At 33.6% G+C, this 187,149-nt stretch carries 182 protein-coding genes, 5 tRNA genes and 1 pseudogene; 81 read left to right on the top strand and 107 right to left on the bottom strand.

Annotation, left to right across the window (positions count from 1 at the left end):
* Window positions 1-184: 184 nt before the first annotated feature.
* From mnmA to ABZC13_RS04260, 11 genes are all read right to left on the bottom strand, one after another.
* Window positions 185-1,216, bottom strand: coding sequence for a tRNA 2-thiouridine(34) synthase MnmA (mnmA, locus tag ABZC13_RS04310; protein WP_373000599.1), 1,032 nt, complete (start codon window positions 1,214-1,216; stop codon window positions 185-187).
* A gap of 2 nt (window positions 1,217-1,218) precedes the next feature.
* Window positions 1,219-1,989: a TIGR00730 family Rossman fold protein gene (locus ABZC13_RS04305; RefSeq protein ID WP_373000596.1), complete on the bottom strand. Its 771-nt coding sequence runs from the start codon at window positions 1,987-1,989 to the stop codon at window positions 1,219-1,221.
* Between the two features lies 1 nt (window position 1,990).
* Window positions 1,991-2,857, bottom strand: a complete 867-nt coding sequence (gene fliY / locus ABZC13_RS04300) for a flagellar motor switch protein FliY (RefSeq protein ID WP_373000592.1) — start codon at window positions 2,855-2,857, stop codon at window positions 1,991-1,993.
* A gap of 11 nt (window positions 2,858-2,868) precedes the next feature.
* Window positions 2,869-3,942: a flagellar motor switch protein FliM gene (gene fliM, locus ABZC13_RS04295; RefSeq protein WP_373000590.1), complete on the bottom strand. Its 1,074-nt coding sequence runs from the start codon at window positions 3,940-3,942 to the stop codon at window positions 2,869-2,871.
* A gap of 1 nt (window position 3,943) precedes the next feature.
* Window positions 3,944-4,627, bottom strand: coding sequence for an RNA polymerase sigma factor FliA (locus tag ABZC13_RS04290; protein WP_373000586.1), 684 nt, complete (start codon window positions 4,625-4,627; stop codon window positions 3,944-3,946).
* Window positions 4,624-4,959 (bottom strand): hypothetical protein, encoded by a 336-nt coding sequence (locus ABZC13_RS04285; RefSeq protein WP_373000583.1) that lies wholly within the window; start codon window positions 4,957-4,959, stop codon window positions 4,624-4,626. Before ABZC13_RS04285 ends, ABZC13_RS04290 begins: the two co-directional genes overlap by 4 nt.
* 21 nt (window positions 4,960-4,980) lie before the next feature.
* Window positions 4,981-5,856 carry a P-loop NTPase gene (locus ABZC13_RS04280; RefSeq protein ID WP_373000580.1) on the bottom strand — a complete coding sequence of 292 codons (876 nt, stop codon included), beginning with the start codon at window positions 5,854-5,856 and terminating at the stop codon, window positions 4,981-4,983.
* A complete protein-coding gene (gene flhF, locus ABZC13_RS04275) occupies window positions 5,853-7,124 on the bottom strand; it encodes a flagellar biosynthesis protein FlhF (RefSeq protein WP_373000577.1) in 1,272 nt (423 codons plus the stop codon). The genes ABZC13_RS04280 and flhF overlap by 4 nt, the downstream gene beginning before the upstream one ends.
* Window positions 7,121-7,546, bottom strand: coding sequence for a 2-amino-4-hydroxy-6-hydroxymethyldihydropteridine diphosphokinase (folK, locus tag ABZC13_RS04270; RefSeq protein WP_373000574.1), 426 nt, complete (start codon window positions 7,544-7,546; stop codon window positions 7,121-7,123). The genes flhF and folK overlap by 4 nt, the downstream gene beginning before the upstream one ends.
* Window positions 7,547-7,611: 65 nt before the next feature.
* Window positions 7,612-8,097 carry a type II 3-dehydroquinate dehydratase gene (gene aroQ, locus ABZC13_RS04265; RefSeq protein WP_373000571.1) on the bottom strand — a complete coding sequence of 162 codons (486 nt, stop codon included), beginning with the start codon at window positions 8,095-8,097 and terminating at the stop codon, window positions 7,612-7,614.
* Window positions 8,098-8,175: 78 nt separating this feature from the next.
* Window positions 8,176-8,511, bottom strand: coding sequence for a hypothetical protein (locus tag ABZC13_RS04260; protein ID WP_373000569.1), 336 nt, complete (start codon window positions 8,509-8,511; stop codon window positions 8,176-8,178).
* A gap of 143 nt (window positions 8,512-8,654) precedes the next feature.
* Between ABZC13_RS04260 and ABZC13_RS04255 the strand changes: the two genes are divergently transcribed.
* The 4 genes from ABZC13_RS04255 (at window position 8,655) to sppA (ending at window position 13,305) form a co-directional block, all read left to right on the top strand.
* The gene (locus tag ABZC13_RS04255; protein ID WP_373000566.1) at window positions 8,655-10,019 is read left to right on the top strand and encodes an FAD-dependent oxidoreductase; all 1,365 of its coding nucleotides are present in this window, start codon (window positions 8,655-8,657) and stop codon (window positions 10,017-10,019) included.
* The gene (locus ABZC13_RS04250) at window positions 10,016-11,146 is read left to right on the top strand and encodes a glycosyltransferase (RefSeq protein WP_373000563.1); all 1,131 of its coding nucleotides are present in this window, start codon (window positions 10,016-10,018) and stop codon (window positions 11,144-11,146) included. Before ABZC13_RS04255 ends, ABZC13_RS04250 begins: the two co-directional genes overlap by 4 nt.
* 69 nt (window positions 11,147-11,215) lie before the next feature.
* Window positions 11,216-12,436 carry a metal-dependent hydrolase gene (locus ABZC13_RS04245; RefSeq protein WP_373000560.1) on the top strand — a complete coding sequence of 407 codons (1,221 nt, stop codon included), beginning with the start codon at window positions 11,216-11,218 and terminating at the stop codon, window positions 12,434-12,436.
* Window positions 12,436-13,305: a signal peptide peptidase SppA gene (gene sppA / locus ABZC13_RS04240; RefSeq protein ID WP_373000558.1), complete on the top strand. Its 870-nt coding sequence runs from the start codon at window positions 12,436-12,438 to the stop codon at window positions 13,303-13,305. The genes ABZC13_RS04245 and sppA overlap by 1 nt, the downstream gene beginning before the upstream one ends.
* A 58-nt stretch (window positions 13,306-13,363) precedes the next feature.
* Here the strand turns inward: sppA and ABZC13_RS04235 are convergent, their stop codons facing one another.
* The 16 genes from ABZC13_RS04235 to nadA are packed head-to-tail and all read right to left on the bottom strand — an operon-like array spanning window position 13,364 to window position 27,815.
* The gene (locus tag ABZC13_RS04235) at window positions 13,364-13,966 is read right to left on the bottom strand and encodes a hypothetical protein (RefSeq protein ID WP_373000555.1); all 603 of its coding nucleotides are present in this window, start codon (window positions 13,964-13,966) and stop codon (window positions 13,364-13,366) included.
* Window positions 13,963-15,150 (bottom strand): exodeoxyribonuclease VII large subunit, encoded by a 1,188-nt coding sequence (xseA, locus tag ABZC13_RS04230; protein ID WP_373000552.1) that lies wholly within the window; start codon window positions 15,148-15,150, stop codon window positions 13,963-13,965. Before xseA ends, ABZC13_RS04235 begins: the two co-directional genes overlap by 4 nt.
* 20 nt (window positions 15,151-15,170) lie before the next feature.
* A complete protein-coding gene (ubiE, locus tag ABZC13_RS04225; RefSeq protein ID WP_373000549.1) occupies window positions 15,171-15,896 on the bottom strand; it encodes a bifunctional demethylmenaquinone methyltransferase/2-methoxy-6-polyprenyl-1,4-benzoquinol methylase UbiE in 726 nt (241 codons plus the stop codon).
* Between the two features lies 1 nt (window position 15,897).
* Window positions 15,898-16,908, bottom strand: a complete 1,011-nt coding sequence (gene ribD, locus ABZC13_RS04220) for a bifunctional diaminohydroxyphosphoribosylaminopyrimidine deaminase/5-amino-6-(5-phosphoribosylamino)uracil reductase RibD (protein ID WP_373000546.1) — start codon at window positions 16,906-16,908, stop codon at window positions 15,898-15,900.
* Window positions 16,902-17,351: a ribosome maturation factor gene (locus tag ABZC13_RS04215; RefSeq protein ID WP_373000543.1), complete on the bottom strand. Its 450-nt coding sequence runs from the start codon at window positions 17,349-17,351 to the stop codon at window positions 16,902-16,904. The genes ribD and ABZC13_RS04215 overlap by 7 nt, the downstream gene beginning before the upstream one ends.
* Window positions 17,348-17,704 carry a 30S ribosome-binding factor RbfA gene (gene rbfA, locus ABZC13_RS04210; protein ID WP_373000541.1) on the bottom strand — a complete coding sequence of 119 codons (357 nt, stop codon included), beginning with the start codon at window positions 17,702-17,704 and terminating at the stop codon, window positions 17,348-17,350. The genes ABZC13_RS04215 and rbfA overlap by 4 nt, the downstream gene beginning before the upstream one ends.
* On the bottom strand, window positions 17,701-20,349 hold the full coding sequence (gene infB / locus ABZC13_RS04205) for a translation initiation factor IF-2 (protein ID WP_373000538.1): 2,649 nt from the start codon (window positions 20,347-20,349) through the stop codon (window positions 17,701-17,703). Before infB ends, rbfA begins: the two co-directional genes overlap by 4 nt.
* On the bottom strand, window positions 20,333-20,596 hold the full coding sequence (locus ABZC13_RS04200) for a hypothetical protein (protein ID WP_373000535.1): 264 nt from the start codon (window positions 20,594-20,596) through the stop codon (window positions 20,333-20,335). The genes infB and ABZC13_RS04200 overlap by 17 nt, the downstream gene beginning before the upstream one ends.
* Window positions 20,597-20,627: 31 nt before the next feature.
* Window positions 20,628-21,509 carry a homoserine kinase gene (gene thrB / locus ABZC13_RS04195; protein WP_373000532.1) on the bottom strand — a complete coding sequence of 294 codons (882 nt, stop codon included), beginning with the start codon at window positions 21,507-21,509 and terminating at the stop codon, window positions 20,628-20,630.
* Between the two features lie 8 nt (window positions 21,510-21,517).
* The gene (locus ABZC13_RS04190; protein ID WP_373000529.1) at window positions 21,518-21,979 is read right to left on the bottom strand and encodes a hypothetical protein; all 462 of its coding nucleotides are present in this window, start codon (window positions 21,977-21,979) and stop codon (window positions 21,518-21,520) included.
* Window positions 21,972-22,856, bottom strand: a complete 885-nt coding sequence (gene lpxC / locus ABZC13_RS04185) for a UDP-3-O-acyl-N-acetylglucosamine deacetylase (protein ID WP_373000526.1) — start codon at window positions 22,854-22,856, stop codon at window positions 21,972-21,974. The genes ABZC13_RS04190 and lpxC overlap by 8 nt, the downstream gene beginning before the upstream one ends.
* A gap of 12 nt (window positions 22,857-22,868) precedes the next feature.
* Window positions 22,869-24,236, bottom strand: coding sequence for a M23 family metallopeptidase (locus tag ABZC13_RS04180; protein ID WP_373000523.1), 1,368 nt, complete (start codon window positions 24,234-24,236; stop codon window positions 22,869-22,871).
* A 1-nt stretch (window position 24,237) separates the two neighbouring features.
* Window positions 24,238-24,915, bottom strand: a complete 678-nt coding sequence (locus ABZC13_RS04175) for a bifunctional oligoribonuclease/PAP phosphatase NrnA (RefSeq protein WP_373000520.1) — start codon at window positions 24,913-24,915, stop codon at window positions 24,238-24,240.
* Between the two features lie 28 nt (window positions 24,916-24,943).
* Complete coding sequence (gene flhB / locus ABZC13_RS04170) at window positions 24,944-25,993, bottom strand: flagellar biosynthesis protein FlhB (RefSeq protein WP_373000516.1); 1,050 nt, start codon at window positions 25,991-25,993, stop codon at window positions 24,944-24,946.
* 11 nt (window positions 25,994-26,004) lie between these two features.
* The gene (gene nadC / locus ABZC13_RS04165; RefSeq protein WP_373000611.1) at window positions 26,005-26,820 is read right to left on the bottom strand and encodes a carboxylating nicotinate-nucleotide diphosphorylase; all 816 of its coding nucleotides are present in this window, start codon (window positions 26,818-26,820) and stop codon (window positions 26,005-26,007) included.
* Complete coding sequence (nadA, locus tag ABZC13_RS04160; RefSeq protein WP_373000513.1) at window positions 26,817-27,815, bottom strand: quinolinate synthase NadA; 999 nt, start codon at window positions 27,813-27,815, stop codon at window positions 26,817-26,819. Before nadA ends, nadC begins: the two co-directional genes overlap by 4 nt.
* A 99-nt stretch (window positions 27,816-27,914) precedes the next feature.
* Between nadA and plsY the strand changes: the two genes are divergently transcribed.
* From plsY to ABZC13_RS04130, 6 genes are all read left to right on the top strand, one after another.
* Window positions 27,915-28,529 (top strand): glycerol-3-phosphate 1-O-acyltransferase PlsY, encoded by a 615-nt coding sequence (gene plsY / locus ABZC13_RS04155; RefSeq protein ID WP_373000510.1) that lies wholly within the window; start codon window positions 27,915-27,917, stop codon window positions 28,527-28,529.
* A complete protein-coding gene (locus tag ABZC13_RS04150) occupies window positions 28,529-28,858 on the top strand; it encodes a dihydroneopterin aldolase (RefSeq protein ID WP_373000507.1) in 330 nt (109 codons plus the stop codon). The genes plsY and ABZC13_RS04150 overlap by 1 nt, the downstream gene beginning before the upstream one ends.
* Before the next feature lie 101 nt (window positions 28,859-28,959).
* Window positions 28,960-29,634, top strand: coding sequence for a homeostatic response regulator transcription factor HsrA (hsrA, locus tag ABZC13_RS04145; protein ID WP_373000504.1), 675 nt, complete (start codon window positions 28,960-28,962; stop codon window positions 29,632-29,634).
* A gap of 149 nt (window positions 29,635-29,783) precedes the next feature.
* Window positions 29,784-31,082 (top strand): sensor histidine kinase, encoded by a 1,299-nt coding sequence (locus tag ABZC13_RS04140; RefSeq protein WP_373000501.1) that lies wholly within the window; start codon window positions 29,784-29,786, stop codon window positions 31,080-31,082.
* Between the two features lie 102 nt (window positions 31,083-31,184).
* Complete coding sequence (locus ABZC13_RS04135; protein ID WP_373000498.1) at window positions 31,185-31,436, top strand: YfhL family 4Fe-4S dicluster ferredoxin; 252 nt, start codon at window positions 31,185-31,187, stop codon at window positions 31,434-31,436.
* Window positions 31,437-31,448: 12 nt separating this feature from the next.
* Window positions 31,449-32,909: a Ppx/GppA phosphatase family protein gene (locus ABZC13_RS04130; RefSeq protein WP_373000494.1), complete on the top strand. Its 1,461-nt coding sequence runs from the start codon at window positions 31,449-31,451 to the stop codon at window positions 32,907-32,909.
* On the opposite strand, the gene bamA is transcribed toward ABZC13_RS04130, so the two are convergent.
* On the bottom strand, window positions 32,906-35,137 hold the full coding sequence (gene bamA, locus ABZC13_RS04125; protein ID WP_373000492.1) for an outer membrane protein assembly factor BamA: 2,232 nt from the start codon (window positions 35,135-35,137) through the stop codon (window positions 32,906-32,908). The genes ABZC13_RS04130 and bamA overlap by 4 nt on opposite strands.
* A 102-nt stretch (window positions 35,138-35,239) precedes the next feature.
* On the opposite strand from bamA, the gene ABZC13_RS04120 reads away from it, so the two are divergent.
* A complete protein-coding gene (locus ABZC13_RS04120) occupies window positions 35,240-36,070 on the top strand; it encodes a prephenate dehydrogenase (RefSeq protein ID WP_373000490.1) in 831 nt (276 codons plus the stop codon).
* On the opposite strand, the gene ABZC13_RS04115 is transcribed toward ABZC13_RS04120, so the two are convergent.
* The 5 genes from ABZC13_RS04115 to ABZC13_RS04095 are packed head-to-tail and all read right to left on the bottom strand — an operon-like array spanning window position 36,062 to window position 41,465.
* The gene (locus tag ABZC13_RS04115; protein WP_373000487.1) at window positions 36,062-37,477 is read right to left on the bottom strand and encodes a BatD family protein; all 1,416 of its coding nucleotides are present in this window, start codon (window positions 37,475-37,477) and stop codon (window positions 36,062-36,064) included. The two genes, ABZC13_RS04120 and ABZC13_RS04115, sit on opposite strands and share 9 nt — an antisense overlap.
* Window positions 37,461-39,305, bottom strand: coding sequence for a VWA domain-containing protein (locus ABZC13_RS04110; RefSeq protein WP_373000484.1), 1,845 nt, complete (start codon window positions 39,303-39,305; stop codon window positions 37,461-37,463). The genes ABZC13_RS04115 and ABZC13_RS04110 overlap by 17 nt, the downstream gene beginning before the upstream one ends.
* Window positions 39,302-40,231, bottom strand: a complete 930-nt coding sequence (locus tag ABZC13_RS04105; RefSeq protein WP_373000481.1) for a VWA domain-containing protein — start codon at window positions 40,229-40,231, stop codon at window positions 39,302-39,304. The genes ABZC13_RS04110 and ABZC13_RS04105 overlap by 4 nt, the downstream gene beginning before the upstream one ends.
* Complete coding sequence (locus ABZC13_RS04100) at window positions 40,224-40,634, bottom strand: hypothetical protein (protein ID WP_373000478.1); 411 nt, start codon at window positions 40,632-40,634, stop codon at window positions 40,224-40,226. Before ABZC13_RS04100 ends, ABZC13_RS04105 begins: the two co-directional genes overlap by 8 nt.
* A complete protein-coding gene (locus tag ABZC13_RS04095; protein WP_373000475.1) occupies window positions 40,635-41,465 on the bottom strand; it encodes a DUF58 domain-containing protein in 831 nt (276 codons plus the stop codon).
* Between the two features lie 179 nt (window positions 41,466-41,644).
* Here ABZC13_RS04095 and ABZC13_RS04090 point away from each other — a divergent pair, with 179 nt between their 5' ends.
* Both ABZC13_RS04090 and ABZC13_RS04085 read left to right on the top strand, forming a co-directional pair.
* On the top strand, window positions 41,645-43,432 hold the full coding sequence (locus ABZC13_RS04090) for an ATP-binding protein (protein WP_373000472.1): 1,788 nt from the start codon (window positions 41,645-41,647) through the stop codon (window positions 43,430-43,432).
* A complete protein-coding gene (locus tag ABZC13_RS04085) occupies window positions 43,425-44,699 on the top strand; it encodes a diguanylate cyclase (RefSeq protein WP_373000469.1) in 1,275 nt (424 codons plus the stop codon). The genes ABZC13_RS04090 and ABZC13_RS04085 overlap by 8 nt, the downstream gene beginning before the upstream one ends.
* Window positions 44,700-44,719: 20 nt before the next feature.
* Here the strand turns inward: ABZC13_RS04085 and ABZC13_RS04080 are convergent, their stop codons facing one another.
* The 7 genes from ABZC13_RS04080 to ABZC13_RS04050 all read right to left on the bottom strand — a co-directional run bounded on the left by ABZC13_RS04080 (window position 44,720) and on the right by ABZC13_RS04050 (window position 52,000).
* Window positions 44,720-45,667: an AAA family ATPase gene (locus ABZC13_RS04080; protein ID WP_373000466.1), complete on the bottom strand. Its 948-nt coding sequence runs from the start codon at window positions 45,665-45,667 to the stop codon at window positions 44,720-44,722.
* Between the two features lie 38 nt (window positions 45,668-45,705).
* Entirely contained in the window at window positions 45,706-46,440 is a 735-nt protein-coding gene (locus ABZC13_RS04075; protein WP_373000463.1) for a hypothetical protein, read from the bottom strand.
* Between the two features lie 18 nt (window positions 46,441-46,458).
* Window positions 46,459-47,475, bottom strand: a complete 1,017-nt coding sequence (locus ABZC13_RS04070) for a hypothetical protein (RefSeq protein ID WP_373000460.1) — start codon at window positions 47,473-47,475, stop codon at window positions 46,459-46,461.
* A complete protein-coding gene (locus tag ABZC13_RS04065) occupies window positions 47,465-48,478 on the bottom strand; it encodes a CsgG/HfaB family protein (protein WP_373000457.1) in 1,014 nt (337 codons plus the stop codon). Before ABZC13_RS04065 ends, ABZC13_RS04070 begins: the two co-directional genes overlap by 11 nt.
* Before the next feature lie 138 nt (window positions 48,479-48,616).
* The gene (locus tag ABZC13_RS04060; protein WP_373000453.1) at window positions 48,617-49,738 is read right to left on the bottom strand and encodes a hypothetical protein; all 1,122 of its coding nucleotides are present in this window, start codon (window positions 49,736-49,738) and stop codon (window positions 48,617-48,619) included.
* Entirely contained in the window at window positions 49,719-51,164 is a 1,446-nt protein-coding gene (locus tag ABZC13_RS04055; RefSeq protein WP_373000450.1) for a VWA domain-containing protein, read from the bottom strand. The genes ABZC13_RS04060 and ABZC13_RS04055 overlap by 20 nt, the downstream gene beginning before the upstream one ends.
* The gene (locus tag ABZC13_RS04050; RefSeq protein ID WP_373000447.1) at window positions 51,161-52,000 is read right to left on the bottom strand and encodes a VWA domain-containing protein; all 840 of its coding nucleotides are present in this window, start codon (window positions 51,998-52,000) and stop codon (window positions 51,161-51,163) included. Before ABZC13_RS04050 ends, ABZC13_RS04055 begins: the two co-directional genes overlap by 4 nt.
* Window positions 52,001-52,223: 223 nt before the next feature.
* Between ABZC13_RS04050 and ABZC13_RS04045 the strand changes: the two genes are divergently transcribed.
* Together ABZC13_RS04045 and ABZC13_RS04040 are read left to right on the top strand one after the other, a co-directional pair.
* A tRNA-Lys gene (locus ABZC13_RS04045) sits at window positions 52,224-52,299 on the top strand.
* A 17-nt stretch (window positions 52,300-52,316) separates the two neighbouring features.
* A tRNA-Glu gene (locus ABZC13_RS04040) sits at window positions 52,317-52,391 on the top strand.
* A gap of 30 nt (window positions 52,392-52,421) precedes the next feature.
* Here the strand turns inward: ABZC13_RS04040 and ABZC13_RS04035 are convergent.
* A complete protein-coding gene (locus ABZC13_RS04035) occupies window positions 52,422-55,172 on the bottom strand; it encodes an EAL domain-containing protein (protein WP_373000444.1) in 2,751 nt (916 codons plus the stop codon).
* Between the two features lie 163 nt (window positions 55,173-55,335).
* Between ABZC13_RS04035 and ABZC13_RS04030 the strand changes: the two genes are divergently transcribed.
* Window positions 55,336-56,436 (top strand): response regulator, encoded by a 1,101-nt coding sequence (locus ABZC13_RS04030; RefSeq protein ID WP_373000441.1) that lies wholly within the window; start codon window positions 55,336-55,338, stop codon window positions 56,434-56,436.
* Between the two features lie 20 nt (window positions 56,437-56,456).
* The gene (gene rd, locus ABZC13_RS04025) at window positions 56,457-56,618 is read left to right on the top strand and encodes a rubredoxin (protein WP_373000438.1); all 162 of its coding nucleotides are present in this window, start codon (window positions 56,457-56,459) and stop codon (window positions 56,616-56,618) included.
* Window positions 56,619-56,621: 3 nt separating this feature from the next.
* On the opposite strand, the gene ABZC13_RS04020 is transcribed toward rd, so the two are convergent.
* From ABZC13_RS04020 to ABZC13_RS03995, 6 genes are all read right to left on the bottom strand, one after another.
* Window positions 56,622-57,347, bottom strand: coding sequence for a TonB family protein (locus tag ABZC13_RS04020; RefSeq protein WP_373000435.1), 726 nt, complete (start codon window positions 57,345-57,347; stop codon window positions 56,622-56,624).
* Window positions 57,348-57,462: 115 nt separating this feature from the next.
* Window positions 57,463-58,638, bottom strand: coding sequence for an ammonium transporter (locus tag ABZC13_RS04015; protein ID WP_373000432.1), 1,176 nt, complete (start codon window positions 58,636-58,638; stop codon window positions 57,463-57,465).
* Between the two features lie 183 nt (window positions 58,639-58,821).
* A complete protein-coding gene (locus tag ABZC13_RS04010) occupies window positions 58,822-59,160 on the bottom strand; it encodes a P-II family nitrogen regulator (RefSeq protein ID WP_373000429.1) in 339 nt (112 codons plus the stop codon).
* Between the two features lie 90 nt (window positions 59,161-59,250).
* Complete coding sequence (locus ABZC13_RS04005; protein WP_373000426.1) at window positions 59,251-60,504, bottom strand: ammonium transporter; 1,254 nt, start codon at window positions 60,502-60,504, stop codon at window positions 59,251-59,253.
* Window positions 60,505-60,624: 120 nt separating this feature from the next.
* Window positions 60,625-61,074, bottom strand: coding sequence for a phosphoribosyltransferase (locus ABZC13_RS04000; protein WP_373000423.1), 450 nt, complete (start codon window positions 61,072-61,074; stop codon window positions 60,625-60,627).
* 7 nt (window positions 61,075-61,081) lie between these two features.
* Entirely contained in the window at window positions 61,082-62,383 is a 1,302-nt protein-coding gene (locus ABZC13_RS03995; protein WP_373000420.1) for an NCS2 family permease, read from the bottom strand.
* 148 nt (window positions 62,384-62,531) lie between these two features.
* Here ABZC13_RS03995 and gyrA point away from each other — a divergent pair, with 148 nt between their 5' ends.
* The 10 genes from gyrA to ABZC13_RS03945 all read left to right on the top strand — a co-directional run bounded on the left by gyrA (window position 62,532) and on the right by ABZC13_RS03945 (window position 71,116).
* Window positions 62,532-65,018 (top strand): DNA gyrase subunit A, encoded by a 2,487-nt coding sequence (gene gyrA, locus ABZC13_RS03990; RefSeq protein WP_373000418.1) that lies wholly within the window; start codon window positions 62,532-62,534, stop codon window positions 65,016-65,018.
* A gap of 67 nt (window positions 65,019-65,085) precedes the next feature.
* Window positions 65,086-65,700 carry an LPP20 family lipoprotein gene (locus ABZC13_RS03985; protein WP_373000415.1) on the top strand — a complete coding sequence of 205 codons (615 nt, stop codon included), beginning with the start codon at window positions 65,086-65,088 and terminating at the stop codon, window positions 65,698-65,700.
* On the top strand, window positions 65,649-66,062 hold the full coding sequence (locus tag ABZC13_RS03980; protein ID WP_373000413.1) for a hypothetical protein: 414 nt from the start codon (window positions 65,649-65,651) through the stop codon (window positions 66,060-66,062). Before ABZC13_RS03985 ends, ABZC13_RS03980 begins: the two co-directional genes overlap by 52 nt.
* 19 nt (window positions 66,063-66,081) lie before the next feature.
* Complete coding sequence (locus tag ABZC13_RS03975) at window positions 66,082-67,230, top strand: sigma-54-dependent transcriptional regulator (RefSeq protein ID WP_373000410.1); 1,149 nt, start codon at window positions 66,082-66,084, stop codon at window positions 67,228-67,230.
* 12 nt (window positions 67,231-67,242) lie between these two features.
* On the top strand, window positions 67,243-68,277 hold the full coding sequence (locus ABZC13_RS03970; protein WP_373000407.1) for an aspartate-semialdehyde dehydrogenase: 1,035 nt from the start codon (window positions 67,243-67,245) through the stop codon (window positions 68,275-68,277).
* A gap of 2 nt (window positions 68,278-68,279) precedes the next feature.
* The gene (locus tag ABZC13_RS03965; protein WP_373000404.1) at window positions 68,280-68,795 is read left to right on the top strand and encodes a YqhA family protein; all 516 of its coding nucleotides are present in this window, start codon (window positions 68,280-68,282) and stop codon (window positions 68,793-68,795) included.
* Between the two features lie 117 nt (window positions 68,796-68,912).
* Window positions 68,913-69,953: a uroporphyrinogen decarboxylase gene (hemE, locus tag ABZC13_RS03960; protein WP_373000401.1), complete on the top strand. Its 1,041-nt coding sequence runs from the start codon at window positions 68,913-68,915 to the stop codon at window positions 69,951-69,953.
* Window positions 69,954-70,886, top strand: coding sequence for a radical SAM protein (locus tag ABZC13_RS03955; protein ID WP_373000398.1), 933 nt, complete (start codon window positions 69,954-69,956; stop codon window positions 70,884-70,886).
* A gap of 56 nt (window positions 70,887-70,942) precedes the next feature.
* Window positions 70,943-71,017, top strand: a tRNA-Asn gene (locus ABZC13_RS03950).
* A 24-nt stretch (window positions 71,018-71,041) separates the two neighbouring features.
* Window positions 71,042-71,116: transfer RNA gene (locus ABZC13_RS03945), tRNA-Asn, on the top strand.
* Between the two features lie 239 nt (window positions 71,117-71,355).
* On the opposite strand, the gene nhaA is transcribed toward ABZC13_RS03945, so the two are convergent.
* Genes nhaA through purE form a run of 3 tightly spaced genes read right to left on the bottom strand, consistent with a single transcriptional unit; the run spans window position 71,356 to window position 73,800 of the window.
* Window positions 71,356-72,651, bottom strand: coding sequence for a Na+/H+ antiporter NhaA (gene nhaA / locus ABZC13_RS03940; RefSeq protein WP_373000395.1), 1,296 nt, complete (start codon window positions 72,649-72,651; stop codon window positions 71,356-71,358).
* A gap of 1 nt (window position 72,652) precedes the next feature.
* Entirely contained in the window at window positions 72,653-73,294 is a 642-nt protein-coding gene (locus ABZC13_RS03935; RefSeq protein WP_373000392.1) for a hypothetical protein, read from the bottom strand.
* 5 nt (window positions 73,295-73,299) lie between these two features.
* Window positions 73,300-73,800: a 5-(carboxyamino)imidazole ribonucleotide mutase gene (purE, locus tag ABZC13_RS03930; protein WP_008335802.1), complete on the bottom strand. Its 501-nt coding sequence runs from the start codon at window positions 73,798-73,800 to the stop codon at window positions 73,300-73,302.
* A 510-nt stretch (window positions 73,801-74,310) separates the two neighbouring features.
* Here purE and ABZC13_RS03925 point away from each other — a divergent pair.
* A complete protein-coding gene (locus ABZC13_RS03925) occupies window positions 74,311-75,732 on the top strand; it encodes an SDR family oxidoreductase (RefSeq protein ID WP_373000389.1) in 1,422 nt (473 codons plus the stop codon).
* Between the two features lie 158 nt (window positions 75,733-75,890).
* Here ABZC13_RS03925 and ABZC13_RS03920 read toward each other — a convergent pair whose 3' ends face one another.
* Window positions 75,891-76,151, bottom strand: coding sequence for a hypothetical protein (locus ABZC13_RS03920; protein ID WP_373000386.1), 261 nt, complete (start codon window positions 76,149-76,151; stop codon window positions 75,891-75,893).
* A 56-nt stretch (window positions 76,152-76,207) separates the two neighbouring features.
* Complete coding sequence (locus ABZC13_RS03915; RefSeq protein WP_373000383.1) at window positions 76,208-76,426, bottom strand: hypothetical protein; 219 nt, start codon at window positions 76,424-76,426, stop codon at window positions 76,208-76,210.
* Window positions 76,427-76,871: 445 nt separating this feature from the next.
* Between ABZC13_RS03915 and ABZC13_RS03910 the strand changes: the two genes are divergently transcribed.
* The 4 genes from ABZC13_RS03910 to ABZC13_RS03895 all read left to right on the top strand — a co-directional run bounded on the left by ABZC13_RS03910 (window position 76,872) and on the right by ABZC13_RS03895 (window position 78,697).
* Window positions 76,872-77,111 (top strand): hypothetical protein, encoded by a 240-nt coding sequence (locus ABZC13_RS03910; RefSeq protein WP_373000380.1) that lies wholly within the window; start codon window positions 76,872-76,874, stop codon window positions 77,109-77,111.
* 13 nt (window positions 77,112-77,124) lie between these two features.
* Window positions 77,125-77,520: an ester cyclase gene (locus ABZC13_RS03905; protein ID WP_373000377.1), complete on the top strand. Its 396-nt coding sequence runs from the start codon at window positions 77,125-77,127 to the stop codon at window positions 77,518-77,520.
* Between the two features lie 12 nt (window positions 77,521-77,532).
* Window positions 77,533-78,456 (top strand): glutaminase, encoded by a 924-nt coding sequence (locus ABZC13_RS03900; protein ID WP_373000374.1) that lies wholly within the window; start codon window positions 77,533-77,535, stop codon window positions 78,454-78,456.
* A gap of 88 nt (window positions 78,457-78,544) precedes the next feature.
* Window positions 78,545-78,697 carry a hypothetical protein gene (locus ABZC13_RS03895; RefSeq protein WP_373000371.1) on the top strand — a complete coding sequence of 51 codons (153 nt, stop codon included), beginning with the start codon at window positions 78,545-78,547 and terminating at the stop codon, window positions 78,695-78,697.
* Here the strand turns inward: ABZC13_RS03895 and ABZC13_RS03890 are convergent.
* The gene (locus ABZC13_RS03890; RefSeq protein ID WP_373000368.1) at window positions 78,690-80,093 is read right to left on the bottom strand and encodes a diguanylate cyclase; all 1,404 of its coding nucleotides are present in this window, start codon (window positions 80,091-80,093) and stop codon (window positions 78,690-78,692) included. The two genes, ABZC13_RS03895 and ABZC13_RS03890, sit on opposite strands and share 8 nt — an antisense overlap.
* Window positions 80,094-80,157: 64 nt before the next feature.
* Window positions 80,158-80,760, bottom strand: coding sequence for a pentapeptide repeat-containing protein (locus tag ABZC13_RS03885; protein ID WP_373000365.1), 603 nt, complete (start codon window positions 80,758-80,760; stop codon window positions 80,158-80,160).
* A 98-nt stretch (window positions 80,761-80,858) separates the two neighbouring features.
* Between ABZC13_RS03885 and ABZC13_RS03880 the strand changes: the two genes are divergently transcribed.
* The 3 genes from ABZC13_RS03880 (at window position 80,859) to ABZC13_RS03870 (ending at window position 82,881) form a co-directional block, all read left to right on the top strand.
* A complete protein-coding gene (locus ABZC13_RS03880) occupies window positions 80,859-81,212 on the top strand; it encodes a hypothetical protein (protein ID WP_373000362.1) in 354 nt (117 codons plus the stop codon).
* A gap of 115 nt (window positions 81,213-81,327) precedes the next feature.
* Entirely contained in the window at window positions 81,328-81,471 is a 144-nt protein-coding gene (locus ABZC13_RS03875) for a hypothetical protein (RefSeq protein ID WP_373000359.1), read from the top strand.
* 102 nt (window positions 81,472-81,573) lie between these two features.
* A complete protein-coding gene (locus ABZC13_RS03870) occupies window positions 81,574-82,881 on the top strand; it encodes a hypothetical protein (protein WP_373000357.1) in 1,308 nt (435 codons plus the stop codon).
* A 98-nt stretch (window positions 82,882-82,979) separates the two neighbouring features.
* On the opposite strand, the gene ABZC13_RS03865 is transcribed toward ABZC13_RS03870, so the two are convergent.
* Complete coding sequence (locus ABZC13_RS03865; protein ID WP_373000354.1) at window positions 82,980-83,153, bottom strand: helix-turn-helix domain-containing protein; 174 nt, start codon at window positions 83,151-83,153, stop codon at window positions 82,980-82,982.
* 318 nt (window positions 83,154-83,471) lie between these two features.
* On the opposite strand from ABZC13_RS03865, the pseudogene ABZC13_RS03860 reads away from it, so the two are divergent.
* Window positions 83,472-84,442, top strand: a pseudogene (locus tag ABZC13_RS03860) (diguanylate cyclase).
* 17 nt (window positions 84,443-84,459) lie between these two features.
* On the opposite strand, the gene ABZC13_RS03855 reads toward ABZC13_RS03860, so the two are convergent.
* The 4 genes from ABZC13_RS03855 to ABZC13_RS03840 all read right to left on the bottom strand — a co-directional run bounded on the left by ABZC13_RS03855 (window position 84,460) and on the right by ABZC13_RS03840 (window position 88,992).
* On the bottom strand, window positions 84,460-85,893 hold the full coding sequence (locus ABZC13_RS03855) for a HipA domain-containing protein (RefSeq protein ID WP_373000351.1): 1,434 nt from the start codon (window positions 85,891-85,893) through the stop codon (window positions 84,460-84,462).
* Between the two features lie 3 nt (window positions 85,894-85,896).
* Window positions 85,897-86,229 carry a helix-turn-helix domain-containing protein gene (locus ABZC13_RS03850; RefSeq protein WP_373000348.1) on the bottom strand — a complete coding sequence of 111 codons (333 nt, stop codon included), beginning with the start codon at window positions 86,227-86,229 and terminating at the stop codon, window positions 85,897-85,899.
* Between the two features lie 153 nt (window positions 86,230-86,382).
* The gene (locus tag ABZC13_RS03845; RefSeq protein WP_373000344.1) at window positions 86,383-86,739 is read right to left on the bottom strand and encodes a DUF1971 domain-containing protein; all 357 of its coding nucleotides are present in this window, start codon (window positions 86,737-86,739) and stop codon (window positions 86,383-86,385) included.
* A 30-nt stretch (window positions 86,740-86,769) separates the two neighbouring features.
* Window positions 86,770-88,992 carry a TIGR03545 family protein gene (locus ABZC13_RS03840; RefSeq protein ID WP_373000341.1) on the bottom strand — a complete coding sequence of 741 codons (2,223 nt, stop codon included), beginning with the start codon at window positions 88,990-88,992 and terminating at the stop codon, window positions 86,770-86,772.
* A gap of 126 nt (window positions 88,993-89,118) precedes the next feature.
* Here ABZC13_RS03840 and ABZC13_RS03835 point away from each other — a divergent pair, with 126 nt between their 5' ends.
* Both ABZC13_RS03835 and ABZC13_RS03830 read left to right on the top strand, forming a co-directional pair.
* Window positions 89,119-89,397: a FecR domain-containing protein gene (locus ABZC13_RS03835; protein WP_373000608.1), complete on the top strand. Its 279-nt coding sequence runs from the start codon at window positions 89,119-89,121 to the stop codon at window positions 89,395-89,397.
* Between the two features lie 110 nt (window positions 89,398-89,507).
* The gene (locus ABZC13_RS03830; protein ID WP_373000338.1) at window positions 89,508-90,566 is read left to right on the top strand and encodes an ankyrin repeat domain-containing protein; all 1,059 of its coding nucleotides are present in this window, start codon (window positions 89,508-89,510) and stop codon (window positions 90,564-90,566) included.
* Here ABZC13_RS03830 and ABZC13_RS03825 read toward each other — a convergent pair.
* A complete protein-coding gene (locus ABZC13_RS03825) occupies window positions 90,553-90,978 on the bottom strand; it encodes a methyl-accepting chemotaxis protein (RefSeq protein ID WP_373000604.1) in 426 nt (141 codons plus the stop codon). The two genes, ABZC13_RS03830 and ABZC13_RS03825, sit on opposite strands and share 14 nt — an antisense overlap.
* Before the next feature lie 701 nt (window positions 90,979-91,679).
* Complete coding sequence (locus tag ABZC13_RS03820; RefSeq protein WP_373000335.1) at window positions 91,680-92,063, bottom strand: PAS domain-containing protein; 384 nt, start codon at window positions 92,061-92,063, stop codon at window positions 91,680-91,682.
* 235 nt (window positions 92,064-92,298) lie between these two features.
* Here ABZC13_RS03820 and ABZC13_RS03815 point away from each other — a divergent pair, with 235 nt between their 5' ends.
* From ABZC13_RS03815 to ABZC13_RS03800, 4 genes are all read left to right on the top strand, one after another.
* Window positions 92,299-92,607: a hypothetical protein gene (locus ABZC13_RS03815; protein ID WP_373000332.1), complete on the top strand. Its 309-nt coding sequence runs from the start codon at window positions 92,299-92,301 to the stop codon at window positions 92,605-92,607.
* 86 nt (window positions 92,608-92,693) lie between these two features.
* Window positions 92,694-93,461, top strand: coding sequence for an OmpA family protein (locus ABZC13_RS03810; RefSeq protein ID WP_373000329.1), 768 nt, complete (start codon window positions 92,694-92,696; stop codon window positions 93,459-93,461).
* On the top strand, window positions 93,449-95,386 hold the full coding sequence (locus ABZC13_RS03805; protein WP_373000602.1) for a CHASE2 domain-containing protein: 1,938 nt from the start codon (window positions 93,449-93,451) through the stop codon (window positions 95,384-95,386). Before ABZC13_RS03810 ends, ABZC13_RS03805 begins: the two co-directional genes overlap by 13 nt.
* Window positions 95,387-95,410: 24 nt before the next feature.
* Entirely contained in the window at window positions 95,411-95,830 is a 420-nt protein-coding gene (locus ABZC13_RS03800; protein ID WP_373000326.1) for a FecR domain-containing protein, read from the top strand.
* Window positions 95,831-95,839: 9 nt separating this feature from the next.
* On the opposite strand, the gene ABZC13_RS03795 is transcribed toward ABZC13_RS03800, so the two are convergent.
* The 11 genes from ABZC13_RS03795 to ABZC13_RS03745 are packed head-to-tail and all read right to left on the bottom strand — an operon-like array spanning window position 95,840 to window position 107,021.
* Window positions 95,840-96,466 (bottom strand): GDSL-type esterase/lipase family protein, encoded by a 627-nt coding sequence (locus tag ABZC13_RS03795; protein ID WP_373000323.1) that lies wholly within the window; start codon window positions 96,464-96,466, stop codon window positions 95,840-95,842.
* Window positions 96,467-96,509: 43 nt separating this feature from the next.
* Complete coding sequence (locus tag ABZC13_RS03790) at window positions 96,510-98,573, bottom strand: diguanylate cyclase (RefSeq protein ID WP_373000320.1); 2,064 nt, start codon at window positions 98,571-98,573, stop codon at window positions 96,510-96,512.
* A 4-nt stretch (window positions 98,574-98,577) separates the two neighbouring features.
* Window positions 98,578-99,615: a chemotaxis response regulator protein-glutamate methylesterase gene (locus ABZC13_RS03785; RefSeq protein ID WP_373000317.1), complete on the bottom strand. Its 1,038-nt coding sequence runs from the start codon at window positions 99,613-99,615 to the stop codon at window positions 98,578-98,580.
* A gap of 3 nt (window positions 99,616-99,618) precedes the next feature.
* Window positions 99,619-100,083 (bottom strand): chemotaxis protein CheD, encoded by a 465-nt coding sequence (locus tag ABZC13_RS03780; protein ID WP_373000314.1) that lies wholly within the window; start codon window positions 100,081-100,083, stop codon window positions 99,619-99,621.
* A gap of 3 nt (window positions 100,084-100,086) precedes the next feature.
* Complete coding sequence (locus tag ABZC13_RS03775; RefSeq protein WP_373000312.1) at window positions 100,087-100,977, bottom strand: sensor histidine kinase; 891 nt, start codon at window positions 100,975-100,977, stop codon at window positions 100,087-100,089.
* A gap of 10 nt (window positions 100,978-100,987) precedes the next feature.
* The gene (locus ABZC13_RS03770; RefSeq protein WP_373000309.1) at window positions 100,988-101,818 is read right to left on the bottom strand and encodes a protein-glutamate O-methyltransferase CheR; all 831 of its coding nucleotides are present in this window, start codon (window positions 101,816-101,818) and stop codon (window positions 100,988-100,990) included.
* Window positions 101,818-103,893 (bottom strand): chemotaxis protein CheA, encoded by a 2,076-nt coding sequence (locus ABZC13_RS03765; protein ID WP_373000306.1) that lies wholly within the window; start codon window positions 103,891-103,893, stop codon window positions 101,818-101,820. Before ABZC13_RS03765 ends, ABZC13_RS03770 begins: the two co-directional genes overlap by 1 nt.
* A complete protein-coding gene (locus ABZC13_RS03760; protein ID WP_373000303.1) occupies window positions 103,880-104,149 on the bottom strand; it encodes a hypothetical protein in 270 nt (89 codons plus the stop codon). Before ABZC13_RS03760 ends, ABZC13_RS03765 begins: the two co-directional genes overlap by 14 nt.
* The gene (locus ABZC13_RS03755; RefSeq protein ID WP_373000299.1) at window positions 104,150-106,129 is read right to left on the bottom strand and encodes a methyl-accepting chemotaxis protein; all 1,980 of its coding nucleotides are present in this window, start codon (window positions 106,127-106,129) and stop codon (window positions 104,150-104,152) included. It lies immediately after the preceding gene.
* The gene (locus tag ABZC13_RS03750; protein WP_373000296.1) at window positions 106,129-106,632 is read right to left on the bottom strand and encodes a chemotaxis protein CheW; all 504 of its coding nucleotides are present in this window, start codon (window positions 106,630-106,632) and stop codon (window positions 106,129-106,131) included. The genes ABZC13_RS03755 and ABZC13_RS03750 overlap by 1 nt, the downstream gene beginning before the upstream one ends.
* 2 nt (window positions 106,633-106,634) lie before the next feature.
* On the bottom strand, window positions 106,635-107,021 hold the full coding sequence (locus tag ABZC13_RS03745) for a response regulator (protein ID WP_373000292.1): 387 nt from the start codon (window positions 107,019-107,021) through the stop codon (window positions 106,635-106,637).
* Between the two features lie 225 nt (window positions 107,022-107,246).
* On the opposite strand from ABZC13_RS03745, the gene ABZC13_RS03740 reads away from it, so the two are divergent.
* Window positions 107,247-107,582: a hypothetical protein gene (locus tag ABZC13_RS03740; RefSeq protein WP_373000289.1), complete on the top strand. Its 336-nt coding sequence runs from the start codon at window positions 107,247-107,249 to the stop codon at window positions 107,580-107,582.
* Here ABZC13_RS03740 and ABZC13_RS03735 read toward each other — a convergent pair.
* Window positions 107,579-107,923: a hypothetical protein gene (locus ABZC13_RS03735; protein WP_373000286.1), complete on the bottom strand. Its 345-nt coding sequence runs from the start codon at window positions 107,921-107,923 to the stop codon at window positions 107,579-107,581. The genes ABZC13_RS03740 and ABZC13_RS03735 overlap by 4 nt on opposite strands.
* A gap of 55 nt (window positions 107,924-107,978) precedes the next feature.
* On the bottom strand, window positions 107,979-108,290 hold the full coding sequence (locus tag ABZC13_RS03730; RefSeq protein ID WP_373000283.1) for a gamma-glutamylcyclotransferase family protein: 312 nt from the start codon (window positions 108,288-108,290) through the stop codon (window positions 107,979-107,981).
* A gap of 105 nt (window positions 108,291-108,395) precedes the next feature.
* On the opposite strand from ABZC13_RS03730, the gene ABZC13_RS03725 reads away from it, so the two are divergent.
* A complete protein-coding gene (locus ABZC13_RS03725) occupies window positions 108,396-109,343 on the top strand; it encodes a WD40 repeat domain-containing protein (protein WP_373000280.1) in 948 nt (315 codons plus the stop codon).
* Here ABZC13_RS03725 and ABZC13_RS03720 read toward each other — a convergent pair.
* The 3 genes from ABZC13_RS03720 to ABZC13_RS03710 are packed head-to-tail and all read right to left on the bottom strand — an operon-like array spanning window position 109,340 to window position 112,554.
* The gene (locus ABZC13_RS03720) at window positions 109,340-109,795 is read right to left on the bottom strand and encodes a YaiI/YqxD family protein (protein WP_373000277.1); all 456 of its coding nucleotides are present in this window, start codon (window positions 109,793-109,795) and stop codon (window positions 109,340-109,342) included. The two genes, ABZC13_RS03725 and ABZC13_RS03720, sit on opposite strands and share 4 nt — an antisense overlap.
* Before the next feature lie 47 nt (window positions 109,796-109,842).
* Window positions 109,843-111,102, bottom strand: coding sequence for a response regulator (locus tag ABZC13_RS03715; RefSeq protein ID WP_373000274.1), 1,260 nt, complete (start codon window positions 111,100-111,102; stop codon window positions 109,843-109,845).
* A complete protein-coding gene (locus ABZC13_RS03710; RefSeq protein ID WP_373000271.1) occupies window positions 111,103-112,554 on the bottom strand; it encodes a DUF3365 domain-containing protein in 1,452 nt (483 codons plus the stop codon).
* A 98-nt stretch (window positions 112,555-112,652) separates the two neighbouring features.
* On the opposite strand from ABZC13_RS03710, the gene ABZC13_RS03705 reads away from it, so the two are divergent.
* A complete protein-coding gene (locus ABZC13_RS03705) occupies window positions 112,653-113,612 on the top strand; it encodes a 5'-nucleotidase (RefSeq protein WP_373000268.1) in 960 nt (319 codons plus the stop codon).
* Between the two features lie 124 nt (window positions 113,613-113,736).
* Window positions 113,737-114,486 (top strand): response regulator, encoded by a 750-nt coding sequence (locus ABZC13_RS03700; RefSeq protein ID WP_008336783.1) that lies wholly within the window; start codon window positions 113,737-113,739, stop codon window positions 114,484-114,486.
* 15 nt (window positions 114,487-114,501) lie between these two features.
* Here the strand turns inward: ABZC13_RS03700 and ABZC13_RS03695 are convergent, their stop codons facing one another.
* The 5 genes from ABZC13_RS03695 to pepN form a co-directional block, all read right to left on the bottom strand.
* The gene (locus ABZC13_RS03695; protein ID WP_373000265.1) at window positions 114,502-116,787 is read right to left on the bottom strand and encodes an ATP-binding protein; all 2,286 of its coding nucleotides are present in this window, start codon (window positions 116,785-116,787) and stop codon (window positions 114,502-114,504) included.
* 20 nt (window positions 116,788-116,807) lie between these two features.
* Complete coding sequence (locus ABZC13_RS03690) at window positions 116,808-117,644, bottom strand: peptide deformylase (RefSeq protein ID WP_373000262.1); 837 nt, start codon at window positions 117,642-117,644, stop codon at window positions 116,808-116,810.
* A 91-nt stretch (window positions 117,645-117,735) separates the two neighbouring features.
* Window positions 117,736-117,900: a hypothetical protein gene (locus tag ABZC13_RS03685; RefSeq protein ID WP_373000259.1), complete on the bottom strand. Its 165-nt coding sequence runs from the start codon at window positions 117,898-117,900 to the stop codon at window positions 117,736-117,738.
* A 113-nt stretch (window positions 117,901-118,013) separates the two neighbouring features.
* Window positions 118,014-119,483: an NAD(P)/FAD-dependent oxidoreductase gene (locus ABZC13_RS03680; RefSeq protein WP_373000256.1), complete on the bottom strand. Its 1,470-nt coding sequence runs from the start codon at window positions 119,481-119,483 to the stop codon at window positions 118,014-118,016.
* Between the two features lie 263 nt (window positions 119,484-119,746).
* Window positions 119,747-122,317: an aminopeptidase N gene (pepN, locus tag ABZC13_RS03675; protein WP_373000253.1), complete on the bottom strand. Its 2,571-nt coding sequence runs from the start codon at window positions 122,315-122,317 to the stop codon at window positions 119,747-119,749.
* A gap of 83 nt (window positions 122,318-122,400) precedes the next feature.
* On the opposite strand from pepN, the gene ABZC13_RS03670 reads away from it, so the two are divergent.
* The gene (locus ABZC13_RS03670; RefSeq protein ID WP_373000251.1) at window positions 122,401-123,759 is read left to right on the top strand and encodes a phosphomannomutase/phosphoglucomutase; all 1,359 of its coding nucleotides are present in this window, start codon (window positions 122,401-122,403) and stop codon (window positions 123,757-123,759) included.
* A 35-nt stretch (window positions 123,760-123,794) separates the two neighbouring features.
* Entirely contained in the window at window positions 123,795-126,251 is a 2,457-nt protein-coding gene (locus tag ABZC13_RS03665; RefSeq protein WP_373000248.1) for an ATP-binding protein, read from the top strand.
* Here ABZC13_RS03665 and mltF read toward each other — a convergent pair.
* Window positions 126,248-127,645 (bottom strand): membrane-bound lytic murein transglycosylase MltF, encoded by a 1,398-nt coding sequence (gene mltF / locus ABZC13_RS03660; RefSeq protein WP_373000245.1) that lies wholly within the window; start codon window positions 127,643-127,645, stop codon window positions 126,248-126,250. The genes ABZC13_RS03665 and mltF overlap by 4 nt on opposite strands.
* Before the next feature lie 160 nt (window positions 127,646-127,805).
* Here mltF and pyrC point away from each other — a divergent pair, with 160 nt between their 5' ends.
* The 5 genes from pyrC to exbD are packed head-to-tail and all read left to right on the top strand — an operon-like array spanning window position 127,806 to window position 131,123.
* On the top strand, window positions 127,806-128,813 hold the full coding sequence (gene pyrC / locus ABZC13_RS03655; protein WP_373000243.1) for a dihydroorotase: 1,008 nt from the start codon (window positions 127,806-127,808) through the stop codon (window positions 128,811-128,813).
* Window positions 128,806-129,459, top strand: a complete 654-nt coding sequence (locus tag ABZC13_RS03650) for a response regulator transcription factor (RefSeq protein ID WP_373000240.1) — start codon at window positions 128,806-128,808, stop codon at window positions 129,457-129,459. Before pyrC ends, ABZC13_RS03650 begins: the two co-directional genes overlap by 8 nt.
* Window positions 129,449-130,279, top strand: a complete 831-nt coding sequence (locus ABZC13_RS03645; protein ID WP_373000237.1) for a sensor histidine kinase — start codon at window positions 129,449-129,451, stop codon at window positions 130,277-130,279. The genes ABZC13_RS03650 and ABZC13_RS03645 overlap by 11 nt, the downstream gene beginning before the upstream one ends.
* On the top strand, window positions 130,279-130,728 hold the full coding sequence (gene exbB, locus ABZC13_RS03640) for a TonB-system energizer ExbB (RefSeq protein WP_373000233.1): 450 nt from the start codon (window positions 130,279-130,281) through the stop codon (window positions 130,726-130,728). Before ABZC13_RS03645 ends, exbB begins: the two co-directional genes overlap by 1 nt.
* Window positions 130,729-130,730: 2 nt before the next feature.
* Complete coding sequence (exbD, locus tag ABZC13_RS03635; protein ID WP_373000230.1) at window positions 130,731-131,123, top strand: TonB system transport protein ExbD; 393 nt, start codon at window positions 130,731-130,733, stop codon at window positions 131,121-131,123.
* Window positions 131,124-131,127: 4 nt separating this feature from the next.
* On the opposite strand, the gene ABZC13_RS03630 is transcribed toward exbD, so the two are convergent.
* Window positions 131,128-131,367 (bottom strand): hypothetical protein, encoded by a 240-nt coding sequence (locus ABZC13_RS03630; protein WP_373000227.1) that lies wholly within the window; start codon window positions 131,365-131,367, stop codon window positions 131,128-131,130.
* A 101-nt stretch (window positions 131,368-131,468) separates the two neighbouring features.
* Between ABZC13_RS03630 and tpx the strand changes: the two genes are divergently transcribed.
* The gene (gene tpx, locus ABZC13_RS03625) at window positions 131,469-131,978 is read left to right on the top strand and encodes a thiol peroxidase (protein WP_373000225.1); all 510 of its coding nucleotides are present in this window, start codon (window positions 131,469-131,471) and stop codon (window positions 131,976-131,978) included.
* Window positions 131,979-132,118: 140 nt separating this feature from the next.
* Here the strand turns inward: tpx and ABZC13_RS03620 are convergent, their stop codons facing one another.
* On the bottom strand, window positions 132,119-133,714 hold the full coding sequence (locus tag ABZC13_RS03620; RefSeq protein WP_373000222.1) for an EAL domain-containing protein: 1,596 nt from the start codon (window positions 133,712-133,714) through the stop codon (window positions 132,119-132,121).
* Between the two features lie 340 nt (window positions 133,715-134,054).
* Here ABZC13_RS03620 and ABZC13_RS03615 point away from each other — a divergent pair, with 340 nt between their 5' ends.
* Entirely contained in the window at window positions 134,055-135,548 is a 1,494-nt protein-coding gene (locus tag ABZC13_RS03615; RefSeq protein WP_373000219.1) for a diguanylate cyclase, read from the top strand.
* Window positions 135,549-135,560: 12 nt separating this feature from the next.
* On the opposite strand, the gene ABZC13_RS03610 is transcribed toward ABZC13_RS03615, so the two are convergent.
* From ABZC13_RS03610 to groES, 5 genes are all read right to left on the bottom strand, one after another.
* A complete protein-coding gene (locus tag ABZC13_RS03610) occupies window positions 135,561-135,977 on the bottom strand; it encodes a hypothetical protein (RefSeq protein ID WP_373000216.1) in 417 nt (138 codons plus the stop codon).
* Between the two features lie 9 nt (window positions 135,978-135,986).
* Window positions 135,987-136,712: a Rieske 2Fe-2S domain-containing protein gene (locus ABZC13_RS03605; protein ID WP_373000213.1), complete on the bottom strand. Its 726-nt coding sequence runs from the start codon at window positions 136,710-136,712 to the stop codon at window positions 135,987-135,989.
* Window positions 136,713-136,804: 92 nt separating this feature from the next.
* Window positions 136,805-138,193: an FAD-dependent oxidoreductase gene (locus ABZC13_RS03600; protein ID WP_373000210.1), complete on the bottom strand. Its 1,389-nt coding sequence runs from the start codon at window positions 138,191-138,193 to the stop codon at window positions 136,805-136,807.
* Window positions 138,194-138,689: 496 nt separating this feature from the next.
* Window positions 138,690-140,324, bottom strand: coding sequence for a chaperonin GroEL (groL, locus tag ABZC13_RS03595; protein ID WP_373000206.1), 1,635 nt, complete (start codon window positions 140,322-140,324; stop codon window positions 138,690-138,692).
* A 4-nt stretch (window positions 140,325-140,328) separates the two neighbouring features.
* Window positions 140,329-140,589, bottom strand: coding sequence for a co-chaperone GroES (groES, locus tag ABZC13_RS03590; RefSeq protein ID WP_373000203.1), 261 nt, complete (start codon window positions 140,587-140,589; stop codon window positions 140,329-140,331).
* Window positions 140,590-140,760: 171 nt separating this feature from the next.
* On the opposite strand from groES, the gene ABZC13_RS03585 reads away from it, so the two are divergent.
* Both ABZC13_RS03585 and ABZC13_RS03580 read left to right on the top strand, forming a co-directional pair.
* On the top strand, window positions 140,761-142,599 hold the full coding sequence (locus tag ABZC13_RS03585; protein WP_373000200.1) for a diguanylate cyclase: 1,839 nt from the start codon (window positions 140,761-140,763) through the stop codon (window positions 142,597-142,599).
* A 95-nt stretch (window positions 142,600-142,694) separates the two neighbouring features.
* Window positions 142,695-142,771: transfer RNA gene (locus ABZC13_RS03580), tRNA-Met, on the top strand.
* A gap of 72 nt (window positions 142,772-142,843) precedes the next feature.
* Here ABZC13_RS03580 and ABZC13_RS03575 read toward each other — a convergent pair.
* The 3 genes from ABZC13_RS03575 to ABZC13_RS03565 all read right to left on the bottom strand — a co-directional run bounded on the left by ABZC13_RS03575 (window position 142,844) and on the right by ABZC13_RS03565 (window position 145,128).
* Window positions 142,844-143,632, bottom strand: coding sequence for a hypothetical protein (locus ABZC13_RS03575; RefSeq protein WP_373000197.1), 789 nt, complete (start codon window positions 143,630-143,632; stop codon window positions 142,844-142,846).
* Between the two features lie 165 nt (window positions 143,633-143,797).
* Window positions 143,798-144,676: a radical SAM protein gene (locus ABZC13_RS03570; RefSeq protein ID WP_373000194.1), complete on the bottom strand. Its 879-nt coding sequence runs from the start codon at window positions 144,674-144,676 to the stop codon at window positions 143,798-143,800.
* Window positions 144,677-144,684: 8 nt separating this feature from the next.
* A complete protein-coding gene (locus ABZC13_RS03565) occupies window positions 144,685-145,128 on the bottom strand; it encodes a hypothetical protein (RefSeq protein ID WP_373000191.1) in 444 nt (147 codons plus the stop codon).
* Window positions 145,129-145,231: 103 nt separating this feature from the next.
* Between ABZC13_RS03565 and ABZC13_RS03560 the strand changes: the two genes are divergently transcribed.
* Both ABZC13_RS03560 and ABZC13_RS03555 read left to right on the top strand, forming a co-directional pair.
* A complete protein-coding gene (locus ABZC13_RS03560; RefSeq protein WP_373000188.1) occupies window positions 145,232-148,108 on the top strand; it encodes a hypothetical protein in 2,877 nt (958 codons plus the stop codon).
* Window positions 148,105-148,389 (top strand): heavy-metal-associated domain-containing protein, encoded by a 285-nt coding sequence (locus tag ABZC13_RS03555; protein ID WP_373000185.1) that lies wholly within the window; start codon window positions 148,105-148,107, stop codon window positions 148,387-148,389. Before ABZC13_RS03560 ends, ABZC13_RS03555 begins: the two co-directional genes overlap by 4 nt.
* On the opposite strand, the gene truC is transcribed toward ABZC13_RS03555, so the two are convergent.
* Window positions 148,337-149,089 carry a tRNA pseudouridine(65) synthase TruC gene (truC, locus tag ABZC13_RS03550; protein WP_373000182.1) on the bottom strand — a complete coding sequence of 251 codons (753 nt, stop codon included), beginning with the start codon at window positions 149,087-149,089 and terminating at the stop codon, window positions 148,337-148,339. The genes ABZC13_RS03555 and truC overlap by 53 nt on opposite strands.
* 29 nt (window positions 149,090-149,118) lie before the next feature.
* On the opposite strand from truC, the gene ABZC13_RS03545 reads away from it, so the two are divergent.
* The gene (locus ABZC13_RS03545) at window positions 149,119-149,742 is read left to right on the top strand and encodes a hypothetical protein (RefSeq protein WP_373000179.1); all 624 of its coding nucleotides are present in this window, start codon (window positions 149,119-149,121) and stop codon (window positions 149,740-149,742) included.
* Window positions 149,743-149,831: 89 nt separating this feature from the next.
* Window positions 149,832-150,767: a GGDEF domain-containing protein gene (locus ABZC13_RS03540; RefSeq protein ID WP_373000176.1), complete on the top strand. Its 936-nt coding sequence runs from the start codon at window positions 149,832-149,834 to the stop codon at window positions 150,765-150,767.
* Window positions 150,768-150,777: 10 nt separating this feature from the next.
* On the opposite strand, the gene ABZC13_RS03535 is transcribed toward ABZC13_RS03540, so the two are convergent.
* Complete coding sequence (locus ABZC13_RS03535; protein WP_373000173.1) at window positions 150,778-152,049, bottom strand: DEAD/DEAH box helicase; 1,272 nt, start codon at window positions 152,047-152,049, stop codon at window positions 150,778-150,780.
* A gap of 235 nt (window positions 152,050-152,284) precedes the next feature.
* Here ABZC13_RS03535 and ABZC13_RS03530 point away from each other — a divergent pair, with 235 nt between their 5' ends.
* Both ABZC13_RS03530 and ABZC13_RS03525 read left to right on the top strand, forming a co-directional pair.
* Window positions 152,285-154,249 carry an EAL domain-containing protein gene (locus ABZC13_RS03530; protein WP_373000170.1) on the top strand — a complete coding sequence of 655 codons (1,965 nt, stop codon included), beginning with the start codon at window positions 152,285-152,287 and terminating at the stop codon, window positions 154,247-154,249.
* Window positions 154,250-154,321: 72 nt separating this feature from the next.
* Window positions 154,322-154,816, top strand: coding sequence for a DUF2062 domain-containing protein (locus tag ABZC13_RS03525; RefSeq protein ID WP_373000167.1), 495 nt, complete (start codon window positions 154,322-154,324; stop codon window positions 154,814-154,816).
* On the opposite strand, the gene lgt is transcribed toward ABZC13_RS03525, so the two are convergent.
* From lgt to ABZC13_RS03505, 4 genes are all read right to left on the bottom strand, one after another.
* A complete protein-coding gene (gene lgt, locus ABZC13_RS03520) occupies window positions 154,813-155,649 on the bottom strand; it encodes a prolipoprotein diacylglyceryl transferase (protein ID WP_373000165.1) in 837 nt (278 codons plus the stop codon). The genes ABZC13_RS03525 and lgt overlap by 4 nt on opposite strands.
* A gap of 6 nt (window positions 155,650-155,655) precedes the next feature.
* Window positions 155,656-156,939: a (Fe-S)-binding protein gene (locus ABZC13_RS03515; protein WP_373000161.1), complete on the bottom strand. Its 1,284-nt coding sequence runs from the start codon at window positions 156,937-156,939 to the stop codon at window positions 155,656-155,658.
* A 2-nt stretch (window positions 156,940-156,941) separates the two neighbouring features.
* Entirely contained in the window at window positions 156,942-158,309 is a 1,368-nt protein-coding gene (hemN, locus tag ABZC13_RS03510; protein WP_373000158.1) for an oxygen-independent coproporphyrinogen III oxidase, read from the bottom strand.
* 64 nt (window positions 158,310-158,373) lie between these two features.
* Window positions 158,374-160,095 (bottom strand): ABC transporter ATP-binding protein, encoded by a 1,722-nt coding sequence (locus tag ABZC13_RS03505; protein ID WP_373000155.1) that lies wholly within the window; start codon window positions 160,093-160,095, stop codon window positions 158,374-158,376.
* Between the two features lie 87 nt (window positions 160,096-160,182).
* Here ABZC13_RS03505 and ABZC13_RS03500 point away from each other — a divergent pair, with 87 nt between their 5' ends.
* The 11 genes from ABZC13_RS03500 to ABZC13_RS03450 all read left to right on the top strand — a co-directional run bounded on the left by ABZC13_RS03500 (window position 160,183) and on the right by ABZC13_RS03450 (window position 169,900).
* Entirely contained in the window at window positions 160,183-161,193 is a 1,011-nt protein-coding gene (locus ABZC13_RS03500; RefSeq protein WP_373000152.1) for a glycosyltransferase family 9 protein, read from the top strand.
* Between the two features lie 38 nt (window positions 161,194-161,231).
* Window positions 161,232-162,098 carry an NAD-dependent epimerase/dehydratase family protein gene (locus tag ABZC13_RS03495; protein WP_373000149.1) on the top strand — a complete coding sequence of 289 codons (867 nt, stop codon included), beginning with the start codon at window positions 161,232-161,234 and terminating at the stop codon, window positions 162,096-162,098.
* A gap of 5 nt (window positions 162,099-162,103) precedes the next feature.
* The gene (locus ABZC13_RS03490) at window positions 162,104-162,919 is read left to right on the top strand and encodes a glycosyltransferase (RefSeq protein ID WP_373000146.1); all 816 of its coding nucleotides are present in this window, start codon (window positions 162,104-162,106) and stop codon (window positions 162,917-162,919) included.
* Window positions 162,916-163,806, top strand: coding sequence for a glucose-1-phosphate thymidylyltransferase RfbA (gene rfbA, locus ABZC13_RS03485; protein WP_373000143.1), 891 nt, complete (start codon window positions 162,916-162,918; stop codon window positions 163,804-163,806). Before ABZC13_RS03490 ends, rfbA begins: the two co-directional genes overlap by 4 nt.
* Window positions 163,803-164,378 (top strand): dTDP-4-dehydrorhamnose 3,5-epimerase, encoded by a 576-nt coding sequence (gene rfbC, locus ABZC13_RS03480; RefSeq protein WP_373000140.1) that lies wholly within the window; start codon window positions 163,803-163,805, stop codon window positions 164,376-164,378. Before rfbA ends, rfbC begins: the two co-directional genes overlap by 4 nt.
* The gene (gene rfbD / locus ABZC13_RS03475; protein WP_373000137.1) at window positions 164,371-165,237 is read left to right on the top strand and encodes a dTDP-4-dehydrorhamnose reductase; all 867 of its coding nucleotides are present in this window, start codon (window positions 164,371-164,373) and stop codon (window positions 165,235-165,237) included. The genes rfbC and rfbD overlap by 8 nt, the downstream gene beginning before the upstream one ends.
* Window positions 165,237-166,256, top strand: a complete 1,020-nt coding sequence (gene rfbB / locus ABZC13_RS03470) for a dTDP-glucose 4,6-dehydratase (protein WP_373000134.1) — start codon at window positions 165,237-165,239, stop codon at window positions 166,254-166,256. The genes rfbD and rfbB overlap by 1 nt, the downstream gene beginning before the upstream one ends.
* Entirely contained in the window at window positions 166,249-166,932 is a 684-nt protein-coding gene (locus ABZC13_RS03465; RefSeq protein ID WP_373000131.1) for a class I SAM-dependent methyltransferase, read from the top strand. The genes rfbB and ABZC13_RS03465 overlap by 8 nt, the downstream gene beginning before the upstream one ends.
* Before the next feature lie 2 nt (window positions 166,933-166,934).
* Entirely contained in the window at window positions 166,935-167,816 is an 882-nt protein-coding gene (locus tag ABZC13_RS03460) for a glycosyltransferase family 2 protein (RefSeq protein ID WP_373000128.1), read from the top strand.
* 62 nt (window positions 167,817-167,878) lie between these two features.
* Complete coding sequence (locus ABZC13_RS03455; RefSeq protein WP_373000125.1) at window positions 167,879-168,646, top strand: hypothetical protein; 768 nt, start codon at window positions 167,879-167,881, stop codon at window positions 168,644-168,646.
* A 3-nt stretch (window positions 168,647-168,649) separates the two neighbouring features.
* A complete protein-coding gene (locus ABZC13_RS03450; protein WP_373000122.1) occupies window positions 168,650-169,900 on the top strand; it encodes an O-antigen ligase family protein in 1,251 nt (416 codons plus the stop codon).
* Here ABZC13_RS03450 and ABZC13_RS03445 read toward each other — a convergent pair.
* From ABZC13_RS03445 to ABZC13_RS03435, 3 genes are read right to left on the bottom strand one after another with little or no spacing between them, the layout of a single operon-like run.
* Entirely contained in the window at window positions 169,887-171,050 is a 1,164-nt protein-coding gene (locus tag ABZC13_RS03445; RefSeq protein WP_373000119.1) for a glycosyltransferase family 4 protein, read from the bottom strand. The genes ABZC13_RS03450 and ABZC13_RS03445 overlap by 14 nt on opposite strands.
* Window positions 171,047-172,156, bottom strand: coding sequence for a glycosyltransferase family 4 protein (locus ABZC13_RS03440; RefSeq protein ID WP_373000116.1), 1,110 nt, complete (start codon window positions 172,154-172,156; stop codon window positions 171,047-171,049). Before ABZC13_RS03440 ends, ABZC13_RS03445 begins: the two co-directional genes overlap by 4 nt.
* Complete coding sequence (locus tag ABZC13_RS03435) at window positions 172,146-172,895, bottom strand: glycosyltransferase family 2 protein (RefSeq protein WP_373000113.1); 750 nt, start codon at window positions 172,893-172,895, stop codon at window positions 172,146-172,148. Before ABZC13_RS03435 ends, ABZC13_RS03440 begins: the two co-directional genes overlap by 11 nt.
* 50 nt (window positions 172,896-172,945) lie before the next feature.
* On the opposite strand from ABZC13_RS03435, the gene ABZC13_RS03430 reads away from it, so the two are divergent.
* A complete protein-coding gene (locus tag ABZC13_RS03430; protein WP_373000110.1) occupies window positions 172,946-173,686 on the top strand; it encodes a lipopolysaccharide kinase InaA family protein in 741 nt (246 codons plus the stop codon).
* A gap of 1 nt (window position 173,687) precedes the next feature.
* Here the strand turns inward: ABZC13_RS03430 and ABZC13_RS03425 are convergent, their stop codons facing one another.
* Together ABZC13_RS03425 and ABZC13_RS03420 are read right to left on the bottom strand one after the other, a co-directional pair.
* Window positions 173,688-174,650, bottom strand: coding sequence for a glycosyltransferase family 9 protein (locus ABZC13_RS03425; protein ID WP_373000107.1), 963 nt, complete (start codon window positions 174,648-174,650; stop codon window positions 173,688-173,690).
* Between the two features lie 3 nt (window positions 174,651-174,653).
* Window positions 174,654-175,979 (bottom strand): UDP-glucose/GDP-mannose dehydrogenase family protein, encoded by a 1,326-nt coding sequence (locus ABZC13_RS03420; RefSeq protein WP_373000104.1) that lies wholly within the window; start codon window positions 175,977-175,979, stop codon window positions 174,654-174,656.
* Window positions 175,980-176,058: 79 nt separating this feature from the next.
* On the opposite strand from ABZC13_RS03420, the gene ABZC13_RS03415 reads away from it, so the two are divergent.
* The 6 genes from ABZC13_RS03415 to ABZC13_RS03390 are packed head-to-tail and all read left to right on the top strand — an operon-like array spanning window position 176,059 to window position 183,930.
* The gene (locus ABZC13_RS03415) at window positions 176,059-177,969 is read left to right on the top strand and encodes an LTA synthase family protein (RefSeq protein ID WP_373000101.1); all 1,911 of its coding nucleotides are present in this window, start codon (window positions 176,059-176,061) and stop codon (window positions 177,967-177,969) included.
* The gene (locus ABZC13_RS03410; protein WP_373000098.1) at window positions 177,951-179,225 is read left to right on the top strand and encodes a glycosyl hydrolase; all 1,275 of its coding nucleotides are present in this window, start codon (window positions 177,951-177,953) and stop codon (window positions 179,223-179,225) included. Before ABZC13_RS03415 ends, ABZC13_RS03410 begins: the two co-directional genes overlap by 19 nt.
* An 8-nt stretch (window positions 179,226-179,233) precedes the next feature.
* Entirely contained in the window at window positions 179,234-179,896 is a 663-nt protein-coding gene (locus tag ABZC13_RS03405; protein ID WP_373000095.1) for a phosphatase PAP2 family protein, read from the top strand.
* Window positions 179,896-181,809, top strand: coding sequence for an LTA synthase family protein (locus tag ABZC13_RS03400; RefSeq protein WP_373000092.1), 1,914 nt, complete (start codon window positions 179,896-179,898; stop codon window positions 181,807-181,809). The genes ABZC13_RS03405 and ABZC13_RS03400 overlap by 1 nt, the downstream gene beginning before the upstream one ends.
* Entirely contained in the window at window positions 181,806-182,780 is a 975-nt protein-coding gene (waaF, locus tag ABZC13_RS03395; protein ID WP_373000089.1) for a lipopolysaccharide heptosyltransferase II, read from the top strand. Before ABZC13_RS03400 ends, waaF begins: the two co-directional genes overlap by 4 nt.
* The gene (locus ABZC13_RS03390) at window positions 182,770-183,930 is read left to right on the top strand and encodes an NAD(P)/FAD-dependent oxidoreductase (protein ID WP_373000086.1); all 1,161 of its coding nucleotides are present in this window, start codon (window positions 182,770-182,772) and stop codon (window positions 183,928-183,930) included. The genes waaF and ABZC13_RS03390 overlap by 11 nt, the downstream gene beginning before the upstream one ends.
* Window positions 183,931-183,949: 19 nt before the next feature.
* Here ABZC13_RS03390 and ABZC13_RS03385 read toward each other — a convergent pair whose 3' ends face one another.
* From ABZC13_RS03385 to rfaD, 3 genes are read right to left on the bottom strand one after another with little or no spacing between them, the layout of a single operon-like run.
* Window positions 183,950-184,543, bottom strand: coding sequence for a YfaZ family outer membrane protein (locus tag ABZC13_RS03385; protein WP_373000083.1), 594 nt, complete (start codon window positions 184,541-184,543; stop codon window positions 183,950-183,952).
* Window positions 184,543-185,967, bottom strand: coding sequence for a D-glycero-beta-D-manno-heptose-7-phosphate kinase (gene rfaE1, locus ABZC13_RS03380; RefSeq protein WP_373000080.1), 1,425 nt, complete (start codon window positions 185,965-185,967; stop codon window positions 184,543-184,545). The genes ABZC13_RS03385 and rfaE1 overlap by 1 nt, the downstream gene beginning before the upstream one ends.
* Complete coding sequence (gene rfaD, locus ABZC13_RS03375) at window positions 185,967-186,974, bottom strand: ADP-glyceromanno-heptose 6-epimerase (protein WP_373000077.1); 1,008 nt, start codon at window positions 186,972-186,974, stop codon at window positions 185,967-185,969. The genes rfaE1 and rfaD overlap by 1 nt, the downstream gene beginning before the upstream one ends.
* Window positions 186,975-187,149 lie beyond the last annotated feature (175 nt).

Raw genomic sequence — 187,149 nt, 5'->3', positions numbered from 1 at the left:
CTTAGTTTTCAATGATCTCAAACAATCTCAAAAGCTTCAACTCGAAGTCTCTCCAGGCCTTTTAAACAAGGTCTCTTTGTTTGTGGATGGGAATTATAGGGGGTTGTTGCTTAGAAGTTTCTTAATCGGTTGGGAAGTTTTGGAGAAGTTTTGTAATTGTTTTTAGTTGTAATTGGTTTGTGCATTAAACAGCACAAATCCAACCGCCACCAATTAGCCTATTATCGTCATAAAAGACAGCTGCCTGACCAGTTGCTACACCATATACACTCTCTTTTAATGTAACTGTTGCTTTGTTTTTTTCAATCTTAACATGACAAGGTACAGCTATTGTTCTATATCTTAACTTAACAGTAGTATCAAACTCATCTAATTCATTAAACATATTAAGATGTTCTATAGTTACACTATTACATGCAAGCTCTTCTTTTTTACCTACAGTTATTTGATTATTTTTAGCATCTATGTTCAGTACATAGTGAGGTTCGTGTGCGCCTTTTACTGTAAAACCTTTACGTTTTCCAATTGTATAATGCATATAACCTTTATGTTGACCTACTACATTTCCTTCTTTATCAAGCACATCACCACTATTATCAACATTTACATAATCTTTTAATAAGTCTGTATATGTTGTTTCAACAAAACATATCTCACTTGATTCACCTTGAGATGCGAAAGACTCTAAGCCTTTTATAGATGCAGCAAACTCTTTTATATCACTTTTATGTCTGCTTCCAAGTGGAAAAATAAGTTTTGACAAAATATCTTTTTGAACGTAAAATAGAAAGTAACTCTGATCTTTAGTATCGTCTTCTGCTTGATAGAAGTATTCTCCATCTGTTTTTATATAGTGTCCAGTTGCTACATAATCTGCTTCAATGGAGTCAGCAAATTTAACCATCTCACCAAACTTTAGATTTCTATTACATAAAGCACATGGATTTGGCGTTTTACCCTCTGCATATGTATCTATAAATGGTTGAAATACTTTTTCATTAAATATATCTTGCAAATCTAATACATGAAGTTTCATTCCAACAAAGTCTGCAGCTTTTTGCGCTCTTGCCAAATGTATTTCATGGTAACCTGGTTTTGAGTGAAGTTTCATATATAAGCCTTCTACATCATAACCATCTTTCTTTAGTAATAGAGCTGATACGGTTGAATCAATTCCACCACTCATACCTACTAATACTTTTTTAGTTTTATTCATATCTATATATCTTTGTATTTTATATTTTTGTTTGTAGAAAACTCTGATAGTGACCTGCAGTATTGAGAATCTCCAAGGCCAACATCCTTAAGCATCTCAATCTGTTCTAACAATGATTGCTCAATTTCCTCAACTACTACTTTCAAATCATCAGTCAATCTGATCATTTCAAAGTCTACCTCATCTATCATGCCACTCTTTAGCATCTTATTCTCTATAAACTCCATAAGTGGTTTATAAAAATCTACACCAACTACAAAAACTTTAACACCTGTAACTTTTCTTGTTTGAATAAGAGTTAAAGCTTCAAATAGTTCATCTAGAGTTCCATATCCACCTGGGAATATAACATATGCGATCGAATATTTGACCAACATTACTTTTCTTGAGAAAAAATAATCAAAGCTTAACTCTTTTGTTGTGTATGGGTTTGCTGTTTGTTCAAAAGGGAGATCGATGTTTAGACCTATAGAATCAACATCTGTATGTTTATGAGCACCTCTGTTTGCACCTTCCATAATTCCAGGTCCACCACCTGTCATTATATTAAAGCCACGAGAACCTAACATAGAAGCTAATTTTTGAGCTTTTCTATAGTAAGGATCATTTTTTTTTGTTCTTGCGCTACCAAATATAGTAACCGTTGGTCCTAACTCACCAAGTTCATCAAAACCTTTTACAAAATCAGCAATAATTTTAAAAACACTCCAAACATCAGCTGACTTTATATCTTTTATGTATTTTTTTGCTAATTCATCTTTATTAGCTTTCATTTTACGCCTTAAGTTGAGTTAATCTCTCTCTTTTTGTTCCGATAGATGTAATTTGAACACCAAAGTTACCGTCTACAATTACAACTTCACCTTGTGCTATCACATGATTATCTACTAAAATATCCAAAGGATCGTTTGCTAGCTGATTTAACTCAATAACAGAACCTATATCCATATTTAAAACATCTTTAAGAAGCATCTTTTTCTTACCTATTCTTACTCTAACCGGCAGTTTAACATCCATGATAAGAGAGATGTTATTCATCTCTTCGCCACTTAACTTAATATTAGAACTATAATCATCACCCATTGATGACATAGCTGATGACACACTATCGCTACTTTCTTCTGAAGTATTACCTTCTAACCCATTATTAAGCTTTTCATCCAAAATAAACATAAACAGAGAACTCAGTTCACCTATAATAAATTTATACACGTACATTTTGGCGTATTCTTCTAGACTTACTTCTGCATCATCTCCGATAAATTCTATACTGTCTATTTTAAATGATAAAACAGGTATCTCTTTTTGTGCAGAAAGAGAATTACCGATAGCACCAAAGATATTTGATATTATCTCCTTTGAAGCATCTAGATCATCATCGCTTACATCATCTCTATCACTTGCATCTTCACCCATCATCATATCTGATAGAGACGCAGCAAGATTTGGGGTAAGAGCAACCATGGCTGTAGCATCAATATCACCGCTAACACTTAGTTTAGCAAGTACAATAGGAGGAATAATATTTGATATGATACTTAAACTTTGTTCCTCTTTCATCTCCAGTGTTGGGGCTTGTCCAACCAAGGCTTCTACTGTACCAATTGTTTCATCTTCAAATAGTTTCATAAAATCATTCATCTATTTATTCCTTAATTAATATCATTAACTATATCTTGAACTCCAGAGATTTTTTCATGTCTCATATTTTCAAAATTTTCTAATGCACGTTTAACGGCATCTTTTTCTGTATCTATTACTTCTGAAACTTGTATAGATTTTCTAAATCTTCGTAGTCCTATTTCACCGCGAAATCTTTCTTTCCCGTCTATACTAACCGTTACAATATCATCAGCTGCACTGGAAAGTCTTACAACATCACCGATTTGAAGGTCTAAAACATCTCTCATTGTAAGTTCAGCATTGCCTAGGTTCGCTTCTACGTTTACCTTTGCACCACCAAGTAAAACTTGTAGTTCGGTATTTCTACTTTTTTTAGAACTTGTTTCATTTAGCATCAGATCTCTACTTGCCAACTTTGGAAGTATAGGTTCTAGAGATATAACCGGATAACAAATATTCATCATACCAGAGCTATGACCAATAATAATCTCCATTACAACCATAACAACAATCTCATTTTGTGCAACAATTTGAACAACGTTAGGACTTGATTCTTTAGACTCAACAGTAGGATAAATCTCCATAACAGGACCCCAAGCCTCTTTTAGTGTACTCATCATTACACGTAAAATAGTCTCAAAAAGACTTAATTCTATGTCTGAGAATTCTCTACTGGCATCAAAAGGTTCACCTTTACCACCTAAAAGACGATCTAACATAGGAAAAGCAATAGATGGATTTATCTCTATTACACCACTTCCCTCTAAAGGTTTTACTGAGAAAACATTAAAACTCGTCGGATTCGGAAGTGACATAAGAAACTCACCGTAAGTCATCTGATCAACTGAATGTAGTTGAATTTCAACAATTGAACGCATAATAGAAGATATCTGAGATGCAAGCGAACGAGCCATCTTGTCATGAACACCGCGAAATGCACGTAGTTGCTCTTTTGAAACCCTATTTGGTCTCTTAAAGTCGTACAGCGTTACTTGTCTTTGTGGAAGCAGATTGTCATCTGAACTCTCTAAGACATCATCACCTTCATCTTCAACAACATCAAGTAGTGCATCAATCTCTTCTTGTGAAAGTATATCTGCCATATTATGCCCCTACACTTTCTTTAATTTTATGAATCACTGATTTATGAATCTGTGAAATTCTAGACTCAGTGATATCTAAAATCTCACTTATCTCTCTAAGTGTCAACTCTTCAAAGTAGTAAAACTGAATAATCAACTGTTCCCTTTCATTATATCCTGATAGAACTTTTTTAATTACAGCCACAAGCTCTTCTTTTTCAATCAAAGCTAATGCTGCCCCTTCGTCACCAACTTGAAGTTGATCATGTAGAGGCATAACTGTGTAAATAGTAGAAGCTATTCTGGCATCGTGAATCTTTTCTTCAGTCTCATCAAGCATCTCTGCCAGTTGCGCATCCGTTGGTTCTTCTTCATTAGTCAGTCTATGCTCTTCAACTGCATAGTCTATAGCTTTTACAAGTTTTCTACTCGCACGAGACAAGATATCTAAACTTCTTAAATAATCTAGCATTGCCCCGTAAACTCTTTTTTTGGCATATCCCCAAAAAGAGTCGTTTAACTTCTCATCATATCTTCTAGCTAGTTTAATTAATTCTTCTGTACCTATAGCTGAGAGGTCCATATAGTCAATTGAACTTGGGAGCCTCTCTTTTAGTCTAAATGCCATAGCTTTAACAGCAGGTAAATACTGAATAGCTAGTTCATCTTCTTTGTGTTTGATATCTTGCGTATATGCAGAAATCATGATTTTTGTCCTGGCATCTCTTGAGAATTCATCTTTATTGCAGCGTCTGTGATTTTATATACAGAGTCAATAAGCTTTTCTCTTTTGTTTATCTCTTTTACAAAAAGATCTAGTTCTCTTTCATGTGCATCTTTAGGGAACGAATATGATTTTGCAGTGATAGTTCTAAAGTACAATGCAATTATGACATGAGAAAAAAGGTAAAAGAATGCAGTAATAAAAAAGGTATACGTGAGTAAGCCTTCAGCATCAAAAGATTTTAATACACCGAAAATAATTCCGACAAAAAAGCCTTGAACTGTAAAAAAATATACAAAGTTTTCACCTAACATCCATGTACCCCAAAAATAGACTTAAAAATGTCCCATTAAGCGTTTAAATAGCCCCGTTAATCCACTCTCATTTGGACTAACGAGCATATTTCGTTCCAATCTACTTGCAATTTTACTTGCTATAGCCGTTATATCAACATGAGGTTGAGAATTTGGATAAGAAACACTAAAAAGAGCTCTCCGCTTAATTGAAGAGCTTACTTTTACATCACTATTGATTTTACCAATTAGTTGTAAATCTAATTTATCTCCAATATTTGCTAAAGCAACTTTACGAATCTTATCAAAGACTGCTTCAGCCTCTTTCTCATTTTTTACTTGATTCATAATCAGACCGATATCATTTCTCAAAATTGCAACAGTTTTTATGGTTGCATATGCATCTGTTATAGCCGCTGGATCTGGCACAGTCACAACTATAACATCATCAGCTGCATTTAAAAACATCTGAATATGTTCACCTATTCCAGCACCGGTATCTATAATCATAACATCAAGCTTATCAAGCACTTGGGCTTCTTCCATAAACCTTTTAAAAAGTGCTGCATCTGCATATTTTAGTATTTCATCACCACTCTCACCAGGAATCAAGATCAAATTTCTAGTAATAGGGATAAGGATATCACTAACACTAGCTTCACCCTTTAACACATGAAGGATATTCTTTTTAATCTTTACATTAAACATAACATCTAAATTAGCTAATCCAATATCCGCATCAAAGATACCTACATTTAGACCACTCTGAGATAAAACGTAAGCAAGGTTAGAACTTATGGTGCTCTTACCTACTCCACCTTTTCCACTCGTAATAGCAACAAATCTAGTTTTCTTAGATTTTTTTTGTGAGTTTGAAGCCACAAGTTCTTCTAGTTTCTCAGCCTGATGTCCCATCATGCTTTGCTCCTATTGAAGCCGTTAAGTAGGCAATCTACTAAAAAATCACTACTTGCACATACAAGATCTTCCGGGACTTCTTGTCCTACGGAAAAATAACTTATAGGACTTTTTGTCTCATAAGCAAGTGAGAAAATATTTCCAAAGCCCATAGTCTCGTCAAGTTTTGTAAACATAACTGTATCTACGTTGAGTGTTGAAAAGTTTTCATAAGTAAGTTTTAAATCTTCATACTTAATAGAACTCGGCATTACTAAGACAACATCAATATTGTACTCTGTGTCATTAGCATCTAAACACTCGTAAATTTTTTCTATCTTATTTTTGTCATATGGACTTGAGCCCATAGTATCTATAAGAATGTAGTCACAGTATCTAAGCGAATTTAAAGCAGTTGAAAATTCTGGAGGATCTACTACAGTCTCTATGCCAAGTTTCATCATTCTTGCATATTGCATTAACTGTTCAACTGCACCAATTCGGTAAGTATCTAAAACAACTAGTCCGACTTTATATTTTTTTTGCATTAGGTATGAGTATCTTGCAGCAAGTTTAGCTATAGAAGTTGTTTTACCAACTCCTGTAGGGCCGACAAGCATAATGACTTTTTTGGTTCCTGGTGTAGGTACACTCTCTCTTCTGATAGGAATCATTTTTCTAAGAAGAGTTTGAAAATACCTCTTAACAGTTGATGAGTTTTCTCTCATCTTTAGTGGCATATGCTCTAAAGTCATTCGCATAATTCCATCAAGATGGTCTCTATCCATACCACTTTGAGATGCCAGCCTATATATCTCAGCAAACTCTGATGGTATTTGATGCTCTAAATCTGGTGCTTTTTCATCCCAAAACATATTTTGAATTAGTTTTACTTTATCACCAAGTTTATTTATCTCTGATTTTATCTCTTTTAACTCTTTTGGCTCATAAGAACTAGCAGTTTTTCTAGGAACACCATATTCGTAAAGGGGATCTGTTACATTTGCTATTTCTGATATTTGTGCGGCTGCACTAGAGATATCATAAAGAACATCTTCACTCTCTTGTCTTAATGGCTTTTGTTTATCCAATGGTTTTGGTTTATTCGGATAACTGGCATGAATATCATTACCGTCAATACCAATAACGATCTCATATAGAGGCTCTCTACCAAGTGCTTTTTTCTGAATCTCTCGAGTCTCAATAAGCATACCATCATCACCTACCTCTAGCTTAGCTTTTTTTAGAGCTTCGGAAGGTGTACGACCTGTAAATGTAAGTATTTTCATCTATCTATATCCATCAATGGAATCATTACACTCTCTCTCTCAAACCAACTTGCATGTGGTATTGTAAGTCTATCTGTTTTAATAAATCTATTATCAAAGAAGATGATATCCAAATCTAAAGTCCTTGGAGCATTTGCAAAACTTCGTTTGCGTGCAAATTTTTTCTCAACTCTGTGTAAATACTCCAAAAAAGCTAACGGTTGCATGCTTACTTGGAGTACAATGATTGAATTTAAAAAATCATCCTGATCCATAAAACCAAATGGAGGATTTTTCAAAATCAACGATGTTTGTAAAAGCTCAACTCTTTTATCTCTTTTAAAAAATGCATAAAGACGCTCAAACCTTCGTTTAACATCTCCAACATTTCCACCTATTCCCACTGTAACTCTGTAGCGATGAGAACTTTTGGATCTAAGCATAGACCCAAAATGTAAGCCTTTAAAGGTCGTTAAACTCTCATTAAGCCTACGCTTTATATACATGATTACTGAGCTGCTGTCGCTTGTTGTTGCTTTTGCATCTCTTGAGCTGCTTGCATTTCACCCATAATCTGTAACATACCAACCATTGCAAGGTGGTAACCAAAAGGACCAAAACCAACAACAGATGATGTACAGACAGGTGCAATCATATTTTCTTTTCTGAATTCTTCACGACGATGGATATTACTAATATGAACTTCTATTGCAGGAAGACTAACTGCTGAAATAGCGTCTCTGATAGCTATTGAAGTGTGAGTATATGCTGCAGCATTGATAATAATACCATCAGCATCTCCATAACATTCTTGAACTTTATCTACGATCTCGCCCTCTAGATTACTTTGAAAAAATTCAATTTCTATATTATTTTGAGTTGCAAATTCTTTCATTTGAGCGTGAATCTGCTCCAATTTCATTGGACCATATATATTTTGTTCACGAACACCAAGCATGTTTAAGTTTGGACCCTGGATAACTACTACTTTCATTTCTTACCTTTTTTGTAAATATTAAAACTTTTAAGGAGATATTCTATCTAAAGTAATATTAAAAAGAGTTACGCAAAATCAATACTGTTCTTTTTTCTCTACTAGATTTTCACAATCCATAATCATGTCATATAAGTCGATATCTCTACCAGACAGACTGCATACATTTTTACCAGTAGCATCTACAAATATAAAGGCTTCTGATTCATGAAATTTCTTACTCATATATTTTGAAAAAATTACATACTCAGCACTCTCTAAATCACACAAAGTTTTGGATATATGTTTAAACTTATCACAGCTTTTTACAAGCTTTTTTATTGACAAAACCTCACTCTGCAGACTATTTTTAAGAACATCTGTTAAATCAACCAGTTCTTCTTCCAAATTTTCAAATTTTATAAACTGACTCATCATAATCTCCTTTATTAATCTCTTTAATTTGATTATATCATACTTATATTTTTCTATCTATAAACTTTAAGAATGTTTGAACTTATTTTATCGTAACATCTTATAATAACAACTAATAAATCAACCTGAAGAAAGAGAAAATTATGACTCAAAATCATTATAATGTAATTGTAATTGGCGGGGGTGTCTCCGGTGCTGCCCTATTTTATGAACTCGGCCGCTATACTGACATAAAAAACATATGTTTACTGGAGAAATACGGCTCCCTAGCGTCATTAAACTCGAATGGATCTGCTAACTCACAAACAATTCATTGTGGAGATATTGAAACAAATTACACATTAGAAAAAGCTGCAAAAGTTAAAAGAACAGCCAAAATGGTAGAAAAATATTGTCTTCAATACGGCTACGAGAATAAAGTCATTTTTTCCCACCAAAAAATGGCTTTAGGAGTCGGTTACGAGGAAGTAGACTATATAAAAAACCGTTACAAAGAGTTTAAATCTCTTTACCCATATTTAGAATTTTACACAAAAGAACAGTTGGCTGAAATAGAACCTGCCGTTATTTTTGACAAAGATGGAAAAGAGCGCCCTGAAGATATAGTGGGCATGGGTGCAAAAGGTGAATATACTACTGTTGATTTTAAAGCACTTAGTGATACGTTCATAGATAACACTCTTAAGATAAAAGACAAAGTAACTGATATTTTTTTCAACAATGAAGTAAAAAATATTCAAAAGATTGGAAGTACCTATCATATTGAGACAACAATGAGTCAGTTTACTGCAGATTTTGTTGTTGTAGATGCAGGGGCGCACTCTCTATATCTTGCGCATCAGATGGGTCATGGACTAGATTATGGTTGTCTTCCGATGGCTGGTAGTTTTTACATGGGAAATCGTAAGATTTTAAACGGTAAAGTTTATATGGTTCAAAACCCTAAACTCCCTTTTGCCGCACTTCATGGCGATCCGGATATTTTGGTAAGCGGCTTCACAAGATTTGGTCCTACTGCACTTATGCTGCCTAAACTTGAACGTTTTAAACCTGGTACTTACATAGACTTTTTCAAAACATTAAGACTTGATTTTACCGTTATTAAAATATTTTATGACTTATTTAAAGATTCTGATATCCGAAACTATGTACTTAAAAACTTTATGTTTGAAGTTCCATTTATTAACAAAAAACTATTTCTTCAAGATGCAAGAAAGATTGTCCCATCTCTTAGTGACGAAGATATATCTTATGCTAAAGGTTTTGGAGGTGTCAGACCTCAAATACTTGACAAGAAAAACCAAAAACTTATGCTTGGCGAAGCTTCAATAAATACTGGTGAAGGAATAATTTTCAACATGACACCATCACCGGGAGCTACATCTTGTCTTGGTAATGCTGTTCGTGATGTAGAAGCGATATGTGAGTATCTTGGATTCAGTTTTGATAAAGAACGTTTTGATGACGAGTTAGTAGAAGAACAAACTATACAAGGGGATGAAATATGACAAATGAGAATAAAACAAGAAAAAAACTTTTATATATAACTGATCAGCAAGAGTATACAGACCATGGAACTATCGGTCCATTATTTAATGGATATCTCAAAGAGTATTATGATGTAAATATTGTTTATTTTACAAAGTTTAAGAATAGTTTTCAGTCAAAAGGCACAGACTATGTAATTCCACAACAGTATAAAAAAGAGATATCATGTTATATGGATTCCAAAGGCGTTGATCTTTCTTCATATGACTATGTATTTGTTCGTAACAAGCCTGATATTTTAAAAAATATTCTTGAGAGTCGTGAAAAGTATGGATATAAGGTGGGGTATAGACTCTCTTTTCCAAAAAAAGAAGAGATATATGAGGCGCATAAAGCAAAGAATAGTAACTCAATTATGGCTACTGTGAAAAATTACTTTACAAAACAAAGCAAAAAAAATCTTCTATCAAAATGTGATATTTTCATGCCAACATCTAAAGATATGGAAGATACTTTTTATGCTGATACTGGTGTCAGAAGTTTTCCTCTACCGGCAGGACTAGATCCAGCAAGAATCACACCTCACCGCAAGTCAGATGGAGAGAAACGCCACTTTATCTATGTTGGAACACTAGACGCACTTAGAGAGTTTGAAAAAGTATTAGTTGCTTTTACAAAAGTTCACTCAGATAACTGGCATCTAAACATCTCAACGTTAGATTCTGAATTTGCGAGAAATGTAATGCAAAAATATCCTACGATCAGTGATAAAGTAAGTATTTTAAAAGCGGACAGTTTCAATGAACTTATAGGTCAAATAGATGATTGTGATGTTGGTATTGCTCTTCTTCCTGATATTCCGATCTATTCTACGGCAATACCTGCAAAGACCATGGACTATTACACCTGCGCTATTCCAACACTACTGACTGATAATGCAAAAAATCGTACATTGTTTACTGATGATGATGCTCTGTTTTGTAACTTTGAAAGTGATGAGATCGTTGAAAAACTCGAAATGATTATAAATATGTCAGAAGAAGAAATTGCAAAAATGGGACATGCCGGACAAGAAAAATTGCTCGCGCATAAAAGAAACTATGAAATTATGGCAAAAGAGCTTTATGAAGAGCTAGAATCACTTTAGAGTGATTCTTAATAAGCTTTTCATGGCTTATTTAATATAATTTGCAACTTTCATATATAAAGATTAAACATGCAAATAATATCACCGAACTATATACTAACACCAGACACTCTACTAACAGACTTAGCAGTTGCTTTTAATACAACAATACAAAAAATAGCTCCCCTAGAAGAACTAAAAAAAGAGTATCCAGATGCAGAAATAACTGTTTTAGAAAAAAACTCACTTCTTATGCCGGGACTTGTTAATGCTCACGTTCACATAGAATTTAGTGCAAATAAGACTAGCCTTAGTTATGGCGACTTTATGAACTGGCTATACAGTGTAATTGAAAACCGTGATGAGCTTATAGGTGGATGTGATGTGAACTGTATGAGTAAAGCAATAGATGCTATGCTTGATTCTGGTATTACAACATTCGGAGCAGTAAGTTCTCATGGAATGGATCTTGAAGCTTGTGTAAATGCTGCGCAAAATGTAGTTTTTTTTAATGAGCTTATCGGTTCTCAAGCAACTATGGCAGATGCTCTTTTTGATGATTTTCTCTCCCGTCTAGATGCTTCAAAGAGTGTAAAAAGAGAAGGTTTTCATCCAGCTGTTGCCATTCACTCACCATATTCCGTTCACCCTATCCTGATTAAAAAAGCTCTCGAAATAGTAAAGAATGAAGGGCTTAAACTAACAGCCCACTTTATGGAGAGTGAAGCAGAGAGAGACTGGCTAGACAAAAATGACGGCGATTTTAAAGACTTTTTTGAAAAGTTGTTAAAACAGAACTATGCAGTAAGTGACTCCAAAGAATTTTTAGAACATTTCAATGCTCAACAAACTCTTCTTACGCATGTTGTAAAAGCAAATGAAGATGAGTTAAGGACAATAGCTTCAAATAAACATACGGTCATACACTGCCCTATCTCGAACAGACTTTTAGGAAATGGTGCTATTGATTTGAATGCTCTTGACAAACAAAAAATTAACTGGGTATGTGCAACCGACGGTCTTAGTTCAAACTATGCACTTGACCTTTTTGAAGAGATGAAATGTGCTCTATTCATGCACTCCGAGATGCCGCTTCTTGAACTTGCTAAAAAACTAATAAATAGTGTAACTGTCAATGCTGCATCTGCACTAAACATAAACACAGGTGAGATAGCAGAGGGTAAAAATGCGGATATGCTTGTCTTGGACTTAGACAAAGAACCAAATGATGAGTTAGCAATCCATTTAATATTACACAGATATAATATCTCTAAAGTTTATATAAACGGAAAAAAAGAAAAAGGTAATTAATGCAATTTTTAAAAAAACTATTTTCACCAATTACAGCAACACTTGGTTTCATCCAAAATAATTTCAAAGCGATGATATTTGTACTAATTGTTGTTTTTATATTCGCTCCTGCTAGTGAGCAAGACCTTACTCCAAATAATCTTCAGCAGATTAACTTAGTTGGCCCGATTATTGAGGTCTCAGAAGTATTAGACCAAATTGAAGAAGCCGGATCTAACAATAATGTAAAAGGTGTTTTACTCGTTGTTGATTCTCCTGGTGGTGCTGTCGCTCCATCTATAGAGATAGCTTACGCAATTAAAAGATTAAAAGCCAGAAAGCCAGTTGTTGTTTATGCACAGGGAACAATAGCAAGTGGTAGCTACTATGCAAGTATATGGGCGAATGAAATCGTAGCAAATCCAGGTTCAATGGTCGGTAGTATCGGTGTTATCATGCAAGGTGCAGATATGAGTGAGTTAATGGATAAAATCGGAATCTCTACTCAATCTGTTAAAGCAGGTAAATACAAACAAGTTGGAACTCCTGACAGAAAATGGGAGCCTTTTGAAATAAATGAGTTAAACAAAGTCATACAGGGGACTTACGACATGTTTACTAAAAATGTTGCAGATGCAAGAGGTCTTGACATCAAAAAAAGAGACCAATTTGCAAATGCTCATATATTTACTGCACAGCAAGCTAAAGATGTTGGTTTAGTAGATTCACTAGGAGTAAGTCACAATGCAAAGATGAAACTTATTTTACTAAGTGGAGTTGATCATCCTGTGTGGAATAAAGAAGATAAATTCGATAAGATTATGAAGAAATTATCAGCATCTGCTGCTGTAACTCTTCACACTTATTTTCCTGCTTTAGTACTGAAGTAGTACCATTAACTCTACTCTAAGCTTCCGTGAACATTCTCTATGAGGATGTTTCATACGCTTAGGTTAATGGCACAACTCTTACAACACTTTGAGTGTTTTCAAAAATTCTTTTTACTCTGTCTTGCCAAAGTTCGCCAAACTCTTTTATCTCAATAGGTTGTGCTAAACCACCCATCATTTTTTGCATCAATGGCTGCATATTTGGACTAGGCATAATAGATGATGGATCATACATAACATCTACGCTCTTACCTGTATCAACTCTAGTAAATCTAGCAGAAGAGTCTATATATGCGTCAAAATCCATAAGAGAGTGTCTTGCAAATTTTCCTGCAAGTCCCTTAAAACCACTCTTATCTGTCGCACCTGTGATTTGAGATACAACATTACTGATTACTCCAGCAACACCCTCTTCAAGTGACTCTTTAAACTCGACTTTGATGTTTCCACGAACAGCTACTTCATCAGGGTAGAGAGCTTTTAAAGCTTCTGCTGTTATCAGGTAAGCGCCTGCTACAGTTGGACAACTATGTCCTGCTGATTTAACTACGTCTAAATAGTTAAACTCGTACTCACCCTTTACGAATGCACCTAAAACTGCTGAAAGTGGATCTTGTACTTTTATAACTTCTACTTCGTTAAAAAAATCTGGATAATTCATGTAATATTTTCCTTTTTAATTACCTTTGCAGTTATACTAACTTCATCACTCTGTGCCATAAATTCATCTCCAACATTCAAGCTGGATATGTCTATAACTTTTGAGTTTTGTGATATTTGTGCAAAGCCTTTTTTACTTTTTAATTTTGGATGATTTGATTCTATCATCTTTTGTAGATTTAAAACTTGATTTTGGGCAACATTAAGTCTTGTAGTCATTGCATGAGAAAAGGAGTCTTTTAAAACTTTCACTTCTTGCATCTTCTGTTCTAGTTTTCGTTCTATAGAATGGCTTGAATATAAGTTATACAAATGAGTAAGTTCTTGTTTTGAACTCTGTATTCTTTGAGACATCAGTTGTGTGTATTGAGATGATATAGAGTCTAATGTCTGATAGAGTTCATTAGAATCCGGTAAAGTCATCTCTATTGCAGCACTTGGAGTCGGCGCTCTCAGGTCTGAAACAAAATCACTGATCACCCAGTCTATCTCATGACCTACAGCGGAAACAATAGGTGTTTTTGCTCTAAAGATAGCATCTGCCACTATCTCTTCATTAAAAGCCCATAGGTCTTCTATACTACCACCGCCACGACCGACAACTATAAAGTCATAGTCTCTTGTGTCACTTACAATAATAGCATTCGCTATTGAAGACGCTGCACTATCACCCTGAACTAAAACATCATACACATCTATCTCTAATGCTCTATATCTAGAGTTAGCAACTCTTAACATATCTTGCAAAGCCGCTCCAGATGCTGATGTGATGAGTGCGATTTTAGAAGGAAACTTCGGAAGTTGCTTTTTTCTACTTGGTTCAAAATAGCCTTGAGATGTAAGCTTTTGCTTTAATTGCTCATAAGCTAATGCTAAAGCTCCATGACCGGCAGGTTCAATTGAGAAACAGTTAATCTGATACTCACCTCTAGGTTTATATAGAGTTATAGCACCATCTAAAATGACTTTAAGACCCTCTTTTAACTGAAACTTTAGTTTAGAGGCATTGCCTCTAAACATTACAGCTTTTAGGGTTGATGTTGAATCTTTTAGCGTGAAGTATATATGCCCGCTGTTATGGAAAGTTATTCGAGAGAGTTCTCCCTCGACAAGAACACGAGAAAAACTACTCTCTAGAAGAGTTTTAATCTGCTCATTTAGTGATGAAACATTTAAAACATTCAAAGCTTCACCTTATGTAAAAATTATTTTTTTCTAGCTATTAATAGTGTTGAGATATCCATAGAGAAGCTTTTTGTATATAGCATCTCGAAACCGGCTGCTTCAAGTTCATGTTGCATATTTTCTACTGTTGAGAAGTCTTCAATTGAGTTTGGTAAGTACTCATATGCTTCTAAGTTTTTAGAGATAAATCCACCAACTTTTGGAAGAATTCTGTTCATATAAAAATCTCTGATCTTACCAAGTAGAGATGGATTTTCATTTTTCATAAATTCAAGTATAACAACTAGTCCATCTTTTTTAAGGACTCTATTAAACTCATCTAAAGCCTTTTGTCTCTCTACAACATTTCTGATGCCATATGTAATGCTTAAAAAATCTGCACTCTCGGCTTCAAGTGGAATCTCTGTCGCTTTAGAGATATGGTAGTTGAACTTAGGGTATTTCTCTTTTGCCACATCAACCATACCAACAGATGGATCAACACCAACAATTTCGCCAATAGCTATGCCGGACATTTCAGCGCGAGAACGCCAAAAGTCCATCATATCACCGGTGCCACAAGCTACATCTACAATTTTATCAAGAGAATCTTTACCATAAAATTTATAAGCTAAATCACAAGCTTTACGTCTCCAACTCTTATCTACACCCATACTCATAACACGGTTTGCTGTGTCATAAGTTGGTGCGATGTCATCAAACATTGAGACGATTTTTTCTTGTTTTTGTGTTTCTTGTTTTTTCATATTATTTTTCCCTTTTCATCCACATGATTATATCTTGGTCTGCTTGGTCTATATTTAAAATTTCAAATTTTTCTTCTACTTTTTCAAATCCACTACTTCCATTCATCGTAGGAGCCAAGTAACATAAGTAGTAATCAACAATTTCCTTAGTAAGTTCGAACATTTTTGAACTTCCTTCTATCATAATATTTTTATAATTATTAAGTTGTGTGAAATTATCTTCTATAAATACTTCTCTATCCTCAACTGCGAACAGTGGTATTGATTTATCAAATATTTTTTCTCTTGATATAATTAATATATCTGGGGCTTTACCATTTACTAGTCTGGCATCTAGAGTCGGTCTGTCTTCTCTTACTGTGTTTCCACCGATTACAAGCAGATCACACACATCTCTCATAGCATGAACATTTGTTCTTGAATGAGCTGAACTTACAGTACCCGCATCTGTAGTACCGTTTAATCTTTGTGCCCATTTAAAAAATACGAATCTATCTTGATTCCATATGTTAAACGGTGCTATTAAATCTTGTGCCTTTCTCTCTAAGATAGATGTTTGAACGTTGGCTCCACTTTTTTTAATTATATAATTTCCACCTGACGCTTCATTATTGATATCGTTAAAACCAACAAATATTTTTTTTATACCAAGCTCAGAAATTAGAGATGCACAAGATGGAGTTTTACCTATATGTGAGCATGGTTCCAGTGTAGTATAAAGAGAAATATTATTGAAGCAATTATTATGATTTTGCAAGAGAAATGTATGGATATCATTTGAAGATGTAAGTTCAAGTATTTTAGAATCTTTTGTAAGCTTGAAGTATGCACTTTGAAGTGCTAAAACTTCCGCATGAGGAAATCCAGCTCTTTTGTGTGCTTCTACAGATAGTAGTTCTCTGTTTGAACCGACAATAACACAACCAACTGCCGGATTTGGATAAGTTAGACCTTGATACTTCCAAGCTTCTTTCAAAGCAAGGTTCATATAAAAGTTAGAATCGATTACCATTCAAAGTAAGTTTTAGCTTTTGTTATATCGTTGAACTCGATTTCTACTGTCTCATTTTCAGTTTGAACAAATATCTTAGAGCCTTCTACTTTAGCTAAAACACCTTTTATCTTCTCTTTTGAAACTGAATTAAGAGCTACTTTATCACCAACAGATTTTTTAAAATGATTAATAGTTGTCAACTTTCTCTCAATACCAGGACTACCAACTTCAAGTCTATAATCACCAGATACAGGAGGAGTAACATCAAGCAGTGGAGATATCAAATGCGTAAGTGCAACACAATTGTCAAGTGATACACCACTTCTCTTGCCATCTATAACTTCTTTTGAAATTACACTTACACGGTAAATTGTCTCATCATTTTCACTAACAATTAAAGTGTCGTAAAGTTCCAAATCAACTGATGAAACTAATGAATTTATATCACTCTCTAAGCTCACTGTGAATCCTTTGCAATCTTTTTAAATAGTTCTTCAATATCTTGTGATTTTTTAATCTGTGCATCAAACTCAAATGTTAGTTTCGGACAACGATACCAACCTTGATCTTTAAGACAGAAATTTTCAATAATAGGAGAAGCTTTTCTAAGCTGTCTAAGATAAGTATTTTTATCTTTTTCAGAGTAATTGTGTGGGTTTATATAAACCTTAGCATCACTTCTACCGCGAGAACATTTAACTTCAATAATATCTAACTCATGAAGTCTATTGTCATTTAACTGACCCAGTGCTTCTGGGATCAATTCCAAGAGAAGTGACTCTGTTCTCTTGATTTTTATTTCTGCTTCATTCACAGAGAAACTTTTTGCTCAACTTTTTTGAATGTTTCAAGGATATCACCAGGTACAACATCGTCATAACCACTAATAACAACCCCACACTCATAACCGTTACCAATTTCTTCTACATCATCTTTGAAGCGTTTAAGAGAAGTAAGTTCACCTTCATAATGAACAACACCATCACGGATAACACGAACCATTCCACCACGAATCAGTCTACCATCAACAACAACAGAACCAGCAACAACACCTTTAGGTATTTTAAATACTTCTCTAACTTCAGCTTGACCAGTATTTTCTTCAGTAAATTTCGGTGCCATCATACCAGTTAACATACCAGTAATATCATCAAGTAGTTGATAAATAATAGAGTAAGTTCTAATATCAACATTTCTTTGTTTAGCAAGTGCTTTTACACTACCAGTAGGACGAACATTGAAACCAAGAAGTACACAATTTTCACTGTTAGAGACCAGTTCAACATCATTTTCTGTAATCCCACCAACACCTGAAGAGATAACGTTAATCTTAACTTCATCATTTCTAAGCTCATTAAGTGAAGTTTTAAGTGCTTCAAGAGAACCGTGAACATCAGTTTTAAGTACAACTTTAAGAGATTTCAATTTGCCTTCTGCAATCATAGAAGTCATATCTTCTAACGTTGACTTAGTAGAGTGAGAAAGCTCTTTATGTCTATCATATTCATGACGTTTAAGAGCATACTCTTTAGCTTCTTTGTCGTTACTCATTGCCATCATAACTTCACCAGAGGCAGGTACTTCATTAAGTCCGACTACAACAGCTGTGTGACTTGGAAGGAGAGATTTAATCTGTTTTCCGTGCTCGTCTATTAAAGCTTTAACACGTCCGTAAGCACTACCACAAACAACATAATCACCAACTTTTAGAGTACCGTTTTGAACGATTACCGTAGCAACAGGACCACGACCTTTTTCCAAAGAAGATTCAACAACAGCAGCTTTAGCCATTGCATTCTCATTTGCACGTAATTCAAGAACTTCTGCAGTTACTAGAATGTTTTCAAGTAAATCATCAATTCCTAGTCCACTTTTTGCAGAAACAGGGATAAATTCTACATCCCCACCCCAATCAACTGGATTGATACCTTGCTCAGCCATTTGACCTTTAACCATATCTGGTTGAGCAGTTTCTTTATCCATTTTATTAAGTGCTACAATAACAGGAGCACCTGATTCTTTTGCAAGTTTGATAACTTCAAGAGTTTGAGGTTTTACACCATCATCAGCTGCAACAACGATAACAATAATATCTGTTACATCTGTACCACGCTGACGCATATGAGAGAATGCAGCGTGACCAGGAGTATCTAAGAAAGTAATTGCTTTACCATGTTGATGAACTGTGTAAGCACCAATATGTTGAGTAATTCCACCAGCTTCACCTTCAGTAACTTTTGCTTCACGAATAGCATCTAGCAATGATGTCTTACCATGATCTACGTGACCCATTATTGTAATAACAGGAGGTCTCTCCGTAGCATCTTTATCTTCTTCTAAATCATGAGCCAAGTCATCTTCATAGTTAAACGCATCTTTAGGATCGATAATTGTAACTTCTACATTGAACTCTTCTGAAAGAATCTCAATCTCATCATTTCCTAAGAAATCATTCTTAGTCATCATCATACCAAGATCAAAAAGAACTTTAATTACATCAGACATTGGACGTTTTAGTGCTTCTGCAAATTCATAAACACGAATATCTTCAGGAATCTCAACATGAGTTACTATTTCTTCTTCTTGTGCCGTTTTTGCATATTTTTTTCTTTTATCACGGGAAACTTTTCTACCACGAGGTGCTTGCTTCTTATTAGCATTTCTACCTGCTGGCTTTGGTGCACGAGGTTTTCTAGGCTCTTCAACAGGAAGAGGAGCTCTCTCTGTTGAATTTAAATCAAGTAAAGTAACTTGATCATCCATATCCATAGAGACTTCACTCATTGCTCCACCAAATATGTCTATCTTTTTACCAGATTCTTTTTTTCTTGTAGGTGCTGCACTACCTTGTTTAGATTTTTTCTTTTGAGCTAATTCTTCTAAAACTTCTGCACTTACTTTACCATAAGAAGATACTGTCGGTGCTTGTTTTTCAGGAGCAGAATAAGTCTCTTCTACTTTTGGCTTTTTCTTTTTAACAATTTTAAGGCCTGTTTTTTTAATCTGGCGAGTAACAACAGGTATAACAACTTTTAAAGGGCTTTTCTTATCCTCTTTTACTTCTGCGCTAGGTTCTTCCTTAGTCTCAACTATAGTTACTTCTTCTTTCGGAGTTTCTTCTTGCTTAGAAACTTCTTCTTTAACTGTCTCTGTCTTAGGAGCTTCTTCAACCTCTTTAGTAGCTTTTTTCTCTACAGGCTTTTCTTCTACTTCAGGAGTTTCTTCTTGTTTTGGAGTATCACTTTTTGCTTTAGTAGGTGTTTTTTCTGCAGGTTTTGCTGGCTCAGCGGCAACCTCACCATTCATAATGAAGTTTGCTAATCCCTCAGCTTGCTCCATTGTCACTACGCTTTGTGCCGATTTCACTTCAAGACCCATTTTTTTTGCTTTTTCTAAAACATCTTTAGAAGCTATTCCTAGTTCTTTTGCAATTTCGTGTACTCTAACTTTTTCTATCATCAGCGATGATCTCCTTTAGTTTGTTCGTAAATTTATCTTTGTCTCCACTTTTGCATTGACGCATAAGTGCTTTTAAAACTTTTTTTTCTTCAAAGATACAATTTTCGCATAAATAAAAACTTCTTCCAATCCCTTTGAATACTTCTATTGAACCATCAATACATTGAAGTCTCAGCAGATTACTTTGAGCTTCTCTATTTCTACAAGAGATGCACATTCGAAAAGGTTGATTAAATTTTTTCGCCATTATATCTAAATCTTACTTGATTTAATAGAGATTATCTCTCTATTACCAACCCATTGTTATCAAAATCCAAAGTTTTCACAATAAAATCAGGAAATTTTTGCTTTAATTTGTTCGCAATCATAGCTGAATCTTCATCATATGCCATTGAAAAAAATGTAGATCCACTCCCTGAAAGCGTGCTCATCAGGGCACCACTTTCATATGCAGTCTTTTGTACAGAAAATAGTTCAGGTAGCACTTTCATTCTAGCTTTTTGATGAAATCTATCTTGTGCAGAAAGTTTTAACATTTCCCAATCTTCATTAAAAAATGCTCCGACTGTTAAAGCTGTGTGTGATAAATTATATATTGCATTCTCTTTAGAATAAGATTTTGGTAAAAGCGTTCTGGCTTTCGATGTATTAATTGGCTTGTTTGGTATCGTAACTATAGCTTTTAAATATGTAGGAAGATGTTTTCTCTGTGAAAAAACCTTATTTTTCTCAACTGTTGCAGCATTAAAACCACCCATAACTGCTGGTGTAATATTGTCTGGATGAGACTCATAAAAAAGTGCATGATTTAAAATTCTTCTTTTTGAAACTCTGATACCGGCTGCTTCATGTGCACTTGCAATTGCACTAACAATTACGGCAGATGAACTTCCAAGACCTCGTGACATCGGAATTTGATTAAAAAAAGTAAACTTAAAGTTTTGTTTTTTCTGAGTTAGTCTATTATAATGATCATTAAATATACTTACAAAAAGGTTATTACCTTTTAATCTTGGGTTATTTTCACCTTCACCCTTAATGCTGACACTGAAAAATTTTGATGGATGAAATTCTACTGTATTTCGTAGATCTACAGCTAAGCCTAAAGAGTCAAATCCTGGTCCTAGGTTAGCACTTGTTGCTGGTACACTTATTGTCAATTATTTTCCTATCCAACAGCCCCAATACCGTAAAGAGGCGTTGCTATTGTGCTAAACTCACTATAATCAAGCACATCCCGGAGTTTAAATTCCATATTTGGTGCTGTTTCTAGTTTTTGAGTTTTTATTTCTGATGAAATTTTAACAAAATATAGCTTTCCAATCGCTTTTATAGGTTGATTTTTATTAAAATAAAATGCATCTGTTGCAAAAAGTGGTATATTTTTCAAAACACTAAGAGATTTCAGAAAAATATATGCAACTTTTATCGCCATAAAGCTTCCAGGTCCATTTGCATAAAAAAGATTTTTTACTTCATATTTTTTTAAAATGTCATCATATATCTTTGGTAAAACATCTGAACTTTTCTCTTGACTCTCAATAGTATCTATAAGCTTTTTATCTTCATATATTCCTACCTGTATTGGTGAAGACAAAGCGACTAGAACAACATCTATAATCTTAGGCATATGCTTTTTCTAACTCCGCAGTTTTTTCACCTACAAGTTCTATGACTTCATAGTTTTCAGGATTTTTTAGTAACTCAACAGTTAGTTTATGATTTAAATCATGACTTCCTGCCATTGCTTCATAGTTCCCTATAAAGTTCATACCAATAAGAGACATGTCCCCTATCGCATCTAAGATTTTATGTCTTACAAACTCATCCGGAAATCTCAAACCTTCAGGATTTAAGATCTTTTTATCATCTAATACAATTGCATTTTCTAAAGTACCGCCAAGGGCTAAGCCTTTTGAACGAAGGTATTGAACCTCATGTAAAAAGCCAAATGTTCTAGCTCTTGCTATCTCATTCTTGTAACTCTCTTTTGTAAATTCTAGTACATACTCTTGTTTGTTGATCACAGGATGAGGAAACTTAATAGTAAAATCATATTTAAGATCAGGCGATGGAGAGAGTTTTACATACTTCTCCCCCTCTTGAACTATGATTTCTTTTTTAATACGCATAATTTTTTTAGGCTTATCCAATTCTTGAATGCCTGCTTCATCTAAAAGCATACAAAAACTTGCACTACTTCCATCCATAACCGGAACTTCATCAGCGTCCACTATTACTTTTAAATTGTCAAGTCCGTATGCATAAACAGCAGATAGCATATGCTCTATAGTAGAGATCACAACTCCATCTTTACCTATAACTGTTGCCATTTTAGTATCTACTACATTTTCTGGTGTCAGGGCGATTGCAACATCTACATCACTTCTATAAAAAACTATCCCACTGTTTGACTCTAATGGTTCTAGTCTTAAGCGAACAGGAGTTCCCTTATGTAACCCTATTCCAACTAACTCAACAGCTTTTTTTATAGTAGTTTGATACATAATTATATTTCCTTAGCTTCTATCTATAATTTGTTTAGCATTTTTAATAACATCACTGATATTTAATTGCATCCATTCTTTATCCATCCACTCTGCAGGACGGACTTCAACTCCTTGGATTAAAACACCAAAATGTAAGTGATCCCCCATAGCATAGCCACTTTTGCCTGTATTTGCCACATTATCTTTAGCATTAGCAAAGTCACCGCTATTAACGTTAACGCTTGAACAGTGACCATACAGAGTATATAGACCAAGTCCATGATGAATAATAGGCATGTTTCCATATATTCCATTATAATCTGAATATACTACATTACCGCTGTTTTGAGGTTTTATCTGAGCCTGAGCATTACTTGCCATGTCTAAACCTAGATGGTATGATTCACTTACTGGGTTACCTTCATAAGAGTACTTTCTATGATCTCCAAATGTAGCAACAACTTGTGCATTTTTTAGTGGATACATTTTATTAATTTTAAAATCACTTATCATATCATCTGGAACTTTAGAAGTGATCTCGTGAATCAGCTTTTCATTTTTAGCTCTTACATCTTCATTTATAATTTTAAATTGCTCTATTGCGTCTTCAACACCTTGCGTTTCAACAAACTCTTCTGCAAGTTGAGCAATTTTTCCTTTTAGAAATTTGTCACTTAACTTTATATTAGAGACTCTATACTTCTTTTGTTTTATATATAACGGGATATAAGTTTTTGAACTATTTTCAGCATAGTCTTTAGCGATGATTGTTGCTTTAAAACTGTCATTTACTACTGGCCATGCTAGTAAAGAAATATAGTAGCCCTCTTTATAAAAAGGTTGTGCTTTGAACTTTTTGTCATAATTTGTTTGAATGTAAAACTCTTTTAAGTTTTCATCGTTCACTTTAAAGATAACAAGAGCTGCCCCACCCTTTTTAATTTTATATGAATTACTGATGATTGATAGTTCTGGTCTTTTTTTATCAATTTTTAGTTCAAACTCTTTAACAGATGTATTACCATTTAAAAAGTTCCACTTGCTTGCATCTGTAGCTTGAACTATGATTTTAATACTTTTATCTTTCATAGCATAAGCACTTCTTGGTGGTTCTACTTCTACACTTAGTGAACCTTTTGGTGTTATAAACTGCTCATAATGTAGAGTATTCTCATCATCTTTACTTTTTAAAATTACACTATATGATTTAACACCACTAACATCATCTATATCGATTTTTAGTGGTTTTTTTAAATTCCAATAGCCATTTGAATGTAGACTGATATTTGGAACTTCTCTCTCAAACATTGCAGAACTATATACATATACAGCTCCCGCTATTACTAAAGCGAATATTAACTTAACACCTAACGAAGACTTACCGTTTCTTCTTCTCAAACTATATTTCCTTATTTATTATTTTTAAAACTTCATACTCATTATTTAAGTTTAGCAAAACTGATAATTCTACCTGAGGCAGCTTCAATGCCTCTATTAAAGCTTCATCACAATCTTCAATAGTTGCCCCTGTTGAGTTAAGATCATCATCACAGATGTAAAACACAGCAGCTTTTGCAGAATTTTGAAGAATCATACCTTCTAGCATTATTGCTTTTAACCTTAAAGCGCATAAAGTGGTTCTTTTCATTATAAATTTATTGCAAGTTTTATAATCTGCACCACACTTTATTAGTTCTTCAGCCATAGCAAAAAATGTACCATTGACACTAGAATTTAAAAAGCCGTTACTCTCTTGCAAAAGCCCTCCGTAAAGTGCAGTTGCCATCTTATTATTTATCTTAATATTGTTATTTTTAAACAGATTAAAAAGCTCAACACTGCCACTCTCAAGCTCTATTATAAAATCAGCTGATGATACTTTTGCAGATTTTATTTTTTCAAACCATGGTAAAAACGACAGCTTATTATCTATATTTTTAGTTTCGCAAACCAAAGAGACTTTTTTATGTAACCTAAGTACATATGTATACAAAGCACTGGCACTTGACAGATTTTTGGCATCTGCAACTATCATAACATATTTTGCGTTATTAATTCCATCTAAAATATTATTCATATCTCTCTCACACTTTTGTGATTATACACTATTTTTTATTCATTTTATAAACGTAGGCAAGTACTTCAGCAACCGCTGCGAAGAGCTCTTCAGGTATCGGCTTATCAACTTCCACATCAGCATATAGACTTCTTGCTAATGGAGGATTTTGAACAATATGTACATTATTTTCTCTTGCTATCTTTTTAATCTGCTGAGCAATATTATCCATACCTTTTGCTACTACTATTGGTGCACGCTTTGTTTCTTCATATTTCAGCGCAACTGCATAGTGTGTTGGATTGGTAATAACCACATCAGCATTTGGTACTTCTGCCATCATTCTTTTTCTAGAAGCTTCCATCTGAATTTGGCGAATTTTACCTTTTATTAAAGGATCCCCTTCCATATTTTTCATCTCATCTTTGACCTCTTGTTTACTCATCTTTAGACCATCAAAGTACTGTTTTCTAACTATTACGACATCAATTATTGCATATATAAAAATTATTACAAGCATAACAAAGGCTAAAATAATTGCTTTATCTTTTAACCAGGAAAGCTGTTCTCCTAAACTAAAAAGCGCGACTGTTGGTAGTTCAGTTATATATAAAAAGAAAAAAACGAAACCTATGCCTAGCGTTGTAAAAGATTTAAATGTCACCTTTACAGACTCTATTGCTTTTTTCATAGAAAACAAGTTTTTCGTTCCCTTTATTGGATCAATCTTTTTAAAATCAGGAACAATGGCCTTTGTCGTAAAAAGAAATCCAAACTGCGCTAGTGCCGCTATAATACCTGATATAGCAACCGCTATCGCTAAAGGCATAATAATAAGAAGAAACTCTCTTACCGTCACGATTGCTATGTCAATCATGAATAACTTGTCTAATGGTGTCCCAATCAAAGAGAAATAATATTTAAAAAGCTGTAAGACATGAGAACTCATATAAGGAAAGAGCATCAGCGTAGCTAATATTGCAACAAAGAGAGTAATAACTCCGGAAGCATCTTGTGACTTCGGAACATTACCCTCTTTTCTGGCATCTTCTATCTTTTTGGGGGTGGGTTCTTCTGTCTTTTCAGCATCATCAGCCATGGATTATAACTTTAGTCCATTTTCATAGATAGGTCTATCCAATTTGCTTGGTGTATTAATGAGCCACTACTTATAGCGTCTACACCACTCGCAGCGTAAGATTCGATTGTGTCCAGTGAAATATTTCCACTTGCTTCTAAAAGAATATGCGAAAAATTTTCGTCTCTGTAAGCTACAATCTCAGAAATTTGCTCTGGTGTCATATTATCACACATAACAATATCAGCACCGCTAGCCATCGCTTCTTTTGCTATTTCAAAGCTCTCAGCTTCTACTTCTATCTTGGCAGTAAAAGGAATATTCTTTCTGGCTTTGTCTATATAGCTTTTTAGATCTTTAATAGTTTTAAGATGTGTATCTTTAATCATCAAAGAGTCATCAAGTCCCATACGATGGTTTACTGCACCACCTGTTCTTGTTGCATACTTTTCAAAAACTCTAAGCTGTGGCCTAGTTTTTCTAGTATCTAAAAGCTTTACACCATATGGCTCGATGATGTTTACATATTTTCTAGTAAGTGTTGCAATAGAACTCGCATGTAAAAGCATATTTAAAAGTGTTCTCTCAATACGAAGAAGAGTATGCGAATCTCCACTAATCGTAGCTATCACATCACCTTTTACAAATACTTCAGAGTCACATTTAAACCAAGTGATTTCAAATTTCTCTAGTTTGGCTAATACATCTATATACTTTAATCCGGCTACTACACCTTCACTTTTTGCAATAATCTTAGCACTAGCATCTACGCTTGGCTCAACTAGAGCATACAGATCTCCACGACCAACATCTTCTGCAAGTGTATCTACTACAAATTTTTCTATCATAATGCCAACATTCTCTCTAAAGCAATTTTTGCCCATTTTTGAGTCTTTTCATCTACAAGTATCTCATTTAAAGGCTCACCATCATCGATTGACTTCAAAGTAAGGTAAACATCTTCAAGAGTAGTCTCATTCATTGTCGGACACTCAGGTTTTGTAGATGATAGGACATATGTATTCTTATCTCTTAGACGATTAACCATGTTAAACTCTGTTCCAACTGCAACTTTTTGATCTTCTGGAAGCTCTGTTATATACTTGATCAGTTGAGAAGTAGATCCAACAAAATCAGCAGCGTCACAAATAGCCGGATCACATTCAGGATGCACTGCTATTAAAATACCTGGATATTTTTTACGGTAAAAAGTAATATCTTCAACTGTAAAAAGTTGGTGAACTGAACAAAAACCGTTATAACAAATAATATCTGCATCGTTAGGATCTTTTCCGTCTCCGATTACACAAGAGTTTAGTCCCATTTGGTTTGCTATATTTTGACCTAGACATCTATCTGGGACAAAAAGAATCTTTTTACCCTCACCCAAAGCTGTTGTAATAATTTTTTTAGCGTTTGAGCTTGTACAGACCATACCGCCCATTTCACCAACTTTTGCTTTTACATCAGCATTAGAGTTAATATATGTAATAGGTAAGATATTGTCTTTTGATATTCCATTATCTTCTAAGAACTTAACAGATTCATCATAATACATCGAGTCAATCATTCTCGCCATTGCACAACAAGCTGCTTTTGGCATAACCACTCTCTTATGTGGAGAGAGTACTTTTACACTCTGTCCCATAAACCCAACACCACTAAAAACTACGAATTCAGCATCATCATCTCTTGTTCTAATAGCAAGTTCTAGAGAGTCACCAGTAATATCAGCCATTTCAAAAACTTCATCTCTTTGGTAAAAATGTGCCACAAGAGTTACACTTAACTTCTTTTTTAGTTCAATAATTTTTTGTTTTAATTCTTCATTTGTAAACTTCAACAAATAACCCTTAATTTATAATTTTGTAATTATATCGAATTTTATATAGTTATAACTATATGTAAAGTAAAATGTCGCAATTAATATATAAGGTATTTGATGGAATTTTTATTTAACACGAATGTACAATTTTTTATAGCGGCTTATCTTGTTGGTGGTATTCCATTTGGTCTGCTTCTTGCAAAGAAGTTTGCAGGGGTAGATGTTAAAGCAAGTGGAAGCGGTAGTATTGGTGCTACAAATGTACTCAGAGTTGTAAAAGAAACAAACCCTGATCTGGCAAAAAAACTTGGAGCTGCCACTCTAGCTCTAGATGCACTAAAAGGTATTTTAGTTTTAGCTGTTGCTTATTTTGCCGGTATGAGTGAATCTACACTTTGGGGAATTGCTGTTCTTGCTGTAATAGGTCACTGTTTTAGTCCGTACTTAGGTCTAGAAGGTGGTAAAGGTATAGCAACAGGTATGGGAGTTATGATGTTTATGCTTCCTATAGAGACAATTATTGCTCTTGTAGTTTGGGCTATTGGCGCAAAAACAATTCGTATTTCTTCTGTTTCATCACTTACAGGTGTAGCAGCACTTTTAATCTCTAGTTTTTTTATCCATCCTCAAATGGCTCACGCCCCTGTAGTTTTCATAGTATTTATTCTTTATTATAAGCATATTCCCAATATCATTCGTCTTCTAAAAGGTGAAGAAAAAAGAGTAGTTTAGTGACTATCCATATTGAAGACCTAAAATTGCAATGTATTATTGGAATTTTAGATTTTGAAAGAGTAACTCCTCAAGATGTAACTATCAATATTACAATAGATTACAACTATGAAAATAACTTCCTAAATTATGCCGAAATTGTTCAATTAGTTAAAGAAATTATGATAAAAAGTGAGTTTTTTCTTATTGAAGAGGCTTTAGATAAGTTGAATTTAAAGTTAATTAAAGAATATTCTTCGATAAAAAGCATGTTTATAAAGATAACAAAACCATCGATTTTACCCGATTGCAAGGTAAGTGTGAGCAATAATTACAAATCCCAATCTTAATTATAAGTTAAAGAATTATTAAAAAAAGTTGAAAAAAACTTTAAAGTTAGCTAAAATTATGATATCATTCCGCCAAAATATTCACTTATAGGACAAAATTAATGCGCATTCTTATTATAGAAGATGAAGTAACATTAAACAAAATGCTTGCTGAGGGACTAAAAGAATTTGGTTACCAAAGTGACGTAGTAGAAACTCTTAAAGATGGAGAATACTACCTAGACATTCGTAATTATGATTTAGTTTTAATGGACTGGATGCTTCCAGATGGAAATTCAGTAGATATCATTGGTGATATTAAAACTAACACTCCAAAAACAGTTGTAGTTGTTTTATCTGCAAGAGATGACAACGAAAGTGAAATCGAAGCTCTAAGAAGTGGTGCTGATGACTATATCAGAAAACCATTTGACTTTGATGTTCTAATTGCTCGTATTGAGGCTCGTCTTCGTTTTGGTGGAAGTAATATAATTGAGATTGAAGATTTAGTTATCAATCCTGAAGAAGAAAAAATTACTTACAAAGATCAAGAGATTGAGCTTAAAGGTAAACCTTTTGAAGTTCTTACTCACCTTGCTCGTCACCGTGATCAAATTGTTTCTAAAGAACAACTTCTTGACGCAATCTGGGAAGAGCCTGAACTAGTTACTCCAAATGTAATTGAAGTTGCTATTAATCAGATTAGACAAAAAATGGATAAACCGTTAAATATTACAACTATCGAGACTGTTCGTCGTCGTGGTTACCGTTTTTGTTTCCCTAAAGAAATAAACTAGATATTATTTAAAACGCGAAAAGGAACCCGCTTCCTTTTCACTGCGCTTACAACTATAGCTTTACCTTTGGGCAATAATTTCATCAAACACTCTCTTTTTATTTTAATATACTAGGATATAATTACATATAATTTATATCAAGGTAATAAATGTTTTCAAAAAAAAGTATTAGAAGAAACTTTCTGATTCAACTGATCTTTGCATCAGCTTCCCTAATTTTTATATTTTCATCATTTTTATATTTTTATATTGAAAATTCAATATATGATGAAAAACATCAAGAACTGATTCAGTATGCAAAGAATATAGCAACTAATCAATCGCTTGTTCAAATAGATCCTGATACTCCTGATACTGTTCTCGGAATAGATGTTGAGATAATTCATATCAAAAAACTAAACCAAGATATAGACCTGTATGAAAGTACAAAAAAAAGGCACACATATCTAACCTTAGTATATCCATTTAATTTTGACGAACTAAGCTATCTTAAAATCACAAAAGAGATAACTCCTACAAAAAAATTATTAGCTAAAATTCTCCGTTATATATTTATAATCAATATCCTCGGTTTTATACTTGTAATAGTATATGCAATCGCTCTATCAAAAATGTTGATCACACCAATTCAAACGATTAGTTCGAGACTCTCAAACATGAACGAGCATCTTATGAGACCTATAAAAGTAAAAGAACTACCTGAAGAGTTTGAACCACTTGGAAGTACAATCAACCACCTTATAGCCAGAATACAAAACTTTGTGAAATATCAAAAAGAACTATTCATTGGAACAGCACATGAGCTTAAAACTCCACTTGCAGTAATAAAACTAAAAAATCAGGTAACTCTCATTAAAAGAAGAAGTCCTGAAGAGTACATAGATGCCCTTAAGACAACGAATAAGACTATTGATGAAATGAACGTTATCGTATCTAATATTCTCAACATTGGTCGCCAAGAAGGTGCTCAACTTGAAAAACCTACAGAAGTTGATGTAATCGCTGTACTACGTGAAAAAGCAAATGATTTCAAGCTGTTAGCTGAGAATGAAGGCAAAGAGTTACATATGAACTTTGAACCAAATGGTTTTATGGCAACATTACAGATATCCCTATTGAATCAAATTGTTCAAAACTTTTTACAAAATGCTCTAAAATTTACAGAACAAGAGAAGTCAGTAACACTAAGAAGTTCTCAGAGTGAGTTTGGACTACTTATTGAAGTCATTGATGAAGGATGTGGTATAGATGAAAGTATAGATCTCTTTGCACCGTTTAAAAGACAAGGGAACAGGTCTGGTGTTGGTCTAGGATTATTCTTAGCAAAAAGTGCAGCTGATGCGCTAGGAGCAAAGATAAATATTAGAAATAGGACTGATGGAATTGACGGTACAATATCTTCATTAGAAATAAACTCTAAATTATCTTGTATACTGCCAAAAAGATAATCATTTAAAAAATTCTGAAGCTATAATTTGATATAAATCGGACATGTAAAACATAGAAAATTATTTCTATAAAAAAACAACTATAAAACATAAGGTTTACTAATGGCTCTATTAATTAATGATGAGTGTATTGCGTGTGATGCATGTCGTGAAGAGTGTCCGACTACTGCTATCGAAGAGGGTGATCCTATTTACTATATAGATCCGGATAGATGTACTGAATGTGTTGGTGTTTATGATGAACCTGCATGTATTTCTGTATGTCCAGTTGATTGTATTGTTTTAGATAAAGATAATGTGGAATCTATAGCAGAACTTCAATTTAAATCAAAACATTTACAAGATGAAGAGTAGAAGTCTCTTTTAATGGCCAAGCGAGTAGCAGTTATAGATATAGGCTCTAACTCAGTTAGATTAGTAGTTTATGAAAAAACCTCTCGTTTTGCATTTCATCTGCTTAATGAATCAAAAAGTAAAGTAAGACTCTCAGAAAATGCTTATCAGAATGATGGCAATCTTCAAGAGATTCCAATGCAAAGAACAATAGATGCACTAAAAGACTTCCTAAGTATCATTTCCTCATATAATGCAAGAAAAACTCTATGTGTCGCAACTTCAGCCCTTAGAGACGCACCAAATAAAAAAAAGTTCCTTCAACGAGTAAAAAAAGAGTTAAAACTAAACATTAAGATCATTAATGGTGAAAGAGAAGCATACCTAGGTGCAATAGCATGTGCAAACCTTCTACCTTCCCAAAAAGATGCCTTAAGTATAGATATTGGTGGTGGATCAACTGAGATGGCACTAATAAATGATAAAAATGTTTCAAATACTCTATCTATTAATCTTGGAACAGTAAGAATGAAAGAGCTGTTTTGTGACGAGAAAAAGAAAAATGAAGCAATAGAGTATATAGACAAAAAGCTAGAGGCTCTAGATGGTTTAAAAGCTAGTACACTAGTTGGTATCGGTGGAACATTTAGAGCTATCTCAAATGCTATTATGAAAAATAAAAATCATCCACTGAACAAACTTCATGCATTTTCGTACAGTAGTACAGAGCTAGATGAGTTAATCTCATCAATTATGAAAGCTGATGAGACAGAACTAAAAGATCTTGGCATAAAGAGTGATAGATTTGACATTATAAAACCTGGGGCACTTATACTTCAACGAGTTTTAAAAAAGCTATCAATTACCAATGTTATAACAAGTGGTGTAGGGGTAAGAGAAGGAGCTTTTCTAGCAGATCTTCTTAGAGGTTCTAAGGATAAGTTTCCTGAGCACTACAATAGCTCAGCCAGATATATCTTAGATTCTCATATTAGCGAGAAGGGCATATCTAACCAGTTAAACTCATTAGTTAAAAAACTTTTTGATATTACACATGAGCATCTGGGAATAGATGCTTCTTATCGTAAAGATCTAAGTATTGCAGCTAAGCTTTATCCTTGTGGAAATGATATACACTTCTTCTCCAAGAACAAGCACAGCTATTATATACTTCAAAGTGCTTTAGAGTACGGTTTTACGCACAATCAAATCACACTGATATCTACGCTATGCAAATATGCAAAAAAGAAACTGCCATCTTCTGCACATATACAAAAATACAGTAAGCTACTACCCGAGCAAAAGACTCTCAATGCTCTTAGTTATCTACTCTCTCTAAGCGTATCCCTCGTAGCGCATAGACCAAGAAATATTGATTTTAAACTAGTTTTTAATGATGGAGTGTTGAAAATAGACTCAACAGAGTCTCTTCGCTTATGCAGAGAGTCTGTAAATAAGTTAGATACAATAGAAGATTTTAAAGTTATATTTTAAAATCTTTGTCCCATTGTAAATTCGAAAGAAGTTGTTTTATCTCCGTCTTGCACATTAAGTGGTTTTGAGAACATTAACTGAATTGGACCAACCGGCGAGAACCATTCTAATCCAGCTCCATAACCACCACGCGAAAACTCATCTAAAGAATCATCACCGATAAATCCCCAGTCCAAGTATGTAACAAGTCTCATTTTAGCCTTTGGCACAAGTGGAAAACTAAGTTCTACGTTATTAGAAAATGTCTGTCTACCACCAACTCTTCTTATAGTTCCATCAGTGTCCGTTACAACAGGAGAGATAGAGTATGACTCATAACCTCTAACACTTCCAAGTCCACCCATATAGAACTTGTCAGCAATTGGTAAGTATCCAGTATCTGCAGCAAAGTAAAATCTAGCTTTATATCTAAATATAGCATCAAAACCTATATAGTCTTCTAGACCAGTATATTTAGCAAAGTTAGTTCTACTTTTAAAGAAATCTGCATCTCCGCCAAGTCCTGACCTCTCAAAGCCTTGACTAACTGTATAACCCTCTCTTGGAAGATAGTAATCATCTGTATTATCAAATTTTGTGTTTATAAGTATCGAGCTCTTAGAATAGCTTTCAAAAAATCTTGAGTTTGCCACTGTAGAGTTAGCGTCTACATCACTGTAAGCATTATCTGAAAAGCTGTAACCTAAATAACCGCTAACATGTCTGGAAAACCTATGCCCGGCTCCAATACTTACACCTTGAGAATCTACACTATAGTCATTATATTCATAGAATGATTTAAAAATAGAGAAGTTACCGCTAAAGTCACTATCGTTTAGTCTTGGATTTGAGATATTAAATGAGTAGTTTTGAGTCTTTTCTGACTTCTCAGCTTTAACACCCATGTTGATACCTGAACCCCAGATATTTCTATCATTTACAGCAACTGTTACTAGTAGACCACCGTAACTACCATATCCACCACCAAGTTGAACATTACCGGTTGGCGCTTCTTTTACTTTTACTACAAGGTCCATGTTAGAGTTATCGATTCTCTTTTCTTCGATTGTATTACCATCAAAGAAACCCAGTCTACCTAAAGAGTTACGTGAATCTTTAAGGTCTGTTAGAGAGTACATATCTCCAGGACCTAGATAAAGCTCTCTACGTATAATTCTGTCTAGAGTTCTATTATTTCCTGAGATTACAACATTTCTAATCTTAACTTTATCACCTGGAGTGATTTTGAAAACAACTTCAACCGTATGATCTTTTTTATTTTTTCTAAGATCAGGAACTACCTGAACAAATGCATAACTAAGATCCGCTATTATTGTTTTTATTTTTTGTGCGTCATCACGAAAAGTCTTAATATTAAAAGCTTCACCTTTTTCTAAGCTAATTACTTCTCGTATCTTCGCATCATCTATTACATTTGTAACTTGATGGATAGAGATACCACTGATATGATAAACTTCACCCTCTTCTATCTGGTAACTCATATCAGCAGTATAGTGATCAAAATTTACTCTTACAAAAGGCTCATCAACTTTAGCATCCAGGTATCCGTACTGCATATACATGTCACGAATTCTAAGTGGATCGTAAGCAAGATCAGATAGCTTCATCTCTCCATTATTTCGTCCCCAGAACCAACCCATAAACTGATGTTCTTTGTTTGCAATCACATCATTGAAAAGATCAGTCTCTAAACCGACTACACCACTATAGTCTAGTTTTGTTATAACGATCTCTTCACCTTCATTTGCGATAAATGTAACTTTAATACTGCCATTATCAAGAGTCTCTTCTTCAATCTCAACAACGCTGTCTATCTTACCGTCTTGTGCTATTGCTTCTTGGATCCTTTTTTTGGCGGCAAGTAATTTTTTCTTATCGTATAATGAACCTTTTTTGATCTGAACAACACTGTCTAAGATATCTTTATCGTTTTCTTTCCAGCCCTTTAACTCAATCTTAGAGATAATTGCTTTTTCTTTAAAGTGATAAGTTAGATTACCATCATCAAACTCAGCCCAAACATCATCAAAATAACCTTGTTTAAAGTATTTTTTGATCGATTCATCAAGAGTTTTTTCATCAATGGTGTCACCAACGTCAAAATCAAGCATTCTTAAAGCAACCGGCTTTGAAATGTGTACCATTCCATCATAATTAATAGACTTTACAGTCATGGCAAACAGGTTCATTGTTATTAGGGTTAGCACGATTGCTAAAAATATTCTCATTAAGATTCCATACGTTATAAAATAAGAAGAGATTTTACCCGTTGTGAGGTTAATGTTAAGTAAATTGTGACATAATTTGATAACTAAATAAAAAAGAATAATATGAATGTAGCAATAGTAGGACTTGGACTTATGGGTGGCTCACTTGCACTGAGTCTAAAAAAGTTAGATTTTATCGATAAAATAGTTGGAAGTGATCACAACAAAGAGCACCAAAAGCAGGCATTAGAGCTTGGTTTGGTTAGTGAAATAGTAAATTTTGAAGAAGTAAAAAACTATGATGTAATCTTTTTAGCTATCCCTGTTGATGGTGTAATTTCTGCACTTAGCAGTTTAACAGACATTGATGAGAGTACGACTATTATTGACCTTGGAAGTACAAAGTCTAAAATAGTATCTTCTGTTCCTCCATCTATAAGAAAAAACTTCATTGCGGCACATCCAATGACCGGAACAGAAAACTTTGGTCCACATGCAGCTGTAGAAGGTCTCTATCATGATCAGGTAGTAGTTTTATGTGATTTAGAAGATAGTGGAAAAGTTCAACAACAAGTTAGCAGAAAAATATTTAAAGCTCTTGGTATGAGAAAGTACTTTATGGGCTCAAACGAACATGATCGTCATGCAGCTTTTATATCTCATATGCCTCATGCTATCTCGTACTCAATAGCCAATACTGTTATGAAGCAAGAGAACAAACATACAATTTTAGCTCTAGCTGCAGGTGGTTTTCGTTCTATGAGTAGACTTGCAAAAAGTTCACCAAATATGTGGGAAGATATCTTTAGACAAAACAAATCAAATCTACTTGAAGCTATAGACCTTTTTGAGGGTGAACTTAAGACTCTAAAAAAGAGCATTGAAAATGATGAATGGAGTGAAGTAAATAAGACCATGAATGATGGTTATAAACTTCACGATATTTTAGACTAGGTTATACTTTTCAACTATCTCTTTTAATTGTTTTTTATCTACATCTATCTTAGCATCCGAATAAATATTTCTCTCTAAAATATCTATGATGCTTTGAACTTGCACATCATCTCTATATGGAAATAATTTTACTAACAACGTTTTAGGATCTTTTATAGAGACACTTCTTTCTTTCTTTAAATACTTCCACGGTTCAAGCAACATTAATAATATACCTGAGAATATTCCAAGTATAAAAATCACAACAATCCAAGAATTTGCAAAAGGGCTGGCTTCTTCAACAACGGTAGGTATAACTTTCTCTTCTCTTTTTATAGTAAGTTCTTCTTTTGGTTTTGCATTTTTTACTTTTATGCTGATCTCATTCGTTGAGATAGTTTTAATCTCTTTTGTGACTGGATCAAAGTACTTTAAAACAAATGGTGCAATCACAAAATCATGCTCTGCTACAAAAGCTATTTTTTGAGTTAGTTTATTACCATTTACAACTATTTTTTCATCAAAAACATTTACACCTTCTATGTAAGGTTTAAAACTTTTAATATCTTCTAAGTTACCGTTTCCTAAAACCTCTATAGTAAGATTAAGCGCTTCACTTGGGTTTATCTCAGGCTTATCTGCAGTAGCAATTATGCTAAAATCACCTACGAGATCAACACCTCCAGGCAGTGGCTTTACGTCCACACTCAACTCATTTGAATAGTAAGTTCTCCACTTTATCTTTGGTATCCATGCACCCCAGCTGTCACGAACATGTGCTCTAGATGCTATACGCATCTGAGCCTTAGTAATATTTAGTTTTCCTACTCTTTGAGCCGCCATAGTGTAAATTACTTTTGAAACTGAATATATTCCATCTTGGCTTCTTTGCGGTTTGGATTCATCTTTAATCCAAAAGCCTTTTAACTCAGGTGCTACGAACTTACTGTCCACCGCTTCAGCATCTCTTTTTTGTTTAAAAAGAAGGGTTACTTCAAATGGTTCACCGACAAAAACTTCTTTTGTAGGAGTCTCAAGTAATAAAATAAAATCAGCATCCTTATTTGCAACAACTTTACCTACTTCTATCTTTACTGAGTTACTCTTTTGAATTTTTCCATCTATCTCAACTTCTATGGGTTCTATCACACAACTCTTTTGAGGCATAAACTTGTAGCTAAGTATGTTACTTCTAGATACATCTCCATTTTTCATCTCAATAGATGTTTGTGAACTGGTAGAGATAACATCAGTCCCACAAAGACTTTGGATATTTGGCCTCTGGATATCTACCCCGGAGATATGTAAAGAGTATGTAACCATCTCACCATCTTCTATGCTAGTAGCATCTACAGTTGCTTTTACACTTGCTTCTACTGAGTATTGTAGTAATAGTAAATATAAAAGTATTTTACCAAGGTTTTTCATCGCTAGTTTCCTTCATAGGTTTTTGCTCACCCAATTTATATAAATAACTGTTTTTTTGTAAATTCAACTGATCTAACCATTTAGCTTCTTCAGCATCACTCATTTTCTCTTTAGATAAATTTTGAGCTTTACTTTTTGAATCAGAGCTTTTCTTCTCATCATCTTTATCAAGTTTTTCTAACTGCTCTTTTTCATTTTTTTCATTCTTTTTGTCTTCTGTATCTGAGTCTTTTTCTTCTTTAGACTTCATGTCATCAGATTTCTGCTCTTTATCTTTAGACTTTTTACTTTTTGAGCTATCTTCATCTTCTTTAGATTTGTCTTTTTTATCTGAATCTTTTTCCCCGTCTTTAGAATCTTGGGATTCACTTTTGTCGTCTTTCTTTTTATCTTTTTTGTCATTTTGTTTATCACTTTTTTTAGAATCCTGTTTTTGCTTTTGTTTTTTAAGAAGTTTTTTTACTTCTTCTAAGTTTTCTCTTGTATTTTTGTCTTCTTCTATCTCCAAAGACTTCTCATACGACTCTACAGCTCTTTGAAGATTTTGTCCCTTTGCATGAGCATTACCCATATTAGAGAAGTTTTTTGCTCTTAAGCTATTATCATTAAAAGTTGCCCTCTCGTACAAGTTCACAGCTTCTTCATATTTTTTTTGTTTATAAAGAGAATTCCCAGCATTAAAGTAACTCTCGCCTTTTTTAGACTCCTCAGCATACTTCTCATATAGTTTGCCGGACTTTTCATAATCCTCAGACTTATAAGCTTCTTTCGCCTCATTTAGATCCATAAAGTCTAAGATTCCGCCTCTAAGATCCATAGATGCTGACATAAATAAAGAAAGGAGTAGGAGTGAAGGAAGTTCAACTCGAACTCTCTTACTCATAGAGCTAGTTGCAATCAGTAAAAGAAAAAGAGACATTGCTACAGGATAGTAAAAAAGAGGAATATACTTATGTATCTCTTCACTCTTTAAATCTTTTTCTTTTGATATATTTTTTATCTCTCCTAGCATCGCTTCTATGTCAGAAGTAGAAGTTGTATTTTGAATATATACCCCGCCACTGGAAGTTGCCAACTCTGATATATTTTCATTTAGTTTTGAGACAAGTATCTCTCCATGTTGCTTGATAAAACTTCCGTTTTTTAGCTTTATTGGGGCACCTTTTGTAGTACCTATGCCCAAGATAAAAACAACTATATTACTTTTTTTTGCAAGTTCTATCTCTGCTGAAAAGTCTTTAGAGTCTCCGCCGTCACTAAGTATGAGAAGATATTTTTCACCTTCACTGTTTTGTGATTTTGAAAAGACATCCAAGATAGACAGGAAATCCGTTCCCTTTTGAGTTATGGAAGTAGTATCTAGTTGAGTCAGTAAAAAGCTTACGGCACTTGTATCAAAACTAAGTGGTGAAACAAGGTATGAGTTTTTTGCAAAAGCCATAATACCGATACGCTCATCAGGAGCTTCTGATAGTAGAGTAAGAGCTTTTTGCTTTGCTAACTCTAAACGATTTGGATAGACATCCTCGGCTAACATTGAGTCTGATATATCAAGTGCTATCATGATATCAGCACTCTTGGCTTTTACTGTAACTACTCCGTCATCTATAATAGGTTGAGCAAGTGCAATGATTATAAAGAGTCCAATCATAAAGAACAGTGCGTTTCTTGCACGAAGAGTCAGAGTATTTGCACCAACTCTAAGCTTGTCCATAACCTCTTTAGAGAAAAAATGTGCTTGAGTCTCTTTTTGAGTAAGAAGAAGTCCAAATAGTATGATAAGAGGCGGTAACATGTAGTATAAAAATTCAGGATGTAAAAAACTCATGCATGCCCTCTTTTATTTCTCAAATATACATAAAGCATCAGAGAAAGCAAAGCTATAAAAAGAGGATAAATATAGTAGTACTTAAGATAGGAAAATGTTTCAGCTTTTATCTCTGACTTTTCCAGTGCATCTATCTCTTTGTAAACTTCTTGTAGCTCAGTCGCACTGGCTGCCCCAAAAGCTTTACCTCCGGTTTTCTCAGCTATCTTTCTTAAAACTTGAATATTGTATTCATGAGGCATTCCAATACCAATAGGATAAACTTTTATCTTCTCTTTAGCTGCCAGATCAAGGGCAACATCAAATGGTATTCTATCTATTTCGGGAGTACTAAAACCGTCTGTGAGTAAAATAGCTACCTTGGACTTTGACTCACTCATCTTTAAAAGATTTACACCTTGTGCCAAAGATGTATATAGTGCTGTGTATTGTCCAGCCATTCCTATGTAGAGTTGTGAGACAATTTTATTCAAAATATTTTCATCATAAGTCAGAGGGGATGCAATAAATGAGTATGCTCCAAACACGACTAATCCTATATTGTCGTTTTGTCTCTCTTTTATAAAGTTACTAACTATCTCTTTGACTACATCAAATCTTGTAAGCTGAGGGTTTTTAACATCAAAACCCTGTGCTTTCATGGACTGAGATGCGTCTAGTATAAGTGCTATTTCATAACCATCTTTTGGTTCAAGTTCATAAGGTTCATCTTTGACAGGTGACATCAAGCTCAAGATAAGCATTATGATTCCCAACCATTTAAGGAAAAACAGCAACTTAGATGCAGATACAGAGCTTTTCATAAACTGACCGGTATGTGGAAAGTACAGAGATGGTAGTTTCATCTTACATAGCGAAGCGCAGGCTACGAAAAAAAAGATTACAAAAACAAGTCTAGGGAACTCAAAATAAAGTCCGTCAAACATCAATCATACCCTTATAAACTTCTATATAACCTATTACCTCAGCGTCAAACAGATCAACTTCTTTTCTATATTTGTAAGATTCCAACCTTTGGACAATATTATCATACATATCAGAATGTCTTTGAGAGTCATCTTTAAAAGTAAGCCCAAGTACGGTAATAGCATATGCAGCGTGTTTTGTATTACTTAGGTCTAGTGAAGTTATAAGTTTATAGTGTTCTTTACGTATGTTATAAGCATTTTTTGCTTTAATATATTTGTATGTTAAGTAAATAATCCCCAAGACAATTAAAAGTGATATAAAGCTAATTCCTAAAAGATAATACAAAGAGTACTCTTGTATATCAACTATAGGTTTAATGTCATGGAGTGGAATGTCAAAGTTTTGTTTTGTTTCTTGCATCTACCTTCCCTCAAACAATCTACGAAGTTCTACACTAGCTACACTGTGAGTATATATTTTAGTAAATCTAATTTGATGTTTTCTAAGTGTGTCATATAGTTTATGGTCATGCACTGCAACTTTTTTAGCATAAGCTTCTACGCTTGAAGAGTTAAAATCACCTTCTAACACTGCCCCGCTCTCCGGATCAACAAGAGATGCAAAGCCCATTTCAGGAGGTTTTTCTTCAAGTAAATCGCGAACAATCACAGCTACAACTTCATGTTTTTTTGCCAGTAGTTTAAAGTCTGGAATCTCAAAAAAATCTCCAATAACCAAGATAAGTGATTTTCTTCTTAATCGTTTATATAGAGTGTCTGATATGACTTTAAAGTCGACTTTTTGATTTAACGCATTAAAGTCTAAGATATTTGAAACATTTTTTTGAATTTGGTGAAGTTTTTTGCTTGGTTTTGAAGTTGAAACCATTTTGTCTGTAAATATATATGAACTTAGCAAATCGCCATTTTTAAGAGTTGAAAAACCAAGAAGTGCCGATATCTCAGCTATTGTGTCTTGTTTAAATTTTTTAGAGCCAAAGTGAACACTTCCATTTAAAACTGCAGCTAGAACGACATTTAGTTCCCTCTCTTCACGGAAGATCTTAATAAACGGTTTTTGCATCTTAGCTGTAATGTTCCAGTCAATATGGCGGATATCATCACCGGCCATATATTCACGAAGTTCAATAAAATCGTATCCTTCACCTTGAAAGATAGAAGGGTTGTTACCGACCATTTCACTGAAGACTTGTCGTCTTGCCCGAACTAGAATTTTTTGAAGTTTACTCATATTTTGCTATCTCAGTTTTAAAAATTATTAATAATTATTCATAGGAGTATAGCTAAACGTGGTTAATGATTAGTGAAAAACATAGTGGTTAAAGTATGTGCTTAATAAGATATAACATAAATGATGCTAGAATAGGAACAGCACTATAGATAGTGTAATACTTATAATATGGCTTAAACATGTTTAATTTATCAATTACTCAAAGATATATACCTGCCGTTTTACTGGTGGCATTTTTTATAATTATTGCTAATTTACTCACTAAAAACGTGATTAGCTCAAATGAAGAGTATGGAAAAATAATTAATGTTAGTGGTAAACAGAGGATGCTTTCTCAAAGGCTTGTTATACTTGGAACAAACTATATAGCAAACCAAAATAAGTCTACAAAAAGTGAACTTCAAGATGCGATAAATGAGATAAGTTCAAGTCATCAATATCTACTAACCAAAGTTTTCACTCAAGAACTACACTCCATTTACTATGATAAAGGTCTCAATAAAGAGCTAGAAAACTACATCCTAAATTTTCAAAAACTACTTTCAACTAACGATCAGTCCTATCTAACTGAATCTAGAAACTCATCAAAATCTGTACTTATAAAACTTGATAAAGCTGTAAAAGAGTATGAAAGGTATGCCAACTCTCAATTGGATACTTTAGCTAATTATGAGTTTTACTTAATGCTAATAACTCTGTTTGTCCTAATACTTGAAGTATTTTTTATCTTTAGACCTGCAGCTAGAAAAATTGAAGAAGATACAAAAGAAATAACTAATAAAGAAGAGTATGAAAAAGCGGTAATCGAGTCAAATAATAACGCTATTATAGCAATTGACTGGACAGGTAAAATCACTACCTACAATAAAAAAGCAGAGCAGATGTTTGGCTGGACTAAAGATGAGATGCTCAACACAAGAAATCTTACAAACATAATTCCTCCAAGATACAGAGAAAAACATAATATTTCTTCACTTAAATTCCTTACAACAGGAGAGTCATGCGGTATCCTGGGTAAAGAACATGAGCTAGAAGCTATAAAAAAAGATGGTTCTATTTTTCCTATTATTATATCTTTTGGCTCAAAATACAAACCAGATGGCGCACTCGTAGTAGCAAATATATCTGATATCACTGTTCACAAAGAGAATGAGAGCAAACTAAAAGCTTTAAATGAAAACCTAGAAGCTATCATCGATGAAAAAACAAAAAAACTTCAAGAGATCAACGAAAATCTATCATATCTTGTTGAGAGTAAGACTAATGAAAACATCAAACAGTTAGAGATCATTCAAGAGCAATCAAAACTCGCTTCTATGGGTGAGATGATAGGAGCTATTGCTCATCAATGGAGACAGCCTCTTAATGAGATAAATATGAGTATTCAGAACCTTGATGATGATTATAGTGACGGTCTGATAAATGAAGAGTTTATAGATAATTTTATAGATAAAAATAAAAAGACTGTCAAGTTTATGAGTAACACTATAGATGACTTTAGAAACTTTTTTAGAATTGACAAGGTAAAAGAAAAGTTTAGTTTAACAGAAGCTATAAGCTCAACTATTTCAATACAGTCAACACAGTTGAGTAGTCATAATATTGAAATATCATTAAGTGGCAATGACTTTGAAATAAGCGGCTTTAGAAGTGAGTTTCAACAAGTTATCTTGAACCTTATTAATAACGCAAAAGATGCAATACTAAGTAAGAATATACAAAATGGAAAAATAGATATTAAACTCAAAGATAGAAATGTAAAGATTCAAGACAATGGTGGTGGTATACCGCAAGATATAATCAACAGAATATTTGAACCGTACTTTACGACTAAAGATCAAGGTAAAGGCACAGGAATAGGTCTATATATGTCCAAGATGATCATTGAAGATAATATTGGAGGAACTATAAAGGTCCAAAACTATGATAATGGTGCAAAATTCACTCTAGGATTTAGCGATGAATGAATACTTTAACTTAGCCACAATCCTTTATGTAGAAGATGAAGAAGGTATTAGACTTGAAACGTCTAAAGCTTTAAGAAGATATGCCAAAGAACTTTTCATAGCAAAGGATGGTCAGGAGGGATTGGATCTATATAAAAAGCACAATCCTGATATTGTCATTACAGATATCAAGATGCCAAAAATGAACGGCATAGAAATGTCAAAAGCAATCAAAGAAATAAACAATGAACAATCGATAATAATCACTACAGCACACAGTGAAAGTATATATTTCATGGAAGCGATTGAACTGCAACTTAGTGGGTACATTTTAAAGCCCGTTGACAAAAAATTGTTAAGAAATAAGATAATTGAAATAGTAAAAACTATGATAAAAGACAGAGAGTTTAAAAAGAACAAGACTTTAATGGAAGAGATAGCAAACCTACAGAACAACATTATTATAGTATATGATGAACTATACAATATGATTTTCGTGAATCAAATGTTTTTAGACTTTTTTAAGATCGACAATATAGAAGAGTTTGTAAAAAGGTATGAGTGTATAGAAAGTACATTTATTCAACATAAAGATTTTTATTCTCGTAGAAACCATGGCATAAAGCATTGGATAAAAGATATTAATGATTTTGATGATAAAAGGCAAATTGTATCAATATTAGATTATAGAGGCATGTCACCAAAATCATTTTTAGTAGAGATTAAAACAGTAAAATCAACCAAACACAATATATGTACTTTTACTGAAGTAACAACAATGATAATCGAGAAAGAAGAGCTAGAGAAAAAAGCATTTATTGACGAGTTAACAGGCATTGCAAATCGCGCGAAGTTCAACCAAGTGCTTGAAAGTGAAACCAAAAAATTTAAAAGATATAAAGAAGATCTCTCTCTTGTCATGTTTGATATAGATTATTTCAAAAATATAAATGATACATTTGGACATCAAGTAGGAGATGTTATTCTCTCTAGTCTATCAAAGTTAGTTGGTTCAAATATTAGAGTTGTTGACTTTTTTGCAAGATGGGGTGGAGAAGAGTTTGTTATTTTATTACCAAATACAGAAATAACATCTGCCGTCTCTTTTGCAGAACATATAAGAGTATATATAGAAGACTTTGTTTTTACAGAAGAGTTGAAAGTGACATGTAGCTTTGGAGTAGCTCAAATAGGTGAGGATGACACAGAAGAGAGTTTGTTAAAAAGAGCAGATGAAGCTTTATACAAAGCAAAAAACAGAGGAAGAAACAGAGTTGAAAGCCTTTAGAGATAAAGGCTTATCTCTAACTATGGAATAGCTACAGTCTCTAAAACTTTTTGAATTATCTCATCAGTTGTAATACCTTCAGCTTCAGCTTCATATGTTAAAACAATGCGGTGACGCATGATCTCTTTCGCTATGTAAGCCACATCAACCGGTGTTACGAAATCTTTACCTCTTAGGTATGCCATAGCCTTTACAGCCTTAAACATATCAATACTTACACGAGGAGATGCACCAAATTGGATAAAGTCTTTTAACTCTTCTAAACCATAATCAGAAGGATTTCTAGTTGCATTAACCAACTCAATAATATACTCTTCAACCTCTGCGTCTACATGAATCTCTTTAATAGCTTTTTTCAACTCTTCCAAATCATCATGAGTTACTACAGGTTCTATAGTCTCAAACTTTCCACTCGATATTCGTCTTGCAATCTCAAGCTCTTCATCTTTTGTATTATAATCAACAACGATCTTTAGCATGAATCTATCTAGTTGAGCTTCAGGAAGCTGGTAAACACCCTCTTGTTCAACAGGATTTTGAGTAGCCATAACAAAGAAAGGAGGGTCTAGCTTAAATGTAGCATCTCCTAAAGTAACCTGCTGCTCTTGCATAACTTCAAGTAGAGCTGATTGTACTTTTGCAGGAGCACGGTTAATCTCATCTGCTAAAAGAAGATTTGTAAAAATAGGACCTTTTTTGATTTTAAAACTGTTGTTTTGCGGATCATAAATCTCTGCACCAAGTATATCTGAAGGCAGTAAGTCAGGAGTAAATTGAGCTCTCTTAAAGTCTAAGCCTAGTGATTTTGCAAGTGCATTAACTGTTGTAGTCTTTGCAAGTCCTGGAACACCCTCAATAAGAATATGTCCTTCACATAAAAGAGCGATGAGAAGTCCATCAATCATTCTTTCTTGTCCAACAACTACTTTAGAAACTTCTTGTTTTATCATTTGTATCTTAGAAACCATACGTAATTGACCTTATGTTTAATCTGATGTAAGTATATCTAAGAGGGGTTAATGATTGCTGAATTGCTATCTTCTTTCCATCTTTTTAAAAACTCTCTTCTCTCATAAGTCTCACAACCTAGCTTTTGTTTATATTCCATATGAGAATGTCCTAAGTTCCAAAAAGAAAAACCCTCTTTTTCCAGAAATTGGGCAAGCAATACTAACTGTAAGTTACCATAATTGTTATATTTTTTTTCTTTTAAACTAAAACCGCTAAGACTTGTATATGTAGTTCCAATAATGTAACCTATTTCTCCGGCAATAACTTCATCTGTATCTTTTGAAATCACTTCAGCAGAAATTATCTTGAAATTTTTTATCTCATTGTTTCTTGCATATAATTTTTTTAAAATTTCCAGATACTCTTCTTTTAACCAGTTATATTTATGTTGCTTACAAATATTTTCAAGGACTTCATAAAATCTTTTGTTTATAGAGAAGCTATAACTCTCATTGCTCAGTAATTTTTTTACTTTTTTTGAAATATGAAGGTCTTTAAAATCTAAAACTGCATAATCAAACTGAAGCTCTGGAAGAAGTACCAATCCACCTTTTGTATCATATGTAGTACTTATAAATCCAGCACGGGCTAGTTCTACATAAAATTCAACAGACCAATCGTCACTCCAGTAATAGCTATTTTCCATATCTATAGATATTGCTTCTTGAAAATATCTCTTATCTTTTAATTTTTCATGAGTTATATAGTATATTTGAGGTTGTTTATACATAGTGTGAGTATAGGGAAATTAATCTAGTTTAAGATTAATGCCTATAACTTCATTGATGCCTTGAGATTTGATATCTTGTTCTAAATGGATTGAAGCATTTTTATATGCGCTTGCCATTGAACCATTAAATCTCTCTTTTACTATAACTGATTTACCACCAATACGCTGAGCTTTGTCAAAAACACTCACATTCAGAGTTAAAACGGCTATCTTTCCACTGACTCTATCAGTAGTATTTACTTTTACATGTACAGCTTTTTTCTTAGAGTTTGTAACATTAAAACCACTTTGTGCCAAGTAGTTTTTTATGCTATCAGCAAACTTAGCTGATTTTTCATTACCGCTAACAAAAAACTTCAAACTTTTAGACTCTGCTAAAAACTCTTTTTGTTTTTTAGTTATAAAGTCTAAATTTTCTTTTTTGTTGAAAGTCTTATCAAGTTCTGCAATGATTAAAATTTCAGAGAGTAGTTTAGTTGCACTCCCAGACAACTCTTTTTTAGTGTTGTATCTAGTTAGAGCATCTCTGCCTTTAAGATCAGCATATTTTTGAGATATAATTTTTTTCTGAGCTTCAAGATTTTCTTTCATACCCTTTACAAGCTTTTGCTTATCTGTCTCAATCATAACAGCAAACTCTCTGTAACTGACTTTATGTGATTTAATAACCCTATAGTTATTTATCTTTACTTTAGATACACCAGACTTGATTTGATTTTTAATATTTGAGTTTACAAATACGCCACGAACTTCTTCATTACTTTCGTATGTAGATTCTATGGTAGTGCCAAGCTTAGCAATCATATCACTTAGAGCAGCTTTGATTGCAGACTCTCTATCAGACTCAACACTCATGCCATACATAAATTGATCATTGTCACTTGGAAGTGGAGCACTTATCCATGCAGGTAGTACTTTTGGAGTGGGTTTTGCAGCAGGAGCGGCAGCAGAAGAGCTACCACCACAACCTGTAAAGATTAGAGCTGTAAATATTAATAGTAATGAACTTTTAATTACTCTATTTTTACTTAGCATTCATTTGTCGCTTTGCTTCTTCTCTCTTTTGAATTGATCTATCAATTCTAGAAAGTGCCAAGTTGATTTCTTCAACAGGTTCAACTGTTAATGAATCAGCCATAGCATATATTTTTTTAGCTTCATCTAAATTACCTCTAGCCTCTTTTACAACACCATATACAAATGCAACTACATAAGATTTACCATCTAACTCGTCAAGTAAACCCTGTAGTATTTGCTCAGCTTTATCCATACGACCAGCTTTAATATACGCTAATGATGTCTCAAAAGTTTTCTCTTGTTTGCTAGTCACATTTTTTAGTTCTATCTTATCAAGTAATGCAACACTGAAGTAGATATAGTGCGGAGTTAGTTTATATACAAACTCATTAGCTATAGCACTTGTTAATCTATTTAAAGCTTGACCTTCTGAAAGAATAGCTTTTCTACAAGAATCTCCACTATACTCTTTATTGATAGTATCACCATAGATGATAGAACCTGTCTCAACATTTACAATATTAAGGTTTGCAGATACTTCAGCCTGAATAGTCTTACATGTAACCTTATAGTGCTTATATCTAACACATCCATCTTTAGTCCATTTAAGACATTTTTCTCTATCTTCTACATATTTATCAGTAGTTGCAGTAGCAGAAGCTATTTCCCCATTAATAACAGCCTGAGCACCTATCAACTTACCAACCTTAGTTGCAGTAGCTTCATCCATTAGCTCTGAAGATTGAAGTTTTTGCTCAGCCATGATCTTATTTAAATCTTTACGACTAACTACAGTAAAGTATCTCTTTTGATCAAGCTTATGCTTAGCTATTTCAGACTCAATTTTACCAGATAAACCATGTCTATCATTTTTAAAACCGCTAATCGCAACTTTCTTCTTTGTAGCCATTTCTCCCACTTCTGCTGGATCCAGTGCTTTGATTCTAACCTTTTGAGCACAACCACTCATCAGTAATGCAACAGCAGATGCCGTTAGTAACAGTTTTAGTGATAATTTCATTTATCTTCCCTTAAATAATTTAGAAAAATTCTAGTTAAAAATTATTTAACTCTACATTAATTCTATTACTTTTTTACATTCACTGTTACAACTGACTCATTTTGACCAAAAGTTTGAGTATTAAAGGCCACAAGGCTGTTAAATAACATTATTAAATTGCTTATTGATTAGTATTTTTTTTGCATCTTTTAGAGATTTTATCTCTTTTGTTTCCACTTTCCTTATAAAATCTTCATATTTCTTTGCATCTTTTAAAGCCAAAATAACCATAAGTTCATCCAGAGATTTTGCAGCTTCTATCTTTGCTTCAAATATAGCATCTGCTGAGTTTATTTTTCTTACTCTTTTAAAGTTTATCTTTGCAAAAAGAAAACCAGCTATAAAAGTAAATACGTAATATACAAAGTCATAACTAAACTCAAAGGCTTTTTCCTCAGCATCCAATAGCTCTTCTTTTTTATAAGCTTTTGTTACTTCAACATTTATTGCGTCTATGAACATCTCTTTGATTATTTGCTCTTTTAAATCAAAATACTCTATTTTTACTTCTGGGATTATAAAATCTTTCTCACCGACAAAGGCAAATTTTTGACTCCAAGAGCCTTTATAACCATCTTTTGTAAGTGTCACATTTTCTATGACTTTTTGAGAAAATATCTTCACTCCATCTATCTTAAATTCAACAGGTTTTAAAGCCTTAAAGTTTCCGATTCCTTCTATATCTATCTCAAGATGATAAGGCTCATACGCTTTTAACTTCTCTTTGTCTTTTTTTACATTTGAAACAAACTCACCTACTAAATCTGTACTGCTTTGTTTAACATTGACAACCACTGCTTCTTGTTTTATAAAACGTACGCTAAATTCTTCATAATCAGCGTTGTCACGACCAAGTACAGTATTTTGGATAGAGTCTTTGTTTGTCTTTTTCATTGTTGTGTTAAAAACAAATTTATGAACACCGGAGTGTTTTACAAAAGCAACAAATTCAAAAATATTTATTTTTTTACCATCTTCTATTCTTTCAGTTTCACTAAGAATTTCAACTCTGTACTGATCGTTATCTACAACTGGATTAAATTCAATGACATAAATACCTGCAGCGTCACTGTACTCACAAATATACTTGAGATATATAGCCTCATTTGTCATTGCCTCTGTTTTATCTGCTTGTACACTCCATTGATACGTAGATGCGAAGAGATTCAGATTTAAAAAGATTAAAATTATTAAACCAGCTCTACCAAGGTTGTTTCTCATTCACTCCCCTTTTATTTATTAGTTCATATTGCTTTGAACTTAGTTTTGCTTTGCCGGAATTCAGATCTATTTTCGATTCGGTCTTTGTTTTCTTACCACCGTCCTCAGCTCCACTGCTTGCACTGGCACTAACTTTCATATTTGAACTGCCACCCTCTTTTTTCTTTTTGTTAGAGTTCTCTTTTTTTGCGATTGATGATTTTTTACTGCTTTTTTGCTGACCTGTGCTCATCTGCATCTGCTCACCAACATCTTTTATGTAATGCATGTTTTCATCTGCTTCTTTAGAATAACTGAGAGTAAGTGATTTCAAGTAGGCTTCTCTTGCTTTTTTAAACTCTTTTAATCTTACTAATGAATTACCCATATTATAAAAAACGACAGATTTAAACTCTGCATCTGCAGATTTTACTCTCTCATAGGAGTGAAGTGCCTTTTCATATTCTCCACTTTTATAGTAAGAACTGGCTTTTTTAAATTCTATTCTATTTTTATCTTCAAAGTAGTCTAAAATATTTGCGTCTAAACTCACTCCAAAAAGAAGTAAAAAAGCCAAAACATACCGCTTTAGTGTTGTAACACTTACTAAAAACGAAATAATAGCTAAGACTATAAAAAAGTAAAATAGTTCAAGATTTCTGATTATAGTCGTTTTAGATTTTTTATCATCTGTTTTTTGATCTTGTAGTGCATCTGCTAAATCATCAAAACTTTTTGTATAGATTCCGCCTGTAGCATCTGAGACAGCCTCTATAGCTTGGTTTTCCCTACTCACGACTATATCGTTCGTCTCATCTTTTAAAAGCTCTCCATTTTCCAGCATTAGAGTTCCGCCACTCTTAGTAGCGAGCATCAATACATTTACAATAAGTGAATTATCTTTGGCATATTTTGCTTCATCTTCATAAGAGATCTCATCTCCACCGTCACTCAGTATTACTACACTAAGCTCCTTTGATTTTGACATCTTTCGTGCTAACTTCAACGCAGGCATTATAGAACTGCCCTTTGTAATAATAAGCTTATCATCAAGTGAGCCAAATAGATGCTCTAAAAGTTCACTATCTTCTGTCATTGGTGAGAGTACTATTGCATTTGTAGTAAACCCAAGTATTCCAAACCTGCTTTTTTTTTCACTCTTTACAAGAGCGTTTAAAACCTCTTTTGCCTTTTTTAGCCTTGAAGGTGATACATCATTTGCCTGCATGGAGTATGATAAGTCAACGGCTATCACAACATCACTTAGTACCTGTTCACTTTTTATAGGCTCTTGTTCTATAACTGGACGGGTAAGGGCTAAAACTATAAGTACAAAGGTAACTATATAGCCAAGAGAAACTATGCTTAAATCTCTGAAGTCTTTTTTAATAAAGCCAGCAACTAAAAACAGAAACAACCAAAAGTACTCAGGAAATAAAAAACTCATTTTCTTATCTCCTTGTATAATAAAAACAGAAGCAGCCCAGATGCTAAAAGTAAAAATATCTGATAAAAGTACTCTTTTAAAATATACTCCCTACTTTTAATATTTGATGATTCAAGTTTGTCAATCTCGCTGTAAACTTTTTTCAACTCTTTTGCAGAAGTAGCACTAAAAAACTCTCCGCCTCCATCTTTGGCTATAGTCTCCAGGAGCGCTTCATCTGCTTCACCTTTGTTACCCATAGCGATGGTATATATTTTTATACCCTTCTCATTTGCCAATTTTGTGGCTTCTTTAGGTGAGACACTTCCGCTGTTATGTTCACCATCACTAAGAAGAACAATAACTTTATTCTTTGCCTTAGAATGTTTAAATGAGCGCACACCTATAGCTATAGCTTCACCTATAGCTGTGTTTTGTCCAGCCATACCTTGGGTCAGATATTCTAGCATCTGAGTAACTATCTCTTTTTCATAAGTTATTGGAGATGCTATAAAAGCAAAATCTCCATAAAGAACTACTCCGACATTATCACTGATTCTTTTTTTTATAAACTCTGATGCTATGATTTTAGTTATCTCAAATCGGCTGAGTCTCTCACCTTCACTAACCTCATCTTCAAAATCAAAGCCTGATGAGTTCATAGATCCACTGGCATCTATGGCAAGTACTATATCTTTACCGTGTCTATTATTTGGACTTAGCTTATCCACCACTATCGGAGATGCAAGTGCAATACAAAGAAAGATAAATATCAAAACTTTTATAATCCACTCTATCTTCAAAAAGTTCTTTTTAGCAGATAAAAACTGAAGATGCACAAAATAAACCGGTTTCATATATTCTTTACATTTATATAAACAATAAATTATAGGTATAAGTAAAAAAATTAAAAAAGGATATTCAAAACTATAATAATTCATTGTTATATTCTACCAAAAATAATATTTTATATGCGTAATTACTACAAATTTAAAAAGATTTTGAAATTCCTTGTGAAATATCTTGACATCTAAAATCTATTTGTCTATAATTTCGACCTCTTAAGAATAAGAGACATAAGTCTTGTTAGCTCAGCTGGTAGAGCACGTCACTTTTAATGATGTGGCCGATGGTTCGAATCCATCACAGGACACCATTTTTATACACATAGTTGGCCCCGTCGTCTAGCGGTTAGGATCCATGGTTTTCATCCATGTTACAGGAGTTCAATTCTCCTCGGGGTCACCAACTTTCACTTAAAAACAATCAATAAAATTATTACAATTCAGGATTTGGTTTTCCTAAAAAGTACCCTTGCCCATAATCGATATCTAGCTCTTTAATCTTTTTATATATTGATTCAGTTGCAACAAACTCACCTATAGTTTTTATGTCATTTTTCCTTGCAAACCCTACAATAGTCTCAACAACGCCATAAATCTTTTCATCGTTGTCTATCTCTTTAATTAGACTACCGTCTATTTTTAAGAAATCAGTATTTAGCTTTATTAAGTACTCAAAATTACTGTAACCAGTTCCAAAGTCATCTATTGCGATTTTCATTCCGCATGTTTTTGCATCTCTAATAAATGAATCCATCATATCAAACGATTCGATACCTTCAGATTCTACTATTTCTATAACAACCTGGTTATTGACTCCATGCTCAATTGCAAGATCAAATAACCAGTCACTCACATTATGTAGCATTACATCTTCAGCACTTAGATTTATAGAAAATTCATATTTTGTTCCGTTGAATTTTTCAAAAGCCTGAGTTACAACTATTTTAGTAAGATCCTTATAAAGTCTAGTCTTTTTTGCTATATCTAAAAAGAAAAATGGAGATATCTCTTCACCGTCTCTTTTAATCAAGCGCATTAGTGTCTCATACTTTTCTATCTTGTTGTTTGATGTATTAACAATTGGTTGATAATATGCTTTTATACGATTTTCTTCTATTGCACTTTTTATCTCATTTGTCCACTCTATATTTTTCTTGTACTCTTCATCTATGTTAATCTCATCAACATATCCTACTATGTCTTTATTACTCTTTTTAGCGTATTTATGAGCTATATCTGCTTCATTTATCAGGTTATCACTGTTGCATGATACTCCTATAGTAAGTTGTATTGTGATTTCATTGTTATCTATCTTAAATGTTCTCTGTTTTATCTCTTCTTTAAAACTATTTAATTTTTCAAAAAACTTATCTTTTGTTATTCGATCGCTATCAACTAACACGGCAAACTCATCTCCATTTAAACGATATAGATCAAACTTATCATCATTAAAGTAGTGAAACATTTTATCTGCTAAATCAATGATAACAGAATCACCGGCTTTATATCCATAAAAATCATTCACCTCTTTAAAGAAGTGGATATCTATAATCGCCAAATATGACTCACCATTTAACTTAACGTCTTCTAGTAACTTAAATCTATTTCCAAGACTAGTCAATATATCTGTCAAAAAGTTCTTCTTTAACTCTTTTTTAGAATTAACAAGCTCTGTAACATCATCTCTAAGTGCAATATATTCGATAATTATGTTGTTCTCATCCTTGATAGGAACTATTGTTATATTGGCATAAAAAGTACTTCCATCTTTTTTAGAGTTTTTAAGAAGCCCATGGTAAATCTCACCAGATTGGATAGTATCCCACATATTTCTAAATATTTTCTTTGGAGTATTTGGATGTCTAAAGATATTATGAGGTTTTCCAATTAGCTCTTTCTTTGTATATCCTGTCTTTTTACATAAGGTATCGTTTACATAAGTTATTATTCCATCAGGACTACTTTTACTAACTATACTCCCCGCATTAACAGCCTTTATATATTCAGAAGAGTATTTATTGATTCTTCTTATTTTTGTAAAAGCTCTTGTCATGTTTTTTAATAGAGCATTTATTGTTTTTGACACTATCCCTATCTCATCATTATTTTTTATCTCCAGTTTATTTTCTGAATAGAGATCTTTTAAGTCACCATTTTTCAGACTATTTTCTATATCGTGGATAGCATATATAAGATTAGTGATAGGTTTTTTAACTAATATGTATAAAATTAAAAGCAAAGATAGAAGTATAATAATATCAATGAGTATCATCGTATATATTTGATTTAAAAGTGTTGCTTTTGTAGCATTTACAAAACTATTCACATTCTCAATATCAGCGGCTATTAATCCATATCCTATTAGCACGTTATTGTGATTTAGCATTTCAATTGATGTTATAAAATAGCCGTCTTTTATTGTGAAAAGTTTTGTTGTCAAATTATTTATATCTACTTTTTGCAGTGTATTTAATAGTTTTCTACTGGTAATATTTTTTCTTTGAGACAAAAACATATTTCCTACTTTGTATATGTTTGAATCAAATCTTTTTATTCCTTTTTCATTATCGAGTGCTAAAAAAACAAGGTCATACTTTTTTTGCTCTTTTGCTTTTTTGACAATTGAATTAAACCCTTGTATAAATTCAACACTTCCAATATACTTATCATTATCCATAACAGGGGAAAGACCTCTTAAAAGCATACCGGCTCTACCACTCTCAATAGTAATAAAAGGTTTTCTACTCTCTTTAACATCTATAATAGAATCTCTGAACCCCTTTAGATCATCACCATATTTATTTAGGTTCCAATGACGTAAAAAACTATTGATATTTGCATCATGAATATGAACCTTTACATTTTTATAATCACTGTTATTTTTAAATGACTTACTTATATTGTCCAAGTTTTTTATAGCTATGTTTCTATCATTTTGTTTAAGAGCATCATATATATTATTATTGTTGGCAATATTGATTACATTTGTAAGTCCAACCTGCTCTTTTTCGTTCAAACCTTGATCTACATATGCTTGCATATTTTGTGCAAATGTAGAATATGCGTCATCAGAAATATTCTTCAGAGATTGCATACCGTTATAAGTAATGAGTAGAATTCCTAAAAGCATCACAAAGATTATTGGTATATACACTTTTACTGTTATTGAAAGATTCTTTAACATAGTTTCCCCTCTTACATCACCAGACTATTATAATAAATTATAACTTATTATACACTCAAAACTTTTTAAAAAACTTTTCATTTTTTACATATATTTTTATTTAGTATGAAATAACATTTTTTTATGTATAATGAGTTCAGAAAACTCTTAATAGGTGACTGTTATGCAAGTGGATTTTTACACCAAAAAGATATTAATAGTAGATGACAATAGAGTAAATATCTTGGTTCTTGAGAACTTACTTGAAGATGAAGGCTACACTTCTATAATCAGTGCAATGTCAGCACTAGAAGCATATGATATACTGAAAAATAATAGTATTGATATGATTTTATTAGATGTTATGATGCCACAAATAGACGGACTTGAAGCATGTAAAACTATTCGCCAAAATCCAAATTACAATCATATCCCCATCATCATGATAACAGCAGATATAACGGATGAAACTCTTAAAAAAAGTTTTGAAGCCGGAGCAAATGACTACCTTAACAAACCAGTTAATATCACCAACTTAAAAGTAAGAATTGAGAGTCAATTTATGAATGCTCATAAAGATGCTTTGATATTAAATCAAAACAGATTACTTGCAGTTAATGAGACTGTTCAGATGCTTGCACATCAATGGAGACAACCGCTTTCAATTATTAGTACCATTACAATGGATATAGCTGTCGCTTATGAGTTTGATGAACTAACATCAGAGCACCTAGATAAATCATTAGAAAACATTAATCATGCAGTACAAGAACTCTCAAAAACACTAGATGAATTTCGTCAAATCTCCAATATAGAAAAGACCGCTTCACTTAACAATATAAATGACACAATTAATAAGAGCATCCTTCTGATTCAAGATAGACTTGAATCAAACCACATTAACATAGAAATAGATCTGCAACACCAAGAGGATGTATTATACTTTCCTAACGAAATAATTAAGATTTTAATTAGCATCTACACTAATTCTATTGAAGCTTTTAAAAGAATACCCACTGATACCAAGAAGTTTATTAAAATATCTACAAAGCAAAATGATGATTTTACTTATATAGAGATCATAGATAATGCAGGTGGTATCGAAGAGGTTCTAATAAATAGAATATTTGATCCTTATGTTAGTACAAAAGAGGAAAAAAATGCTGTAGGGCTAGGTCTGTACAATGCATTTAACATACTAAAAGAGTCTATGCGTGCCAGCATAAAAGTTACATCAGAAAACTCTCAGACAACAGTTACTATAAAACTGCCAAACTCTAAATAAAACTATCTAAAGGATAAGCTATGCAAAAGTATAAATGTGTGTTTTGCGGGTGGATCTATGATCCAGCAGTTGGTGACGAAAAAGCTGGTATTCCTCCAGGAACTTCATTTGAAGATCTACCTGAGAACTGGGTCTGTCCTGGGTGTGGATCTGGTAAAGAGTATTTTAACCCTATAGACTAATAACTACATCTTTAAACTGTAGTTTATAGGTACATGAAGTATTAATTCTTCATTTGGTTTTGGAAATTCTCCGGACAAGTCTTCTATAGTTTTTACTGCAGCACGACTCAGTATTTCACTCTTTGACGAAAGTACTTCTATGGAGTGAGCAACAGCATTTGTAGAGAGTTTGAACCTTACGGTAACTTCACCTATAGTACCCATTTTTCTTGCTCTTCTTGGATAGTATAAGTTATCTTGCAAAAGTTGAATTATCTTAGCAATATGCTCTTGCATATACTCTTGTTCAAGACGTGCCTGTTTAGCATCTGTATCTTCAACTATCACATCTTCTTTACTAATCTCTTCTTGTACTACCTCAGTCACTTCAACAGGTTTTTCTTCGACAATCTCTTCTTCTTTTACTTCTTCGATAACTTCTTCTATTTCTTCAGGTACAACTTCAGGTATTTCTTTTACTATCTCTATTCTTTTTACAATTGGCTTTGGTTCTACTTTTGGCTTTTCAATCTTTTTTGGAATAGGTTTTAGTTGTGGTTTAGACTTTGGCTTAGGGGCGGGTTTATCAAGCGGTTTTTTAGCGATTACGTCACATAGTTGGATGCAAACCTTTTCTTCACAATCCACTTTATTCAGAGATGGAATGTTTTTCCATGTAAAGAATAGTGCTATTAGTAAAGTTCCGTGAAATAATAGTGAGAAAAAAAATGAACTGCCGTGTCTAATCATAAGTAAAATAATAGCTAATTATGTGTTACATAAGTATTAATTTCTCAAGGAATTCTTTGGTCACCTTAGCAGCGTAAGCACAGCCAAAAGAACTAGTTCCTTTGGCGCTCAATAATTAAATAGCTCTTTTGAATTCAGGATAAGCTTCAACACCACATTCATTAACGTCCATACCTTCAACCTGCGCATCATCTTCAGCTCTAAATCTAGATACTTTGTTGATAAGATAAAGAACTACAAAAGAGACACTAAATGCGAAAACGGCTACAACCAGAACACCTTTAAGTTGAGCCATAAATGAAACACTATCTACAAAAATTCCAACCGCAAGTGTTCCCCAGATGCCATTTACCAGGTGAACAGAAAGTGCACCAACAGGATCATCAAGTTTTAGTTTATCAAAAATAGGAACAGCAAACACAACTAAAGCACCACCGATAAGACCAATTAAAATAGGAGTATACATATCATATAGATCTGGTCCCGCAGTTACAGCAACAAGCCCGCCTAAGGCACCATTTAAAATCATAGTGATATCAAAGAGTTTATATCTTACATACATCAGTATTCCGGCAATTAGTGCACCAGCAAGTCCAGCTGTATTGGTATTCATTATTGTCTTAGCAACCAAATTTGCATTCTCGACACTAGAAATTGATCCGACTGAACCACCATTAAACCCAAACCAGCCTATCCATAATAAGAATGCACCAAGCACAACTAAAGGGATGTTAGATGCAGGGATAACTCTTATCTTACCGTTTACATAACGACCCTTACGAGAACCCATAATTAGTATTGCTGCCAGAAGAGCCCATCCGCCGGTTGAGTGAATAACAGTAGAACCTGCAAGATCATACATATCAAGGTCTAAAAATGTACCTGATATCATATCTGCACCCCAACTAACGTTTACTACTGTTGGATAGATAAAAGCACCCATAATAACAGCAAATATTGCTAAAGGAAATATACGTACACGCTCACTTACACCACCACTCATGATGTTTATAGTTTTACCTACAAATGCCATTTGAAACATAAATGCAGCCCAGATACTCATAGAGTCATTTTCCCAAGAACCAAAGGCAAGAGAGTAACCAATAAGCAAAAATGCTAAAGAAGCAACTGCATAAATCATAACGTTGATAGTTAAAACGGAAGTAACATTTTTGGTACGGACAAGTCCTGCTTCAAGCATAGCAAAACCAGGAACCATAAAGATTATGAGCACCATTGCAAACAGTGCGAAGAAAGTGTCGATGATGTATTTAAAATCAGCTTCTAACATATAATATACCCCTTTGAAATATTAAAGGGGCAATTATAGCTTAAAAAAAGTGCAGATATTTTCTCAACTGATTAATTTTTAATCAGTTGTAGGATAATAAGATCATCACGCCAAAAGGAGTAATCTTTAGTTGCCTCAGCGACGCCAGCGTAGTCAAAAGGATTAGTTCTTTTGACCTGCTAACTAAACCGCCTCGTTGTCAGTTTCACCTGTACGTATACGAATAATTTGTTCTATTTCACTAACAAAAATCTTACCATCACCGATTTTTCCAGTTCTAGCAGCTTCAACAATAGTACTAGTTACTTGCTCAACCATCTCATCATTGACTACCATTTCCATTTTTATCTTTGGTAAAAAGTCTACAACGTACTCAGCACCACGGTAAAGTTCACTGTGACCTTTTTGACGACCGTAACCTTTAACTTCACTAACAGTCATACCAGTAATCCCGATTTCTGCCAGTGCGTCTTTAACATCTTCTAATTTGAATGGTTTAATAACCGCTTCTACTCTTTTCATAATATCTCTCCAATTTAATTTTAACATTCTAGCTATTTTTATATTTTTAAGCAACTTTGTAATTGCAAAAGGACTTGTTCCTTTATCGTTCTAAAGGTTTATAGCCTTTTCACCATGAACAGTCTCATCAAGACCACGACGTTCAGTCTCTTCATCAACTCTACCACCACCAGTGATTGCAGAAGCTATAAAGAATACAATCGCAGTAACAACACCACTGTATACAATTGTTAAACCTATAGCACTAAACTGAGATACTAACTGTGAACCCATGTTATAGTTTTCAGGCATTGCATAATCAGCTATAAAGATTGCTGTTGCAACTGAACCCCAGATACCAACTAGACCATGAATCCAAAATGCGTCTAAAGAGTCATCAACTTTGAACATACCTTTAAGTTTAGCAACACCATAGAAACCTAGAGCACCACCAATAAGACCGATAATAATAGCACCTTCAACACCAGCAGAACCAGATGCAGGAGTAATTGCAACCAGACCGGCAACAGCACCAGAAGCACCACCAACTAAAGTGGCTTTTTTGTATACTAACCACTCTAGCAGAATCCAACCGATAACACCAAGAGATGCAGCAACATTCGTTACTAAGAACGCAGATGCAGCAGTACCATCAGCAGCAACTTCAGAACCTGCATTGAAACCGAACCAACCGAACCATAATAAAGCAGCACCAAGCACAACTAGTACAGGAGAAAAAGGCTTGATAGCAGCTTTACCGTAATCTTTTCTACGTCCGAGAATCATTGCAACAACAAAACCGGCGACACCAGCATTTAAGTGAACAACAGTACCACCAGCAAAGTCCATCTCACCAAAGTTAAGTGTCGTACCACCACCCCATGCCCAGTGTGTTACAGGTGCATAAACAGCAACTATCCATAATGCTGCGAATATCATAAATGTAGAGAATTTAACTCTTTCAATCATAGAACCACTAGCGATTGCAACAGCGATTGCAGCGAATGTTCCTTGAAATGCTACAAAAAGAAGCTCAGGAATAGTACCACTTAATGTATCAGAAGTGATTCCAGATAACATAACCTTACCAGTACCTATTAAGTCACCATCGCCAAATGCGATTGAGTACCCAACGATAACCCATACTAAAGTACCAACTGCATAAGCACCTAAACTCATACCTATAGTATTAAGCACATTCTTAGAACGAGTAAGACCACCGTAAAAAAGTGCTAACCCCGCAGGTGTCATTAACATTACAAAAGCCGTAGCAACTAACATCCAAGCAGTATCACCACTGCTTAATGTATCTTCTGCGAATACCAAAGTCGGTAACGCTAATAGAGCAAGAAATAATTTCTTCATCATTTATCCTTATAGTTTATCTGCTCAAAGTATACAAGTTAACTAAAAGGTATTAATCAAATTATTGATTAATTTTTAATCAGTTTTAGAATCAATAATTGCTCTTATGTTTTATATCACCTAAGCCTTTACATCTTCTTCCCAGAAGAACTCTATCCACTGAGTAGCTTCTTTGACCGAATAATCTGGTTGTATAAGTGCTGTTTTTTTGTAAAAAAGAGTTGCAAGTTTAAATTCAGCATGTGGGTATTGTTCTTTTAATAGTTTTAATATTTCAACCATTGTTTCGCCACTGTCTACTATATCATCTAAGATTAAGACCTTTGAAGCTTTTGAAAGATCTGGAATATTAAAGATATCAAACGTATCTAGTTTAGTAGTTCCTTCATAATGAATAGAATTAAGACTATACACATTTCTTGTGTTTAATGCTTCTCCCATAAAGTGACTCAGAGTCAAACCACCTCTAGCTGCACCTAACAATACATCTGCATTAAATTCTCTACTTAATTTTATTAACTGTGTAGTATCTTGAACAAACTCTTTGTAAGAGTAATAATATTTTTCCATTCTCTTGCTATCCTTGTAAAATAAATACCAATAAACTAATACCGGTAATTGAAATAATTCCAATATTTAAATCAGAAAACTCTTTTTTTGCTAACTTGATTAAAGTGTATATGATGAAACCTGATGCGATTCCGGTTGTAATTGAATATGTTAATGGCATAACTAAAACTATAAAAAACGTACCTGCACTGGTTGCAAAATCCATCTCTTTAAAATTAATCTTTCCAAGTTCTGTAAACATCAATACACCGACAACGACAAGTACCGGATAGATTGCATTTGAAGGGATTGACTTAAACAGTGGCAGCATAAAAAGTGTAGTAACAAAAAACATGGCAGTAAATACCGCAGTCAATCCTGTTCTTCCACCTGCTTCTACCCCACTGGCACTCTCTATAAAACTTGTAGTAGTTGAAACTCCGAGTAAGCTTCCACCTACTGTTGCGATTGCATCTGCTTCTAGTGTTTTTTGTAAACTCTTATCATCTTTATTTTTATCATCTTGAAATAGATTTGCGCGAGCACCTACTCCTGTTAGAGTACCTAAAGTATCAAACATATCTGTAACTAAAAAAGTTATCACTACAGGAAACAGACTTAAAGAAATTGCACTTACAATATCAAGTTTCATTAGAATTGGTTCAATAGATGCAGGAAAGCTTATTAGAGCTGTTGGGAATATACCTATGCCAAACATCCAGCCTATTACAGAAGTTATTCCTATAGAGAAAATAAATGCACCTTTTATCTTATATGCATAAAACATAAATGATAATATCAGCCCTGTTACTCCCAACAAAACATTTGCATCTGAGAAATCTCCAAGTTTAACCAAGGTGGCTTCACTTCCTACAATCATTCCCATTTGCTTTAAACCGATAAATGCTATAAAAGTTCCTATACCAGCACTAATTGCTCTTCTTAAATTTAAAGGAATAGAAGTCATTATCCATATTCTAAAATTTGTAAAAGACAAAAAAACAAAAATAATACCTGATAAAAATACGATTCCAAGTGCAGTTTCCCAAGGAATTTTCATACCTAAAACAAGTCCGTACGAGAAATAAGCATTAAGTCCCATACCAACACTCATGGCAATTGGAGTATTTGACCAAATACCGCTAAACAGAGTTGCGAGTATAGTTATAATAGCCGTAGCAGTTATAACAGCATCCATCGGCAAACCTGCGTCCGCAAGTATAAAACCGTTTACCGGGATAATATACATCATTGTTAAAAAAGTTGTGAAACCTGCTGTGAATTCTGTCTTAAAATTCGTATTATATTTTTTCAATTTAAAGTAATCCAAACATTTTCCTTTGATAATTGTCTTTTAAATGTGATATATTATCCTACTTAATAAAATCACAACTTAAAAAAAACAATTGTTAGAGCAAAGCTTAAGGGTTAATAAGATAAACTAAGCCGAATTTATTTTTAAAGACTAGGTGTTTTATATGAGCGATTTGCTAAACAACGACGACATACAAACTATTAACATAGAAGAGACTCTTCAAAACAGTTACCTAGATTACTCAATGAGCGTAATCGTAGGTCGTGCCTTACCAGACGTGCGTGACGGTCTAAAACCGGTTCACAGAAGAATTTTATACGCTATGGACAAACTAAACCTTTCTCATGGAGCAAAGTTTAAAAAGTCTGCTCGTATAGTTGGTGATGTAATTGGTCAGTACCACCCACATGGTGACAACTCTGTTTATGATGCGCTAGTTCGTATGGCTCAAGACTTCTCTATGAGAATGCAGCTTGTAGACGGTCAAGGAAACTTCGGTTCTGTAGATGGTGACTCTGCGGCAGCGATGAGATATACAGAAGCGCGTATGACTAAATATGCAGGAGAACTTCTAAAAGATTTAGAAAAAAACACAGTAAACATGACAGATAACTACGATGGTACTACTAAAGAACCAGAAGTTATGCCAACACGTGTTCCAAACTTACTTATCAATGGTTCTTCTGGTATTGCTGTCGGTATGGCTACAAATATTCCTCCGCACAACCCTAGAGAGGTCTTAACTGGACTTAAAGCACTTCTAGCAAACCCAGATATCTCTTTAATTGAGCTAATGGAGCATATCAAAGCACCTGACTTTCCAACTGGTGGTATTATCTTTGGTAAAAAAGGAATAACAGACGCTTATGAGACTGGTCGTGGTCGTATTAAGGTTCGTGCTAAAACTCATATTGAGCAAAAAGCTAAAAAAGAAGTTATTGTAATCGATGAACTTCCTTACCAAGTAAACAAAGCCCGTCTTATTGAAAACATTGCAAATCTTGTTAAAGACAAGATGATTGATGGTGTTTCAGAGATCCGTGATGAATCTGACCGTGACGGTATGAGAGTTGTAATCGAGCTTAAAAGAGATGCAATGAGCGAAATCGTTCTTAACAATCTTTTCAAGCAAACAAGCATGCAGACTACATTCGGTATCATCATGCTTTCTATATTAAACCAAGAACCTAGAATCTTTGGTATCATAACTATATTAAAGCACTTTATAAATCACCGTAAAACTATTATTATTCGCCGTACTATTTTTGATCTTGAAAAAGCAAAAGCTAGAGCGCACATCTTAGAAGGTCTTAAAAAAGCTCTTGATATTATTGATCAGATCATCAAAGTAATCAAAGCAAGTAAAAATATAGAAGAGGCTCGCGACAACTTAGTTTCAGAGTTTGATTTCTCTCCAATTCAAGCACAAAGCATCGTTGATATGCGTCTTGGTAAACTTACTGGTCTTGAGCGTGAGAAAATCGAGAATGAATTACGTGAGCTAATGGAACTTATCGAGTACTTAGAATCAATCCTAAGAAGTGAAGAAGTTCTACATTCAATTATTGATGAAGAATTTGATGAAGCTTTAGAGACTTATGGTTCAAACGAAAGAAGAACAGAGATCGAAGATGATTATGATGACATTGATATCGAAGATCTAATCCCGAACGAGCCGATGGTTGTTACTATCACTCATAGAGGTTACATCAAGCGTGTACCTCTTGCATCTTATGAAAAACAAAAACGTGGCGGTAAAGGTAAAACTGCAGTTACAACTTATGAGGATGACTTTATAGAAAGATTCTTTACTTGTAATACTCACGATACACTTCTGTTTGTAACAGACCGTGGTCAACTTCACTGGCTAAAAGTTTACAAAATTCCTGAAGGAAGCAGAATTGCTAAAGGTAAGGCAGTAGTTAATCTTCTTAACCTTATGGCAGATGAAAGAATCCGTTCAATCATCCCAACAACAGATTTCAGTGAAGAGAAAGGTTTAGTATTCTTTACACAAAAAGGTGTTGTTAAGCGTACTAACCTAAGTGAATTTTCTAACATTAGAAGTAATGGTGTAAGAGCTATCGTTCTTGATGATGATGATGCACTGATTACCGCAAAAATAGCAGATCAGTCTATAAAATATCTATTTATTGTTACTAAGTTAGCTCAATGTATTAAATTTGACATTGAAAAAACTCGTGAGCAGGGTCGTAGTACTCGTGGTGTAAGAGGTATCAAGTTCAAACATGAAGATGATGAAGTAATCGATGCTAACATAATCGCAGATGATGAACAAGAGATTTTAATCATAGCTGAAAAAGGTATCGGTAAACGTACAGATGCCGGTGAATATCGCTTAACTAATCGTGGTGGCTCTGGTGTTATAGCTATGAAAATGAGTACTAAAACTGGTAAATATGTTGTAGGTTGTCTGATGGTAGATGAGACTATGGATATGATGGCTCTTACTAAAGCCGGTAAAATGATTAGAGTAGATATGCAAACTATCTCTAAATCAAGCAGAAATACATCTGGTGTTTATATTGTTAAAGGTGATGATGTTGCAAGTGTTTCTCGTTGTCCAAAACAACCGATAGAAGATGAAGAAGATGAAGCAACTCCACCTACAACGCTAGATGTGGAATAGTATTTGCTTTTTAACTCACATTAAATCAAAGGCACATTTTTTTAGTGCCTAAATAAAGGGATACACCATGAAATATTCTCTACTTTTAGCAGCACTATTGGGTGCTTCTTCATTAGTAGCTGGGGCACCTGCAGCACCTCAAACAATAGGAAACTTCGAAAAGATAGATTCTCTTGAAACACAGGTATCAGGTATTGACAACAAAGTTTCAGGTATTGACACTAAAGTATCTACAGTAGAGACTCAAGTATCTGGAATTGACACTAAAGTATCTACTGTTGAAGAAAAGCTAGCTTCTATTGAGTCAGATATGGCTGAAATGAAAGCACCGAAAAAGCCAGTTAGAGAAGGTGAACAGACTCTAAGTGAAGGTGCTGATGTACTGATTAGTGTTACTGGTCAAGGTGTAGCACCAATGAACACTTCTTCTCCAGCGCAAGCATATGCACTTGCTAAAAGAGCTGCAACTGCGGATGCATACAGACTGATTGCTGAGAAAGTTAAGGGTGTTCGTATTGATGGTCAAGACCTAATCAAAAATATGATGGTTAAAAGATCAACTGTTCGTACTTCAGTTAAAGCAATGGTTAGAAATGCAAATGTTGTTGAAACAACTTTTAAAGAGGGTCTATGCGAAGTAGAGATGGAAATCGTTCTATCACACGCGCAATTTGCTCACTAATCCTTCTTAGCTCTTTCGCATCTCTGAATGCGAAAGAATTTCTTATCTCTTATCGTTATGTGGTAAAAGACGCCACACTATACAATGAAACACTCCACATCTCGGACTCTATGAAAAAATGCACCGGAAAACCTCAAGTTGCACTAATTCTTACAAATTATGGCAACGAGAATCTAAAACAAACTATCAGGAATAATGAACAAGAATTTATAGAATATATGCACAAACTTGGGCTTAATGTTGAGCATAAAGAGAGTACTAAAAATTTTCAAAACAAATCTACTACTATCCTAACACTTAAGACTACATGTTTCAAAGTCGATTTTAATGAAAATTTCGCTAGAATCTCACCTTTAAAATAGGGCTCAAATAGGACATTTATTGAAAATTGCAATAGTTGAAGACGATATCAATATGAGAAAATCTCTTGAAATCGCTATGAGCGATTATGAAGAGTTTGAAATCATTACATTCAAAAATGCGGTAGACGCTCTTAAAAAACTTGACAGCACTTTTGACCTTATTATTACAGATATTAACATGCCAAAAATGGATGGGATAGAGTTTGTAAAAGAGTTAAACGGTAAATATGAAGTTATTATTATGACAGGTAATGCAACACTTACTCGTGCGATAGAATCTATTCAACTTGGTGTGAAAGACTTTTTACTAAAGCCTTTTGATGTAGACACTCTAGTTGCTGCTATAAAAAGAGAAGACCAGATACAAAAAGTACAAAAGTCAGTTCCTAAGACTAAAACAAGTACTAATACAAGTGGATTTTTAGGAACTTCTAAAGCACTAGAGAGCATTATAAACATAGCAGACAAAGCATGTAAAACAGATGCAAGCATCCTTTTGCTTGGAGATAGTGGTGTTGGTAAAGAAGTTTTTGCTTCTTACATACACAAGAATTCGCCAAGAGCTAAAAAGCCATTTGTAGCTATTAATATGGCAGCTATCCCGGAGAACCTAATAGAGAGTGAGCTCTTTGGTTTTGAAAAAGGTGCTTTTACAGATGCTGGGGAAGCTAAGGCAGGTCAGTTTGAACTCGCTAACGGCGGAACACTATTTCTAGATGAGATAGGTGAGATGCCTTATGGTGTTCAGGCAAAACTCCTTCGCGCCTTGCAAGAGAAAGAAGTAAGACGTCTTGGTTCAGCAAAAAGTATAAAGATAGACATACGTGTAGTATCAGCAACAAATGCAAACTTAACAGACAAGATAAAAGACGGAGAATTTAGAGAAGATTTATACTATCGTTTAAATACTATACCTCTAAGCATCCCACCTTTGAAAGATAGAAAAGATGAGATTTTACAAATAGCAGATGCAATGATCGAGATAAACTGTAAAAAGTACGATTTTGATCTTAAAACTTTTAGTGAAGATGCACAAGAACAACTTTTAGCATATAACTGGCCTGGAAATATAAGAGAACTTATATCAGTTGTTGAGAGAGCAGTTATCCTTAGTGAAGGCCAAGAAATAACAGCAGATGAACTTTTTTTACAAAATAAAATACAATAAATAGGAGAAAAGATGTCTAGAAAATATAATGTAGCAGTAGTTGGAGCAAACGGAGCAGTTGGTGAAGAGATAATAACAATTTTACAAGAAATAGATTTTCCACTTAACAAACTAGTTCCACTAGCAAGTGAAAGAAGTGCCGGTTCAAAAATAGAGTTTAACGGTAAAGAAATAGTTATCAAAGAATTAACTAATGATATTTTCAGAGAAGAAGAGATTGAAATAGCACTTTTCTCAGCTGGCGGAAGCGTTAGTGCAGAATTTGCTCCAGATGCTGTAAAGGCAGGAGCTGTTGTTATCGACAATACTTCTCACTTTAGAATGGACGCAAATGTTCCTCTAGTTGTGCCTGAAGTTAACCCTGAAGATATTGCTAAGTGGCAAGACACTGGTATCATTGCTAACCCTAACTGTTCTACTATTCAAATGGTTCAAGTACTCAAACCACTTGATGAGGCTTATGATCTTCTAAGAGTAGATGCAAGTACATACCAGGCAACTTCGGGTGGTGGAAAAACTGCTATGGAAGAGTTAGTATCTCAGATGCAAGACTTCTTCGCATTTAAACTAAGTGACGCGGAGCATAAAGCTTTCCCTCACCAGATAGCTCTAAATGTTATTCCCCAGATTGATGTTTTTATGGAAAACGGTTATACAAAAGAAGAGATGAAAATGGTTAACGAAACTACTAAAATCATGCACAAAGAGATTCCTCTAAGTGCGACTTGTGTTCGTGTTCCTACTCTTCGTGGTCATGCAGAAGCTTTAACACTTACTTTTGCTTGTGATGTAGATGCTTCCGAAGCTAGAAAAGTTCTAGAAAATGCTCCAAATATTGTTGTAGTTGATGATCCATCAGATAGTCTTTATCCTATGCCTGCAACTTGTGTAGATATGAACGAGACTTTCGTTGGTCGTATCAGAAATGACAACTACGCTAAAAATATGATTCATATGTTTATCGTGGCCGATAACCTAAGAGTCGGCGCTGCTACAAATGCTGTACGTATCGCTCAAAAATGGGTAGAAATGGAAGGAGAGAAGTAAGAATGGAAAGAATGTTTGAAGGCTCTTTATGGGCTTCTAGATTTATGGTTATCCTTGCTGTAGTATTTGGTCTTATTGGTGCTATAGTACTTTTTATTGTAGCTTCATTTGATATATATGAAACTGCTAAATTTGTTTTAAATACTTATATAACTCATGCTCATCCTGAAAACTTTCATGAAGATGTAGTTGGTGGTATTATCGGTGCAGTTGACTTGTACCTGATCGGTGTTGTTATGCTTCTTTTCTCATTTGGTCTTTATGAGCTATTTATCTCAGATATAGATGCTGCAAAAGATGAGAGTGGTGAAGAGAACAAGATTTTAGCCATTCATTCACTTGATCAACTTAAAGATAAGATATCAAAAGTAATCGTTATGGTACTTGTTGTTGGATTTTTTCAAAAAGTTGGTCATACGCAATACGATGGCGCGCTAGATATGCTATACTTCGCGCTATCTATAACTGCTGTAGCAGTTGGACTTTTCTTTTTGGGGAAAGTCGGAAAAAAGAATTAATTAATCCGTAAAAGGAGCAAAAGCCCCTTTTACTTCGCTTGGACCGCTGTGGTCACTAAAGCTTGACTTTGATAAAAGTCAGAATAAAAATAAAATAAAACGTATAGAAGGTATTAGATGAGTAAAATATTTGTAGATGCATGTTTTGGTAAGCAGACACCGTACACTCCAGTTTGGATGATGAGACAAGCGGGTCGTTACTTACCTGAGTACATGGCTGTTCGTGCTGAGGCTGGAAACTTTTTAAACCTATGTCATGATCCTAAAAAAGCTTGTGAAGTAACACTTCAACCAATCGACATCGTAGGTGTAGATGCTGCTATACTATTTAGTGACATCCTAGTTATACCGGACGAAATGGGTATGGACTTAGAATTTATCAAAGGTTTTGGACCAAAGTTCAACGATCCTATCAAAACAGAAGCTGACATTGATAGACTTATCGGTGGCGACGAAGCTGCATCTAAACTTACTTATGTTTTTGACACTATTAAACTCATCAAAGAAGACTTAGATAAGAGAGGTGGTGAAATTGCACTTATCGGTTTTACTGGTGCTCCATGGACACTTGCTACATACATGATAGAAGGTGAAGGTACAAAAACTTACAACTTATGTAAAAAAATGATGTACTCAAGCCCTGCACTTCTTCACAAGATACTTGCAAAAGTAACAGAAGTTGTAAAACTATATATGGAAAAACAGATCGAAGCCGGTATCGATGTTGTTCAGATTTTTGATTCATGGGCTGCTGCTATAGAGCCGTCAAAATATGACGAGTTCTCATGGAAATATATGGTAGAGATTGCTGACTATTTAAAAGGCAAATATCCTCATATTCCAATCATCATGTTCCCTAAAGGTATTCCGGCATTTTTAGACAATGTTTATGGAAACTTTGACGTATTTGGTGTAGATTGGTCAACTCCTATGGCGCTTGCAAAAGAGAAACTTGGTGACAAGTACGTTCTTCAAGGAAATATGGAGCCATGTCGTCTTTACTCTAAAGAAGAGACAACTGCATGTGTTGAGTCTATCCAAAAAACTATGGGTACTAAACGTCACATCTTCAACCTTGGTCACGGAATCCTTCCTGATGTACCTGTAGAAAATGCTATACACTTCGTAAAAGAGTGTCAAAGAGTTAGTAAAATATAAATGACTACTATTTTCGGTCCTATAAACTCAAGAAGATTTGGTTCTTCTCTGGGTATAGACCTCTCCCCTGCCCTTAAACAATGTAACTTCGACTGTCTTTACTGCGAGCTTGCTCCTACTCCGACTGTAGATGCACAGACAAGTACCGTGACAGTAGAGCGTATTATAAACGACTTGAAAGAACACTTGAGTGATAAAATAGACGTTATAACGCTAACTGCAAACGGAGAGCCTACTCTATATCCGCATCTAAAAGAGCTAATAGATGAAATAGATAAGATAAAAAACAAGACTGAGACTCTCATACTTACAAATAGTGCCACTCTTGTTGATGAAAAAGTTTTCAACACACTTCTAAAACTAGACCAAGTTAAACTATCTCTAGATGCTATAAGTGATGATGTCTTTAAAAAGATAGACAGACCTCATGCAAACATAAAAGTAGATGAAGTCGTAAAAAAAGTTCAAGAGTTTAGCAAAGTCTATAAAGGCAAGCTCTTTATGGAAGTACTATTTGTACATGGTCTTAACGACACAAAAGAAGAGATAGCAAAACTAAATGAGGCTCTTTTAGACATAGATGCATCTCGTGTAGATTTAGGGACCATAGACAGACCTCCAGCATACCCTGTGATGGGAATAAGCTATAAAGAGTTACATGAGGCTTCACTAATGTTTGACAGCTCTATACCTATTCATATAGCTTCTAGAGTTCATGCGGAACCAAACAACTCTCTTTACAGCGAAGAAGATATTCTAAACACTCTGGATAAAAGACCACTTACACAAGAGGACATAAATCTGCTTTTCGATGAAGTAAGCAAAGAGAGACTTGAAAAACTCTTAAAAGAGCAAAAAGTAGTAAAAAAGGCAGTTGGAAATCTAGAGTTTTTGCTACCAGACGCCAATGTTAAAAGAAAACGCAAAAAGTAGCCCAAATAGCTTGACTTTTACGCATCTGTTAAGTATAATTTCGGCTCAATAAATAATCCGGATTAGCTCAGCGGTAGAGTAGGTGACTGTTAATCACTTGGTCACTGGTTCGAATCCAGTATCCGGAGCCATTTATTTGAATCTTACTAACATATTCCGGATTAGCTCAGCGGTAGAGTAGGTGACTGTTAATCACTTGGTCACTGGTTCGAATCCAGTATCCGGAGCCATTACTTATTAAACAATCAAAAACTTATTCTAAACTAATCAACTTTTACTAAATCGCTATTATTGATATTATTGTCAATATAACTTAATACTTCTATCACGAGGATGTCTATAGTCATTGGGGTTGTTTGCTTTATTTAATAAAGCAAAAACAAAGCTAGCTAATAATATTAATACTAATACTTTCACAACTTTGTAACCCATATTAGGATTCTCCTTGCATTTAGTTAAGTTATAACAATCAAATTAATTTATTTCTTTTTGAGTATGCCTTTAAAATCAATATAACACCTATAACACCAGCTATGAATGAGGCAAAGAAAATACCTAGCTTAACTGCGTCTATCACACTTTGGTCTAAGAATGCGAGTTGAGTTATGAAGATAGACATTGTAAACCCTATACCGCCTAAGAAACCGACTGCTATTACTTCATCCCAACCTAAATCATCAGGTTTTTTTACAATGTTCAGTTTTTGAGCCAAATATGTAAAGCCGACAATACCTATAGGTTTACCAACAATAAGTCCAAGAACTACACCTATCACAATAAAGAAGTTTTGAGACACTGCTGAGAAGTCAAGTATAACACCTGCGTTTGAGAATGCAAACAATGGCATAATAAAAAATGCAGAAAACCCATGAAGCTGATGCTCTAGTTTTACCAGTGGATTTTGCACTTTATCGTAGTTATAAGCTATATCTTCAAGTGCATCTATTTGATGATGATTTAAAATAGGAATATTATCTATATGTTTTTCAAACTCATCTACAGATTCTTTTGTATTTTGTATAAAATCTTGCTCGTCAACTTTTGAACTGATAGGTATAGCAAAGGCTAAAAGCACACCGGCAATTGTTGCATGAACACCTATTGAGTGTATAAAAATCCACAGTGCAATACCTAAAAGAAGATATGGCATAAGCATTGTTACTTTCTTAAGATTTAGTATCCAGATAAGAGCATAGACCAAACCGGCATGAATAAAATATTCAGCATGAATTTCACTTGTATAAACAGTAGCCACGACTATAACTGCACCCAAATCATCAACTACAGCAAGTGCTACCAAGAATAGCTTTAAAGCAGGATTTACTTTTTTTCCAAAAAGCATCAAAATTCCCAAGGCAAAAGCGATATCTGTAGCCATAGGAATACCGAAACCTTTTGGATCAGTTGTATTAAAAGCTATATAAACTAAAGCAGGGATAACCATCCCTCCAATAGCAGCAACTATTGGAAAAGTTGCTTTTTTTACAGATGAGAGTTCACCTATGAGGAGTTCTCTCTTTATCTCTAAACCGACCATTAAAAAAAACAGAGCCATTAAACCGTCATTTATCCAGTGCATCAGATTCATAGAAATAGTATGACCACCCAATGTCACACCTAAAGCCATATTCCATAGTTCAAAATAGCTCTCACTTAGTGCAGAGTTAGCTACCATTACAGCAGCTATTGTCGCTACAAACAGTAAAACACCACTAAACGATTCGTCTTTTATAAATCTTTCTATTGTATGTAGATGCTGTGTCATATTATTTTTTCTTCCTTGTTTTAGATACTCTAGTTTTATTTACTTTATATTTGTAGTTTTTTAATTTCTCAATTATAATAGAAGATATGTCATATATTTCATTAATTGTACACTCTTCATTCTTTTCAAAATCTTTTCTATTGTCTTCAAACTTGCTAATCAGCTCTAAGAAATCTATATCTTTTAAATATGGATATAGATTAGTTGATTTTTCTTCTTCAAGTATCCAATGACTCAACACACAAATAACTAAAAATTCTGGTAAGTATGCAGGTTTATTTTCATAAAACTTTGCCACTGTTTCAGCCATCACATCATAATAACTAATCAATGGATCTTCATATTTAGCTAACTCCCTAAGTTGTTGTGACTTTTTACTCTCCTGAACCAACTTCATAAAATAGTCTACATTTACAACAGACTCTTGAAGGTTGACTAGCAACTTTCTTAGAGTATCGTAAACATAACTTGTATCACTATCTGTCCCAACTGTAGCTTCGTACTTAGCTTCGTCGATTTGTGTAAAGTATCGCTCCAGTGCTGTTCTTGCAAATACAAGAAGAGCCTCTGTTTTTATATCTACTAATAAAACAGCTTTAACTCTATTTTTACAATTATCATGTATGAGTTTATTTATAGGCATAATATTTATGCACTTATTATCGTCTCTATTTCTAAAGAGTCAGTTTCCACTTTCTTAGCTTTAGAAACTCTATCTTCTTTTAGTTTAGTAGCTAATTCTTCATTGTTTAATGCTAATATCTGCATAGCTAAGTAAGCAGAGTTAATAGCTCCAGCTTTCCCGATTGCAACAGTGGCAACTGGCATTCCTGCCGGCATCTGAACAGTTGAAAGAAGTGCATCAATTCCACCTAGTGCAGATGCTGACATTGGAACACCTATGATAGGCTTAACTGTTTTAGAAGAAAGTACACCTGCTAAATGCGCAGCCATACCAGCAGCAGCAATAAAACATTGAGCACCTTTTTTCTCAGCTTCTTGAATGTAACTAGCTGTTCTCTCAGGTGAACGGTGAGCAGAAGATACAATCATCTCATAACTAACACCAAAAGCCTCTAATGTCTCAGAACACGACTTCATCACTTCATAATCACTTTTAGAACCCATTACTATTGATATAAATTTCATATTTTTTTCCTTTAAATTACCTGTTTTATTTATTAATTGTTTATAGTTGTAATTAGTATTTATTAAAATACAGAAATTATGTAAATATAGGGGGTCTGAGGAGGTTGTTGCTAATTTGTATAGTATAAATTTCATCTTTATATGTAATATATGATTGGACTTCAAATATATCAATACTTAAATCAAATGATAAATAAGAAACTTCTTTAAATTCACTCTCTATATTGTTTTTTTGTTCTACACATTCAACAGCATTATCTAATGTACTTTCAACAAAACCCGCAGACTGGGACATACTTAAAGAGACATAGCTTAACAATGCTATAAATAAAAACACATAAATTCTTTTGTTTATCATAGCACTATTATAATTCTTTTACTTACTTAAGTCAATATATCTTTAAGTAAACCATTTTTTTTATTAAGCAAAAAAAATAGTTTATTTACAAAATAAAGAATTAACTGTTCTTCTAATAGACTATTTTGTGTATTCTTTTTCAAGGATAATTAATGAAAGTACTTTTAACTGGTTCTACTGGGTATATCGGTAGACGATTAAAGCAGAAATTTTTAGAAGATAAAAATATTGATTTAAGGCTTTTTGTCAGAAATAAAAAGAGTCTATCCTCAAACATATCAAAAAATGTTGAAATATTTGAAGGTGATACCTTTGATATAGAAAAACTAAAACTAGCTCTTAAAGATATAGATGTTGCTTACTATTTGATCCATTCATTAAATAAAAAAAACTATAAAGACTTAGATAAAATATCCGCTCAAAATTTCATTGATATTGCTAAAGAGTGTGGAGTCAAAAGAGTTATCTATTTGGGTGGTCTTGGTGTTAAAAATGACAACACAAGTAAACATCTCCTAAGCAGGATTGAAACTGGTGAGGTTTTAAGTTCATGCGAAGAGGTTCAAACAATCTGGATTCGAGCTGGAGTTATTATTGGATCGGGAAGTACAAGTTTTGAAATCATAAGAAACCTTACAGAAAAACTTCCTGTTATGACAACACCAAAATGGGTATACACAAAAGCACAACCAATTGCTGTTGATGATGTTTTGAACTACCTTTATGAATCTCTATCTCTAGATGCCAAAGAAAACCTTATTGTTGACATAGGGAGTGAAGAGCTAAGCTATAGAGATATGATGGAAAGAACAGCAAATGTTTTAGGTTTAAAAAGATTTCTTATACCTGTTCCTTTTTTATCAATAAGTTTATCCTCATATTGGTTAAATATATTTACTCCTGTGCCTTTTATAGTTGCTAAAGCATTGATCGAAGGATTGAAGTCTGAAGTAACTATTCAAAATAATAATGCTAAAAAATACTATCCAAAAATCAATCCCTTATCTTTTGAAGATTCTGTTGAAAAAGCTATTTCTGAAATAAAAAACAATCAAGTTATAAGCAGATGGAGTGATAACTGGGGCGTAGTATGGGAAAAAGAGCATACACATGAAATATCAGATGCTATTTTTGTAGATAGAAAAATAGAAGATTTAAAAGATATAAGTTCTCAAAAAGTATTTAAAACATTTATAAGCATAGGCGGAGAAAATGGCTGGTTTGATTATACTTTTTTATGGAAAGTCAGAGGTTTAATAGATAAAATGATTGGAGGAGTTGGTTTACATAGAGGAAGAAGAGTTGAAAATGAACTTCGTGTTGGAGACAGTCTGGATTTTTGGAAAGTTATCGACGTCGAAGACAATGAACGACTTTTACTCTTAGCTCAGATGAAACTCCCAGGTACAGCTTGGCTTGAGTTTAAAATAGAAGATAGTAAACTTATACAATCTGCATACTTTTATCCAAAAGGAGTATTGGGTAGATTATATTGGTATTGTTTGATTCCTGTTCATTATTTTGTTTTTAAAAATATGATTAAAAATATTATCCAAAATGCTAAGAAACCTTGAGTTGATGACATTAAAGTATGGAATCAAAAGGATTACCGGGCTACTCCCTTAAAGTTCTTAGATAAATACAAGGGAGACTGTATAGTATAAACTAGATATTCTTTGATGAACTTGCAACATTAGATTTTAGACCTAGAAACGCAACGGAACCGTTAAAATTATTCAAGATTCGTTAACGTAGGTATAGGCATGGACAAAAAAATAAAATCTTTATAACTATAAACTTTTATATCTAATTTATAGTTATTAATAAAAAGTTTTTTTTCATCCATAGATAATTCATTTGGATTGATTTTATAGTTTATAAAATTTTCATTAATATTTTCTTGCATTTTAAAAATTTTAATATCTTCGAGTGATGGTTTATTTGTTATTAATGAGTACATTTTCATTTCCTGATGTTTCGGTTCATTACTCATCGCAATGAACCTTTTTTTTGCAAATAGGAAGTCTTATATTGACCTAGTAGTGTAGTTTAGTTAGAGTCTTTTGTAGTTTTTTCTGCCGCGTTTGTACATTTTTCATATTTGTCGTCACATTTGTCTGTACATTTTTCTGAAGAGTTTTCAGATTTTTCACATTTTTCAGCGCATTTATTGTAAGCTGCATCACATTTGTCAGTTTCTTCAGCACTTAACGGTGATAAAAGAATAATTGCTAACAGAGTAGCTTTTAGTAGTTTCGAAATACCCATTTTTACAAGTCCTTAATATTAAGTTTAATATTTTAATAAGATTGTTTTGTTAGGATTTCATTACGGTTTTATTAAAACTGTAACTTAATCCTTAACAAAACTACAATTCACGTTTTACTAGGAGTATATCAATATTAACCGCCAAGCTATATTGATATACAAAGTAGAATAAATTTCACTATTCGCAGTCGAATTATACTCCCAAAATCAAATTTTTTTGCTAAAAATTACCTTAAACGAAATCAAATATCATATTAAAAATAATTGATACTTTTTCTAAAAAAAAGAGTATAATTTCTAACTCAAATTTTAGGCTTATTTTTATATTTAAGACCTTTGAGTCAAAAGAAATATCTATTGATATTTCAGGTTTTTTTGGCTGTGTTTGATATCTTCTATCAAACAACTATCTTATGTATAACATAATAATTTTATCGAGGACACAATGAACGTTTCTGATGTAGTGTTTGAAATGGAACTTGCTGGCGTTGATACTGCTGTTATTGCTAGTATCGTTGCACTTTGCGAAAGCAAAGGCTTTAATAGTGACTTTATTGATGAAGAACTTCTAAAAAGAGGTTATCCGAAAATTTTTACTATAAATTATGATGAGTATGATGATTTTGAAGATGATGAGTATTATTCAATAGAAAAATTTCCACATAAACATCAATATGATGACTAAAGAGGTAAAGGCTATGACAAATAAAGAATTAGTAAATGCTTACTATCAAATGTGGAATGAAAAAGACTTTGATAAAGCAGATAAGATCTGCGATAAAGACATTCGCTTTCGTGGTTCTTTAGATATTACTGCAAATGGCATTGAAGGTTTTAAAGAGTACGCTCAAATACTTACAAATGCATTTCCAAATCTTTACCATGCTGTAGAGATGTCAGTCTTTGAAAATGACATGGCAGCTGTTTATGTCACTTATTCTGGAACACATGAAGGTAAAATATTTGATTATGAACCAACTGGTAAGCGTATATCATATTCAGGGGCATCATTTATTCATATAAAAGATGGAAAAATTCGCAATATAAATATATTAGGTGATTTAAACTCACTACATAAACAACTTAGTGAATAGAAAGATATTATTGTGAATTATCAAAATGTTTTAAATGAGATATATCAAACAATTGAACCTCTTTTAAAAGAAGGTAATGTAGCAGATTATATTCCGGCATTGGCACAAGTTAATCCAAATCAGTTTGCTATGAGTATTACACTTTTTGATGGTAGTAACTTTCATGTTGGATGCAGTGATGAAAAATTCTCAATTCAAAGCATCTCAAAAGTTTTTACTTTTACTAAAGCACTCAGTATATACTCCAAAGAGTTATATACTAGAGTTGGTAAAGAACCCTCTGGAAATCCATTCAATTCATTAGTTCAGCTAGAGTATGAGCGTGGAATCCCAAGAAATCCATTTATTAACGCTGGAGCGATAGTTGTAACTGACACTTTACTTAGTAAGTATAAAACAGTAGATGAGACTTACAATGAAGTCTCTAGTTTTATAAAAGAGATCAGTGATAATGTGGATATAGGTTTTGATAAAAATGTTTGGTTTTCAGAATATAAATTTGGTCATAGAAATATGGCTTTAGCAAATTTGATGAAGAGCTTTAACAATTTGGATAATAATGTAGAAGATGTTGTTAAAACATACTTTAAGCATTGTTCAATAACTATGAGCACAAAAGAGCTATCTAGGGCTATGCTATTTTTAGCTAACCACGGTACTGACCCAATTACAAATAAGAACTTTCTAACTTCTTCTCAAACAAAAAGAATAAATGCTGTGATGCTGACATGCGGTCATTATGACGCCAGTGGAGACTTTGCTTATCATGTAGGACTGCCTGGTAAAAGTGGTGTTGGTGGTGGTATAATTGCTGTTGTACCAAATGTTATGAGCATAGCTGTTTTTTCACCTAGATTAAATAACTCTGGTAATTCATTAGCTGGTACAAAAGCATTAGAGATGTTTACTACTAAAACTAATTTATCTATTTTCTAATTACTTTACTTAAGAATAACCATCGAACTACATAGTAAATGTAAAATGTTCGATATGTGTCTTAACTCTATAGATAAAAGGATTTATCATGTTAGTTTATATCGATGACAGGGAAGACGAAGAGTTAGAAGATGACTATGGTTACGACTACGGTTCTGATAGCGAGTGTGACTATGATTATGACTCCGAAAAACAATCTTATGACTATGTTGAGAATGCAGACGATAGCTGTTTTAGTTAAAAACTTCTACTTCAACTTTATTTCTGCCATTTTCTTTTGCCTTATATAATGCACTATCAGCTCGTGCAATGGCAGTGTCATAATTTTTATCATCATGCGTAAAAGATGTCAAACCGATACTTACAGTTATATGTAACTTATTACCATCGATGTCTAGTTCTTTGTTTGCAAATTCTTCTTTGATTTTATTAGCTAGGACTAAAGCATCTGCAAGTTTTGTATCCGGCAGGATCATAGCAAACTCTTCGCCGCCGATTCTTCCCAATATGTCTGTTTTACGGGAGTAATGTTTTAAAAGATCAGCAAATTTTTTCAAAACTATATCACCACTTAAGTGCCCTAGAGAATCATTTATCTGCTTGAACCTGTCCAAGTCAAACATCATCAATGAACTAGTGGTATTGATATTACGTTTTACTCTTGAAAGTTCTTCTTCCAACCTACGACTAAAAAACCTTCTGTTATACAGCTCTGTCAAAAAATCAGTAGTTGCTTGAAGCTCTAGTTTTTCTTGCATCTCTTTTTGAGTTGTAATATCTAATATACTCCAGACTACACCTGTACTTTCCTTTGTCAACTCGATAGATGAGCCAAAAAATTCGCACCATATAGCCTTATTGTCTTTTCTTTTTAACTGATACTCTATCTTTTGATAAGAATCATTTTTAACTTTTGTAAAATTATCTGTTATTATTTTATTTGATGGATCATTTAAATGAATATGTCTACTGCTCTTCCCTATTAACTCACCTTTGGAATAACCTATAATCTCACAAAAACGCTTGTTTACCATAACTATATTACAAGTCTCATCTACGAGCATAATACCAGATGCATTATTTTCAAAAATCATTTCAAATCGTTTTTTTGTTAGTGACAACTCATCGAGAGTGATTTGCCTCTCCAAAAAAGAACCCGCCCACTTAGCCAGCAGTCTCATGAACTCATCATCAGTTGAGTCGTATTCCAACTGTCTAGCTTTTGGGGAAGAGAAATTTATAGTGCCATATACTTTAGAGTTTACTCTGATTGGTGCACCTATGTATGACACAAGATCAAAGTCTCTGTGGCATGGATGACCCGCATATTTCGAAGTTGTGACATCTTTTATAGCTAGTACATCATCTATTTCTAGAGTAGTCTTACAGTATGTTGAACCCAAGGCAAATAACTGTGTATCATGGAGTGTATTAGGAGGGGTGGACTGAACATCAACAGTATAGTCCTGCTCAACGATATGACTAACTATCCCAAACTCTAGCCCAAAGTGTTCTTTACCTATAACCAAAGCTTCTCTAAGCGTTTCTATAGGGCTGATTTTTGAGATAGCCGCAATTTTATTTAGTTTATGAAGTGTCTCATTTTGTCGTTTAATAATTCTTAATTTATCTTTCAATTGTCACTCCTGACACGAATGTACTATTATTGCATAACAGACCTAATATTACAATAGTACTTAACTACACTAATGTGATTTCCATTATTTCGAGTAGGAATAGTGCTTCATATCGGTTGAAGATAGCTTTTTTTAGATGGTTTTTGCGTATGTCTATGTAAGTGTTTTGTGCATCTGTAAAGTTAGCGTATTCCAAGTTAGTATTTTCAAATAGTGCCCCCTTAAAATTTGTGCCAGAAAAGTCAGCTTTTTGCAGTGAAGAGTTTCTAAAGTCTACTTCTTTCGCACTGCACTCTTTCATGACCAGATCCTCTAGTTCTAAGCCATAAAAGTTACTGTCATTTAAAATAGTCTCTATAAACCGCAAAGGGTTCGCACTAAGCAGACTTTTGTAGTCACACATAGTCCAGTCAACCCCGATCATCTTACACGACACAAAAGTAACATCACTCATTTTGGTGTCGGTTAGTTTCATGAGACTTAGGTTACAGTTTTCAAAACGGCATTCTATAAACCTACATGACAAAAAGAAAGTTTCACTAAAGTCACAAGATACAAAAGTACATGATTCAAACTCTGCTTTTTTAATCTTTAAGCCATGAAGAGAGATGCCTTTAAAATCCTCTGCAAAACAGTCTAAACCATCAACAATACTTACTACCGCCATTTCTGTCCTTTTATACTTATGATGAGATTATAACCTTATAGAAGTGGATTTTCAAGCTCAGAAGTGTAAAATAACGACTACTATTTAAAAGGCTCAAAATGAAGTACATCATAGACATGATAGATGATATACGAGAAAATATACAAAACTCAAAAGAGTACACTCTGCTGGCGATGCTCCTAAAAGAAGATGAAGAAAAAAACTTTCAAAATGCAGGTGAAAAGGTCATCACATCAATAGAGATAGACCATGACGCTAAAAAGTTACTACTAGGCTTCTTAGGTGCAGATGCATCTACAAAAGAGCTTCTAGAGTGTGTAAACTCTTTAGATATGAAAGCTATGATGTACGAAGTAGTAGTTAAGATCTCGGATGAGCATCCACTGATGTCAATTGTAGGGTTTGGAGAAAACAAGGAAGAGAGAGCTTATACTTTTTTTGTGATGACATAAAGACTACGGCTTAAGTACAACGCTCTGTATTTGTTGGGCAGGTTTTTAGGTGTAGTGAAAAATATACTATTATTTAATTTATGCACACTTCTAATAAAAGTGGATTTTTAACCTCATGGGTGTTATTTTAAAGATAATGCGAACTTTTAGAAGACTCAGTGAGCTTGAGAAAGTACCAAATCTTGATTTGTCTAAAGAGCTTGATATCATCGAAAAAATCAACCTACAAGACATAGAGCGGGATGACTCAGTAATGTAATCACTAGATGTTAGCTGGATATCGTTTTATATTAAATCACAAAAATATCAATATAAGTATTTTTTTATTATAATTGGTTAAACACTATAAAAGGATAATTAAATGGCTCAAACTATAAGATTTGGTACAACAAAATTTGAAGAGTTACCAGCATTACTTCAAATGAATCCAGAAGATCTAGAAAGTAAAAAAGCAAGACTTTTTCCAAAAGGAAACAGTGAACATGAGACATCAGTTGTATCAATTTTTTTAGCTTCTTTGAGTGCTGTAAAAGAATATAGAGAAGAGCTTTTTTTATCCATTGGAATTAATAAAATTAAAACAAGAAATGTCAATATTTATATATATGTAGAAATTCAAGATGGAAATAAGGAAAATAGGCCAGATGGTCTAGTAGTAATTACAAGTGGCAAGAATCCAATAATAGAATGGGCAGGAATTATTGAAGCAAAAATTGGAGACCATATTTTAGATAAAAATCAGATTGATCGTTATGCAGATTTTGCGGATAACCTTGGAATCAAAGATATTATTACAATATCAAATCAATTAGTCACAACTCCAATGAATTCACCTATAAAATTAAGAAGAACAAAATTTAAATTATATCATTGGTCATGGACATACTTAAAGGTTATAGCACAAAGACTTATTCGAACAGATAGTGTTGAAGATACAGATCATATTTATATACTTAGTGAATTAAGACGATTTTTTGATGATAATAGAAGTCTAAAAAACTTTATTAATATGGGAGCAGAATGGAAGAATAGTGCTAATGATATCTACTGTCATAATGAAAAACAAAAAATTAAATCTGATATACTAGATAATATTCTTATTCCATATATACAAGAAGAAAAAGACAATAGTTTACAGTTAACTGATAAGACAAGTCACTACATAGAACTTATTGCAAAAGATGATAGAGTTGAAGAAATAACACAGATGCTACAGGAAAAAAAGATCATAACTTCTAAGTATATGATTGATAGAGATAAGCATAATACATTTAACGTAGAAGCAGACTTTAAGGGCTTATCAATAAAATGTTCTACTTCTTTTGAAATTAGTAAAGGTAAAGCTCAAGCTCAAACAACATCATTATTAAAGATGCTGGAGAATGACTCAGGCTATCCAGAAGGCATCTTTATAAATGCCATATATCCAAGGAATAAGTATCTTTCTAAAACAGGTATATCACTTTCAAAACTAATAGACGAAAGAAATGATATCACAAACACACAGTATAGTATTTTAGATAAAAGTCTAGGTGATACTGTAAAATATTTTGAAATATATACTATAAATATAATTGGAAAAAGATTTCACGGAAATAAAACATTCATCGATGATTTTGAAGCTTACAGCGAAAGATTTTTAAATCAAGTTATGGAATATATTTCTTAATTAACTCATATATCAATTAACTGTGCCAATTTTACATCTAGTACTTTAGACATCTTATATAACTGCTCTAGATTGAAATGTTTGTTATATTTATTCTATTATTTATCAGTAGCTTTTTTTATTTCTTGTAAGTATGCTTCTACATCTTGAACATGCTTTTCAGTAGCAAGTCCCAAATATATAAGTTTTAAAAGTTCAGGTTTTGAAGTTTCCCAGTTTTTTATAGTCTTTGGGTCAACACCGATGCGTTCTGCTAATTCTTTTTTAGTCATTCAATAATTTCCCCATATAAAAACTTGACATAACGGAAAATATTTACTATAATTGTAAAAATTAAAGTAAATATTTCCATTTGTTAAATATAATTGTAATAATAAAGGAACATCCAGATGCTATAAATCATACTTGTGTAAACAGTAAAAAACCATCAGTTTTTTAAACAGCTTTCTCTACAAGCATAAAAGAGTAGATGCTACTTTAGTGTTAAAAATAAATCCGTTCATTATCACACAAGTATTATTAATGGTTATTGAAAAAAACATGTAAATTTAAAATTTTCATTCATACACGTAGATTAGGGGTGTAACACTATGGTAAAGTCTTTATATCTGAGCATGTCGCTGCTTACTCTTGCTCTTTCTTACATCTATCTCATCCCTTATCGTCTCAAAAGAAAAGTTGACACACTAGAGCAGACTCTCTTAGAGCATCAGACACTTGTGGATATGAGCAGTGCTATCTTACTTCGCTGGCACAACGACTCTGCATCTAGCATCTACTACGCTTCGCAAAACATTCTTCAGCTCATAGGTTGCACAAAACAAGAGCTTGAGGCAAAAACTGTGAGTTTTTCTCACTGCATCTACGAAGATGACATAGCTCGTGTGACTTCTGACATAAAAGATGCCGTAGAGAAAAAGCTCCTCACCTTTACGCATCCACCCTACCGTGTAGTGACTAAAACTGCCCATGTCAAGTGGGTTCAAAACCACACTCTGCTCCTGCGAGATGCCAACGACAACATAGTAAGCTTTGTCGGCTACATTACAGACATTACTGAGCTAAAAAACAGCGAACTCAGGCTTAAACTTCTATCTCAGACAGATCAGCTCACCAAAGTACACAACAGAAGGTACATAGATGCTCTACTACAAACAGAGTACTACTACTTTCACAGAAATAGACAAGAGTGTAGCATCGTACTTGTGGATTTAGACCATTTCAAGTCTGTCAACGACAACTACACGTTATAGGTGATGAAGTTCTCGTAGAGTTTGCTGAGCTTGTAAAAGAGTCCATAAGAGAAGGAGATCATTTTGCCAGATGGGGTGGAGAGGAGTTCATGATAATCTTACCACACACAAACTTCAGCCAAGGGATCATCCTAGCACGTAAGCTCCGTAAAGTCATATCAGACCATGACTTCTCAACTGTATGGCATCAGAGCGCTAGTTTTGGAGTTAGTAGCTTTGTTAGTGGGGTGAGTATAGAAGAGACCATAGGTGCTGCAGACAAAGCTCTTTACAGTTCTAAGTCCAAAGGTAGAAACTGTGTTACTTAAGAATATAGTTGATATTGTTATAGTTCTTTAATAAACTGTTCCTTGGTTTTACTTATGTATTGAGTAACAATTTTATCAATATTATCACCCTCAACATATCTTCTGCCTAGAGACCTTTTTATATCATTTTTATTTTCTTCAAAAAATTCTTCATATATCTCATCTTCTAATGGCATCTGATATCGCAAAGAGTTTAATATATTAGATATTCTATTAACTCTCTTTTTAATATTATCAATATATTCAGGCAAATATTCTTCCGTGCTTTTAGCAAGCTCCTCATCTTCTAAAAAATCACTATTTTTAAGTATCTTCTCTAGTCCAACAACAGATTTTTCATACTCTTTAAAATACACTGGTATGGAAATATTATTTGTCTCAAGAAACTCTCGCACAGAAAACTCATTAATCTCATCATACTCAAATACATCATCAATTGCCATAGCCATATCTTGTTCGTAAGAGCCTTTAAACATAGTAACATTTACTAAGTCATAAAAAGGTGCAACCTCTAAGCCATCCTTACTTACAAAAAATGATATGTTTTTTCCGTGAGCGTCACTATTTCCTATAATGAGGTTTAATATACTCCACTTGATTATCTGTTCTTTGAAAAGTACTGGAACAACTGCTTTATCAGCCAAAGAAAAGAGTTTAGAAAAAGAGACACCTTCTCTGTACTGGGAAGCATTTTTACCTATATTTCTTTCATACTTATATGAGACAGGTAAGCCAAGTGCTTGAACACTATCTATAATATGTTTTCTGTTTATGAGATTTTCATTCACTATCTCTCTATCAAATCTCTCTACAAACAAAACACACTCATTTGCTATCTCAATACAATCAACTTTAGCGACATTGAAACCTAAAGCTTTTGCTAGTTTCATAGAGACAAATTCATTGGTTACTACATTTTCTCCAGCTCTATTGAACTTCAATATGTGAGTTGAGCATAGATTACCTTCTCCAAATCCCATTTTGCCTTCATAAATAGTTAAAGGAAGTTTAGCTTGGACACCTGCTACACTCAACCTAGGTGTACCATTCCAGATATGGATAGGTTCTATATCTCTTGCCTTTACTTTTTCTTCCAGCTCATCTTCCGTTATCTCTTTAAAAGATGTCTCTAGAGTAAAAACTTCGTCACTAGAAAATGTCAATGCACCAGTGGTTTCTAAACCTATCTCTTTTAATATTGCAAACTTTTCACTTTTTGATACCTGATAATATATACTAAGTTCTTCAAAACCTCTTCCTTCTGGAAGTAAGTTCTCTATGAAGCTTTTGACAGCCCCTTTGTCAAATCCACCAAACCCAAGAGAAGGACTGATCTCAAACCCATCTTTTTTCCAACTCTTTGCATAAGTAAGTTCATAAGTTTTCTCGAAACTATCATAGGAAATAGTCCCTACTAATATTCCTCTGTAGTGTATGTACAATAGATTCATATTTTATTCCTCAAGTCTCAGTTTTAAGCCTAGCATATTTATAATAGTAAAGATGGTTGAAGTATTTGCATTCTCTCCATTCTCTATAGAGCGAAGCGTTTTGTCACTTATTCCGCAGAGCATAGCAGTTCTTTTAATAGATAGTTTAGACTTAGTTCTTTTGTATTTAATCATATCACCAAGATCAGTTAAGGTTTTTATGGAGCTGTCATTTGGTTTTTGAGATGCGATAACTTTTTTGCCGCTGCCAACTACTGTCTCTTTCTTGAAAGAAGAGTTAGCATTTAGTTTTCCTAAGATTTTTCCTACTTTAGTCTGCTTTGATTCACTTTTCATTTTATCTCCAATATCTAAAAGAGTAGCATATTACCATCATAGCAAAATAAAATATAAAAGTACACTAAAAGGGTATTTAGTTACCACTATGAGACAAAAAAGAGTAAAAAGGTTCTAAAAGAGTATTAATTTACCATTTAAGCCAGCAGATTCTCACCCACAAGCAGAACAAAACGCTTCACCAGGTCTGTCACCTTCTTTATGCTCTTCACCTTTTTCTAGTACCTTGTAAAACTCTACACGAAAAACTACTGGACCAGTTATAACCACATGGTGGTATCTCTCAGACTCTATGACTATAGGATGGTCTTTGTCAGCATCTAGAACATTATCTTTGTCATCTTCCCAGATATACTGCAAAGAGCCCTCTTCTACTACGACCAGACCTACTTTACCTTTTGGAGCAAGGTGGTTTTTCAGTATGCCTTTTACGACTGTCTCTTCTGTCATGTTTGGTGTCTGTCCAACTTTTACAGCGCCTTCTGGTAATTCTTCGTTTTGAAAGTTCATAATTTATTTCCTATTTTTAATATTTTAGTTCTAAAATAACTTTATTGGTAATTTTAAACCACCGCCAGACGGTGAAGAAAAACTTGTATCGATGCCACCTAGTGCATCTTGTTTGGAGTTTAGTAGTGAGCCTGTATCTCCAAGGTTTGAAGATAGTCCTTCACTAGAACCTCCTGCTTTTGCCAAGATGCCAGCCTTTAGATCTTTCTCAAAGCCTCTACTTGCTTTAGTGAGCATTTTACTCATCCCATGTGAGAGTTGTTCATCCAAGTCACTTTTTACTTTTATGGCAGGTTGGTCAAGCTTTCCGTCCACAGATATATCTACATTGAACTTTGAGATTTCAGATAGTAGATCATTTGCCAGTTTTTGTGATGGCATCTGAAGTTTTACATTTGTAACATTTACTTTACTTTTTGCTTTAATGCTTGCATCTTCTACTTCACCTTTTATAGTTGCATTTGTAACTATGTCGTTCATACTTAGTGCTTGCATATCAAGTGTGGCTGTTTTAAAGCCTGTAGCTTTGACATCAAAGCTAGTGTTTGCTTTGTCACTACGTCTGTCATCAACTACATCTGCGACTATCTGTTTGTACTGTGTTCCTTTCGCATCTGCGTGAAGTTTCATAGGTTTTCCGTAGAGCTTTTGGTTGCTGGAAAGGTCTTTTACATTTATATCTAAAACATCATCTTTTAGTTTTACATTTATCTTAGACTCTTTTACTACAAGGTCTGGAATCTTCGAGAGGTTTGCATACTTTATCCATCTTCCTTGACCGCGAGGAGGAGGAATATCTAAAGCCTCTTCTTTCTTAGCATCATCACTTATATATGGAGCTAGCATCTCATAATATTTTAATCCCTTCTTCATATACTCGCCTATCTCATCACTCATAAGAGTACCTATGAGATTAGCTCCGCCACCTGCATTAAGAGAGTACTTCTTTTTCAGACGGTCTATGTCTTGTTGTGGAAGATTTTTAAGAGCATATATTTGCTGTTTGAGGCGTTTTTGATCTGCATTGAAATCTTTTTGCAGTGAGGTATACTTGCCTTTTAAAGAGTTTATCTTAGCTTTTAGTTTATCTATGTCGCCTTTAGCAGATGCTATCTTTGTTATGTCTCCACCTTGGAGGCTTTTTTGAAGTTTCTGGGCATCTGCTTTTATCTCATCTACTTCATTTTTGCTCTTTAGCTCATCAGATATCTTCGCCCATTTTTCTTTTGTTTTTTCTATATCTGCTTTTAGTTTCTGTGCCTCTGTTACAGACTTTAGCTCCTCTTTTGCAAGTATGTCATCTACATTTGGAAGAGCAAAAGGACTTGCATCTTGGGATGCAGACTTCTTGTCTACGCCTTTTGCTTTTGGGGCTTGTGTTTTTGGAACATAAGAGTCATCATAAGCTTTTGCTGCAGTTGTTCTTTTTTCGTTAAAAGCTAAAGCATTTACGTTTAGCATCTCTATCATCGCTTTTTTCTCCATAAGTGCAGAAAAACCAAGATCAAACTCTACATCTCCGACTTGGACAAGGTTATGAGTAAGTTTATCTTTGTCCGCTATCTGGATGCCAGATATCTTTACACGTAAGTCTGAAAAGCTTGAACTAAAATCTTTGATGTTTACTTGTGTCTGTAAAGAATATGCAAGAGACTTCTCAACAGCTACGCGAGCAAGAGGATCAAAAAGAACTATAAATATAAGGGCGATTCCTACAGCCAGACCACCAAATACACCAACACCCCACCAACGAAAGAGTGAGTTTGTTTGTGCTTCTTCGTTGAATAGTTTCATCCAGCGAGTAGCCTTCCATTCGTTTAGTTTAGCCCCTATCTGATCTCTGTAAAGAGTGATAACTCTGTTTAGTATAAGTAGCATCGGAACAGCCAAAACTGCAGATACTATTAGCGAACCAGTAACAAGTGTATAGTTAAAAGAGCTCCATCTAAAGAGTGCTGAGTTGTACAGAGATGTAAAGAAACCGTTAAGAGAACCGTTAGTTAGAACCGAGTAACCAAGAGACTCAAACACAGGATCAAAAAGGTAACCTACTCCGCTAAAAATAGCAGTGAAAAGAAAAAAGAGTCCAAAGTTAACATTGAATATAAGTGCTAAAAACAAGACATCTAAAAGTATAAGAGAACTTGTAGGTAAAAAACCTGCAAACATCGCTAAGACTATAGCCCCCGAGAGTTGCCAAGACTTACCTGAAGAGTTGAGTGCTTTAAAAAGCTTACGAATAAAGTTAAACATAATCCACTTCCTCTGTATATTATTATTTATTATATTATAACGGTTAAAAAGATATTATGCTACACTCTATCATATATTTTTTTAATCTGAACTCAAGTCGGTACAAAACTACAAGAAAAAGATGTAATTATTACTGAGTCAAAAAGCTCAGTAGGCTTGATTTTTAAGGACAATACACGTATATCTGTTGGTCCAAATTCTAAGCTAGAGATTGAAAAATATCTGTTTGAACCTGCAAACAACCAAGAAGGTTTTGTCACTAACCTTTCAAAAGTAAGCATCGAGTGCAAAACAGGACTGATTTCTAAAGTTAATCCAAAAGCATTTAAAGTAAAAGTAAAAACTGCGACTATGGGTATATGTGGCACTCACTTTATAGTTAATGCTGATTACACTACTTTTTAACGCTTGTTCTAATAAAATAGAATTTATATTATTGCTCCAAGAAGATGGTGAAGTAGGAAAAAAAGAAAATAGAAGAGTAGAAGTAACTATTAAATAATAAGGTAATAATATTGAAAAAGATTATAAGTGGATTTGAAAAAGAGAGAAACGTACTTGTTATATCTAGTATAGTTATAGCTTTTTTTATTTTCTTTAGTATAGATCTTACAGCCCTACATCTCACTTACGAAAATACTCTTATAACTTTACTTGCACTAAACGCATACTTTGCTATAAGACTAATTCTTGAGTGGTTAAAATCAAAAGAGCTTCTTATAAATATAGCTGTACCACTGCTGCTTGGGTCAATCGCTATGGGTTATATAGTTTACAAACTAAGCCTGACTTCTATAATCTTTGATACTACTCTACTCTCTATCCTTCTTATTCTTGGCATCGGTGAGTTTACTGCATATTTAATATCCTTGAATGTTGAGTACAGTGTATATAGAAGATCAGATACAGAGTCTTCTAAAACATATCTGCCTAAGACTCCATTTGCACTTAAGTCGAAGTTAAAATACATTCCACTGAGCCTTTTACTACTTCTTGTCACTGGGCTTTGTGCTGAGTTTATTCTAAGTGCTCCTGTAAACTCTTTTTGGTTCATAATTTTACTTTTTCCATTTAGTGTGCACATCTTAGCTTTAGCTATTTACTTTATATCTATAGACAAAGATGATATAGCCCAAAACATAAAAATATTTGATGAACAAGACAAAAACCACCTACTCTCAACTATAGGCATGAAGCTAGCAAACAAAAAGTCAACATCTTGCAGAAAGACAACAACTGAACAGTACCAGACTGTTATGCATTTTTTAGAAAATGGACTAGATCCAAATGAGATATTTGAAAATCGTTATACACTACTTTTGCCTAGTACATGTTGTGGGGATTTTAAGTTAGTAAAGTTACTCATAGAGTATGGCGCAAATGTAAACTTTGTAAGTAGCAATGGAGTGACTGCTTTACACTTGGCATCTGAACATGGTTCAACGGAACTAGCACAACTGCTGGTTAAAAGCGGAGCGGATATAAACATAAAAAACCCTCAAGGCAAAACCGCTTTGGATTTTGCAAAAGAGAGTAAATCTGAGGATATTGTGAAGCTTCTTACTTCTGAGTAAGACCGTGAAGAGTACTTATGATTTCATCCATCTTATCGCTGATAAGACTAACATCATCTGAGATATTATTTACTTCACTTGCATTTATGTTAAGTGCATCTGAGCTATCAGAGATAGACTGAATAAGTACGTTTGTAGTAGCTGATGTCTCAGCTAATGATTTTTGAGTACGTTCAGCAAGCTTTCTTACTTCATCTGCAACAACTGCAAACCCACGACCATGTTCACCTGCACGAGCAGCTTCAATAGCAGCATTTAAGGCAAGAAGATTAGTCTGCTCTGCTATTTCACCGATATTAGAAAGGATATCTTTAGTCTCATTCGCACTTGCAACTAAATTCTGAAGGTTATCGACCATCTCATTCTCTTTTTGAGAAACATCATGTATGCGTTCTACAGTACTGTTTATCATATCTTTTAGATCTATGATAGTCGTATCAGTTATTTCACTGATAGTCTCATTTAACTTCTCAGATGTTTGGATAATATGACTTTGAGTATCTTTGTTTTCTTGTTCCATATTTTGTAAAGATTGACCCAAAAGGTTGATGTTATTTAGTAAGTCAGCCATCTTTGCTTCAACTTTCACTTCACTTCTTGAAGTAAACTTTCCATCAGCATAGCTTTGTAAAGTAGCTATAGCATTGTCGAGGTTTTTTTCAGAAGATGTCAACATGTTATTCATACTGTTTCTAAGAACATGTACATATGGTGTTTTAGAGTCTGCATTTACTCTACATGAAAAGTGACCCTTTGAGACTTTATCTGCTAAAAGAACCATCTCTCCTGCAACACGGGTATCAGCTAATGTTGCTTCTTGATAACTGGTTACAATCTTGTTAAAGTTTATCTCCGCATCATTAGTTGAGTTCAGATTTATATCAACTTTGTTTCTTTTAAACTCCATCATCTCTATCAAGTCTAATCTTTTTTTATTTAAAACATTAGCCCCACCAGAGTCCTTAATCGAATTAACTCCTACAACTACCCCAAACACAACTACTGCTAAAACTGCTTGAATAACATTTGAACTGGTTAGAAAAAGAGAAGCTATTAAAATCGCGAAAGCTATTGATACTACTATTGTTTTTTGTAAATTATTCATCTATTTCCCTATCTTAATGTTTTGTATAGCGCTTCGGCTGCTTCAATTTCTTGTGTTGAAGGCTTTCTTCTGCATGACATGTAGCGAGTTTGGTTGCTTACTGAGTCTTTCATAGGGTAAACTGTTGCATATACCCAGTAATAACCACCATCTTTAGTCTTGTTTTTTACATAACCATCCCAAACTTTTCCGCTCTTTACAGTGTCCCACAGATCTTTAAATGCAGCCTTCGGCATATCTCTGTGTCTTACAATATTATGAGGTTTTCCAACTAATTCATCGATTGTATATCCTGCGATTTTACAAAAGTCATCATTGGCAAACAAGATAATACCTTTATCATCAGTTTGTGACACTAGAAAATCATCATTTTTTAGAACATGTTCTTGCATAATACCTCTTTACTGTTATTTATCATTGAATTATAGCAGAATGCAATGACTATTGAAAGAATCTTTGTATGGAAAATAAGCAAGATTATCATACTTACGAGCCTTAAACACAAAGTTATCACATATTTTTACCTTTTATTAACTTTAAATATCAAAATCAACTCTCAATCACTTAAACAATTTAAATGCAATTTAGGCAAAATTCGACAAAATTCAAAAACTAAGGAAAACCATTATGGATGCAACAAGCATGGAAACTGTATATAATCAAGCTATTTTATTTTTTGCTCTTTTTGGGCTAATGTTTATTATCTCTTTCTTTATCACTAAAAGAAATGCAAAGAAATTTGAAGATGAAAATTCTATAGAAGCAAGAAGAGAAGCAGCAAAAAAAGAGAAACTTGTAAATACATTTTTAAATACTTCAACTATAAAAATATTAGGAAAAGAAGCTACCCTGCAAGAACTTACGCACAAACTAAACAGAGGTGCTATAAACAAAGAAGAGTACTCTATACTTGAGCAGACTCTAAAGGCAAGTTAGAGTTTACTGATTCTTTGTAGATTCAGATATAAATTTAACTATATATGTTATATTAACATATATTAAATTTTTAATTTGGATCGAAAATGAAATATATAGTACTCACACTTTTGACATTCACACTACTTTTACTAAATGCTTCAGAAGTAGATACACCTACTAAAAAAACAGCAGATGAGTTTACTCTTATACAGCCTATAGCAGTCGAAGAAGCACCTCAAGAAGATGTCATAGAAGATATTGACGGTGATGGTGTATTGTCCGATATCGACAAATGCCAAGATACAAAAAAAGGTGTTAAAGTTGGACCAGACGGCTGTAAACTAAAAAACATCATCGTTCTGCTTAAAGGTCAAAAAGACAATTCATCTATTGTAGTTGCAACTGGGGTCGGTAATGTAGTTGTTGACAAACCAAATCAGTTTGTATCTATATCTTCAAAAGATGATTCACCAACAGAGCCAAAAAATATAAGTAAAGATGATTTAAACGCACTTTTTTCAGGTGTAATATCTGAAATACCAGAGAAACAACTATCATACACACTTTACTTCAATGGCATTAAACTCACAGATGAATCAAAAATCTCTCTACAAACTATGATAAATGAAGTATCACAAAGAGATAAGCCATATATACAGATCATAGGACATACTGACACAGCCGGTTCTTCAGAAAAAAACAAAATTTTAGGTCTAAAAAGAGCAAAAGCAGTTTATGAAATGATAAATAACTCTGATATATCTTACGCAAAAATAGATGTAGACTCTTATTCTGAATCCAATTTAGCTATTAAAACAGAAGATAAAACTGTTGAGCAACTAAATAGGAGAGTAGAAGTATTCGTACATTAAAAAAAAGAATCGTTTTTTTATATCTTCTCTTAGGTATATTTATAATTGTCAATCACTATGCCGCTTATAAGAGTGATATAACGAAAAGTTTTGACTACATAGTTTATGATATAACTACAAACTTGCTAAAGGGGCATGACTATAAAGATAGAGAGTCTAACGTAGTAGTTGTTGATATAGATGAGAAAAGCTTAAATACACTGGGTCAATGGCCATGGCCTAGAATCGTTGTAGCCAAACTCATAGATAAAATAAATAATATGAACCCCAGTACAATAGCTATTGATATTATCTTTCCTGAAAAAGACAGAACATCACCAATAGAGATCTCATCTTTTTATAAAGACTTCTTTAATATAGACACATCACTTAGTGAAATACCAACAAAACTTCAAGATAATGACATCATACTCTCAGATATTTTGAAAAAGAGTAAAAGTGTTATGAGTGTTTATCTGAGTAAAGACAACATTTCAAATAATAATTGTGAGAACATAAACTCTATGGATGCTGATTTAAATCATTTAGAGTTAGAGTACTCTCAATATCTTCTATGTAATACATCAAAACTGAAAACTTCTTCTAAGTATTATGGGTTTATAAATACTACTATTGACTCCGATGGAATACTGCGTCGAATGCCGCTTCTTAGAAACTATAAATATAATATTATCCCTACTCTGTCTCTAGCAACATTACTAAATATCGACGCTGATTTTAAAATAATTGATGATAATAACTTTGAGCTCTTAAATCATAATATTCAAACAGATAAACATACAAATGTACTCCTAAATTTTTACGATAATATTTGGTATAAGAAAATATCTGCTCTTGATGTGTTAAATGAAAAGATACCAAAAGATATGTTAACCGGAAAAATTGTTCTTATCGGTTCTTCAGCAGCTGCACTTCATGACCAAGTTGTAGTAACTGGTGGTGAAAAGACTGTTGGAGTTAAGGTACATGTTACAACTATTGATAACATTTTACATGATGAGCTTTTAGTACAACCTATATACTTTCAACAGATCAACTCCTTTATCTCTCTTTTGATAAATATTTTACTTTTTTATCTACTTGTTACAAAGCATAATAACCTTATTTTATTTTTGTTTGTAATTACATTAGTTTCTTCGGTAGTCGCGACAATGGTAAATTTTGATAGCGGTGTTTACATATCTATTGGTTATTTACTGGCACCCTTTCTTGTTCACTTTTTTGTAATTAGTGTTTTATATATAATTATTGACACTTATGAGCGACGTATATTCAGTGAAGAGTTAAATCGCTCTCATGTAGCTCTACTAGATAGTATGGTTCATGTAGCAGAGGTTCATGATATTGAAACTGGAGCGCATATTATTAGAACTAAGAAATATATAAAACTTTTAGCTGAGCATCTATATTCAAAAGGTATATACACTAAACTACTCTCACCAAATTCCATAGAGATGATGTATAGAACAGCTCCGTTACATGATTTAGGCAAGGTTGGAATTGCAGATTCTATACTAAAAAAGAAAGGTAAATTGACTTCATCAGAATATGAAGTTATGAAAACACACTCAGAACTTGGTGGGCAGATCATAAACAATGCTATACTAAGCTACAAAGAAAATGACTTTTTTGTTATGGCTAAGAATATTGCACAGTATCATCATGAAAAATGGGACGGCAGTGGTTATCCAGAGGGTCTTAAAGGAAATAATATCCCAATAGAAGCCCGTTTGATGGCTATAGCAGATGTATACGATGCTCTAGTCAGCAGACGTGTATATAAAGAGCCTTTTGCTTATACAAAAACTATTGAGATTATTATAGATGGAAGAGGAAAACATTTTGATCCTGTTCTTGTAGATGCGTTTCTTGAAATACAGGGACGATTTAGAGATATTGCTGAAACATATTCAGACAATAGTTAAATTAAATTTTTAAATGGAGTCAACATGAAATATATACTTTCAATACTATTACTACTTACAAGTCTTAATGCTTCTGAAATAGCATTCGCAAAGAGTGTAAAAGGTGATGTAACAGTTAAGAGTGGAGATAAGACTTCTAACATTAAGAGTGGAAGCACTCTTGATAGCGGAATGATTCTAATTACTAAAGAGAAGAGTTCTATAACTATCATATTTAAAGATGGCTCAAACTTGGTTCTAGGTCCTAACAGTATGATCAAACTAGAGAAGTTTCTTTTTAAACCAATAGAAAAAGAGTATGAATTTGAACTGTTTTTGGAAAAAGGTTCAGTCGCTTTTGAGTCTGGAAAGATAGGCGATCTATCACCTGAAGACTTTATTTTAAAAACTCCGGATGGAACTGTAGCCATAAGAGGTACAAAATTTGCAGTTAAAGTTCAGTAGAAGTAGTAATTAATCTATATATTTATAATCTTTAAGTATTTTTAAAAAAGCTTCTGCCATCATCTCATAACCTTTTGCGTTTGGATGTACATAGTCGCTTTTTAAGGCTCTGTTTAACTCTATATGAGTAAGGACATCATCTTCTAAAAGTACACCCTCTTCATTCGCCACCTCATCATACAATGAAAGCGTTCCAAAGCCAAAGACGTGAAAGTCAGGTATCGCCACAAGAATAACTTCAGTACCGCTTTTTTTTATGACTCTTACCATCTGAGTTAAATTTTTCTTTAGATCTTCAAGAGGCAGTTTTTGAAGTATATCATTACCACCATGACAAAGGATGACCAGATCAGGTTTTTGTTCCAAATACGTAGGTAAACGAAGAAGACCTTCTTCACTTGTCTCACCATTTATGCCGGCATTGATAACTCTTAGTCCGCTTTTTTGTTGTAAGTATGCAGGATAACTTGTGTTAGATGATGCTCCAAAACCATGAGTCAGACTATCTCCAAAGGCCAATATTACGGAGTCTTTATCCAATAAATTTTTTGACAAATTATTTCTACTCTCTTTTGTATATACTATAAATGCAACAATTACAATAACTAAAAACGCCATCAGTGTTGTTTTACTCATGGAGTTATTATAGCATGTGAATTATTTATAATAGAGAGTTTGTTTATACTATATTTTTATCATTTGCAGCGTCTGCAAAGACAAACCCATCTTTACCGCTTTTCTTAACCTTATACATAGCCTCATCTGCTCTAGATAATATACTATCTAAAGTTTCAGTATTTTCAGCCGTTGCAATACCTATACTCATACCTATCATTACTTCTTCTTTATCTTTTAAGACGATTGGTATGCTAAAACTATCTATGATGCGTTCTGAAAGAGAGGAGAGTTCATCTACATCTTCATATTCAGGGATAAAAATAACAAACTCATCTCCACCTATACGAACTGCTATTTCATTAGTTCTACTCATACTTTGAAGCCTATCACTTATAATCATAAGTACTTCATCCCCGGCTGAATGACCTAAAGTATCATTGACCTTTTTAAATCCATCAAGATCTATAAACATCAATGCCATTTTACGCTCAAACCTCTGAGCACTCTTTTGAAAGATATCAAAATTCTCAACAAGACCATTACGATTCAGCAGACCTGTTAGTTTATCTGTCACACTAAGATGCTCCAACCTAAGTTCAAGCTCTTTTCTACTATCTATATCTGTATAAAACCCTATGATTCTATCAGGATTCCATTCTTTGTCAAAAAGAACTTTTGCACGATTTAAGATCCACTTATATTCACCAGAACTTGTCATAACTCTATATTCAGTCTCATAGTACTCTGTATTGGCACTTAAATGTTCATGAAGTTTTTTCTCTGCCTCATACACATCATCCGGATGAACCAATTTTTTCAAAAAATTAAATGAACAATCAACATCATCTTTTTTGTATCCCAACATTTTAAACAGAGTAGAAGAACAGAACATAGTATCTTTTTTAATACTCCAGTCCCACAGTCCATCACGGCTACTCTCAATTGCCAAATTGAAGCGTTCTATATACTCGTGAAGTTCTTCTTCTTTTTCTCGTTGTTCTGTGATATCAACTATATATCCGATATAGTGACTTATCTCATCATTAGAGTCATAAACTATCTGAGTAGTATCATGAATCCAAGCATAAGTCCCGTCATGTCGTTTTATTCTATAGTCTTCATGCTGAAAAGAGTCTAATCTCTTTTTAGAACTTTCTTGTACTTCTTCAAAAACTCTATCTATATCATCTTCATGAATTATTTTACTGTATTTGATATGAGAATTTAAAAAAGATTCCGGTTTATAGCCTAATATATTTTCTAGACTCTCTGAAACATACTCAACAGGCCAGTCAGGACTATTTTTCCATTTAAAGACAATAATATTACCATTATTGAAAAGATTATAAGCAACCTCAATTTCTTTTGTCTTATTTTTATTCTCAGCAAATAGATCAATAAGCTCTAAGTTAACATTTACTCTTGTACTAAACTCTTCATATGTAAATGGTTTAGCAAGAAAATCATTTGCACCGTGACGTAAAAAGTTTGTGGCAATTTCCTTACTGTTTTGTGCACTTATTGCAATAATAGCAAGCCTGTCTTTACTATGTGTTTGACGTAGGAGCATTGTTAGATCCATACCATTCATACCAGGTAATTTATAATCTACCAAAACCAAAGATACATGATTTACTTTTAATATTTCTACAGCTTCTTCAGCATCGTGTGCTTCTAAAGCATTAATTTGAAGCTTTTGTAAATATCTTTTTATAACTTCCCTAGTACTCTGTGAATCATCAACTATTAAAACTGTCTCGTTACAGTTTTTTAATATTCTATTGACTGACGTAGCTATATAATTAATACTTTGAGGGTCACTTTTAGCAACATACTCAACTATAGGCTTTTTGAGTACTATTTCTTTAATCGTCTCATTTATTCCACTACTCAGAACAATAGTTGGAATTTCGTATTCCAAAGCAAGATCAATAACCTCTCCATTGTCGGCGTCCAGCAGATGTACATCTAAAACAGCTATATCAAACTTATTCTCTTGTATAAAACGTTTTGCCTGTTCATACGATTGTGCCATAAAAATATTGGCCTGTATTATTTTTGAGATCTCTTCTTTTACAACTGTACGGATAAATTTACTATCATCAACAATCAATATATTTTTCATAAATTTAAACCTTTTCTAGATATTTTAAAATATCTTTTGGAAGTGCTTTAATAGAGTTTTGCTTAACAACTGCACCAAGGTCATTCGCAACTTTCGGCATTCCGTAAACAACAGAACTGGCACTGTCTTGCCCAAAAGTCATCGCACCGCTTTTGCGCATATTTAACAAACCTTTAGCTCCATCGGATCCCATTCCTGTCAGAATAATACCAACTGCATCATTAGAGGCTGTTTTAGCTACTGAATTAAATAGTACATCAACAGAAGGACGATGACCTGAAACTTTCTCTCCGGTTCCCAGTTCAACGTAATACTGTCGGTTAGAGTATCTGAGAACCATATGAAGATCTCCCGGAGCTATCAAAGCTACCCCATCAGTTAGGATATCTCCATTTTTTGCTTCTCTTACATCTATCTCGCAAAATGTGTTTAGCCTATCGGCAAGCTGTTTAGTGAAATTTTCCGGCATATGTTGAACTATAAGTATCCCAGGTGCATTTTTTGGAAACTGTGATAAAAAGTTTTTAAGAGCTTCTACACCACCGGTAGATACTCCGATAGCTATAACTTTTTGTCTAGTTTGAGACAGTGGTTTATTAAAAGGCAGCTGAGACATAGGTGAAGAATTTGTTTTATTTGAAATATTAGCACCTGCTGCAGCCTTTACTTTTTCTAAAAGTTCTATGCTGTGTTTATCAGATGCATTTAGCATTTTCAGTGTCGGTTTTTCTATAACATCAACAGCCCCGGCTTCTAAAGACTCCAAGGTCTTACTGCCTCCAACTGTTGTCATTTTTGAGACCATAACCACAGGTGTTGGCATATACTTCATAAGTTTTTTTAAAAAAGTTATCCCATCCATTTTTGGCATCTCTATATCCAGACACACTACATCAGGCTTTAATTCTACTATCTTGTCTCTAGCTTCATAAGCGTTATTTGCAGTATATATCTCTTTTATATCTCTATCACCACTGAGGATATTTGTAATTATCTCTCTTGCTGTAGCACTGTCATCAACAACTAGAACTTTAATTCCCACTCTCTACACCTCACCTTTATGAATATATTTGAGAAGGACTTTTCCCGTATCACTACGCATCATAATCCGTCTTCCCTTATCTCCGCCAACATCACTTGCTGTTATTGGGATATGATACTCTTTTAAAATCTCTTTAGCAATTAGTATATTTTTACGCCCAACCATCATATCTTCGCTGCTAACATCTATAACATTTGCACCGCCAAATATTTTGGCCTCCATATTTTCTATCTCGCATCCGACATTTAACATACTTTCTATGAGTCTTGGTATAGATATATTACCGTATTTTGGAGTTTGCAGACCATGTTCATTCCAGAGCGGAACAAGATAATGGTTCATCCCACCTATGCACTGTATACTGTCATAAAGACATACAGCTATACATGAACCCAATATTGTGCTGATCTCTGTAGGTCTGGCACCAATATTAATCTCACCAACGTGAATAAATTTTCGTATATACATTATCTAAAACTCTACCATATCCTCTGAGTCATCAAAGATAAACTCATTAGAACCGATTCCTCTTGAGAGACTGACATCTTTCTCATCAACTTTGGCTATTTTAACTGTAAATACTGTTTTATTCTCTTGTCTTGTGTTTTGAATACTTCCATCAAGTGATTCTATAAGACCGCTTACAACACTAAGTCCAAGCCCAAGTCCAGCTGTTCTACGAGTATTTCCTGACTCATAATGGTAAAAACTGCTATAAATATCTTGCTCTTTTCCTTCTTCGATTCCCTCACCCATATCTTCAACACTTATGATGTAGTTATCCTCATCACTTGTAAAAGAAACATCTATTTTAGAGTTTGAGTAAGAGTACTCACAAGCGTTTGATACAAGGTTTAAAAGGATTATATTTACTTTTTGAGAGTCACTGATAATATCATCAGAGCCTTCACTTGTATAGTTGATATATAAAGACTTTTCTTCGATTAAAAAACTAAAATAATTTGCAACCTCGTCAAATATATCTTTTATCTTTACCATTGAGTAATCATTAGCTATCTCACCTGCTTCTATCTCAGATGCACAGAAAATATTTTTAAGACTAAAGTCCAGTTTTAACAACTCCATCTTCATTAAAGAAGAGAGCTCAGCCAACTTAGGATCATCAGATTTTTTTACCATCATATTTACAAGGTTTAAAAGAGAAGACATCGGGTTATTAAACTCATTTTTAACTAATGAAAGGAACTTACTTTTTATCTCTTGAGATTTCTTGTTCTTTTCATTTAAAACAAGCAGCTTCTTTGTCATCTCTTCCATTTCGCCAATAGAAGATTTTTTCTCATGAAACCTACGTCCAATCTCATCTAGTAACTTCTCATCTGTAATTGTAGAAATATCCATATCTGTCCCTTTATTGTAATTTATAAATCGATGGTGAGACCAATCTATAGTTTAGTTTTTTATTTTGTATAGACTCTGAGTGTCCGACAAACACCATAGAGCCTTTTTTTAGCAAGGCTGTAAACTCACTCAGTAGCTGATCTTGAGTCTGACGATCAAAGTAGATCATAACGTTTCTGCAAAAGATAACATCAAACTTGTTTTTAAACATTGCGTAATTACCTGTTACCAGATTAAAAGAGCGAAAAGTAATATACTTTTTCAATTCATCTTTAATCTTAAAAGCTTTCCCGCCTTTTTTTCCTAGCGCCGGATTAAAATACTTATACTTCATATGTTTAGGAATATTTTGAACACTCTTTTCTTCATAGATTCCGTTTTGTGCATGAATCAACATGTTTTCTGATATATCAGTTGCCAATATCTTAATATCCCACTCATAAAAATCTTTCAAATGCTCTTTTAGAAACATCAGTATACTGTATGGCTCTTCACCACTAGAACATGCCGCAGACCAGATGCGAATACGTTTATGCTCTTTATCAAACATTTTGTCTATATTTTCTAAAAAATATATCCACTGATTGTCTTCACGAAAAAAAGAAGTAACATTCGTTGTAATAGCATTTACAAGCATTATCAGCATCTGGTCACTCTTATCATCTTCTATCATCTCATAGAGTTCATTATAATTGTCCAGTTCAAACTTTATAAGCCACTTTCTAAGACGAGTTTGTACAAGCGTGCGTTTATGCTCTGAAAGATTAATACCTATCTCATGATATATAAGTTCTTGAAATTTTTCAAACACCTCATGGCTAAGCTCTTTTTCGCAAGGCATTAATTATATTCTCCATAACTGATCAACTCTTCTACATTTAGAATAAGTGCAATCTCTCCGCTGCCCATAATAGCACTGCCTGAGAACTCTTTTAGTCTTGAGAGTACAGGTCCTAAAGATTTTATAACTACCTGCTGTCTCCCTATAAGGTCATCAATCAAAATAGTATATTTTCCCTGTACACTGTCAACACAGATAAGTGTTGATTCGCAAATCTTTGGAGCTTTATCATCCAATTCAAGTATCTGATTTAATCTAACAACAGGTAGCATCTCACCTCTTAGATCAACAAACTCACCCTTATGCTTAATAGTATGCACCATATTTTTACTTGGAAAAAATGACTCCACTACAGAGAGTGTAGGAATAATAAACGTATTTCCTGAACTACTAACCAGCATCCCGTCTATGATTGCAAGAGTCAGAGGAAATATAATAGTAAATGTTGTACCTTTGCCTAGTTCTGATTTAATGTCTATTTTTCCATGAAGCTTATTTACGGATGATACTACAACATCGAGTCCCACTCCACGTCCTGAGAGATCTGTAACTCTATCTAACGTAGAAAATCCAGGTTCCATAATAAGAGCATATATTTGAGAATCACTAAGTTCATCATCCTTATTGATTAGACCATTTTCAACAGCTTTGGCAAAGATTTTATCTCTATTGATACCTCTTCCATCATCAGAGACTTCTATAGCTATAGAACCACCTCTATGATAAGCTCTAAGACAAATTTTACCAACTGCAGGTTTCCCAAGCTTTTTTCTCTCTTCAGGGCTACTTTCAAGTCCATGGTCAATGGCATTCCTGATTAAATGAATAAGGGGATTTGACAATTCGTCAACCATAGTCTTATCTATCTCTGTCTCTTGCCCGTTAAGATCAAGAGTTATCTCTTTGTTTATCTTTCTTGAAGCATCTCTTGCAACTAGTTTCATCTTCTCAAATGTATTACCGATTGGCACCATTCTAAGAGACATAACCTTACTCTGAATAAGTTTTGTTATTTTTGATAGTAAGGCCATAGTCTGAGTTACACGTTCACTCTTAATCTGCTTAATATCTTCATTCTCTTCTATAAAGTTCTGAGCGACAACAAGCTCACCTACAGATGCAAAAAGCTCATCTAATTTACTGGTGTTTACCTTTACAAAAGAACGTACTTCTCTCTTACTTGAAGTTTTGTTAACAGCTTCTTCTTTACTATCTTCAACTGAGTTAGGCATCTCTTCTTTTGATGACTTTTCAAAAATTTTACTTAAAAACTCCATAGTAAACTCATGTTCTTCTATATATTCAAAAAGTTCATGAATATCTGATGATGGGCTTCTGCTAGCAAGAATAATATCTACTTTTCCTATATTACTTTTTTGAGGATCAAAATTATCCAATTCTGGAATGTTATTCATGTCCCACCACGACTCAATTATACGTCCCTCTTCGCCAAGTAGCTTAAAGAGTTTTGCATGGTCAAACCCACGAAAGTATATGTCTTCATCCAGAGAAAATGATATATGATAAAGTTCTTCACCATCTTCAAGTTTTGAACTGTATTTTATTATCTCATCTTCACTAAATATATGATCATTTTTAGGTTTAGATGCAGCTAAATCAAGCTCTGAAAACTCTGAAGACAGATCGGCTAGTGGTTTTGAAGGTGCTTTTGAGACTGACGCTTTCACATCAGTTGTTGATATCATCTCTTTCATTGCATCTATTGTTTCATCAAAGTTGTCAGGTAAACCACCCTCACCTTTTACTTCTAGCCATAAAACATCTTTAATGATTCTAACAGCTTGCAGAAAAACATCTATATTTGTGTGAGTTACACTCTCTTCACTACTACGGTAATAATCAAGAATATCTTCAAAGCTATGAACGAACTGTCCAAGTCTGTTAAAGCCAAAGGAGTTAGCACTGCCCTTTAGAGTATGAACACCACGAAACAACTCATTTATTAGCTCTTTATCTTCAGGGCTTTCTTCAAAATCTACGATATCTATATCAAGCTTATCGATTATCTCTGTAGCTTCTTCAATAAAAATTTCGCGTATCTTATCTTTGTTCATGTTTTACCCAATGGATCAATCCGTAGTGATCAATATTTAAATCATTATCAATAACATCAATAACTATGCCAGGTTTTGTTTTTTTAACACTATGAAGTAGACCAAACAAAGAAGAAGACGTAAAAACACCAGTGTCATTATTCACTTTTATCTCTTCTATGTATTCGAGTCTAGGTAATATAAAATTTTTCAACTCTATGACATCTTTTATATCAATGCTAAGCTCGATTTCTAGTACGTCTCCATCAATAGTCATCTAAAACTCCTTGAGATCCTCTTCGTCCAATGGAAAGATATCATTTGCCTCTTTTTGGGCAAAGTTTCTTTTCTTAACCTCTCTTGGTGTTTGACTTTTGTAAACCGGTTTGTATGAAACTGATCTTGACTCAGACACTGCTTCACCAACCATTTTAGCTATAACTTTTACCATCTCATTCATAGAGATAGCCTGAGCATTTAACTCTTCAGCAGAAGCTGCAGCTTCTTCACTTGTTGCAGCATTTTGTTGAGTAACATTATCTATTTCACCCATTGCCATAGCAATTTGATTCATACCGTCGCTTTGTTCTTTTGAAGATAGTGCTATCTCTGTAATTAGTTGAGAAGTTCCTTCTACACGTTCAAGTATCTCTTCAAATGCTTGTGATGTGGTTTTAGCTATCTCTGTACCATTTTTTGTTTGAGAAATAGACTCTTCTATGATTCCGGATATCTCATTAGAAGCTTCTGAAGAGCGTTGTGCAAGACTCTTAACCTCATCAGCAACAACTGCAAAACCAAGACCGTGTTCACCCGCCCGAGCAGCTTCAACAGCGGCATTCAGAGCTAAAAGTTTTGTTTGTGCTGCGATTTCATCTATTGTTTTAATGATTTTTGAAATACGCTCACTTGAATTGTTAATATCAATCATCGCACTGATCAGTTCTTTACCTTTGTCACTTCCGTTTTGAGCAGAATCTTTTGATCTTCTTGCAAGAGAATCTGCCTCATTTAGGTTAGCACTGTTTTGTGTGTTGATAGCAGTTGACTCTTCTATAGTCGCACTAACTTCTTCAACCCCGCTAGCTTGTTCACTCGCACCTTGTGCAAGTGCAGTTGATGAATCTGTAATCTCTGTAGATGCACTTACAACTTGGTTGTTTGATTCCATAATAGACTTAACTGCTTTGCTTATTGGTTTACTTATGTAATTACCAAGACTCAAAGCGGCTAATAAGATTATTACTAAGAATACTGCTGCCATGATTAAGATGTTGTTTCTTAACTCATATACCGTAGCCAAGATCTCGCCTTCATCTATCTCTGCAATAATCGCCCAGTGAAGATTATCATAAACAAAAGGTGCATAAGAAGATAAAACTTTTTCTCCTCTATAATCAGAGATAAAATTCGTATCAGTTTTACCTGAGATCGCACCATTAGATGAAACTGTTTTTACAGAACCTCTATCAGGGTTTTTAAATGAAGCTTTAAGTGAATGAGTTTCTGAGTTTAAGTAACTGTCACTACGCATCAGATAATCTTGTCCAACTAAATAAGTCTCTCCTGTATCACCCATACCTATACGGTCATGCATAATTTTATTAATCATCTTCGGTGAGATCTGAACTATGATTACACCAAAAATATCTCCCTTTTTAAGCATAGGTATACTCATGAACATTGTCGCTTCATCATTTGAAGGAGCATAAGACTTCATGTCTACTAGATGCGGCTTACCATCTGCAACTGTTTTCCCCCATGCTTCAGCTATCTTTTCAGCTCTCAGCTCTCCGGTTTTAATATTTTGACCAAGATCAGATTTTTTAGTTGCACTATACATAACGTGACCATGTTTTGAGCAGACTAAATAAAAATCATCTAACTCATTTTTCTTTATAAAATCTTTGAAATAACCGTCAAACTCAGAGTAGATTTTTTTTACTTCTGACTTCTCTGTTATGTTGAAACTTGAAGTTGCTCCCACTTTGTACTTGTCATGAACATTTCTCAGTTTTATATACAGATCATAGATCTTTCTATCTTCGCCCATGTTTCCAAGACCAAGTTCAAGCATCTTAAAGTAAGTTGTAAGCTGCTTGCTTTTAAGGTCTCTAGCCATCTCCAGCTTGTTTTTTGCTTCTTGTGTTAAAGCTTTAGTTGATGAGATAGATGATGTTAGTGCCATAATAAAGAATGGTACTGCACCAACTAGTAAAAGTGCTGCAACCAACTGTTTTTTAATTGTAAGATTCATTATTTTACCTCTTTTTCATTAGATCTTAGTGTCTTTATATCTAGTAACTCTGTTGCTTCAAATATTTGTTGTAAGTTAAGAAGCATTACAACATCATCTTCTATTTCAGCAACTTTTTCGATAAACGATGTATCTATATTCTTTCCAAAATTTGGAGTATCAACAATATGATCATCATCAAGTAAAATCACGTCTTCTACCTGATCTACAATGAAACCGATAGAGATGCCGTCTACCTCATAGATAATAATGGCAGTATCAATATTAAACTCTTTTTCATCCATACCAAACTTCAGTCTTATATCTACGACAGGGATTATCGAGCCACGTAGATTTATAATGCCTTTAATGAATTCTGGTGTTTTAGGGATATGTGTAATATGTATGGGCGCTATTATCTCTTTGATCTTTGAGATGCTAAGTCCATACAACTCATCATCAACAAAGAAGGTCAAATACTTGTTTGCCATAGTGTGTTTTTTCATTACGGTATCTTTAATCACTGTTAAATCCCTAGAACCATCTTAATAGACTTAACCAGCTTCTCATCACTAAATGGTTTAACCATCCAACCGGTAACGCCTATCTCTTTACCTCTTGCTTTCATCTGAGCGGAGCTCTCAGTAGTAAGGATAAGTATAGGTTTTGTTCTAAAAGCTTCCATTTGCTTTATCTCTGTAACAAGTTCCAAGCCATCAAGCTGAGGCATGTTTACATCACTGATAAGCAGGTCAAAATCTTCCCTACCTTCTACTAATGCGTCTCTAAGCTCCACGGGGCTTATATATGTGACAAGCGTGATAGTACCATTTGCTACAAGTTCATCCAATGCCATTTCAGCAGTCACTAAAATTGTCCGGGAATCATCCACTAATATAATTTTCTTCGCCAAAACAAAACTCCTTATATGGCTTTATTATACCTATTTTATTTTAAATGTCCGCATATTATGAATCAAGATTCACATACTTTTTCTCTCTATTGTGATTCATTTAACGATTAAAATATATTATATAACTATATATAATTTATTTTAAATACTTGAATTACTAAAGTAATGTTATACGTCCCACTAAAAGTTATGGTTATAATATCGGTATAAATAAGGAAAGTCGTTATGAAATCACCAACAGATACTCAAGGTTTAGGTTCCACTGATTTAAGTGGAATTTACAATGAAGCTATTCTCTTTTTTACTGTCTTTGCTCTAATGGCTATCATCTCGTTTGTTATCTCTAAAAGAAATGCTAAAAAGTATGAGCTTGAGCACTCAATTGAAGATAGAAAAGATGCAAGAAGAAAAGATGACTTGATACATACACATCTAAATTCTTCAAGTATAAAAGTTATGGGTAAAAAAGCTAAAGCTGAAGAACTGTTAAAAAGATTTAATCTTGGAATAATAGATGAAGAAGAGTATAAAATACTAAAAGAGCATCTAGACTCTCTTTAGTAACTAACAGATTTTTCACTGTTATCTAAAAAAAGTCTTCTAATAAACTTCAGGTCAGAACCCTTGAATTCACTACTTGTATAAGTAAACTCGAGTTTGTCTTTTATTTTATCTATAAAAGTTATGGAGTTGTTATAGTCAGTGTGGGATAAAAAAACTATCAAAAGATCTGAACTAAGTTGTTGAACTATATCTATCTGTCTTGTATTTTCTTCCAGTATATCAAATGCTTTGGAATCACTGGAGTTGACAAGTATAACCGATAAAGGAAGTCTATAGCGAGAAGCCCTGTAAAACTCATCTTCTCCTATATTTAGAACATTCTCTATCATCAGTTCCATAATAACACCCCTCTTAGCACTCTGCTAAGACGATTATACTACATAAGAATTTATATTAACCTATTTGCTCATTTAAAAGATACACCCATGCTCTGTCTTTGGAACCATCTTTTAAAACAATATCTTTTTCTTGTCTTTTGAAAAAATGTGGCATATTTTCATAATCGTCTATCTCATCTATCTCATCTTGAGATACCTCAAAAAGAAGTCCATCAATAACGTTAACTCCTTTATGCATATCTTGCAACAGTGGAAAATCTCCGCTCATAATCTCATATGCACCGGTAAGTGTTCCAGGCTTTACTTCTTTACCTCTTGTAAATTTACTCTTTTGCAGTGTTCCGTAACTAAATATCTTTATACTCATTTTTTGCCTTTTAACTAAAATATTCTTCCCTTTAGATAATACAATAGTTATATAGCATGGATATAGCAATCACTTGTTTTAAAAGAATTCTTGTATAATGCCCTCATGTTTAAACTATTTATCTCTTTTTTATTACTATTGTCTTTGTTGGATGCTAAAGATATCATTCCTTCTTTCAAACTGCGTTCTGTCGGTTACGTAAATGACTTTGTAGTGGATGCGAACCATCTATATGCTGCAAATGATATGGGAACGGTAGATGTATTTGATCTAAAATCAAAAAAGATGGTTAACCAGATTGTCTTACCTCCGATTACTACTGCTTTGAACAAACTGATAGCTGCAAATATCATGAGCGTTGATTATCTAAATGGGAAAGTTCTCATTGTGAGCGTTGGAAAAGATTCATTTAGAAATGTATGGATATATGAGAATTATGAACTTAAAAACATTATAAATGAAGAAAAAAAACTAACTATTAAAGAGGCTCGTTTTTTAAGTGATGGGCAAATTATTTTTGGAACACTTGGCTCAGAAGTAGTCCTGCATGACAGACGTGAACAATACAATATCTACAAGACTCAAGCCTCACACAGTACACTCGGCGATATAATGCTGAGTCCCGACAAAACTGAGATAGTAATTGCAGATGAGAGTGGTGCAATTAAGCTTTTAGATGCAAAAAGTTCTGAGATAAAACAAACCTACGATTCACAAAATGTTGATAACATCTTTCATGTCGCATATAGTAACGGGGTAGTTCTTACAGCTGGTCAAGACAGACGTATGGCTGTATATCAAAATGGGCAAAAAGACTATCATATCAAAAGTGACTTTTTAGTCTACTGTGTTGGTCTGAGTCCAAGTGCAAAAATCGGTGTATATACAAGCGGCGAAGAACATCACTTGCAACTATTCAACCCAACTACAAAGATTCAAGGTGATCGTCTTGTAGGTCATGACAAACCTGTAAACCAAATAAGATTTATAAATGAAAAAGAGCTATTTAGCTCTGAAGGTCGTAGAAATATTTTTTACTGGAGATTAGACTAGTTTTTCACATATTTAGCTAAAAAACTATTAAGCTGATTTGCAAATTCATGTGCGTCTTTTTGCGAAAAAGCTTTCGGCCCTCTAGTCATCTCTCCACTCTCACGGATCTTTTCCATCAAATCTCTCATTGCAAGGTATTGTTTGATATTATCAACACTGTATAACTCTCCCCGATGATCTATTGCATGAGCATTTTTACTTATAACTCTGTCAGCTAGTGGAATGTCGGCAGTAATTACTAAATCACCATCTTGCACCAGCTCGACTATCTTGTGATCAGCTTCATCTGCTCCGGCTTCTACTATCATATAAGTAATATTGTTTGATTTACCTATGTCTATTTTTTTATTTGCAACAACAAAAGTTTTAAGCCCAAGTCTCTCTATAGAGCGAAATAGAATAGGCTTTAAAAGGTTTGGAAAAGCGTCCCCATCTACATATATATTAATCAATAACAATTTCTCTTTTCATTTTAGTTTTTATAAACGTGATTATACTCTTACATCAAATCAAATGCATTAATCAAATCAACTTCTAGATCATTTAATTTTTTATTTGTATCAAGTTTTAGAAGTTTAGCCTGTGTTGATAAGTGAAATTTCAAATCTGTTCTGTCATGCTTAGTAAATAGCTCTTCTGTCGATATGTTGATATCTTTGAGTTTTTTATATGTTTCAGTCATGTCCTCTTTATCAGAGATTATTACTATCTGATTTTCTCCAAAATATCCAATAAAAGCATTTGGCAACTGCTCATTCTTAACAGATTTAACAATGTTCGAAAATTCAATCTCTACAGCCGCAGCTTCGACTTTACCGTACCATTTTGCAATATTATCAAAGTTTTTTGCACTAACTATTACAACACCTAACTCACTAACACCATGTTTTAGAAGTTCTATTTTTTCTAAAACAAACTTTCTGATTGGGAGTTTTGTATGTTCATCTTTATAAAGTGCATTATGAATAGCTGTAATATCGCTAAAAGTAAGTATATAACTGTTTTCATCTTCTAGTTTTGTTAAAGTAACTTGATATTCGTAAGTGTTTGCATCTTTAGTGATTCTAACTTTTTTCTCATCATCATCTAACTGCTCTAGCTGTTCTATAAGGTCTTTGTTAGATGCAGCATTTACACAATGAGAAGCTTCTTCAAAGAGTACTCCGATCTCTGGCATCTCTAGTTTTAAAGTATCATATGAATCAAATCCGCCTATCTCTAAAAAGGCTCTATTAGCCATGCTTACTTCATTATCTTTGATTATGACTATTCCGATGTTAATCTCATCTACTATTATCTGAGCATTTTTAGAAAGTGCTACTATTTCATTTTGAAGTTCTTCTCTCTCGTTCTCAAAAGTCAATTCTTCTGCTATTTTGTAAAGTACATATAAAAATTGTTTATTGTTAAAAGGTTTCAGTACAAATCTATTAACGTCAAGGTTAATGAGTTTCATTAAATACTCACTGTCATTATGAGCAGAGGTTACCAGAATAATCTGATCATAATATATCTCTTTTATAGCTTCTATCATCTCTATACCATTCATATTTGGCATATTTATATCAGTGATAACTACATCGAATTCACGCTCTTTATACTTTGTAAGACCTATCGCTCCATCTTCTGCCAAAACTACATCTGGAAAAAAACGACCTAAAAAACTAGCTGTCTGCGTACGGATAACTTCATCATCTTCTACATATAATACGGAACATTTTGAAGCATATTTTTTTAACTTAACAATATTGATCTCCACTTATATCTCCTCTTTTACAGGTATTGTAATAGTAAAACTTGTTGAGTCATCTTTAGTCTCAACACTAAGAGTTCCTTGAAGATGATCCTCAACAATCATCTTAGACATATAAAGCCCTAATCCTGTACCATTTTTCTTATCTTTTGTACTAAAATATGGATTAAATATCTTCTCTAAAATATCTTTAGGAATACCACCTGCATTATCTTGAACAACTATTTGAATGTTACCGTTTATCTTTTTGGTGGATAGTTTTATAACTCGGTCTTGAATCTTATTCTCAACATATGCATCCATAGCATTTTTAACAAGGTTTAAAATTATCTGCATTAGATCATTTTTCTTTGTCATAGTCTTCACATTATCTTCATAGTCTCGCTCTAACTCAATAGCATGGTTTTTAAGTGTAGAACTTATTACATGACAAGATTCGTCTATTATAAGACTGGCATCTACAATTTCTGATTTATGATCAGGTTTGAAAAAGTTTTTAAAGTCATCTATAGTGTGTGACAGATAACCTATCTGTGTGTTGATAAGATTTAGATTTTGGGTAAACCTATCTTCATCAATATCTTCTAACTCAATATCAAGTAGTAGGTTATTAGTAGTCATACTCATTCCGGTGAGTGGCTGTCTCCACTGATGAGCTATCATACTTATCATCTCACCCATAGCTGCAAAACGAGATTGTTTTGCTATGAACTGATCTTTTTTATTTAGTTGAACAACAAAGTATCTAACAGTAAGATATATACTTAAAAAGACAAAAAGCATTAAAGCTTCTACAAGCCCAAAAAATATCATCATATCATCATCTGAATCAACAGCAGAATAGATAGCATTTATGGAACGTATATGTCCCTCTTTTTCATTAAATCCATTTTTAGTCCCATACATCTGGAGCATATCTTTTGGTGCATCTTTGTAATCGCCGTGACACCTTAGACAAGCTTTAGTATTTTTTCTCGTTGGAAGTGCAAAAAAGAGATAATCTTCGCCGTTAAGTTTGATTCTCTGGGAGTAAGATTTTATATCTGTTTCATTAAAAAGTTTTAATATTTTTGACTCATATTCTGTCGCTTTATTCAGAGGATTTGTAGGATTATCACTTGCAAACTTAAACTCTATTTTATTGATTATATGTTCTTGTTCTGCAATCTTTTGCTGAAATATTTTATCTACATGTCCAATGATAAAAGTGGATGATAAAAGAGCAGGATTAAAATACTCTTTTGAAAGATTATAATCGTTTATAAGCTTATAAACTGCAGGTTTTTGAAACTCTGAGACATATTTCTGCATAGACTCTGAGAGAAGTACATTTTGTCTAATCAATTTATACGCTTCTTTCTCGTGATAGGCATCTAAAACAAAATAAAAAACAGTAGAACCAAACATAAAAGTTATGATGAAGATTATTGTTATTTTTCTGATTAGTTTATCTAACATTTAAATACCTACTTATAATATTTAATAATGATATCATAAAAATTATATTTTTTTTAGTATAATCAACTCTATAAAACTAAAAGACATAAGGATATTTCTTGGCATATAACTTAGAAAATACTCTCGTAATAGGTATCTCCGCTACAGCTCTTTTTGATCTATCAAAAGAGGACAAGTTCTTCGAAAAAGAATTTAAAAATAATCCTGAAAATGCCATTCAAATGTACAGAGAATATATGCTAAAAAATGAGCACCAACCATTAAATGAAGGTATTGGGTATCCTCTTATTAAAGCTTTGCTAGACCTGAATAAGTATCAGAAAAAAGCTGACTCTCCACTTGTTGAAGTTGTTATTATGTCAAGAAATTCTCCAGACACTGGAGTAATAGTTTTAAATAATATAAAAAAACTAAATCTGAACATAACACGTTCTGCTTTTACTGCCGGAGAATCAAGTGCAGACTATCTAGAAGCATTCGATGTTGATTTGTTTTTGACGACAAATGAGTCAGATGCACAAAAAGTCATAGATAAAAAGGTATGTGCTTCTGCTGTTTTATCTACTCCGCCTGAATATAAATGTGATATACCTGATGGCCAAGTCAGGATTGCTTTTGATGGGGATGCTGTCCTTTTTGATGAAACAAGTGAGTTGGTTTATAAGACAGGTGGTATAGAAGCTTTTCATGAAAATGAACACAATTCTCAAGACATTCCTATGAATGAAGGACCCTTTGCATCTTTTTTAAAAAAACTGGCAAGACTTCAAGAGAGACTTCCCATGAAAATGGAGCTTTCACCGGTTCGCATAGCTCTTGTAACTGCTAGAAATGCTCCTTCAGACATAAGAGTTATCAAGACTTTAAGACACTGGGGAGTCTACGTAGATGAAGCATTTTTTCTAGGTGGAATCGAGAAGAGTAAAATACTAAAAGCTTTTAAGGCTCACATATTTTTTGACGACCAAGATGTGCATTTAGAGACTTCATCATTAGTTGTACCATGTGGAAAAGTGTTATATCCATCTTTTTCCAAACTAAAAAACCAAAAAAAATAGTGTGATTTTGTAACAATACTGTAATATTTACATTTTACTATTGTAAATAATAAAAAGTTATATTATAATAAGCACTAATTTATCACAAAATAATTATTATTTTTTGATACGAAAGGGGTTATAAATGGTTAAAAATAGTATTATAGTTGTAGAAGATGATGAAATCACAGCATTGAATCTCAACTTATCACTTCAAAAACATGGATATAACGTTATTGCAGTGTGTGATAATGCTACTCAGGCAAAAAATAAAATTCAGGCTTATAAACCTGATTTAGTCATCATAGATATCTCTCTGGATGAAAGTAATGATGGAATTGAACTAGCAAAAGTAGTACGTCAAAAATACAATATTCCATTTATATTTCTAACATCTTATAGCGATGATGACATTATTGCGCAAGCAAAACTGACTGAACCATACGGTTACATTGTAAAGCCATTTGATCCCAACTCTCTTCATGCAACCATTCAGATGGCTATTTTCAAGTATGAAGTAGAGAATGAAAGAAAAGATAATATTGACTCATTAAAAGTTGATAAGCTAAACCTAGAAAAGCTTCTTTACTCAAAAAGAGCTTCTGACAAACCTATCGTTCCTTTTGGTGATAAGTATCATCTTGACATTAGTGTATGCGAAACATTTTATAATGGCAAGAAAATCAAACTTACTAAAAAAGAAAACGCATTTTTACGTCTGCTTGTAGCACAACTGGGACTTGTTGTTAGTTTCGAGCAAGCGATGAACTATGTTTGGGATGAAAGCGGTGCAACAGAAAACAGCGTTAGAACTCTTGTTTGGAGACTAAGAAACAAACTTGAGACTGATATCATCAAAAATGCTTCTGGTATAGGTTACTACATAGAAGAGTAAAACCTAAAAAGAGTTTTAAGAAATCTCTATTTCTTGAACTCTATCTTTAATTTTTTCAAACACTTCCATATAATTATATTCACTGTTTTGAGACTTCGCCATTTGCTCCATCTCGCTAGCACTGTGTTGTAAGAACTCTATTCTAAAGTTTCCGCTAGACCCTTTGATGCTATGAGCATTTAGAGCTATTTTTTTATAATCTTTTTCTTTGATGGCACTTCTTAACTCAGGAATCTGCTTTTTCATCTTTTTTATAAACAGAGTTAGAAGCATAAGTAGCTCATCTTCACTAAGCATAAGTTCTTCTTTAAGTTTTGCTGCGTCAAGCCCAGAAATATTACTTTGAAAATTTTTGACTTTTTCTTTTACTGCTTCTTGTGCAGAGTTTATCTTTAGATAAAGTGCAAATACTCTCTCTAACTCTTTTAAAATTATTGGTTTACCTAAAAATGAATCAAATCCACTCAGAAGACCTCTCTCCTTTGCACCCTTTATAACATTTGCTGTAAGTGCTGAAACAGGAGTATGTCTAAGTCCTCTTTTGATCTCATAATCTGCAATTTTTTTAACGGCTTCATTACCGTCCATAACCGGCATCTGCTCATCCATTAAAATCATGTCATAGTTATTTAATTTATAAAGTTCTACTGCTTCATAACCATTCCCCGCAAGATCAAAAGTAAGTCCATATTTTTGTAGTAGTATTTTAATAAGCTCTTGATTTGCCTCGTTGTCTTCAGCAACTAAGATATGACCTATAAACTTTGTACCTACTTCATGCTGATGAGGAGAGTAGGAGTTAGGATTTAGAAGTTCATTAAAGGTATCTCGTATCTTTGAGCAGTATAGAGGAAATGATATAGATGTAATGTTGTCATACTTATCATATTCATCATTTGGCTTACTTACCATAACTATAAATTTTTTATCTGAGTTTATTGTTCTCGCAATAAAACTTCTATCAACATCTTCTTCAACAAAAAGAGCAATGTCAAAATCAGCATCTATAGAGTCTATCATCTCCGTATTCATTCCAAATACATCTGCATATCTTAAAAATGATTCTTCTTTATATGCATTTTTTGAGTCTTTTGAATATACTGCGATTTTAAGAGATTGGAATGAGCTTACATCTTCATAGATAGGGCATATATCACTATGTGCATCTACTGGCATCTCCACCCAAAACTTACTTCCATTACCATATATAGATTCAGCATGAACACTTCCACCCATATGATGCGCCAACTGGTGACAAATAGAAAGCCCTAGTCCTGTTCCGTCACAATTCTTCTGCTCACTATGTTGAGCTTGTGCAAATGCCGTAAAGATATTTTCTATATCTTGTTCTGCAATCCCGATACCACTATCAGTAACACTTAGTTTCAGTACTCCTTCATAGCAAGCGGCTTCTACACTTATATGCCCTCCATTTGGAGTAAACTTAATGGCATTGCTTAAAAAATTAGACAAAATTTGTTTGATTCTAAGTGCATCTGCATACAACTCTTTTGGAATATGAGGATCAATAAAGGAGATAATAGTGATATCTTTTACATTTGCACTTGCAACAAAAAGCTCCATTGTATGACTTATTTCATCATGTAAGGAGAAAATCTTTGGCTCAATAGTAAACTCACCACTGCGAAGTTTTGAAAAGTCTAGAATATCATTGATAATACTCAGAAGATTCTCTCCACTATTTAAAATAATGTCTAAATATGTTCTGTGCTTTTTAGACACGTCTTCATCTATGAGAAGATTTACAAACCCTAAAATAGCATTTAATGGTGTTCTAATCTCATGTGACATATTTGATAAGAAGTATTCTTTAGCCTGAGAAGCTCTATCTGCTTCAAGTCTGGCATCTATAAGCTTTTGAAAAATAGTATCTGTGTAGTATTTTAAAATACCTCTAAAGTTTTTATCAAATATATAAGAGATCTCATTTGCCATATCTTTTGAATCCAGACCTTTATCATAAGCAAAATCAATCATTGAACGACGGAAGTGACTACAGATTTCAAAAAGCTCATCTGCACTTATCTCTCTATTTTTTAAATATGACAGCAAGTCTTGCATAATTGGACAGTTTCCTATCTTCATCTCACCTGCAATTACTCCCATAAAATAGTCAAAAACACCGCTAGCATACTCTTGTAAAAAATAATCTCTATCTATATCATGAATATTTAAAATCTTTTGCGGAGATTTATACGATAGCCACTGAGATAAAATATCATTCTTATTATTTATAAATATTTCTTGCGTATCTGTTAAATTTGGTACCTGTGATTTCATATATTTGCCTATTTAAATATTTATGGGTTTACTAAAAAGTAAGATATTACCATGATAAGGGTTAACTTGATAAGAGTTATGACAGTTGTTCCTATTATGTTTCCAATCTGGCAACTTGTACACGATGTAAATTGCTTACCTTCATACTGGGCATAGAAAAAGTATATTAAAGAGAGTCCTAACACGCCATAAGAAGCGTAAAGTTGATAAGACCACATACTCTCTAATGAGTTTTGAGTTGATATAAACAGAGAAGCAACTATTAAAAGAGCCATCGCTATCATAATGATGTTAATCGCTTTTAGTATGTAATCTCTTTTAAAAGTTGTCGGGCAACTTTCAGAGATTGCTATATCACTTCCAAACTCAAGCTTCTTCTCAAAAAGTTTTTTCTCATCTTTTGAGAGTTTATTGATAAATGATGAGCCAAATGTATAGTCTATCTTTCTTTGAAGCAGGACTGCTTCAGCACCTGTTGCTTTTAAACTATGCTGTTGAAAATTTCTATCTTCATATACAATAGAGATATTATTGTGTCTTTGGACAGTAGCGCTGAGTCCAGGAAAATATGCTGTTTTTTCAACTGTAGTAATTTTATCACTACTTCTTATTATTCTTGGATTTATAAGTTCTAAATAACCGTCATCATCAGACACAAAGGACATTTCCCCTTTTTTAATAATTATTATATTATACATCTCAGCTATCTGAAATGCAGCAAGTGCGTCGAGAGAGTTTGCTTCGATCGTATCTTTTAGATCTTGGATAATCGAGATTATCTCTTCATTAAATACTCTTACATCTGTACCGTACTCTACACTTGGTGGTGTTGGATAAGTAATAATATCTCTTACCATTAAACTGCCTTAATATAATTTACTAAAAATAGGATTTTTCCTCTTTGGTTGAGGGTGATTGTCTTACCCTCCAAGGTGGAGGGTTGAAGAATTAGTGACTTTTTTTAACCACTACTAGCATTTTTAAATTTATAGCTATGAATCTAAAAAACTGAAATATAACACACGTTCTCATCCATTTTGCAACTGGACCAGGTGTCATTGTTGTAAAGTTATTACTATACGCTTTAATATTTTTTTCGCCATATTTAGACATTGTATTTTTCCTTATAATTTATGTATGCTGATAATCTCTTTGACGAGCATATTTTATAAAATAAAATATAGCCGAAAAAGAATCAGATTATCAGTGTAATCTTTTTTTTATCTCTACTCTGGGATTAGAGTCCAGCCTGGTTTAAGCTCAGCTTTCCATATGAAAAGGTGATGAAGTATATGTTTAATCCAGTGACCTGCAAGACCTATCTCACCGAAAGTGTAATCTGTATCACGACCAGTACCTGGGTACTTCTCGAAATCTGGAACAACAGGATAAATTGTCATCGCCGCAGCTGTACCATCAAATAGTCCTTTACCGGCAGATGCAACACAAGCAGCACCCATTTCAGCCATAGAAGCTTTATGTAATGGAGCATCTTCACCTTTTAGGATTCTGTCACAAACACTATGAGCAACAGTTTTACCCATAATACCTGAAGGCATACCTGTACGAGGTGGAGTTGGAACAATTGGAGTTCCGTTTGGAGAACTCATTGGTTTTGAGATTGGGTGTGGAGGTGCAAAAGCAATACCACAAGCAAACATATTACCATATGTAGGGTTTTGATAAGTCTCTGGCCAGTCACTAGCTTTCCAGTTCTCGTAAGTACCCGCAGCATAGTTTGCATCAACTTTCATAAATCCGTTTGGAGCGAATACTGTATCTGTAATATCTTCACCAGCTTTATTGTAAGCTTTAAGCCCAACACCGGCAAATGGAGGAATTAACATTGAGAAATCAAAGCTTTCCTCACCCATTGAACCATCAAGCAGTTCATAATGAATATTTCCAGATTCAACTTTATTTACGTGAGCACCGATAATCCACTCAACATCACGTTCAACAAATAGAGACTCTGCAAAAATTCTTGAACTTACTGCAAAACCCATAGCTTTCATATGAAGTCCACCAACACCAAAGTCACCTAAGAAAGACTCATTTGATATCCACTTGATGTCTGCCATATCACGAACACCAGCTTTCTTTAACTCATGCTCAATATTGAAAATATACTCAAATGCAGCACCTTGACAAGTACACATACCGTGTCCAGTACCGATTAAGAATTTCTGGCGCTCTCCAGCTTTCATTTTTTCAACACATTTTTCTAATTCTTCTGCAGCATGAACTGCGTGATCTGCTGTACATACTGAAACAGTGTGTTCACCAAGACCATTTGCATCTCCAAGACCTGGAGTTGCAGCGAAGTTTAGTTTAGGACCTGTTGCATTGATTAAGTAATCATACTCAATATTTTCAGTTTGTCCTTCTTTACCTTCTTCTGTAAACTCAATACTTACAAAAGGTTTGTCACCAGATTCATTCCCCTCTGGATTGATTGACACTGCTTTTGCTTGCTTGTATGTGATACCAGCTTTTGCATATACAGGAGCTAAATCAAAAGTAACTTCTTCTTTTGTCATTTGACCAACACCAACCCAAATATTTGATGGAATCCAGTTCCATTTTGAGTTTGGAGTAACCACAACAACTTCATGAGATGAACCCAACCATTTTGCTGCGAAAGTTGCGGCTGTATGTCCAGAAACACCACCACCTAAAACGACTAATCTTGCCATATATTCTTCCTCTTTATTTAAAAGTTACAGCAAGGTTATCACAAGTTTATCACATTACTATCACAAAGAATTATTATTATATAAATAATTATTATATATTCAAATTATGTAAGCGCACAGCCCTTTAATTTAGGGACTTTTTAGCTTCTTAAAAATCATATTTGAGGTAGATTTTTAAGTTTTTGCTTAGAATAAAAAATATTTTTTTACATCTTTTGTGTAAAAACTACACATTTCAACAAGTGTTTTGTAAACTGTAAAACCTACTTCTCGTCTACTTTTAAAATCTTACTTATTATTTCATACACATTTTTTGAAAGGCTCTCCACTGCAAGAATACGTTCTAACTCTTTTTGCATCAACTCTTTATTTTCATTGTTTAGTCTCTCGTATATTTTAAACGCAGATGCAAGTCCGGATGCCATCTGTGGATTTATCTTGTCTATCTCTATGATCTTATCTGCAACAAATGAATAACCATGCCCATCTATAGCGTGAAAGTGCTTGTAGTTTCTTGCAAAAACACCTATAAGTGAGCGAACAAGATTTGGAACTTTTTCATCATAGACTTCATCATTTTCAAGTGCCATAACACGTTCAAGAGTTCCATTTCTAGTAGATGCTGCAAGTATTGCAAAGTACTTGTTCATAACCAGAGTGTCATCTTTATATCTGTTGTAAAAATCATTTAGTGCTACTTCACCCTCTTCGCTTGTTATATTTTCCAGTATATCTAAAGCAACTACTCTGTCTGTCATAGTAAGAGACTCTTCGTACTGCTCTCTTGCCATATCTATCACTTCTCTACTCTCTAGTGCAGACAAGATTCTAAGAACTCTGTTTTTGATAGCACGTTGACCCATGCTAATAGCGTCTAGTTCTTTGTTTTTAGGTTTATGGTTTTGTTTGTAAATCTCCAATAGTTTGTCTTTATAGAGTGTTGCCAGTTCACGTTCTAGTCTATCTTTAGCCAAATATATAGGCACAAAATCAACTATGTCCTGTCTTTGCATCAGAGTCGATACAGATGGAAGTTCTAAAAGTAGCGCTTTGTATGACAGCTCAATGTCAAGATCTAAGATATAACCGTAAGCTTCTAAGAACTCTTCATCAATATTTCCTGTATCCATCATCTCTTCTAAAGTCTCTGTAGCAAAAGACTGTGCTGACTCATATCTTATAAAACTGTTTTGGTCATGCTTCATCAAAAATGCATACTCTTTAGCAATCTGTTTTATTTTAACAGGAGCAGAAAAATCACGGTTTATAGATAGGTAAGGCTTAGCATCCAGACATTCAAAAATAAATTCCTCTTTTTCTTTTGAGACTATCAATATCTTTTCCAAGATCTCATTACCAGTTAAGCTTATAAGTCCAACTTTTAACGGAAAGTAGTATGGTTTTTGTATGCTTCCATCCACTGCATTTGGAACGCTCTGAGTCAGAGTAAGCTTATAAACTCCGTTATGAAATGATTCTTCAACATTTAATGTCGGTGTTCCTGACTGATGGTACCAAGTCTCAAACTCCAAAAGGTCAATTCCGCTTGCTTCACTCATAGCCCATAAAAAGTCATCTGTTCTTACAGCTTGACCATCAAAAGTATCAAAGTATAAGTCAGTTGCTTTTCTATAGTTTTCTTCGCCTAATAAAGTGTGAATCATTCTAATGATCTCTGCACCTTTTTCGTAAACTGTAGATGTGTAAAAGTTATTTATAGACATGTATGAGTTTGGCTGAATCGGGTGAGCTGTTGGAGATGCATCTTCGACAAACTGTCTATCTCTTAAACCTTTAACATCCTCTATACGTTGAACCTCACGTGAGTTTAGATCAGCTGAAAAAGATTGATCACGAAACACTGTAAGTCCCTCTTTAAGTGTCAGTTGAAACCAGTCACGACATGTGATGCGGTTACCTGTCCAGTTGTGAAAGTACTCATGTGCTATAACACTTTGGATGCCCATAAAGTTAGCATCTGTAGCTCTGTCTTCATCTGCTAAAACATAGTGAGAGTTAAAGATATTTAGACCCTTGTTCTCCATAGCTCCCATATTAAAACTATCAACAGCGACTATATTGTATATCTCCAAGTCATACTCACGTCCGTACTTTTCTTCATCCCAAAGCATTGACTCTTTAAGTGATTTCATAGCGTGAGCACACTGAGACTCATTTCCTTTGTCACAGTATATGTTTAGCTCTACATACTCTCCGGATGCAGTCGTGTACTCATCATTTACACATCCAAGATCACCTGCTACTAAAGCAAAAAGGTAAGATGGCTTTGGATGCGGATCGTGCCAGGTAGTTCCATGTCTACCATTCATAAAGTCATGGCAGTTTTTCTTGTTTCCATTACTAAGAAGGATAGGATACTTATCTTTTTGTGCGATTATAGTAGTAGTAAACACACTCATAACATCCGGTCTGTCTAAGTATGGAGTGATTCTTCTAAAACCTTCCGGTTCGTTTTGAGTACAAAAGATAGAACCTGACTTGTAAAGTCCTTCTAATTCAGTATTGTTTTGAGGATATATTTTGTTTTTGATTTTTAAAGAGAAAGACTCCGGAACATTCAGGACTGTCAGACTATCTTCATATATGATATAGCGAGTATCATTTAGTTTCAAGTCATTTAAGTAAATCTCTATTAGCTCCAAGTCAATAGCATCTAGGCGTATATCATTTTCACTACTATCAATCTTGTGTATCTTCATGATATTTGTTACAGTCGTAAAATCTTCAAAGAGTTCAAAGTGTAGTTCACATCTCTCTATTTCAAACTCCGGTTTTTTATAATCTTTTAAGTATATAGTTTTCATTTGGCTCATAATGCCTCTTTTTTTATTTTTAATAATAATAGCATAAGAGTTTTAGTGTAAAATTACACCAATTAATTATAAAGGTATCTATAGTGAGCATTTACAGAGAGTACGACATCCGTGGCATCTACGAAAAAGAGTTAAATGAGCAGAGTGTTGTTCGTATTGGTTATGCACTTGCATCTAAGATAGACGGTGAATACGTATCTGTTGGTTATGACGCTAGAAGTCACTCTCCTATACTTTTTGAGTATCTTGTTCACGGACTAAATGCAGGCGGTAAAAAAGTTCTAGATATGGGAATGGTTCCTACTCCGGTTAACTACTTTACTAACTACCAAGAGTGGGATGGTATCACTACATCTGCATCCATCATGATTACAGGTTCTCACAACCCTAGCGAGTACAACGGTTTTAAGATCACGGTAGATAAAGCACCATTCTTTAGCGAAGACATCTACGCTCTTGGTCGTGAGTGTGAAACGATGCAACTTCCTGCTAAAGTTAAAAGAGATGTAACTAAGATAGATGCAGTTACTAGATATGTAGACTTTTTAGTACATGAGTTTCAACACTTAAAAGCTATGGACACTAAGATAGTATACGACTGTGGAAATGGTGTTGCCGGTGTTGTTACTGAAGATATTTTTTCTCAACTAGAACTTAAGACAAAGGGTCTATACATCGAGCCTGATGGAACTTTCCCGAACCATCATCCAGACCCTTCTGAAGAGCATAACTTAGAAGATGTAAAAAAACTTCTTGCAACTGATGGTGATATCGCATTTGCATATGATGGAGATGCTGACCGTATCGCAGTTCTTACTCACAAGAACAACATCAAGGGTGACATGATGGCACTTCTTTACTCTATGACTATGGATAAGCCTACTGTTGTCGGAGAAGTAAAATGTTCACAAGTTATGTACGACGAGCTTGAACGTCGAGGGGCTACAGCTGTCATGTACAAAACCGGTCATTCAAACCTAAAAGTAAAGATGAAAGAAATAGATGCAGACTTAGCTTGTGAAGTTAGCGGTCATGTATTTTTCAAAAACCGTTACTTTGGTTATGACGATGCTATCTATGCAACTCTTAGAATGTTAGAACTTATCCACGATAAAATCGACTTGGACGAAGAACTTGCAAAACTTCCTCAAGTTTTCTCAACTGAGGAGATAAAAGTAAAGACTACTGAATCTGAAAAGTTTAAGATTATAGATGCTGTAAAGGTTTTACTGAAAAATCCACCGGCTTCATTTCCTACTATCAGGGATATCATAGATGTAGATGGTGTTCGTATTAACTTTGAAAACGGCTGGGGACTTGTTCGTGCGAGCAATACCACTCCTGTACTTGTAACTCGTTTTGAGTCAACTTCCCAGGAAACGGCAAAGCTTTATGAAAAAGCTATAAATGATTTAATAATAGAGGCAAAAAGCTCTTTGTAGAAATGATAATAAATTTATATAATATGAAACGCTTATTGAAATTTCTTCTTATTTACTTTGTTATAATTATTTCAGTATTTAGCTTTTATATTAGTGTAATAGATGAACACCAAAAACAGCTCTCAATTACCTACGAAGAGCTGAGTGGTGTTGAGTATTTAGAGAGCATCTATCAACTAAGTGTTAGCATTACTGCTCATGAGTCTCTTTTTCACATTGAAGGCAATAAAGACAAAATAAACTCCGCCCAAGAGCTTATAAAAAAACATGCAGACTCACTCTACTCACTACAAAAAAAATACCCAAAATTTATAAATCTGGATTTAAACAGACAACTAGAACTTGAAAAAACATCTCATACAAATGAAGAAGATTATTATCAATTTTTAGAGTCTATAAACCACGAGAACTATCGAATAGGAGATTTATCTAAACTTCTTTATGAAAACGATAGAAAACTGTACTTTTTGAATGCACTTGCTACCCACTATCTGCCTGAGTATCTTATTAGCACAACTATTAGACACAATATAGTCACAGAGTTCAGTCATAACGGAGAGCTTAGTAACTTTAAAAAAAATCTATATACAGAACAAAACAAACTTGTCTATCTTAGTTCTCAAGAGCTAAATGAAATCATAAAACTGCTTGAACCATATAAAGAGACCAATAAACTAACATATTTAATAGAAGAAACACTAAGAGAACTGGACAACCTATCTCAAATCTCAACCGTAGTTTCAGAGTGGAAAAACAATCCCAAAGAGCTTGAGTCTTACTTAAAAATATCAAGTAAAATACTAAAACTCGCATATAGACTAAACAATGCAAACTTTTATATTTTAAAATCAGAGCTAAAAATCAGAAAAGACCATTTAGAGCAAAAAGTTTTAATAAACAGATTTCTAATAATTTTTATTATTGTGTTTATTACAGCAATAATATTCTACTTTTATCGTTCTACTTCCCTAAATATACAAAAAGATATAGAGATCAAAAAGATAAACAAGACCCTTGATAAGTTCGTTATATTTTCCAAGACTGATAGACATGGGAAAATCACCTATATCAGCAGTGCTATGCAGAAGTTAAGCGGTTATTCTTACGATGAAATTATTGGTAGAAAACACAATATATTTACTCACGAAGATATGGATAGGGCTGTTTTTAAAGAGTTATGGGAGACTATATTAGACAAAAAAGTCTGGAAAGGTAAATTACTTAACAAGACTAAAGACGGTTCTTTTTACTGGATACGAGTAACTATTATCCCTGAACTAAATGAAGATGCAGTGATAGAAGGCTTTAGTGCTTACTCTCAAGATATAACAAATGAAAAAGCACTTGAAGTAGAGAAGAAAAAGACTCAAGATGCCCTAGAGTTTAAAAGCAAATTTTTATCAAATATGTCACATGAAATCAGGACACCTCTGAATGGGATCATTGGTCTCACATATATAACTCTTAAAACAGAGCTAAACGATAAACAAGAAAAGCTAATCAGTAAGATTAAGTCTGCTTCTGATCTGCTTCTTGGTGTCATAAATGACATCTTGGATATTTCAAAAATAGAATCAGGAAAGATGACTATAGAGAAAGCTGACTTTAACTTAAAAGAGATAGTTACAAATGTAACTGACCTGCTCATGCATCAAGCTCAAGACAAAGATATCCTACTTGATGTAGATTATGAAAATATCTCCAACTTTCAACTCATAGGAGACTCTTTAAGAATCTCACAAGTACTTACAAATCTGCTTAGTAATGCTATAAAGTTCACTTCTACAGGTGGGATTGGACTCCGTATAAAGGGTATGCAAGAGAATATTATTAAGTTTGAAGTAAAAGATACAGGTATTGGTTTAAAACCACAACAGATAGAGATTCTTTTTGAAGAGTTTACACAAGCAGATATGAGCACTAGTAGAAAATACGGTGGAACAGGGCTAGGTCTATCTATCGTTAAAAACCTTGTAGAACTGATGGGTGGGAAAGTAGCGCTTAAGAGTAAGTTTGGAGTCGGTTCTACTTTTAGTTTTGAGATTCCTCTAGAGGCGTCTGATAGCTGTCTATTAGATAGAAAAAACACACAAAATATGCAATCTCTTGAAAACACTCTAAACAATATAGGGGCAAGAAAAATCTTAGTAGCTGAAGACAACAAGATGAATCAGACTATCTTAGAAATGCTACTAGAAGATACAAAACTTGAGATAGACTTTGCAGAAGACGGAACTATAGTTATAGAAAAGCTCAAAGAAAAAGATTATGATTTACTCTTTATGGATATTCAGATGCCAAATATGAATGGATATGAAGCTACTGAGCATATTAGATTGACAGATAAAGATATTCCTATAATAGCTCTAAGTGCCAATGTAATGAAAGAAGATACGGATAAAGCTTTTGCATCTGGGATGAATGATTATCTTGCGAAACCTATAGATGTAATAAAGCTATATACAATGCTGATAAAACACCTAAAAAATTAGTTTTCTTCCACCTCACCTTTATTGATAATATCTAAATAGTGCTGTATAGAGTTCACATATCTCACAGGCTCGTTTCCTCTGGCGTAACCATGTTTTAAATTCTTATAATATTTTTTCTGAGACAAAAGAGGTAGAACTTTTTTAATATCATTCCATGAGTATGGGTTTTTGTTTAGCTTTCTAGCTAAAGTCTGAGCATCATGAATATGCCCCATCCCAACATTATATGCAGCGAGCGTAAAAGCCAAACGGCTTTTACCTTTTATCTCCGGTGCTAATCTCTTCTCAATTTTTGAGAGATACTTTGCCCCGCCATGAATACTCTCTTTTGCATTCAGTCTATTTTTAACACCCATCTGCTTTGCTGTTGCTTGAGTTAGCATCATTAAACCTCTAACACCGGTATGACTCGTAGCTTTTGGATTCCAGTGTGATTCTTGATATGACTGTGCAGCTAATAAAAGCCATGGAATATTGTATTTTTCTTCTGCTTCTTTAAAGTATTTCTCATACTTTGGCAGACGGGTTTTTAGGCGTTTATAAAATACTTTTGTATCGTAGTAGTCAAAGATACCTAAAAACGAGTAGTAAAAATCTCTAAGTTCGGTCATTTTACCAGAATGCTCATACACGTTTAGCCATTTATATAGACTTTCATTTACAGAGTTGTCACCCTCTCTCAAGATCCATGCAAGATTCTTTTTCTCACTAAGAACGAGTGTTCTAACAAGTTCAGGATAGTAACGCTGATTTATCATAAAAATATTTGAATCAGCTACAGTACAGTCTACTTTTTGCTCATGAGTAAGTTCAAGTAGTTGTTCTGTAGAGTATTTATCAGTTATATTAAAATCAAGCCCTAAAACACTTCGAGAGAGTTTACTCATAGTCACTTCATAACTCGTATCTTTTCCAACAACTATGTTTAACCCGACAAGATCCTGCACATTCTCTGGAATAGTTCTTTTTTTATACATTCCACTGTTACAGATCAGATGCTCTTGTGTAGTGTAATATTGAGGACCAAACTTAAAATCTTTTGCTCTAGTTGATGTATTACTAATAGATGCGACAGTTATATCTCCAACGCCATCTCTAGTCTTTTGAAGTGCTTCACTAACAGTATAAACAACAGTTAAGTTGAGATCTACACCTAGCTTTTTTGCATAATCAGATATAAGTTCATACTCAAACCCTCTCTCTTTGTAAGAACCTACATAGTAGACAGTCGGTGAGTTTAGGATTACAACATCAAGTCGTTTTTTTTCTTTGATTTTTTCAAGAAGAGTAGTAGTTGGTTCAGGCTTAGAAATATTGATGAAAAACAGACTAGCCTGCCAACCAACAATAAAAAATAGCACCGCTATAACCAACTTAGGTTTATAGTTTCTCATTAATTACCTCTAAACCTAAGTATCTCTCAACTACTAGTTTTGCTTAATTCTACTAAAGCAAGACTAACTCTTAACTTAACTGCCTCATAATTTTCATGTTTTTAAAGCATATTTAGCTATAATCACTTCAATAATTTATTCATATAAATCAAGGAAAAAAATGACAACTCACACTCTTTTAATGCCTCTAGATATGCACCTTCACCTTCGCGACGGTGTTATGCTTGAAAACGTTGCTCCACTTACTGCCTACAGCTTCAGCGGTGCTATCGTTATGCCAAATCTTGTTCCTCCAGTATCAACACTTGAAGATATTCAAGCATATAGAGAAAGGATTATGGCAGCAGTTCCAAATGATTTTTTTGAACCATATATGACTCTGTTTTACAAGAACTATGACAAAGCATTTTTAGAGAGTGTTGCAGATGAAATCACTGCTATAAAACTTTATCCCGCAGGAATTACAACAAACTCTGAAGGTGGTGTTTCATCTTTTGACATTGAAGAGATGCGCCCTACTTTAGAAGCTATGAGTAATTTAAATATTCCCCTTTGTGTTCATGGTGAGACTGACGGTTTTGTTATGGATAGAGAAGCTGAGTTTATGAGCATCTATGAACTTCTTGCATCTAACTTCCCAAATCTAAAAATCATTATGGAGCATATCACTACAAAAGAAGCTGTAAATATGCTTGATAAGTTCGACAACCTATATGCAACTATTACAGTTCATCACCTTTTACTAACGCTTGATGATGTTGTTGGCGGTATGATGATGCCTCACAACTTCTGTAAGCCTATCGCAAAAAGACCAGAAGATTTAGACGCACTGCTAAGTGTGGCACTAGAAGCTCATCCTAAAGTTATGTTTGGATCAGACTCGGCACCACATCCACAAGAAAAAAAAGAGAGTTGTGGTTGTGCTGCGGGTATATTTACAGCACCTATAGCTCTTCAACTTCTATGTGAGATTTTTGAGCAATATGACAAACTTGATAATCTTCAAGCATTTGTAAGTGACAATGCACAGAGCATCTACGGTCTCTGCCCAGAATTTAAAGAAATTATTCTGGAAAAAAGACCATTTGTTATACCTGAACATTATGCAAATGTAGTACCTATGTACGCAGGTCAAGCAATCAACTGGGCAATTGCGAGCGTTGACTAAAGTTTTACTTTTAGAAGATGACCTCCTTTTTGGAGAGACTCTTGTTGATTTACTAGAAGAAAATGACTTTGAAGTCACGCATGTACCAAATGGGCAAAGCGCTATAGACGCTACATACGATAAAAACTTTCATATCTACATACTTGATATCAATGTTCCTCTTATTGATGGCGTCACAGTCTTAAAAGAACTTCGTGAAGCACAGGACTCAACTCCTACAATCTTTTTAACTTCTCATAAAGACAAAGAGATGCTTACTCGTGGTTTTATGAGCGGAGCGGATGACTATATTACCAAGCCTTTTGATAGCGATGAACTTATCCTTAGACTTCATGCACTTCTTAGAAGATGCAAGTCCAGCAGCGTAGAGTGCATTGCGCTGCTATGTCATGATGAGATTCATCAACGTATTTTGTATGATGAAGTAGAGCTTGATCTTTCAAAAAAAGAGTATGCTCTTCTTCTACTTCTTATGAAACATGTTAATAACACTGTTCCAAAAGAGCTTATCAGTGATGAGCTTTGGAGTGTTTCACAAACAGGAAGCGATGGGGCAATACGTGTTTATATTAACCGCATCAAGCAGTTACTTCCACAAATGACAATCGAAAATATTCGCGGTATCGGGTATAAACTTGTTCCGTAATCTTCGCATCAGCATCTTTGTATACTACTTCTTAACCGTAAGTGCATTTTTGGGTACTCTTCACTACTTTTTAGCCGTCGTTGAAGTAGAAAATATTTTTCTTCTGGCAATTGTGATGCTCTGTTTCAGTGCTCTTGGTGGGGTAATGATCTCAAAACTCGCGATTGATCCTCTCCAAGAGCACGTAACAAACTTGCAAAACCTATCAAAAGAGACTCTGCATGAGCTAAATCTTCCCATAAGTACTATCATGACAAACTCAAATATGCTTAAAAAAAATATGGAGAGTGAGAAGGATTTAAAAAGATTAGGTAGAATAGAGACAGCCTGTTCAATGTTGCAAGAGAGATATAACGAACTGGATTATATGATAAAGAAGCAGACTCTTCATGAGATAAAAGAGAATTTCATGCTTGATGAATTAGTTAAAGAGAGGGCCCAGTTTTTAAAGCATATTTATCCACATGTAGAGTTCACTTTGGAGCTTCAAACTACACAAATAATAAGCGATCGAACAGGCTTGGCTAAAGTCATTGACAACATTATTGATAATGCTGTAAAATATTCACCAAACAGTAATAAATGTGATATAACTTTAAGTGATAATTCACTCCATATAAAAGATTATGGTTGCGGTATGGATGAAGTCGAACTTATTCAAATATTTGACAACTATTATCAATCTAATGATAATATGCGGGGTTTTGGAATAGGTCTTAGCATGGTTAAAAGATTTTGTGACACACAAAACATAGAACTGAATTTCAAGTCTAAACCGGATTATGGAACAACAGTATTACTAAAATTTAAGGACGATTAATGGAAAGCAACTTTTTAGCATACGCAGAAGAGGCACTTGACTACGGTGTAATGGGAATTTTAATACTTATGAGTATTGTAACTCTATGGTTATTTATAGAGAGAATGATGTTTTACAAAAGTGTTCGTTTTGATGACTATAATCATAGGGATGTATTAGAAATGGACTTAACTGACAACATCGGTGTTATCAGTGCTATCGGCTCAAATGCTCCTTATGTTGGACTTCTTGGGACGGTTGTGGGGATTATGATTACATTTTACACAATGGGTGATGCTGGAGCTGTAGATGCTAAAAAGATCATGACTGGTCTTGCTCTCGCACTAAAGGCTACTGCTATGGGTCTTATCGTAGCTATGCCTGCTATTGTTGCTTATACTGTTGTACTTCGTAAAGTAGAAAAAATACTAACTGCCTATGATGTGATTCAAGACACAAAAGAGCACTAATAATGGCTAGGTGTAAAAAACAACCAAAAAGATTTGACCAGATAAATGTTATCCCGTTTATCGATATCATGCTTGTTCTTTTAGTTATGGTTTTAACTACAGCTACATTTATAAAACAGGGTGTTATCCCTGTTGAACTACCTGAAGCAAAAGCCTCTAAAAAAGAAGACCTCAAAAAAGAGATAAGTGTTTATGTAAATGCTAAAGGCGAGATGTTCTATGAGAAAGAGAAAATAGATGCTAAAGGTCTTGAAGCAAAACTATCTCAGATAGATAAAAAACAGACTGTTGTTCTTAGAAGTGACAAAGAGTCAAGATTTCAAGACTTTGTAACTGTTATGGATATATTAAAACGCTTAAAACACGAACAGCTTTATATAGTTACTAAAGAGTAACTCTTTAGTATGATTTATCCATGAGCTTAATCTTAGAAGTTAAGCTCGGCTCTTCTTCTTTTTCTTCTGATTTAATGCTCTCTTGAACAGACTTACTTACTTGTGTACTAAAAACCTTTTTATCAACATCTTTGTTCTCTCTAAAAAGTGTACTTGCTATAAAAAATAGCACCATGATTACAACAATACTTACATAAAGTAAAATATAATTTCTAATATGACCTGATTCAAAGGGGTTTTGCATTATTACTCTTTATTATTTTTTGGATTCCAATTATATACTAAATAAGATAACTTACATTATTTTTATGATAGTATATTTTAAAATTAATTTAAGGAAACTACATGCAAACAACAACTTTTAATGGTACAACTGTAAACTTGGCAGGGAATGCACTTAATGTTGGTGATGCGGCACCGACAGTAATAGCTACGGGCACTGATCTAAGTGACGTAGAAATCGGTGGAGCGAAAGATAAAATTCAACTAATCATTACAGTACCATCACTCGATACTGATACTTGTGCGGCTGAAACAAGAAGGTTTAACGTTGATGTCAATAACTTGGATATCTGCGAGACAACTGTTATCTCTATGGATTTGCCATTTGCGGCTGATCGTTTTTGTACTACAGAAGGTATTGAGAACCTGACTGTTGCATCTGACTATATTAACAAAGATGTTAGTAAAGCTTTTGGTGTTTTAATGGCTGATAATAAACTCATAGGTCTTAGTGCAAGAGCTGTTTTTGTAATCGACAGAAGTGGAATAATAACTTATAAAGAAATTGTTTCTGAAGTAACAGCCGAACCAAACTACGAAGCTGCACTTGAAGCTATCAAAGAAGCTAGATAAATTCACTTAACTTTATAGCCAATTCCTAGGAAGTGAGCCTTAGTCATTTTATGCTTACTTCCGTCTTTGAAGTATCTAGTGCAAATAGACTTGAACTTAAAAAAAAAGCACTATTAATATTATATTTTTCATACTCCACCCTAAGAAGTCAAGTTGTAAAAAGCAGCGTTCTCCGCTTTTCCGTAGTGATAACCTTGAAGTAAATCTACACCTAAGTCTCTAACCGTTTTAGCAATATCTGCATCTGATACAAACTCAGCTATTACTTTAATGTTATTTCTTTTTGCATAATCTACCAAGATAGATAAAATCAACCTACAGTTATCATCACTCTGAATATTTCCAATTATAGAACCGTCTATTTTAACAAAATCAGCTCTAAATTTGGAGAGATGTGTAAAATTTGAATATCCTGTTCCAAAGTCATCTATTGCAATCAAAGCACCGTAACTCTTAACCATGTTAATAAAGTCTTCTAAAACACTATAGTCTCTTATCTCTTCAGATTCTAGCATCTCAAATGTGATTGTAGGTCCATCATGTTTTTTAAGCCTATTTTCTATGTATGTGACTAACTTATGAGAATTAATATTCTCATATGTAAGATTGATAGTAACTTCTTTATTTGAAGCTTTGGATACTGCAAATATTTTCTGAATAATCTGTCTTGTAAAGTTCTCAAAGAAGCTACTCTTCTCTGCAATACTTAAAAAGTCCGAAACAGCTATAACATTTCCATCGGCATCTCTAATACGAGCCAGAGCTTCATACTTAACAACTTCTTCTGTTTTAGCATCTACAATTGGCTGAAAGAAAGGTTCTATTCTATCGTTGATAAGAGCATCTTTAAAGTCATTAAACCTTTTTAAGTTTAGTTGATGAATCTCTTTTGTATTTATAGAATCATTATAAATGTAGTATCTGTGTTTTGTTTTTTTAGCCTCTTTTAGAGCCAAAGATGTTTTACTCAAAAGATCTTTTGAACCACATGCCATCGAAATATTAAAAGTCACCACAATATCATTGATAATAAAATTATCTTCTGATAAAAGAGCAAACTCTATCAAAGACTCATACTTACTAAATAAACTCTTATCATCTACTAAGATAAAGTATCGATCTGAATCAAGTTTATAGAGTACTACACTCTCATTAGAAATATAACTTTTTAGCCTTTGTGAAGCTTCCAGTAATATTTCATCAGCAATCCTCTCACCATAGAGATCATTGATAACAGTAAAATCTTTGATATCAAGTAAGATTGCCATTAACTCATCATCATTTGATCTTAATCTTTCATTTAGTTTTTCTCTGTTTGGTAGGTGTGTGAGGGTATCTGTTGAGTAAATCTCTAGCAGTTGTTGACTTTTTATAAGTTCTGTAATATCTTGTCTTATTGATATATACTCTAAAATCTTCCCACTTGAATCTTTAATAGGATATATTGTAGAGTTTACATAGTAGGCATTGCCACTTTTTTTAATATTTTTAAGGACACCATTCCAGATATTTCCATCTGATATTGTTCGCCAAATCTCTTTAAATACAGACTTGGGAGCAGTCGGATCTTTTATAATAGCGTGCGTGCGTCCTAAAAGTTCTTCTCTGCTATACTCAGATACCTCACAAAACTTATCATTTACATAAGTTATATTACCTTTAATATCTGTCTTTGAAAATATACTACTCTTATCAACTGCATCTTTATACTGTTCAAATATAGATTCGTCTTCCATACTTTACCCCTCTTACATAAGCAAATATGCCCGATATATCAAAATTGATTCTGACATACATAGTATAGCATCTATCAAAAATAATCATATAATTGTTGGTTATATAAAACTATAATAAATTAAAAGCTATAATACACTTATCACATTATTTTGACAATTATTCTATGCTACCATTATATAATAAACCTATTAGAGAGCAGTTAGAATCAAAAGAGAAAAGAGAGATTATTTGGATAAGAATAACAATAATTTGAAAATTGTAAACAGCACTAAACATATGTTTTTTACAATTATAGGAATTATAACTTTTATTACAATTTTCTTCCTCTACCTAGGCTATATGCACCATAAGTTTGCTCTAGATCTTATAGTAAAAGAAGAAAAAAACATTGCCTCTAAAATATACTATAACACACTAAAAAATGTTGCTCAAAGATATGAGTCTGTTGCTAATAATATACTCATGAATAGAGAAGTTTTAGAAGCCTTTGAGAATTACGATAGAAAAAAACTTTCAAGTATAACGGCACCTATATATAAAAAATTAAGCGATGATAATCCTTACTTAAAGATCATGCACTTTCACACCAAAGATACAAGAAGTTTTTTAAGACTACATAAACCTGAAAAATTTGGAGATGATCTAAGTTTTATCAGACACATGATCAACAAAGTAAACCAAACAAAAAATAAAGTAATTGCTATGGAAGCAGGTAGATACGGAGTTTACTATAGACTGGCTCTTCCTGTGTCAAATGAAAAAGGTGATCATTTAGGTGTATTTGAATTTGGTATTAACGTCAACTATATTTTAGACACATTCAATCAAAACTATGATTTCAAAAGTATTTTACTTTTGAAAAAGAATATCTTCAAAATCATCCATGAAAATAACAAAAACATAACTTATAGTTCATACTCTAACGACTACTATTCCATAGAATCAGACATAAACAATATATGTGCCTGTAAAAGTACAACTATATGTAACTGTACTACTTCTCCAGTTTGTAACTGCGGTACAGATAAAGACTGTAATTGCATTACTTCTACAATTAAAGATGATAAGCTTGCTATTATTGAAAATGACAAGAATAGCAATATAATTTTTACAATAAACACCATAAAAGACATCTCAAATAAGGAAATTGGTAAAGTTCTTTTTATTAAAAATCTAAACTATTACACAGATGAGATAAATATAGTAAAAAACACATCTATTATTTCAGTAATAATTCTTCTTTTTCTTTCTTTTTATCTGATGAGAAAAATATTTAACAACTATATAAATGTCATAAACAGCTACCAAAGTAAACTCGAGATCAAAAACCGTACTCTTTTAAAACTTGTAAATGTTGATCACCTAACTAAGATCCATAACAGAAAATCTATAGAAACCATTCTCATTAAAGAGCTAAAAATAGCAAAACGTTATAACCATGAACTCTCTGTTATAATCTTTGATATAGATGATTTTAAAAATATAAATGATACTTTTGGGCACAACATTGGAGATAAGGTTCTTAAGAACATTGCTAAAGTAGTAACTTCTACTATTAGAGAGAGTGATTATTTTGGAAGATGGGGTGGGGAAGAATTTATTGTCATCTCAACTGAGACTTCTTTAAATAATGCCCTTATTGTTGCTGAAAAAATCAGAGAGAGCATCTACAAATACGATTTTGAAGAAGCAACGCAAGTAAGCTGTAGTGTCGGTGTTGCAGAATATACAAGTGAAGACACACATCAAACTATAGTACACAATGCTGACACAGCACTATACGAAGCTAAGCATAGTGGAAAGAACAAAGTTATCGTCTACAAAAACATCTAAGTTATGAAGTTGTTATTTCCATTTTCTTTCTCTGATTCTAGAGTGACAAGACGTACACTGTTTTAGTATTTGATTATAATCTTCAAGACTATCATCAAAATTATCACCATCTATTGCCAAAACTAAATCCTCAGCATACATTTTAATCATCTTAGCTCTTTTTTTGGCAAATTTACCTGCATTTGCTTTAGAATCTGGCAGATATGTTGAAGCGTCAGTTTCTATTAAAGAGTCTAAATTATTTATGAGAATTTGTGCGGCATTCTTGATACCTTCTTTATTGTTATAAAAACCGGCTCTTTGGATATTTACAACAGCTTCAAGCATATTTCTCATATCTGAAGATAGTTTTGCTTGTTGAGTTTTATCTCCTGCATATAACGAAGAAGTTAACAGTAGCGAGATTACAGTAATAATAATTTTTTTCATATTTCCTCTTTAGTATTGAATTATTTCTTTAGTGTACTCACTCAGAGTAACTGTTAGAGCATTGTCCATTACACGTTTTTTAGCTTTTCTTTTTCCACCATAATATTTTTTAAACTCTGGTTTAAATGCTTTAAAATACTCATGAAACTTATCCGGACCAAGTACAGCAGATGCCCATATATTGTCATCTTTATCTACCTCAATAACAATAGATGCTAAAGGCTGTTCAGCAGGACCTGCTATATGTTTACAACCTTTCTTTGTATCAAACGCTGATAGATGTGAAGAACACACCATAATACCGCTTTGCTCACACGCCATGGTCTTTTTACCGCGAGGCAGATATTGTAAAAAACTATCATCAGGAGTCGGATGAGCCAATTGATGAGAACAAATAGCACTATATGCTACTATGCTTCTGTTCGCTCCGACACCGCTCTTCCAAAGATACTCTTCACCGTCTTCCGATTTTAAAGTAACATTCTCAGCAGTTTGCTCTCCTAAATCTAAAAGAATAGATGGAGTACCTACAAATGGGTAGTTAAACACATAGTTAGTCTCTTGCTTAAGTGATGAAGCCTTGATCGGTTTTCCATTAGCATCTACAAGTTGTACTTTTTCATAGCTTTGAAAGAGTGCACCTTCGCTTGCATAAAGTCTTCCTGTAATTGTTGAGGGAGCTATTGCTATTGCAGCACCCACACCGGCAATTTTTAAAAAATTTCTTCTATCCATGAAGTTTCCTTGAGTTTCTTAAATTTCAACTAAAAACTACAGTTAATTTTTAGTTAAAACTTAGAAGGGGAAAAACCCTTCTAAAGTGTTGCCTAACTAAATAGGTCAGCCATAACTCCACGATACCAGTCACGAGTAGCTTTAGCTGTACCTGATGAACGATATTTACCGCTAGGAGCTTTAGGTACATGACCTTTACCTTTGATAATTTTACCATCCCAGCTAAAGTCATGAGTAACCATAATAGCTTCCTCTGGCTTGTCACCGACCATTGAGTAACATACATTACCAGCTTTAACTGGTGCAGCTTTAACTGCAAGAGTGTAAGCTTTACCATGTAAACGGTGAGCAATTTCTTCCGCACACTGTTTTCCAGCCCAGTTAGCAGTCTGTCCACTTGGTGGGATAGCATGAGCTACAACATCACCAACAGCATAAACATCTTTATCAGATTTAGTTTGGAAAGAACAACCGTTCATTACTACTTTACCAAATGAATCTTTTGTAGTCTCTAATCCAGCCATTTCAACAACAGGGTTAGCTTTGTTATTAGGGATAAGGTTTAGAACCTCATACTTAATAGTTTTTTGGCTCTTTACAACTTCATCCATATCTTTAGTGCTTTGAGTATATGTAATTGTTTTAGCTTTTACATCTACATCATCAATCTTACAGTTATCCATATGAACTACATTATCTCCGTACAAGTCTTTCCAAGCCTCTTTAAATGCAGCGCCTTTAGCAATTTTGTTAGTTGGATTAAGGATGATAACTTTACCGTTAATTCCTTCTTTTTTCATATACGCTGCAATCATAGCTGCTCTTTCAAATGGAGCAGGTGGACAACGGAATTTGCCAGATGGAACAGTTATAATCACATTACCATCTTCCATATTTGCTAAGTTTCTCTCTAAAATAACATGCTCACTCCCTGGAATTAATGCACCAGGAGCACTTCTACGAAGACCATTGATTTTCTCTTTAGAAAAAGTTGGAAATTGACCTTCATAATTATAAGCAATACCAGGAGATAGAACTAAAATATCATACTTAACAATACCAGCAGCAGTATGAACTTCTTTTGCTGTTCTATCTATACTAACAACTTCTGAATGTAACATGTTGTAACCGTGCTTATCAACAGGCTGAGCATAATCAAATACAAATGTACCTAAGTTAACACCATCTAGCTTACCAAGGTTAGTATTGGAAAAAGGACAAGACATAAAAGTGTCATTTTTTTCAATAACTAGCACATCAAAGTTTTTATCCTTTTTCATTAAACCTTTAGCAACTGTAAGACCACCGAAGCCTCCACCAATTACAACAACTTGATGTTTACCAAGAACTGTTCCTGCCTCAGCGCTTGCTTTAGCTGCTGGCTTAGCTTCTGTTCCAGCACAGCCTGTTATAGCTGTTGCAGCAACTGCAGCTACACTTACTGCTCCTACTTTTAGCGCGTCACGACGATTCATATTCATAAATTTTCCTTTTGTAGTATGGTAGTGTTTCAAAAATCAATACTGATTTTTGTACTGCGAAAATATTACAATTTATGATATAAAATAAAACTTAGACATTGATTTTAGTCAACTTTGTCATTTTATGACAAATTGTAGAAATAAGTATTTATTATGCAATGTCACATTTTTAGTTACTTAAAAATATATAAATAGTATATAATACTATACTTTCTTGATAAAAATGTATACATAAGAAACAATAAATGTTGATAAGTATTGATAATTTTCTTATTATTATTTTATAAGAATATTTTCAATTACTTCTATAAAACTTTAAATATGTTACTAAATAACACTATATATAGTGAAAAGTCTATTTAAATTAGTTTCAGATATAGTTGAAAACATGAATAAAGAAGATTTATTTTTTTAAAAAGGTTACTAGCAGAAAATTAGAAGTAAGTTTGAGACCACTAATACAAGTGATCTCAGAGATAGAAGTTAAGTAGAGTTATTACATCATACCTGGCATACCCATTTGTGGAGGCATTCCGCCACCCATATCCGCTGGATTTTCTTCTGGGATTTCATAGATTGCGGCTTCTGTTGTAAGAAGTAGACTTGAAACAGAAGTTGCGTTTAGTAAAGCTACACGAGCAACTTTAAGTGGATCTATTATTCCAGCCTCAAACATATCTACATACTCACCAGTTGCAGCATTAAAACCAATGTTCTCATTATCAGCAGTTTCTACAGCATTTACTACAACACCAGTATCATAACCTGCATTTTCAGCGATTTGTTTGATAGGTGCTTTTACAGCACGAAGAATAATTTCACAACCGATTTGCTGGTCACCTTCAAGCTCAAGCTTAACTTTTGCTCCAGCACGAACTAAAGCAGCTCCACCACCGATAATAATGCCTTCTTCAACCGCAGCTTTTGTAGCAGATAAAGCATCATCTACACGATCTTTTTTCTCTTTCATCTCAGTCTCAGTTGCAGCACCAACTTTGATTACTGCTACTCCACCTGAAAGTTTTGCAAGACGCTCTTGAAGTTTTTCTTTATCATACTCAGAAGTTGTAGCATCTAGTTGAACTTTGATTTCAGCTATTCTGCCAGCAACTGATTCTTCACTACCTGCGCCATTTACGATAACAGTGTTATCTTTGTCAATAATTACACGAGAAGCTTGACCTAAAAGTTGAATAGTTGCACCTTCGATAGTATGACCTGTCTCTTCTGATATAACAGTTCCTGCAGTTAGTGTTGCAATATCTTGAAGCATAGCTTTTCTTCTGTCACCAAAGCCTGGAGCTTTAACAGCAGAGATATTTAAAACACCACGAAGTTTATTTACAACTAGAGTTGAAAGTGCTTCACCTTCTACATCTTCAGCGATGATAAGAAGTGGACGGTTAGTTTTTTGAACTTGCTCTAAAACTGGAAGTAAATCTTTAAGTGAAGAGATTTTACTATCAGCTAAAAGAATCCAAGGATTCTCTATCTCAGCAGTCATTTTTTCAGTGTTTGTGATGAAGTAAGGACTTAAGTAACCACGGTCAAACTGCATACCTTCAACAACATCTAACTCATCAGAGATACCTTTAGCTTCTTCAACCGTAATAACACCGTCTTGACCAACTCTATCCATAGCTTCAGCAATCATATCACCAATAGAAGTATCTGAGTTTGCAGAGATTGTAGCTACTTGAGCGATATCTTGCTTACCGTTTACAGTTTTACTAGCTGCTTTTAGGTTTTCAAGTATTGCTTCGCAAGCTTTATCCATACCACGCTTAACTTCCACAGGATTAGCTCCGGCAGTGATATTTCTAAGACCTTCTGAGAAGATTGCATTTGCTAAAACTGTAGCTGTTGTAGTACCGTCACCAGCTTCATCAGCAGTGTTAGATGCAACTTGTTTTACAAGTTGAGCACCCATATCTTCTAATTTGTCTTTTAGTTCAATCTCACGAGCAACTGAAACACCATCTTTGGTGATTACAGGAGAACCGTAACTTTTTTGAATAAGTACATTACGACCGCGAGGTCCCATTGTGACTTTTACTGCATCTGTTAGCTTTTGAACACCACGAGCTAATGCATTACGAGCATTGTCTGAAAAAATTATTTCTTTTGCCATTAAATTATCCTATTATCCCAAAAATATCATCAGTATCTAATACTAAAAATTTATCCGCACCAAGAGAAACTTCGTTTCCTGAATACTTTCCAAATAAAACTACGTTTCCGTTTGCCAGATCTGAAACTTCTTTACTTACAGCTACAACTTCACCCTGAGAAGGTTTTTCAGTTGCACTATCTGGGATAATGATTCCAGAAGCAGTTGTATTTGCTTCCTCTACTCTTTTTACTAAAACTCTTTTGCCTAATGGTTGAAAGTTCATACATATCCTTATATATTTTGTAAATATTTTATAAATTGGATGCTACCCAATAATAGGTAAATTTTTGGTAAATAATTAATTATAGATTTTATAAAAATTAAAAAAAAATCATAAATTGTCCTTAAATAGTATTATTTGTGATAGAATCTAAAAAAACTATAAGGTTGTGTTATGGAATCCAGACAAAAAGTAATCACTGCTTTAGTTATCATCTTTTCTATATTCTTTATTTCGATGATTATAAGCACAGCATTAAACTTCAGGGAATACGGTGTAAAAACTGCTGAAAACAGGGCAAGTCTGACTGCTGAAATAGTAAAGATTGGCTTGACTTCACATATGGTTAACGGGATTATGGATCAAAGAGATTACTTTCTTGATCAAATAGGAAGTGTAGAAAAAATCAGTGAGCTTTGGATAGCTCGATCTCCTACCGTAATAGAACAGTATGGTGAAGGCCATAACAATGAAACACCAAGAGATAAAATAGATACAGAGGTATTAAAATCTGGAAAAACAAAATCTTTAACTACTGAAACAGCAAGTAAAAGTATGATGCGCGTCAGCATACCGTTTGTAGCTACAGAGTATGGAACTCCAAACTGTATGGCATGTCATAAAGCCAAAGAAGGTGAAGTTTTAGGTGTTGTAAGTATGGTCATGGATATTTCAGAGATACGCACAAGCAGTCTAAGAACTGTTCTTTATAACATGGCTATCACTATTGTTACGATTATATTTGTCTTTATGGTTATAACTAGATTTATAAAACCGTTTGTAAGTATATTTTACTCTATAAGAGACGTTATGCAAAGTGCTTATCATGGTGATTACTCTGTAAGAATTAAAGGGCATCAGAACAAAGAGAGTGAAACTGTAGCAAAAATGCTAAATACCATGCTCGAAAAACTTCAACACACATTTGAAGAGTTAGACAAAAAAGTATATGTATTTATAAAAAATAAGAACTATGTAAAAGAGCCTGATCCTCTCATAAATATCAACACTACAATAGAGAGACTTTCAGATATATACAAGTTCAAACAGACAATAGAAAATGATAAAGACTTAGAAGATATATATAACCGTATTGCTTCTGTCTTAAAAGATCACTTCAAACTGGATGATTTTACTATGACAGAGATAGATACGATGAACAAAGTCAAAAAAATTGTATATAGTGAAAACGGTTGTCATTGTGAGATTTTGGAGGGTGAGTGTAGAGCAGACCGCATTCATTCAAGTGTTGATTCTAGCATATTTAAAAACTCTTGTGAACTTTACAAACTTGAAGATACTGAGTATATCTGTACACCATATACTATCTCAAATGAGTTAACTTTAGTTCTTACCATAGTAACCAAAGGTGTTAAAGATACTGAGCATGTTAGAACTATTACGAGCGATATAGAAGATTACATAACTACTGCAAGGCCTGCGATAGTTAGTAAAAAATTGATGCAGACACTTAACCAGATGGCTAGAGTGGATCAGTTAACAGATATGTATAACCGTAAATTTTTAGATGAATTTGCTGATGTTTCTATTCCTCAAGCCGTACGTGCTGGAACTTCTTTTGGTGTTATGATGATAGATATCGATTACTTTAAGATGATAAATGACAACTATGGACATGATGTCGGAGATGAAGCGATTCGAATGGTCTCTGGAGTAATTAAGAGTAGTATTCGCAAAGCTGATATGGCTATTAGATATGGTGGAGAAGAGTTCTTAGTACTTCTTTATAATTGTGAAGAAGAAAAAATAATCGAGATTGCAGAAACTATAAGAATTGAATTTTCAAAACAAAAAATCTATGCTAATGGAGATAGTTTCTCAAAAACTCTAAGTGTTGGTTGTTCAAACTTTCCAAAAGACAGTGATAGTATATGGAAATGTATTAAATTTGCGGATATGTCTCTTTACCAAGCAAAAGATACTGGAAGAAACAAGGTTGTAGCCTTTAACAAGGATATGCTGGACAACACAGAAGTTGGAGATAGCTACTAGGTTTAAAGCCGCTTTTTTGCAAATTTAAGGATTATAACCAAGCAAAAGGAAAATAAAAGCTTTCCATGGTTATAATTCCGACCTACAAAATAAATGTCACGGTAGCTCAGCTGGTTAGAGCACTGGTCTCATAAGCCGGGGGTCGGGGGTTCAAGTCCCCCTCTTGACACCATTTCATTTTGTAGAACCCTTCAAAAACAAACAATCAAAACTTAAAACCATCACTAACTAAAGTTCTATATATCTATAGTTGATTAGCATATATCAGCGCTTCACATGTGTCTTGCAGGGCTTTGTTATATACATATACATTTATCTTGTCCAACTCTTCTTTTTGTATCGTATAATCATCTACAGACACCTCCGTTTTGTCTTTTATCTTTTTAAACGCTTTATGCAGAGTGCCATACGAGCCAAAGCCTTTTATGCTATTTTTATTTGGATTATAACTTTCCCAAAACATACTTAGAGGCAGATCTACAGTTATACTGTATATATCCTCTGCATTGAAAGAAGTATTGTCGACGTAGTTTAGTGTTTCTATTGCAGACTTATTGTATATTGATTTAAAATCTATCACTTCATTATCTAAAAGCACAGCATCTCTTAAATCACTCTCGTTAATATGTTTGACCATATATTTTTCAAAATGATCCTTGATAAAAAGTGCATGGTAGACAGGGACGACATGAGATGGAGTACTCATGTCTTGTATATGGTGAATGACACGTCCTAAATTGTTGTAATACTCTTTATCATCGGTGCTAAAGCTTTTCATATCATCTATGCGCTTTTGAAGAATATCTTCTGAAGTTGTCTTGCATTCTCCATAATACCTATTTACAGTTTTCGGAATCAAATCATTTGCTCTATAAAAATGCCAATTTGTAATACGAGAGTAAAACTGGGTACTATCTTCATCATCAGTTCCCTGAATAATCTCAGTTTTGAATGATTTCATTTTCTCTGACAATACGTCACCACAACGAGAGATAGCTATATCCGTAATCATTCTATGTGCTTCTGGTTTCATTAGTTTCCTTTTTTACACAGTATTATAATTTCACATAAAACATTATATCCTATTAATATATTCAAGTTGTAAGGTTTTTATAAGATTATTTTAATCAGATAAGATAAAGATGAATAGTCAGTATACGAGGTTTTTATTGTTTTACATAGAGAATATATCTATATTTTAAAACCCGCGAAACATCCGAGGCACAAAAGCTATCTCACCAACACTTAAAGCATGGTCTAGTTCTTCTATCAGCCTTCCCTTCTCTCTTGGTAAGTTTCCTGCTAGATGCAAGGCGTTAGATGCGTGGTTTGAGCGGAAGATGATTTTGTTAGTCGGGTTTAGTAGTTGTAGAAACTTTTTTTGTTCTTGGAGCAGCTCTGTATCGTCTAGCATCTCAAAGTCATTGAAGTGTTTGTAAAACTTATCTTTTGAGTCCTCTTCGAGTCCTAGTTGCAGAGTTGAGAGGTAGTTTACTTTTGTAGCGTTGATTATCTTTGCACTCTCTTTTATGTGTTCATCCGAATACTTTGTCCCACCCATACCGAGTATGACTGTCGCAGATATTTTCAGCCCTGCATCTGAGGCTTTATTTAGTGACTCGATGATCTCGCTTTGGCTTACACCTTTTGTTATCTTCTTTAGAACTGTGTTACTACCCGTCTCTACTCCGTAGTAGATTAGGTTCAGACCGTTTTTCTTTAACTCTTCTAACTCTTGGCTTGATTTATTTAGTATGTTTTGTGCAGATGCGTAGAGTGAGACGCGTCCGAGTTTAGGAAATGATTGTTTTAAGTAAGAGAGTAGTTTTAAAAGGTAGTCCGTATCAAGGGCTAGGGCATCTCCATCAGCCAAAAACACTTTTCTTGCATCTGGATATGAGTGAGCAAGAGTATCGACATCTCTAAAGACATCTTCTATAGCTCTTACTTCAAAGCTCTTTGTTTTGTACATCGAACAAAATGTGCAGTTGTTGTAGCTACACCCATAGGTAGCTTGGATGATGATATTGTCAGCTTCTGCGGGTGGTCTATAAAGCGGGTATGAGTACTCTAGCATCTAAGTCTCTAAACTAAAAACATCCACTTAGCAGCTATAACTATAAAAAGCCCTAGAACGATTACAAGTTTATGAAAGTGATGTTCCATAAAGTTGCTCTTCTTGCCCTTTGTAAACTTCACATAAAGGTTAGAACCTACACCTGCTACTATGATAAGAACTAGTGCTATTTTAAACACTAAGATTTTCTGTAGATCAGTCTCAAAGAAACCTGCATCTGAGTTGATGAACTTTGACATCATCATACCACCAGTCAGCACTAAAAACAGAAGTGTAAGTGGAAAGATTTTAAAACTTCTTTTTCCAAGTGTCTGGTTTATCTTCTGTTGTGTATCTTTTTCAAACTTGTTCTTAAGTGTCGAGATAACAGCCAAATCGCTAAATACATAACCTAAAAAGATTATCGCTAAAATAAGGTGGATAATATGTGCGTATGGATAGATTGCTTCCATGATTTCTCCTGAGTAAATATAAAGGGATTATACATAAAGAGTATAAATTAAACATTGACAAGGTGCAATGTAGTAAAATGCTTAAAAAAAGAGGAAGCTTGTAGTGATAAAGTATATTTTCGGTGTTCTTGTAATCGCTGTCGTTTTTCTCTTTAAACCTGTCACATCACACTTTATAGAAGAGTACGCTTCAAAGCTTTTAGAGCAAAAAGTAAAAGTCACTTCTATCAGTATCATTCCTCTTAGAGCAGACGCATACATCTCAGAGTCAGACAACACTATAAGTGCAAACGTCATAGGCATCTATCCACTTAAAGTCAGAGCTTATTACAGTGGTGATATAGATGCTTTTAAAACTTTCCACCCACTCAAGGGTCGTGGTGAGGCTACTGCAGATATCTACTACGATAAGGTGCTTCTGATAACCGGAGATGCTTCTCTTTACGGAGCAGATGCGAAAGTCACAGTAAAACAGTTAAAAGAGAACTGGTACGTTGGTGTAGATGCCACTTCTCTAAGTCTAAAGACACTTCAAGAGCAAAACAACAAAGAGGTAAAAGTAGATGCAGTAGTAGACTTTGATCTCAACCTATATACAGATGCCAATACATCTATAGACTTGCAAACAAAAGCCATAAATATTTCAGGTACTCATATCAAAGATGTAGATATAAAACTATTTCAGAGAGAAGCAAACTACAAACTTGTAACATCATTTAAACCTCCAAACTTTTACAAAACGAGTCTAGAAGCAAATGGAACTTTTAAAGATGGAAACATCTCAGCATCTACAAAAATAGCCTTTAAAGATGTAAAACTGGACATAGACAAGCTCAAGATAAACACTAAAACACTTTATACTTCAATGCACACTTCATCATTTGGTGGAGATTTAGATGCTACTTACAAAAAAGATATACTTTACTACAACGCTAGAAACCTGCATCTATCAAAGGTCTTAAAAGCAGCAGAGCAAAAACCTCTAGCACGTGGATATCTAAACCTAAAAGGGAAGATAGATACAAAGACACTAGACAGTGACTTCATTTTTAGCTCTCCTTGGCTCGTGGCCGATAAGCAAAGAGTAGAGAGAGTAAGACTGAGCGTTCCAGACTTGAAGTACAAAGATAAAAAACTGACTACTTCATACAAACTAAGTGCCTCGTTTATGAAAAAACTTTTTGCATTTAGCGGTGATATCTACTTCAAAGACATCTTAAAACTAGATGCTAAAAGCAATAATTTTAAGGGTAATACAACCTTGCATCTAGAAGATAAAAAGTTTGATGTAAGTATGAAAAGACTCGATTTAGAAGAACTTCAAAAGTTTGCATCTGTAAAACCTCAGGCAAGTGGTCTAATCGACATAAAGGCAAAAGGTGATTTTGAAAAAGTAAACTTCTCTATAGAGACAGATGCAAAAGTAAAAAAGCGTAATATCCATGCAGAAGCTGACGGTTCGTACAATCTAAAGTCAAAACTGCTTGAGTCAAACTTCAAAGCATCTGTGCCACTTGAAAAAGACTCATTTGATGTGAGTGGAAAAGCAAGCTACAAAAAACACCTTACACTTAATGCTTACAGTTCCAGTTTTGGTGCCATAACACGTTTAGAACTAGAAAATAAACATTTTAAATTTTATACATATGACATGAATCTACACAGACTAGCCACAGCACTTGAAAAACCTAAGATACTCTTTGGGCTTGTGAACGTTGAAGCTCAAGGGAGTCTTGAAGTTATAGACTTTAAGATAAAGAGTGATGAACTACGCAGAAATATGAAACTCGAAAGGATAGACAACTCGCTTTCACTAGATCTAAGCGGTCAGTACACTCCAAAGCTACTAAGAATAAAAGACAATCTTGTTATGCACTATAAAAAAGAGCATATACCTCTAAAACTGGATATCAAGATAGAGCCAAAAGCTCCATATGAAGCAAAAGGATTTTTAGCACATGGACAAGACAAGCTAGTAGTACACTCTTTTTCTTATGAAAATGAGCAGATAAAAACTGACTTTTTATTTGATGTACAAGATCTTTATAAATACAGAGCGTTGATGGCAAACGCATTTCATGGTCCTTTTAAAATTGACGGCGAATATACAGATGCTCTAAACATAACAACAAACTCGCTAGGCGGTGAAGCAAAGCTTACTTTAGAAAAAAGTATCTTATCTATAGGACTAAAGCATCTAGACATAACAAAAGTGGCTCACCTCATCAATGAAAATGATATTTTTATTTGTGGTGATTTAAATGGTGCTGCTTCTTATAACATAAAAGAAAAGTCAGCGAAGAGTGATATCTCTCTTAAAAATTCCGTAATAATAGGTATCAATATAGATGAAAAGATATCAACAGTTAACGATTTAATGGGTCTTAATGTTCTAAGTATGTCAAAATCCATCTTTTCTAACTTTACAGATGCAAACAAAAGCCAGACAAATATAAATCATCTACAGTTAAATACCTCTCTAAAAGATAAAAACGTAAAACTTGATGATGTGGCATTCAGAACTGATAAGTTTCTCATAGCAGCCATTGGTGACTTTAAGCAAAACGGAGATATAAATTCTCTTGATGTCAGCATAGTAGATAGACAAGGATGTGCGATCATCACACAAGCCTTAAGTGGAAATATTAAAGACCCTAAAGCAGCGAAAACCACCTCAACTCTTGTTAATATAGTAGAGAGAGTACCTACTTCTATTTTAAAGACTGGTAGAAAGATTCTTAACTTTTCAACTGAGACCATAGATGATGTTGCTTCGTTTGGAGTAAACCAAGTTTTTAGAACGGATGCCAATATATCTATCACTTCTGATGTAGTTTCAGAGAGTTCATCTCTTATAGAATCTACATCAAACATCCTTAGACCAAATATAATCATGCCAAAGGGATGTAATGTAATATATGATGGCAAAGTAATACATCCAAAAAATTTAAATAAAGAATCTATAAAGGAGAATAAATGAAAAAAAGTTTTAAAGCACTAAACATTAAATGTGGGGGTTGTGCTAACACTGTAAAAGAATCACTAAGAGAAAATTTTGGCGAGGTTGAAGTCGACTTAGAACAAGACCCGAGAGTAGTAACGCTGGAGATAACAGATGAAGAGCACGAAAAACTTTTTCGTAAAAAGATGAGAGGTCTTGGTTATCCGATGGATGATGAGATACTTGGAACTTTTAGAGCAACTGGACTTAAAGCAAAGAGCTTTGTGTCGTGTGCTGTTGGAAAAATGAACCAAGAATAGAGTTAAATATCTCATCCAAACCTGCACCTACAAGCAGAGTCTCATGCGTGTATGGATGTTTAAACTCCAAAGATATCGCATGAAGAAGTAGTCTATGACAATTGAACTTATCTCGTACAAATATATTATGTTCTCCACGTCCATATTTTGTATCACCTAAGATGTGATGCGAGATATGTTTCATATGTCTTCGTATCTGATGCTTTCGACCTGTCCGCGGTTTTACTTTTACGAGAGAGTAGCGGGTCTTATCATATCTGCCAACTACAAAGTCAAGTTCTACTGCGGCAAGGGTATCATACTCTGTAACAGCTTCTTGAGCCTCTTTTTCTTTGCCTGCATCTTTATCTGCTATCTTATCCAGTTTCTCTTTTAGCGCATGATTTATTAGTCCAGATGCTTCTGTATATCCACGAACTACACAGATGTATGTTTTTTTAGTTGTGTGCTCTTTAAACTGTTCGGACATTAGTTTTGCCGTCTCTTTATCCAGTGCAAAAAGCAAAACACCCGATGTCGGTTTATCCAACCTGTGAATAGGATATACCCACTGCCCTATCTGGTCACGCAGCATCTTCATAGCAAAATATATCTCGTGTCTGTCTATCATAGACTTGTGGACAAGAAGTCCACTTGGTTTGTTGATGCAGACAAGATAATCATCTCTATATAAAATTTCTAATTTATAATCTTTAAACATACTTGGTATAATATCAAAAAAGGCTTCATATGACTTATGATTTCTCCATAACCGGTGTTTTAAAAGAGGGCTTTCGTCGTACAGAGGGAGTTAAACTTACTTTTGTTGGCTCAATAATAATATATGCTCTAATCGCTCTATTTGTTAAATCACTTGTAGAGTTTATATTTCCAAACGGTGAATCACTTGTAAACGCTTATGCTTCTTCGACCGTAGAGATGCTCTTTACTCTTCCTATCTTAATCGGAATCATGATTCTTGGAGTAAAACGTGCAAGAGAAGAAGAGTTGAGCATTCCATCTATATTTGACTACTTTGGGATGATAATCCCAATAATGTTAGCTTACGTTGCAATGACACTAATCCTTACAATCGGTTTTTTACTGCTTATCATCCCCGGCGTCTATCTTGCTGTCTCTTACGCTTTTGTTTATACACTTATAGTAGACAAGGGGCTTGGCGTTTGGGAAGCTATGGAACTGTCTCGTAAAACTGTAACAGAGCAGTGGTTTAAGTTCTTTGGATTATCTCTTCTTAGTGGCATTATCATTATAATCAGTGCCTTACCTCTTGGCATCGGTCTAATCTGGACTATACCAATGACATATATTAGTTACGGTTTACTTTATCACCGTTTATTTGATGAAGATTAGTTATATCACATTTTTTCATATCACTTTAAAGAACAAACAATAAAATTTTGACTACAATAGGACAATACAAGCACAAAGGAGACTATGTTTTGGACTTTGACAAGATAAGAGAGCTAAAAAACAATATTAGTATCATTGATAATTCAAGAAAAGACATCGTAAATATTTGGTTGTCAGATGCTGATGTTCAAGAGATACTTGACTTTCATGGTGTTGATATTGATATGTTTAAACATAACTATGCACACCCTGTGCTGAACTACTTTATCGATGTAGTCCATGGGACTCAAAAGATTGGTGACTGTCCTGTTATAACAAAGCTCCTTGAGTACTTAAAAGAAAAAAATATCTCCTCTTCTGAACTTTTCATGATATGCATAAACTTTCGAAAAGCAATCATAAAAGACATCTTTCAAAAACATGAGATGAATGAAGAACTATATGAAAATATAAGCTATGTTTTTGATACAAACTTCAAAGGTGTCTTAGAAACATTTAACGAAACTATTTTCACTGCTCAAAGAGAAGCTAAAGAGCTTTATGAGATTTCCACTAAAGACCACTTGACAAAAATATACAACAGAAAAAAGTTTGATGAACTGCTATCATTTGAGATAAAAAATTCTAAAATAAATGAAAGTTCACTATCTATGATCTTATTTGATATTGACCACTTTAAACATGTCAATGATAACCATGGTCATGATGTTGGAGATAGAATCTTAGTTTCACTATCAAATCTAATAAAAACTCAGATTAGAGATTCAGATATCTTTGCAAGATGGGGCGGTGAAGAGTTTATTATACTCATGCCAAGATCAAATAAAGCAAGTTCATCTGCAAGAGCTGAGATGTTTAGACAGATGATAGAATCTTATTCATTTGAAGCTATTAATAATATAACATGTAGTTTTGGAGTAACTCATTATGAGCACGGGGACGATGAGATATCACTCTTTAACAGAGTTGATAGAGCTCTTTATAAGTCCAAAGAAAATGGTAGAAACACTATCTCTATTCTTTAAAAGAGACTAATTACTTAGCATCTCTCTTAGTAGTTTTTCTTTTTTTCTTTGAAACCGGTTTTACAAAAGCTTTTTTAGCAGGTCTTTTTTTCTCTACTTTTTTATGCTCACTCTTTAGTTTAATCTCATCTTGATCTTTTCTTCTGATTGTAGGATCTGGTTCAAAACCCTCTACTACTTCTTGCGGTATTTTTTGACCAATAAGTCTCTCAACATCTTTTATATCATATTTATCATATATATCTAAAAGTGAGATAGCTTCACCATCTCTACCGGCACGACCTGTTCTTCCAACCCTATGAACATAGTCTTCAGGGATAGAAGGAAGTTCGTAATTAATAACATATGGAAGTTCTTCGATATCTAAACCACGAGAAGCTATGTCTGTTGCGACAAGAACTCTGATCTTGCCCTCTTTAAACTGAGTAAGAGTTTTTAGTCTGTTGGCCTGTGTTTTATCTCCATGGATGATTCCACACTTAAGACCATCTTTTTGAAGCTCTATAAATAGTGCATCTGCACTTACTTTTGTTTTAGTAAATACTAAAACCTGAGGAAAGTTTCTTGAACCGATAAGATAAGCTAAAAGTTCTGCTTTTCTATCAGTATCAACCATGTACGCAACTTGGTTGATAGTATCGACTGTAGTATTTTTCTTAGCAGTCTCTATAAAAGCAGGTTTAGTAAGAATCTGTTTTGAAAGCTTTCTAACCTTGTCACTGTAAGTAGCTGAGAAAAGAAGAGTCTGATGTCTTTTTGGAAGTTGCAGATGAATTTTTCTTATCTCTTTTGAAAAACCCATATCCAGCATTCTATCTGCTTCATCAACTACAAAGACTTCTATATTTGAAAAGTCTAACCCTTTTTCCATAAGTTCCATAAAACGTCCAGGAGTTCCTATGACAATGTCTATACCAGTTTTAAGCATACGCTGTTGAGACTCTATGTCTTTACCACCGACTAATATAGCACTGGTAAGACTCATATGCTTAGAGTAGTTTTTTACATCTTCATGTATTTGAATAGAAAGTTCACGAGTCGGTGAAAGAATCACAGCTCGGATGGCTCTGTTTTCATCGGCAGTAGTGTTTCTGAGTTTTTGTAAAATCGGAAGAGCAAAAGCTGCTGTTTTGCCTGTTCCTGTCTGAGCAGTAGCGAAGATATCGCTCTTTGCCAAGACTAAAGGAATAGCTCTTTTTTGTATAAGCGTTGGATGTTCATAACCTAACTCTTTGATAGCTCCAAGCAATGGCTTGATTAGCCCTAGTTTTTCAAATGACATATATATCCTATTATTAAATCTCATAAAACCTGAACAAGTCCAGCTTTTACTAAGTCACTGAAGCTTCACCTTTGGTGAGAGAGATTGTATTTATTGGTGGAATTTTAGCATATTATTAAAAGAATAAGGGGAATTGATAAAAAAATATCTATTGTACTTGAGTACAATAGATATTTTATTCTATTATAGTATTATTCTATTACAAATAATACCAATACATTTAAAGGACTTTTAGTTGAAGGCTCAAAAAACAACTTATACAAAGATAACAGCTAAAATCATAATAATTACCCTTTTTGTTACGCTCCTTTCTGCTTACATCTACAGCGAATATATGAAAAAAAATGCAATATCCACTTTAGCACATATAGATGCTAAAAAAACTAGTATGCTTGTATTTGAAACACTATATACTGCTATGCAGAGAGGTTGGAGCAAAAATGACCTCAATGAGATTATCGATAGATTAAACACGGTAGACGAAAATATGAAAATCAATGTCTATAGAAGTAGCATTGTTGCTAATCTATATGGGGATATAGAAAAAGATAAAATAGCTAGAGAATCAATTTTAACAATTAAAGAAGCGATGAAGGGTAAAGAATCTCTGAATATCTCTAATTTGGACTTTATAAACTATTATTATCCTGTAGTAGCCAAAGGTGCTTGTTTAAAATGTCATACTAATGCAAAAGCCGGTGAAACATTAGGCGTTATAGATATATCATACCCTGTAAATGAGCTAAAAGTATCTCTAAATGAGATGATAAACTTTTTTATTCTATTCATCGCTGTATTTTCATTAGTAATATTCTTAGCAATTTTTATAGAGCTTGACAGGTACTTAATAAAACCAATTAAAAATTTCTCAAATGTAATTAAAAATATTACAAGCTCTCATGATATGACAAAGCGTGTAGAGGTAAATGACAATATAGAAGAGATAGATGCGATAAAAGATGTTTTCAATAATATGCTTGATTCTATAGAACACCAATTTTACTTTGACAACTTAACAGGTCTTCAAAACAGAAGAAGATTAACAGAAAAGCTTGAATTACGACTAAACTCTTTTTTAATGATCATTAATATTGATTCTTTTCAAGAGATAAATGATTTATACGGTGATGAAGCCGGAGACAAACTATTAAAAGAATTTGCTGCATTTTTGCACAAAAACATACCAAGTGAGGGAGCACTATACAGACTTCATTCAGATGAGTTTGCTTATCTATGTCAAAAAGGAATAGATCTAAAAGAATTTTTAATGTTTGCTTCTTTAATAAGTGAAAGAATTTCCCAGGAGAGCTTTAAAATAGACTCAAAAAGTGAAGTTAACCTAAGTGCCACTATCGGTATGGCTTACGGTACGGAGACGCTTCTTGTAAATGCAGATACAGCTCTAGTAGTAGCTAAGAAAAATAGAAAACACTACCTGCTTTATAATGAGTCTATGGCAATGGCAAAAGAGTATGAAAAGAACTTTAGCTGGACAAAACGTCTAAAAAAGGCAATAGATGAGAATAGAATAGTACCTCTATTTCAACCAATAGTAGATGCTAAAACACAAAAAATTGTTAAGTATGAGTCTCTTATGAGAATTGTTGATGAAGACAATACTTACATAGCACCTATTCACTTTTTAGAACTCGCCAAAAGAAATAAACTCTATCATCAACTTACAAAAATAATGATAGATAAAACATTTGAAAAATTTAGAGATGTCTCATATCTAGTATCTATAAATATCTCTGTTGAAGATATATTAAATAGAGATATCTACAATTTTATACTGGAAAAACTACGCAGTTCTCAAATGGGAGGAAGAGTTATTTTTGAGATCATAGAGTCAGAGGGTATAGAGAACTTTGATGAAGTAATCGAGTTTATTAATGAAGTTAAAAAATATGGTGCCAGAGTATCTATAGATGACTTTGGCACTGGATACTCTAACTTCGAATACCTAATGAAGTTAAAAGTTGACTACATCAAAATAGATGGTTCAATGATAAAAAATATAGATACAAATAAGAATTCTCAGCTTATTACGCAAACAATAGTAGACTTTGCAAAAAAGATGAATATTCAGACAGTAGCAGAGTTCGTTTACTCTAAAAATATTTTTGACAAGGTTCTAGAGCTTGATGTTGATTTTGCTCAAGGCTATTACTTTGGTGAGCCAAGTGAGAATATAGAGTAAACTCATGCATATTATTTGAACTGTAAGTTGCATAAAGATATAATCATTGCAATTAAATAATAAGTGACACCAATGGTTAGAAAAAATCTGAAAAAAATAAGTAAAAGCGAAAAACTAAAAGAATTTATAAAAAAATACAAAGTAGCACCGGAATATCTGTCAACAAATAGAAGAATGGTATCAAGAGCTGTACTAATTGGTCTGTTTATAGCTTTTATTCCAATGCCCATGCAGATGCTGCTTGTACTTGCGATGATGCCATTTTTCAAGTTTAATGTGCCTATAGGTCTCGCAATGTGCTGGCTTAGCAACCCCTTCACAATGCCGCCTATGTATTATATGGAATATATGACGGGTGCTTTCTTATTAGGAAGTGAGCCGTTAGAAGTTGAGATGACACTAGAGTGGTTTAGCAAAAATCTTGATGATATATTTATAGACCTCTATACGGGAACTCTTTTTTACTCTGTAGTTGGTTCTTTAAGTGCATACTGGTTGGTAAATTATTTTTGGAGGGGTTCAGTGGAGAGAGATAAAAAACTTCACCGTCACGATAGAAAGTCTTAAGAATTCTTCTTAAGACCTTTTGTTTTAGCTAATCTCTCATAATAAACCCAAGCGACAACTCCAACTAAACTCATAGCTAGACTCATAACTTGACCTTGAGTTATCATATTACAACACACATAACCTATTTGTACATCCGGAGCACGGTAAATCTCAGCGATAGCTCTAAAAATACCATAACTGATAGCATAAACTAAAATCAGTTCACCACTAAATCTTTGGTACTTTCTATAAGCATAAACAACTATGAAAACACCAAAGCCTTCTAAAACTGCTTCATAAAGTTGTGAAGGATGACGAAGAACACCATCAACTAAAATCCCCCAGCTTACATCTGTCTCTCGACCAATGAGTTCTTGGTTTAAAAAATTACCTATACGACCGAATACAAAGGCAAGAGGTACGCTAAGAGCTACAAGATCCATAATCTTTCCAAAGGCAACTTTGTGCTTCCTTGAGTATAGATATGTACTTATAAGAAAGCCAAAGATAGCACCATGATAACTCATACCACGTATACCTACAAACTCACCGTTTTGAAATGGATTGAATATCTGCCAAGGCTGAGATAGATAGTAGAGAGTCTGGGTATCGTAAAACAGGATATACCCTAGTCTTGCACCTAAAATAACGCCTATCTCTACATAGATAAAATAGTTGTCAATCTCTTTACCTTTGAAGTCTAGATTATCTCTTTTAATAAAATATTTACCAATATATAGAGCACTGACAAGCGCCAAGACATACATAATCCCATACCAATGAACGGGAAAAGAGATTATGTGAAAAGCTATCGGGTCAAACGTATCATATATATGATTCCAAGCTGTCATATAGTCTTAGTCTCGTAAAGCTTCAGCGATCAGCTCAATAGGGTTTTTAAATACAGTTTCAACGTCAGCGTAACTCATAGAAGCATTTATCTGCATTCTACAAGCACTACATTCAGCACTTACTACATCTGCATGAGTATTTTTAATCATTGCTGCTTTTGGAATACCGGCTGCTTTTGCAAAATGATATTTTTCACTCTGCATTGTCACCCCGCCAAACCCACAACAAACATTTGGATCACTCATCTCTACGATGTTGTAGTTTTTACTGATCAAGTTTCTAGGTTCAGCATGGATGCCTTGCATCTTCTTAGCGTGACATGGATCATGATACGTTACTATCTTTGTATCTTTTTTCTTTGTCTTAAGAAGTTGTTCTAGATGCGTATGATGCTGAAGCCACTCTGTTGCCATAAAGATTTTACCTTTAATCGCTGCAGCCCTAGCTTTCCACTCCGGCTGGTCGTGAAAGTAATGTTCATAGTCGATTTTAAGCATTGCGGAACATGTAGCTTCAGGGACAATAATAGCTTCAACATCGCTACTAAAACTCTCAAAGTACTCAATATTGAACTTTGCATTGTAATCAACAGTATCGAAATCACCTGTAAAGTATGCAGGAGCAGAACAGCACTTTTGATTTTTTGCTAAGAATGCGTCTATCTCTAAGTGACCCAATATTTCTAAGAGACCGGTTCCAACATCTTTATAATTATAATTACCTAAACAACCTATAAAAATAGCTACTTTTCTTTTCCCGCCATTATTTATATTTTCTGGATATGTATTTAAAAATGATGTTTTTCTAAGACTTGGAAGTAGTCTGTCTGCTTTTAACATAGGAATAGAAAAGCGTGAGTTCATAGAGTCTATGTCGGCTTTAATCTTAAACCCGCAAGTCTGAAATACCCATCCAAGTTTAAAAGCCAAATCATTCATCCATCTATGACGAAGCAGCAGGAAAAAGGCTTTTTTATACCAAGCTATTCCAAACTTTTGTGCTATATCTGAGCGAACTTGCTCAATAACCATATCTGTAGGAAGTGATTTGGGACAAACATCTACACAGTTTGTACATAAAAAACAGCTCTCAAAGATGTCTTTTACATTTTTATCTAAGTCTAGTTTTCCTCTTTGGTATGCTCCCAAAAGATCTAAAAATCCACGAGGAGAAGTAACCTCATCGGCGTTTACATTATGAATAGTACAAACTGGAATACACTTTCCACACTTTACACAATCATCAGTGATGTTAGCGTAATCAAAAATTTCTTGAGGCGTTTTGCTCATTTCTACACCGTTTTTGAAAATGTTTTAGAGCTTGCAGCATGCTTTTTCATATACGCGTCAAAAGGCATAGCTATATTACGTATAAGAAGAGTTCCTGTTTCACTACACTCTATATGATTTTCATCCATTGTTAAAAGATCGTCCTCTGCAAAAGGTTTAAGTGCTTCTATTGCATCTGCAAAATATGTTTTAAACTCTATGTTAAAAAGTTTCTCAAATCTTTTTATATCAAGTTTAAAGTTGCTCATAAGCTCCATAATTACGTACTGTCTGATCTGATCGTCTTCATTTAGAACAATACCACGCTCAAACGGAAGTTTACCAGCATCTATAGCCTCTTCATACTCGCCCATAACTTTAAAGTTTTGATTGTATGAGTCAACACCCTCACCGATAGAGGTAAGTCCTACTCCGATAAGGTCAGCTCCACCTTTAGTAGTGTAACCTTGGAAGTTTCTATGCAGTTCACCCTTATCAATGGCTTTAAATAGATCATCTTCAGGTTTTGCAAAGTGATCCATACCAATCATTCTATAACCATGAGAAGTCAAGAAGTCTATAGTGTACTGCATAATTTGAAGTTTTTCATCAGGAAGAGGAAGAGTAGTCTCATCTATCTTTCTCATAGTTTTTTTAAGCCAAGGAACGTGAGCATAATTAAATACTGCGAATCTATCAGGGTTAAGAGTAAGAGAAAGAGCTAGAGTCTCTTTAAATGTTTCAAGAGTCTGATATGGAAGTCCATAAATCAAATCTACATTCACTGAAATCATATTGTATTTTCTAGCTAAATCCATTGCATCTTTTGAAATAGCATATGGCTGAATTCTATGTACTGCAACTTGAACTTTTTCGTTAAAATCTTGAAGACCAAAACTTACACGGTTAAATCCGGCTTCACTCATTACACGCATCTGATCTTCATCTATATGACGAGGATCTATCTCACAACTGATCTCAGCATCACTGCGAAAGTTTGGAAAGTATGATTTAATCTCTGCAATAATCTCTTTAAGCTGTGCCGCTGTAAAGAATGTCGGTGTTCCTCCACCAAAGTGCATCTGAAGGACTTCACGATTACAATCAAGATGTTTTGAAAGTATTACCAATTCTCTTTTTAGATAATCCATATAACGAATCATTTTGTCATCTTTAGAAGTAAACACAACATTACAGCCACAAAAGTAACATGCATTTCTACAAAAAGGCAGGTGAAAATAAAGACTTATTGGACGAGAAGAGTCTTGTGATTCTAACTTTTGGATATATTCATCATAACCATAAGCATCACTAAATTCTAGTGCAGTTGGGTAACTTGTATATCGAGGACCTGGTTTTGAGTACTTTAAAAATTTTGAGAAATCCAGCATAAAAAATCCATTTATAGTTTAATTACCGCGATTATCTCTAAAAAATACTAATAAACCTATTAATTTATTTATCAAACTCTCCAGCTAATCTTTGATAAACCTCAGATTTTTCTAAAAGTTCACTATGACTTCCAGATGCCACTACTTTACCTTTTTGCATTACAAGTATTTTATCAGCATGTTCTATAGTGCTTAATCTATGAGCAATTGTAATAGTAATCTTATCTTTTGTGTACTCATCTAAAGCTTCTTGGATTCTCTTTTCACTCTCATTATCAAGTGCCGATGTAGCTTCATCAAAAAGTAGAAGTGACGAGTGTTTATATATCGCTCTAGCTATTGCCACACGCTGTCTCTGACCACCTGAAAGGTTTGATCCGAACTCTTCCATCATTGTATCTATCCCATTTTCAAGAGATGAAACAAACAGTGAAGCATCTGCTAGTCTTAAAGCTTCTTTTACTCTCTTAACATCTATTTCTTGACCATAAGCAACATTCGCTGCAAGTGAGTCCTGAAAAATATATATTCTCTGAGTAACAAGAGAGATATGATGTTTTAAAGAATCCTGTGTATAATCTTTTATATCTCTGTTATTTACAAAGATGCTACCGACATTAGGATCATAAAAACGAAGAAGCATATTTATAAAAGTAGACTTTCCACCACCACTATCACCAACAAGTGCAATATTTTCACCCTGCTTTATCTTTATACTCACATCATCAAGTGCGTATGCGTCTTCGTACTTCAAAAATACATTTTTAAATTCTATCTCTTTTATATCATTTTCTAAAAGTTCTTGACCATCTACTATTTTACTTTTAGTATCCATTATTTCAAAAACTCTCTCACTTGCGGCAATTGCATCTTGAATTTTTGAATAAATCGACCCGATACGACGAATAGGTTGAAAAACAAGTCCTACAGCAGTTAAAAATGCAGTAAATTCACCAACTGTCATATTCTCATTATAAACTTCTCTACCACCGACAAAGATAACTGCAGCAAGTCCGGCGGCACCTATTATCTCCATCATTGGAGATACTATCTCTCCTACATAGACTGACTTCATATTTATTTTAAAGAACTGCCAGTTTTGAACACTAAAACGCTCAAGTTCAAACTTTTCTGTTGCATTTGCTTTGATAATTTCACTATTATTAAAAACCTCTGTAAGTCTAGTTACCACATCTGCATTTTTTGCTTGTGAACGATGTGAATACTTTTTTAATTTTTTTGCTATTAAAATAAGCGGGTAAATAACTAATGGGACTACAACTAAAGAGTAAAGTGCCAACATAGGGTTTAAATATATAATGTATATTATAAGAGCAATAACTGTTAAGGACTCACGAAAAAGTTCCGGTAGCATATTTGATACAAAATATTGGATTCTATTTATATCATTTGTTACACGAGATATTAACTCTCCACTTCTGTTCATATATAAGAACCCCATATCAAGACTAACCATCTTTTCAAGTAAAAGCTCTCTAAATCGCGTAACTATATGAAGTCCAATGTAGTTCATATATACTGACTGTATATAACGACCTATTGCCTTTAAAAAATAGATGCCAATCAAACCGATAGGGATTAGAAGCAGCATCTCTTCTTTCCTTGCTATAAACATGTCATCCATTAATGGTTTCATAATATGGGCAGTGGCAGCAGTAGCACTAACCGTCAGAATAATCCCGATAAGCACTAAAAAATATTGAAATTTGTATTCTTTTATATAGGGGAAAAATCTTTTTAAAACTTTTTTCAAATATATCTCCATGAAGTAATAACGCTATTTTACACTAACTATACTCATTAGAAATTAAACTTGATATAATTACAAAAATTAACCAAAGGCAAACTCTACATGTCAGCGAAATCAGTATTAATCATTAGATGTGGAGCATTGGGCGACTTAGTATACGCTACTAGTATTATAGACGCTCTCAAACTTCAATTTGGCGATAATACTATTATCGATTTTGTATGTACGCCCGGAGTTGGAACCCTATTTAACAAAGATCCTAGAGTAAATAAAGTTTTCCCCCTCAAACATAAAAAAATACCTATTTTACTAAGCTCTCAAAAAAAAGATATTATAAAAAACTCTAAAAAGAAAGCTTATGACTTACTAATAAATTTTGAAAGTGGGAAGCAGTTTAAAAGCTTGGTGGATAATATAATTGCCAATCAAAAAACGGGTTACAATTTTACAGACATGTCAATACCAAAAGGTATAGTACATATGGTTGACATCACCAAACTATCTTTTAAAGATATTGTTGACGAAGAGATATACAACCAAAGCTTTCCAAGGCTTATCGGGACTTCAAAAGATGAGCTAAAACAAAAGATAAGTCTGAGTGAAAGATATATCATAATCAGTCCTAGTAACTCTCATCAAAAAAGAAATATTTTAAATTATCGTGCTTGGGAAAACAGTAGTTGGATAGAGCTAATAGAAAGACTAAGCAAAGAGATAGAAGTTGTGATTGTTGGGAACAGAGGTGAAGATGAGTTCTTCAACCTTCTAAAACCGTATCCAAACAATGTTATTGACTTGGTTGGTAAAACTACTTTGCCAGACTTAGTTGGTGTAATAGACGCTGCAGTTGGGTTGATTGCAACAGATACAGGAACTGCACACATGGCTTCAGCAGTAAATACTAAGGTGTTTGCACTAATCGGTCCAACTCCGGCAAATGAAACTGGACCATACAAAAGTCCAACAAACGAAGTTCATATCATAAGTGCTAATTTGCCATGTTCTCCATGTTATAAAACAGAGGTTATGAAAAACTGCAAAGACAATATTTGTATGAAGAGTATAAGTGTAGAACAAGTCTATAACAGCATAAAATCAGCAAGTATAGTGTAAAATCTCTTCTTAAATTAATCTAATAGGTACAAAGCAATATGAGAAAAAAGATTTTAGTAACCGGTGGAGCTGGATTTGTTGGAAGTCACCTTTGTGAGAGACTTGCAAGTAACGAAGATAATGATGTTTATTCATTAGACAACTATTTCACTGGTAGTAAAGACAATCATGTAGCAAATGTGACTTATATAGAAGGTTTAACAGCTGATATAGATAAGCTAATAAACTTTGCACCAGATATGGTATATCACCTTGGTGAATATTCAAGAGTTGAGCAAAGTTTTGATGATATTGAAAAAGTTTGGAAATTCAATAAAGATGGTATTTTTGCAGTACTTGAATTTGTAAGAAAACATGGGTGTAAAATACTTTATGCAGGCAGTAGTACAAAGTTTGGAGATGGTGGTTTAGGCAGAAGTGCAAGTCCTTACGCTTGGACAAAAGCAACAAATACTGAGCTTGTACAAAATTATGGCGCTTGGTTCAATGTACCGTATGCGATTACATACTTCTACAATGTATATGGACCTAGAGAAATTCAAACTGGAAAATATGCAACTCTAATAGCACTATTCAAAGAGAAAATGAAAAATGGTGAGCCACTCACCATAGTAAGTCCAGGCTCTCAAAAAAGAAATTTCACTCATATCGATGATATTATCGACGGCTTAGTCTTAGTCGGAGAGAATGGATATGGAGATGAGTTTGGAATAGGAAGCCCTGAAGCATATAGCATCAAGGAGATTGCTGAGATGTACGACGGTAAGATCCAAATGTTACCAGAGAGAAAAGGCAATAGAATGACTGCGGATGTAATCTCAGCCAAAACTGAAGCTCTTGGATGGAAACCCACTAGGACTATTAAAGAATATATCGAAGAATTAAGAGCTAATAATTGGAAGTAGTTTAAATGAAAACTTGTGTAATTATTGCTATCTATAGTGATTTAGAAGCATTAAAACTCATTATAAACTCTTTACTATCTCAAACTCATATTCCTGATGAAATAATAGTAGCTGAAGATGCTGAGCATGAAAACATCAAACAGTATATAAACTCTTTAAACAATAAAAATATAATTCATATTTCTCAAGCAGACAATGGCTGGATGAAAGAAAAAATTCTAAATGAAGCTATCAAAAAATCTACAAGTGAGTATTTAATATTTATAGATGGAGATTGTGTTCCGTATACAAACTTTGTAAAAGCTCATATAGACTTAAGCGAAAAAAACACAGTACTTTGTGGCAGAAGAACTGAACCAGGGGAGTACTTTAGCTCTTTAATAAGATCAAATCAACTTACCATGAAAGAATTTGAAAAAAAATATTTTGTGAATTATTTTAAACTAAAACAAGATAATATAAGACATATAGATGAAGGAATGGAATTTAAAACAGAATCTGTAATTTTCAAACTAATACATAAACTTGGAAGGAAAAACTCTCATATAGTTGGTTGTAATTGGTCTTGCTATAAAGAAAATTTAGTTCAAATAAATGGTTATGATGAAGATTTTACACTCCCAACAACTGGTGAAGATACGGATATAGAAAGAAGACTAAAACATTTTGGAATTAGGATGAAGTCATGTAGGAATGCAGCTATTGTAGTACACCTCTATCATAAAAAAATTTTTAATGATGATATTTCATCAAAAACGGAAGCTTTAATGGAAACAAAAAAAGACATATATATTTGCAAGAATGGACTGGAGAAATTATGAAAGGTATAATACTAGCAGGCGGATCAGGAACAAGACTCTATCCAATTACCAAAGGTGTAAGTAAACAGCTAGTTCCTATCTATGATAAACCTATGATTTACTATCCACTTTCAGTTCTTATGTTAGCTGGAATAACAGAAATATTAATAATATCAACCCCCCATGACTTACCAAGGTTTGAAGAACTTCTTGGTGACGGTTCTGATATCGGTATGCAATTTACATATATCGAACAACCATCACCTGATGGCTTAGCTCAAGCTTTTATATTAGGAGAAGAGTTTATTGGTACCGATGATGTTTGTCTCGTTCTTGGTGATAATATATTCTACGGACATGGATTAACTGATCTTCTTGCTCAAAGTGTAAAAAATGCTACTAACGAGAATAAAGCAACAGTATTTGGTTACTATGTAAAAGATCCTGAGAGATATGGTGTTGCTGAATTCAATACAAATGGCGATGTGACAAGCATAGAGGAAAAACCGACTGAACCTAAGTCTAACTATGCAGTTATTGGTCTATACTTCTATCCAAATGACGTAGTAAAAAAAGCCAAATATGTAAAACCAAGCGAGAGAGGTGAGTTAGAAATAACTACTCTTAACCAGGATTATCTGAAAGAAACAAGACTTAAAGTCGAACTTATGGGCAGAGGCTATGCATGGCTAGATACTGGAACTCATGAAAGCCTTTTAGAAGCATCTCAGTTTATTCAGACAATTGAAAACCGTCAATCTTTAAAGGTAGCCTGCATAGAAGAGATAGCCTATGAAATGGGATATATTTCAAAAGAAAAACTACTTGAACTTGCAGAACCTCTAAAGAAAAACCAATATGGCCAATATCTAATAAGAAGAGCCCTAGAAGGTACTGTAAAACGATGAGATTTATAAGAACGGAAATACCGGATGTTGTTATATGCGAACCTATAGTTCATGGAGATGCTCGTGGCTATTTCGTTGAGACATTTCGCCAAGACAGACTTGAAGAGTTTTTGGGGTTTAAAATAGACTTTTGTCAAGATAATGAGTCTAAAAGTTCTCGCGGTGTTCTTCGTGGTCTTCACTACCAATTAGCCCCTTCTGCTCAGACAAAACTTGTTCGTGTAATCCAAGGAAAAGTTTTAGATGTTGCAGTAGATATCAGAAAAGAAAGTCCTACTTTTGGTAAACATGTAGCAGTTGAACTCACAGGTGAAAATAAAAGACAACTTCTTGTACCGCGTGGCTTTGCCCATGGATTTATAGTTTTAGAAGACGATACAATATTTGCCTATAAGGTTGACAACTATTATTCTCCCGAAAATGACAGAGGTATTGCCTTTGATGATTCAGATTTAGGAATCAATTGGCAAGTAGATTCTTCTTCTCTTAACCTCTCTGCAAAAGATAAAATACAACCAAGACTAGAAGAAACAAATGATTTATTTGAGTACGGGGTAAATTATTATGAATAAAGTTTTAGTAACTGGTTCGAAAGGTCAAGTAGGTAGTGAGCTTAACGGATTAGCATCTGAGTACCCGTATGATTTCTTCTTTACAGAGAGAGACTCTCTTGACATAACGAACGAACAGAGCATAAAAGACTTTATAGAGATACATAACATAGACATTATTATAAACTGTGCAGCGTATACAGCAGTCGACATAGCTGAATCCCAAAAAGATCTAGCAGATGCTATCAATCATAAAGCAGTTAAATCTCTAGCGCAAATCTCAAAAGAGAAAAACATTAAACTTATTCATATCTCAACTGATTATGTATTTAATGGTCAGAACTATAGACCATATATAGAAACAGATGCTACAGATCCAAATAGTGTATATGGAAGTACTAAACTTGATGGTGAAAAAGCTCTACAAGAGATTAATCCAAAAAACTCAATTATTATTAGAACATCATGGGTTTACTCATCATTTGGAAGTAATTTTGTAAAAACAATGCTTCGCTTAGGAAATGAAAGAGATGAGCTTGGAGTTATTTATGATCAAGTCGGCAGTCCGACTTACGCAAGAGATTTAGCTAAAACTATATTGGAGATTGTGCCAAAGTTGCAAAACCAAAATGTAGAGGTTTATCATTACTCAAATGAAGGTGTGCTCTCTTGGTATGACTTTGCAAAAGAGATTATGAAAATGGCTAAGAAAGAGTGCAATATAAACCCAATTGAGACTAAAGATCATCCTACACCGGCTTCAAGACCACACTATTCTCTGCTAAATAAATCAAAAATCAAACAAGAGTTCAACATAAAAATTCCTTTTTGGAAAGACAGCTTAGATGCATGTCTAAAAGTTTTAGGAGAGAGAAAATAATGAAAAATATATTAGTTACAGGTTGTGCAGGTTTTATAGGAAGCAATTTTGTCCCATACTTTTTAGAAAAATATCCTGATTACAATATTATAAATCTTGACCTGCTTACTTATGCAGGTGACTTAGAGAACCTAAAAGAGTGTGAAAACAATCCTAAATATAAATTTATAAAAGGTGATATCTGCAATCGTGAATTAGTTGAATTTATTTTCAATGAGTATGACATAAATGGTGTTATTCACTTTGCAGCAGAGTCTCATGTCGATAACTCTATTAAAAACCCAGGTGTCTTTATTGAGACTAATGTAAATGGAACTTACACTTTGGTTGACGTAGCTAAAAACTACTGGATGGATTCTCCTTTTAACTATAAAGAAAAATATAAAAATTGTAGATTCCATCACATTAGTACAGATGAAGTGTATGGAACTCTAAATGAGACGGATCTTTTTACAGAAGAAACACCATACGCTCCAAATTCTCCATACTCTGCTTCAAAAGCGAGTTCTGACATGATAGTTAGAAGCTATCAAGAGACTTTTGGTCTCAATACGATTATCACAAACTGCTCAAATAACTATGGACCAAAACAGCATGATGAAAAACTAATACCAACTATCATTAGAAAAGCTTTAGCCGGTGAAAACATCCCAATCTACGGAGATGGTAAAAATGTACGTGACTGGCTATATGTACTAGATCACTGCAAAGGAATAGATTTAGTATATCATACAGGCAAAGAAGCAAATGTTTATAATATCGGTGGAAGAAATGAAAGAACAAATCTTCAGATAGTAGATGCTATCTGCACTATCTTAGATGAAAAAGTTCCAAAAGATTCAAGCTATAAAGAACTTGTAACATTTGTAGAAGATAGAGCCGGACACGATAGAAGATATGCTATAGATGCAACAAAACTAGAAAATGAACTCAGCTGGAGAGCTGATGAAGATTTTGATAGTGGTATAATAAAAACTATTGAGTGGTATTTAAATAAAAAAAGAATTAACAATGTATGATAAAAAAGAAAAAATCTACTTTCACAATGTAAGAAAAGAACTACTTGACTTAATACCAGAAGAAAATAAAAATGGTCATGTACTGGAAATTGGTGCAGGAGAAGGCAATACCTTGGTATATGCAAAGGAAAATGGACTAGCTAATCACATATATGGAGTTGAGCTATGTAAAATTGAAAACTCCAATCAAACAAGTGAATTATTTTCAGATTTCATTATTGGAAATATTGAAAACATTGACCTACCATTTGAAGAGTTAAAGTTTGATGTAATTATTTGTGGTGATGTTTTGGAACATTTAGTTGACCCTTACGAAGTAATAGACAAATTAAAAAAACATTTAAAAGATGATGGGGTAATCATTGCCAGTATACCAAACATACGTGAGTGGAGAACAATGAAAACAATCTTAATTAAAGGTGATTTCAAATATTCCGATGAAGGTATACTAGATAAAACACATTTACGCTTCTTTACAAAAAAGAATATTCTTGAACTATTTGAGAATAAAGACTTTAATATTAACAAAATTATAAGCAGTAATAAAGATGACGCCTTAAAGTATTTAAAAAAACTACGACCATTAAAGTTCCTTTCTAGATTCTTTTTTGAAGAACTTTTTACTATCCAATACTACGTAGTAGCAAGTAAAAAAAAACCAAATAATAAGCATTAGATGTGAATAAAAATAACCCTCTAGTTAGTATTATAATGTCATCATATAATCATGAAAGATTTGTTGAAAAAGCTATTTTAAGTGCTATAAACCAAACATACAAAGATATAGAACTTATTGTTATTGATGATGGATCTAAAGATAGGTCACCAGAAATATTAAAAAACTTACAAGAAAAATATGGATTTCATCTGGAACTTCGTGCAAATCATGGACTTGTAAAAACTCTCAACTATGCTTTGAAAAATTTAACAAATGGAAAGTTTGTATGCATCCTTGATTCTGATGATTATTTTCATGAGAGTAAAATAGAAAAACAAGTGGCTGTTTTAGAACAAAACCCTGATTGTGGATTATGCTATAACCCAATATACTATGTAGATGTAAATGATACAATCATTTCAGATAAGATAGATAAAAAAAACACTTTAACTGGTTATATCTTTGAAGAATTTTTTAGAGGTGATGCACATATCCCAGATGGCGGTGTTTTAATTCCTCTAAAAGTTTTTCAAGACATTGGATACTATGATGAAGATGTAGAGCTTGAAGATTATCAACTATGGTTTAAAATACTTTCAAAATATCCTGTTTGTTATATCGATGAACTACTAACATATTATCGCACACATGAAACAAATGTAAGTAATGATGAATACAAAATGCTTCTTTGGGAACGACAGGTAATTAATAAATGGAAAGATCATCCTGTTTATGAAAAATCAAAGCCGTTTGTATTTAATAGATGGTTTGCAAAGTTTGCAAAATATAATAAAAAAGAAGCTCTAATATATCTTTTTAAAATTATAAAATACAAGACGACATATGCAGATAAAAACTTTTACAAGGGAATAAGAAGATTGTTGTTTTATTGGAAGACATAATTTATAGACTTAATGCATATTTTATTATCTAACTTATTTCAAGAATACATGGAGCACCAACTATGAAGCCAAAAGATATCAACACATTTAAAACAGAAAAATTATTTTCTATTTGTACTCTGGTTACCAACAAAGATGAATACCAAGAGATGATTGATTCATTCAATCATTCTGGTTTTAATGAATCAAATAGTGAATTCTTGTATGTAGATAACAGTATTAATAATCAGTTTGATGCATTTCAAGGAATAAAGTATTTTTTAACATTTGCAACTGGGAAATATATAATAATTTGTCATCAAGATGTAATAATCAAATATGACAATATAGAAAATTTACTAGAATGTATTGCTGAAGTAAGTTTATTAGACCCAAATTGGGCTATACTTGGTAATGCTGGAGGGGTATCTATAAACAAACTAGCTGTAAGAATTTCGGACCCACATGGAGAAGATCAGCATATAGGAGATCTACCAGCTAGAGTGTCTTCTTTAGATGAAAATTTTCTACTTATCAAAAGAGAAGCAAATTTAAGTATTTCAAACAATATCGAAGGATTCCATTTTTATGGCACTGACTTATGTGTTATTGCTGACATTCTTGGTTATACGTCATATGTTATTAACTTTCATTTGTATCACAAAAGTGCAGGTAATGCTGATAACAGTTTTACAACTGTATTAGATAAACTACTCAGCAAATATCAAGTAGCGTTACGTTCTAGAAGAATTCAAACAACATGTACAGAATTCTATATTTCTAATAGCAATTTTATTTCATGGATTATGGAACGAAAACTTGTCAAAAGCTTCCTAAAGAGAAAAATTTAATATATGTATGCACTCAATCATAAAACACTGAAATATTTACAAAACACACAATATGCTTTAATTATTATTTTAATCTTAACACTGCCATACTTCATTGCTCCGGCATTTACATTGTTAATCTCAGTATTTATATTCTTAATTACAATAATTATCAACAAAATAGATATTAAAAATTTACTACAAGAAAAAACTATTTTTTATCTTTTATCTTTTATAATTCTAGTCTATATTTCTGCCCTTTGGTCACCTGTGGACAATATATTTGAAGGAAACTTCAAAGTTAATATAGACTCTTATCTAAACTACTTTTTTTTAATTCCAGGTATATATTTTGCCAAGTTATCTAAGGAAAAAATAAAAATTATTTTTTCCTTAACCATTTTATCTCCAATAATATACTTAGTTTTATACTATACAAATTTTTTGCAAATCACTCACATTTATTCGTATCACTATGATAGGAATACTGGTTCGTATAATCTATATGTAGATTTATTTGCAAATATATTTTTATTATTGTCTGCTATATTTTTATTAACAAAACTTACTATTAGCATATATGCCAAAAATCATTTTAAATCTATTGGTTTGTTATTACTATTCTTACTGTTTTCAATATCTTTATTTATAGATGAAATAACCATATCCAGAATGGTAAACTTAAGCTTTTTAGTATCGGTTATTTTTGTTATAATTTACGCGCTTCCAAAAAAGTTAAAACTATTTTTTTTTATAACACTAAGTATAATATCTGTACTATTTCTTTACACATCTAATGATTTTAGAAAAGGTTTTACAGAGCTTAAAGAGACATACACAAACAATAAGTATGAAGGTTCTTGGGGTCATAGAACTAAACTAGCAATTTATGGTATAGAAATGTATCTAGAACACCCATATATAGGTAGAGGTACCGTAGATATTGTTGACCAAATGAGGAAAAACAAACTAAATAATCCAGAGGACTTTAAGGATGGTTCAATTCATTTTCATAATAATCATATATTACTATTAGTTCAAATTGGAATTATAGGATATATAATATTTTTATTATTCATTTATAATCTCTATACGTTCAAGATAAAAGATAGAGAAATAGATATATACAAAAAGGCTACAGTTATCGTTTTCTTGACAGTTATGCTTGGTGAACACTATTTGCAATGGATTCCTGTATCGTCATTATTTGCAATACTAATCGCATTATTTTTATCATATAAAAAATATGAAGATATGGAAGCTATATCAAATTAAGTTTACTATTTTCTATATCTCTAAATCGTTTATTTAAGATTTCAAGTATGCTCTTCCAGCTATAATGTTCCTTTACTCTTTTTATAGCATGGTTTGATTTCTCAAATAATTCTTGTTCGTTCAATATCAAATTACTTAGTTTATTTTCAAGCTCCTTTTGAGAACTAATGATTGTACCAGCAATTTCATTATTTGTTATCTCATTCGCGCTTGATATTGGTGTTGTTAAAATGTAATTTTCATAAGCCATAGCTTCAATAAGAACGAATCCAAAACTCTCTTCTATAGATGTTAAGCAAAATATTTTACTCTTAGCATACAATTTATAAAGCTCTTTTCTATCATAGATAGCATCTGTAAATATAACCCTATCTTTTAAATTAGGATTTTTTTTATAAAAAGCATCTATTTTAGATATAAATTTTGTTTCTATAGAACCGACAAAAATAACTTTATAATCTTTTAGATCAATATTCTCAACAGCATTAAGTAAAAATTCATTGTTTTTCTCAGGTGCACCAATCCGTCCAACTGTCAAAATAATATTCTCTTTTTCTTGATAACTTTTTAAAGGTATTAAAGAGTACATTCTATCTATATCTATACCATTTGGCATATGTAAAAATTTACTTCTGTGTTCTTTATATTTATTAGATACTATTCGGCATCCTTCTATAGACTCAACAGATATAACATCCAATTTTTCTAGTGCTTTCTCAAACAGCCAATTTCTAGCAGCATACTTAGGTCTTTTGCCTGGAATAAACCCGCAGTGTTCTTTGATTGCATTTAAGCCAGTATCAGACTTTAAAAACGCTATTCCATCTGGATTTCTCCACTTGTACATTAGAAAATTCAAGTAAGTTTTCTCTCTATGATGAAACATGTGCAACACATCTATTTTTTTTGCATTAAAAAAAAGATACCAAAGAATAGAAAGAGAATACCTTCCAATTTTCACTTTAGGAATAAATTCTAACTTTAAACCTTTTACTTCATCTTCTAAATAGTCATACGACTGCTTATTTTTATATGTCACTATTTTAGATTTATAGTCAAAATATTTATACATTAAGTATGGTATTTGACCAACATCCTTGATAAGGTGTATGTTATCTGTCTTTTCAAAAAGAGTAACAAATGTTTTCATACTAACTCTTTCAGTATTTTATATAGTTTTTCAAACTGCGTTTCACTATAAAACTTCTCGTCGGCTTTAAGTTTACCTGTACCGGAAAGACTTTTTCTTAAAGATTTGTCATTAAACAGTATTTCTATTTTTTTAGCTAGATCATTTGAATCTCTTGTCTTAAATAGCAGTCCGCTTTCATTATCATCAATAATCTCTAATGGTCCACCACTATCACTTCCAACTACAGCTATTTCACACTGCATAGCTTCTATAAGAACAAGTCCAAAAGTCTCTCTGTCAGTTGCAAGAACAATCACATCGCATACCTGCATAAGTTTTTGAACTTCCGTCGTAAAACCTGTAAATATGATTCTATCTTTTATACCGTCTTTTTCTATATTGTCTTTTAACTGCTCTAAGTAAGTATCATTCATCGCATGACCGACAATAAGTGCCTTTACATCTATACCTTTACTAGCAAGCTCTTTAATAGCATCTATAACTAAATACTGACCTTTACCCTCTTCTATTCTGCCTACTATTCCAACCGTAAATGATTTGCCTAAATTATATTTACTGCGAAGAGTCTCTTTCTCTTCATCACTGATAATTTTTGGACTCTCCGCCCCCATATATAAAACTTCTACCTTAGGTTTTATATCACTAGGTATAAACTTCTCTATCTGCTCTTTTACCTGATATGTGACTGGGAGCATTAAGTAAATATTTTTATATAAAAATTTATGATAAAAATCATTTTTAAATCTTGTCATAGTCATATTTCTAGTTTGAACAAGTTTAGGTTTTTTCTTTGAAAAAAGTTTTGCTAAAACAGCTACCGGGATATCTTTTGTCCAGTGAAGATGAACTACATCGATGCTATTATCGTCTATAATTTTTGCCAATTTTTTTGCAGTTAAAAAAGAGAATAACATTGAACTTCTTTTTATCTTTTCATACTTATATTCTGTATCTGAATAATACTGTTCTAACTTTCCAGCCTCATTTATAACACTAATGACATTTGTTTTGTCATGTAAGAAATGTGATGCCCTAACCATATAAAGTTCTAACCCACCCAAATCAGGAGATAAGCAAAGCTCTAAAATATTACTATTTTTCATTTTCTTGCATCTCTAACATAATCACATACTTCATATAGCTGTTATAAGCAGATGCAAAAGCAACATGCCATTCATGGATGCCGCCAAAGATTCCACCTTTTGATATAATACCTTTAAACATAGCGCCAAATCCGTGAACAAACGGGTCATACCATGAAGCTCTTTTACCCTCTGCATATCTAACCTTTGCCAGATTAACTGCAAATCGGTCAGCCTTACTTACCAATACTCCAAAATCTTCAAAAGAGTAATGAAGCATATCTATATCCAAATCCACATAGTTATCAGTCTCAACTTTCCCATGCTCACCGATAGTGTTATAGCCACACTTGGATTTATTATAAAGTCTGACGACACGGTCTGGGTACCATTGCTTTATAAACTTTTTTCCTATAAAACTTTTACGACGAAAAGAGTATGCATCCGCGTCTCCATTTTCATAATCTAAATCCCTTAGAAACTCTATGGCTTCCTCTTCAAGTCTCTCATCGGCATCTATACTCAATATCCACTCATTTGTTGCGAATTGCTCACAAAAAGCTTTTTGACCGCCATCACCCAAATATTTTTGTTCTATTACCTTAGCGCCCAGTTCTCTCGCTATCTTACAAGTCGCATCACTACTAAAAGAATCAACAACTATAACCTCGTTACAGATTTTCTGAACATTTAAAATTACTTCACGAATATGTTTCTTCTCATTTAATGTTATAATTGTTGCTGTAATATTTTTTTGCATATATTCTCAATATTTTTTATTTAATTTTACCACAAAGTAGCTAAAAACTCATGTCCTACAAACTCGAATACAACAAAGAATTTCAAAACTTCAAAAATATACTTCTAGATATAAAGTCAATTTTTTCACAGAACTCAGGAACTATTCATCTAGCTAGAAACGAACTAAAAGTTATTGAAATTGAAAATATAAAAACAGTCGTTAAAGCCTTTCGAATTCCAAACTTTTTGAATCAATTTGTATACGCTTATCTAAGAAAATCAAAGGCTTACAAAGCTTTTCATAATGCTACAAAACTTCATGAACTTCAAGTAAGCACACCAGAAGCTATAGGTTATATAGAGTTTTTTAAGTCAGGTCTTTTAAAAGAGAGTTTTTTTATATCTAAAGAATTCAAATATGATTTTACTATTGCTCATATTAGAGATGACCAACCTACATATAAAGAAAAAGTCCTACAAGACTTCGCAGAGTTTTCTTATGATATCCATACAAAAGGTGTTTGGCATGTAGATTATTCAGGTGGGAATATTCTTATTCGCAAAGAAGAGGATAAATATATATTTTCTCTTGTAGATATAAACCGTATGAAATTTCGCTCAATAACTGGGTATGAAGGCTTAGAAAACTTTAACAAACTATGGTTTAATGAAGAAGATTTAACTACTATAGCCAAAACATACTCTAAGATAGCAGGACTTGATGAAAATAAGGCAATCAGTGAGATTTTAATGCATGATAAAAAACTCAAAGACAAAGTACTTTTAAAGAGAAAACTAAAAGGCAAATAAATTAAATAGTCAATAACTTATTTTTAACATCTTGAAACATTTGATCTCTTAATTTTTCATCAAGTGGAATCATAAAATGTTGTTGTTTCTTTTCATCCCCAACACCCTTCCACCTTTTTGAACTTGCAAACAAAGTATCTGCGAAGAATGTCATAGTAGGTGTTCCAACTAGAGATGCAAGATGATAGGTTCCAGTTGAAGTGCTCACAAAAAGTTTAAAGTTACTAATCAGTTTTGCAAAATAACGTATACTCTCTTGAGAAAAATAAAAGACTACATTGTAAGCCATAAATCTACTTTGCATCTCTTCATAAAGCTCTTTTTCATCGGGTCCAAAGGTAAGTACTACCTGATACTTATTTTCTATTAAAACCGCATGTATAAGCTCTTCATACTCGTCCAGATTCCAGTTGGCATCTGATGAGCCTCCAAATCCTACATGAAATGCTATTACCTCTTTTTCTATGTCATTGTTTATGCAGAAAACTTCATATATCTTTTTAGCATCTTCAAACTCTAAAAGAGGTTTTTTATATTTTAAATCTATATCAGGAAATAGAGTTTTTGTGAGTTCAAGGTTATACTCAAACTCAGCCATCTTCACTTCACTTCGTCTCTGTTTAACTCTATAAGTATAAAATATCTGCGCAATCTTTGTTGCTGGAGCTATTCTTTTTGGGATTCGTGCTAAAAACTGTGCAAAAGCTATACGAGTGTTTGAGAAGAGAGTTATTGAAGCTTCAATCTTTAAAGCACGAAGTTCTGAAGCAAAATTCCAGATGCTTTGCCCACTATCAATTATAACTTCATCTATGAAGTCACAAGACTCAGCTAGAGTTTTGTTAAGTGGTGCCACACAAGCGATAATCCTGTTATTAGGATTATGATGTTTAAGAACATACATAGAAGGAAGTGCAGTTATAAAATCACCAAGCTTATCTGTGCGACATACTAGAATATTCAACTCTTAGTTCACACCAATCTGAAAATACTCAAAACCGTATTCATTCATTTTTTCTTTATTAAACTGATTTCTACCATCAAAAAACACTGGGTTTTTAAGTAGTTTTTTCATCTCATCAAAGTCAGGACTTCTAAACTCTTGCCACTCTGTTACAAGGATAACAGCGTCAGCACTTTTGAGTGCATCGTATTTACCATCAACATAAGAAACTTTATCATTACCTTTTAAGTAATAGCTCTGGGCTTCATGTCTAGCTTTTGGGTCATAAGCTACAACTTTCGCCCCTCTTGAAGTCAACTCGTTTATAATTGTAATAGAACTTGCCTCTCTCATATCATCAGTTTCAGGTTTAAAACTAAGTCCCCAAACAGCAAAAGTCTTACCTTCAAGATTTTCACCAAATCTAGTAATAACCTTATTACTCATTACATATTTTTGGTCAAGATTAACAGCTTCAACAGCGTCTAATATTCTAGGATTATATCCAAAGTCTTTTGCTGTTTTTGCCAGAGCTTGTACATCTTTTGGAAAACAGCTTCCGCCATATCCACAGCCTGGATAGATAAAGCTATATCCAATACGACTGTCACTTCCGATGCCGTTTCTCACCTTATTTATATCAGCTCCAACTCTCTCACAGATTTGACTCATCTCATTCATAAAAGATATTTTAGTTGCAAGCATTGCATTTGCAGCATACTTTGTCATCTCAGCACTTTTTATATCCATAGCTATAAACAACTCATGACGCTTCATAAACGGAGCATATAACTCTCTCATTACATCCATGGCTTTTTCGCTCTCAGCACCGATTACAACACGGTCCGGATGCAAGAAATCATTTACTGCTGCACCCTCTTTTAAAAATTCTGGATTCGACACAACATCGAACTTTATATCAACACCTCTACGGTCAAGCTCAGCTTGGATTGTAGCTTGAACTTTATCAGCAGTTCCTACAGGAACAGTTGATTTATCAACAACAACCATGTAATCATCTATAGACTCACCGATAGTTTTTGCAACAGCTAAAACATATTTTAAGTCAGCACTTCCATCTTCACCCATTGGAGTTCCAACTGCAATAAAAGCTATTTTAGAATTCTTAATTGCTTTACTAGAATCAGTAGTGAAGTCAAGTGTTTTATTTTTGTAATTTTCTAATGTCATATCTTCTAAGCCTGGCTCATAGATAGGTATAATACCTTGTTTCAAATCTTCAATTTTCTTCTCATCAATATCTACACAAGTTACACTGTTTCCCATCTGCGCAAAACACACACCGCTTACTAAACCTACATAACCCGTTCCAATAACTGATATTTTCATCAAATAATTCCTAAATAAAATAATTTAGTGATTTTACCTTAAAAAGGATATAATTCGCCTTATTTTTTTAGGATTAGATTTGCAATTTAAAAACAGATACACTCAAGTTATTTCAGCTGTTATTTTCAGTATTTTACTTTTTACAACGATTAGACTTTTCTTCTATTTTTCTTACTTTGATTATTTTAGTGATTTGACATTTTTAGAAACTCTAAAGTCTTTTTTTATGGGTGTTCGCGTAGATATTGCACTGATTTTCACATTTACTTCTATAATATGGCTAATTCTTCTTTTGCCGTTTAAATTTACAACAAATAAAATATACAGAAGATCATTAGGAGTTTTATGGGGAGCTATATTAGGTGGTATTATCTTCTTTAATATTGGTGATATTTTATATTTTGGATTTGTAAACAGACACCTAAATAATGAGCTTAGTCTAATCGGAAATGATATTGGTATTTTAGTTGATATGGTAGTAGATTTTTATCTTATTCAAACCATACTGGGTACAATATTTTATTTTGTAATTGTATATTTTTTCTATAGAGTATTTAATTCTAATATACACAACAAAATTATTAGACAAAGAGAGTGGGCGAATATGCTACTTGTAATAATAATTGCATTTGTAGGAATCCGTGGGAAACTTGATGGTATCTCGTTTGGTACTTCAGATGCATTTGCTGTAAATAAGGTATCTTCAGGAAACTTAGCACTAAACGGTTTTTTCTGTTATTACCGTGGGGGGACTATACAATGTACAGACCACTCAGCAATAAAACCGGAAGAAGCTATACAAAAGGTGCAAGAAAACTTACACTCAGAAAAATTTGAATTTATAGATAATAATTTTCCACTGATGAGAAAGAACAAAGATGTTGTAAAAAACAACTACAACATCGTTATAATTATGATTGAGAGTCTTAGTTCAAGATATCTTGATGAGCTTGCTGGTAATGATTTTAAAGTTACACCTACACTTGACAAACTTGCAAAAGAAGGACAATTGTATACAAATTTCTATGCAAACGGGCAGAGATCACAAGAGGGAATTACGACTATATATACGGGTCTTACTCAGCCTGTAGGTTTCGAAAACCTAGGTGAAGGACTTGAACTTTACAATCCTTCATACTTAGGAGATATAGCACATAAAAACGGTTATTCAACTCTAGCGATGCAGAGCTCGGACAGAGGTTCATTTAGAGTAGACAAACTTAGTGCACTTGCTGGATTTAGAGAGTATTACGGAGCTGAGGATATTGAACGTACAGGAGAGGAAACAGGGCAACCAAACTATGGTGCTTGGGATGGGAACAGTTTAAGATTTTTATCATCAAAATTAAAAACAATAAAAGAGCCTTTTGTTAGCTTTTGTTTTACTGCTTCAACACACTCCCCCTTCTATTCTCCTGGTAAACAATGGGAAAAATACCCTCATGATGTTAAGTCTGAAAATGGTTTTTTAAATACTTTAAACTATGTTGACACGCAGATAAAAGAGTTTATGGAAGCTTCTAAAAAAGAGCCTTGGTTTGACAATACAATATTCATTTTTACGGCTGACCACGCTAATCAGACAAAAATCAGCAATGAAAAAAAGATAAAATCAACAAATACGAATTTACCTGAATTTCATATCCCACTTATTATATATGCTCCTAAAATCATAGAACCAAAAAGATCAGATATTGTGTCTTCTCACAGTGATATCATTCCTACAATTATTGATCTTCTGGGCTGGCAAAATCCTTTTACAACAATAGGCAACTCTCTTTTTGATAATAGTGTAAAAAATAGATTTGCCTTTGTTAAGATGGGGAGTATTGTTGGACTTAGTGATGCTGATGGTTCAATATACTATAACTTTAAAAATCTTATCAGTAAAAAAGGCTCTATAACTAAAGAAAATGAGCAGCTAATTCTAAATATAGACTCTGCGCAAGCTCATTTACTAAAAAACTCAAAATGGATGAAGAAAGATTGAAAGCTCCTTTTAAATGGGATGACTATTCAGATCAACCGGCACAACTAAAAGACAGTAAATATAAAAAACAGATGCGTAAACGAGAGATTTTATCGTTAACAAAAACAATCTTTACAGCTCTTATAATTCTTCCTTTCTCGATTATAGCTATGCCATTTGTAAAAAGGAAACAGATAGATTCCGAGAGTTTCTTTTCTATGGGAGTTGATTACCAAAGAGAACCAGAACTTACACTTGAACTTTTAAAAGAGCTGGATGTTAACAGAATTTTACTTCGTATAAAACTTTGGGAACTTGAAACTATTGATGAACTTAAAAGCTTTATATTAAAAAATAAAAATAAAAAAATAATACTAAAAATACTTCAAGACAGAGAACACGTAGAAGATTTAGAACTTTTACAAAAAGACTTAAGAGTGATTTTTAAAACATTTGATGGTCTTGTAGATATTTATGAGATAGGTTCGACTATTAATAGAGCTAAATGGGGATTTTTCTCTGTTGACGAATACAATAGATTTTACAAAGTTGCATATGATTTAAAAACAGAAGAGTTTCCGGATGCTAAACTTATTGGAAGTGGTGTTATAGACTTTGAGTATCACTTTACAGCCCATACACTTTTTAACTTTTTTAAGTATCACTATGATGGTGTCGCATCTCTGCTTTATGTAGACAGACGTGGTGCACCTGAAAATGTTCAGATGGGATTTACTCTTGCGGATAAGATAGCGTGGTTAAGTACTATGGTCTGGGTTAGCCCTAAAAGTGAACATTCTCTTCATATTACGGAAGTAAACTGGCCTATAGCGGGAACTGCACCATATGCACCAACAAGCGAATACGAGTGTATTAGTGAAGAGCTATATGCAGACTTTATGCTTAGATATCATCTTCTATCTTTTGCATCGCAACAGGTGAATTCTCTATCATGGCATCAGCTTATAGCTCCTGGTTACGGTTTAGTCGATAGCAGAAATGGGATTAGAAAGCGTTCAGCATTTGATACATATAAGTTCATGATACAAACTTTAAAACACGCTCAGTTTTTGCGACTTGATATTAAAAGAGACTACTACATACTTCAATGTTTAGTCAACAACAGACTTTTGCAAATTCACTGGACACTAAAACCAACTACACTCAGAAATGAAGATTTTTTTGAAGTCTATTCTATGAATGGAAAACTGATTAAAAATGAAACTTTAGAAATTGGTTCTTCACCTTTATATATATACATTAAAGAAGCGGTATAATTGCATCTATGAATAAAAAATATTTAAATGTAAAACTATACTTCTGGCTACTTTTCTTAGTCTCTTCTATAATCTTTGTAAGCTTTCCTCAAATAGACCTAGCGGTAGCTTCTCTCTTTTATGATGGGAAATCATTTCCTCTTAACGGCTCATGGATAGAAGACATCCTCTACCATTCTGTAAAGCCTCTTATTATTGCCTTTGCACTATCAAGCTTAGCAATATTCATATATAACTATCTGAAAAAGAAAACACTTTTAGATATAAACTCTAAGGCTATGCTTTTCATAGTTCTTTTTCTAACAATAGCACCTGCACTCATAGTCAATACAACTCTAAAAGAAAACTGGGGAAGAGCAAGACCTGCACAGACTGTAAACTTTGGTGGAGATAAAGAGTTTACTCCTGCTTTCATACCTAGTAATCAGGGTGGTTACTCTTTCTCATCAGGTCATACAGCTGCTGCTTTTAGTCTTTTAGGTTTTGCTCTTTTAGCTAAAAGAAGACAAAGATTATTTATATCACTAGTTCTCGTTTATGGCACTTTAGTTTCCTTAGCAAGGATGGCTGCAGGCGGTCATTTCTTAAGTGATGTTGTCACCTCGTTTTTTATAGTCTATATTTCAACTCATATACTTTATAAACTAGTATTTAAAGAGGATTCCGCGTAGTGCACAAAAATCAACTTACTCAGATATTAGTCCTTCTAATCTTCAGTTTCATAGTTCTTATGGCTATTAGACTAACTCTATACAACTTCTATACAGATGATTTTTCAAACCTGACTACAAGTGAATTCTACGCATCCTTATTTATGGGCTTTCGTGTAGATATGATAACTATTTTTACATTTTCATCTCTTTTTATATTAACTCTTCTTTTTATAAAACAAACAAAGACAAGAGCATTGGTAGCACTTTTTTGGGCTATTATTTTGAACATAATTTTTATACTTAGTTTTAGTGATGTACTTTATTATGACTACATTCACAGACATATTTCAAATGAAATATTTCACCTTGGTGATGATATGGATATTATAATTGGTATGGCTTTTGGATCAATGCTTCCATACACACTAGGTGCAATAATTATCAGTGCAATATTTTTATATACTGTATACAAATTCTTCTCAAAAGAATCAAATAATTTCATCTCTGGAAAAAAATTAGCTCTTCTGACAATTGTAACTATTTTAGTTGTATTTATCGGTATACGAAACAGTTTTGCTGGGAAAAGTTTTGGTAGTAGTGACGCGTTTGCTGTAAATAAAGTAAGTAGTGGAAACTTAGCGTTGAATGGATTTTTCACAATATATAGAACTGCAAAAAAGACAGCTAAGCATAATCTAATGGAGCTAGATGCAGCTATAACTATATCTCAAGAAGCACTTAAAACTCCAAATGCTCCTTTTACAGATGCACAATACCCTCTCTTACGCCAATATCCGTTTAAAGACAAAGAAAAATACAACGTTGTAATTGTATTACTAGAATCTTTTGGGGCTGAACATATTGACGGTTTCACTAAGTATAAAGAGTTAAATGTCACACCATACTTTAAACGTCTTAGCAATGAAGGGTTAAAGTTTACAAACTTCTACTCTAATGGCTATCGCTCTATATTTGGTATTACTTCAATATTCACAGGTGTGACAATACCAGCGGGAGCGCAATACTTAGGAAAAGGACTGGAATTATCCAATCTAAGTTATCTAGGAAGTGTTGCTAAAGAAAATGGCTACTCTACTATCTCGATGCAAGCTGCAAATCGTCGTTCATACAGAGTAGATGCAATTAGTACTCTATCTGGTTTTGATGAGTATTATGGCGCTCAAGACATGCCAAATATAGAAGAGATTGATGAAGGGAGAGAGCCACTTACTGGTACATATGACTTTAATATGCTTGATTTTTACCATAAAAAGCTAAACAAGATGAAAGAACCTTTTTTAGGTTTCGCATTTACAGATTCTACTCACTCTGACTACCATCTTCCAAGTAAAAAGTTTGAAAGATATCCACATGATCTCAAAAACTACAATGGTGCATTGAATGCCTATATATACGCTGATGATGCCATTCGTCGTTTTATGGAAGGAGTAAAAGATGAACCTTGGTTTGATAGAACTATATTTATCTTTACATCTGATCATGGAAGCGGTAATGCTTTAAATGGGCTTGCAAGACAATATCGTCCCGATGATAAGACTCTTGCTTCTATAGAGCATTTTAGAATTCCGCTTATTTTATATGCACCAAAAATATTTAAACCTGAGGAAGTAAAAACTCTCGGCGGGCATAATGACATATTTCCTACAATAGTGGATATGCTTGGCTGGAAGGCTGACATAACTACTATGGGTAGCTCACTCTTTGATAAAGATATAAATGAAAGATTTGTTTATTTTTATGCCGGCAACCTTATAGGACTTATAACAAACAATGGTTATATAAAATATAACTTTAAAAATATTGTTGAGAAAACGGGCAGCGAGGAAAATATACAAAGCATGAAGAAGCTACTTTTTGGTGTTGATACAGCAGAAGCCCAGTTACTTGAAAAAAATAGGTGGGCTAAATGAGAATTATGATTATTCTTCCAAACTGGCTTGGAGATGCTATTATGGCTACTCCAGCTATCGAGCTTTTAGCATCGCACTATAGAGATGCAAGGTTTACATTTGTAGGTAGCTATGTTAGTATTGAAGCACTTAAACATCACCCTCTTTGCCAAAGAGCGATAGTAGATAATACCAAAAAGGCTTCAAACAGATATCTGGCTACATATAAACTTGCACGTGAACTAGGTCAGTTTCATCTAGCTATTACTTTTAGAAACCAGTTTCACTCATCTCTACTTTTAAGATTTACAAAAACAGTAGTTTGCATTTCTAGACAATCTTGGCATTCTATGTTTTTACTATCTCATACACCTAAGATTCCAACTTCACAGCACCTTGTAAAACAATATTGTCAGTTAGCTATGACTGACACAGATTATTGGAATGGAGATGCACCAAACCTGACACTATATATAAAACCTCAACAGTTTAATAAACGCACTATTGGTATAAATGCCGGTGCAACTTACGGAAGTGCAAAACGTTGGTATCCAGAGAGATTCGCTGAAGTTGCTAAGGAGTTTGCAGATAAGTTTGATATCATAATTTTTGGTGGACCCAATGAAGTAGAGATGGCGGACGAGATTGAGTCAAGTCTCAAAGATTTTGGGATTGAGAACTATAGAAACTTAGCAGGAAAAACAAATATAGAAGAACTTTGTTCACATATAGCAGGATGTTCACTCTTTATTACAAATGATAGTGGTCCAATGCATGTGGCAGCAGCTTATCAAGTACCTACGGTTGCTATATTTGGTCCTACAAGACATAAAGAGACATCTCAATGGATGAATGAAAAGAGTAGAATTATCAGACATGAGATGGATTGTTCTCCTTGTATGAAGAGAGAGTGTCCATTAGGACATCATGATTGTATGAAAACTATTACATCTTCTGAAGTTGTAGAAGCAGTAAGAGAACTTGGGTTCTAAAATCTACGATTTTTTAATTATTGGAGCAGGTTCGGCCGGATGCTCAACTGCTTATTTTTTACAAAAAAGTGGAAAAAAAGTAGCCATTATTGATAGAGAAGGAATTGCCGGTGGAGCGAGTGGAGTTGCCGGAGCATTTCTTTCTCCACTTCCAGGTAAGAAAAATAGTTACAATAATTTTGTAAATGAAGCTCTAAAGTTCTCTATACGTTTTTATGAAGAACTAATTCCAAATGCAATTAATAAAAAAGGTGTACTAAGAGTCCCAAATAACAATTTCTCAAAAGAAAAACTAGAGAATAATGATATAGAATATGAATACTTTAATAGCAAAGATTTGCAAGATATATCAACAAACTTTAAAGATATAGACGGTTATTTTTATAAAAATGCAGCTGTTATAGAGCCTCTTAGCATTTGTAACAAGATGGTAGAGGGTTGTGACTTTTACAAACAAGATATAGACAAATTAGTTTTTAAAGATGGTATGTATTATATAGAAGATATTAAAGCTAAAAACATAATACTGGCTCAAGGTGTCAGTAACTCTTTAGTCAAACATCCATACATGAAGATATCTCCTATTTTTGGTCTTAGAGTTGATGTTAAAACCACTACAAAGATTCCTTTTAACATTCATAAGTCTATCTCAATATCTACGAATAAAAATGATGGTACTGTTGCGATAGGTGCAACTCATGAAAGACATGATTCCTCGCAGCTGGAGTGTACAACAACTTGTGATAAATGCATTTTTTATGTAGATAACGAAAAAAATCAAGTAGAGTCTCTTTTAAATAAAACTAAAGAGCTAATTACTTTAAAAAATCTAGAGGTGATAAAAACATATAAAGGTGCAAGAGCTACTATAAAAAGCTATTTTCCTGTTATTGGAAAAATTGTAGATTATGAGAGTTCACTAAAAAAACATCCGTCAATAAAAAATGGTACCAAGATTGCGCAAGACTCATTAGAATATTATCCAAATATATATATCATAAATGCTTTGGGATCTAGGGGGTTTGTTTTTGGTCCGTATTTGGCAAAAATATTAAGTGAGAATATTTTAAATGAAACTCCTATACCAAAAGAGATTTCAACACAGAAACTTTTCTACAAAACAGCACGAAAAGAAAAATCACAGCTCTAAAAAAGAGCCGTTGATTAAATTAAAAGCCGAATTTGAATCCGATATAAACAGATTTATTGTAGTTTTTATCTCCACCAGAGCTAGCTGTATAGTTAGTATCTAAAGATCTATAACCTACAGTTACACTACCATTTTTAATCACTTCAAGATCAAGGGCAGCACGATACTCTAAAAAGTTCTTTGCATCTTGCATAGATAAGACTTCAGGTGCATAATAAATAGCACCTCTAACATAAAGTGGCATCTTATCGCTAAAAGCAAGTTTATAACTAGCCTCAGCACCTAAAGGTACACTGCTAAAATTTTTGGCACCATTTAGCTTTACCCCTAATCCTATTACAAGATCTGTAGCTTCAACTTTTCTTTGCATTAAAAAGCTAACTTCAAAATAATCTTGCATATCGCTGCTACTAGAAAATTCACTATTATCTACACTACCATGTAGTAATTTTGCACCTACAAAAACACTATCTGGTTCAACAGTATCATTAAACTGACCCATGTCAATTTTTGCACCAAACTCCAAATCTTTATCATTTATATTAAGCTCTACGTTATGCATTGCAAAAGCAGATACTGCACATACAGCAAGTAGTCCAAGTTTTTTAAACATTACTTTCCTTGTATTTTCTGGATTGTCTTTGTTGTACTTTTGCCATTAACAAAGTCAACAAGTTTCAATTCACCAGCAAATTCAGTTCCAACAACATCTTTTCCTTTGTAGTCACCGCCCTTTACGAGGGTGTCAGGTCCAATCATTTTTATAAGGTCATGAGGTGTATCTTGTTCAAACGGAACAACAAAGTCAACCGCTTCTAAAGCTGCTAATATATAAGCTCTATCAGGTGCTATATTTACAGGACGAGTCGGACCTTTAAGCCTTGATACAGACTCATCAGAGTTTAGTCCTACTATAAGAACATCTCCAAAACTTTTCGCTTCTTGAAGATACTTAACATGACCAACATGTAAAATATCAAAACATCCATTTGTAAATACCACTTTCTTTCCAGTAGCTTTACAACGATTTACAATTTGTGATATATCTTCAAAACTTTTTATATGTGCATCTGATGTACTTTTATGTAGAGATGCTTCATACTCTTCTATCTCATTTAAAGTAACAGTAGCAGAACCAATTTTTCCAACAACAACTCCGGCAGCTAAGTTAGCAAAAGATGCTGTTTCTTCTATGCTTTTTCCAGCACTAAGGGCAAATGCGATAGATGCTATAACAGTATCTCCTGCACCGGTTACATCAAAGACCTCTTTTGCTACAGTAGGAAATCTTTTTACTTGCGTGTCATAAGTAGCAATTCCATCTTCAGACAGAGTAATAAGGGAGATATCTAATTCCACTTCATTTTTAAGCTTAAGAAGAGCATCTTTTAAAGATTCAGCATCTTTAATATCTATATCAGTTGCTAAAATAGCTTCTTTCTTATTTGGAGTTAGAAGATATGCTCCTTTATATTTTGAGAAGTCACTTCCCTTTGGATCAACAAGAACTTTTACACCGTTTTTATTTGCAAGAGAAATAACACCTTGACAAAGCTCAGAAGTTAAAACACCCTTTCCATAATCAGAAAGGATAACAGCATCATAAGAAGCTATATTACCTGATATAGAATCTATTATTTTCTTAACAGATTCTATATCAATCTCATTTTTACTCTCTTTGTCATATCTAAGAATTTGCTGACTAACAGCTATTATACGACTCTTTTTAGATGTTTTTCTACTCTTCTGAATTATAAGGTTTGAATCATCTACATTAATAGACTTCAACATGCTTTTAAGCTCTAGTCCATTATCATCATCACCTATAACACTGCTAACACTAACCTCCGCTCCAAGAGCATTTAGGTTATTAATAACGTTACCTGCTCCACCCAGAACTGTCGTTTCTTTTGCAATATCAACAACTTGTACGGGTGCTTCTGGAGAGATTCTATCACAACTACCCCATAAATAGTGATCTATCATTAGATCACCGACAACCAATATCTTTGGAGTAAAGTTTTTAAGAACCTTCATTATTTAACTTCTTCTTCATAAATTCTTTTAATCTCACCTACATATAACTTGATTGCATCTTCCATCTCAAATCTAGGTTCATATCCCAAAGCTTCTCTAGTTGTAGCTATATCTGCTTCAGTATGAAACTGATAACTACCTATGAACGGATTTGGAATATACTCACAAGGAAGAGTTGTGCCAAGTTCACGTTGAAGTATATCAACTATATCTTGGAAGCTTCTAGCCTTGCCAGTTCCAACATTATAGATGCCACTTGCCTTTGGTTTCATAGCTTTAATATTTGCTTGAACAATATCTTCTATATATATAAAGTCACGAAGGATTTTATCACTGTCTTCAAAAAGTCTAGGATTTTTACCAGAGAGTATTTGATGTCCAAATTGTAAAACCATAGATGCAGTGGTATTTTTGAAATATTCACCTTTTCCATAAACATTAAAATATCGAAGTCCTACAATAGAGATATCACACTCTTTCATATATTCACGACTTAAGTTATCCATACTCAGCTTAGAGAACCCGTAAACATTTTGAGGAGCTTCCCTTCCTACTTTTTGAGGAGATTCAGCATTCCCGTAAGTTGCTGCTGAAGATGCGTATATCATATTTGCGTCGTGTCTAATAGCTAACTCAAGTAGATCTTTATAAGCATTTACGTTTGTTTTAATCATTAAATCCTGCTCTAATGCAGTTGTATCAGATATAGCAGCTTCATGAAAAATATAATCAAATTTATAGTTTATTTCTAGATCTAGAAGCAGTTCCTTATCATTTATATCCCCACTTATGACTTCACCACGAAAACCTATAAGGTTCTTGAAATGTCCAAAGCTTTTTAAATTACCGTTTGAAAATGTTTCACCACTTCTAAAGCTATCTAAGACAACGACTTTTGCATCCGGATGATTATTTTGAAAATAAAAAGCTAGGTTCGAACCTATAAATCCAGCCCCACCAGTAATTAAAATTGTTTTTTCTTTTAAGTCGTCTTCTATGTATCTCATCTACTCATCCATATCATATAATTTTAATAAAATGATACACTATAATTCATTAACATGTATTTAAGAGTCAAATCACTATAATTGGTTCGAAAATTAATCTAAGGAAAAAAAATGAAAAAAATCGTAATCGCTTCAATCGCTACTTTAGCACTAGCAACAGCTTCAATGGCAGCAG

The organism is Sulfurimonas sp. (assembly GCF_041563035.1).
Lineage (GTDB): Bacteria > Campylobacterota > Campylobacteria > Campylobacterales > Sulfurimonadaceae > Sulfurimonas.
Note: the sequence above shows the minus strand (reverse complement) of the source record. Positions and strands in the feature narration are given on the sequence as shown.

Bases quoted from the DNA above. Each gene is read 5' to 3' on its own strand.
- mnmA (WP_373000599.1), bottom strand. From the start codon at position 1,216: ATGAATAAAACTAAAAAAGTATTAGTAGGTATGAGTGGTGGAATTGAT.
- ABZC13_RS04305 (WP_373000596.1), bottom strand. From the start codon at position 1,989: ATGAAAGCTAATAAAGATGAATTAGCAAAAAAATACATAAAAGATATA.
- fliY (WP_373000592.1), bottom strand. From the start codon at position 2,857: ATGAATGATTTTATGAAACTATTTGAAGATGAAACAATTGGTACAGTA.
- fliM (WP_373000590.1), bottom strand. From the start codon at position 3,942: ATGGCAGATATACTTTCACAAGAAGAGATTGATGCACTACTTGATGTT.
- ABZC13_RS04290 (WP_373000586.1), bottom strand. From the start codon at position 4,627: ATGATTTCTGCATATACGCAAGATATCAAACACAAAGAAGATGAACTA.
- ABZC13_RS04285 (WP_373000583.1), bottom strand. From the start codon at position 4,959: ATGTTAGGTGAAAACTTTGTATATTTTTTTACAGTTCAAGGCTTTTTT.
- ABZC13_RS04280 (WP_373000580.1), bottom strand. From the start codon at position 5,856: ATGATGGGACATCAGGCTGAGAAACTAGAAGAACTTGTGGCTTCAAAC.
- flhF (WP_373000577.1), bottom strand. From the start codon at position 7,124: ATGAAAATACTTACATTTACAGGTCGTACACCTTCCGAAGCTCTAAAA.
- folK (WP_373000574.1), bottom strand. From the start codon at position 7,546: ATGCTTAGATCCAAAAGTTCTCATCGCTACAGAGTTACAGTGGGAATA.
- aroQ (WP_373000571.1), bottom strand. From the start codon at position 8,097: ATGAAAGTAGTAGTTATCCAGGGTCCAAACTTAAACATGCTTGGTGTT.
- ABZC13_RS04260 (WP_373000569.1), bottom strand. From the start codon at position 8,511: ATGAGTCAGTTTATAAAATTTGAAAATTTGGAAGAAGAACTGGTTGAT.
- ABZC13_RS04255 (WP_373000566.1), top strand. From the start codon at position 8,655: ATGACTCAAAATCATTATAATGTAATTGTAATTGGCGGGGGTGTCTCC.
- ABZC13_RS04250 (WP_373000563.1), top strand. From the start codon at position 10,016: ATGACAAATGAGAATAAAACAAGAAAAAAACTTTTATATATAACTGAT.
- ABZC13_RS04245 (WP_373000560.1), top strand. From the start codon at position 11,216: ATGCAAATAATATCACCGAACTATATACTAACACCAGACACTCTACTA.
- sppA (WP_373000558.1), top strand. From the start codon at position 12,436: ATGCAATTTTTAAAAAAACTATTTTCACCAATTACAGCAACACTTGGT.
- ABZC13_RS04235 (WP_373000555.1), bottom strand. From the start codon at position 13,966: ATGAATTATCCAGATTTTTTTAACGAAGTAGAAGTTATAAAAGTACAA.
- ubiE (WP_373000549.1), bottom strand. From the start codon at position 15,896: ATGAAAAAACAAGAAACACAAAAACAAGAAAAAATCGTCTCAATGTTT.
- ribD (WP_373000546.1), bottom strand. From the start codon at position 16,908: ATGGTAATCGATTCTAACTTTTATATGAACCTTGCTTTGAAAGAAGCT.
- infB (WP_373000538.1), bottom strand. From the start codon at position 20,349: ATGATAGAAAAAGTTAGAGTACACGAAATTGCAAAAGAACTAGGAATA.
- ABZC13_RS04200 (WP_373000535.1), bottom strand. From the start codon at position 20,596: ATGGCGAAAAAATTTAATCAACCTTTTCGAATGTGCATCTCTTGTAGA.
- ABZC13_RS04190 (WP_373000529.1), bottom strand. From the start codon at position 21,979: ATGCCTAAGATTATAGATGTTGTTCTAGTCGCTTTGTCTTCACCAATA.
- lpxC (WP_373000526.1), bottom strand. From the start codon at position 22,856: ATGTATCAAACTACTATAAAAAAAGCTGTTGAGTTAGTTGGAATAGGG.
- ABZC13_RS04175 (WP_373000520.1), bottom strand. From the start codon at position 24,915: ATGAATAATATTTTAGATGGAATTAATAACGCAAAATATGTTATGATA.
- flhB (WP_373000516.1), bottom strand. From the start codon at position 25,993: ATGGCTGATGATGCTGAAAAGACAGAAGAACCCACCCCCAAAAAGATA.
- nadC (WP_373000611.1), bottom strand. From the start codon at position 26,820: ATGATAGAAAAATTTGTAGTAGATACACTTGCAGAAGATGTTGGTCGT.
- plsY (WP_373000510.1), top strand. From the start codon at position 27,915: ATGGAATTTTTATTTAACACGAATGTACAATTTTTTATAGCGGCTTAT.
- hsrA (WP_373000504.1), top strand. From the start codon at position 28,960: ATGCGCATTCTTATTATAGAAGATGAAGTAACATTAAACAAAATGCTT.
- ABZC13_RS04140 (WP_373000501.1), top strand. From the start codon at position 29,784: ATGTTTTCAAAAAAAAGTATTAGAAGAAACTTTCTGATTCAACTGATC.
- ABZC13_RS04135 (WP_373000498.1), top strand. From the start codon at position 31,185: ATGGCTCTATTAATTAATGATGAGTGTATTGCGTGTGATGCATGTCGT.
- ABZC13_RS04130 (WP_373000494.1), top strand. From the start codon at position 31,449: ATGGCCAAGCGAGTAGCAGTTATAGATATAGGCTCTAACTCAGTTAGA.
- bamA (WP_373000492.1), bottom strand. From the start codon at position 35,137: ATGAGAATATTTTTAGCAATCGTGCTAACCCTAATAACAATGAACCTG.
- ABZC13_RS04120 (WP_373000490.1), top strand. From the start codon at position 35,240: ATGAATGTAGCAATAGTAGGACTTGGACTTATGGGTGGCTCACTTGCA.
- ABZC13_RS04115 (WP_373000487.1), bottom strand. From the start codon at position 37,477: ATGAAAAACCTTGGTAAAATACTTTTATATTTACTATTACTACAATAC.
- ABZC13_RS04110 (WP_373000484.1), bottom strand. From the start codon at position 39,305: ATGAGTTTTTTACATCCTGAATTTTTATACTACATGTTACCGCCTCTT.
- ABZC13_RS04105 (WP_373000481.1), bottom strand. From the start codon at position 40,231: ATGTTTGACGGACTTTATTTTGAGTTCCCTAGACTTGTTTTTGTAATC.
- ABZC13_RS04100 (WP_373000478.1), bottom strand. From the start codon at position 40,634: ATGCAAGAAACAAAACAAAACTTTGACATTCCACTCCATGACATTAAA.
- ABZC13_RS04095 (WP_373000475.1), bottom strand. From the start codon at position 41,465: ATGAGTAAACTTCAAAAAATTCTAGTTCGGGCAAGACGACAAGTCTTC.
- ABZC13_RS04090 (WP_373000472.1), top strand. From the start codon at position 41,645: ATGTTTAATTTATCAATTACTCAAAGATATATACCTGCCGTTTTACTG.
- ABZC13_RS04085 (WP_373000469.1), top strand. From the start codon at position 43,425: ATGAATGAATACTTTAACTTAGCCACAATCCTTTATGTAGAAGATGAA.
- ABZC13_RS04080 (WP_373000466.1), bottom strand. From the start codon at position 45,667: ATGGTTTCTAAGATACAAATGATAAAACAAGAAGTTTCTAAAGTAGTT.
- ABZC13_RS04075 (WP_373000463.1), bottom strand. From the start codon at position 46,440: ATGTATAAACAACCTCAAATATACTATATAACTCATGAAAAATTAAAA.
- ABZC13_RS04070 (WP_373000460.1), bottom strand. From the start codon at position 47,475: ATGCTAAGTAAAAATAGAGTAATTAAAAGTTCATTACTATTAATATTT.
- ABZC13_RS04065 (WP_373000457.1), bottom strand. From the start codon at position 48,478: ATGAAATTATCACTAAAACTGTTACTAACGGCATCTGCTGTTGCATTA.
- ABZC13_RS04060 (WP_373000453.1), bottom strand. From the start codon at position 49,738: ATGAGAAACAACCTTGGTAGAGCTGGTTTAATAATTTTAATCTTTTTA.
- ABZC13_RS04055 (WP_373000450.1), bottom strand. From the start codon at position 51,164: ATGAGTTTTTTATTTCCTGAGTACTTTTGGTTGTTTCTGTTTTTAGTT.
- ABZC13_RS04050 (WP_373000447.1), bottom strand. From the start codon at position 52,000: ATGAAACCGGTTTATTTTGTGCATCTTCAGTTTTTATCTGCTAAAAAG.
- ABZC13_RS04035 (WP_373000444.1), bottom strand. From the start codon at position 55,172: ATGTTAAAGAATCTTTCAATAACAGTAAAAGTGTATATACCAATAATC.
- ABZC13_RS04030 (WP_373000441.1), top strand. From the start codon at position 55,336: ATGCAAGTGGATTTTTACACCAAAAAGATATTAATAGTAGATGACAAT.
- rd (WP_373000438.1), top strand. From the start codon at position 56,457: ATGCAAAAGTATAAATGTGTGTTTTGCGGGTGGATCTATGATCCAGCA.
- ABZC13_RS04020 (WP_373000435.1), bottom strand. From the start codon at position 57,347: ATGATTAGACACGGCAGTTCATTTTTTTTCTCACTATTATTTCACGGA.
- ABZC13_RS04015 (WP_373000432.1), bottom strand. From the start codon at position 58,638: ATGTTAGAAGCTGATTTTAAATACATCATCGACACTTTCTTCGCACTG.
- ABZC13_RS04010 (WP_373000429.1), bottom strand. From the start codon at position 59,160: ATGAAAAGAGTAGAAGCGGTTATTAAACCATTCAAATTAGAAGATGTT.
- ABZC13_RS04005 (WP_373000426.1), bottom strand. From the start codon at position 60,504: ATGAAGAAATTATTTCTTGCTCTATTAGCGTTACCGACTTTGGTATTC.
- ABZC13_RS04000 (WP_373000423.1), bottom strand. From the start codon at position 61,074: ATGGAAAAATATTATTACTCTTACAAAGAGTTTGTTCAAGATACTACA.
- gyrA (WP_373000418.1), top strand. From the start codon at position 62,532: ATGAGCGATTTGCTAAACAACGACGACATACAAACTATTAACATAGAA.
- ABZC13_RS03985 (WP_373000415.1), top strand. From the start codon at position 65,086: ATGAAATATTCTCTACTTTTAGCAGCACTATTGGGTGCTTCTTCATTA.
- ABZC13_RS03980 (WP_373000413.1), top strand. From the start codon at position 65,649: ATGCGAAGTAGAGATGGAAATCGTTCTATCACACGCGCAATTTGCTCA.
- ABZC13_RS03970 (WP_373000407.1), top strand. From the start codon at position 67,243: ATGTCTAGAAAATATAATGTAGCAGTAGTTGGAGCAAACGGAGCAGTT.
- ABZC13_RS03965 (WP_373000404.1), top strand. From the start codon at position 68,280: ATGGAAAGAATGTTTGAAGGCTCTTTATGGGCTTCTAGATTTATGGTT.
- hemE (WP_373000401.1), top strand. From the start codon at position 68,913: ATGAGTAAAATATTTGTAGATGCATGTTTTGGTAAGCAGACACCGTAC.
- ABZC13_RS03955 (WP_373000398.1), top strand. From the start codon at position 69,954: ATGACTACTATTTTCGGTCCTATAAACTCAAGAAGATTTGGTTCTTCT.
- nhaA (WP_373000395.1), bottom strand. From the start codon at position 72,651: ATGACACAGCATCTACATACAATAGAAAGATTTATAAAAGACGAATCG.
- ABZC13_RS03935 (WP_373000392.1), bottom strand. From the start codon at position 73,294: ATGCCTATAAATAAACTCATACATGATAATTGTAAAAATAGAGTTAAA.
- purE (WP_008335802.1), bottom strand. From the start codon at position 73,800: ATGAAATTTATATCAATAGTAATGGGTTCTAAAAGTGATTATGAAGTG.
- ABZC13_RS03925 (WP_373000389.1), top strand. From the start codon at position 74,311: ATGAAAGTACTTTTAACTGGTTCTACTGGGTATATCGGTAGACGATTA.
- ABZC13_RS03920 (WP_373000386.1), bottom strand. From the start codon at position 76,151: ATGAGTAATGAACCGAAACATCAGGAAATGAAAATGTACTCATTAATA.
- ABZC13_RS03915 (WP_373000383.1), bottom strand. From the start codon at position 76,426: ATGGGTATTTCGAAACTACTAAAAGCTACTCTGTTAGCAATTATTCTT.
- ABZC13_RS03910 (WP_373000380.1), top strand. From the start codon at position 76,872: ATGAACGTTTCTGATGTAGTGTTTGAAATGGAACTTGCTGGCGTTGAT.
- ABZC13_RS03905 (WP_373000377.1), top strand. From the start codon at position 77,125: ATGACAAATAAAGAATTAGTAAATGCTTACTATCAAATGTGGAATGAA.
- ABZC13_RS03895 (WP_373000371.1), top strand. From the start codon at position 78,545: ATGTTAGTTTATATCGATGACAGGGAAGACGAAGAGTTAGAAGATGAC.
- ABZC13_RS03885 (WP_373000365.1), bottom strand. From the start codon at position 80,760: ATGGCGGTAGTAAGTATTGTTGATGGTTTAGACTGTTTTGCAGAGGAT.
- ABZC13_RS03880 (WP_373000362.1), top strand. From the start codon at position 80,859: ATGAAGTACATCATAGACATGATAGATGATATACGAGAAAATATACAA.
- ABZC13_RS03875 (WP_373000359.1), top strand. From the start codon at position 81,328: ATGGGTGTTATTTTAAAGATAATGCGAACTTTTAGAAGACTCAGTGAG.
- ABZC13_RS03870 (WP_373000357.1), top strand. From the start codon at position 81,574: ATGGCTCAAACTATAAGATTTGGTACAACAAAATTTGAAGAGTTACCA.
- ABZC13_RS03865 (WP_373000354.1), bottom strand. From the start codon at position 83,153: ATGACTAAAAAAGAATTAGCAGAACGCATCGGTGTTGACCCAAAGACT.
- ABZC13_RS03855 (WP_373000351.1), bottom strand. From the start codon at position 85,893: ATGAATCTATTGTACATACACTACAGAGGAATATTAGTAGGGACTATT.
- ABZC13_RS03850 (WP_373000348.1), bottom strand. From the start codon at position 86,229: ATGAAAAGTGAATCAAAGCAGACTAAAGTAGGAAAAATCTTAGGAAAA.
- ABZC13_RS03845 (WP_373000344.1), bottom strand. From the start codon at position 86,739: ATGAACTTTCAAAACGAAGAATTACCAGAAGGCGCTGTAAAAGTTGGA.
- ABZC13_RS03840 (WP_373000341.1), bottom strand. From the start codon at position 88,992: ATGTTTAACTTTATTCGTAAGCTTTTTAAAGCACTCAACTCTTCAGGT.
- ABZC13_RS03825 (WP_373000604.1), bottom strand. From the start codon at position 90,978: ATGATAAACAGTACTGTAGAACGCATACATGATGTTTCTCAAAAAGAG.
- ABZC13_RS03820 (WP_373000335.1), bottom strand. From the start codon at position 92,063: ATGCAAGAACATGTTCTAAAAAATGATGATTTTCTAGTGTCACAAACT.
- ABZC13_RS03815 (WP_373000332.1), top strand. From the start codon at position 92,299: ATGGATGCAACAAGCATGGAAACTGTATATAATCAAGCTATTTTATTT.
- ABZC13_RS03810 (WP_373000329.1), top strand. From the start codon at position 92,694: ATGAAATATATAGTACTCACACTTTTGACATTCACACTACTTTTACTA.
- ABZC13_RS03800 (WP_373000326.1), top strand. From the start codon at position 95,411: ATGAAATATATACTTTCAATACTATTACTACTTACAAGTCTTAATGCT.
- ABZC13_RS03795 (WP_373000323.1), bottom strand. From the start codon at position 96,466: ATGAGTAAAACAACACTGATGGCGTTTTTAGTTATTGTAATTGTTGCA.
- ABZC13_RS03790 (WP_373000320.1), bottom strand. From the start codon at position 98,573: ATGAAAAATATATTGATTGTTGATGATAGTAAATTTATCCGTACAGTT.
- ABZC13_RS03780 (WP_373000314.1), bottom strand. From the start codon at position 100,083: ATGTATATACGAAAATTTATTCACGTTGGTGAGATTAATATTGGTGCC.
- ABZC13_RS03775 (WP_373000312.1), bottom strand. From the start codon at position 100,977: ATGGATATTTCTACAATTACAGATGAGAAGTTACTAGATGAGATTGGA.
- ABZC13_RS03770 (WP_373000309.1), bottom strand. From the start codon at position 101,818: ATGCCTTGCGAAAAAGAGCTTAGCCATGAGGTGTTTGAAAAATTTCAA.
- ABZC13_RS03765 (WP_373000306.1), bottom strand. From the start codon at position 103,893: ATGAACAAAGATAAGATACGCGAAATTTTTATTGAAGAAGCTACAGAG.
- ABZC13_RS03760 (WP_373000303.1), bottom strand. From the start codon at position 104,149: ATGACTATTGATGGAGACGTACTAGAAATCGAGCTTAGCATTGATATA.
- ABZC13_RS03755 (WP_373000299.1), bottom strand. From the start codon at position 106,129: ATGAATCTTACAATTAAAAAACAGTTGGTTGCAGCACTTTTACTAGTT.
- ABZC13_RS03740 (WP_373000289.1), top strand. From the start codon at position 107,247: ATGAAATCACCAACAGATACTCAAGGTTTAGGTTCCACTGATTTAAGT.
- ABZC13_RS03735 (WP_373000286.1), bottom strand. From the start codon at position 107,923: ATGGAACTGATGATAGAGAATGTTCTAAATATAGGAGAAGATGAGTTT.
- ABZC13_RS03730 (WP_373000283.1), bottom strand. From the start codon at position 108,290: ATGAGTATAAAGATATTTAGTTACGGAACACTGCAAAAGAGTAAATTT.
- ABZC13_RS03725 (WP_373000280.1), top strand. From the start codon at position 108,396: ATGTTTAAACTATTTATCTCTTTTTTATTACTATTGTCTTTGTTGGAT.
- ABZC13_RS03710 (WP_373000271.1), bottom strand. From the start codon at position 112,554: ATGTTAGATAAACTAATCAGAAAAATAACAATAATCTTCATCATAACT.
- ABZC13_RS03700 (WP_008336783.1), top strand. From the start codon at position 113,737: ATGGTTAAAAATAGTATTATAGTTGTAGAAGATGATGAAATCACAGCA.
- ABZC13_RS03695 (WP_373000265.1), bottom strand. From the start codon at position 116,787: ATGAAATCACAGGTACCAAATTTAACAGATACGCAAGAAATATTTATA.
- ABZC13_RS03690 (WP_373000262.1), bottom strand. From the start codon at position 117,644: ATGGTAAGAGATATTATTACTTATCCAACACCACCAAGTGTAGAGTAC.
- ABZC13_RS03685 (WP_373000259.1), bottom strand. From the start codon at position 117,900: ATGTCTAAATATGGCGAAAAAAATATTAAAGCGTATAGTAATAACTTT.
- ABZC13_RS03680 (WP_373000256.1), bottom strand. From the start codon at position 119,483: ATGGCAAGATTAGTCGTTTTAGGTGGTGGTGTTTCTGGACATACAGCC.
- pepN (WP_373000253.1), bottom strand. From the start codon at position 122,317: ATGAGCCAAATGAAAACTATATACTTAAAAGATTATAAAAAACCGGAG.
- mltF (WP_373000245.1), bottom strand. From the start codon at position 127,645: ATGAGAAACTATAAACCTAAGTTGGTTATAGCGGTGCTATTTTTTATT.
- pyrC (WP_373000243.1), top strand. From the start codon at position 127,806: ATGACAACTCACACTCTTTTAATGCCTCTAGATATGCACCTTCACCTT.
- exbB (WP_373000233.1), top strand. From the start codon at position 130,279: ATGGAAAGCAACTTTTTAGCATACGCAGAAGAGGCACTTGACTACGGT.
- exbD (WP_373000230.1), top strand. From the start codon at position 130,731: ATGGCTAGGTGTAAAAAACAACCAAAAAGATTTGACCAGATAAATGTT.
- ABZC13_RS03630 (WP_373000227.1), bottom strand. From the start codon at position 131,367: ATGCAAAACCCCTTTGAATCAGGTCATATTAGAAATTATATTTTACTT.
- tpx (WP_373000225.1), top strand. From the start codon at position 131,469: ATGCAAACAACAACTTTTAATGGTACAACTGTAAACTTGGCAGGGAAT.
- ABZC13_RS03620 (WP_373000222.1), bottom strand. From the start codon at position 133,714: ATGGAAGACGAATCTATATTTGAACAGTATAAAGATGCAGTTGATAAG.
- ABZC13_RS03615 (WP_373000219.1), top strand. From the start codon at position 134,055: ATGCACCATAAGTTTGCTCTAGATCTTATAGTAAAAGAAGAAAAAAAC.
- ABZC13_RS03610 (WP_373000216.1), bottom strand. From the start codon at position 135,977: ATGAAAAAAATTATTATTACTGTAATCTCGCTACTGTTAACTTCTTCG.
- ABZC13_RS03605 (WP_373000213.1), bottom strand. From the start codon at position 136,712: ATGGATAGAAGAAATTTTTTAAAAATTGCCGGTGTGGGTGCTGCAATA.
- ABZC13_RS03600 (WP_373000210.1), bottom strand. From the start codon at position 138,193: ATGAATATGAATCGTCGTGACGCGCTAAAAGTAGGAGCAGTAAGTGTA.
- groL (WP_373000206.1), bottom strand. From the start codon at position 140,324: ATGGCAAAAGAAATAATTTTTTCAGACAATGCTCGTAATGCATTAGCT.
- groES (WP_373000203.1), bottom strand. From the start codon at position 140,589: ATGAACTTTCAACCATTAGGCAAAAGAGTTTTAGTAAAAAGAGTAGAG.
- ABZC13_RS03585 (WP_373000200.1), top strand. From the start codon at position 140,761: ATGGAATCCAGACAAAAAGTAATCACTGCTTTAGTTATCATCTTTTCT.
- ABZC13_RS03575 (WP_373000197.1), bottom strand. From the start codon at position 143,632: ATGAAACCAGAAGCACATAGAATGATTACGGATATAGCTATCTCTCGT.
- ABZC13_RS03570 (WP_373000194.1), bottom strand. From the start codon at position 144,676: ATGCTAGAGTACTCATACCCGCTTTATAGACCACCCGCAGAAGCTGAC.
- ABZC13_RS03565 (WP_373000191.1), bottom strand. From the start codon at position 145,128: ATGGAAGCAATCTATCCATACGCACATATTATCCACCTTATTTTAGCG.
- ABZC13_RS03555 (WP_373000185.1), top strand. From the start codon at position 148,105: ATGAAAAAAAGTTTTAAAGCACTAAACATTAAATGTGGGGGTTGTGCT.
- truC (WP_373000182.1), bottom strand. From the start codon at position 149,089: ATGTTTAAAGATTATAAATTAGAAATTTTATATAGAGATGATTATCTT.
- ABZC13_RS03545 (WP_373000179.1), top strand. From the start codon at position 149,119: ATGACTTATGATTTCTCCATAACCGGTGTTTTAAAAGAGGGCTTTCGT.
- ABZC13_RS03535 (WP_373000173.1), bottom strand. From the start codon at position 152,049: ATGTCATTTGAAAAACTAGGGCTAATCAAGCCATTGCTTGGAGCTATC.
- ABZC13_RS03525 (WP_373000167.1), top strand. From the start codon at position 154,322: ATGGTTAGAAAAAATCTGAAAAAAATAAGTAAAAGCGAAAAACTAAAA.
- lgt (WP_373000165.1), bottom strand. From the start codon at position 155,649: ATGACAGCTTGGAATCATATATATGATACGTTTGACCCGATAGCTTTT.
- ABZC13_RS03515 (WP_373000161.1), bottom strand. From the start codon at position 156,939: ATGAGCAAAACGCCTCAAGAAATTTTTGATTACGCTAACATCACTGAT.
- hemN (WP_373000158.1), bottom strand. From the start codon at position 158,309: ATGCTGGATTTCTCAAAATTTTTAAAGTACTCAAAACCAGGTCCTCGA.
- ABZC13_RS03505 (WP_373000155.1), bottom strand. From the start codon at position 160,095: ATGGAGATATATTTGAAAAAAGTTTTAAAAAGATTTTTCCCCTATATA.
- ABZC13_RS03500 (WP_373000152.1), top strand. From the start codon at position 160,183: ATGTCAGCGAAATCAGTATTAATCATTAGATGTGGAGCATTGGGCGAC.
- ABZC13_RS03495 (WP_373000149.1), top strand. From the start codon at position 161,232: ATGAGAAAAAAGATTTTAGTAACCGGTGGAGCTGGATTTGTTGGAAGT.
- ABZC13_RS03490 (WP_373000146.1), top strand. From the start codon at position 162,104: ATGAAAACTTGTGTAATTATTGCTATCTATAGTGATTTAGAAGCATTA.
- rfbA (WP_373000143.1), top strand. From the start codon at position 162,916: ATGAAAGGTATAATACTAGCAGGCGGATCAGGAACAAGACTCTATCCA.
- rfbC (WP_373000140.1), top strand. From the start codon at position 163,803: ATGAGATTTATAAGAACGGAAATACCGGATGTTGTTATATGCGAACCT.
- rfbD (WP_373000137.1), top strand. From the start codon at position 164,371: ATGAATAAAGTTTTAGTAACTGGTTCGAAAGGTCAAGTAGGTAGTGAG.
- rfbB (WP_373000134.1), top strand. From the start codon at position 165,237: ATGAAAAATATATTAGTTACAGGTTGTGCAGGTTTTATAGGAAGCAAT.
- ABZC13_RS03465 (WP_373000131.1), top strand. From the start codon at position 166,249: ATGTATGATAAAAAAGAAAAAATCTACTTTCACAATGTAAGAAAAGAA.
- ABZC13_RS03455 (WP_373000125.1), top strand. From the start codon at position 167,879: ATGAAGCCAAAAGATATCAACACATTTAAAACAGAAAAATTATTTTCT.
- ABZC13_RS03450 (WP_373000122.1), top strand. From the start codon at position 168,650: ATGTATGCACTCAATCATAAAACACTGAAATATTTACAAAACACACAA.
- ABZC13_RS03445 (WP_373000119.1), bottom strand. From the start codon at position 171,050: ATGAAAACATTTGTTACTCTTTTTGAAAAGACAGATAACATACACCTT.
- ABZC13_RS03440 (WP_373000116.1), bottom strand. From the start codon at position 172,156: ATGAAAAATAGTAATATTTTAGAGCTTTGCTTATCTCCTGATTTGGGT.
- ABZC13_RS03435 (WP_373000113.1), bottom strand. From the start codon at position 172,895: ATGCAAAAAAATATTACAGCAACAATTATAACATTAAATGAGAAGAAA.
- ABZC13_RS03430 (WP_373000110.1), top strand. From the start codon at position 172,946: ATGTCCTACAAACTCGAATACAACAAAGAATTTCAAAACTTCAAAAAT.
- ABZC13_RS03420 (WP_373000104.1), bottom strand. From the start codon at position 175,979: ATGAAAATATCAGTTATTGGAACGGGTTATGTAGGTTTAGTAAGCGGT.
- ABZC13_RS03410 (WP_373000098.1), top strand. From the start codon at position 177,951: ATGGATGAAGAAAGATTGAAAGCTCCTTTTAAATGGGATGACTATTCA.
- ABZC13_RS03405 (WP_373000095.1), top strand. From the start codon at position 179,234: ATGAATAAAAAATATTTAAATGTAAAACTATACTTCTGGCTACTTTTC.
- waaF (WP_373000089.1), top strand. From the start codon at position 181,806: ATGAGAATTATGATTATTCTTCCAAACTGGCTTGGAGATGCTATTATG.
- ABZC13_RS03385 (WP_373000083.1), bottom strand. From the start codon at position 184,543: ATGTTTAAAAAACTTGGACTACTTGCTGTATGTGCAGTATCTGCTTTT.
- rfaE1 (WP_373000080.1), bottom strand. From the start codon at position 185,967: ATGAAGGTTCTTAAAAACTTTACTCCAAAGATATTGGTTGTCGGTGAT.
- rfaD (WP_373000077.1), bottom strand. From the start codon at position 186,974: ATGAGATACATAGAAGACGACTTAAAAGAAAAAACAATTTTAATTACT.